The organism is Rhodoligotrophos appendicifer (assembly GCF_007474605.1).
Taxonomy (GTDB): Bacteria; Pseudomonadota; Alphaproteobacteria; order Rhizobiales; family Im1; genus Rhodoligotrophos; species Rhodoligotrophos appendicifer.
Window position 1 is genome coordinate 171434 of record NZ_VHKL01000005.1, and the last position, 222976, is coordinate 394409.

At 62.7% G+C, this 222976-nt stretch carries 227 protein-coding genes, 3 tRNA genes, 2 other RNA genes, 1 pseudogene and 1 riboswitch (2 of these 234 cut by a window edge); of the genes and pseudogenes, 140 read left to right on the forward strand and 93 right to left on the reverse strand.

Features of this window, described 5'->3' with window-relative positions; all coding sequences use genetic code 11:
• The 3 genes from FKM97_RS12585 to FKM97_RS12595 all read right to left on the reverse strand — a co-directional run.
• On the reverse strand, positions 1-300 hold the 5' portion of the coding sequence (locus tag FKM97_RS12585) for a YdcF family protein (protein ID WP_170240891.1). The gene continues 483 nt to the left of window position 1, outside the view; 300 of the gene's 783 nt are visible here — the first part of the coding sequence; its start codon is at positions 298-300; its stop codon lies beyond the left edge, outside the window.
• 14 nt (positions 301-314) lie between these two features.
• Complete coding sequence (locus tag FKM97_RS12590) at positions 315-1457, reverse strand: DUF2332 domain-containing protein (protein ID WP_144292765.1); 1143 nt, start codon at positions 1455-1457, stop codon at positions 315-317.
• 103 nt (positions 1458-1560) lie between these two features.
• Positions 1561-3252 carry a Na/Pi cotransporter family protein gene (locus tag FKM97_RS12595; protein WP_144292766.1) on the reverse strand — a complete coding sequence of 564 codons (1692 nt, stop codon included), beginning with the start codon at positions 3250-3252 and terminating at the stop codon, positions 1561-1563.
• A gap of 133 nt (positions 3253-3385) precedes the next feature.
• Between FKM97_RS12595 and FKM97_RS12600 the strand changes: the two genes are divergently transcribed.
• Positions 3386-4219: an MBL fold metallo-hydrolase gene (locus FKM97_RS12600; RefSeq protein WP_144292767.1), complete on the forward strand. Its 834-nt coding sequence runs from the start codon at positions 3386-3388 to the stop codon at positions 4217-4219.
• A 257-nt stretch (positions 4220-4476) separates the two neighbouring features.
• Positions 4477-5001 carry a DUF2141 domain-containing protein gene (locus FKM97_RS12605; RefSeq protein WP_144292768.1) on the forward strand — a complete coding sequence of 175 codons (525 nt, stop codon included), beginning with the start codon at positions 4477-4479 and terminating at the stop codon, positions 4999-5001.
• 67 nt (positions 5002-5068) lie between these two features.
• On the opposite strand, the gene FKM97_RS12610 is transcribed toward FKM97_RS12605, so the two are convergent.
• The gene (locus FKM97_RS12610) at positions 5069-5356 is read right to left on the reverse strand and encodes a hypothetical protein (RefSeq protein ID WP_144292769.1); all 288 of its coding nucleotides are present in this window, start codon (positions 5354-5356) and stop codon (positions 5069-5071) included.
• Positions 5357-5528: 172 nt separating this feature from the next.
• Between FKM97_RS12610 and ettA the strand changes: the two genes are divergently transcribed.
• On the forward strand, positions 5529-7184 hold the full coding sequence (gene ettA, locus FKM97_RS12615) for an energy-dependent translational throttle protein EttA (protein WP_144292770.1): 1656 nt from the start codon (positions 5529-5531) through the stop codon (positions 7182-7184).
• 5 nt (positions 7185-7189) lie between these two features.
• Positions 7190-7705, forward strand: coding sequence for a YchJ family protein (locus FKM97_RS12620; protein WP_144292771.1), 516 nt, complete (start codon positions 7190-7192; stop codon positions 7703-7705).
• Positions 7706-7765: 60 nt separating this feature from the next.
• Here the strand turns inward: FKM97_RS12620 and FKM97_RS12625 are convergent, their stop codons facing one another.
• From FKM97_RS12625 to FKM97_RS12635, 3 genes are all read right to left on the reverse strand, one after another.
• Positions 7766-8389, reverse strand: coding sequence for a Tgt2/MlaC family protein (locus tag FKM97_RS12625; RefSeq protein WP_170240892.1), 624 nt, complete (start codon positions 8387-8389; stop codon positions 7766-7768).
• A 189-nt stretch (positions 8390-8578) separates the two neighbouring features.
• Positions 8579-9181, reverse strand: a complete 603-nt coding sequence (locus tag FKM97_RS12630; RefSeq protein WP_144292773.1) for an MlaC/ttg2D family ABC transporter substrate-binding protein — start codon at positions 9179-9181, stop codon at positions 8579-8581.
• 51 nt (positions 9182-9232) lie between these two features.
• Positions 9233-10210 (reverse strand): MlaA family lipoprotein, encoded by a 978-nt coding sequence (locus FKM97_RS12635; RefSeq protein ID WP_144292774.1) that lies wholly within the window; start codon positions 10208-10210, stop codon positions 9233-9235.
• A gap of 224 nt (positions 10211-10434) precedes the next feature.
• Here FKM97_RS12635 and FKM97_RS12640 point away from each other — a divergent pair, with 224 nt between their 5' ends.
• The 4 genes from FKM97_RS12640 to FKM97_RS12655 all read left to right on the forward strand — a co-directional run bounded on the left by FKM97_RS12640 (position 10435) and on the right by FKM97_RS12655 (position 13642).
• Positions 10435-11445 (forward strand): ArsR/SmtB family transcription factor, encoded by a 1011-nt coding sequence (locus tag FKM97_RS12640; protein ID WP_144292775.1) that lies wholly within the window; start codon positions 10435-10437, stop codon positions 11443-11445.
• 12 nt (positions 11446-11457) lie between these two features.
• Positions 11458-12378 carry a methylenetetrahydrofolate reductase [NAD(P)H] gene (gene metF / locus FKM97_RS12645; protein ID WP_342783554.1) on the forward strand — a complete coding sequence of 307 codons (921 nt, stop codon included), beginning with the start codon at positions 11458-11460 and terminating at the stop codon, positions 12376-12378.
• 167 nt (positions 12379-12545) lie between these two features.
• Positions 12546-13298, forward strand: a complete 753-nt coding sequence (locus FKM97_RS12650; protein WP_144292776.1) for an AzlC family ABC transporter permease — start codon at positions 12546-12548, stop codon at positions 13296-13298.
• The gene (locus FKM97_RS12655; RefSeq protein ID WP_144292777.1) at positions 13295-13642 is read left to right on the forward strand and encodes an AzlD domain-containing protein; all 348 of its coding nucleotides are present in this window, start codon (positions 13295-13297) and stop codon (positions 13640-13642) included. The genes FKM97_RS12650 and FKM97_RS12655 overlap by 4 nt, the downstream gene beginning before the upstream one ends.
• A 9-nt stretch (positions 13643-13651) precedes the next feature.
• Here the strand turns inward: FKM97_RS12655 and FKM97_RS12660 are convergent, their stop codons facing one another.
• Genes FKM97_RS12660 through FKM97_RS12680 form a run of 5 tightly spaced genes read right to left on the reverse strand, consistent with a single transcriptional unit; the run spans position 13652 to position 17617 of the window.
• On the reverse strand, positions 13652-14083 hold the full coding sequence (locus FKM97_RS12660; RefSeq protein ID WP_144292778.1) for an HIT family protein: 432 nt from the start codon (positions 14081-14083) through the stop codon (positions 13652-13654).
• Between the two features lie 47 nt (positions 14084-14130).
• Entirely contained in the window at positions 14131-15300 is a 1170-nt protein-coding gene (locus FKM97_RS12665) for a GNAT family N-acetyltransferase (RefSeq protein WP_144292779.1), read from the reverse strand.
• Positions 15293-16126, reverse strand: a complete 834-nt coding sequence (locus FKM97_RS12670; protein WP_144292780.1) for a glycerophosphodiester phosphodiesterase family protein — start codon at positions 16124-16126, stop codon at positions 15293-15295. The genes FKM97_RS12665 and FKM97_RS12670 overlap by 8 nt, the downstream gene beginning before the upstream one ends.
• A 6-nt stretch (positions 16127-16132) precedes the next feature.
• Positions 16133-16597: a RidA family protein gene (locus tag FKM97_RS12675; protein WP_205014965.1), complete on the reverse strand. Its 465-nt coding sequence runs from the start codon at positions 16595-16597 to the stop codon at positions 16133-16135.
• Positions 16598-16639: 42 nt separating this feature from the next.
• Positions 16640-17617: a 2-hydroxyacid dehydrogenase gene (locus tag FKM97_RS12680; protein WP_144292782.1), complete on the reverse strand. Its 978-nt coding sequence runs from the start codon at positions 17615-17617 to the stop codon at positions 16640-16642.
• Between the two features lie 111 nt (positions 17618-17728).
• Between FKM97_RS12680 and FKM97_RS12685 the strand changes: the two genes are divergently transcribed.
• The 5 genes from FKM97_RS12685 (at position 17729) to FKM97_RS12705 (ending at position 22057) form a co-directional block, all read left to right on the forward strand.
• Positions 17729-18571 (forward strand): EipB family protein, encoded by an 843-nt coding sequence (locus FKM97_RS12685; RefSeq protein WP_144292783.1) that lies wholly within the window; start codon positions 17729-17731, stop codon positions 18569-18571.
• A 120-nt stretch (positions 18572-18691) separates the two neighbouring features.
• On the forward strand, positions 18692-19567 hold the full coding sequence (locus FKM97_RS12690; RefSeq protein WP_144292784.1) for an EipB family protein: 876 nt from the start codon (positions 18692-18694) through the stop codon (positions 19565-19567).
• 104 nt (positions 19568-19671) lie between these two features.
• Positions 19672-20616, forward strand: coding sequence for a quinoprotein relay system zinc metallohydrolase 2 (locus FKM97_RS12695; RefSeq protein WP_144292785.1), 945 nt, complete (start codon positions 19672-19674; stop codon positions 20614-20616).
• A 29-nt stretch (positions 20617-20645) separates the two neighbouring features.
• Positions 20646-21455, forward strand: coding sequence for a quinoprotein dehydrogenase-associated SoxYZ-like carrier (locus FKM97_RS12700; RefSeq protein ID WP_144292786.1), 810 nt, complete (start codon positions 20646-20648; stop codon positions 21453-21455).
• Positions 21456-21466: 11 nt separating this feature from the next.
• Positions 21467-22057 carry a rhodanese-like domain-containing protein gene (locus FKM97_RS12705; RefSeq protein ID WP_144292787.1) on the forward strand — a complete coding sequence of 197 codons (591 nt, stop codon included), beginning with the start codon at positions 21467-21469 and terminating at the stop codon, positions 22055-22057.
• Positions 22058-22082: 25 nt separating this feature from the next.
• On the opposite strand, the pseudogene FKM97_RS12710 reads toward FKM97_RS12705, so the two are convergent.
• The 5 genes and pseudogenes from FKM97_RS12710 to FKM97_RS12730 form a co-directional block, all read right to left on the reverse strand.
• Positions 22083-22783 (reverse strand): annotated as a pseudogene (locus FKM97_RS12710) (EAL domain-containing protein).
• 149 nt (positions 22784-22932) lie between these two features.
• Entirely contained in the window at positions 22933-24246 is a 1314-nt protein-coding gene (locus tag FKM97_RS12715) for a DNA polymerase IV (RefSeq protein ID WP_144292788.1), read from the reverse strand.
• A gap of 75 nt (positions 24247-24321) precedes the next feature.
• The gene (locus FKM97_RS12720; RefSeq protein ID WP_246105062.1) at positions 24322-25236 is read right to left on the reverse strand and encodes an ROK family protein; all 915 of its coding nucleotides are present in this window, start codon (positions 25234-25236) and stop codon (positions 24322-24324) included.
• Complete coding sequence (locus tag FKM97_RS12725) at positions 25233-25901, reverse strand: hypothetical protein (RefSeq protein WP_144292789.1); 669 nt, start codon at positions 25899-25901, stop codon at positions 25233-25235. Before FKM97_RS12725 ends, FKM97_RS12720 begins: the two co-directional genes overlap by 4 nt.
• 9 nt (positions 25902-25910) lie before the next feature.
• On the reverse strand, positions 25911-26219 hold the full coding sequence (locus FKM97_RS12730) for a DUF3572 domain-containing protein (RefSeq protein ID WP_246105063.1): 309 nt from the start codon (positions 26217-26219) through the stop codon (positions 25911-25913).
• 177 nt (positions 26220-26396) lie between these two features.
• Between FKM97_RS12730 and FKM97_RS12735 the strand changes: the two genes are divergently transcribed.
• Both FKM97_RS12735 and FKM97_RS12740 read left to right on the forward strand, forming a co-directional pair.
• Positions 26397-26771 (forward strand): response regulator, encoded by a 375-nt coding sequence (locus tag FKM97_RS12735; protein WP_144292790.1) that lies wholly within the window; start codon positions 26397-26399, stop codon positions 26769-26771.
• Entirely contained in the window at positions 26768-28153 is a 1386-nt protein-coding gene (locus FKM97_RS12740) for a PleD family two-component system response regulator (protein WP_144292791.1), read from the forward strand. The genes FKM97_RS12735 and FKM97_RS12740 overlap by 4 nt, the downstream gene beginning before the upstream one ends.
• Positions 28154-28423: 270 nt before the next feature.
• Here FKM97_RS12740 and FKM97_RS12745 read toward each other — a convergent pair whose 3' ends face one another.
• Positions 28424-30223, reverse strand: coding sequence for a PHA/PHB synthase family protein (locus FKM97_RS12745; RefSeq protein WP_144292792.1), 1800 nt, complete (start codon positions 30221-30223; stop codon positions 28424-28426).
• A gap of 168 nt (positions 30224-30391) precedes the next feature.
• Here FKM97_RS12745 and FKM97_RS12750 point away from each other — a divergent pair, with 168 nt between their 5' ends.
• From FKM97_RS12750 to recJ, 3 genes are read left to right on the forward strand one after another with little or no spacing between them, the layout of a single operon-like run.
• Positions 30392-31720, forward strand: a complete 1329-nt coding sequence (locus FKM97_RS12750) for a homoserine dehydrogenase (protein WP_144292793.1) — start codon at positions 30392-30394, stop codon at positions 31718-31720.
• Between the two features lie 47 nt (positions 31721-31767).
• Positions 31768-32751 carry a class II fructose-bisphosphatase gene (gene glpX / locus FKM97_RS12755; protein ID WP_144292794.1) on the forward strand — a complete coding sequence of 328 codons (984 nt, stop codon included), beginning with the start codon at positions 31768-31770 and terminating at the stop codon, positions 32749-32751.
• 50 nt (positions 32752-32801) lie between these two features.
• The gene (gene recJ / locus FKM97_RS12760) at positions 32802-34592 is read left to right on the forward strand and encodes a single-stranded-DNA-specific exonuclease RecJ (protein WP_144292795.1); all 1791 of its coding nucleotides are present in this window, start codon (positions 32802-32804) and stop codon (positions 34590-34592) included.
• Between the two features lie 54 nt (positions 34593-34646).
• Here recJ and FKM97_RS12765 read toward each other — a convergent pair whose 3' ends face one another.
• The 6 genes from FKM97_RS12765 to FKM97_RS26300 all read right to left on the reverse strand — a co-directional run bounded on the left by FKM97_RS12765 (position 34647) and on the right by FKM97_RS26300 (position 38056).
• On the reverse strand, positions 34647-34802 hold the full coding sequence (locus FKM97_RS12765; RefSeq protein WP_144293049.1) for a DUF3309 family protein: 156 nt from the start codon (positions 34800-34802) through the stop codon (positions 34647-34649).
• A 113-nt stretch (positions 34803-34915) separates the two neighbouring features.
• Positions 34916-35254 (reverse strand): hypothetical protein, encoded by a 339-nt coding sequence (locus FKM97_RS12770; protein ID WP_144292796.1) that lies wholly within the window; start codon positions 35252-35254, stop codon positions 34916-34918.
• 376 nt (positions 35255-35630) lie between these two features.
• Positions 35631-36470 carry an LOG family protein gene (locus tag FKM97_RS12775; protein WP_428977910.1) on the reverse strand — a complete coding sequence of 280 codons (840 nt, stop codon included), beginning with the start codon at positions 36468-36470 and terminating at the stop codon, positions 35631-35633.
• Positions 36467-37201 (reverse strand): class I SAM-dependent methyltransferase, encoded by a 735-nt coding sequence (locus FKM97_RS12780; protein ID WP_144292797.1) that lies wholly within the window; start codon positions 37199-37201, stop codon positions 36467-36469. The genes FKM97_RS12775 and FKM97_RS12780 overlap by 4 nt, the downstream gene beginning before the upstream one ends.
• Positions 37202-37211: 10 nt before the next feature.
• The gene (bluB, locus tag FKM97_RS12785; protein WP_144292798.1) at positions 37212-37919 is read right to left on the reverse strand and encodes a 5,6-dimethylbenzimidazole synthase; all 708 of its coding nucleotides are present in this window, start codon (positions 37917-37919) and stop codon (positions 37212-37214) included.
• The gene (locus tag FKM97_RS26300) at positions 37916-38056 is read right to left on the reverse strand and encodes a hypothetical protein (RefSeq protein WP_170240894.1); all 141 of its coding nucleotides are present in this window, start codon (positions 38054-38056) and stop codon (positions 37916-37918) included. The genes bluB and FKM97_RS26300 overlap by 4 nt, the downstream gene beginning before the upstream one ends.
• 28 nt (positions 38057-38084) lie before the next feature.
• Here FKM97_RS26300 and FKM97_RS12790 point away from each other — a divergent pair, with 28 nt between their 5' ends.
• Together FKM97_RS12790 and FKM97_RS12795 are read left to right on the forward strand one after the other, a co-directional pair.
• Complete coding sequence (locus FKM97_RS12790) at positions 38085-39419, forward strand: amidase family protein (protein WP_170240895.1); 1335 nt, start codon at positions 38085-38087, stop codon at positions 39417-39419.
• Between the two features lie 92 nt (positions 39420-39511).
• Positions 39512-40288, forward strand: coding sequence for an NAD(P)H-dependent oxidoreductase (locus FKM97_RS12795; RefSeq protein WP_144292800.1), 777 nt, complete (start codon positions 39512-39514; stop codon positions 40286-40288).
• A 48-nt stretch (positions 40289-40336) separates the two neighbouring features.
• On the opposite strand, the gene FKM97_RS12800 is transcribed toward FKM97_RS12795, so the two are convergent.
• From FKM97_RS12800 to FKM97_RS12805, 3 genes are all read right to left on the reverse strand, one after another.
• A tRNA-Glu gene (locus FKM97_RS12800) sits at positions 40337-40411 on the reverse strand.
• Between the two features lie 145 nt (positions 40412-40556).
• Positions 40557-40685, reverse strand: a complete 129-nt coding sequence (locus FKM97_RS26935) for a hypothetical protein (protein WP_281290101.1) — start codon at positions 40683-40685, stop codon at positions 40557-40559.
• 94 nt (positions 40686-40779) lie between these two features.
• The gene (locus tag FKM97_RS12805) at positions 40780-41199 is read right to left on the reverse strand and encodes a VOC family protein (protein WP_144292801.1); all 420 of its coding nucleotides are present in this window, start codon (positions 41197-41199) and stop codon (positions 40780-40782) included.
• 70 nt (positions 41200-41269) lie between these two features.
• On the opposite strand from FKM97_RS12805, the gene FKM97_RS12810 reads away from it, so the two are divergent.
• From FKM97_RS12810 to FKM97_RS12820, 3 genes are all read left to right on the forward strand, one after another.
• Positions 41270-42028 (forward strand): SIR2 family NAD-dependent protein deacylase, encoded by a 759-nt coding sequence (locus tag FKM97_RS12810; protein ID WP_144292802.1) that lies wholly within the window; start codon positions 41270-41272, stop codon positions 42026-42028.
• A 502-nt stretch (positions 42029-42530) separates the two neighbouring features.
• Complete coding sequence (locus FKM97_RS12815) at positions 42531-43028, forward strand: cold-shock protein (RefSeq protein ID WP_342783555.1); 498 nt, start codon at positions 42531-42533, stop codon at positions 43026-43028.
• A gap of 19 nt (positions 43029-43047) precedes the next feature.
• The gene (locus FKM97_RS12820) at positions 43048-43539 is read left to right on the forward strand and encodes a DUF192 domain-containing protein (protein ID WP_246105065.1); all 492 of its coding nucleotides are present in this window, start codon (positions 43048-43050) and stop codon (positions 43537-43539) included.
• Positions 43540-43544: 5 nt separating this feature from the next.
• Here FKM97_RS12820 and FKM97_RS12825 read toward each other — a convergent pair whose 3' ends face one another.
• The 12 genes from FKM97_RS12825 to FKM97_RS12875 form a co-directional block, all read right to left on the reverse strand.
• Positions 43545-45929, reverse strand: coding sequence for an AI-2E family transporter (locus FKM97_RS12825; RefSeq protein WP_144292804.1), 2385 nt, complete (start codon positions 45927-45929; stop codon positions 43545-43547).
• 249 nt (positions 45930-46178) lie between these two features.
• Positions 46179-47135, reverse strand: a complete 957-nt coding sequence (locus tag FKM97_RS12830; RefSeq protein WP_170240896.1) for a tyrosine-type recombinase/integrase — start codon at positions 47133-47135, stop codon at positions 46179-46181.
• The gene (locus tag FKM97_RS26305; protein WP_170240897.1) at positions 47132-47509 is read right to left on the reverse strand and encodes a helix-turn-helix domain-containing protein; all 378 of its coding nucleotides are present in this window, start codon (positions 47507-47509) and stop codon (positions 47132-47134) included. The genes FKM97_RS12830 and FKM97_RS26305 overlap by 4 nt, the downstream gene beginning before the upstream one ends.
• Positions 47509-47694 (reverse strand): hypothetical protein, encoded by a 186-nt coding sequence (locus tag FKM97_RS26310; RefSeq protein ID WP_170240898.1) that lies wholly within the window; start codon positions 47692-47694, stop codon positions 47509-47511. The genes FKM97_RS26305 and FKM97_RS26310 overlap by 1 nt, the downstream gene beginning before the upstream one ends.
• Positions 47694-48170, reverse strand: a complete 477-nt coding sequence (gene ssb / locus FKM97_RS12840) for a single-stranded DNA-binding protein (RefSeq protein ID WP_144292807.1) — start codon at positions 48168-48170, stop codon at positions 47694-47696. Before ssb ends, FKM97_RS26310 begins: the two co-directional genes overlap by 1 nt.
• Positions 48170-48376, reverse strand: coding sequence for a hypothetical protein (locus FKM97_RS12845; RefSeq protein WP_144292808.1), 207 nt, complete (start codon positions 48374-48376; stop codon positions 48170-48172). Before FKM97_RS12845 ends, ssb begins: the two co-directional genes overlap by 1 nt.
• A 3-nt stretch (positions 48377-48379) precedes the next feature.
• Entirely contained in the window at positions 48380-48970 is a 591-nt protein-coding gene (locus FKM97_RS12850; protein ID WP_144292809.1) for a hypothetical protein, read from the reverse strand.
• Entirely contained in the window at positions 48967-49482 is a 516-nt protein-coding gene (locus tag FKM97_RS12855) for a hypothetical protein (RefSeq protein ID WP_144292810.1), read from the reverse strand. The genes FKM97_RS12850 and FKM97_RS12855 overlap by 4 nt, the downstream gene beginning before the upstream one ends.
• Before the next feature lie 84 nt (positions 49483-49566).
• A complete protein-coding gene (locus FKM97_RS12860; protein ID WP_144292811.1) occupies positions 49567-49920 on the reverse strand; it encodes a tudor domain-containing protein in 354 nt (117 codons plus the stop codon).
• Entirely contained in the window at positions 49910-50098 is a 189-nt protein-coding gene (locus FKM97_RS12865) for a hypothetical protein (RefSeq protein WP_144292812.1), read from the reverse strand. Before FKM97_RS12865 ends, FKM97_RS12860 begins: the two co-directional genes overlap by 11 nt.
• Entirely contained in the window at positions 50095-50442 is a 348-nt protein-coding gene (locus FKM97_RS12870) for a hypothetical protein (RefSeq protein WP_144292813.1), read from the reverse strand. Before FKM97_RS12870 ends, FKM97_RS12865 begins: the two co-directional genes overlap by 4 nt.
• A 226-nt stretch (positions 50443-50668) precedes the next feature.
• On the reverse strand, positions 50669-50947 hold the full coding sequence (locus tag FKM97_RS12875; protein ID WP_144292814.1) for a hypothetical protein: 279 nt from the start codon (positions 50945-50947) through the stop codon (positions 50669-50671).
• Between the two features lie 133 nt (positions 50948-51080).
• On the opposite strand from FKM97_RS12875, the gene FKM97_RS12880 reads away from it, so the two are divergent.
• A complete protein-coding gene (locus FKM97_RS12880) occupies positions 51081-51809 on the forward strand; it encodes a hypothetical protein (RefSeq protein WP_144292815.1) in 729 nt (242 codons plus the stop codon).
• Here the strand turns inward: FKM97_RS12880 and FKM97_RS12885 are convergent.
• Entirely contained in the window at positions 51806-52444 is a 639-nt protein-coding gene (locus FKM97_RS12885) for a S24 family peptidase (RefSeq protein ID WP_205014967.1), read from the reverse strand. The genes FKM97_RS12880 and FKM97_RS12885 overlap by 4 nt on opposite strands.
• A gap of 69 nt (positions 52445-52513) precedes the next feature.
• Between FKM97_RS12885 and FKM97_RS12890 the strand changes: the two genes are divergently transcribed.
• The 40 genes from FKM97_RS12890 to FKM97_RS26320 all read left to right on the forward strand — a co-directional run bounded on the left by FKM97_RS12890 (position 52514) and on the right by FKM97_RS26320 (position 84885).
• Entirely contained in the window at positions 52514-52810 is a 297-nt protein-coding gene (locus FKM97_RS12890; RefSeq protein WP_144292817.1) for a hypothetical protein, read from the forward strand.
• On the forward strand, positions 52807-53076 hold the full coding sequence (locus FKM97_RS12895; RefSeq protein WP_144292818.1) for a hypothetical protein: 270 nt from the start codon (positions 52807-52809) through the stop codon (positions 53074-53076). Before FKM97_RS12890 ends, FKM97_RS12895 begins: the two co-directional genes overlap by 4 nt.
• Positions 53073-53552, forward strand: coding sequence for a phage regulatory CII family protein (locus tag FKM97_RS12900; RefSeq protein WP_144292819.1), 480 nt, complete (start codon positions 53073-53075; stop codon positions 53550-53552). The genes FKM97_RS12895 and FKM97_RS12900 overlap by 4 nt, the downstream gene beginning before the upstream one ends.
• Complete coding sequence (locus tag FKM97_RS12905) at positions 53552-53941, forward strand: dATP/dGTP diphosphohydrolase domain-containing protein (RefSeq protein WP_144292820.1); 390 nt, start codon at positions 53552-53554, stop codon at positions 53939-53941. The genes FKM97_RS12900 and FKM97_RS12905 overlap by 1 nt, the downstream gene beginning before the upstream one ends.
• Entirely contained in the window at positions 53925-54152 is a 228-nt protein-coding gene (locus FKM97_RS12910) for a hypothetical protein (RefSeq protein WP_144292821.1), read from the forward strand. The genes FKM97_RS12905 and FKM97_RS12910 overlap by 17 nt, the downstream gene beginning before the upstream one ends.
• Complete coding sequence (locus FKM97_RS12915) at positions 54149-54790, forward strand: GcrA family cell cycle regulator (protein WP_144292822.1); 642 nt, start codon at positions 54149-54151, stop codon at positions 54788-54790. The genes FKM97_RS12910 and FKM97_RS12915 overlap by 4 nt, the downstream gene beginning before the upstream one ends.
• On the forward strand, positions 54787-55440 hold the full coding sequence (locus FKM97_RS12920; RefSeq protein ID WP_144292823.1) for a hypothetical protein: 654 nt from the start codon (positions 54787-54789) through the stop codon (positions 55438-55440). The genes FKM97_RS12915 and FKM97_RS12920 overlap by 4 nt, the downstream gene beginning before the upstream one ends.
• Positions 55440-56036, forward strand: a complete 597-nt coding sequence (locus tag FKM97_RS12925; protein ID WP_246105066.1) for a class I SAM-dependent methyltransferase — start codon at positions 55440-55442, stop codon at positions 56034-56036. The genes FKM97_RS12920 and FKM97_RS12925 overlap by 1 nt, the downstream gene beginning before the upstream one ends.
• 315 nt (positions 56037-56351) lie before the next feature.
• A complete protein-coding gene (locus tag FKM97_RS12930) occupies positions 56352-59063 on the forward strand; it encodes a phage/plasmid primase, P4 family (protein ID WP_144292824.1) in 2712 nt (903 codons plus the stop codon).
• A gap of 293 nt (positions 59064-59356) precedes the next feature.
• Entirely contained in the window at positions 59357-59956 is a 600-nt protein-coding gene (locus tag FKM97_RS12935) for a hypothetical protein (RefSeq protein ID WP_144292825.1), read from the forward strand.
• Between the two features lie 116 nt (positions 59957-60072).
• Positions 60073-60864, forward strand: a complete 792-nt coding sequence (locus tag FKM97_RS12940; protein ID WP_144292826.1) for an AAA family ATPase — start codon at positions 60073-60075, stop codon at positions 60862-60864.
• 113 nt (positions 60865-60977) lie between these two features.
• Positions 60978-61529 carry a phage terminase small subunit P27 family gene (locus tag FKM97_RS12945; protein WP_144292827.1) on the forward strand — a complete coding sequence of 184 codons (552 nt, stop codon included), beginning with the start codon at positions 60978-60980 and terminating at the stop codon, positions 61527-61529.
• A gap of 4 nt (positions 61530-61533) precedes the next feature.
• Positions 61534-63264, forward strand: coding sequence for a terminase large subunit (locus FKM97_RS12950; RefSeq protein WP_144292828.1), 1731 nt, complete (start codon positions 61534-61536; stop codon positions 63262-63264).
• 14 nt (positions 63265-63278) lie between these two features.
• The gene (locus FKM97_RS12955) at positions 63279-64562 is read left to right on the forward strand and encodes a phage portal protein (protein WP_205014969.1); all 1284 of its coding nucleotides are present in this window, start codon (positions 63279-63281) and stop codon (positions 64560-64562) included.
• A complete protein-coding gene (locus tag FKM97_RS12960; RefSeq protein WP_144292829.1) occupies positions 64549-65412 on the forward strand; it encodes a head maturation protease, ClpP-related in 864 nt (287 codons plus the stop codon). Before FKM97_RS12955 ends, FKM97_RS12960 begins: the two co-directional genes overlap by 14 nt.
• A gap of 9 nt (positions 65413-65421) precedes the next feature.
• Positions 65422-66753, forward strand: coding sequence for a phage major capsid protein (locus FKM97_RS12965; RefSeq protein ID WP_144292830.1), 1332 nt, complete (start codon positions 65422-65424; stop codon positions 66751-66753).
• Positions 66754-66842: 89 nt separating this feature from the next.
• Entirely contained in the window at positions 66843-67229 is a 387-nt protein-coding gene (locus FKM97_RS12970) for a hypothetical protein (protein ID WP_144292831.1), read from the forward strand.
• A 59-nt stretch (positions 67230-67288) separates the two neighbouring features.
• On the forward strand, positions 67289-67879 hold the full coding sequence (locus FKM97_RS12975) for a head-tail connector protein (RefSeq protein ID WP_144292832.1): 591 nt from the start codon (positions 67289-67291) through the stop codon (positions 67877-67879).
• A 30-nt stretch (positions 67880-67909) separates the two neighbouring features.
• Positions 67910-68320: a hypothetical protein gene (locus tag FKM97_RS12980; RefSeq protein WP_144292833.1), complete on the forward strand. Its 411-nt coding sequence runs from the start codon at positions 67910-67912 to the stop codon at positions 68318-68320.
• Positions 68320-68664, forward strand: coding sequence for a phage head closure protein (locus tag FKM97_RS12985; protein ID WP_144292834.1), 345 nt, complete (start codon positions 68320-68322; stop codon positions 68662-68664). The genes FKM97_RS12980 and FKM97_RS12985 overlap by 1 nt, the downstream gene beginning before the upstream one ends.
• A complete protein-coding gene (locus tag FKM97_RS26315) occupies positions 68664-68837 on the forward strand; it encodes a hypothetical protein (protein ID WP_170240899.1) in 174 nt (57 codons plus the stop codon). The genes FKM97_RS12985 and FKM97_RS26315 overlap by 1 nt, the downstream gene beginning before the upstream one ends.
• Positions 68830-69360, forward strand: coding sequence for an HK97-gp10 family putative phage morphogenesis protein (locus FKM97_RS12990; protein WP_144292835.1), 531 nt, complete (start codon positions 68830-68832; stop codon positions 69358-69360). Before FKM97_RS26315 ends, FKM97_RS12990 begins: the two co-directional genes overlap by 8 nt.
• A gap of 19 nt (positions 69361-69379) precedes the next feature.
• Positions 69380-69790 carry a DUF3168 domain-containing protein gene (locus FKM97_RS12995; protein ID WP_144292836.1) on the forward strand — a complete coding sequence of 137 codons (411 nt, stop codon included), beginning with the start codon at positions 69380-69382 and terminating at the stop codon, positions 69788-69790.
• A 17-nt stretch (positions 69791-69807) separates the two neighbouring features.
• Complete coding sequence (locus FKM97_RS13000) at positions 69808-70239, forward strand: phage tail tube protein (RefSeq protein ID WP_144292837.1); 432 nt, start codon at positions 69808-69810, stop codon at positions 70237-70239.
• On the forward strand, positions 70239-70613 hold the full coding sequence (locus FKM97_RS13005; RefSeq protein ID WP_144292838.1) for a GTA-gp10 family protein: 375 nt from the start codon (positions 70239-70241) through the stop codon (positions 70611-70613). Before FKM97_RS13000 ends, FKM97_RS13005 begins: the two co-directional genes overlap by 1 nt.
• Before the next feature lie 373 nt (positions 70614-70986).
• Entirely contained in the window at positions 70987-72753 is a 1767-nt protein-coding gene (locus FKM97_RS13015; RefSeq protein WP_205014970.1) for a phage tail tape measure protein, read from the forward strand.
• Entirely contained in the window at positions 72753-73580 is an 828-nt protein-coding gene (locus tag FKM97_RS13020; RefSeq protein ID WP_144292840.1) for a hypothetical protein, read from the forward strand. The genes FKM97_RS13015 and FKM97_RS13020 overlap by 1 nt, the downstream gene beginning before the upstream one ends.
• Positions 73577-75889, forward strand: coding sequence for a hypothetical protein (locus FKM97_RS13025; protein ID WP_144292841.1), 2313 nt, complete (start codon positions 73577-73579; stop codon positions 75887-75889). The genes FKM97_RS13020 and FKM97_RS13025 overlap by 4 nt, the downstream gene beginning before the upstream one ends.
• Positions 75890-75898: 9 nt before the next feature.
• Entirely contained in the window at positions 75899-76303 is a 405-nt protein-coding gene (locus FKM97_RS13030; RefSeq protein ID WP_144292842.1) for a carboxypeptidase-like regulatory domain-containing protein, read from the forward strand.
• Between the two features lie 4 nt (positions 76304-76307).
• Positions 76308-77111: a hypothetical protein gene (locus FKM97_RS13035; RefSeq protein WP_144292843.1), complete on the forward strand. Its 804-nt coding sequence runs from the start codon at positions 76308-76310 to the stop codon at positions 77109-77111.
• A gap of 12 nt (positions 77112-77123) precedes the next feature.
• Positions 77124-77429: a hypothetical protein gene (locus tag FKM97_RS13040; RefSeq protein ID WP_144292844.1), complete on the forward strand. Its 306-nt coding sequence runs from the start codon at positions 77124-77126 to the stop codon at positions 77427-77429.
• 46 nt (positions 77430-77475) lie between these two features.
• Positions 77476-77799 (forward strand): hypothetical protein, encoded by a 324-nt coding sequence (locus FKM97_RS13045; RefSeq protein WP_144292845.1) that lies wholly within the window; start codon positions 77476-77478, stop codon positions 77797-77799.
• Between the two features lie 4 nt (positions 77800-77803).
• Complete coding sequence (locus FKM97_RS13050) at positions 77804-80740, forward strand: SGNH/GDSL hydrolase family protein (protein ID WP_144292846.1); 2937 nt, start codon at positions 77804-77806, stop codon at positions 80738-80740.
• A complete protein-coding gene (locus FKM97_RS13055) occupies positions 80740-81498 on the forward strand; it encodes a hypothetical protein (protein ID WP_144292847.1) in 759 nt (252 codons plus the stop codon). The genes FKM97_RS13050 and FKM97_RS13055 overlap by 1 nt, the downstream gene beginning before the upstream one ends.
• A 170-nt stretch (positions 81499-81668) precedes the next feature.
• Positions 81669-82553, forward strand: coding sequence for a hypothetical protein (locus FKM97_RS13060; protein ID WP_144292848.1), 885 nt, complete (start codon positions 81669-81671; stop codon positions 82551-82553).
• Between the two features lie 198 nt (positions 82554-82751).
• Complete coding sequence (locus tag FKM97_RS13065) at positions 82752-83141, forward strand: hypothetical protein (RefSeq protein ID WP_144292849.1); 390 nt, start codon at positions 82752-82754, stop codon at positions 83139-83141.
• A gap of 20 nt (positions 83142-83161) precedes the next feature.
• Positions 83162-83350: a hypothetical protein gene (locus FKM97_RS13070; protein WP_144292850.1), complete on the forward strand. Its 189-nt coding sequence runs from the start codon at positions 83162-83164 to the stop codon at positions 83348-83350.
• Between the two features lie 8 nt (positions 83351-83358).
• A complete protein-coding gene (locus FKM97_RS13075) occupies positions 83359-84306 on the forward strand; it encodes a C40 family peptidase (protein WP_144292851.1) in 948 nt (315 codons plus the stop codon).
• Positions 84303-84686, forward strand: coding sequence for a hypothetical protein (locus FKM97_RS13080; RefSeq protein ID WP_144292852.1), 384 nt, complete (start codon positions 84303-84305; stop codon positions 84684-84686). Before FKM97_RS13075 ends, FKM97_RS13080 begins: the two co-directional genes overlap by 4 nt.
• Before the next feature lie 40 nt (positions 84687-84726).
• The gene (locus FKM97_RS26320; RefSeq protein WP_170240900.1) at positions 84727-84885 is read left to right on the forward strand and encodes a hypothetical protein; all 159 of its coding nucleotides are present in this window, start codon (positions 84727-84729) and stop codon (positions 84883-84885) included.
• On the opposite strand, the gene FKM97_RS13085 is transcribed toward FKM97_RS26320, so the two are convergent.
• Positions 84864-85757, reverse strand: a complete 894-nt coding sequence (locus tag FKM97_RS13085; RefSeq protein ID WP_205014972.1) for an AbiJ-NTD4 domain-containing protein — start codon at positions 85755-85757, stop codon at positions 84864-84866. The two genes, FKM97_RS26320 and FKM97_RS13085, sit on opposite strands and share 22 nt — an antisense overlap.
• 78 nt (positions 85758-85835) lie before the next feature.
• Between FKM97_RS13085 and ligD the strand changes: the two genes are divergently transcribed.
• Positions 85836-86759 carry a non-homologous end-joining DNA ligase gene (gene ligD, locus FKM97_RS13090; RefSeq protein ID WP_144292854.1) on the forward strand — a complete coding sequence of 308 codons (924 nt, stop codon included), beginning with the start codon at positions 85836-85838 and terminating at the stop codon, positions 86757-86759.
• A 3-nt stretch (positions 86760-86762) separates the two neighbouring features.
• Here ligD and FKM97_RS13095 read toward each other — a convergent pair whose 3' ends face one another.
• Both FKM97_RS13095 and FKM97_RS13100 read right to left on the reverse strand, forming a co-directional pair.
• Positions 86763-87029: a hypothetical protein gene (locus tag FKM97_RS13095; RefSeq protein ID WP_205014974.1), complete on the reverse strand. Its 267-nt coding sequence runs from the start codon at positions 87027-87029 to the stop codon at positions 86763-86765.
• A gap of 224 nt (positions 87030-87253) precedes the next feature.
• Positions 87254-87499 carry a hypothetical protein gene (locus FKM97_RS13100; RefSeq protein ID WP_144292856.1) on the reverse strand — a complete coding sequence of 82 codons (246 nt, stop codon included), beginning with the start codon at positions 87497-87499 and terminating at the stop codon, positions 87254-87256.
• 277 nt (positions 87500-87776) lie between these two features.
• Between FKM97_RS13100 and FKM97_RS13105 the strand changes: the two genes are divergently transcribed.
• From FKM97_RS13105 to FKM97_RS13115, 3 genes are all read left to right on the forward strand, one after another.
• Positions 87777-87853, forward strand: a tRNA-Pro gene (locus FKM97_RS13105).
• Positions 87854-87874: 21 nt separating this feature from the next.
• A complete protein-coding gene (locus tag FKM97_RS13110; RefSeq protein WP_144292857.1) occupies positions 87875-88180 on the forward strand; it encodes an ETC complex I subunit in 306 nt (101 codons plus the stop codon).
• A 19-nt stretch (positions 88181-88199) separates the two neighbouring features.
• Positions 88200-88275, forward strand: a tRNA-Arg gene (locus FKM97_RS13115).
• A 183-nt stretch (positions 88276-88458) separates the two neighbouring features.
• On the opposite strand, the gene FKM97_RS13120 is transcribed toward FKM97_RS13115, so the two are convergent.
• From FKM97_RS13120 to metC, 3 genes are all read right to left on the reverse strand, one after another.
• Complete coding sequence (locus FKM97_RS13120) at positions 88459-88938, reverse strand: hypothetical protein (protein WP_144292858.1); 480 nt, start codon at positions 88936-88938, stop codon at positions 88459-88461.
• Positions 88939-89033: 95 nt separating this feature from the next.
• Entirely contained in the window at positions 89034-89540 is a 507-nt protein-coding gene (locus FKM97_RS13125; protein ID WP_246105082.1) for a CreA family protein, read from the reverse strand.
• A gap of 90 nt (positions 89541-89630) precedes the next feature.
• The gene (gene metC / locus FKM97_RS13130) at positions 89631-90806 is read right to left on the reverse strand and encodes a cystathionine beta-lyase (protein WP_144292860.1); all 1176 of its coding nucleotides are present in this window, start codon (positions 90804-90806) and stop codon (positions 89631-89633) included.
• 294 nt (positions 90807-91100) lie between these two features.
• Here metC and FKM97_RS13135 point away from each other — a divergent pair, with 294 nt between their 5' ends.
• From FKM97_RS13135 to FKM97_RS13150, 4 genes are all read left to right on the forward strand, one after another.
• Positions 91101-92120, forward strand: a complete 1020-nt coding sequence (locus FKM97_RS13135; RefSeq protein WP_144292861.1) for an amino acid ABC transporter substrate-binding protein — start codon at positions 91101-91103, stop codon at positions 92118-92120.
• 199 nt (positions 92121-92319) lie between these two features.
• Positions 92320-93510 (forward strand): amino acid ABC transporter permease, encoded by a 1191-nt coding sequence (locus FKM97_RS13140; RefSeq protein WP_144292862.1) that lies wholly within the window; start codon positions 92320-92322, stop codon positions 93508-93510.
• A gap of 3 nt (positions 93511-93513) precedes the next feature.
• On the forward strand, positions 93514-94845 hold the full coding sequence (locus FKM97_RS13145) for an amino acid ABC transporter permease (RefSeq protein ID WP_205014976.1): 1332 nt from the start codon (positions 93514-93516) through the stop codon (positions 94843-94845).
• Between the two features lie 9 nt (positions 94846-94854).
• On the forward strand, positions 94855-95649 hold the full coding sequence (locus FKM97_RS13150) for an amino acid ABC transporter ATP-binding protein (RefSeq protein ID WP_144292863.1): 795 nt from the start codon (positions 94855-94857) through the stop codon (positions 95647-95649).
• 75 nt (positions 95650-95724) lie between these two features.
• Here FKM97_RS13150 and FKM97_RS13155 read toward each other — a convergent pair whose 3' ends face one another.
• Complete coding sequence (locus tag FKM97_RS13155; RefSeq protein WP_170240901.1) at positions 95725-96918, reverse strand: GNAT family N-acetyltransferase; 1194 nt, start codon at positions 96916-96918, stop codon at positions 95725-95727.
• 118 nt (positions 96919-97036) lie between these two features.
• Between FKM97_RS13155 and FKM97_RS13160 the strand changes: the two genes are divergently transcribed.
• Positions 97037-98092, forward strand: coding sequence for a polysaccharide deacetylase family protein (locus FKM97_RS13160; RefSeq protein WP_144292865.1), 1056 nt, complete (start codon positions 97037-97039; stop codon positions 98090-98092).
• On the opposite strand, the gene FKM97_RS26325 is transcribed toward FKM97_RS13160, so the two are convergent.
• Entirely contained in the window at positions 98089-98307 is a 219-nt protein-coding gene (locus FKM97_RS26325) for a DUF2842 domain-containing protein (protein ID WP_170240902.1), read from the reverse strand. The genes FKM97_RS13160 and FKM97_RS26325 overlap by 4 nt on opposite strands.
• An 85-nt stretch (positions 98308-98392) precedes the next feature.
• Between FKM97_RS26325 and FKM97_RS13170 the strand changes: the two genes are divergently transcribed.
• Positions 98393-99487 (forward strand): COX15/CtaA family protein, encoded by a 1095-nt coding sequence (locus FKM97_RS13170; RefSeq protein ID WP_144292867.1) that lies wholly within the window; start codon positions 98393-98395, stop codon positions 99485-99487.
• On the opposite strand, the gene FKM97_RS13175 is transcribed toward FKM97_RS13170, so the two are convergent.
• The 5 genes from FKM97_RS13175 to FKM97_RS13195 form a co-directional block, all read right to left on the reverse strand.
• Positions 99469-100752, reverse strand: coding sequence for an O-acetylhomoserine aminocarboxypropyltransferase (locus FKM97_RS13175; protein WP_144292868.1), 1284 nt, complete (start codon positions 100750-100752; stop codon positions 99469-99471). The genes FKM97_RS13170 and FKM97_RS13175 overlap by 19 nt on opposite strands.
• A 166-nt stretch (positions 100753-100918) precedes the next feature.
• Positions 100919-102361 carry a methylenetetrahydrofolate--tRNA-(uracil(54)-C(5))-methyltransferase (FADH(2)-oxidizing) TrmFO gene (trmFO, locus tag FKM97_RS13180; RefSeq protein ID WP_144292869.1) on the reverse strand — a complete coding sequence of 481 codons (1443 nt, stop codon included), beginning with the start codon at positions 102359-102361 and terminating at the stop codon, positions 100919-100921.
• 66 nt (positions 102362-102427) lie between these two features.
• Positions 102428-102991, reverse strand: coding sequence for a cytochrome b (locus FKM97_RS13185; protein WP_144292870.1), 564 nt, complete (start codon positions 102989-102991; stop codon positions 102428-102430).
• On the reverse strand, positions 102988-104037 hold the full coding sequence (locus tag FKM97_RS13190) for a catalase family peroxidase (protein WP_144292871.1): 1050 nt from the start codon (positions 104035-104037) through the stop codon (positions 102988-102990). Before FKM97_RS13190 ends, FKM97_RS13185 begins: the two co-directional genes overlap by 4 nt.
• Before the next feature lie 190 nt (positions 104038-104227).
• Complete coding sequence (locus FKM97_RS13195; RefSeq protein WP_144292872.1) at positions 104228-106687, reverse strand: GcvT family protein; 2460 nt, start codon at positions 106685-106687, stop codon at positions 104228-104230.
• Positions 106688-106878: 191 nt separating this feature from the next.
• Here FKM97_RS13195 and FKM97_RS13200 point away from each other — a divergent pair, with 191 nt between their 5' ends.
• The 5 genes from FKM97_RS13200 (at position 106879) to FKM97_RS13220 (ending at position 111399) form a co-directional block, all read left to right on the forward strand.
• Positions 106879-107280, forward strand: coding sequence for a rhodanese-like domain-containing protein (locus tag FKM97_RS13200; protein ID WP_144292873.1), 402 nt, complete (start codon positions 106879-106881; stop codon positions 107278-107280).
• Positions 107281-107287: 7 nt separating this feature from the next.
• Entirely contained in the window at positions 107288-108493 is a 1206-nt protein-coding gene (gene metZ, locus FKM97_RS13205) for an O-succinylhomoserine sulfhydrylase (RefSeq protein WP_144292874.1), read from the forward strand.
• A gap of 70 nt (positions 108494-108563) precedes the next feature.
• Positions 108564-109097, forward strand: a complete 534-nt coding sequence (locus FKM97_RS13210; protein WP_144292875.1) for a hypothetical protein — start codon at positions 108564-108566, stop codon at positions 109095-109097.
• Positions 109098-109185: 88 nt separating this feature from the next.
• The gene (locus FKM97_RS13215) at positions 109186-109980 is read left to right on the forward strand and encodes a hypothetical protein (RefSeq protein WP_144292876.1); all 795 of its coding nucleotides are present in this window, start codon (positions 109186-109188) and stop codon (positions 109978-109980) included.
• 72 nt (positions 109981-110052) lie between these two features.
• The gene (locus FKM97_RS13220; RefSeq protein ID WP_144292877.1) at positions 110053-111399 is read left to right on the forward strand and encodes an SPOR domain-containing protein; all 1347 of its coding nucleotides are present in this window, start codon (positions 110053-110055) and stop codon (positions 111397-111399) included.
• Here the strand turns inward: FKM97_RS13220 and recG are convergent, their stop codons facing one another.
• Complete coding sequence (gene recG, locus FKM97_RS13225) at positions 111400-113517, reverse strand: ATP-dependent DNA helicase RecG (RefSeq protein WP_144292878.1); 2118 nt, start codon at positions 113515-113517, stop codon at positions 111400-111402.
• 205 nt (positions 113518-113722) lie between these two features.
• On the opposite strand from recG, the gene FKM97_RS26330 reads away from it, so the two are divergent.
• From FKM97_RS26330 to FKM97_RS13245, 4 genes are all read left to right on the forward strand, one after another.
• Positions 113723-114010: an FAD assembly factor SdhE gene (locus FKM97_RS26330; RefSeq protein WP_170240903.1), complete on the forward strand. Its 288-nt coding sequence runs from the start codon at positions 113723-113725 to the stop codon at positions 114008-114010.
• Between the two features lie 10 nt (positions 114011-114020).
• On the forward strand, positions 114021-117542 hold the full coding sequence (gene mfd, locus FKM97_RS13235) for a transcription-repair coupling factor (RefSeq protein ID WP_144292880.1): 3522 nt from the start codon (positions 114021-114023) through the stop codon (positions 117540-117542).
• 96 nt (positions 117543-117638) lie between these two features.
• Complete coding sequence (locus FKM97_RS13240) at positions 117639-118361, forward strand: VWA domain-containing protein (protein ID WP_144292881.1); 723 nt, start codon at positions 117639-117641, stop codon at positions 118359-118361.
• 10 nt (positions 118362-118371) lie between these two features.
• Complete coding sequence (locus tag FKM97_RS13245; protein ID WP_144292882.1) at positions 118372-119082, forward strand: DnaJ domain-containing protein; 711 nt, start codon at positions 118372-118374, stop codon at positions 119080-119082.
• Between the two features lie 3 nt (positions 119083-119085).
• Here the strand turns inward: FKM97_RS13245 and FKM97_RS13250 are convergent, their stop codons facing one another.
• A complete protein-coding gene (locus FKM97_RS13250; protein ID WP_144292883.1) occupies positions 119086-120438 on the reverse strand; it encodes a serine hydrolase in 1353 nt (450 codons plus the stop codon).
• A gap of 362 nt (positions 120439-120800) precedes the next feature.
• On the opposite strand from FKM97_RS13250, the gene FKM97_RS13255 reads away from it, so the two are divergent.
• From FKM97_RS13255 to ftsA, 22 genes are all read left to right on the forward strand, one after another.
• Positions 120801-121151: a phasin family protein gene (locus FKM97_RS13255; protein ID WP_144292884.1), complete on the forward strand. Its 351-nt coding sequence runs from the start codon at positions 120801-120803 to the stop codon at positions 121149-121151.
• A gap of 236 nt (positions 121152-121387) precedes the next feature.
• Positions 121388-121714, forward strand: a complete 327-nt coding sequence (gene clpS, locus FKM97_RS13260; RefSeq protein ID WP_144293055.1) for an ATP-dependent Clp protease adapter ClpS — start codon at positions 121388-121390, stop codon at positions 121712-121714.
• An 8-nt stretch (positions 121715-121722) separates the two neighbouring features.
• Positions 121723-124125 (forward strand): ATP-dependent Clp protease ATP-binding subunit ClpA, encoded by a 2403-nt coding sequence (clpA, locus tag FKM97_RS13265; RefSeq protein ID WP_144292885.1) that lies wholly within the window; start codon positions 121723-121725, stop codon positions 124123-124125.
• 127 nt (positions 124126-124252) lie between these two features.
• Complete coding sequence (locus FKM97_RS13270; protein ID WP_144292886.1) at positions 124253-124606, forward strand: hypothetical protein; 354 nt, start codon at positions 124253-124255, stop codon at positions 124604-124606.
• A gap of 26 nt (positions 124607-124632) precedes the next feature.
• Positions 124633-125358: an N-acetylmuramoyl-L-alanine amidase gene (locus tag FKM97_RS13275; protein ID WP_246105067.1), complete on the forward strand. Its 726-nt coding sequence runs from the start codon at positions 124633-124635 to the stop codon at positions 125356-125358.
• Positions 125359-125393: 35 nt separating this feature from the next.
• An RNA gene (gene rnpB, locus FKM97_RS13280) (RNase P RNA component class A) lies at positions 125394-125791 on the forward strand.
• A gap of 122 nt (positions 125792-125913) precedes the next feature.
• On the forward strand, positions 125914-126177 hold the full coding sequence (locus FKM97_RS13285) for a hypothetical protein (protein WP_144292887.1): 264 nt from the start codon (positions 125914-125916) through the stop codon (positions 126175-126177).
• 92 nt (positions 126178-126269) lie between these two features.
• Positions 126270-126761, forward strand: coding sequence for a hypothetical protein (locus FKM97_RS13290; RefSeq protein WP_144292888.1), 492 nt, complete (start codon positions 126270-126272; stop codon positions 126759-126761).
• 223 nt (positions 126762-126984) lie between these two features.
• Positions 126985-128007, forward strand: coding sequence for a 16S rRNA (cytosine(1402)-N(4))-methyltransferase RsmH (gene rsmH, locus FKM97_RS13295; protein ID WP_144292889.1), 1023 nt, complete (start codon positions 126985-126987; stop codon positions 128005-128007).
• Entirely contained in the window at positions 128001-128351 is a 351-nt protein-coding gene (ftsL, locus tag FKM97_RS13300) for a cell division protein FtsL (RefSeq protein ID WP_144292890.1), read from the forward strand. Before rsmH ends, ftsL begins: the two co-directional genes overlap by 7 nt.
• Positions 128351-130084, forward strand: a complete 1734-nt coding sequence (locus FKM97_RS13305; protein WP_144292891.1) for a peptidoglycan D,D-transpeptidase FtsI family protein — start codon at positions 128351-128353, stop codon at positions 130082-130084. The genes ftsL and FKM97_RS13305 overlap by 1 nt, the downstream gene beginning before the upstream one ends.
• Positions 130085-130104: 20 nt before the next feature.
• Positions 130105-131562, forward strand: a complete 1458-nt coding sequence (locus FKM97_RS13310; protein ID WP_144292892.1) for a UDP-N-acetylmuramoyl-L-alanyl-D-glutamate--2,6-diaminopimelate ligase — start codon at positions 130105-130107, stop codon at positions 131560-131562.
• Positions 131555-132979, forward strand: a complete 1425-nt coding sequence (locus FKM97_RS13315) for a UDP-N-acetylmuramoylalanyl-D-glutamyl-2,6-diaminopimelate--D-alanyl-D-alanine ligase (RefSeq protein WP_144292893.1) — start codon at positions 131555-131557, stop codon at positions 132977-132979. Before FKM97_RS13310 ends, FKM97_RS13315 begins: the two co-directional genes overlap by 8 nt.
• 57 nt (positions 132980-133036) lie before the next feature.
• Complete coding sequence (gene mraY, locus FKM97_RS13320) at positions 133037-134125, forward strand: phospho-N-acetylmuramoyl-pentapeptide-transferase (RefSeq protein WP_144292894.1); 1089 nt, start codon at positions 133037-133039, stop codon at positions 134123-134125.
• A 4-nt stretch (positions 134126-134129) separates the two neighbouring features.
• The gene (gene murD / locus FKM97_RS13325; protein ID WP_144292895.1) at positions 134130-135539 is read left to right on the forward strand and encodes a UDP-N-acetylmuramoyl-L-alanine--D-glutamate ligase; all 1410 of its coding nucleotides are present in this window, start codon (positions 134130-134132) and stop codon (positions 135537-135539) included.
• A complete protein-coding gene (ftsW, locus tag FKM97_RS13330) occupies positions 135536-136702 on the forward strand; it encodes a putative lipid II flippase FtsW (RefSeq protein ID WP_144292896.1) in 1167 nt (388 codons plus the stop codon). Before murD ends, ftsW begins: the two co-directional genes overlap by 4 nt.
• Entirely contained in the window at positions 136699-137892 is a 1194-nt protein-coding gene (murG, locus tag FKM97_RS13335) for an undecaprenyldiphospho-muramoylpentapeptide beta-N-acetylglucosaminyltransferase (protein ID WP_246105068.1), read from the forward strand. The genes ftsW and murG overlap by 4 nt, the downstream gene beginning before the upstream one ends.
• On the forward strand, positions 137889-139292 hold the full coding sequence (gene murC / locus FKM97_RS13340) for a UDP-N-acetylmuramate--L-alanine ligase (RefSeq protein WP_144292897.1): 1404 nt from the start codon (positions 137889-137891) through the stop codon (positions 139290-139292). The genes murG and murC overlap by 4 nt, the downstream gene beginning before the upstream one ends.
• Positions 139289-140221, forward strand: a complete 933-nt coding sequence (gene murB, locus FKM97_RS13345) for a UDP-N-acetylmuramate dehydrogenase (RefSeq protein ID WP_144292898.1) — start codon at positions 139289-139291, stop codon at positions 140219-140221. The genes murC and murB overlap by 4 nt, the downstream gene beginning before the upstream one ends.
• On the forward strand, positions 140221-141156 hold the full coding sequence (locus FKM97_RS13350) for a D-alanine--D-alanine ligase (protein WP_144292899.1): 936 nt from the start codon (positions 140221-140223) through the stop codon (positions 141154-141156). The genes murB and FKM97_RS13350 overlap by 1 nt, the downstream gene beginning before the upstream one ends.
• Complete coding sequence (locus FKM97_RS13355; protein ID WP_144292900.1) at positions 141144-142319, forward strand: cell division protein FtsQ/DivIB; 1176 nt, start codon at positions 141144-141146, stop codon at positions 142317-142319. The genes FKM97_RS13350 and FKM97_RS13355 overlap by 13 nt, the downstream gene beginning before the upstream one ends.
• A 40-nt stretch (positions 142320-142359) precedes the next feature.
• Positions 142360-143673 (forward strand): cell division protein FtsA, encoded by a 1314-nt coding sequence (gene ftsA / locus FKM97_RS13360; protein WP_144292901.1) that lies wholly within the window; start codon positions 142360-142362, stop codon positions 143671-143673.
• Between the two features lies 1 nt (position 143674).
• On the opposite strand, the gene FKM97_RS13365 is transcribed toward ftsA, so the two are convergent.
• From FKM97_RS13365 to FKM97_RS13390, 7 genes are all read right to left on the reverse strand, one after another.
• Positions 143675-145000, reverse strand: a complete 1326-nt coding sequence (locus FKM97_RS13365; RefSeq protein ID WP_144292902.1) for a DUF3422 family protein — start codon at positions 144998-145000, stop codon at positions 143675-143677.
• Between the two features lie 130 nt (positions 145001-145130).
• The gene (locus FKM97_RS13370) at positions 145131-146375 is read right to left on the reverse strand and encodes an FAD-dependent oxidoreductase (RefSeq protein WP_144292903.1); all 1245 of its coding nucleotides are present in this window, start codon (positions 146373-146375) and stop codon (positions 145131-145133) included.
• A gap of 104 nt (positions 146376-146479) precedes the next feature.
• Positions 146480-147565: an ABC transporter ATP-binding protein gene (locus FKM97_RS13375; RefSeq protein ID WP_144292904.1), complete on the reverse strand. Its 1086-nt coding sequence runs from the start codon at positions 147563-147565 to the stop codon at positions 146480-146482.
• Between the two features lie 5 nt (positions 147566-147570).
• Entirely contained in the window at positions 147571-148371 is an 801-nt protein-coding gene (locus FKM97_RS13380) for an ABC transporter permease (protein ID WP_144292905.1), read from the reverse strand.
• Positions 148368-149306 carry an ABC transporter permease gene (locus tag FKM97_RS13385; protein WP_144292906.1) on the reverse strand — a complete coding sequence of 313 codons (939 nt, stop codon included), beginning with the start codon at positions 149304-149306 and terminating at the stop codon, positions 148368-148370. Before FKM97_RS13385 ends, FKM97_RS13380 begins: the two co-directional genes overlap by 4 nt.
• On the reverse strand, positions 149296-149421 hold the full coding sequence (locus tag FKM97_RS26940) for a hypothetical protein (RefSeq protein ID WP_281290103.1): 126 nt from the start codon (positions 149419-149421) through the stop codon (positions 149296-149298). Before FKM97_RS26940 ends, FKM97_RS13385 begins: the two co-directional genes overlap by 11 nt.
• Before the next feature lie 56 nt (positions 149422-149477).
• Positions 149478-150593 carry an ABC transporter substrate-binding protein gene (locus tag FKM97_RS13390; protein WP_205014980.1) on the reverse strand — a complete coding sequence of 372 codons (1116 nt, stop codon included), beginning with the start codon at positions 150591-150593 and terminating at the stop codon, positions 149478-149480.
• Between the two features lie 379 nt (positions 150594-150972).
• Between FKM97_RS13390 and ftsZ the strand changes: the two genes are divergently transcribed.
• The 6 genes from ftsZ (at position 150973) to FKM97_RS13420 (ending at position 159570) form a co-directional block, all read left to right on the forward strand.
• Complete coding sequence (gene ftsZ, locus FKM97_RS13395) at positions 150973-152661, forward strand: cell division protein FtsZ (RefSeq protein WP_144292907.1); 1689 nt, start codon at positions 150973-150975, stop codon at positions 152659-152661.
• A 181-nt stretch (positions 152662-152842) separates the two neighbouring features.
• Complete coding sequence (locus FKM97_RS13400; RefSeq protein ID WP_246105069.1) at positions 152843-153796, forward strand: outer membrane protein assembly factor BamD; 954 nt, start codon at positions 152843-152845, stop codon at positions 153794-153796.
• Between the two features lie 86 nt (positions 153797-153882).
• Complete coding sequence (gene recN, locus FKM97_RS13405; protein ID WP_144293060.1) at positions 153883-155559, forward strand: DNA repair protein RecN; 1677 nt, start codon at positions 153883-153885, stop codon at positions 155557-155559.
• Positions 155556-157688 (forward strand): NAD-dependent DNA ligase LigA, encoded by a 2133-nt coding sequence (ligA, locus tag FKM97_RS13410; RefSeq protein WP_144292908.1) that lies wholly within the window; start codon positions 155556-155558, stop codon positions 157686-157688. The genes recN and ligA overlap by 4 nt, the downstream gene beginning before the upstream one ends.
• Positions 157689-157829: 141 nt before the next feature.
• Positions 157830-158657, forward strand: a complete 828-nt coding sequence (locus tag FKM97_RS13415) for a transporter substrate-binding domain-containing protein (RefSeq protein ID WP_246105070.1) — start codon at positions 157830-157832, stop codon at positions 158655-158657.
• 52 nt (positions 158658-158709) lie between these two features.
• A complete protein-coding gene (locus FKM97_RS13420; RefSeq protein ID WP_144292909.1) occupies positions 158710-159570 on the forward strand; it encodes a 50S ribosomal protein L11 methyltransferase in 861 nt (286 codons plus the stop codon).
• Here the strand turns inward: FKM97_RS13420 and FKM97_RS13425 are convergent.
• On the reverse strand, positions 159567-159791 hold the full coding sequence (locus FKM97_RS13425) for a YjiS-like domain-containing protein (RefSeq protein ID WP_144292910.1): 225 nt from the start codon (positions 159789-159791) through the stop codon (positions 159567-159569). The two genes, FKM97_RS13420 and FKM97_RS13425, sit on opposite strands and share 4 nt — an antisense overlap.
• 658 nt (positions 159792-160449) lie before the next feature.
• Here FKM97_RS13425 and FKM97_RS13430 point away from each other — a divergent pair.
• Complete coding sequence (locus tag FKM97_RS13430; protein WP_144292911.1) at positions 160450-162270, forward strand: aminopeptidase P family protein; 1821 nt, start codon at positions 160450-160452, stop codon at positions 162268-162270.
• Here the strand turns inward: FKM97_RS13430 and FKM97_RS13435 are convergent.
• The 3 genes from FKM97_RS13435 to FKM97_RS13445 all read right to left on the reverse strand — a co-directional run bounded on the left by FKM97_RS13435 (position 162257) and on the right by FKM97_RS13445 (position 165695).
• Entirely contained in the window at positions 162257-162559 is a 303-nt protein-coding gene (locus FKM97_RS13435; RefSeq protein WP_144292912.1) for an AzlD family protein, read from the reverse strand. The genes FKM97_RS13430 and FKM97_RS13435 overlap by 14 nt on opposite strands.
• On the reverse strand, positions 162556-163269 hold the full coding sequence (locus FKM97_RS13440) for an AzlC family ABC transporter permease (protein WP_144292913.1): 714 nt from the start codon (positions 163267-163269) through the stop codon (positions 162556-162558). The genes FKM97_RS13435 and FKM97_RS13440 overlap by 4 nt, the downstream gene beginning before the upstream one ends.
• An 80-nt stretch (positions 163270-163349) precedes the next feature.
• Positions 163350-165695 (reverse strand): ATP-dependent helicase, encoded by a 2346-nt coding sequence (locus FKM97_RS13445; protein ID WP_144293062.1) that lies wholly within the window; start codon positions 165693-165695, stop codon positions 163350-163352.
• A 128-nt stretch (positions 165696-165823) separates the two neighbouring features.
• On the opposite strand from FKM97_RS13445, the gene clcA reads away from it, so the two are divergent.
• Positions 165824-167161: a H(+)/Cl(-) exchange transporter ClcA gene (gene clcA, locus FKM97_RS13450; RefSeq protein ID WP_246105071.1), complete on the forward strand. Its 1338-nt coding sequence runs from the start codon at positions 165824-165826 to the stop codon at positions 167159-167161.
• A 2-nt stretch (positions 167162-167163) separates the two neighbouring features.
• Here clcA and FKM97_RS13455 read toward each other — a convergent pair whose 3' ends face one another.
• From FKM97_RS13455 to FKM97_RS13465, 3 genes are read right to left on the reverse strand one after another with little or no spacing between them, the layout of a single operon-like run.
• Complete coding sequence (locus FKM97_RS13455; RefSeq protein WP_144292914.1) at positions 167164-167979, reverse strand: aminotransferase class IV; 816 nt, start codon at positions 167977-167979, stop codon at positions 167164-167166.
• Complete coding sequence (gene pabB / locus FKM97_RS13460; RefSeq protein WP_144292915.1) at positions 167963-169429, reverse strand: aminodeoxychorismate synthase component I; 1467 nt, start codon at positions 169427-169429, stop codon at positions 167963-167965. The genes FKM97_RS13455 and pabB overlap by 17 nt, the downstream gene beginning before the upstream one ends.
• Before the next feature lie 34 nt (positions 169430-169463).
• On the reverse strand, positions 169464-169916 hold the full coding sequence (locus FKM97_RS13465) for a thioesterase family protein (RefSeq protein WP_246105072.1): 453 nt from the start codon (positions 169914-169916) through the stop codon (positions 169464-169466).
• Between FKM97_RS13465 and FKM97_RS26945 the strand changes: the two genes are divergently transcribed.
• The 3 genes from FKM97_RS26945 (at position 169915) to FKM97_RS13475 (ending at position 175862) form a co-directional block, all read left to right on the forward strand.
• Positions 169915-170043, forward strand: a complete 129-nt coding sequence (locus FKM97_RS26945) for a hypothetical protein (protein ID WP_281290104.1) — start codon at positions 169915-169917, stop codon at positions 170041-170043. The two genes, FKM97_RS13465 and FKM97_RS26945, sit on opposite strands and share 2 nt — an antisense overlap.
• Positions 170044-170082: 39 nt before the next feature.
• Positions 170083-171483 carry an FAD-binding oxidoreductase gene (locus FKM97_RS13470; protein ID WP_144292917.1) on the forward strand — a complete coding sequence of 467 codons (1401 nt, stop codon included), beginning with the start codon at positions 170083-170085 and terminating at the stop codon, positions 171481-171483.
• 197 nt (positions 171484-171680) lie between these two features.
• Entirely contained in the window at positions 171681-175862 is a 4182-nt protein-coding gene (locus tag FKM97_RS13475) for an AsmA family protein (RefSeq protein ID WP_144292918.1), read from the forward strand.
• On the opposite strand, the gene FKM97_RS13480 is transcribed toward FKM97_RS13475, so the two are convergent.
• From FKM97_RS13480 to FKM97_RS13505, 6 genes are all read right to left on the reverse strand, one after another.
• On the reverse strand, positions 175817-176068 hold the full coding sequence (locus FKM97_RS13480) for a ribbon-helix-helix domain-containing protein (protein WP_144292919.1): 252 nt from the start codon (positions 176066-176068) through the stop codon (positions 175817-175819). The genes FKM97_RS13475 and FKM97_RS13480 overlap by 46 nt on opposite strands.
• Before the next feature lie 33 nt (positions 176069-176101).
• A complete protein-coding gene (gene fumC, locus FKM97_RS13485) occupies positions 176102-177493 on the reverse strand; it encodes a class II fumarate hydratase (protein WP_144292920.1) in 1392 nt (463 codons plus the stop codon).
• 101 nt (positions 177494-177594) lie between these two features.
• On the reverse strand, positions 177595-178485 hold the full coding sequence (mepA, locus tag FKM97_RS13490; RefSeq protein WP_144292921.1) for a penicillin-insensitive murein endopeptidase: 891 nt from the start codon (positions 178483-178485) through the stop codon (positions 177595-177597).
• 13 nt (positions 178486-178498) lie between these two features.
• Positions 178499-179068: an SspB family protein gene (locus tag FKM97_RS13495; protein WP_144292922.1), complete on the reverse strand. Its 570-nt coding sequence runs from the start codon at positions 179066-179068 to the stop codon at positions 178499-178501.
• 156 nt (positions 179069-179224) lie between these two features.
• Positions 179225-179585, reverse strand: a transfer-messenger RNA (tmRNA) gene (gene ssrA / locus FKM97_RS13500).
• 32 nt (positions 179586-179617) lie between these two features.
• On the reverse strand, positions 179618-180118 hold the full coding sequence (locus FKM97_RS13505; RefSeq protein WP_144292923.1) for a DUF4232 domain-containing protein: 501 nt from the start codon (positions 180116-180118) through the stop codon (positions 179618-179620).
• A gap of 131 nt (positions 180119-180249) precedes the next feature.
• Here FKM97_RS13505 and FKM97_RS13510 point away from each other — a divergent pair, with 131 nt between their 5' ends.
• A complete protein-coding gene (locus tag FKM97_RS13510) occupies positions 180250-181044 on the forward strand; it encodes a thymidylate synthase (protein ID WP_144292924.1) in 795 nt (264 codons plus the stop codon).
• A gap of 19 nt (positions 181045-181063) precedes the next feature.
• Here FKM97_RS13510 and FKM97_RS13515 read toward each other — a convergent pair whose 3' ends face one another.
• Entirely contained in the window at positions 181064-181486 is a 423-nt protein-coding gene (locus FKM97_RS13515; RefSeq protein WP_144292925.1) for an OsmC family protein, read from the reverse strand.
• A gap of 55 nt (positions 181487-181541) precedes the next feature.
• A complete protein-coding gene (gene serB, locus FKM97_RS13520) occupies positions 181542-182444 on the reverse strand; it encodes a phosphoserine phosphatase SerB (protein WP_144292926.1) in 903 nt (300 codons plus the stop codon).
• 26 nt (positions 182445-182470) lie between these two features.
• On the opposite strand from serB, the gene FKM97_RS13525 reads away from it, so the two are divergent.
• Entirely contained in the window at positions 182471-183787 is a 1317-nt protein-coding gene (locus FKM97_RS13525) for a tRNA (adenosine(37)-N6)-dimethylallyltransferase (RefSeq protein WP_144292927.1), read from the forward strand.
• Positions 183788-183869: 82 nt separating this feature from the next.
• Here the strand turns inward: FKM97_RS13525 and FKM97_RS13530 are convergent, their stop codons facing one another.
• Entirely contained in the window at positions 183870-184178 is a 309-nt protein-coding gene (locus FKM97_RS13530) for a HigA family addiction module antitoxin (RefSeq protein ID WP_144292928.1), read from the reverse strand.
• Between the two features lie 451 nt (positions 184179-184629).
• Between FKM97_RS13530 and FKM97_RS13535 the strand changes: the two genes are divergently transcribed.
• The 4 genes from FKM97_RS13535 (at position 184630) to FKM97_RS13550 (ending at position 189122) form a co-directional block, all read left to right on the forward strand.
• Positions 184630-186396, forward strand: coding sequence for an acetolactate synthase 3 large subunit (locus tag FKM97_RS13535; protein ID WP_144292929.1), 1767 nt, complete (start codon positions 184630-184632; stop codon positions 186394-186396).
• A 20-nt stretch (positions 186397-186416) separates the two neighbouring features.
• Complete coding sequence (gene ilvN / locus FKM97_RS13540; RefSeq protein ID WP_246105073.1) at positions 186417-186938, forward strand: acetolactate synthase small subunit; 522 nt, start codon at positions 186417-186419, stop codon at positions 186936-186938.
• Between the two features lie 121 nt (positions 186939-187059).
• Positions 187060-188079 carry a ketol-acid reductoisomerase gene (gene ilvC, locus FKM97_RS13545; RefSeq protein ID WP_144292931.1) on the forward strand — a complete coding sequence of 340 codons (1020 nt, stop codon included), beginning with the start codon at positions 187060-187062 and terminating at the stop codon, positions 188077-188079.
• Positions 188080-188147: 68 nt separating this feature from the next.
• Positions 188148-189122: a quinone oxidoreductase family protein gene (locus FKM97_RS13550; protein WP_144292932.1), complete on the forward strand. Its 975-nt coding sequence runs from the start codon at positions 188148-188150 to the stop codon at positions 189120-189122.
• A gap of 12 nt (positions 189123-189134) precedes the next feature.
• On the opposite strand, the gene FKM97_RS13555 is transcribed toward FKM97_RS13550, so the two are convergent.
• From FKM97_RS13555 to FKM97_RS13570, 4 genes are all read right to left on the reverse strand, one after another.
• Positions 189135-189959 carry a S1 family peptidase gene (locus FKM97_RS13555; protein ID WP_144292933.1) on the reverse strand — a complete coding sequence of 275 codons (825 nt, stop codon included), beginning with the start codon at positions 189957-189959 and terminating at the stop codon, positions 189135-189137.
• On the reverse strand, positions 189956-191806 hold the full coding sequence (locus FKM97_RS13560; protein ID WP_144292934.1) for a tetratricopeptide repeat-containing sulfotransferase family protein: 1851 nt from the start codon (positions 191804-191806) through the stop codon (positions 189956-189958). Before FKM97_RS13560 ends, FKM97_RS13555 begins: the two co-directional genes overlap by 4 nt.
• Before the next feature lie 208 nt (positions 191807-192014).
• Complete coding sequence (locus tag FKM97_RS13565; protein ID WP_144292935.1) at positions 192015-193445, reverse strand: DcaP family trimeric outer membrane transporter; 1431 nt, start codon at positions 193443-193445, stop codon at positions 192015-192017.
• Positions 193446-193836: 391 nt separating this feature from the next.
• On the reverse strand, positions 193837-194640 hold the full coding sequence (locus tag FKM97_RS13570) for a response regulator (RefSeq protein WP_144292936.1): 804 nt from the start codon (positions 194638-194640) through the stop codon (positions 193837-193839).
• A 60-nt stretch (positions 194641-194700) separates the two neighbouring features.
• On the opposite strand from FKM97_RS13570, the gene FKM97_RS13575 reads away from it, so the two are divergent.
• From FKM97_RS13575 to FKM97_RS13585, 3 genes are read left to right on the forward strand one after another with little or no spacing between them, the layout of a single operon-like run.
• Entirely contained in the window at positions 194701-194880 is a 180-nt protein-coding gene (locus FKM97_RS13575; protein ID WP_144292937.1) for a hypothetical protein, read from the forward strand.
• The gene (locus FKM97_RS13580; protein ID WP_144292938.1) at positions 194870-195091 is read left to right on the forward strand and encodes a NepR family anti-sigma factor; all 222 of its coding nucleotides are present in this window, start codon (positions 194870-194872) and stop codon (positions 195089-195091) included. The genes FKM97_RS13575 and FKM97_RS13580 overlap by 11 nt, the downstream gene beginning before the upstream one ends.
• Positions 195088-195651: a sigma-70 family RNA polymerase sigma factor gene (locus FKM97_RS13585; protein WP_205014982.1), complete on the forward strand. Its 564-nt coding sequence runs from the start codon at positions 195088-195090 to the stop codon at positions 195649-195651. The genes FKM97_RS13580 and FKM97_RS13585 overlap by 4 nt, the downstream gene beginning before the upstream one ends.
• A 10-nt stretch (positions 195652-195661) precedes the next feature.
• Here FKM97_RS13585 and FKM97_RS13590 read toward each other — a convergent pair whose 3' ends face one another.
• On the reverse strand, positions 195662-197155 hold the full coding sequence (locus tag FKM97_RS13590; RefSeq protein ID WP_170240905.1) for an HWE histidine kinase domain-containing protein: 1494 nt from the start codon (positions 197153-197155) through the stop codon (positions 195662-195664).
• 183 nt (positions 197156-197338) lie between these two features.
• Between FKM97_RS13590 and FKM97_RS13595 the strand changes: the two genes are divergently transcribed.
• Positions 197339-197728 carry a polyketide cyclase gene (locus FKM97_RS13595; protein WP_144292940.1) on the forward strand — a complete coding sequence of 130 codons (390 nt, stop codon included), beginning with the start codon at positions 197339-197341 and terminating at the stop codon, positions 197726-197728.
• Between the two features lie 6 nt (positions 197729-197734).
• On the opposite strand, the gene FKM97_RS13600 is transcribed toward FKM97_RS13595, so the two are convergent.
• From FKM97_RS13600 to FKM97_RS13630, 7 genes are all read right to left on the reverse strand, one after another.
• Positions 197735-198703: a HesA/MoeB/ThiF family protein gene (locus FKM97_RS13600; RefSeq protein WP_144292941.1), complete on the reverse strand. Its 969-nt coding sequence runs from the start codon at positions 198701-198703 to the stop codon at positions 197735-197737.
• A complete protein-coding gene (locus tag FKM97_RS13605) occupies positions 198700-199302 on the reverse strand; it encodes a thiamine phosphate synthase (RefSeq protein WP_144292942.1) in 603 nt (200 codons plus the stop codon). The genes FKM97_RS13600 and FKM97_RS13605 overlap by 4 nt, the downstream gene beginning before the upstream one ends.
• Before the next feature lie 2 nt (positions 199303-199304).
• Positions 199305-200075 carry a thiazole synthase gene (locus FKM97_RS13610; protein WP_144292943.1) on the reverse strand — a complete coding sequence of 257 codons (771 nt, stop codon included), beginning with the start codon at positions 200073-200075 and terminating at the stop codon, positions 199305-199307.
• A gap of 4 nt (positions 200076-200079) precedes the next feature.
• Positions 200080-200277, reverse strand: coding sequence for a sulfur carrier protein ThiS (gene thiS / locus FKM97_RS13615; protein WP_144292944.1), 198 nt, complete (start codon positions 200275-200277; stop codon positions 200080-200082).
• A complete protein-coding gene (thiO, locus tag FKM97_RS13620; RefSeq protein WP_144292945.1) occupies positions 200246-201259 on the reverse strand; it encodes a glycine oxidase ThiO in 1014 nt (337 codons plus the stop codon). The genes thiS and thiO overlap by 32 nt, the downstream gene beginning before the upstream one ends.
• Positions 201260-201308: 49 nt before the next feature.
• Positions 201309-201429: riboswitch (TPP riboswitch) on the reverse strand.
• Between the two features lie 77 nt (positions 201430-201506).
• Positions 201507-202811, reverse strand: a complete 1305-nt coding sequence (gene rimO / locus FKM97_RS13625) for a 30S ribosomal protein S12 methylthiotransferase RimO (RefSeq protein WP_205015011.1) — start codon at positions 202809-202811, stop codon at positions 201507-201509.
• An 88-nt stretch (positions 202812-202899) separates the two neighbouring features.
• The gene (locus tag FKM97_RS13630; RefSeq protein ID WP_144292947.1) at positions 202900-204159 is read right to left on the reverse strand and encodes an adenylate/guanylate cyclase domain-containing protein; all 1260 of its coding nucleotides are present in this window, start codon (positions 204157-204159) and stop codon (positions 202900-202902) included.
• Between the two features lie 97 nt (positions 204160-204256).
• On the opposite strand from FKM97_RS13630, the gene FKM97_RS13635 reads away from it, so the two are divergent.
• From FKM97_RS13635 to FKM97_RS13665, 7 genes are all read left to right on the forward strand, one after another.
• Complete coding sequence (locus FKM97_RS13635) at positions 204257-206269, forward strand: acetyl-CoA carboxylase biotin carboxylase subunit (RefSeq protein ID WP_144292948.1); 2013 nt, start codon at positions 204257-204259, stop codon at positions 206267-206269.
• A 101-nt stretch (positions 206270-206370) separates the two neighbouring features.
• Positions 206371-206853: an RrF2 family transcriptional regulator gene (locus FKM97_RS13640; protein WP_144292949.1), complete on the forward strand. Its 483-nt coding sequence runs from the start codon at positions 206371-206373 to the stop codon at positions 206851-206853.
• A 207-nt stretch (positions 206854-207060) separates the two neighbouring features.
• Positions 207061-208089 (forward strand): sulfate ABC transporter substrate-binding protein, encoded by a 1029-nt coding sequence (locus FKM97_RS13645; protein ID WP_144292950.1) that lies wholly within the window; start codon positions 207061-207063, stop codon positions 208087-208089.
• A 3-nt stretch (positions 208090-208092) separates the two neighbouring features.
• On the forward strand, positions 208093-208950 hold the full coding sequence (gene cysT / locus FKM97_RS13650; RefSeq protein ID WP_246105074.1) for a sulfate ABC transporter permease subunit CysT: 858 nt from the start codon (positions 208093-208095) through the stop codon (positions 208948-208950).
• Positions 208943-209812 carry a sulfate ABC transporter permease subunit CysW gene (gene cysW, locus FKM97_RS13655; protein ID WP_144292951.1) on the forward strand — a complete coding sequence of 290 codons (870 nt, stop codon included), beginning with the start codon at positions 208943-208945 and terminating at the stop codon, positions 209810-209812. Before cysT ends, cysW begins: the two co-directional genes overlap by 8 nt.
• Positions 209813-209911: 99 nt before the next feature.
• The gene (locus tag FKM97_RS13660) at positions 209912-210949 is read left to right on the forward strand and encodes a sulfate/molybdate ABC transporter ATP-binding protein (RefSeq protein WP_246105086.1); all 1038 of its coding nucleotides are present in this window, start codon (positions 209912-209914) and stop codon (positions 210947-210949) included.
• Positions 210950-211247: 298 nt separating this feature from the next.
• Positions 211248-211589, forward strand: coding sequence for a DUF805 domain-containing protein (locus tag FKM97_RS13665; RefSeq protein WP_144292952.1), 342 nt, complete (start codon positions 211248-211250; stop codon positions 211587-211589).
• A 23-nt stretch (positions 211590-211612) separates the two neighbouring features.
• Here the strand turns inward: FKM97_RS13665 and FKM97_RS13670 are convergent, their stop codons facing one another.
• The 3 genes from FKM97_RS13670 to gcvA all read right to left on the reverse strand — a co-directional run bounded on the left by FKM97_RS13670 (position 211613) and on the right by gcvA (position 216360).
• Positions 211613-212179, reverse strand: coding sequence for a type 1 glutamine amidotransferase domain-containing protein (locus tag FKM97_RS13670; protein ID WP_144292953.1), 567 nt, complete (start codon positions 212177-212179; stop codon positions 211613-211615).
• Positions 212180-212285: 106 nt separating this feature from the next.
• Positions 212286-215195, reverse strand: coding sequence for an excinuclease ABC subunit UvrA (gene uvrA / locus FKM97_RS13675; protein ID WP_144292954.1), 2910 nt, complete (start codon positions 215193-215195; stop codon positions 212286-212288).
• Between the two features lie 211 nt (positions 215196-215406).
• Entirely contained in the window at positions 215407-216360 is a 954-nt protein-coding gene (gcvA, locus tag FKM97_RS13680; RefSeq protein ID WP_144292955.1) for a transcriptional regulator GcvA, read from the reverse strand.
• Between the two features lie 421 nt (positions 216361-216781).
• On the opposite strand from gcvA, the gene FKM97_RS13685 reads away from it, so the two are divergent.
• The 7 genes from FKM97_RS13685 to FKM97_RS13715 all read left to right on the forward strand — a co-directional run.
• Positions 216782-217282 carry a single-stranded DNA-binding protein gene (locus FKM97_RS13685; RefSeq protein WP_144292956.1) on the forward strand — a complete coding sequence of 167 codons (501 nt, stop codon included), beginning with the start codon at positions 216782-216784 and terminating at the stop codon, positions 217280-217282.
• A 163-nt stretch (positions 217283-217445) separates the two neighbouring features.
• Positions 217446-217826: a hypothetical protein gene (locus FKM97_RS13690; protein ID WP_144292957.1), complete on the forward strand. Its 381-nt coding sequence runs from the start codon at positions 217446-217448 to the stop codon at positions 217824-217826.
• A gap of 113 nt (positions 217827-217939) precedes the next feature.
• A complete protein-coding gene (locus FKM97_RS13695) occupies positions 217940-219112 on the forward strand; it encodes an isovaleryl-CoA dehydrogenase (protein ID WP_144292958.1) in 1173 nt (390 codons plus the stop codon).
• Positions 219113-219185: 73 nt separating this feature from the next.
• Positions 219186-220367, forward strand: a complete 1182-nt coding sequence (locus FKM97_RS13700) for a GGDEF domain-containing protein (protein WP_170240906.1) — start codon at positions 219186-219188, stop codon at positions 220365-220367.
• A gap of 97 nt (positions 220368-220464) precedes the next feature.
• A complete protein-coding gene (locus FKM97_RS13705; protein WP_144292960.1) occupies positions 220465-221664 on the forward strand; it encodes an MFS transporter in 1200 nt (399 codons plus the stop codon).
• 41 nt (positions 221665-221705) lie between these two features.
• On the forward strand, positions 221706-222371 hold the full coding sequence (locus FKM97_RS13710; RefSeq protein WP_144292961.1) for a glutathione S-transferase family protein: 666 nt from the start codon (positions 221706-221708) through the stop codon (positions 222369-222371).
• A 169-nt stretch (positions 222372-222540) separates the two neighbouring features.
• Positions 222541-222976 carry the 5' portion of a 30S ribosomal protein S2 gene (locus tag FKM97_RS13715; protein WP_144292962.1) on the forward strand. The gene runs 584 nt beyond the window's last position, so 436 of the gene's 1020 nt are visible here — the first part of the coding sequence; its start codon is at positions 222541-222543; its stop codon lies off the right edge, out of view.

Genomic DNA, 222976 nt, shown 5'->3' on the forward strand with positions numbered 1-222976 from the left:
CGTGCCGCGGGCGGCGGAGACGTCGTTGCGGGTGACGCCTCCCAGGACGACGATGCCGTCCACCCTCTCCGGCAGTCGCGGGACGGGAAAGCGATTCTCCAGCGGCGCGAGCAGCCAGAGGCCGATGGGCAGCAGAAAGACCAGCACCATGCCGACAGCGCCGAGGCCTGTCACAACGACCCCGGCCGTCCGGACCCGGGGCACGAACTGCAGCAGCAATCCCAAGACGATGAGCAGGACCAGGAAGTTGCCGGGATCGGCGAGGATCCAGAACAGTTTTGAAACAGAGAAGAAATCCACTGGGAGCCCGCGTCTTACGGGGCGCCTTGCCCCAACCATTCGACCCAGCGGCCGTGATAATCGGCCCGGGCAAGCTTGGTTGTCGTCGCTCCCGGCCAATAGGTCAATGCCAGAAGACCACCATCTCCCGTATCCGACTCGAAGCGCAGCCAGGCCAGGGGATTGTCTGCCGTCGCTTTGGCCCCGGCAGCGGCCATCGCCGCGCTGATCCGCTCCCGTGTGGCCTGCGGCAGGTACTGCCACACGATGGTATGATAGACGACATGCACGCTGCCGGCGGTGTTCCGATCGAGGCGTGCCTCGATCCAGTCCGCTGCATCGGCGCGGTCGAGCTGCAATTCGGCATCGGCGGCGATGTCGAGTGCCGCGTTGAGGCGCTCGAGGCGCAGGCCCTGGTCCGGCCAGACATAGGAGAGCAGCCGGCGACGATCGGCAGGGTTGCGCGCATCCAGGGGATTGCGATCACACCCCGCCCGCTCCAGGACGGCGACGTCGAGGCCGAGATCGGGAACCTCGCCGCGCCACTCCGGGGCGATTTCGAGGGCCCGGCTCGGAGCCCCCCAGCTCTTGCCGCCAATGCGGTAGCGGAGCTGGTCCCAGCAGAGGTTGAGTCCGCAGCTGGCCCCGATCTCGGACAGCCGCAGGGGCAGCCTGGCCCGGCGTGCGATCTCGAGGAAGCCGCCCAACAGAATGCCCGACCGGGCGATCTCGTTGGTTTGCGGCGGGCTCTGCAGAATGTCCAATAGTGCCGTCGCATGTCGGTCGAGGACTTCGGTGACGGCCGTCCACAGCCGGTCTGCATCAGGCATCGGAGCGGGTGGATAGAGCGCAGCAAGCGCGTGAGCCTCTCGCGACAGGACCAGGGCGTGCAGGGCCCCGGCGAAGCGCAGCGCCAGCGCATCGCGTCCGGCACCGCCCTTCCAGCTCAGCAGGGCACGCCCCACCAGCGTCTCGTCCGTGAGCCGGTCCGCTGCAACGGACAGGAGCCGCGCCGTGAAGGGCGAGCCGAGCACCTCGCAGGCATGGGCTTGATCCCGGAAGCTCTGGCGGATGCGGCGGCCGGGCAGCAGCCCGTCATAGACTTTGAGCGTGCCGTCCTTCACGGCCGCGGTGGCGCGGGTGCGGATCGACTTCAGGCCATAAGCGGAATGTAGCATGGCGACGTGCCCCAATTCGGATCTCCGCTGCCCTCTGATGCAACCTGCGTGCCTGCCTCTCGCGCGGGCTGCGCGTCAGTCCTCCTCGGCGACGGTGGCGGCCTCAGTCGCCCTCGGCGACGGTAGCGGCGCTGACCGGCTGCAAAGCGTCATCCGTGAGGCGGCTCGGCCGCAACAGCCCGTGCTGTTCCAGAACTGGATAGGCCGCGGCTGCAATATGAGATTCGATCCGCTTGAGGTCGCGAATGAGATCGAGATGTAGACCGCTGCTCTCGATGCTCTCCTTGACCCCCTCCCGCACCCGCTGGAAATGGCTGTCATTGGCGATGCGCTCCAGGTCGCGGAAATGCTCTTTCTCGGCAAACAGCGCCTTGGCCGCATCGAGATCGGCGGTGAGGAAGACCGCGATCGAAAGCTGGAGGTCCTTGAGCACGCGGGCATACATGTCGTCGATTTCCGTGAGCCCCTGTGGTGACAGCACCATCCCCCTTTTGATTTTCTTCGAGGTGAGCTCCATCAGGTTCTTGTCGACGATATCCCCGATATGTTCGAGATTGATGGAGAAGCTCAGGATCTCCGCCAGCCTTTGATGCTCCGCATCCCCCAGCATCTCGCGGCTCACATCCGTCAGATACTGCTGTATGGCGTTGTGCAGTTCGTCGAGCGTGTCGTCCATCTTGCAGATTTCGGAGACTTTTCGGCGCTCGTTCGAATGCAGCAGATGTTGCGAGCCGGCCAACATCACCTGGACAACATCGGCCATATGCATGGCTTCCCTGGCGGCATTGGCGAGCGCGACCGATGGCGTATTGAGCGCAGTCCGGTCGAGATGGCGCGGCGCTGAGGGGTCGATGGGCTTTTGCCGTGGCGGGAAGATCGTCTCGAGCAATTTGGCATAGGCGGGCAGGGGCAGGATGAAGAGCAGCGCCAGGACGACGTTGAAAATGGTGTGGAAATTGGCAACCAGCCGTGCCGGGTTGGGATCCAGTCCGATCATGAGCTCGGAGATCGGGTGGATCAGCGGAATGACGATGAAGCAGCCGATCAGGCGGTTGATGAGGTTTCCGACCGGCAGCCTGAGCTTGACCGTGTCGAGGCCCGCGCCTTCGAGCACCGGGTTGATGGCGCTGCCGACATTGGCGCCGAGCACCATGGCGATGGAGGCTTCCGCGGTGATGACGCCGGCGCCGGCAAGCGACATGATCACGAGAACGGTGGCGACGCTTGAATGCGCTGCCCAGGTGAAGGCGGCCGCGATGAACAGGTTAAGCACCGCGTCATTGGTCACGGCCTTCAGCAATTCGCGCACTGCGGGCGTGGTGGCGGCGGGCTCGATGGTCTGCAGCATGAGATGCAGGGCGAGCAGAATGAGGCCGAGGCCGATCCCGACCCGCCCCAGATCCTTCACGCGCGATTGCCCGTGCTGAAAGCAGACGAAGCCGATGAAGATGAGCACCGGATAGACGAGGGAGATGTCGAAGGAGAGAACCTGCACGATCAGCGTGGTGCCGACATTCGCCCCGAGCATGATCGCCAGGGCTGGCACCAGGGCGACCATCCCGTCCGCCGCAAACGAGGTCGCCATCAGTCCGGTCGCGGTGCTGCTCTGGAGGATGGTGGTGACGCCGAGGCCGGCTGCGAACGCAGCGATACGGTTGTGCAATGCCCGCCCGAGCACCAATCGGAGTTCTCCGCCAAACGCCCGCAGCACGCCGCTATGCACCATGTGGATCCCCCACAGGAGCAGTGTGATCTCGCCGACCAGATGGATGATGGTGGTGGTCAGAAGTGACATTGCGTTGCGGGTTCTCGTTTGTTGGGTTCTTGTAGGGTGTAGACGCTGGCGAAGACTGTTGCCAAACTGACATAGTACAGCGTGACGCTGCAGGCCATCGCCAACATGCGTCCAATCTGTGGTTGAGGACGCCGTGGCCGCTTTTCTGTGCACAGCCTGCGGAATGCAATTCGAGCCGACCCCGGCGCCACCGCCCTCCTGTCCCATCTGCGAGGAGGAGCGTCAGTTCGTTCCCGAGACCGGCCAGGGCTGGATTACGATGGCCGAGCTCCGCCGACGCCACATCAACGCGTTCCGGCAATATGAACCCGGCCTGCTCGGGATCGGGACGGTGCCCCATTTCGCCATCGGTCAGCGGGCGCTGCTGCTGGTGACCGATGTGGGGAACATCCTTTGGGACTGCATCTCTCTCGTCGATGATGCAACCATCAGCGTCATCAGGGCCATGGGCGGACTGGCGGCCATTGCCGTGTCCCATCCCCATTATTACAGCTCCATCATCGAGTGGAGCCGCGCCTTTGGGGATGTGCCCATCTTCTTGCATGAGGCCGACCGGCGGTGGGTCATGCGCCCTGATCCCGCCATTGAATTCTGGGCCGGCGAACATCTGCTGCTGGCGGATGGCATCACGTTGATCCGCTGCGGAGGTCATTTCGCCGGCGGGACGGTGCTGCATTGGGAAGAGGCGGCGGCGGGCAGGGGGGCCTTGCTCTCGGGCGATGTCATTCAAGTCGTCGCCGACAATCGTCATGTCAGCTTCATGCGCAGCTTTCCGAACTACATTCCCTTGTCCGAAGCGGCCGTGCGACGCATCGAAGCGGCCGTGAACCCCTTTCCCTTTGACAAGATCTACGGCGCGTTCTGGGATCGGCTGATCGAAACCGATGGCAAGTCGGCTTTGCAGCGATCGGCGGAACGATATGTCCTGTCCATCACGGGTCACGGTGCCGCCGATGACGAACAGTGAGGCGAGCCCCGCGCCGATCGCCCTAGTGACGCCACGGTTCTGATTCTCTATCCGCTTGGCGAAACTGTGGAACAGCTGTCACCATCGCGAGTTAAGCAGATTTATGAATGCAAAGCCGAAACTGCACAGATTTCGCTTGCGCAGTCATCGAATGTTCATGTGATTTGTGTCGGGATTTCCAGATGACGCCTGCGGCTGCGTCAGGACCTGCCGGCAAGTGACTGCCCGGTAAGTGATAACGATCAGGGACGACAAGAATGACGAGATCTTCAGAACAGCATTTTTCTTCCTGCCGCACCATTTTGCGCGGCTGTCTGGCTGCCGTGCTGTTGGGAGCGACCCTGTCGGGTCCGGTGACGGCGCAGACGGCTGCCCCGCCCGCCGCCACAACGACACCTGCCCCCGTCCAGGCACCGAATACCACCATCATCGACCTGACCGTCGACGGGCTGCAGTCGGACGATGGAATGCTGCTGTGGACATTGTTCCAGGGGGAGGAGAATTTCGAATCCTTCGATCCCGAGAAGTCGATCGCCAAGGGCAAATGTCAGATCGTGAACAAGGTTTGCACGGTTCAGATCCCCGCCGTGCCCTTTGGAGAATACGCGCTGATCGTCGCCCATGACGTCGATGGGAACGGCGAAATCGACCGCAATCCGCTGTCGGACGAGCTCAAGGGCATTTCCAACTACACCAGCAAGCTGTGGTGGAAGCCGAATTGGGATGATGCGAAATTTACCGCCAGCCAGCCCCAGATGCCGATGACGATCACCGTCTATTGAAACGAAAAGGGCGCGCCATGAGCGCGCCCGAAGATCCTATGGGCCCGCTCCCGAGGCGGGCCGTATTCTACCGGTAATAGCCGCGACGCCAATAGGGTGCGGGTCCATAGACGGGCCGGTAACCGCCCCAGTACCGTGGCGGCCGCGGCGCGACATAAACCGGCGGTGGCGCGTAGTAGACCGGTGGCGGTGGCGCATAATAGACCGGCGGCGGCGGATAGTAGACGGGTGGCGGCGCGAAATAGGGGGCGCCGATGACCACATCCACGCGGGCTTGCGCAGGCGACGAGGCGGTCACCGCCCCGAGGGCTGCGAGGCCCAATAGTCCGGCTGAAGCGAAAGCTTTACTCAACATGGCACCTTGCTCCTCGATGATCCGGGCTACGGCTTCAACGCCCGGATCGTCTAAAAATATCAACAAAAGATGAACTGGGGATGTACGGAATCTGATCCTGGCGCGGCCGGCCGTTGCTCGCGGCGCCGGGTTTCGATATGACTGCCGCCATATCCCGAAAATCGGAAGCACCATGGCTGCCCAGTACATCTATCATATGCACGAATTGTCGAAGGCCTATCCCGGCGGCAAGAAGGTCCTCGATAACGTAAATCTCTCCTTCTACCCGGGGGCGAAGATCGGCGTCTTGGGCCCGAACGGGTCCGGGAAATCCACCCTGCTGAAGATCATGGGGGGCTTGGATAAGGAGTTCTCGGGCGAAGCCTGGGCGGCCGAGGGCGTCAAGGTCGGATATCTGCCCCAGGAACCTCAGCTCGACACGAGCAAGAGCGTCCGTGAAAACGTGATGGAAGGCGTCGCTGAGAAGCAGGCGATTCTCGATCGTTATAACGAGCTCATGATGAACTACTCCGACGAGACGGCCGACGAGGGGGCCAAGCTTCAGGATGTCATCGACAGCCAGAATCTCTGGGATCTCGAATCGCAGGTCGAGCAGGCCATGGATGCCTTGCGCTGTCCCTCCGACGACGCTGACATCCAAAAGCTCTCAGGCGGCGAGAAGCGTCGGGTCGCTCTGACCAAGCTTCTGCTGTCCAAGCCGGACCTCCTGCTGCTCGACGAACCGACCAACCATCTTGATGCCGAATCCGTCGCCTGGCTGGAGCATTTCCTGAAGGCTTACGGCGGGACCGTGGTCCTCGTGACCCATGACCGCTATTTCCTCGACAATGTGACCGGCTGGATCCTGGAGCTCGATCGCGGCCGTGGCATTCCCTATGAGGGCAACTACTCCGCCTGGCTGGAACAGAAGCAGAAGCGCCTGATCCAGGAGGGCCGGGAGGAGGAGGCACGCCAGCGCAATCTGAAGGAAGAGCTGGAATGGGTGCGTCAGAGCCCGCGCGCCCGTCAGGCCAAGTCCAAGGCGCGCCTGAATGCCTATGAGGAGTTGCTGAACCAGGATGTAGGCGACAAGGTCAATCAGCAGCAGATCACCATCCCACCGGGACCGCGCTTGGGCAATGTCGTCATCGAAGCCGAGGGTCTGAACAAGGCCTATGGCGACAAGCTCCTGATCGAGGGTCTGGATTTCCGTCTGCCGCCGGGCGGCATCGTCGGCGTCGTCGGCCCCAATGGTGCGGGCAAGACCACTTTGTTCCGGATGATCACCGGCCAGGACAAGCCCGATGGCGGCGCTCTGCGCGTCGGCGAGACCGTCGTTCTCGGTTATGTCGATCAGTCCCGGGATTCACTGGCGCCCAATAAGAATGTCTGGGAGGAGATCTCTGACGGCAATGACATTATCGTGCTGGGCAAGCGGGAAGTGCCGTCGCGCGCTTATGTGAGCTGGTTCAACTTCCGCGGCGGCGATCAGCAGAAGAAGGTCGGTCAGCTGTCCGGCGGCGAGCGTAACCGCGTCCACATCGCCAAGATGCTCAAATCAGGCGCCAACGTCATCCTCCTCGACGAACCGACCAATGATCTGGACGTTGACACGCTGCGGGCGCTCGAGGATGCGTTGCTGGATTTTGGCGGCTGCGCGGTTGTGATCAGCCACGATCGCTGGTTCCTCGACCGGACCGCGACCCATATCCTCGCCTTCGAGGGCGACAGCCATGTGGAATGGTTCGAGGGTAATTTCGAGGCCTATGAGGAAGACAAGAAGCGCCGCCTTGGCGACGAGGCGGTGCAGCCTCACCGGGTCAAGTACAAGCGCTTCGAGCGGAATTGAGGACCATGATGATCACTGCTGGCGATCCCTGCCCCTGCAGCTCCGGTGAAAGCTTCGCCGCCTGCTGTGGTCCCTATATCGCGAAGGAGCGGGCAGCGCCGACGGCGGAGGCTTTGATGCGCTCCCGCTATTCCGCCTTCGCAGCCGACGCGATCGACTATCTCGAGGACACTCTGCTGCCCAGCACGCGCGGCGATTTCGACCGCCAGTCGGTGGTCGATTGGGCCCGCAACAGTGAATGGACCGGCTTGGAGATCGTCGCCACGAAGGACGGCGGGGAGACTGACCGTGAGGGTCAGGTCGAGTTCATCGCCCACTTCACCATGGACGGCGAGAAGCGGACCCACCACGAGACCTCCCGCTTTTCCAAGAAGGAGGGCCGTTGGTATTACGTTGACGGCCGCGTCGGCAAGCGTCAGGAGACGGTGGTCCGCTCGACGCCGAAGCTCGGCCGAAACGATCCCTGCAGCTGCGGGAGCGGCAAGAAGTACAAGAAATGTTGTGGTGCCGCGGCCGCGTGACGAGATTGGGCACCGCCGGCCTGGACGCTGGCCGTGCCCTGGACGCTGCGATCGACCGCGTTAGCGGTTGACCTTGATCTCTGTGTTCCGCCGGCTGCCCGCGGGTTCGAGATAGATGAAGGCCGCATCGATGCTCTGGCCTCCATTCTGGATGGCCGAGGTGACCGATGACCGGAGCAGCTGGCCAAGCCAGACATTGGTGACGTTCACATCGAGAACCTTGCAGTCATTGCCGGCAGCGGAGACTTTCCAGATCACCTTCTGCGAAGGGCGGCCGCCCAGGAATTTGAGGGACGTCTCCACATTGACGGCATTGCCCTGCGCCTTCGTGGAAGTCACCACCACGCTGCTGGCACGAAACTTCCGATAATTATCGGCGAGGGTCTTGGCGATGAACTGCTTCACCAGGGCCGTATAGTCGCCAATGCGATCCGGTGGCAGGAGCTTGCGATACTGGCCCAGCGACAAGAGCGCGATGGTTTGATTGTCCGCATGCCGGTCGATGACCCCGTAGAATGCCTGGGGCGTACCCTTCTGGGCCGCATTGATCATGTCGGCGCCGATGCCGTCCACGCACGCGCCGACGTCCTGAGCCTGCGACGCTGACCCGGCAGCAGAGGCTGCCAGTGCGGAGATAATGACCAGCGCTCGACACGAGCGACGGCCGAACCAACGGAATCCCACCGCCGAAAATCCTTTGGGACGCATCAACCCACCTTCTGTTTCGAGCCGCGACACTTCCAACAGCACGCCGACGCTCACGATGATCTGGCCCCGTCTCCCAGGCGGCGACCTTTATCGGATTCCGACAGGAAAAAAAAGAGCGACCGCAAAGGGTCGCTCTACATTTGCCTCAATTTTTCGAGGGAATGTCTATTTCTGCAGGAAGGCCATCAGCGAACCGACGTCGCCATTGTTCTGGCTGATCACCGAGACGAAGCTCTGCTGGGTGAGGCCGGCAAGCCAAACCCCTTGCACGTTGATGTCGAAAATCTTGTAGCCGCCGCCAGCCTTCACCAGCCGCCAGATGACGGGCATCGCCGGCCGGCCGTCGGAGAACTGCACTTCGCTTGAGACGATGACGCTATCCGAGCGAGCCTGTGATCCGTTGATCTTCAGAGAAGAGCCGCTGATCTTGCTGGCGTTCGAGACGAACACATTCGTGATGTAGGTCTCGAAGAGCTTGTAATATTCCTTCTTCTGCGCGGCTGGCAGCTTGGCGCGATAGCGGCCTAGGCTGTAATTCGCGATGGTCTGGATATCGGCGCTCTTGCGGAGAATGGCGCCGAATTGTCCAGCCGACTGGGCACGCGCGGCCGCCAGCACGTTCTGTCCGATGGACTGAACGAATTTTTCGGCGCCGGTGTCGGCCAGAGCGATAACGGGATTGTGCAGGAGGACGGTCGCGGAGAGCAATCCTGTCCCCAACACGCTCAAGAAGGCCCTACGGGAAACAGACCCCGAGCAGGTTTTCATATGGCATCCTTTCAGGCATGCAGAGTTGCGAGAGGTTAACTGGTAAATGCGTCATTCCGAAACGTCCGGAATATCCGAGAGTTCCTCGACGTCGATCCGCCCATTTCGAATCTCGGCCTCACGGTACTGGAAGTAAAGATCTCGGACTGCCGCGTAATAATCTGGCGAGGTCTGGCGCAGACTGTCGATTTGGTCAAGAGCCGATTCGCGTGACACCATGGTTTGCGCCATCGTCGGCGACATGCTTTCGACGACAGCCGCATCCATGAGCAGCCACGTGGTCGGTGTCGTCACGGCGTCGGCGACCCGTCCGACCGCGTGTCGCAATGTGGAGGGGCCGAACAGAGGCAGGACGATATAGGGGCCGGATTTGATGCCATAGACCGCCATGGTCTGGTCGAAATCTTCCGAATGCTGGGCAAATCCGTTCTGGGCCGCCACATCGAGAAATCCACCGACGCCGACGGTCGAGTTCATCGCAAAGCGAACCAGCGTGGTCTGCGCCCGGTCGCCTTCGCCCTGCAGCAGGTCGTTGATCAGCGTCACCGGAGAGGCGGCATTGGCAAGGATGTTTGCCACCCCCTGTCGTAAGACGGAGGGCACCAGAAAGCGGTACGCTGTGGCTGCGGGCTTGAGGATGGCCACATCCAGCGTATCGTTGACGGTGAACATCACTCGATTGAAGCGCTCCAGCGGATCGGCCCGATCGCTGGGGTCGACCCTCAGATCGTCACCGGCTCCGTCCGTAGGCTCCAGATCTTCGATCGAACCGAGAGTGCCGGCCGGCGAGGCCAGCACGTTTGCGCTCGGTGGCACTTCGGGCTGGGTAAAGGCCTGCACGGCGGCGATCAGCTCGGCATCGTAATAGGGCGCCGAGACGATCGCCTCCTGCGCGACCAGCTTCTGTCCGAGGCCGGCCGTGACCGCGATACAGACGGCACCCGCCAGCAGCGCGCGCGACCCCCGCCGGAGCATCCCGTCATGCTGGTCACTCTTCACTCTGCCGCGCAGGCCCATGCAGGCGATCATCGAGCTATCCCGTTCACTAGAGTAAGATGCGCTGGGAGCACATTCCCAAATTTATGAAATTACGCACTTCTCTATCGCGCAAACCCTAAAACAAACTTTGCGGCGTCAATCTGGCGGAAGCGGCGGAGATCGTCCCGCATTGCAGATTTAGCCATCATTCTCGCTCAATTCTTCGTTGGCATAGATATAAAGATATGTTTATGTAGGCACATGAGGAGTGGCTAATGGTGGATGAGAATCGATCCGAGCAATTGCTGACGGCGCTGCGGGCCATTGCTGAGCCGAGCCGGCTGCGCTTGCTCTTCATCATTTCCCACGGCGAGTTCAACGTGACGGAGCTCACCCAGATCCTGGGTCAGAGCCAGCCGCGCATCAGTAGGCATCTGAAGCTTCTTGTCGATGCCCAAGTGATCGAGCGTCATCGTGAGGGCAGCTGGGTCCTGTTCCGCATGGCTGAGCGCGAGACCGGGGGGGCCTTGGCGCGCCTGATCGCAGACCTCCTCTCTGCGGATGATCCCTTCCACGCCCGTGATCTGGCGCGCATCGAGACGATTCGCGCTGAGCGGGCCAATGCGGCGATGAACTTCTTCCGCTCCAATGCAGGCAATTGGGATCGCATCAGATCCCTGCATATCGCCGAGGATCAGGTCGAGGAGGCCGTCAAGCGGGTCGTGGGCTCCGACCCCGTCGACACGCTGCTCGACGTGGGAACTGGCACCGGACGCATTCTGGAGCTTCTGGGTCCGCGCGTGCGACAGGGCATCGGGCTCGACATGAGCCGCGAGATGCTGGCGGTCGCCCGGGCCAGGCTCGACGCCGCAGCCCTGCGCCACTGCCAGATCCGGCAGGGTGACATCTATCACTTGCCCTATGCCAGCCAGAGCATTGATCTTGTCACCATCCATCAGGTCCTGCACTTCTTGGATGAGCCCGAGCGGGCCATTGCGGAGGCGACACGGGTGCTGCGCCCGGGCGGACGCCTGCTGGTTGTCGATTTTGCCCCTCACGAGTTTGAATTCCTGCGTGAGAACCAGGCGCATCGTCGTCTGGGCATCTCCGCTCCGCAATTTTCCGCCTGGGCTGAGCGCGCCGGTCTGGCCAGCGAACTTGTGGAAACGCTGCCGCCGCCGGCCGGTGTGGAGGAAGGCCTGACGGTCTCTTTGTGGCTGGCGCAGAAGGGCGACACCGAAACCAGACGTGTCCCGGAACTATCCCATATTCTTCAGGTTGAGTGACGCGAGGGGCCAATGACGATGCATCCGACCACACCGATCAGACCTCTCGAGGAGTTTGACTCCAACCGCATCGAGGTGTCGTTCGAACTGTTTCCTGCCAAGACGCCCGGCGCGGGCAAGACTTTGGAGGAGACGGTGAGGCGGCTCGCCAGCCTGGAGCCGCGATTCTTTTCTGTCACCTATGGCGCCGGCGGCTCGACCCAGACGGAGACGTCCTCGACACTGGACATGATCCGCAACGAGGTGGCGGTGCCCGCTGCCGGCCACCTCACCTGCGTCGGAGCCTCTCGCGCCGACACCGCGGCCATGGTGGAGCGGTATCGATCCATGGGCATCAAGCACATCGTGGCACTTCGTGGCGATCCCTCAGGGGGTCTCGATAACGCCTATTGCCCTCATCCTGAGGGTTACGCCAATGCCGCGGCCCTGGTCGCCGGCATTCGCAGTCTGGGCGACTTCGAGATCTCGGTGGCGGCCTATCCAGAAAAGCATCCGGAATCCTCCAGCGTCGAGGCCGATCTCGCCATGCTGGGCGCCAAGGTGGAAAATGGGGCGACTCGGGCCATCACCCAGTTCTTCTTCGATAACGCCGCCTATTACCGCTATGTCGACCGGGTGCGGGCGCGCGGCATCGATGTGCCCATCGTTCCCGGCATCGTGCCCATCACCAATTTCGAGCGCGTCTGCGCCTTCGCCCGGAAATGCGGCGCCACGATCCCTCGCACTCTCGTCGATCGGTTCGCGGGTCTTGAGGGTGATCCCGAGACCATGAAGCTCGTGGCCGCCGCGGTGGCTGCCGAGCAGGTCGCAGCGCTTCGCGACCAAGGGGTGCGGCATTTTCATTTCTACACCCTCAACCGGGCTGATCTCGCTTACGCCATCTGCCGCCTTCTCGGTGTCGGACCAAAGAGCGTCGTGCGCCAGGCGGCCTGACGCGGCCTGAAAACAAGGCCTTACGAGAGTGTCCTGAGGAATTGAATCCGGCTCTGCGGGCGCCTGAAGGGATCGAGGCGAGCCGGTTAAGAGAATGAATCAAGTTTGCCTTGCTGCTCCCATGGCTATATCTCGAAGCGCGGGTCAGAGGCAGGGCAATCATTCTGGTGAGCGGTAAGAAAAGTGAATCATCTGAATCCCTTGGCGGCTATGATTGGAGTGCAATCTTAGCGGGCGCGCGGAGCGCCTTCGGTGTGCCGTGGCTGGTGATGGCGGCCTCTTTTCTGGGCTTTGGTGCGTTGGTGAAAAGCCTCGGCGTCACCCTCGAGACGGCGCTCTTCTCCATCGCCTTCATCTGGGCTCTGCCGGGTCAGGTCGTCTTCGTCACCATGCTCGCCCAGGGTGCCGGATTCTTCGCCATTGCTCTGGCCGTCACCCTCACGGCCATAAGGCTTCTGCCCATGGTGCTCCTGGTCCTCGCCAAGTCGCGCCAGCAAGGTGAGCCGCGGTGGCCGGAATTTTTACTGGCCCATCTCACCGCGGTGACCCTGTGGGTCATTGCCAACCAGCACATGGACACGATGCCGCGAGAGCAGCGGCTGCCCTGGTCGATCGGCATGGGCCTGACCCTGGCCACCTCCATGATCGCAGTGACGACCCTGGGCTATGTCCTGTCGGATGCCCTGCCGCCTCTGGTGGCGGCAGCCATGGTCTTCCTGACGCCGAGCTTCTTCTTCATCTCGCTGCTGGCCAGCGCCTATTATCGCTTCGATTACGCCGCGATCCTGCTGGGCTCTGCACTGACGCCGGTCGGCATGTATTACGTCCCGCAATTCGACCTGCTATTCGCCGGCTTGCTGGGCGGGACCCTGGCCTTTCTCGCGCTCCATCCCAGACTGCGAAGGCGCAGCCGCTCATGACCATGAGTGATTGGCCGATCTGGCTGATCGTGCTGCTCGTCGGCGGCCTCTCGACCTATGTCTGGCGCTTCTTGGGGGCCGTCTTGGTCAGCCAGGTCAACCCGCAAGGCGAGTTTCTCCTGTGGGTCAGGGCCGTCGCGACCGCTTTGGTCGCAGCTCTGGTCTGGAAGCTGATGCTCACGCCCTCCGGAGTTCTGGCGGAAACTGCCCTGTCCAATCGGGTAATCGCTCTGGCGGCGGGCGTCGCGATGTTCTTTCTCGCAAAGCGGAACCTGCCGCTCTCGATCGCGGTCTCCCTCGGGACCCTCATGGCGGCCGAAGCGCTTCATCTTCGCCTGCTGTGAGGGGAGCCCTCAGCTCTCCAACGCGGCGCGCAGGATATCGGCATGTCGGGCGAGGATCTCATTGGCGGCCATCTGAGAGGTCGGCGGGCGCAGGGAAACCCCCTCATGGCGGGGGAGGATATGGACATGGGTGTGAAAGACGACTTGTCCGCCGGCGGCCTCGTTGAACTGCTGGATCGTGATCCCCTGGGCGTTGAAGGCCTTCATCGCGGCGCGGGCGACAATCTGCACCGTCGCCATCACGGCGGCCAGATCCGAAGGGTCAATCTCCAGCAGGTTGCGCGAGGGGTTCTTTGGGATGACCAGAGCATGGCCATCGGCCCGGGGCATGATGTCCATGAAGGCGAAGGTGAGGTCATCCTCATAGAGCTTATGGCAGGGGAGTTCGCCGCGCAGGATCTTGGCGAAGACATTGTCGGGATCATAAGCAGGCATAGGCACTCCTCTGGCGATGCTAGAGCTGTAACAGCCAAAAGACGCTTTCCGCGTCAAGTCTCGTGGCGGAATGGCGAATGGTCGCTGAGCTCGCTGTTGGCCTCATCCACATAGGCCCGTTCCTGCCGAAGGTAGTGCTCGACGGCGCGCGCCAGTCCCCGGTCATGGATGAAATGGGCGGAATGGGTGATGTGCGGCAGATAACCCCGGGCAAGCTTGTGCTCGCCCTGGGCCCCGGCCTCCACGCGGCTCAAGCGATGGGCGATGGCGAAGTCGATCGCCTGATAATAGCAGGTCTCGAAATGCAGGAACGGCCAGTGCTCCGTCGCCCCCCAATAGCGGCCATAGAGGGTGTCGGATCCGATGAAGTTCAGGGCCCCGGCGATATAGGCGCCATTTCGCTTGCATAAGATGAGCAGGATACGGTCTGCCATGGCCGCCGACACGAGGCTGAAGAATCTGCGGTTGAGATAGGGTTGTCCCCATTTCCGCGCCCCGGTGTCCATGTAGAATTCGAAAAACGCGTCCCAGTGATGTTCCTTGAGGTCGCCTCCTGTGACCCACTCGACGCTGATCCCGCCACTCAGCGCCTCCTCCCGCTCGCGCCGCAAGGTCTTTCGCTTGCGCGACTGCAGGCTCGCAAGGAAATCGTCGAAACTGTCGTAGCCGTCATTCTGCCAGTGGAACTGCTGATCCTTCCGGCCGAGAAATCCGAGCCCCTCCAGGACCGTTCGATCCTCCTCCGTCAGGAAGGTGAAATGCACCGACGAGGCTTTCATCCGGCGCATCAGTTCGACCGAGCCTGAGGCCAGGAGGGCCTGCCGCTGCAGCCTGTCGGGACTGTCCGGCACCAGCAGGCGCGGGCCCGTGACGGGGGTGAAGGGAACGCTCACCTGAAGTTTCGGATAATACTGGCCGCCGGCCCGCTCATAAGCGTCCGCCCAGCCTTGATCGAAGACATATTCGCCCTGGCTGTGGCTCTTGAGATAGCAGGGCATGCATCCGTCGACGCTGCCGCAGGGGCCGGCGAGCACGAGATGCTGTGGCAGCCATCCGGCGCGGGGCCCGACCGAGCCCGACTCCTCGAGCGCCTTCAGGAAGGCATGCGATACGAAAGGATTGTAACTGCGGCCGACCGGATTGGCGCAAGCATCCCAATCCGCCGCAGCGATGCTGGCGATTGTGCTTTCGACAGTGATAATCGCTTCTGGCCGATCATCCATGATGGTCTTCACGCCCGCTCACATCCGCCAACATTTGCGGTCGGTCGGGCTTGCGCAAGGGCACGGATGGCCGCAGGCCTTCGAAGATGATCTGGTCGGCGAATTGCGAGGCCCGTTCCCGGTCGGCCTCGGTGCGCACGGTCCAGGCGAGGACCGGCCGTCCAAGGCTGCGATAGACGCGCGTCAGGGCGGAGGGGAGCCCGCGCACATGGTGGGCAAGGAAGTCCGGCTGCAGCCGGCTCAGAATGGAGAGACTGCGAACGTCGCGCCGACGCGCGATGGAAAGATGCTCGCCATCCGTCACATCTCCATTGGCCGCGCAGGTAAAGCCGATCACCGCCCAAGGCGCATAATGCCTCAAGGCCTCGACGCTGTCGGGATCGAAGGACATGAGCGCCGCCGGCCCGTCATAGCCGGCCAGGACCTCTGCGACCCGGCCCTCGAGCGGGCCGCAGCCGTCCCACTGGCTCTTGATTTCGATGAGGAGGGGGACGCGTCCATCGACCTGCCGGAGCAGTTCATCGAATGTCTGAATCCGATCGGCTGAGTCTTTGATCGGGAATCGTTTTAGCGCATCGACGCTGTGAGATCGAACCGGTCCCGAACCATCGGTCAGCCGGCCCAGTTCCGGGTCGTGAAAGACGATTGCATCGCCATCGGCCGTCAGCTGTAGATCGACTTCGACGGCATATCCGGCCGCGATGGCGGCGTCGACCGCCGAAGGCGTGTTCTCGATCACGCCTTCTGCTTTGTTGTGCAGCCCGCGATGGGCGACCGGCCGCTCGACCAGCCAGTGCAGCGACCTTTGTCCGGGCGCCCACCGCATGCGGCCTCAGGCGATCTCGAAGACGGCGTCGATTTCGCAGGCGACGTTCAGCGGCAGCGAGCCGGCCCCCAGCGCGAAGCGGGCGTGCTTGCCCTTGTCGCCGAGCACTTCGACGATCAGGTCCGAGGCACCGTTGATCACTTTGGGATGATCGGTAAATTCGGGAACTGCGTTGACGAAGCCGCCCAGCTTCACGCAGCGCTGCACCCGCTCGAGGTCTCCACCCACCGCCGCCTTGAGCTGCGCCAGGATGTTGATCGCGCACAGCCGCGCCGCCTGGGCGCCTTCCTCGACGGAAAAGTCTTTGCCGACCTTGCCGATATACTCGAATTTTCCGTCTTTCAAGGTGACTTGCCCGGAGATGAACACGAGTTTCCCGGTCACGACATATCCGACGTAATTGGCCACTGGAGCCGCGGGCTCTGGCAGGGTGATGCCCAGCGCGGTCAGCTTGTCTTGAATTTTACCCATGATGTTGTCCTTCTTGATGTGAGAGGGGTTGTGGAACCGTGATCAGCCATTGAGCGAGTCTTTAGGGCGCTTTCCGGCAAAGAATTCATCCAGATTGTCGAGGGCTCGCATGCCCATCGCGATGCGTGTGTCGAGAGTGGCACTGCCCAGATGGGGCAGCAAGAACGCGGTCTCGAGGGACCGATACCGCGGATCGATATCGGGCTCTCCCTTGAAGACGTCGAGCCCGGCCGCCGCGAGTTTGCCGCTCTGGAGGGCGTTGATCAAGGCGTCATCGTCGATGATGTCGCCGCGGGCACTGTTGACGATGATCGCCCCGTCCGGAAGCAACGCGATCCGGTCTGCGTCGATGGAACTGCGGGTCTCCGGGGTCGAGGCGCAATTGATGGACAGAAAATCGCACTGCGGCAGCATCTCATCTAAGGTTGCATGGTAGCGAGCGCCCTGCTCGAGAGGCTGCGGGAGGGCGTGGCGGCTGTGATAGTGGATCGTCATGTCGAAGGCCCGCGCTCTCCGTGCCACGGCTTGACCGATCCGCCCCATGCCATAGATGCCGAGCCTCTTGCCGGTCACCTGCACCCCGAGCGGGCCTGTTGGCGTCCAAGGTCCCCAGCGGTTTTCCCGCACGGTCCTGTCTCCCCAGGACGCCCCTCTGGCGGCGCCGAGAATCAGCAGCAGGGCGATATCGGCGGTGGCATCGGTCAGGACGTCGGGCGTATTGGTGACCCTGATGCCGCGCTCTGTCGCCGCAGCCACGTCGATGTGATCGAAGCCGACGGAGAAGGTTGCGATGATCTTGACGCTGGCCGGCAGGCGTCGGATCACCTCGCCGGTGAGCTTGTCGGTGGGTGTGACGAGGAGCCCCCCGCAATTCTCAGCGTGCTCGATGAGCTCATCGGCTCTATAGAGGGTGTCGGTCGCATTGAGCCGCGCATCATAACTCTGCTCGATCCGCGTTTCGACATCTTGAGGCAATTTGCGCGACACGAGCAGGCGAGGACGAGAGATTGAAGCAGACATTGAAGTGTTGCCTCATTTCTGGGACAGCATGGTGACGAAGGCCGAGGCAGAGGATCGCTTGTGCGACAACCTGCTTTCGAACTCTTTGGACGTGTGGCGTAGGGATTGTCAATGATACGGTCAGCCTTGGTTTGCATTGCTATGGGCGTTTTCGCCGGCGTCCCCGCAGCGACGGCCGGCCCTTTGCCGATGCTTGCTGCCCATCGCGCCGTCTACGATCTGACGCTTGCGCGCGCCGAGACCAAAGCAGGTCTGACGGATGTGCGCGGTAAGCTTGTTCTCGAGGTTGCGGGCTCCCCCTGTGACGGGTGGACGGCGAATATGCGTGTCGTCAACCGTTTGGCACCGCGCACGGGCACGGCCAGTACCCTCGACACGCGCTCCACGTCCTGGGAGTCCGGGGAGGGCGACATGATGGAGTTCGCCACCCAGCGATTCATCAACGGGACCCAGGAGATGGAGCTGCGCGGTCGGGCGGAGCGCAATGCTGAAGGGGGCAAGGTCACCATTGAGGAGCCAGAGCCGGGCAGCTTCACCCTGCCTAAAGGAGTGATTTTCCCGGTTCAGCATACCCGTCGAATTCTCAATGCCGCCATGCAGGGCAGCAAGCGTGATGCAAGCGCGATCTTTGACGGCAACGAAGATCAGGAAGTCCTGACGGCTGTGACCTTCATCGGCAAACGCAACAAGCCGAACTCCGTCGTCCTCCCCATATCTCTCAAGGGCGGTCAGGATCTTAACAAGATGGCATCCTGGCCCGTCAGCATCGGCTATTTCGAGAACAAGCCCAAAGAAGATCCCGATGGCGAACAGATGCCTGAGCATCAGGTGAGCTTCACGATGTTCGAGAACTCCGTGGCCGCCAATCTCACTTTGGATTATGGCGATTTCGCCTTGAAAGGGTCCCTGGTCGAGCTCGATTACCTCCAGCAGGCGAAATGCGGCATGCAATGAGCCGAGATCGGGTTCGGCTGCACAGGAACCGTCACAGGATTTCCGTCTAAACCCCCGATTGCCCTGCCATCCTTCTCACCGTCGACACGCCCGAGGGCGTTGAACAGCGGGGAGAGTGCGATGGTCCTTCGCGGCACATTAAGCGTAACGAGTATGGTGCTGGCCCTGTATGGGCCGGTCTCCAAACCTGCGGAGGCCAGAGACCGGCTGCCGGGCGATGCGTTGACCGCCTATCGCGCCGACTACACGGTCAATCTGCGCAGCCGGATCTTCGAAGAGGCGGTCAAGGCCACCCCCGGCCGCATGACCATCCGCATGTACCGCCACCTCTGTCACAGCTGGGTGACGTCCTTCGAGCTTTCGCTTCGGGTCAGGCGGTCGGATGGTGCCGAGCATCCGCTCAATCTTTTCGTCGAGCGCCAGGAGAGCATGAATGGCCGCACACTGCGCTACAACACCCGCGGCGTGATGGATGGCCAGCAGGAGCGGGTGAAGGTGGGAAAGGCCACCCGCGGGCCCGGGGACGGCGGCTGGGTCCATGAGGCGCTGCCCCAGATGGAGCGGCAGGACCTGCCAGCCGATACCGTCTTTCCACTGATGTTCCTCAAGGAGATCCTCGCCGCCGATCGGCTCAGGCGGCCCATGGTCATGCGCGAGGTGTTCAACACCCGTGTCGGCCCGGTGACGCAACTGGCCGTGACCAGGATCGGCAACCCCCTCCCGGGCTTTTTGCGCTTTCTCCCCTCGGCGGATGCAATGGCGCCGGATCTTCGGGAAAGAACGGCCTGGCCGATCACGACGAGCTACTACGATGCCAAGGTGACGGCCCTGGTGGGCGCAAGTCCCAGCAGCACCGAGGAAGTGGTCATCTTGGAGGGCGGCATCGTCATCGGCGCCAATCTCGCGATCCAGGAATATCAGGTGTCGGCGGTGCTGGACCATCTCGACTTGCTGCCGCAGGCCGATTGTGACAAGAATCTCTCTGATGGCGGTTAGCCGAGAGGGCAGGGCCAGAGTCCCCTCTCCAGAAGATGCTCGGCCGAGCCGGCACAAGAGCAGCAGCCTCGCTCAAAGAAAGCGCGGCGCATGAGGAAGCCCAGATGGATCTCTCAGCGAGCATCCATGCGAGCCGTCGCCAGCTTCTGGCCGGCGGCCTGTGCTTTTGTTGCCTGCCTATGCTCGGCGCGGCAGCGGCGCGGAGTGGCTTGCATGAGGTTGCGCCGTCGGTCTTCATAAGACGGGGCCTGGATGTCGATGCCGCCGCGGGCAATCGGGATGCTCTCGCCAATATCGGTTTCATAATCGGCAGGGATGCGGTGCTGGTAACCGACTCCGGCGGCAGCCTTGCCGATGGAGAATGGTTGCGGAGTGAAATTCGGAGACTGACCGACAAGCCGATCCGCTACGTCGTCATGTCCCATGTTCATCCCGATCACAGCTTCGGAGCCGGCGCCTTCGTTGCTGACGCTCCGGAATTCATCGGTCATGTGATGCTCAAACCGGCGCTTCAGGCGCGCGGTGAGTTCTACCGCGAGAAACTCTCCGACCTGCTCGGGCCAGGCAGTGTAGGCCCCGTTGTGATGCCCACCCGCGAGATCGGAGCCGAAGGGGGCGAGATCGACCTCGGCGACCGCAGGCTCACCCTCCATGCCCATTCCGTGGCGCACACGGATAGTGACCTCTCGATCCTGGATCCATCCGCCGGAGTGCTCTTACCCGCCGACCTTCTTTTCGTGACGCGGGTCCCGGCCCTGGACGGCAGCCTCTTGGGCTGGCTGCAGGAGCTCGACAGGCTCGAGGCGCTCGAGGCTCGAACCATCATACCGGGCCACGGGCCGGTGAGCGTCGGCACGTCAGCCTTTGCAGATCTTCGCCGTTATCTGGTGGCGCTGCGCGATGGCACCCGTGCAGCAATCAGGCAGGGCGTCCCGATCGAGGCGGCCGCAGAGACCGTTGCGCTCTCCGAAGCGGAGCACTGGGTGCTGTTCGGCGACTATAATCGTCGCAACGTCATTCAGGCGTTCAAGGAACTTGAGTGGGAATGATGCCGGGCAATAGGGTCGCTTGAGGTGACATGATGCAGATGAGGATCTTGGCTCTTGCAATCACTTTGACTGTCGTCGTGCCGGCCCATGGCCATGCCGCCGAGGGCGACGAGCCGGATCGGCAGCAGCGTTGGACGGAGCTGAGCGAGCTCCTCTTCGACGAGCGGCCGATGCAATCGACTCAAACGGTGATTTCCATCGATGCGCCCAAGCGCGCCGAAGATGCCGCCCTGGTGCCGGTGACCATCCGCACCGAGCCCGGTGCGGAGATCGTGGGAACAGCCATCATCATCGACGACAACCCCTCGCCGGTTGCCGCCCGCATCAAATTCGGTCCGGCAGGCGATCCGCGCCAGATGAAGCTCCGGGTTCGGATCGACGGCTACACGAATGTCCACGCCGTGGCCGAGACCCGGGAGGGTAAGCTTCTGCAGAATGCCCGCTTCGTGAAGGCCTCCGGAGGCTGCTCGGCGCCCTCCGGCACCAGCGAGGAGGCGGCGGCCCGGAACATGGGCGAGATGCGCATGAAATTCGGTTCGAATGAGGAGATGGGCGGGGCCCCCGAAGCGACTTTGATGGTCCGGCACCCGAATTTCAACGGCATGCAGATGAACCAAGTCACGCGCACCTACACGCCGGCACGCTACATCAACGCCATCGACGTCTCCCGGGGAGACCAGAACGTCTTCGCGATGGAGGCGGACATATCGCTGTCCACCAATCCCGTGATCACCTTCCTGTACAAGCCCGAGGGCAACCTGCCATTCCGCGTGACCGTGAGGGACACGGACGGCAATGTCTGGGCTCAGGATTTCACCTCGCCTCAGGCGACGAACTGAACGGCGCCCCGATGCACACTCTCCAGGCGGCCCTTCGCGCTCTGGCCGCTGTCTCGGTTTTGCTCTTGATTGCAGCGGCGCCGCCAGAGCCCGAGGGGCTCTGGACGGGACCCATGGTCAGCGACACGCCTGCGACGCTCCAAGGGGCCAAGGTGGTGGACGCCGAGGGCGTGAAGACGCTGATGGACGAGCGCCCCGTGCTCGTCGACTCGGGTCCTGCCGACCGCAAGCCCGACAACCTGCCCGCCACCACCCTGTGGAGGCCGACCCATCGTTCCATTCCCGGTGCTCTGTGGTTTCCCGGCGCCGGGCGCGGCGATCTCGACCCGGCCAAAGCCGCTGCCATGCTGGAGCGGATCGCCGAAGTGAGCGGCGGCGACAAGGCCAGACCCGTCGTGACATTCTGCAAGCCGCGATGCTGGGGCAGTTGGAACGTCGGCAAGCGGCTCGTCGCGGCCGGCTACACCTCCGTCTATTGGTTCCCTGGGGGCCTTGCCGCCTGGCAGGAGAAATTCGACACCGCTGTCGTCGCTCCCCAGCCCGGTTGGGCGGCGGATCCCCTGGCGCCGAAGCCGCAACCGACGGCCAAGATTGCACCCTGAGACCCGAGGCGGCATCCTGTTGCGCCTAGGTGAACCCGTGAACAGCGCTGACCGCTGGCAAACCTTCGACCGCGGGGCGTCCGAAATAGAATCCTTGGAAAATCTGGATGCCCATGGCGCGAAGCGCCTGCACCTCCTCGTATGTCTCAACACCTTCGGCGATCACTGTGATCTCCAAGGCCTGGCTGATGGCCATGATGCCGCCGATGATCGCTTGCCGGCTGGCTGAGCTGTTCACATCGCGGATCAGCTCCATGTCGATCTTGATGATATCGGGTTGAAACTGGGCGAGAAGATTGAGACTGGCATAGCCGGCGCCGAAATCATCGAGGGCGGTCCGAAACCCCATCCGCTTGTATTCCGTAACGATATGGCCGACATGGGCCACGTCGAGCGGCTCGTTCTCGGTGAATTCGAAGACGATGCGCTTAGGGTCGAAGCCGACTTTTGCAGCGGCGGTCAATGTCGACCGGATGCAGGCGGCGGGTTCATAGACGGCGTTGGGCATGAAGTTGATCGACAGCCGAACCTGAGATCCGGCGGCACCGGAGGCCGCGGCCAGTTCGATCGCTCGGACGCGCGACACTCCTGGTCGAACCTGTAACGGTTCTCCGCTGTGACCTGATCGAGGATTTCCGCGGCCGTTTCTCCAGCAGTCCCGCGCACCAACGCTTCATATCCCCAGATGCTTCGGTTGCCGAGATCGACGATGGGTTGAAAGGCCATGGTGAAGGGCTTGGCGAAAGCGGTGCCCTCGCGACTGTGGCAGCCATTGCAATTCCTGTTGGTCACTTGGCGGCTCCGGCTGCGTGACGGGCTAGCTTGCGGATCATCCGTCACAAGAGGCTAAGAAAGTAACAATTTGGCTCGTGACCTTAGGCCTTCGCCTGCGGCCGCTTGGGGCTTGGCTGGAAGGCGAGACCCTTTCCCACCGCCAGGCTGCCGAATTTGTCCCGCACGCGATCCATGGCCCTTTCGGCATCCGCCAGCCGCACCGCCGCCGGATCGAGGGGACGTTGTGGATCGCAGGCCTCCGCTGCGCACAGGTCGCTGATCCCGACACCCAGCAGCCGGAACGCCGTCCCTTGTGCCTCACGCTGAAGCATCGGCCGGGCAAGCTGAAAGATCCGGATGGCGAGCTGGCTGGGCTCCTCGAGCCTGGCATTCCGGGTGCGGATCTTGAAATCAGCCGATTTGAGCTTCAGCACGACGGTTGCACCGCCGAGCCCAGCGGCCTTGGCGCGGCGCGAGACCTTCTCGCACATCCGCCACAGGATCTGCTCCAACAGGCTGAAGTCGCTTATGTCCTCGTTGAAGGTGGTCTCGCCACTGATGCTCTTGGTGTCCCGCTCCGTGGTGACGCTGCGATCATCCAAGCCGCGTGACAGGTGATACAGCCGCGACCCCATGGTCCCATAACGCCGCATCAGATCGCCGAGATCCATGCTCTGCAGCCGCTCGATCCGTGTGATCCCGTCTTTCGCGAGCTTTGCCTGCATGGCGCGGCCGACCCCCCAGATCAGGCCGACGGGCCGGGGCGCCAGGAAGCTCAAGGTCTCGGTGCGGCCGATGAGCGAAAAACCCCGTGGCTTGTCGAGATCGGAGGCAACCTTGGCCAGGAACTTGTTGTGTGACAGGCCGATGGAGACGGTGATCCCGATCTCCTTCTCGACCTTGCGAGCCAGCCGGGCGAGGGCGGCGGCAGGACTGTAACCATGCAATCGAGCGGTCCCGGTCAGGTCGAGAAACGCTTCATCGATCGAGATCGGCTGCACAAGCGGTGTGAGCTCCTCCATGAGTGCACGGACTTTCCGTCCGACATCGAGATATTTCTCCATGTTCGGCCGGATCACCACGGCCTCTGGGCACAGCTTCAGCGCCTTGAACATCGGCATGGCCGATCCCACCCCGGAGATGCGCGCGATGTAGCAGGCGGTGGCAACCACGCCGCGGCGCCCGCCGCCGATGATCACCGGCTTGTCGATCAGCGAGGGATCGTCCCGCTTTTCGATGGCCGCATAGAAGGCGTCGCAATCCAGATGGGCGATGGAGAGCTGATGCAGTTCGGGGTGCGAGACGGTGCGGGGACTGCCGCATTGACGGCAACGCCGTTGCGTTCCCTCCAGCATGTGAAAGCAGTCGCGGCAGAGCCCTTGTGATGGGAGTGAAGAGGGCGATGCCTCGACCATGGGACGGCGCCTGATCTCGCCAGTTGGAGAACAACAGTAGAACGAGATCCGGCCTCGTGCAATGCCCGAATGGCCTCAGCCCTGCATGGTCCACAGCTTTGCTGCGCCCCGACCGCCACTGTCTGGTCCATAGTGGGCGGCAACGATCGGCAGGTCGCAATAGTCCGAGAAGAGGTACTGTCCCACACGTGCGGCAGCCGGTGCGTAGAGATCGGGAATCTCCGAGACGCCGCCCCCCAGCACGACGATGTCGGGGTCGAGCACATCGCCGACGGCCGCAAGGCCCCGCGCGAGACGATCGACGTAGCGGTCCATGGTCTCCTTGGCGCCTGCATCGCCGTGCCCGGCCCGCTCGCTGATCTGCCGTGCATCGAGGGTCTGCCCGGTGCGTCTTTCATGATCGGCCGCGAGGGCGGGACCGGAGATCCAGGTTTCCATGCATCCGCGCCGACCGCACCAGCATTCGGGGCCTGGATACTCGTCCGGTTGCGGCCAGGGCAGAGGGATGTGACCCCACTCGCCGCCGACGCCGTGGCGCCCGTCGTGAATGTGTCCGTCGATGACGATGCCGGCGCCGCATCCCGTACCGAGAATGACCCCGAAGACACAAGCATAGCCCTTTCCCGCGCCGTCCACGGCCTCCGAGAGGGCGAAGCAGTTCGCGTCATTGGCAACCTTCACCTCGCGACCCAGGATGGCCTCGACATCTCTCTTGAAGGCTCGCCCATTGAGCCATGTCGAGTTTCCGTTTCGCGCCAAACCGGTCCGTGGCGACAGCGATCCGGGCATGCCGATGCCCACCGTGCCGACGCTTTCGAGCTCGGTTTCGAGGTCCGAGACGACAGCACCTATGGCAGCGATTGTTCCCTGGTAATCGAAGCGCGGTGTGGGACGGCGCCGGACGGCGAGCGTCTCCCCGGCATCGGATAAGGCGTAGCCTGCGATCTTGGTGCCGCCGAGATCGATTCCGATGCGCAGCGCGGAGGTCACTGATCCAGGCCTTTGACCTCGATCAGGCGGGCGATGTGGTCGGCCGTCTCCTGCCAATTGTCCGAGCGCAGTGAAATGCGGTCGATGGGCGCGCAATGGCGGCCGAAGCGCTCGTCCTGCATGAAATGCACGACATGAACCTCCGGCAGCGTGTCCCGGACGGATGTGATATTGCTGGGCGCATCGTCGATGAAGATCACGGGAGCCGCCGACGCCGCAGTGATCTGCCGCATGGCCGGCCCCTTGGGACCGTCATTGACGACGATGGGGTAGGGCATCCCGAGGCCCAGCAGGTTTCGCTGCCGTGCGTCCAGATAGGTGTTCGGCAGGTTGGTCAGCATCACCACATCGGCGACATCGCTGAGCTCCCTCAAGGCATGGGCAGCGCCTTCGATTTCCTCGAATTCAGCCGTCCGGGCCGTGAAGAAGTCGACGAAATGCTGGGCGAGCTCCTGCGTCGCGATCGGTGCGCCCGTATCAATTCTCTTCACATTGCCGTTCAGCGCGAAGCTGACCGGGTCGAGCCAGCAGCCATGCTCCTCGAGCCATGTCTCGAAGGCACGCAGAAAATGCACGACGACCTCGTCGACGTCGCACACGATCAGTGGCTTGTGATGCGCGAGGGTGAGTCGCGCGATTTGGTCTCTGGTCTCTTGGGGAATCATAATGCGGTCTCAGTCGTAAATGGGAGCGCCGGGGAGCTTCGCTCGTGCACGCACCAGCAGCTCGGGCGTCAGGCGTTCCAGTTTGCAGAACGCCAGAATAAGGGTGTCATCGGACAGAATATGGTCAAGGATCGCGCCGAGAAAAGCGGGTTGGTTTGCCGCGGGCCGGAGATCTGCGGGACTGAGGCCCGAAAGGGAGAGAAAAGGTTCGATTCTGTCGGGCTCTTCGGCAAGGAAGACCAGGCCGCGCAGAGCGAGCGCTTCGGCCTCTTCGGGACCGATGCTGCGCTTCTGCCTGTCGCTCCCGAAATTCGCCAACGAAGTGCTCCCAAGGCCGGTAAATACGCTTAAACAGTTTATAACCCGACCGGCGTATTTTCACGCAGCGACGAGAAGGCAACCGCGTTCACGGCGCTACGGGCGCGGGAACCATAAGAATGGGACCGATGCTCGTCAACGCCATCCAAGTGATGTGAGTGAAGTGTGGAGCGGGGAATGGCGAAGACGGTTCTGATCGTCGAGGATAACGAGTTGAACATGAAGCTGTTCAACGATCTTCTGGAGGCCCATGGCTATCGAACGCTTCAGACCCGCGACGGGTTGTCGGCGCTGGACATCGCCCGCGAGCATCGGCCGGATCTGATCCTCATGGACATCCAGCTGCCTGAAGTCTCGGGTCTCGAGGTCACGAAATGGCTCAAGGAGGACGAATCACTTCGCCACATTCCGGTGATTGCGGTGACAGCTTTTGCTATGAAGGGGGATGAGGAACGGATTCGTGAGGGCGGCTGCGAGGCCTATATTTCGAAGCCCATTTCCGTGAACAGCTTCCTGGCCACCATCGACAGCTTTTTGCGAGCTGCGGGATGACTGCCCGCGTGCTCGTGGTCGATGACGTCCGCGCCAATGTGAAGCTTCTTGAAGCCAAGCTGACGGCGGAATATTTCGATCCGATCATCGCCATGAATGGCCTGCAAGCCTTGGATCTGGTGGACCGGCTGCTGCCGGACATCGTCCTCCTCGACGTGATGATGCCGGGCATGGACGGGATCGAGGTCTGCCGCCGCCTGAAATCGAGTCCGCGGACCCAGCACATTCCCGTGATCATGATCACGGCCCTCGACCAGCCGGAGGATCGAGTGCGGGGGCTCGAGGCGGGCGCCGACGATTTTCTGACCAAGCCTGTGGATGACACGGCGCTGTTCTCCCGCGTGAAGAACCTCGTTCGACTGAAGATGCTGGTCGACGAATTGCGGGCCCGCGCGGCGACCGGTGAGCGCATGGGCTTCATCGACAACACTTTGGGCGCGATCCTCGAGAAGCCCGGCGAGGTCATGCTGGTCGACGATACTGGCCATCTGGCCGAACGAATTGCCGGCGGTCTGAGCGGAAGACATCATCTGTTGGTCGTCGACAACGTGAGCAAAGCCTTGTCTCACGCCACCGAAGGTCATTTCGATTTGATCATGGTCGGCCTGGACCAGCGGTCCTTCGATGGTTTGCGTCTCTGCTCCCAACTGCGCTCCCTCAACCAGACCCGCCACATTCCGATCCTTGTGATCGCCGAGCCGGAGGACAATGAGCGCCTGTTGCGGGCGTTGGACATGGGCGTGAATGATTACCTCCTACGCCCGGTCGATCCCAATGAGCTCATGGCTCGGATGAACACGCAGATCCGCCGCTGGCGCTATGCGGAGAGCCTTCGCGACAGCGTGCAGCGCTCGATCGAAATGGCGATCACGGATGAGCTGACGGGGATTTTCAATCGCCGCTACATGGAGACCCATCTGGCGACCCTGATCGAGTCGGCCATGCATAGGGCGAGGCCGACGACCGTCCTCGCCATCGACATCGATTTCTTCAAGTCGGTCAACGATACGTTTGGACATGATGCCGGCGATCAGGTTCTACGTGAATGTGCCGCCAGGCTGCGCAACGTCATCCGCAGCGTGGATCTTCCCTGCCGGGTGGGGGGCGAGGAATTCATCGTCATTCTCCCCGATACCGACCAGCTTGTGGGTGCGCGGATTGCCGAGCGCATTCGTTCGGCCATCGGCTCGGCGCCCTTCATTGTCGGCAGTGAACAGACCCCCGTCACGATCACCGTGTCCATAGGCGTCGCCGGTCTTGGATCCGTTGACGACACCGCAGAGCTTCTGCTGAAGCGGGCCGACCAATCCCTGTACCAAGCCAAGCGCGCGGGTCGTGACCGCGTCGTCTCCGACATGCCGGACGTCCGTCGCCCAGGTTAAGCTTACCCGTTGACGAGCCTTTTGAATTTTCGGCTGGCGGAAGGGCTGGACGATTGAATTCAGGCTCATCCACATCCACTCTGTGTGGCATGCGCGCAGCCTCGGCTACATTCGGGATGCTGTTGCCGCTGCATCTCTGTGAGATGGTACGGGCGCGTTGCCAGGTCCGCCGCAAAAGTCCTGGTGACGTGTCGTACCGGCCGGCTTGATACGGTTCTGGAGTGGCCTCCTCGTTCTCCGTGTCGAGCCGGCCACTTTATGGGGTGTGCCTCAGCTTCTCACGCGAACATACAATCCCGGGGCGTCCTCGATGGGCTTCAGCTTGCCATCTCCGGGCGTTCGCGCCGGCACCCTGTCTCCCGATTGGGCTTCAATCCATTTGAACCAGTCCGGCCACCAGGATCCCTCGTGCTCCGACGCGCTCTGCAGCCAGGCCTCAGGGGTGTCACCTCCGTTCACGCTGGTCCAATAGGAGTATTTATGGGCCTCGGGCGGGTTCACCACTCCGGCGATGTGCCCGGATCCTGCCACCACGAGGCGCGTATCGCCGCCCATCTTCTGACCCACCCGGAAGCCCGATGGCAAAGGGGCGATGTGGTCTTCCCGGGTGACCAGGTTATAGATCGGCTGCTTAGCTTTGGAGAGATTGATCTGGACGCCGTCAATGACCATCTCGCCCTTGGCGAGGCGATTGTTCAGATAGCACTCCCGCAGGTAATAGCTGTGCAAGGCCGCAGGCATGCGGGTGGCATCGGCATTCCAATAGAGCAGATCGAAGGGTAGGGGATTGCGGCCCAGCAGGTAGTTGTTCACCACATACGACCAGATGAGATCGTTCGACCGCAGCATGTTGAAGGTGTTGGCCATCTTGCCGCCGTCGAGATAGCCGCGTTCGGCCATGCGCCGTTCGAGGCTGGCGATCTGTTCCTCGTCGATGAACACAAGCAGGTCGCCGGCCTTCTCGAAGTCGACCTGCGTCGCGAAGAAGGTCGTCGATTTGATCCGGTCGTCGCCTTTGGCTGCCATATAACCCAGGGTCGTCGCCATCAGGGTGCCGCCGACGCAATAGCCGATCGTGTTGATCTCCCGTTGGCCGGTTGCGGCTTCCACCGCATCGAGAGCGGCCAGCACGCCGTCCTTCATATAATCCCCGAAGGTCTTCATGCCCAGCCGCTCATCCGGATTGACCCAGGAGATCACGAACACGGTGAGCCCCTGAGCCACGGCCCAGCGGATGAAGGACTTCTGTGCATTGAGGTCGAGAATGTAAAACTTGTTGATCCAGGGCGGCACGATCAGCAGAGGCCGGGAGAAGACGGTTTCGGTACTCGGCTCATACTGGATGAGCTGCATCACCTCGTTCTGGAACACGACCTTGCCCGGCGTGGTCGCGATGTTGCGGCCGATCTCGAAGGCTTCCATGTCGGTCTGCTTGATGCGCAGTTCGCCGCCGCCCGCCGCCATGTCTTCCGCGAGATGCTGCATGCCTTCGACCAGATTTTGTCCATTCGAAGCCAGCGTCGCGCGGAGGACCTCCGGATTAGTGAGGGCGAAATTGGAGGGCGACATGGCGTTGGCGAGCTGTTCCACATAGAAGCTCGCCTGCTGCCGGGTGCGATCATCCAGCTGTGTTGCGTCCTGGACCACGTCATTGGCCCAGCGGGTGGCGATCAGGTAGCTCTGCTTCAGGAAATCGAAGATCTGGTTGTCTTCCCAGTCTCTATCCGTGAAGCGTTTGTCGCCCCGGCCCGGCTGAACGGTGGCCTTAGCCGGCTCGCCGAGGAAGCGGCGCCAGGAATTCTGCCAGAGGTCGGAATATTGCTGCCAGAGCTTGAACTGTGCATCGACCAGCTTCTGTGGGTCCGACATGTAGCTTTGGGCGACGTCCTGGAACGCTTTCGCCATAGTGGCCGCATCTGATGTCGGCATGTCCTGTCCCCCCCGTTCAGCGGCGGGCCGGGCAGCCATGATCTTGGCAGCCTGATCCATCACGCGCGCCATGTTGCGCATGAATGTCGCCGGATCGGTGAGACCGGCCTCGCTTCGGGTGGTGGCGGGCTTTTCGGTCATTGAGCGCTTCCTCGTTTCTTTCTTATACGAGCATTTGGGGTTCCGGATCGATCAGTCAAAGCGCGAGAGTGCAATATTCCTGCCTTTCTTGAAATGCGCAGCCATTCGCTTCATAAGAGCGTCGCCCGGGTGGCTTACTGAATCACGAATTGAAGGATAGGCATCGACATGGAGCCATTGAGGTTGGGCATTGCCGGACTGGGCACGGTGGGGGGCGGTCTGCTCGAGCTCATCAAAGCCAGCGGTGATACGATCGCCCAACGCGCCGGGCGGCAAGTGGTGATAACCGGCGTGAGCGCCAGGGATCGGGCGAAAATACGTGCGGTAAGCCTCAAAAATGTGACGTGGTTCGATGACCCGGTGGCGCTGGCGAAGAGCCCTGACATTGACGTCCTGGTCGAGCTTATCGGCGGGGACGGCGATCCCGCCAAATCGGCGCTGGAAGCAGCCCTTGCCAATGGCAAACATGTGGTCACCGCCAACAAGGCGCTCATCGCCCGGCATGGCAACGCATTGGCTCGGATTGCCGAGAAAAGTGGCGTCGCGCTTAATTTTGAGGCGGCCGTCGCAGGGGGTATCCCCATCGTCAAGACCTTGCGCGAGGCCTTGGCGGGAAACAGCATCACACGCCTTTACGGGATCATGAACGGCACCTCCAACTTCATTCTCACCAAGATGGAGCAGGAGCGGCGCAGCTTCGCGGATGTTCTCGGCGAGGCCCAGCAGCTAGGCTATGCCGAGGCGGATCCGACCTTTGACATCGGTGGCTTCGACACGGCGCATAAGCTCGCGATTCTGACGGCCCTGGCCTTTGGAACGGAGCTGGATGTGGAGTCCATCTATATCGAAGGCATCGATCAGATCACGCTCCAGGACATCAACATCGCGGGCGAACTCGGCTTTCGCATCAAGCTGCTCGGTGTGAGCGTTCAGACGGAGGCGGGGATCGAGCAGCGTGTGCATCCCACTTTGGTGCCCAAGGACAGTCCGATCGCGGATGTCCACGGGGTCTTCAATGCGGTCGCCGTCAGCGGAGACTTCGTCGGCGAGCTCATGCTTGAGGGTCGTGGTGCCGGCGCTCACCCCACGGCCTCCAGCGTCATGTCGGACATCATCGACATCGCCCGCGGTCACATCCAGAAACCCTTCGGAGTGCCGGTCTCTGCCTTGCAGCCCTATCGCACGGCCGAAATGCCGGCCCACGAGGGCGGCTATTACGTGACCATGACCCTGCAGGATCGGCCGGGCGCCGTGGCCGCGGTTGCCCAGCGGATGGCCGAGCAGAATATCTCCATTGACAGCATCATTCAGCGCCCCGCCTTGGGCGCCAGTGTCGATGCTCGCGGCAAGCCGCCGACCGATGTTGCCACCAGGCCCGTGATCTTGATTACCCACGACACGCATGAACGGAACGTTCGTGAAGCGCTTTCACGGATCGAAAGCGATAGGCACACCGTTGATCGGCCACGTATGATACGCATCGAAAAACTCAAATAACCTCTCTCGCTTGGCGACTTGCCATCCGTTCCCATGGAGACGAAGCCTTGAACAACAACATTTCGACCTTGGCGCGCACACTCACCTTGGAGGTTGCTCGGGTAACCGAAGTGGCGGCCATGGCGGCTGCGCGGCTGCGGGGCCGGGGGGACGAGAAGGAGGCCGACCGCGTGGCGGTCGATGCCATGCGTTCCGCTCTCAATCAGATGGATATCGACGGCACGGTGGTGATCGGCGAGGGTGAGCGGGACGAGGCGCCCATGCTCTATATCGGCGAGAAGGTCGGCACCGGCAACGGACCGCGCGTCGACATCGCGCTGGACCCTCTGGAGGGGACGACGCTTTGCGCCAAGGCGATGCCGAACTCGCTGGCCGTCATCGCCATAGCGGAAGGCGGCAGCATGCTGCACGCCCCCGACAGCTATATGGACAAGATTGCCATCGGTGGCGGCTATGCACCTGGCCTCGTTGATCTCGATCTGTCGCCGCGGGAGAATGTGAAGCGCCTCGCGGAGGCCAAGGGCGTGCCGATGTCCTCGATCACCGCCTGTGTCCTCGACCGGCCTCGCCATGCCGACATCATCGCCAGCCTGAGAAATGCCGGCGTCTCCGTTCACCTGATCACCGATGGTGACGTGGCGGGCATCATTCACACCGCTGATCCCGAGGAGACCGGCATCGACATCTATATGGGCACCGGTGGAGCGCCCGAGGGGGTCTTGGCGGCGGCGGCGTTGCGCTGCATCGGCGGCCAGATGCAGGGCCGGCTGGTGATCAAGAATGACGAGCAGCGCGAGCGGATGATCCGCATGGGCATTGCCGATCCGACCCGGAAATTCGAGCTCGAGGACCTGGCATCCGGCGACGTGATGTTTGCGGCTACCGGTGTGACCGACGGCTCCATGCTGTCGGGCGTCCGCTTCAACCGCGACAACATCGTGACCCATTCGGTCGTCATGAGATCGAAGACGGGAACGGTGCGGTGGATAACCGGTCATCATTCCACCTCGAAACTGCCTCCCATCGCTTAAGATCCCCAGGACGGGCCGGGTGATTCGCGCCCGCCGAACTGCTGGTGGATATGAATTCGACATCGCCTCATTTTCTGGGAGTGAACGCCTCCGTCTCGGGCAAGAGCTGGCGGACGCGCCTTGAAAACACCCGCTTGGCGACCGCCATCGGCCAGCGTCATGATCTGCCTGAGATCCTCTCCCGGGTCCTCGCCGGGCGGGGTGTGATGGTCGATGAGGTCGAAGCCTTTCTCACGCCGACGTTGCGCTCGCTCATGCCTCAGCCGGAGGCGCTCCGCGATATGGAGGCCGGTGCCGACAGGCTCGCGCATGCGATCCGCCGCGGCGAGGCCATCGCCATCATCGGTGATTACGACGTCGACGGAATGACCTCGACGGCCTTGCTCGTCCGCTTTTTGCGCAGCCTGGCCATCGATCCCTTGGTTCATATTCCCGATCGCCTGGAGGAGGGCTACGGGCCGAGCATCACCGCTGTCGAGAACCTGCGCCGGCAGGGAGCGCAGGTTCTGGTGACGGTCGATTGCGGCACCATGGCTCACGTCGTGTTGGCCCATGCCACCGGTTTGGGGCTTGATGTCATCGTCGTCGATCATCATCAGGCCATCGCTGAACTTCCCTCCGCCCGCGCCGTCATCAACCCGAACCGTCTCGATGATCTATCGGGATTGGGCTATCTCGCCGCTGTCGGCGTGACCCTGATCCTTGTGGCGGCCGTGATCCGGGTGCTCCGCCGTGCGGATTTTTTCAGCGCGGCGAACCCGGCACCGGATCTGTTCAGCTGGCTGGACCTTGTGGCTTTGGGGACCATCTGTGACGTCGTTCCTCTGGTTGGGTTGAACCGCGCCTATGTCAATCAGGGCCTGAAGGTCATGGGCAAGCGGTGCAGCCCTGGCCTTGCCGCCTTGGCCGACACCGCGCGCTTGCGGCGGCGCCCTGATCCCCATGCCTTGGGCTATGTGCTGGGCCCGCGCTTGAATGCTGCCGGCAGGCTCGGTCTGGCGTTGGAAGGGTTAGGCTTGCTGACCACAGATGATTCCGGCGAGGCCTCGATCCGAGCCCAAACCTTGGAGGTGCTCAACAAACAGCGCCAGGATATCGAGCTGAAGGCCTTCGAGGTGGCAGCGGCCGATGCGGAACGTCAGCTGGAGAATGACCCCCACCTTCGCGCCATCGTTGTCGCCGGGAGGGATTGGCACCCCGGTGTCCTCGGCCTCATCTCCGCCCGCATCAAGGAGCGTTATGGCCGCCCCGCGATCGCCATGTCCACGCGCGCGGGCGAGCCATTTGCGACGGCCTCGGGTCGCTCGGTCCCCGGTATCGATCTTGGTGCGCTGATCCGGGAGGCCCAGGAGGCGGGCATCGTGGTCAAGGGGGGAGGGCATGCCATGGCGGCTGGTCTCACTCTCGAGTCCAGGAGGATCGAGGAGTTCGCTGCCTTCATGAGTGACGCGCTCGCCCGCAACAACGAGCCGGCGGCAGCTCCGGAATTGGTCATTGACGGGGCTTTGTCTTCCGCCGCGGCAAAACCCGATCTCATCGAGCTGCTGGAGAGAGCAGGACCGTTCGGTGCGGGCAATCCGGCGCCTGTTTTCGCCTTTCCCGCCCATTTTTTCAGCTATGCCGATCTCGCCGGCAAGGATCACGTCCGTTGCACGCTCAAGGCCAGCGATGGGTTCTCGTTGAAGGCAGTGGCGTTTCGGTCTCTCGGCAGCCCCTTGGGGGAGATGATCCTGTCGCTGCGGGATAGACCTGCCCATGTGGCGGGGCGGCTGGTGATCGATGACTGGAATGGCGCCCGCGGGGCGCAATTGCTCATTGAAGATGCAGCGATTGTCGAGTGACAACGAAGAAAGGCGGGATCTCTCCCGCCTTCGCTTACGCCATTTGGCTTGTCGCTATATTCGACCCATCAGAACCAGGATCAGGACGACGACCAAAATCACACCCAGGATGCCGCCCGGTCCATAGCCCCAGTTTCTGCTGTGGGGCCAGGAAGGAAAGGCACCAATAAGCAAGAGAATAAGAATAATAATGAGAATTGTGCCTAGCACAGTGTGTCCCTCCATCTCGGCCCCGGCGAGGGGGGCAGTTGACATGCTGCATCATGTCGCCCCAGAGAAACGGGAACCGGCGGCAAAGGTTCCGTGCTGCGAATGCTTTGCGTCTAAAAGCTCACACGCAAATTGACCCCAGCCCCTTGCCCGTAATCCTTCTGAGGAATCCAGTTGTAGCGGGGATCGGCAAGATCCGGCGGCGGCGCCTTGGCGCCCACGGATCCTAGGAAAACGGCGCCGGCCTGGTTCGTTTGCTTGTCCCTGAACGTGGACACCGTATAACCGGCGGCACTGGATCCTGGCTTTGTCGGGATGTCATAGACTTTGCGAGCGAGGAAGCTGTCATAGGCGGGGTCGATGCCCTCCGCCCGCGCCATCCCGGCTGACGCGGCGAGAAAAAGAACCGCCACCAGCATCCAGGACGGAAGCACCGTCAGCTCTCTTGGCATAAATACTCCGCCCACGAACAAAGACCGTGGCTGTCCTCTAGCCGAACAAAGCTTCGCTGTCGATGATTATGGCGGTTGCATGGCAGGACTTGCATCCCGCCACGGGACGTCTAGAGTTGCGGAACGCCGGCGAGGACATGGATGGATCCGCACCGTCCCCGCCGGGTCCGCGACATCGCCACGATCCGGTGGGATCGGGCGATGTCCCTATATACGCGCTGCCGCGTATTAGTTGCATTGCACCATAGTTTAGGGTGCGACGCAATGAAGGTCATCGAGCTTTTGGCGCAACGCCGATTATCTATGCAGTTTTCGCGCCACATCCCTGGATTCTGACCAGTCTCGGCGCTCTCACCGCCAGTTTACTCGCGGTTAATCATAATCGAGAGTCTTCCGCCTCAGCTTCGTGATGGCCATGAGCGGCGCCCAAACCGCACTTCTGCAGGGTTTGCCACGTCTCCTCTGCCGTTTCTGCGAAGTGGAACAGGGCGAGATCCGCCGTGCTGATCATGCCCTCCTCCAGAAGGCCTTCAAAATTGACCATGCGCCGCCAATAGGCCTCATCGAACAAGATGATGGGCAGGGGCGGTGCCTTGTCCGTCTGCCTCAGGGTCAGGATCTCGAACAGCTCGTCGAACGTCCCAAAACCGCCGGGAAAGACGACCAGCGCATTTGCCCGCATGGCGAGGTGCATTTTGCGCATGGCGAAATAGTGAAAGCGGAAAGTGAGGTCCGGCGTCGAATAGGCGTTTGGCTCCTGCTCGTGCGGAAGGGTGATGTTGAAGCCGATGGAGGGGGCGCCAGCCTCCGAGGCGCCCCGATTGGCGGCTTCCATGAGTCCGGGCCCGCCACCGGTGGCGATGACGTTGTCCCGCCCCCCGTCGAGGACGGCGAGGGCGCCTCCCTTGAGCGAGGCGAGACGGCCGAAGCGGCGGGCCTCCTGATACCACTGCGCCTGCCGGCCGGGTCCGTTCTCCCTGACCCTGGCGCTGCCGAAGACCACGATGGTGGAGTTGACGCCCCATTCCCGCAACGCCTGCTCCGCCTTGGCATATTCAAGGAGGAACCGGACCCCCCGCATGGAGTCCCCGAGCAGGAAGTCCTGGTCGAGAGCAGGCAGTCGGTAGGCGGCGGAGGAAAGCTGTTCGGCATTGGACGGGCGTGCGGAAAGGGAATTCGGCATGATGGTCATGAAGTCCGTTGATTGAGGGGTCAGCGCAGGCGACCCAAGGGAATGATCTCTTCAGATGTGGGCGTGAAGGCAGTCCCGGACCAGTCCCCCAGCCATGCCTCCGCCACCAGTCCTGCAGTCTCCAAAAGCCGGCCCAGCTCGCCGTGAGAGACGAAGCAGATCTGGGACGTGGATTGGAAGTGCCGACCGGCCCCTTCGTAATGGGTCTCATAGGTGACGATGCCGGTGAGCGCGTCATGAGCGACGTCGTTCCAGGCGAGCATATTTCCCAGACTGGGATGCGCTACCGCCCGTCGGGAAGCGGAGGGCGTCCAATCGCGCCACGCCTCGGCCACCGGGTTGCGCATGTCGAAGATGAAGCGGCCTTGCGGGGCAAGATGGGCTGCGATCGTTCTCAAGGCGGCGAGTTGGTCGTCCCATGTCAGGAAGACCTGGAAGGCGTGGCCCGTCAGCACCACGAGGTCGAACGTCGCGCCGAGTCTGACCGTGCGCGCATCGCCGCAGCGCCAGGTGACCTGCTCGCCTCCGGGCCGGACTCTCGCGACCGCCAGCATGGCTTCGGCGGGATCGACGCCGACGACCCGTCTCCCCTGGCCGAGTAGGGCTGCGAGCTGTCCTGTTCCGCAGCCGAGATCGAGCACCGAATTTGCTCCAGCGGCAAGGCGATGACAAAATTCGTGATCCGGTCCCCACCCATTCTCGAGGTCGTAGAACTGGACGAGGGCCGGGTCCTCGTAAAGCGGGTCCGTGGTCATCTCCATGCGTTCAGCGCAACTGCTCGAGCAGCGGTTCCGACCCCGAGCGTTCCTGCCACCGGTCGAACCAGACGAGTTCATCGAGCTTCATGCGCGGCAGCCATCCCCGTGTTTCCAGTTCCGGCTTGTCGAGGAAATGAGAGACATATCCGATGCACAGATAGGCGATCGGCTGGACGCGGTCCGGGATCCCCAGGATCTCCCGCAGATCGTCATAGCGCAGGATGCTGACCCACCCCACGCCGACATTCTCGGCTCTGGCGGCGAGCCACAGGTTTTGCACCGCGCAGACGGCGCTGTAGAGATCCATTTCCGCCTGATGGGTGCGGCCCAGAACGGCGCGGCCGCTGCGCTCACGGTCGCAGGTCACGCAGAGCCCTATGGGCGCCTCGGTGATGCCCTCGAGTTTCAGGCTTTTATACAGGGACTGGCGATCCCCCTCGAACTGTCCCGCCGCTTCCTCATGCGCCACCTGAAACGCGTCGCGGATGCGCTGCTTCGTCCCCTGGTCCTTCAGGATGATGAAGTCCCAAGGCTGCATGAAGCCCACGGACGGCGCCCGGTGGGCGGCCTTGAGAATGCGGCCGAGCACCTCGTCGGGGACCTCGTCGCCGAGAAACTGCCCACGCACGTCGCGCCGGTCGAAGATACATCGATAGACGGCATCGCGTTCCTCGGCCGTGAATTCAGCGTCACCTTGGCGGGACCCCCCTGTCATTTCGCTACCTTCGATGCTTCATCACCCAAGAGGCGATCATAGCGAAAGACCGAGGTGTCCAAGCGCACAAAAGCATGATCTCGAGGTTTCGGAGATTTCGCACGACGCTTGAACATCGTCTTGCCTGCGGCCATCATGCCGCTCCTGCCATCAGAAGGCCTCCCAATGCATTCCAACGCCTCCCCCCATAGCGATGGCCGCCTCCCGGCGCGCGGTCGGATCGAACAGCAGATCGCGCGCATGGACGCCAACGCGGCCGACAGCGCGCTTGCCCTTCTAAGACGCCGCGACGCGGAGGCGCTGGCGGAGGCTTCTGCCTGGGACGCATTGGCCGCCGCGACACCGAACCTGCCGGATCTGTTCGGTCTCGGCCTGACGGTGAAGGCCTGCTTCGACGTGACGGGGTGGACCACGACGGCCGGATCGAAGGTTCTGGCTGACACCGCGCCCGCCTCGGCGGATGCACCCCTTGTCGGTGCCTTGCGGCGTGCGGGTGCCATCGTCACCAGCCAGGCCAACATGACCGAATTTGCCTTCGGAGCCTTGGGTCTCAACCCTCATTACGGGACGCCCAGGACGCCGCTCGATCCTCAACGGGAGCGGATCGCCGGGGGGTCGACCTCGGGAGGAGCGGTGGCGGTTGCCTTGGGCTTTGCGGATCTGGCCCTCGGCAGCGATACCAGCGGCTCGATCCGCATCCCCGCCGCCTTTTGCGGCCTCGCCGGTTTCAAGCCGAGCCGGGGCCGTTATCCCGAGGGCGGCTTGATCCCCTTGTCTCCGAGCTTCGACGTGCCCGGCTTCATGGCGCGCGATATCGAGACCTGCGCCCTGGCAGATCGTGTCGTGACCGGAGACGTCAATTCAAGCCGCCATCGGCCGGACCTCCGGGGCTGCCGCTTCATCGTGCCCTCCGCCTTCGCTTATGACGGCACGGAGGCGGTCGTCGCCTCCGCCTTCCGCCGGGCCTTGCGTGTTCTTGAGCAGCAGGGTGCTATCATAGTGGAGAAGGAATGGCCGGAGCTCGCGACCTACGGTCAAATCGCAGCCGAGGGCGGCATGATCGTATCCGAAGCCTTCGTCTGGCATGAGGCGATCATCGAAGCCGGCGCCGACCGTTACGATCCGCGGGTGGGACCGAGGATCATGCTCGGCAAGGAGGTCAAAGCCGCGAGCTATATCCGCGCCAAGGAAAAGCTTGCAGAGCTGGCTCACGCCTATCATTGCGACATGGCGGATTGTGACGCGGTGCTCACCCCGGCCATCCCCTTTCTGCCACCGAAGATCGCCGACCTGACTGAGGATGCGACCTATTTCGCCCTTAATCGCGCCTGTTTTCGTTTCACTGAACTTGCCAATCGCATCGATGCCCCGAGCGTCAGCCTGCCGATCGATCCGACCGAGCCGATCGGCCTGTTGCTGACTGGCAGGCGAGGGGGTGATCTCGATCTTCTGGATCTTTCCAGGCTGATTCAGACCGCCTTCAGGTCGCCGTCGCCATGAGCCTGCGAGGCGGGAGCCGGATGGCCTCGCCGAGACTGTTCAACGCCTGTCACCTCTGTAAGCATAAGAGCCCCTAATCGATCGGAAGTCCCATGCACGCTCATTTCGTTCTCGCCCATCCGGAGCCGCAATCCTTCAACGGACATCTCGTGCGATCGGGCACGGCGGCGCTCGAACAGGCCGGCTGGAGCGTCTCCGTCTCCGACCTCTACGCCATGGGGTTCGATCCCTGCGAGCGCGGGGAGCATTTCATCGATCGGGCAGCGCCCGACCGCTTCGATGCTCAGACCGAGCAGCGGCATGCCACGGATACCGGGACCTTGCCGGCGTTCGTGCGCGACGAACTGGCGCTGATGGATCGCGCCGATCTCGTGGTTTTGCAGTATCCCCTCTGGTGGCACATGCCGCCGGCCATTTTGAAAGGCTGGTTCGACCGGGTCTTCGCCTATGGCGAAGCCTATACGAGTGCCATGCGGTTCGAGCAGGGCCGCTTTGTCGGCAAGCGTGCGATGCTCTCGGTGACGGTGGCGACGAGTGCGAACACCTATGCCCATGACGGCCGCAGCGGCGACATCAATCTCATGCTCTGGCCGGTGAACTTCTCGCTTGCCTATGCGGGTTTCGAGGTGGCGACGCCCTTCATCGGCTACGGCGTGGAATCGGGGCTGCGCTATTCCGATGCCGGCGAGATCGAGCGCCGTCTGGCGGCGATCGTCGAGGACTTCCGCCGCATCCTGCCCCGTGCCCTGGAGCGCCCCACCATACCCTTCAACCGCAAGGATCAATGGGGCCAAGACGGGCGTATCATTCCTGGGGCGCCGGTCTATTCGCCGTTCATTCGCCGCAAGGAGCACCTGGAGCTCGAATAGCGCTGATGCAGATCGAGAGAGCTGGAGCTCAATGGAGGGGGAAGGTCGTGGCGGGCCCTACGGGAGTCGAACCCGTCTTTTCAGAATGAAAATCTGACGTCCTAACCGATAGACGAAGGGCCCGGTCGACGGTGGCCTTATTAGAGACCTTTGCTGCACAGTGCAAGCCTCTAACACGCAGCCGATCACACGGGGACCCCGCCCTCGTCAGACGAGGGAAGTCAGCTGAGAAAGGGCGGAATCAGGCTCTGCTTCCGCCCCGGAAAGGTCACAGGCCGAAGCTGCTCCGGGCGATGTCGACAGCCATGGGCGCAGCGGCATGCGCCGACCCGATCGCCACCAGAGCTGCGGTGACGAGAAGAGCCGTCGTCACGGAAACGGTACGGGTTACAGTCATAGAAGCTACTCCTAGAACCCCAATAAATTCCCCGCTCGAATACCAACCCTATTCGCAAAGAACGGCAAGAATCGGGCATGCCCCGTCGGGAGGGCTACCAATGGCCCGTATTCGGCATGGAGGCCCAGGGTTCCTGCTTGGGCAGAGCTGAACCCTTCTGCAGCAATTCGATGGAAATATTGTCGGGCGATCTCACAAAGGCCATCCGCCCGTCCCGCGGCGGCCGGTTGATGGTGACGCCGTGCTTCTGCAGCGTTTCGCAGGTGGCATAGATATCGTCGACCTCATACGCGAGATGACCGAAATTCCGCCCCTCGCCATAAGGTTCAGGATCCCAGTTATAGGTGAGTTCCACCTCGCCCCCCGAATCGCCTGGCGCGCTGAGGAAAATGAGGGTGTAGCGTCCCTGCGGAACTTCGCTGCGGCGTTTCTCGATCAGGCCGAGCTTGTTGCAGAAGAAGTCCAGCGACTGGTCCACATCGCTGATCCGCACCATGGTGTGCAGAAATTTCATGAGTCCTACCTCGCATCCGGCATTATCTGTGTGATGCGTAAGGTGTTCTTCCCGATACGGGTTTGCAAGCATGTCTCGTTCCGATGATCTCCTGGATTTGGTTCTCGCCTCCCAGCGGCTGGTGGCCTTCACCGGCGCCGGCATTTCGACGGAGAGCGGAATCCCGGATTTTCGCTCTCCCGGAGGCTTTTGGTCTCGCAACAAGCCGATCGAGTTTGGCGACTTTGTCCGCTCCGGAGAGATGCGCCGCGAAGCCTGGCGGCGAAAGTTCGAGCTCGATGACTTGGCCCGTGATGCGCAACCGAATGCGGGGCATCTCGTCCTGGCCCATCTCTCCGCCATCGGCCGATTGACCGCGATCATCACCCAGAATATCGACGATTTGCATCACCGCTCGGGTGTTCCCGCCGAGGCGATCGTGGAACTCCACGGAAATGGGAGCTATGCCCGATGCCTGGACTGCGGCGGGCGCCAGGAGCTCCACTGGATCCGGAGAGTGTTCGAGACGGAGGGAACCGCCCCTGACTGTCCTGCATGTGGCGGCCTCCTGAAATCGGCTACGATTTCCTTTGGGCAACAAATGCCTCCGGAACCCATGCGAGAGGCCGAGGCGGCGGCCCGCAACTGTGATCTGTTTCTGGCGATCGGCTCTTCCCTGGTGGTGCAGCCAGCCAACCAGTTTCTTTTGGTGGCCAAGCGCAGCGGCGCTCGGCTGGTCATCGTCAACCGCGATCCGACACCTTTCGATGATGTGGCCGACCTTGTGATCCATGACGAGATCGGGGCGACGCTTGCTCCGCTCCGCTCTCTTGATCCGGCGCAGAAATGAATCAAATTTTTGTGGCCTGTCCGATTGGATTGTGCCCAGCTGTCGTTCGATCGACATTATCGGGACGCAGATTTCGCTGGACAGACTCCGATGTGAGGCTCCCGAAGCAGCGACGGTGCAGGCATTTCCCTCTCTATGGCCATCGATCATCCTCGAGCCCGAGGCATCCCGTTGCATAAAAAACGTCCCTTCCGCTTTTTTCGGACCGGGGCTCACGCGCTCTGTACAAAGTCGCTCTAGTTGTTCCAAACTGGTAATGCAAAGCCAGGGTAGTAATGGTCCGTTTGTGCATCCTCTGATTGCAATGCCATCTTTTCTTTTTGGCGCTCGACAGCGGCCGGAGAAGGATTGAAATTGGTTTTGCGGGGGCAGGGGACATCAAGCGGCATTGGCCGCGGTGGAGTCGAGCTTTGGATCAGCGGAGGCTGAGGGCTAAGGGGGGCCTTGCCACGTGGAAAGAGTGCAGCAAACGATCGAGCTTAGCGATGAACCCGTAGAGGTCGTGCGGGTTGCCGGATTCGTTAAGTGGTTTGATATGGTGAGGGGCTATGGCTTTATCATTCCTGATAATGGCATGCCTGATGTTCTGCTTCATCTCAGCTGTTTGAAGCGGGATGGGTATGGGGCTGTCTTGGAGGGAACCCGCGTCATTTGCGAGGCGGTCCGCCGCCAGAAAGGCTTCCAGGCCTCCCGGGTGCTTGCGGTGGACACGACGACCGCCATCCAGCCGGCACCGCGAATGCCGCGGACTCATGTGACGGTTACGCCGACGAGCGAATGGATCCCGGCCACCGTCAAATGGTTTAATCGGATTCGGGGCTTTGGATTCTTAACCTTGGGGGATGGATCCCCTGATATCTTCATCCATATGGAGACTCTGCGGAAGCATGAGATCCTCGAACTGCAGCCGGATCAGAATGTTCTGGTTCGCTTTGGAACGGGTCCGAAAGGTTTGATGGCCGCCGAGGTAAAGTTGCCGGATGGGCCAGGGGACGAATGAGACGGATGGGATATCGAGGATGACTCGCTCACGATGGTTCCGCCGCGCATCGGTGCCGGTCGTCCTGGTGTTGATGGCCGCTTTCCTGTGGGTGCAGCAGGCTCACGCACAGGAGGCTGCCAACGCGGACGGCACGGAGCCGGTCACCCTGGCGACGGATTCCGGCTATGTGGTGATCGCCGCTGAAGTGGCGCGCACGAGCGCCCAGAAGCAGCAGGGGCTGATGAACCGGGACAGTTTGCCGGAGGGCCGCGGAATGCTGTTCATCTGGGACAGTCCCGCCCCGGTGACCATGTGGATGCGCAACACACGGATACCCTTGGACATGATCTTCATCACGGAGCACGGACTGGTGCATCGAATCGTCGAGAACACGGTGCCGTTCTCGGAGGAGTTCATCTCCTCCCATGGCGACGTGCTGGCGGTTCTGGAAGTGCGGGCCGGTGTCTCCCATCGGGTCGGCTTGCGCCCTGGGCACAAGGTGCATCACTCGACCTTCGAGAAGAAATAACACGCCTATTCAGCAGCCATGTCGCCGCCCTCGGCGGCATGCTTGCGATGATATTCGGCCTCTACCTGGGACATCAACTCATCGGCGATGAGCTGCAGAAGCTTCCGGTCCCGCGCGGAGAAGCGTCGGGGCTTGGTGTCGATCACGCATAGCGAGCCCAACGGATATCCTGAGGCCGAGCGCAGGGGAGCCCCGGCATAGAACCGGATGCCCTTCTCCAGGAGGAAGGGATTTTGGGCGCATCGTGCATCTTTCGCCACGTCCGGAATGACCACGACCTCATTGGCGGCGACCACATGCCCGCAGATTGAGAGGGCTCGGACCGCTTTGCGCGAGGCTTCGAGATCCTCAGGCAATCCCACGGCGCCAGGCCACAACTGATCCTCCTCGTCGATGACCGATACGAGAGCGATGGGCGTGTCGAAGGCATCGGCCACACGCCGTGCCAGGGCATCGAAATGGGCCCCCCGCGCCCGGGTCAGGCCAAGCTGCCGCAGGGCGTCGAGCCGCTCCTGCTCATTCTCTGGAATAGGCGGCGCCTCCAATGTCTCGACCTCGACCTGTGGCGCGGCGGCTGCAATCTGTTGGGCGGCTTCGTTGAGGGTTGTCGCGAGGGCGTCTGCGCCCAGTTTGCGAGCGGCTTCCTCGCCCACAGCGGCTTCGGAATCGGCGTTCCAGAAGCAGACCACGATCTTGAGCTGCGGCGCCCGCCGCTTCAGCCGGCGGCAGACGTAGCGCGCGAATACCTGAGGCCGCGAGGTCAGATAGGACAGGCACACCACGTCGACCCCGGTGAGCTCGAGCTGATTGATGGCATCCTGGCTGACCGCCATCGGCGCAAGGACCTTGGACGCGATCCCGCGATCCGCCAGAACTTGGGAGACGATTTCTGACGCCGCTCGATCGAGCTCGGTGCGGCCGCCGATGCAGAGAATATTCGCGGGCCGTGCCGGCGTGCTCTGCGCGTCCGCAGCCTCCGGCTCGTCCTCGGGTTCGACCTCCTCGCCGGCCTCCTGTTCCGCGATCTCCTGCATGATCATGACCACTCCATCGGCGATGCGCCGGCGGTGGACGAGATCACCGGCATTGCGTTGCCGATCGTCTTCGGCGATGCGCAGGGCGGGCAGGGCGACCTGGTCATAGAAGCTCAGGGCGGAGTTCTCCTCCACATAACGCTCCGCGATCTCGAGCGCCTCCTCGCTATTGCCGGCGAGAAGCCGTTGATACATGCGCTCTTCCGGGGCAAGCACGGGATCGCTGCCGAGCAGCACGCTGAGAAAATCGAGATGCGGAACATAGCGTCCGATCACGATGAGGCAGACGGTCAACGGCGTCGCCAGGACGAGGCCGATCGGCCCCCACAGCGTCGTCCAGAAGATCGCCGCCATGATGATGGCCAGCGAAGACAGCCCCGTGCTCGCTCCGTAGAGCCACGGCTCCATCACATTGTTGCTGATCAGTTCGATGACGACGAACAGCGCTGCGGCCCAGATCAGCATGGACCAGCCGGGATCGACCGCAAACGCCATGGCCATGGGCAGGAGCGCGGCGAGGAAGGGTCCCAGATAGGGGATGAACCGCAGGATCGCCGCCAGCAATCCCCACAGGATCGCATTCGGGATTCCGATGAGATAGAGCCCGACGCCGATGGGGATGCCATAGGTGAGGTTGATGATGACCTGCATGAGCAGATAGCGACTGACCCGGTTCGCGGCTTCGTTGAGCGCTTCGGTGCTCTTCTGCAGGTCACCCCGGCCGACCAGCTTGATGAAGCGGTCTCGCAGGTCGTCCCGCTCCAGCAGGACGAAGATGACGAAGACGATGACGATCCCCGCCATGGCCAGTGGCTTGATCAGCGGCAGACCGATGGCTTGCAGCAGCTCCAGCGGCTTGGGATCACCGCTCTCGATGATCACCGGAATGGCTTGCGGACCCTCGTCTCGGCTCGCTGTGCTTCCTGGCGTCTCTGCTGGCTTGGACAGATCCTCCGTGACCGCATGGAAGGTATCTTTCAAGCGGTCGAGGATCCCGTGTCCGTCGCCCGAGAGCTTGAGATCCTGCAGCTTCTGCCGCATCGTGGTCTGGTATGTGGGCAGGTTTTCCGCCAGCTGGACCAACTGGCTCCCGACGGTCAGGGAGATGCCTCCGATGACCATGAAGGCCATGCTGACGGCCATCATCACCGCGATAACCCGAGGCACGCGCAGGCGCCGGAGCCAGTTGACGATGGGGGTCAGGGCGAAGGCCAGCAGGATGGCCAGCGTGAAGGGGATGAAGATGTCGCTTCCGAAATAGAGGGCGACGATGACGACGAGGATACCGGCCGCCGTCAGCACCGATGAACCTGGAGCCGATGGACGCTCGATCGGCGCAGCAGTAGGATCCGACATTCATCATTCCTGAGGACACCCGCCTGCCAAATGGCACAGCTGCGGGATTAAGTTCATAAACGTTCATACGACGAATAAGATCCGCGCGCTGCCTTTGTGAGGGAACTGTCGCGCGTCACCGGTTTGCGCTTGCACACAGCCCTCTTATCTGGCACCAACCGATGGGTTTTACAGGTCACGGGGCATAGCGCAGTCTGGTAGCGCACCTGGTTTGGGACCAGCGCCGCTGAAGAAGACAAGCCCCTGAAGTTAAACACTCTTTTTCCTCCTGATGGGTGAATTCCGGGACTCTTTCCGGGACTTCGCGACTGCCTCCATGGCGGTCCGCACATCGTCGAGTTGAGCGTGCGCATATTTGGCCGTCGTGGACACATCGCTATGGCGCAACAGAGACTGCACGGTCTTGATGTTCCCCCCTCCATGACGAAGCATCCGGGTCGCTGCCGTGTGCCGGTTGTCGTGCCACCGAAAGGTGGCTAGAGACGGTTGCTCTTTCACGGCCTTGTCGCGAGCCCGTCGCCATGCGGTCTTAAGGCCGTTCTTGGTGATCGGCAGACGCTCATCTCGCTTTCGGCCATCACGGAAGCGCTGCACCGAATAGGTGAAGACCCGTGTCGGATGATGGCCACGTAACAGGGACAGGATCGCCCTGGCATCCGAGTCCATGGGAATCACCGCTTCCTTGCCGCCCTTGCCGGTGATCGAAAGCGTTCCGCCTGACCAGTCGACCTGAGCCCATGTCAGCGTCACAGCCTCCATCATGCGCAAGCCGGTGATGAGAGAGAAGCGCCAGATTGGCCTGTAGTCCTCGCGCAATGCCGCCTCGATGATATCCTCTTCATCGTCAGACAGCTCCCGGACGCGCTCCTTCGGCTCCCTCAATGTGTGGTCCTGCCAGTCCGGCTCGAACGGTATTGAGACCTTCCAGGTGCGAATGGCCTTCCGAAAGATTTGGCGAAGCGGCTCCACAATGGTCCGGTTGACCGTGGCATTGCTCAGGGGCCGCGCCTTGTCGCCTTCGCCGCGCATCTCTCCGCGGCGCCTGGCGACCAGGTTGGCCACGTCGTCATCGGTGATGTCTCTGAGCAGCTTCTTCGGCCCGATTCCCGCGACGACCCGTGTGATGTCCCGGAAGGTATCGTTACTGTTTTTGTGGAACTGCCCGAACTGAAGCCAATACTTATCGGCCGCGACGTCGAGCGTCATTGGGGCGTCCTTGACGCGGGTCGATTCCCGCGCTTCTGCCTTCGCGAGCTCGCGACGCTCTTTGAGCTTTCCTTCAGCTTTCTTTCGGTCTCCAGTGCCGCACGGGCCATGAAACCGATGACCTTTGAATTGGAAGTCGTAATAGAACTTGCCCGTTCTTTTGTCTTTGTAGACGCCCATATATCGACTCCCCTGCGCGCCTCTATGAAGTCCTGGAGATCCTGCTCGGTGAACCGCCTCCTCGGCCGGCGCTGTCCGTGGCCGATGATGACAGATTTAATGTCACCCCGGTGCACGTGCTCGCGCAACAGGTCTTCCGAGATGGCCAGGCGCCCGGCCGCTTCCTTCGGCGTCATCAGCATCGGCGCGGTCATCAAGCCCTCTCCTTTGGCGGCATCACGCACATGGCAGGCAGTCGGCCGTCGATTGTCTTGGCGTGGCTCGACCATGTGCGGATGAGACGGGCCTGTTCGGCGAAGTCGCCGATCACCGCCAGGAGCAGGCCGATGGTGATGCAGAGCGCGACGATGAAGCATTCGGCTGGTGACCAGTGGCGCATCAGAACGGCGCCTCATCGTCAAGATCTTCATGGATAGAGCTTTGCCGCGCCGCGGTGCTGCGGCCGGCGGCGCGATCGGGATCCAGGCCGCGCTGCTCGGCATCGTACCGGCCGCCATCGTCGCGCTTGCCGCCGAGCATGGTCAGGGTGGCGTTGAAGCCCTGCAGGACCACCTCCGTCGTCCAGCGGTCGTTGCCGCTCTGGTCCTGCCATTTGCGGGTCGTCAGCTGGCCCTCGACATAGACCAGGCCGCCTTTCTTCAGATACTGCTCTGCGACTTTCACCAGGCCCTCGGTGAAGACGACGATGTTGTGCCACTCGGTGCGATCCTTGCGCTCGCCGGTAGTCTTGTCGCGCCAGCTCTCGGACGTGGCGAGGCTGAAGGAGGCGACGCCTCGGCCTTCGCGGGTGTGGCGGATCTCCGGATCCTTGCCGAGATGGCCGATGAGCTGAACCTTGTTGAGCGAGCCTGCCATCAGATTGTCTCCTTTGGAACTTCCCCTACGTCGATCATCACTGGTGGATGAACCGTGCCGAGCACGCGCAGGTGAATGGGTGCTCCTGAGACGAGCCGTTGCAGCGCCTGCACGGCCTCGACCACGTCAGTGAGCTTTTCCGTCAGCTCCTCGACCAAACGCCCGGCGTCGATCTCGCCGAGCACGTCACAAAAAGACCGGCTCATATGTCAGCTCCTCTCAGGGATGCCGGCGGCGAAGCAGAGCCGGCGATAGGTGCTCAGGAAAAGGCTTTCGGCATTGACCCAGGGGACGGGCTTCACGACGGCCCTGAACGGGCGGGGGAATCTGCCCGGGGGCGGCTCGATATCGGCCATGCAGTCGCGCCATTCGGTGGCAGCGGCTGAACCATCGGCGAGCCTGATGGCCAGTTGCGCCTCTTCGGTCTGCTCCGGCAGGTCGAGCGCCTGATAAATGGCGGCGTCGAGCGTTTCGGTCAGGACGTGCCAGACATCGGTTCCGACGACGCGGTGCAACAGTTGAATAGCCGGGGCGGTCAGGTCGCCGAGATAGGCCTCATGCGCGTCATGCATCAAGCCCTGAAGCCCAGCGAGCGGGCCCAGCTGGCGCTCGACCTCTTCTGCGACCAGGACCGAATGCTGGGCCACCGACAGCGGCACCTGCGTGGCGCCGCAATAGCGGTTGATCTTGGCCAGGTGTCTGGCGATATCGCGCAGTCGGATCTGGCTTGGCTGGGGATGGGCGAGATCGACGAAGATCCCCGACTCGGTCGGCATGACGATGGCGGTGGGGTCGATCATTCGCCGCCCTCTGGGGCTGGCTGCGGGACCGCCAATGCCCCATCACAGATGGCCCGAATCTCAACGCGCGGCTTTTCTGACAGCTTCCTGCCCCTGTTGTGGGCATGGGCTATGGCGCGAATGCTGAGAAGCGCTTGCTCAAGATCATTGATCCGCACCAGAGCGGCATCACGTTGAGGAAATGCGCCGCCATAGCCCTTGGTCGCGATCTCCACGAATTTCGGCGGATGCATATGAGGAGACAGAACGGCAGACGTCTCTTCGCATAAAAACCGAAGGTGATTCTCCTCGTTACGATGCCAATGGTCAGGCAAGCTATCGAGCAGCTCCAGGCTGGCTGTGATGAACTCCTTCAAGCGGCGTTCCGCGCGACAAACGTCCACGTAGAAAGCCTCATTCATCTGCCTTTGGGTCGTCGGCGTGCTGCATTGAGGTCTGGCGGCATGCTCATGCAGGCCCGGCACGGGTTGCCGGCGGTCGCGGCATTTGTCGCAGGTGCATTCGTCAGACATCGGAGTCTTCCTTGAGGATGAGCGCGCCATCGGCGAGGAAGGGCCCGATGGGCTGGCCCGGGGAGAAATCGCTGACGGTCTCCGTCACGCCGCGTCTCCGCCGGGGCGGCCGTGGCTCCTCACCTCGCCGCGCAGGCGGAGGGCAGAGAGGGGGTGGCAGATATGGGCGGCGCCATAGCCGCCCAGGGGGCAGACGCGGACATTGCCGCCATAGATCTCGCGATCGATGCCGGTGATGATGGCGGGCACGTAGCGGCCGCTGCCATTGAGATCCGGCACCAGGCATTCATCGCCGACGCGCCAGAGATGGTCCGACTGCCCGTCCAGGCGTGAAGCCGGCTCCACGGGGCTAAGACCGCGGCGGGCGCGGGCCTCGGCCAGGCTGAGGATGCGCGCGCCCACAGGCGCGGTGCATAGGCTGCCGCTGTTAGTGATCATTGAGCGCCTCCACGGGTCGGTCGATGCAGGCCCACAGCTCGATCGGGCCGAGCTGCAGGCTGATGATGCGCGTGCATGCGCCCTGGTCGAACAGGATGCCGAGGCCGAAGGTCTGCCAGTCGATGTCGGCGGCCACGGTGACGCTGCGGGTGTGAAACTTGGCGAGGGGGCGGATCATAATGCGTCCCTCAGCAGCCCGGGCAGGCAGGGCTCGATCTGTTTCGCGCGGGTGAAGGCCTCGTCCATGTGAGGCTTGGCCGCAGCGACCGACATGCCGATCTGCTCCAGGTCGCGCTCGGTGACGGCGCCGCGGCGGATGATGGCATCGGCGATGGCGTGGGCGAGCAGGTCGACGGCGACGTGTTTCGACATGGTGACCCGGCCGATGCGCACGGCGGCGCGCTGGCTGGGCCGGGGATGGGCGCGGTCATAGGCCTCGGCCCTGCGCCAATCATCTGATGTGGTGAGGCCGTCGAAGTTCTTGAGAGACTCGACGGCGGATAGGCCGGGGATGATGTTCATTGCGCGTCTTGCTCCTTCAACCTATTCTTGCAAAAACGTGTCGGGCGGGGCGGTGAGCAGAGACGGCTTGACCAAATACAGCGAGTGGTATGTGGCGCTGCTGGCCATCGGGGGGCTCATCGCTGTGCCGGCGGTCGCAACAAGCAATGACAACGCCTTCTTGATCGGTGTTGGATTTGTTCTGCTTGGTGCTGGCGAGTTCATCAATCATCCGTTCCAAACAATCTTACATTTTGATCGCTTTGATCGGGTGCAGGCTCAGCAAACAGGTCGCCCGCGCAGGCCGAAACCTTCGGGTATCGCTCTTGTTGCTGTCGGGATTGCGCTCGCCATCATTGGCATCGTGCGCATCGTCATCTGGCAATAGTTCGAAATACACGCCTTCCGGCAGGACGATTTCTTCGCCTGGCTTGGCCTCGCGGATCAGACGCGCGGCCTGTTCAAGGCGGCGTCGCCCGGAGGTGAAGATCCCGGCGAAAGCGGACAGGCTTGAGATGATGAACATGGAGGCCTCCGCAGTGACTGCGGTGAACTTAGTGGGATGTTTCCCACCTTGTCAATGCCAAAGTGGGATTAAACCCACGTGTCTAATTTTTAGCCCTGTCCTAATGTGGAATCTGAAGGCTTGGGAGGGCGAAATGGGCAGACGGCTAGGGATAGCGCTCGTAGTCTGCATCGGCACGATTGCGGTGCTGGTCAATGTCGGGAAGAAGCCGGAAGACGGCAGCGCACCAAAAACGGCTCAACCGTCAACTGCGACAACAGATGGCGTGAACGCCGCTACCGTCATCTCAAGCAAAGCCGCGACTGCTACAGATACTGCTCCAATTGACGGTAAAACTGAATATATGAAGCGACTGGAGAGGGAACTGGCGTCGTTCGAAAAGCCATTAAACATCAAAGAATTTTTGAAAGATCGCGATAGTCTGCTCATAGGAACAAGTCTATTTTTGATCTATGCGAATATTTACGAAGATGGGGCGCAGTACGACCTTTCTTCGGCAGAAAGTGCCAAGAGGCAGCTTTTTCGGCAGAAGGCGATCAAGCGTCAGAGAGAAGCTTTCCCCAAGTTGAGGGACGCGGTTGGACCAATCTTCAGGCAGAAATTTTGGGAGTTGGACATTGAGGTCAGGACCGTCGGGGATGGGTATAGGACGGTTGCATTCACGGGTTGGCAGTTTGCCGCCAACAAAGCAAAATTAGCAGTCTATGAGCCTCTGAGAGAGTTTCTTCAGATATTGCGCTTCAAACGAATAACATTCAAATGGATGAAGGCGGCAAATGAATATAGCTATTGGGAGATCGAAAGTCCGAACGATGGCGACTTCGGCAAGTTAGACAAGGGTGTATTCGTGGCCTTGGACTAGCCTCGTCTATGAATCCACGAAATCGGTGCAGCCCATGCGAGTTCCACATCTTCGATGTCATCATATGCGTGGTTGTATGATCTTAATCTGAACATGTTTGGTTGGCTCCCGGCCAGCAAGATCTTCACGAAAGCGGCTCCGTCAGCGGTCATAATTGCACAGTCTCGGTTCAATGCGCGCCTTATGTCAGTGCCCATGACGCGTGAGCAAATCAGGTCGTCTCCATCACGATAAACGGGAGCCATGGAAGTTCCCCGCACGCGTATCGCGATCGCATCCGCATCACTCATGTCGAAAGAAATGAAGTCGAGGCCGCCGCCTTTTGCGTGATCGTCGAAGGGGTGCCAGCTCTCACCACCTGAAACATAGCCGACAACAGGCACCGCTATTCCAGGTCGATAATCGGGATCCAGTATTTCAGCCAGTGAGATGTTCAGGGTCTGGCAAAGTCTGCCTAACGTGTCGATCCTCGGTGTGGCCGCGACCCGGGCGGGTTGGGGGTCGAGCAGATCCCTGACGTAAGTTTCGTTTTGGCCCGCGTCTCTGGATAGACGCTTCCACGGACGGCCGTCTCTCTTCACAGCCGCAAGCAGTCGATTTCGCCATTCTTCGCTCATGCGTGGGATATTGCCCATTGTTCGCCTAACTGCACGTGGGAACTATCCCCTTGACATGTGGGATTTATCCCACTTACCTTGACCGCCATGACCAGCACCGATCAGCTACTTCGCGAAATTGAAGTGTTCGCAGACGAGCGCCAGCTGTCCGCCTCCACGGTGGCAAGGCTCGCGGCGAATGATGGAAAGCTCATCGCCCGTCTGCGGGCAGGCGGGACGGTTACCCTCGCCACAGCTGAGAAGCTGAGGGAGTTCATGCGGTCAGCCCGCGCCGGGGGACGAGAGGCTGGTGCTGGAAGGGCAACCCCTGCACTGCACAACGACGCCACCAAATCAGACGAGCAACAGGCTGTCACCGGGAACGGTGCGGAGGTTTTCCCATGACCGAAGGCGGGTCCTTAGTCGTCAAGACGGATGTCTCCATGGTCGAGGCCTTCCTTGCGGCCGTCATGGCGCTGCCGCAGATCGCGCTGCTCGATCTGGCCACGCAGGGCTTCATGAGCCGCGATTGGCTCACCGTTAAAACGTACTTCCTGAGCGATGGCAGCGTTCTGATCAGCTGCCGGCCCATTCCCTTCTGGCGCGAATATATCGAGCGGAGATGGGGTCCTCTCGATCTCTCAACCGAGTATGAGTGGGTGGAGAAATGACCCTCACCCGTCCCCGCGAGGTGGGCTCGCCCTACGAGGCGCTGGCCCGGATGGTCGACCAATGCGGCGGCTTGAAGCCCGTCGCCGCCTTCATGGGTAATTCCACCTCCACGGTTCAGCGCTGGACGGTTCCCGAGGAGGATAGCGACGTTTCCTTCAGGCTGGTGTCCCAGATCGTCGATCGGTTCCAGGCGAGCGCGCCGGCCGAGCATCTGGCGCTGCTTGCGGGCGGGGTGTTCGTTCCGCTCGTGGGCACCGAGGTCTCGCCGCATTGGGGCGCGTTGACGGCCGAGTCGGCTTCGGCCTTCGCGGAGGCCATGGGCGAGGTTGCCCGGGCTCTGGCGCCGACGAGCGACGGGGCAGGGGTCGTCACCCGGCGCGAGGCGCGGCATCTCGTGAAGACCATCGATCACGCCATTCGGGACATGGCCGCGCTGCGCGGCTTGGCGCTCGCGGTCGCAGAGGGGGAGCCGTGATGGGACAGCCGAATCGTGAACTCACCGATGCCGAGATGGAGCGCAAAGGTTTTGGGCCGTGCGTGCCGTGGTTCGAACCGCAGCGTGAGCCCGCCGAGGGGTGCCTGCCTGTCAAGGCCCGGTTCGACCTGTTGCCAGCCGATGCGCTGGAGCAGGTGGCGCTCGCCGGCACCTTCGGGATCGACGTCCATGGCGACCGCCATTGGGAGAAGGGCGGGTTTTGGGGCTCGCATTTCGGCGCGCTGATGCGGCACGCCTGGGCGTTCTGGCGGGGTGAGGATCGCGATCCGCAGAGCGGGTTGCCGCATATGGCGCATGTCGCCTGGCGGGCCTTGGCGCTGACTTCCTATCTGCTGCGGTCACGCGGCACCGATGACAGGGGGATCTGACATGCTGCAGAAGACGCCGAGACGGCTGCTAAACGCGACCGCGCCAGAGGGCGGGACGCTCTCCTATTTCGACAGTGCGGAGGCATCGCCCCGGGAGCACGGGGCCCTACTGGTGCTGGTGATCGCCTCCGGGCGGCGCAGCGTGCGCGTGCCCCTGGGGCGGCACCAGGTGATCGCCACCATCAAGGCCATGGCGGAGGCGCTGTCATGAGGGCGGCGTCACCGATCGATGCCGCTGAGCTGGAGAGGCTTCTCGCCCTCGGCGAACGTGTTCGCGACATTGCACGGCGGTTCAGGACCGATGAGCGCAGGATCACTGAACGAATGGCCGATCTGGGCCTGATGCGTCCTGAGGAGCGGCGGCGGGCCGAGGGCCACGCTTTGGATGCAAGGGTTGCGGAGCTGGCGCGGGAAGGCCTGACGGGGGCGAAGATTGCCGAGATCATGGGCCTGACCCGCAACCAGGTGATCGGCCGCGCCTTTCGCATGGGTGTCACCTTAGGTTTTGGCAGGAAGCGCGTTCTGCACGTCAAGCTGCCTCCCAAAGCAGAGAAGGCGTCGAGGCCAAAGGTCGAGCGGAAGGCGGCGCCGCGCGCGGTTCCAAAGCCATCGCCGGCGGTCCTGGTGGTGCCGAAGGTTGATCTGGCGCCGGTGGTGCCGGGCCCGGCGGGCGGGGTGCCGTTCCTGGAGCTGGCACCGCGCGGATGCAAGTTCGCCGTAGGCCAGGACGCTCAGGGCTCGCATCTGTTCTGCGGCGGGAGCCGCGCCGAGGGGCTGCCCTATTGCCGGCATCATGCGCAGATCGCCTATCGGCCGGTTGAGCCGAAAATCCGCAAGAGGGCGGCATGATGGAGTGGACCCGGGAGCGCGTCGATGCGGTGTTGATCATGGCTCGGAAGGGGTTCAAGGCCGACGACATCGCGAAGTATCATTTCACCAAGGTGGGGACGATCGAGGCGATTTGCCTGGCTGCGAACGTCGAGGTTCAGCGGGTCGATTATCTCTGGGGCAAACGCTTGTCCAAGACCCGCAAAGGGGCGGCCGAGGCGGATGCCCACAAGATGCCGGCGGCGAAGAAGAATACCCAGGGGCAGTCTGGTACGGCGCGCGAGGCCCCCAGCACCAAGAGGGATGGTTCGACCATAGGGGCACAGCCCGCCGCCCGAACACTATTGAGCGAGGAGCACCGCGAGCGGGCGATGCCGGCGGAAGCGCCGGCTGCAGCCCCGAAGCCTCTCTGCAGGAATGCAAAGCCTCCCCAGGTTCCTGCAGGAACAGCGGCAAATTTCATCGCCTTCGGACGTGGTGTCGTAGTGGATCCTTCGGGGTTCGATGAGGGGCTCAGGCGCCTTGGCGCGGCACTTATGCGCGAGGCGGGCGTCGGATATGGCGGGATCGCATCGGCGCTGAGTGTGGACCTGGACATGGTGCAGGTTCTGCTCACATCCGAGGCGCGGCCGATGAAGATCCCCGAGCCGACGACGCGGGGGGCTTGGTGATGCAGAACACGTCATCCGCCGTCATGCAGCAGAGGCGCGAGCCGGACGATTCCCTAGACGACTTTCCGACGCCGCCATGGGCAACGCGGGCGCTCATTGAGCATGTGATCTGGCCAAATCTCGGGGTCTTTGCTCCGTCAGATCACATGCGGGAGAATCTGACCTGCTGGGAGCCGGCCTGCAATCGCGGGCACATGGCAAAGCCCTTGGCGGAATATTTTCGCAGCGTCCATGCCAGTGATGTTCACGATTACAGCCTTGAATGGCCTGGGCAGCATCGAGTCAAAGATTTCCTTTTCCCATACTCTGAGCCCCGGCACATCGAGGTGATGGGCGTCGACTGGATCATCACCAACCCGCCCTTCCGTCTGGCAGAGCAGTTCATCGCGCGGGCATGGCAGATCAAGGGCGTCGAGGGCGTGGCGATGATCGTCCGCACCTCCTTCCTCGAGGGTGTCGGCCGCTATGAAAGCCTCTTCAAACGCAACCCTCCGTCGATCGTTGCGCAGTTCTCAGAGCGCGTTCCCATGGTCAAGGGGCGGCTGACGGCGACCGGATCAACGGCAACGTCCTATTGCTGGCGCTGGTTTGGATGATGGGCGAGAAGGGGACACGGCTGGTCTGGATCCCGCCCTGCCGAAAGCGGCTGGAGCGTGCGGATGACTATCCGGATCCCTGTTGAGCTCGGACCTAAGCGATCCGCCATTCTGGTGCGATGTCCCGGGATGTGGCGCCTATGCCAGCCGGGGCGAGGGATGGTCGGGCAGGCGCTCGATCCGGGGGAGGTGGTGGTGCTGGCCGCATTATCAGGAGCTTCAGGCGCGGCGTGCTGCGGCGCCGGAGGAGCCGAGGCGGGTCGATCAACGGGCTGCTCCGGTGCGGGGAAGAGACCAGAGAAGATTTGAGGGGCTATGACGCGAGACGGTCAAGACACAGGCGCCGGCCAATTGCTCGCTGCCGCGCTGGACTATGCGCGGCGGGGCTGGCCGGTGTTCCCCTGCTCCCCCTCCCAGACCAAGGGAGAGAGCAAGCAGCCGCTGACGCCAAAATCATCTCCCGGTAAGAAGGATGGCGGGCTTTATCTGGCCACCACGGATGAGGCCCAGGTCCGCGCCTGGTGGGAGCGGTTTCCGAAGGCGCTGATCGGTATGCCCACGGGGGTGCGCGCCGGGGTGTTCGTGGTGGATCTCGACCCGCGCAAGTTTTCAGCTGATGACATGCTCGAGTCTCTCGCGGGGTTCTGCGGCGGGGTCCTGCCGCCATGCCCCGTGGTGCGCACGCAATCGGGCGGGCTGCATCTATGGTTTGCCTATCCCGACATGCCTGAAAGCGAGCGCTTGGGGAATCGGGCGGGCCTGTTCGCCAAGATCGACGATATCGACGTGACGATCGCCGAGCATGTCGATATCCGCGGGGAGGGCGGCTATGTGATCGTGCCGCCTTCCATCATGGTCGATGGTGCCGCTTATTCCTGGGAGCAGGCGCCGGAAGGTGATCCGGTGTGCAAGGCGCCGGCGCGGCTGCTCGATGTGATCTTGCGGCGTGGCGAGTTCGCCCGTGGACAGGCGCCCGCAGCCCAGGCTATGGGGTTCGAGGCCGACGACGCTGTTCGGAAATACGCGCTGTCCGCCTTGGACGCCGAGGCGCGCGCTCTGGCGGCCGCCGCTGCCGGGAGCCGTAATCAGCATGCGGCCGAATCGAGCTTCAAGATCGGCCAGCTGGTTGGGGCGGGGGCGCTGAGCCGCTCGATGGCGATCGCCGCCTTGACAGATGCCGCCTTGTCTTGGGGTATCCCCTCCAATGACAAGGCTCTGGGGCCCACGGGAACGATCGCGCGCTCGATCGACGCCGGCGCAGCGCAGCCCCGCGATCTTTCCGACATCCGGCGCAAGGCTGAGGAGCGGGCCCGGCGATACGGCGCTCATGACCGACGTCCTGAGGCGCCCTTTCCTGAGCATCCGCACGGCCCCGCAGCCCCAGATGATGACGGCGGCGGCGATGAACCGCCCGAAGATGGGGTCGCCATTCTCGGCGATGGTACTGATTGGGAAGCGATCAAGGCCTGTGCGCAGCTTGAGCAGAACGACACGGACAATGGGCAGCGTCTGCTGATCCATTTTGGCGATCAGATCATCCATGTGCGAGATCTCGGCTGGGCGGCATGGTCGGATAGTCATTTCGAGCTGAAGGGCGGATCCGAGGCCGTGGAGCGCCTGGCGCAGAAAGCCGCTAAGCTGATCGCGCTCGAGGGTGGTTTCCTGCAGGTGTCGGATCGGGACCGGAAGTTGATTTCCGACCTCGATCAGCTCCTGAAGCTGCCCAAGGATGGCCTGAGCAAGGATCAAGAGGCCGCCATGGCCGCCGGCACCGAAGCGCGTGACCGGCTGGCAAAGCGGAAATCAGATAGGCGGAAGTTCTCCATTTCTTGCGGGAATTCAAGCCGCCTCTCAGGCATGATCGGCCGCGCCCTGGCGCATTGCACGGTGGCCCAGGACCAGCTTGATGCGGATCCCCAAGCCATCAATCTGATCAATGGCGTGATCGACGTGCGGCGCATCGCCGATCTGGAATGCCCGGATCCGGATGTGACCCGATTCACAGCCGAGATCGTCTTCACCCCCACGCATGACCCGAAGCGGTTGATGTCGAAGCGGATGGAGGTGCGGTATGATCCGGCGGCGAAGTGCCCGCAGTGGCTCGCCGCGCTCGAGCGCTTCCAGCCGAACCCGGAGATGCGACGCTATCTGCAGAAGCTCCACGGTTATTGCCTGATGGGTCTGACCGGCGAGCAGTCGCTGTGGTTCAATTATGGCGGCGGATCGAACTGGAAATCGACCTTCATCCGGGTGATCGCCACCCTGATGGGCTCGTATGCCACGGCCATCCCCTTCGCCTCGCTGGTGAACGAGCAGACGCGGGGTGGCAATCAGGCGTCCCCCGATATCGCCCTGCTGCCGCGCATGCGCATGGCCCATGCCTCCGAGCCGCCGAAAGACCAGCGATGGGATGAGGCCGTGATGAAGCGCCTCACCGGCGGGGAGATGATGCAGGCGCGCGGTCTGTATCAGGCCTTCTTTGAGTTCCGACCGACGCACAAGCTGGTGGTGGCTGGTAACGACAAGCCGCCCGTTTCCGGTGTCGATCACGGCACCTGGCGCCGCATGAAGTTGCTCCCCTGGACGGTGACGATCTCGGAAGACGAAAAGCGCGACATGGACGACGTCGTCGCCGAGTATTTGGCCGAGGGATCCGGCATCCTGAACTGGCTGCTCGAAGGGATCCGCTTCTATTTCGAGGAAGGGTTGAAGCCGCCTGAGCTGGTGCGGGAAGCGACCCGCGAATATCGGGACGAGAATGATCCCGTGGGCCCTTTCATGGCGGCGTGCGTGCGACACCTGCCCGGCGGGAGTGTCACGGCTCGGGAGATGTATGAGGCCTTCTGCCAATACACCGAGGCCAATGGCGGCAAGCCCATCTCGGAGCACCGATTTGGACGCCTGTTGCCACAGAAGGGCCTGAAGAAGACAGACGAGCGCATCCGCCGATATCTCGATGTCGAGCTTCATGACGTGCCGCGGCCGTCCCGCAGCCCTGGTGATGATTGGCACAACCGAGATGGGTGACCTGAACACGCGAGGTTCGCGAGCTTCCGCGAGGTTGCTGCGAGCATGCTCGCTGAGAAATATAGACGGTCTGCCAGTGGGTTAGGGGATCTCTGCGAGCTTTGCGAGCTTTTTCGTCGCTCGCGTATACAAGCTTCGGGGCTCAGGGGTCCTAATCTTTCTTATGTATATGTCTCTCTTTATCCTCGCTAAGCTCGCAACTAAAGGATAAGTGAATGATAAATAAAGTAAAATGTGCTCCGAGCTTTGAATTTAGAAGCTCGTTAGATGCTCGCGAAGCTCGCAGACCTATATTGAGGCCGGATCTTCGGCGTGAAACCGATGCTTGGTCTCTGTTGGTGTGGGCCTATAAGGCCGAATGCGTGCGGGCTGGCGTGGGTGGTGATGATGGGGCGATGCTCGGGTATTCGACATCGTCGGTCTGGTCTGCCGCCAAGCTGAATTCACAAGGGGATCACCGCTCGGCCACGATCAATGGATGGCTTCCGGTGCATGAGGATGCGCTTTCGGTGCATGCGTGGGTAAAGGGCCTGCCGAGGGCGGAGTTCTGGCTGATCGTGAACGCGGCCGAGCAAGGCGAGATGCCGAGCCGGGTGGTGGATCTGCCGCCGCTGCAATGCCGGCCGATCATGCGGCAGACCAGTGCGGGGCTGAAGCCGAAGATGCTGCGGCATCCGAGGACCCATCAGGGCTATGCGTGCCTTGTTGAGTTCGTGGGGTATTCGGTCGAGCAGATCGCCGAGGAGCAGGGCAGGGTCGATGCTCGGTTCGAGAGCTTCTGCGATGTACTGCTTTCGCTCTATCAGCATTTCGGAGAAGGGGAAGCGCTGACCAAATGGCGGGTCTCCCAACCTTGGAAGGGCTATCGAGAGCAGCTAGAAAACGCTGCTTGACAATTCTCGCAAAAAACTTGACATTACCCCCAAGAATGCAGGGAACTGCGCCACAGACTAACCCCTCCGGGCAACCGCGAGGGGTTTTGTTTTTATGGGGTTGAGATGTAACGCGCGTGCCTGTTGCACCCAAGACGTTCCGCTCACCATCCCAGCCAAGCCGACAGCATAAGCGCCGCCGTTATGACCGGGTACGTGACCAGGAACCCTCGCGTGCCTGGTACAAGACGGCGCGTTGGCAGAAGCTGAGATGGTCGATCCTGGTGCGGGATCTGTTCACCTGCCAGAAGTCTGGATGTGGACGGGTCGAGACCGAGACATCGCAGCTGGTCTGCGATCACGTCGAGCCGCACCGAGGTGATGAGGCCCTGTTCTGGAATGGGCCTTTCCAAACATTGTGCAAGGCCTGTCACGACCGGGACAAGCAGCGCGAGGAAAGGCTGGGCGATAGGTTCCAGCCTTACTCCATCCCGAGTGGGGTGAAGCCCTCGCGCATCCCCGTGCATCTGGTTTGCGGTGCACCTGGTTCAGGCAAGAGCACCTATGTCAGGCAGCATGCCCAGGCGGCAGACTATGTGATCGACTTCGACGACATTCGCGAGCGCCTGGGGCTTGGCCGATATGGGGGGCAGGACCTGGGCTTTGCCTATGCCGAGCGGGATAGGATGATCCGGTCGCTCGAGCATCGACATCATGGTGAGTGTTGGTTGATCGTGATGGCACCGACCGATGCCGAGCGTCGTGCATGGATGCGCGCTTTGGGTCGGGTCACGGTGCACACGATCGACACGGACGAGGATGAATGCCTGCGGCGGATCATGGCTGACCCGATGAGGCAGGGGTACCTCCCCCCCCTGGTGGCCGCTGTTGCGAAATATTTCGAAGAAAATCGCAAGCAATTTCGCTGATGAGGCCGGGGGGTGGTCCAAAAGTCTGGAGATCTTTCGCTTCTAGACCGGCGGGGTAACGAAAAACATTTGGGCGCAAGTTTCGGAAACTTTTTTTCTAAGGACCGGCTGTTATGAGGAGAGGCCCCAAGCCCGAGCCCGCCAGTGTGAAACTGGCGAAGGGCAATTCCGGGCGCCGTCCGATCGGTGCGGAAGCCGAAGTCAAGGATGATGCCGCAGCAAAGGCAGCCGTCTCGCCGCCAGCATGGCTGAAGAAAGACGGCCTGGTGGTCTGGAACAGGATCGCACCACGAATCATGAAGCTCAAGCTTTTGAGCGTCGCGGATTCGGAAACCTTCGCTCGCTACTGCCGCAACTTCGCCCGCTGGCTGAGGATGCAGGAAACGCTGGACAGGGAAGGGGAGACTTACGAGAGCGAAAGCGCCCACGGCAAGCTCAAGCGGGCTCACCCGGCGTTCCTGATCGGCGATCGCCTCGAGCGCCAGCTCCTGGCTGCCGAGGCGAATTTCGGCCTTAACCCGGCCGAGCGCCAAAGGATCTTTGCAGCTCGCGCGGGCGCTGGTGCACCGGGCGATCTGTTCGATCCGCGCAGACCGGACGATCGAGATCCTCCACCCGGTGGAGACAAGCCTATGGCCAAGCCGGCAATCGGCCTGCTGAACTAAGGTCATGGCTGTGAAGTCGAAGGGTCAAGCGCGCTTGCGATCACCGCAGCGGCCCAGGGCGCTTGGTCCAAGGCCAGTATGGGACCAGGATCGGCAGGTCTGGTGCGAGGGTGATTATTGGTATGACGAGAAGACGGCGTCCAAGGCGGTCGCCTTCTTCCCCGAGCACCTCCGTCTGACGGAGGGTGAGTGGGCGGGCCGACCCTTCACCTTGGAGGCGTGGCAGGAACACGACATCATTCGCCCGCTGTTCGGCTGGAAGCGGCCGGACGGCACGCGGCGATTTCGACGCTGCTATGTCTGGATCGCGCGCAAGAATGGAAAGACGGAGCTGGCCGCCGGCGTGGCTCTGCTCGTCCTTCTGGGAGATGGAGAAGAGGCCGGCCAGGTCTATTCGATCGCTACCGATCAGAATCAGGCGCGGCTCGTTTTCGACAAGGCGACCGCTATGGTCAACAAGTCGGAGACGCTGTCGCAACACCTGGTTTGCCTCAAGCCGTCGATCTATTGCCCGTCGTTGAACGCCTCGTTCAAGCCGCTGTCGGGAAGACCTGGCGGCAAGCATGGCTTGTCAGCGTCGGGGCTCATCGGAGACGAGCTGCATGAATGGGCTTCGGGAGAACTCTACGGCTTCGTGCATGACAGCGAGGGATCGCGGCGGCAGCCCCTGGAATTCCTGATCTCGACTGCGGGCAAGAAGGGCGGCTACGGCGAGGAGGTCTGGGAGGACTGCCAGAAGATCCTCGACGGCACGCTTGATGACCCGGAGACGCTGGTGGTGGTCTATGCGGCCGATCCGGAGGACGACTGGACGAAGCCCGAGACCTGGATGAAGGCGAACCCCAATCTCGGGGTGTCGAAAAAGCTGGAATTCCTACAAAACGAATGTCGCCAGGCGCAGCAATTGCCGCGACTAGAGAACGATTTCAAACGCTACCACCTGAACATGTGGACCGAGCAGGCGGTGCGCTGGCTGCCGATCGACGGCATCGACGATGAGGGGAACAGATTCGGCTGGGACCACTGCGCCGGTCCGGTCGAATGGCAGGATCTGAACGAAAAACTGATCGGAAAACGGTGCTTCGGGGGGCTGGATCTGTCGGCAGTGAGCGATCTCTCGGCTCTGGTCTGGTACTTTCCAGAGCAGGATGGGCTCGACATCCCTGCGGTTTTGGCCCGGTTCTATAAGCCCGAAGCTCTGGTCAGGTCTCACGCCAAGCGGGACAAGCTCCCCTATGAGAAGTGGGTGGAGCAGGGGGCCTTGGTGGCGACGCCAGGAAACGTCGTCGATTACGCTTTCATCCAGCAGCAAATCTATTCGGATGCTGAGCGCTATCGCATCGCTCATGTGGGGAATGCCAAGCGCGAGGCGGATCAGGGTGGGCTCGCCATCGACCGTTGGAACGCGACCGAAACGGCTGTGAAGCTGGAGCAGGAAGGCCTGCCGGTGGTGCTGTTCGGGCAGGGCTTCGCATCTTTGGGTGCACCATCATCAGCGCTCGAGCGCCTGGTGCTCTGCAACGGTTTTCATCATGGGGGGCATCCGGTCCTTCGGCGCCATGCACAGGTAGTGGCCGTTGAAACGAATGCTGCCGGCGGGATCAAGCCAGCGAAGAACAAGTCGACTGAGCGGATCGACGGCATCGTGGCGCTGGTGATGGCCCTGGGGATCGGCGCCAAGGATGAGGGTGAGAAACGATCGGCCTATGCCGAGCGTGGAATCTTGGTTCTCTGAAACAAGGATCGCAGATGGGTTATCTGACAAATCTGCGGAACGCTTTACTCGGGAGGGCCCAGGCGAGTTCGACGTTCGACCTGACAAGCATGACCCCGGCGCAGGTCGGTGAGTTCCTGCGGATCGGCGGTTCCATGGAGACCGCCTCAGGGGTGAGCGTAAACGACACGACGGCTATGCGGGTAGCCGCGGCGTGGCGGTGCGTGAACATCATCGCCGGCACGGTGGGTTCCCTGCCGCTCGATCTGGTGATGCGGGTCAGCGAGAATGTCAGGAAGCCGGCTGTCGGGCATCCGCTTAGGACGCTGTTGACCGTCAAGCCTAACCCTTGGCAGACGCCGAGCGAGTTTCGGCGGATGCTTCAGGCGCATCTGATGCTCAGGGGAAATGCCTATGCCCGCAAAGTGAGGGTCGGCAGGGACACTGTCGCGCTGATCCCGGTCGTTCCAGACCGTGTCCAGCCGTGTCAGCTCGACAATCTGTCGATGGAATATCGGGTGACGCTGCGTAATGGCTCGCAGGTTCGCCTGCCGCAAACGGAAATGCTGCATCTTCGAGGCATGTCTCTCGATGGTGTGACCGGGCTTTCGACGCTGTCCTACATGAAGGAAAGTTTGGGGCTCGCGCTGCAGGGGGAAAATTCCAGCGCCAACCTGATGAAGAATGGCCAGTTCGTTTCGGGTGTCTTCAAGCATCCAGAGCAGCTGAGCAAAGACGTCTTTGATCGGTTGAAGGCTTCGATCGAGGAATATCGCAACGGCGGGGCGCGCGCCGGCGGAGCAATGATCCTCGAGGACAAGATGGATTATGCGCCGGTGAGCATGTCGGCGGTCGATCTGCAATTCCTGCAGATGCGCGACTTCCAGCGCTATGACATCGCCATGTTCTTCGGCGTGCCACCTCACATGATCGGCGCCACGGACAAGGCGACGAGCTGGGGCTCCGGCATCGAGCAACAGGGCATCGGCTTCGTCACGTACACGCTGAACGACTGGCTCGTCACATGGCAGGAGAGCCTGAAGCGAGACACCATTCCAGAGGCCGAGTGGGAAAAGCTCGACGTCCGGTTCTATCCGCAGGCGCTGCTCAAAGGCGACAGTAAGGCGCAATGGGATGCCTTCGTGAAGGGGCGTCAGTGGGGCGTCTACAGCGCCAACGACGTGAGGGCTCTGCTGGACATGAATCCCCGCGACGACGAGGCGGGCAACGAGTATGCGGTGCCGCCCAATCAGACACAGGCTACGGCAGGTGATCCCGCCGAGCCGCCAGTAGGGGATCCGATCAATGAGCCTGCGTAAGCTGCCTGAGGTGAAGGCCTTCTCGCCGCCTGAAGGATACACTTGGGATATGCCGCCGGCGGCTCTCGACGAATGGTCGGGCCGCCCTCAGGCCGCCGAGGCTGACGATCCTAATACCGTCTCGATCTTCGGGGCCATCGGTGAGGATTTCTGGTCCGGAGACGGGTTCACCGCAAAGCGCATGGCGGGTGCCCTGCGGTCGATCGGCAAGAATGCCGTGACGGTGAACATCAACTCGCCCGGCGGCGATATGTTCGAAGGCCTCGCGATCTATAACCTTCTGCGCGAGCACAAGGCGCAGGTCACCGTCAAGGTGATGGGCATCGCCGCGTCTGCGGCGTCCATCATCGCCATGGCGGGGGACACCGTGCAGATGGGCGTCGGATCCATCATGATGATCCACAATGCGTGGGGCCTGGTGATCGGCAACCGCAATGACTTCGCCGATGCGGCGGATGTCTTCAAGACATTCGACGAGTCCATGGCCGCGATCTATGCCGACAGGACCGGCATGACGATCAAAGAGATCCTCGCCATGCTCGATGGGCCTTCGCGGGCCTCGGATGGCAGCTATCTCACGGCGGCCGAGGCCATCGAGAAGGGCTTCGCCGATGGAACATTCGAGGGTGATAGTGCCGCAATTGAAGCGCGCGTCGTCATTCCCGCAGACGTCATGGCCAAGCGCCGCATGGAGGCGGCCCTGGCTAAGGATGGGGTGGGGCGCAAGGAGCGCTTCGACCTCATCAACTCTCTTCTGGGTCAGCGCGATGCAGCCCAGCCCGCCCGGCGTGATGCAGGCGCGCTCCCCACGGCCGACATCTTGTCGGCCATCGCTGTTCTCCGTTCATAGGAAAACTCAATGAACATTCAGACCCTGCGGAACAGTGTGTCCGCTCGCGGGATCATGTCCGTTCGCGCCGACATGTCCGATCCAAAGAAAGTGCTGGCCGAGCTGCAGACGGCGTGGACCGAGTTCCAGGCCAAGAACGACGCCCGACTGAAGGCTGTCGAGACCCGGCAGGAAGACGTCGTTCAGAATGAAGAAGTGGACCGCATCAATGCGACGATCACTCAACTGCAGGCCAACCTGACCGAGCTGGCCACGCGCGCTGCCGGCGCTGGTCTCGCGGGCGGGGCGGGTGGTAACGCCGATGATGAAAGGTTTGCCCAAGCTTTTGCGATGGAGCGGGGCCTTGAGGCAGTCAGCGTCGAAGACTTCCGGTCCTATCGCAACGCTCTCAACGTCTATATGCGTCGCGGACAAGGAACGCCGCGGGACGTGATGGCGGCGATGTCCGTGGGGTCCGATCCGGACGGCGGCTATACCGTCACCCCCGATACTTCCGGGCGAATCATCAAGAGGCTGTATGAGACCTCCCCCATGCGGCAGGTGGCATCGGTCGACACGATCGGCACCGATCGCCTCGAGGGGTTCAACGATCTCGGCGAAGCGGGCGCGGGCTGGGTGGGTGAAACCGAGGCGCGGCCGGCGACGACCACGCCGCAGCTCGGCAAGTGGGAGATCCCGGTTCACGAAGTCTATGCCTTCCCAATGGTGACTCAGAAGCTGCTCGATGACTCCATGTGGGACATCGAGAGCTGGCTGACGAACAAGGTGTCCGACAAGTTCGCTCGCATGGAAAATGCAGCGTTCCTGAATGGCAATGGTGTTGGCAAACCGCGCGGTCTGTTGACGTTCACCACGGCTGCGACTGCCGACTCAGCTCGTGCATGGGGCGTGTTTCAGCATGTGCTGACTGGCACGGATGGAGGTTTTGGGACCACCACCAATGGCTCAGACAAGCTGATCGATCTGGTCTATGGGCTGAAGGCCGGATATCGCCAGAACGCGAACTTCATGATGTCCCGTGCCAGCGTGGCGGGCGTCCGGAAGCTGAAGGATGGCCAAGGCAACTATCTCTGGGCGCCCAGCCTGGAGGTGCTCCGCGCCGGAAACCTCATCGGCTTCCCGATCGTCGAGGCGGAGGACATGCCGGTGATCGCTGCCGACGCGCTGTCGATCGCCTTCGGTGACTTCCGCGAGGCCTATCAGATTGTCGATCGCATCGGCGTGCGGGTGTTGCGCGATCCCTTCACCAACAAGCCCTATGTCGGCTTCTATACGACCAAGCGGGTTGGTGGTGCGCCGATCAACTTCGAGGCCGTGAAGTTCCTGAAGTTCGGCGATTGATCTGACGGCAGGGCGGCTAAGGCCGCCCTGTTCACGCTCTGACGTCTTCGCTGCCGACGCAGCACACTCTCATTCATAGGATTGAACCCATGCGAGATCTCGCCTCCAACCTGGCGCCGATCGCGGCTGTCGTTCCCGCCGTGCTCACCGCCAACAACACCTCCGCGGCCATCGACCTGCAGGGCTTCGATGCCGCTGCTGTCATCATCAACACGGGAGCCATCGTCAGCTCCGGGAACTTCACTCCGAAGCTCCAGGAATCAGACACGACGACAAACGAGGACTTCACCGACGTGGCGGCTGGCAGTCTCATCGGGACCTTCCCCACCGCCCTGGCCGCGTCGAGCGTCTACAAGGTCGGATATGTCGGCACTAAGCGCTACATCCGAACCGTCCTCACGCTGAACAGCGGCACCTCGATCGCGGCAGGTGCCGTGGTGCTCAGGGGGCGGGCAGCTCAGCTTCCCCAGAGCTGAGCCGGATAACGGATAAAGGGTCGGGCTCAGGAGCCTGACCCACATCCTCGAGGGTTCCCATGCATCGTCCTGTGCTCGTCACCGCGCCGACCGTCCTGCCGGTCACCCTGGCAGAGGTGCGTAGCCAGCTTCGTCTCGACGAGTATGACGAGGATCCGTTGCTCTCGATCCTGCTGGATGCGGCGATCGAGCGGCTGGATGGATGGAACGGAATTCTCGGACGGGCCCTGTCGCAGCAGATCTGGCGGCAGGATTTCGACAGTTTCTCGGAGTGCCTGCGGCTTCCTCTGGGTCCGGTCATCAGCGTCGGCAGTGTCGTCTATCGCAATGCCGAGGGTCAGCTGAGCACCGTAGGGACTAGCTCTTACGCTCTGCTGAACGATGAGGCCGGCGCTCGCGTCTTCATGAAATCGGGCTTCACCGCGCCGACTTCACTGGCCGAGACCGTGCCGATCTCGATCACCTATACCGCGGGCTATCCCGTCGTGAACGATTTCAGCACGGTCCCCGCTCCGCTCAAGATGGCGATCCTGCAGCTGGTGGGGCACTGGTACCAGAACCGCGAGGCCTCAGTGGTGGGGACGAGTGCCATGGAACTGCCGCTCTCGGTGTCATCGCTCATCGCGCCCTATCGCTACATCGGCATCTGACAACACGCCTTCATAGGATCGGAGATCATCATGGCTGATTTGACCATCACGGCCGCCAACGTCGTGCCCGGCGCCGGTTCCGTTATCGAGGCGGGCACGGCGGGGGAAACTTTGGCTGCAGGCAAGGCTGTCTATAAGGCTGCTGCGACCCGGAAATGGATGCTGGCCGACTCGAATTCCGCAACGGCCGAGGCCCGCAGGGCGACCGGCATCGCCTTGAACGGTGCGGCTCTGAATCAGCCCGTTTCGGTGCTCAAAGGCGGAGATATCACCATTGGTGCGACCCTCACCGCTGGGACGGACTACTACCTTTCAGACACACCGGGCGGGATCTGTCCGCGGGCTGATGTCGGGTCGGGTGAATACGTCTGCCTGTTGGGCCTAGCGAAGACCACCGCAGTGCTGACGGTCGACATCCAGTTCCCGAACGTCGCTCTCTGATGGCATTCGGGTCGCTGCTTGCTGCCGGCGAGCTTGACCGCAGGATCACGATCCAGCGGTCGGCTCCGGTGAGCAACCGGTTCAACGAAAAAGTCGATGTCTGGTCTGACCTGGCGACCGTGTGGGCGAAGAAAGAGGACCTCAGCGACCGCGAACGCATCGCTGCGCAAGAGGTCTCGGCGGAGGCCATGGCTCGCTTTCGCATCCGCTGGTCAGCTCGGGTGGCGGATGTGAACGCAAAGGATCGCATCGTCTACAGGGGCAAGGTCTACGGCATCACTGCCGTAAAAGAAATCGGCCGCCGGGTCGGCTTGGAACTCTCGGCGACGGCGGGGGCTGACTGATGGCGATCTCGGCAGTGACGATCCGTGTTCGTTGGTGGGTTCGTCCATTTGTGTGGGTGGCCCTGATTGCGATGCTGGTGGCGGCGCCGTTTATCTCCAGAGCATCTGCCGAGCGGATCGCGGTTCGCATCGGTGATCTTGTCGACCGTCGAGGTTTGACCGTCGATGGCTAAGGCGAGGCCTATCCGCGTGGAGGGGCTGCGCGAGCTGGACAAGGCCTTGGCGGAGATGAGCAAGGCGACTGCCCGCAACGTGTTGAAGCGCGCGCTGATCAAGGCTGCCGAGCCGATAGCGGACAAGGCCAGGCAGCTGGTGCCGAAAGACACGCATGCGCTCGAGCGCAGCATCATCGCCTCATCGAAGCTGGCGAACCCTGTGGGCAAGGCCGAGTACGCCGCCGCCATGAAGGCAGGCAAGGGAAAGTCAGCTGCCGCCGGCGCCATGCGTGAGGCGAGGCGCGAGGCAGGGGGCGAGTTCTTCGCGGAGATTTCGGTTGGTCCGGGGCAATTGCCTCATGCCCACCTGGTGGAGTTTGGTTCGTCGAAGATGGCTGCTCAACCCTATCTGCGGCCTGCCTGGGATGCTCACAAAGTGGATGCGCTGGACGCCATCAGCGGGGAACTGAAGTCGGAGATCGACAGGGCCGCAAAGCGTGCTGCGCAGAAGGCCGCCAAGCTCAAGACCAAAACGGCATAGCCGCAGCATCGGGGGGCGTATGGAAGAGGTTCTCGTCAACCACCTGCTGACCTCGTCCGCCCTGGCCGCACTGGTGTCCGACCGAGTCTTTCCGGTGGTCCGACCGCAGGCTTGGCTGCGGCCGGCCATTGTGATCACGAAGATCTCGGGCCTGCCGGATTACACGAATGACGGGCCTTCCGGCCTGGCCTCGTCGCGGTACCAGGTCGACTGCTGGGCGGACACCTATGCTGCCGCGACTGATGTGTCCCGGGCCGTCAAGGCGGCGCTTTCGGGCATGGACGTGCAGGGTGGAGACGGGGGAACGCCGGAGCGCATGTGGCGCCTGCGCGGGGGCTTCGTCGAGGGCGAGCGTGAGAGTGCCGAGTCAGACACGGGGGGCAGCCTGCTGTTCCGCGTCAGCCTCGATTTGATCATCTGGAGCAGCTGAAAGAAGGATGCCTTCCCATGGCAGAAACTGAAGTCACCATTGGCTATGGCTCTACGTTTGCCATCGGGGATGGTGGGTCGCCCGAGGTCTTTACGGCTCTGGCCGAGGTCTACGACATCACCCCTCCAAGCGATACGCTGGACGTGATCGACGCCACGCACATGACGTCTCCCAATGCGACGCGGGAGTTCATCCTGGGGCTCAGCGATCCCGGGGAATGTTCATTCGAAATGAACTTCATCCCTGGCTCGGATGCGGATGCCGCCATCCAGGCGGTCAAGGTGGCGCGGCAGCGAGTCAATTGTCGAATCACGTTCCCGAATAATGTGACCTGGACGTTCTCCGGGATCCTGACCGGCTATGAGCCTGCGGTTCCCACTGAGGATAAAATGACGGCGACTGTCACGTTCAAAGTGACGGGCAGCTATGTGGCGGGAGTGGCTTCATAATGGCTAATCCTGTCAGGGGTGAGGTGGGGTTCGACGTCGAAGGAAGGGAATATACGCTCAGGTTTTCAACGAACGCTCTCTGCGAGCTTGAGGCCGAGACAGGGCTCAATGCGAACAAGATCGTCGGCCAGATGCAAGACCCTGACGGTGTCAGTTTGCGCTTGCTCAGGGCCATCATCTGGGCGGGGCTGATCGATCACCATCAAGGGATAAAGGTGGCCGATGCAGGGGTGATCGTCGATCGTATCGGAATCGCAAAGGCTGGTGAATTGATCGGAAAGGCTTTTACCGCGGCCTTTCCTGCGGCGGCGGAGGAAGCGGCATCTTCGCGCCCTCCGAAGGGGGCGCGGGCTGGAACTGGCAAGGCATCCTGATCACGTTCGTCGATGTCGGTCTTGATCCAGAGACCTTTTGGCACCTTACCCCCCGAGAAGTCACAGACAGGATCGAAGGCGCGTCGCGCCGCCTTCGTCGGGAGCACAACAGCCTGATGTCGCTTGCGTGGCACACGGTGGCCCTGAACAGGGCCAAGAGGCTCCCAAAACTGAAGACATTGCTTGTTGTTGAGCCTGCCCCCGTGAAGCGCCGCAGATCCGTTGATGAGCAGATCGCAATTGCTCTCGCCTGGACTAAGGCTTTGCAGCGGAAGGGCTGATCTAGCAGCTGTGCCCCCGGCAGCGCTGCATTCATTGAGGGATCATTATGGCAGGTTCGGCAGTCATTGGGGCACTGAGGGTCAACCTCTCAGTGGACACCGCCGCTTTTGAACAAGGCTTGCGGTCTGCGAACACCAGCCTGGGCAAACTTGGCGCGGCCATGAAGGTGGGTGCTGCCGCAATCGCGGCGGGCATGGTTACTGCCTTGGGATCTTTGTCTGTCGCTATGAAGGGTTCCATTGATGAGATGGACGAGATGTCCAAGACATCTCAGAAGATGGGCGTTCCCGTCGAGCAGCTTGGTAAGTTGAAGTATGCAGCGGACCTTTCCGGCGTGAGCATGGAGGGACTGACGACGGCGTTCACGAAGCTGTCGAAGAACATGGCCGATGTCGCGTCTGGCGGCGGGAAGCAGGCGGCGGCAGCCTTCGATGCTCTCGATATCTCAGTCAAGAACTCGGACGGATCGCTTCGGGCCACCAATGACGTCATGCAGGATGTGGCGGCCAAGTTCGCGGGCATGGATGATGGAGCGACTAAGACGTCGCTCGCGATGCAGATTTTCGGCAAATCGGGCGCTGACCTGATTCCTCTTCTGAACTCTGGCGCATCGGGTTTGAAGGAGATGGGGGATGAGGCCGCGAAGCTTGGCCTCGTGTTCTCAACCGAAACAGCCAAAGCTGCTGAGGGGTTCAATGACAACCTAACCCGTCTCGGAAAGGTTCAGACTGGTCTGACCACTCAATTCACAGCCGCGATGTTGCCATCGCTTAAAAGCATGACCGACTCGCTGGTCTTGGTGGCGAACAAGACGGATCTGGCGTCAAACGCCGGCATCGCGGTGGGTGGGGTGCTGAAGGTTGTTGCTACGGGAGCTCTGGTTGTGGCGACCGCCATGGGGTCAGCGGCCGATTATACTTCTGGTTTTGCGAATGCAGCTTACCTTCTCTTCTCTGGTGAATTCAAAAAGGCTTTTGACAGTTGGGTTGGTGGCTTTACCAGCATCGGCGATCGCCTCAAGAACACCGGTGAAATTCTAAAGACGATATGGAGTGAATCGACAGCCGTCATTGCAGATAAGATCGTCACGCTTCCTGAAAAAATCGTGCCGCCACTTGAGATCGTGAAAGGGGCGGTGGGTGGCGTGAATGCTGAGATTCAATCGACTGCGCTTTCGACCCAAACCCTCAGTGTCGCGCTTACGGAGGCGGGCGTCATCCTTGAGGAAAACATGACGCCTGCTGAGGCCTATCGCGCCAAGATGGATGAGTTGGATCAGCAGTTTGCGACCTTCAAAATCAGCCAAGAGAACTACTCAAGGGCCTCGCAGAAGACAGCTCAGCAGTATGCGGTGACGTGGAATCAAGCAGCCGGGTCGATCGCTGGCAGCCTTGCTCAGATCACCGGCAGTTTTGGAAAAAACAACGAGGCCATGGCAGTGGCAGGAAAGGCCTTCGGCATCGTCCAGGCCATTATTTCGACCTATACTGGTATGGCAAAAGCGCTTGAATTGCCGTTCCCGGCCAATCTCGCGGCAGCCGCCACGGTCGCTGCACAAGGCTTCGCCTTCGTGGCGAGCATTAAATCTACTGCCATCCCCTCCTTCGCCCATGGTGGATCGTTCAAGGTGGGCGGTGCCGGAGGCATCGACAACAATCGCGTGATGATGGACCTCACCCGCGGCGAGCGCGTCGACATCACCCCGGCCGGCCAGGATCGCGGGGGCGAAGGCAAGGAGATCGTCATCCAGATGGCGCCACAGCGTCGGGCTTACGATCATGAAGAGGTCATCATGATGATCTCAGGGATCAACGACGCCCTCTCCGACGGTCATGTGCTAAAGATCAGGGGCGCGTGATGATCATTCTTTCGGATGCCCTGGTCCTCTCATCGTCGGGGGATGCCGTCGATGCGGACAATCCCGTCATCGGATGGGAAAGCGTCGTGACCATCGGCAATGTTGTCGCCAATACTGAAGATTCAAATTATCCGGCAACCAACCTGGCCAATTCCTCGACCGCCTCCAAGTGGGTGGCCGAGGATACGACAGAGCAATATCTGACGGTTTCCCTCAGCCCGTCTCGGTCGCTCGATTACCTGGCGGTTGCCCGGCATAATTTCGGCAGCGGTGCCATTCCCGTCTCTGTCGAGGGCCGGTTGTCGACCGAGGATTCCTGGGAAGAGTTGGTCGAGGACGTGCTCCTGCCGGACGATGGCCCAGTGATCTTCCGATTTGAGCCGCAGCCCCTGCTGCAGGTTCGCTTGCGGATGCAGGCAGGCGATCTGCCGCCGCAGGCCGCCGTTCTCTACCTGGGGTCGCTCCTGGTCATGGAGCGCAGTTTCGACATCGAAAGTCCCTTCACGCCGCTGCCATTCGGCATGGCCAGGGACATCGTGACGGGTCGCAGCGAGAGCGGAAACTTCCTCGGGCGCATCGTCACGGGCGGACGTAGCGAAAGCTTCGTCTCGTTCTCGCATCTGACGCCGGCATGGTATCGGGCGAGCTTCCATCCGTTCATGCAGGTTTCGAAAAGCACGCCGTTCTTCTTCGCCTGGGCGCCGCAGAGTTATCCGCGCGAGGTGGGCTATGCGTGGATCAGCCCTGAGGGCAACCCGCAGCCGCTGCTCGACCCGGTCACGCGGCGCTTCGGGATCACTCTTCCCATGGAAGGCATCCTCACGTGACCGAGGTGCTGACCTATGTCGAAGTCGATGTCGATTATTGCTCCCTGAGCTATGGCGTCGCCCCTTGTACGGCAGAGGTCGGCGTCACGGGCGACGCGAAATGCTTCAACACCCTGGCCACCTGCCAGGACCGGGCGAATTTCGCCAACTCTCCGGTGACGCTGAGGTTCGCCCAGGATGCCGACTTCCTGCCGCGCGAGATCGACGCGATCCCGTCGCTCATCAGTGTCAACTTCTCGCCGGCGGCGATCTCGCTGGGGGAGAATTTGGGCACGCGCGCCTCGATCTCGATCGACTTCGGCGATCATCCATGGCCGGACACGGGGCAGGGCTTCGACAAGTATGTTTCCGAGCGGGGCTATGACCCGTTTCGGCAGGGGACATTCTGGGGAAAGTTCCGTGCGCGGCAGCCCTTCCTGCAGGGGCGGCCGATCCGACTGATCCGGGGTGCTGTCGGACAGAGCCTGGCAGAGATGGAGACGCGTCACTTCATCATCGAGAGCTTCACCGGGCCCGATCAGGAGGGGAAATACCGGATCGTCGCGAAAGACGTGCTGAAGCTGGCCGATGCCGATCGCGCCCAGGCGCCCCTTCTGAGCAACGGCTTCCTGCTGACGTCGATCGACGCCGACGATATGGCGATCACCCTGACGCCCTCGGGTGTGGGCAATGCTGAATATCCGGCATCCGGCTATGCGGCGATCGGGGGCAGCGAGATCGTCACCTATACCCGCACCGGGGATGCGGTGACCATCACGGCGCGCGCGCAGCTGAACACGCTGGCCCAGGAGCATGATGGCGGCGATCGCTTCCAGGTGGTCCTGCGCTATGTGGCGGAGGATCCAGCCGAGATCATCAGCGACCTGCTGCAGACCTATGCGTCGGTGCCGAGCGGCTACATCCCGCTTGCCGACTGGCAGACGGAGACCGCCACCTATCTGCAGCGGGTCTATTCGGCCGATATCGCTGAGCCCACGGGGGTGGACAAGCTCGTCTCCGAGCTGGTGGAGCAGGCGGCTTTGGCGCTCTGGTGGGATGACATCAATGCCAAGATCAAGTTTCAGGTGCTGCGGGCGATTCCGACGTCAGCCACCCGCTTTGATGAGGAAAATGTGCTGGCCGGTAGCTTCGGTTTCGCCGAGCAACCTGCCAAACGGCTTTCGCAGATCTGGACCTATTTTGGGCAGATCAACCCGCTGCTGCGACAGACGGATCCGAACAATTATCGTTCCGTCGCCGCAACGATCGACGCAGAGGCAGAGGCGGATTATGGCTCACCGGCCATCCGGAAAATCTACTCACGATGGATCCCGCAATTCGGGCGGTCCATCGCCCTGCGGCAGAACGATATTCAGCTCGGCCGCTTCCGTGATCCGCCGCGCAAGTTCAATTTTTCAGTCATGCGCTTCGGTCCTCAGGGCATCATTCTCGGCGGCGGCTATCGGGTCTCGTCGTGGAATATGCAGGACGCTTCCGGCGTCCAGATCGACGCGCCGATCCAGATCACGCGACTGAGCCCGGGGCCGGCTTCCTTCGACGTCGATGCGGAGGAAGTGCTGTTCACCCATTTCGACCCTGACGATCTGAACAACCGCTTCATCATCGTCGATGGCAACACGCTGAATTTCAACCTGCGCACGGTGCATGACACGCTGTATCCGGAGATCACGGCGGGGCAGAACCTGACCTGCATCGTCGAGACCGGTGTCATCGTCGGCGGGTCGGGCGCTGGGAACAAGGCGTTCGACGTCGGGTCCTGGCCCGCCGATATCAACCTCTTCCTGATCGTCCGAGGGCGCATCCAAGGATGCGGCGGGCGCGGTGCTGACACGGAGGACGGGGAGAACCCGGCAGCGGCCGGTTCGCCTGGCGGGATTGCTCTCTACACCCGCTATGACATCGAACTGGACGTGGACGAGGGGGAAATCTTCGGCGGTGCCGGTGGCGGCGGTGGCGGAGGCATGACCTTTGACGAACCGGGATCGCGCGCTGGCGGTGCCGGCAGCGGTGGCGCCGGTTATCTTCCCGGCGCAGGAGGGTCGGTCACCTCCTCTGCAGGCGGCTCGGTGCCGGGTGTCGCGGGAACGACGGAGGCCGGCGGCGTGAGCTCCACACCAAGTGGCGCCCGCGGCAAAGGTGGCAATGGGGGTGGGCCTGGTCTCGCGGGCCAGGCCGGGGCGAATGGCGGCAGCCTCGGGTTGCCCACCACGGGCGGCGCCGGTGGTGCTGCGGGCGCGGCGATCGACGGGATCAGTTACGTCACCGTTTCAGAGGGGCCCGGCGACATCCGCGGATCCCAGATCAACTAGGACACAAACATGGCCCTTGGAGCCTTTCAGCGAACCGTTGTCGACGACGCGGGGAACGTGGTCCCGTCTGCCTCAATCGAGGTGCGCGACCAGGTGTCGGACAGCATCGTGTCGATCTATTCGGATCGTGACGGGGAGGTTTCCCTCGGCAACCCGTTCACGGCCGACACGGAGGGGTTCTTCCGGTTCCACGTTGCTGGGGGAGCCTACAAGATCTCGGCGACATCCGGCGCCTTCACGCGGGTCTGGGAATGGGTCGCCATCGGCCTGCTGCAGGAGCAGGATGAGATCGAGCTGCCGGGGACCGTGGTGCAGAGCGAGGATGTCTCGCAGATCGTCACGCTCACGCAATCGGCTTATGACGCGCTCGATCCTCCGGACGAGGGCACGCTTTATCTGATTATCGAGGCCTGATCGCATGGGCTTCGCGGTCGAGGATGTCCCGATCATCACGGCCTATAAAGGCGTGCGAAAGGTGGCGGCGGGATATTACGGCGAGGACCTGGTGTTCTGGCCGGGGCGGGCCTTCAAGATCTCTCCGGCGGTCTCGGGCAAGGCCCTCTGGGATCTCGACGAGGATGGTCCCCTGACGCTCAGCACGGTGGGCAGCTGGGAGATCATCCCCGGGCCAGAGTTCGCCGGGGTCGTCGACATGAACGGGCCTGGTGGCTCCTCCGGTGGCCTGGGAGCGTCTGCGGCGACCAATGGCGGCGCCGGCAGCGCCACCACCTTCGGAACGCTCTCAGGGGGCCCCGGAGCGCCCTCCAATGGGGCGATTACCAACACGGCCACCTCCGGTGGAGCGGGCGGCACGGCGAGCGGTGGTGATACGAACACGGCGGGGTCGGCGGGCACGGCCGGCACGACGAACGGATTCAGCAACGGCACCGGCGGATCCGGAGGCGCCTCGCCCAATGGTGGCGCGACCCGAACCGGGCCCACGGCCTCCGGCGGCGGCGGAGGAGGGGACAATCAAGCGGGCATCGCCGGCAATACACCGGGGGGCGGTGCAGCGGGCGGGGCACGGTGGAGCAACGTCTCGTCCGGCACCCGGCGCTATATCGGCGGCGGAGGGGGCGGCGCGCGCTGCATCAAGACCTATTCGGCTGGAGATCTGCCGATGTCGCCCATCACGATCGTGGTGAGCGACAGCGGTGCCGCGGGAACGGGAGACTATGCCGCCGGCGCCAAGGGTGCCGCCGGCCGGGTCGTCATCACTTAGGAGGGTCAGGGCATGGCATCGGTATGGATCACGGAATTTCAGGGGGGCGGGTTCGAGCCCGGCGGGCGGTTCCTGTCGACGGTCGACCGCACCCGGCCGGTGACGACGCAGAAGAAGACGATCGCCGGGGCGACGAAGAGCGATGCCTTCGCGGCGACCACCATTTTCGTCACGCTGACCTGCGACGTCGCCTTCCATGCGCGGTTCGGCGACACCGATGTGGCGGCGACGACGGATGACGAGCCCTATGCTGCCGGCGAGAAATGCGAGGGTGTGGTGACGCCGGGCGCCTTCGTTTCCGTGATCGCGGCCGTGTGATCAAGGTCGACGAAGCATCGGGCTCCCCTCCGATCTGAGGTAAACCATGCAGACTTATGATTGGGAAATCTTCAGGGGTGACAGCCTGCCGAGCCTAGAGTTCGGGCCGAGCTTTGTGGACGAAGAGGGCAATGAGCTGGCCTTTGCCGATTACGATTGGGCGCTGTCCATCAAGCCACCGCGGGGCGCGAAGATCACGCTCACCGTAGGGGATGGACTTACGATTGATGAAGAGGCCGATACGCTCACCGCTCGGATGACGGCAGAACAAACAGATGCTTTGCCCCTCGGCGGGCTCACAAAGTGGCAACTCCATTCGTCCGATATCACGCCCTATATCGGTTCGATTGTAGTGCTGGAACGGGTGTAGCCTGATGGGTTTGCCAGTAAAAGCAGTCCGGCGGGTGAGCCTGGGGGTTGAGTTCCCATCCTCGGTTCCGCGCCAAGGATGGGTGCCAGAAGCAGGCGACGTTAAGGCATCGATTGATGCTGACTTTACCCGTGATCGCTACTGGGACGGGGATGCAGCATCATACTCGTTCGAAAGGTTCATGGCGAGTAATCGACTTCGGGGCTCTTACGCGCGCGCAGGACAGCGCATCGTTCAACGCCGTCAAGGCTGGGTCGTTGTTCCCGCGAATGACGATGCGAAGCCATATGATGCTTTGGGGCAGCCAAAGGGCTTTCGCGCCGATGCTTCGCGAACCAACAAATGCACGTGCGCAAAGTACAATCTTATTGATCTGACCAATCTCACGAAGGGCGGGGATGCCGCGGCGACTCTTTCTGTCGCCAGCAACCCATCCATGATTTCATCTGCCAAATTCGCAAAGGTGGCGACGAACGGCAAAGTCTACCGCCTGGACAATTCTAGCGGGGCTTTACCGGCCACTGCCAGCAGCGGCGTGTCCGGCAACACCAATAAGCATTCCGTTCGCGCCTTGGTTGGAGGCGGTTCCGGGACGATCGGATTGTCGAATGCGGCTGGACAGCAGGAATTTGAGGCTGGCGAACCTCGGTTGATTAAACAAGAGAATGTCACCCCTGATAGTTCAAGCGTGGGGTGGCAGATCCAGGCTAATGCTGGCGAGGTCATCGACTTCTTGTTCTGCGAGATGGTTGAGGTCGTCGCTCTGCCTGATGACATCATTGTAGCAAGTTATGCGGCAATGACGGACACCACCGCGCTTGACGTGCTTCAGCTTGGTCCCGTGGCGTTTGGAGGCTTAAACCCGGCCAATTTCAAGCTCGTTTTAGCCGAGAATGCCGATGATCTCACTGATCTTGTTGGCAGCACGACAACAATTGACGCGCAGGATTTTGCATCAGGAACAGGCGGTTTTGTTGCGGCAGGCAGCGCGGTAGCGGTGGATGTCTCAGGCGAGCTGCAGATCACTGGCGCTAGCAACTCTACTGTAGCTTCCAAATCCTACACGATCACGCCGGGTGAGTTCTTCCGCGTCTCTGTGGCAGGGCGCCGAGGAACCGCTGGAAGCGCGGGAGCGCGTATTGGGAATGCTTTCAACGCGACGACCTATGGCGAGTTTAGCTATTCCTCCTTCACCAAAGCGTTACGGTCTGTCATCTTCAAGGCGTCCAGTGCGAACTTGGTCCTGACGCTCGGATATGGCGCCACTGGGCTGACGACCTTCCACGATGATGTTCTTGTCGAGCAGCTCACCGTGGCTGCCGACCGATCCGTGGCTGCACAGCATCCGGTGGTAATTGGAACGCTCGAGCGTGTGCTGGTCGCGCCCGGCTCAAGCTTGGCCGGCTATACCGGGTTCTCAGAAAGCAATTATCTTGAGGTGCCCTACAATGCGGCATTCAATTTCGGCACCAGTGATATTCACGAGGCGTGTTGGATCATTGGGGAGACCACTGGAGCCTGCGTCTTTACCGACCGCGGCACGCCCGGCGGTCAGCGGCGATATCAGATCTCCCAAAATGAGAGCGGGTTTCTTCAGGCTATAATTGCCGACACTGGGGCTGTTCAGTTTGTATCCACGTTCCAGATAAATGACGGGCATCCGCATTTTATTGAATTGGTGCGGAAGGGAACGACCGCGGTCGAAATTCGATGTGATGGAGAAAGCCAAACCTTTGCCGGCACATCGAAGAGCGTCACGGATACTGGAACGGCTACTCTGCGCATTGGTCTGTCGGCAGAGGGCACCAATCCGGCCGTCGGCTTTATCATAGCAGTTGTTCTCGTGCAGTCTTACGCACCAACTGCCGAAGAGTCAGCTCGAATGTATGAGCAGATGCTTCCCTACTTCACCGAGGGAAAATACGCTGATCCCTTCAACATCGGGCAAGGCTTCCCCTTTATTGGTTATGACCCAACGCTGCCTTTAATCATCGTGACAGAAGCTGCTCAGGATTATCTTGGCACGAACGGTATCCGGGCAGAGCTTACCGACGGCACTTCAATTAGCCGTGCACAGAACTATGTGGGTTCATCAAACGTCCCTGGGCTGTATCTGCAGATTGCGGGAGTCAGCACGGGCAGCACGGGCGAGGGCAACTCGGTTGGAGCGGGCCAGTATGTGAAGGTTGCCACACGCTTTAAGTCTGGTGCAAATCGCGTCCGCTCGGAGATTTCGTCCGGTAGTGAAGTGGCTACGACGTATATTCGCCCTCCGCTCAAAGATCTGTTGCTCGGTGCCTCTCGCAGTAGCAGCGCGAATGCGCTCAAGGGCTATCTTAAGCGGGTCACTGTCTATCAGGCCGATCTGAACAATTCAGAGCTTGATGCTCTTGTTGGGGATTTCCCCCTTTGGACCGATGGTGACAGCTACAATGCGAATGCCGTGGGGCTGGCGAACACTCTGCGTAGCCTCACTGGCTTACTCCTGATCAATACGGCCATCAGCGGCTCAACCTTGCAGCAGACTGCAGACAGAGTGGAGGCCGACGTAGGCTACCATGCATCAACTTTGATAGTCTGGGATGGCTCAGCCAACGGCTATAACACTGTTAGTGAATATGTCGACCAATATGACCGCATCATAGCCGCGCTGGGTCACGATCGGTATCTGATCCTGCCCCCAGTTACACCCAGTGGTGGCGATCCCTTCATCAGCAATCAAATATGGGCGCTGATGCAGGAACGGCTCGATGAGACTCGTTTGCTCGATCCCATGCCGGCCTTGCTTTCGCTCGCCATATCTCCAGGGGACGACGCAGATGTAGCGGCGGGATGCGTGCCGGCGAGCCTTATGCTCGATACGGTGCATCTGACCCAAGCCGCCCTCACCGCAGTAGGCAACGCTGTTGTGGACGATCTCCAAAGTAGAGGATGGATCTGATGCGACTGGGGCTCGGGCTATCACTATCGATGTCAGCAATTGTGGCGGCGCCTTCAATCGTTCCGCCAGTTACCGATGGCCTCGAAGGCTTTTTCCTTTTCGGAGTAGATGCCGCTGAGTCTGCCAAGAACTGGGCACCCGGAAAGGCGGATGCTTCAGTGGTGGGCTCGCCAACCTATGGCGACGACTATGCTGTTCTCACCGGCAACGGCGTGGCCTACTTGCAAACTCAAGTGGATCACACTGAGGATATGACGTTTATCGCGGTGGCTCGGCCGCTATCGGATGCTGCAGCGAGTCTGATCTCGAACTATCAATCACCAGCGACACTCCATGCAGGAAACACAAACGGTTCAGTTTTGTCTTTCAGCACGGGCGTTGGCGCTGATGGCAAGGTGGTGGCAAATTTCGGGAGCGCTTATAACAACGCCGGGACAAGCACCCAGGTAACCGCAGCGCAGGCCAATCCAGGCGGCGATATTAATGCGGACTATGCGATCTCTGGCCGTGTTGAAAACGCCACGCGAGGGAGAACTGTCAATAACCTGACTATGGGGACGGTGAACAGCAACACACCAGGGTCAGTGACAGTAGCAGATATCGGCGGAAAGCTCAGAATTGGAACATCCTACAATAGCCAATTAGGCGCCCAAGTTCGGATCTATGCGTCCATCCTGTTTAGCCGTCGACTTTCGGACGAAGAGCTCACAACCCATTACGATTGGCTTAAAGCCTACTTCTCCGGTTTATCACTCTGAGTCGAAGTTGATAACGTTTTCATTTTGAAAAACATATCCATCTGAAAATACTTTACTTTTCTTCATAAACTCGCGCTACATACAAGTGCATACAGTAGGAGTTATGTAACACATGTTGACTTATTTTGTGATGTATTTCTATCGTGCCCATTGCGAGCGGGGAGGCTCCGATGGTCAGACAAATTGTTATAGTGACGTTAGCTACAATTGCGGTAGCCGCACTTATGATGGAATGTTTCGTACGTATTAGCGGGGTCGCGGATGTTCCGCTCTACGAAGCAGATGATCGAATCGGTTACATACCCAAGCCAGACCAAAGTGAAACTCTATTCCTAAAAAGCCACTGGGATTTTAACGACAAGAGTATGGGTATTTCGCGTCCGTTTGCTGGAGACCCGGAGAGAGATATTCTGTTGGTTGGCGACAGTATCGTTATGGGGACAAACAAATACTATCAAGAGGATAGGTTGGGTCCCCAGCTCGAGAATATTGTGAAGGTACCGGTATGGCCGATAGGGGCTTCAAGTTGGTCTGTTCAGAATGAAATCGAGTATTTAAAGAGGTTTCCAGATGTTGCGGGGTCCGTAGCTCGGATAGTGTTTATATTTAACGTTTTTGATTTCCAAGATGACCCTTCGTCTTGGAGAAATCCGATATCCCATCCGCTCGAGAGGCAATGGTCTCTTGTTTGGTTCTTGGCCGAGAAGTATCTACTGAAGCCAGCTTTTGATCAGGATGAGGTTCTGCGAGTTCAGCGGCGTGACTGGCTTGATGATTTGAGCTTGATTGCGCAAGCCTTAGATAAGCCTATTGATCTGTTTCTTTATCCGACGAGGGAGGAAATCAGCATTGGTAAGCCGTGCTTTACTCTCCCAGACAGACTTTCAAAGGTGCCAAACATCACAATTCACTGTATTGGGAAAGATCCTCGTTGGTCAGTTGCCGACTATGAAGACGACATTCATCCTTTGGCCAACTCTACCCCCAAGCTCGCCCAGATTATTGCAGATAATATTCCTCTTGGGATCTTCGTCGAACAACAGGTCGGCCAATAGATGCCCGTCCGGGCTAGCTACTGATAATCGAAGTGTTTTCCTGGATGCATCGGCGGAGCTGCGAGAGATGGGGGCACCTGATCGAGCCCCGCCGACCGATGCTGAGGTGACGGATCAGCACCGCAGATAGCCTACGCTCCTTCTGACTGAATCCACAACAGATGCCGCTTTTGCGGCCTTTTTTATAATGGAGGGGCCGTGACGGGGGCAATCACATGGGAATTTCTCACGGCGATCGTCGGCGTGCTCGGGGTGCTGGCGGCGGTCTGGCGGTATCTCGAGGGGAGGATCATTCGCACCGAAGTCAATGCAAAGCGTGAGGTCGAGAATGCCAAGCGCGAGGTGGAGGCTGCGAAGCAGGCCGTAGAGTATATCCGCAAGGATATGGATAACCGCTTCGGCCTGATGAATACGACGATTTCGACCATCCAGGTCATGAACGCCGAGAAATATGCCTCCCGCGAAGTGCTGCGTGAGACCGAGGACCGCATCGTCTCGGCCGTGGAGCGGCTGCAGACCTCGGTCGATCGGATGGGTGTGCGGATGGACACCATGCGCGACCGGCTGCCGCCGAAGACCGTCGCCTGAGCCTTTAACCGGAGAAACACATGATCAAGCGCATTGGCGCTGCGGCCGTCCTGGCCGTGGCGGTGGGATCCTTTTGCCTTCCTCTGCTGGTGGTTTCTGTGCCTGCAGCCCAGCCTCGGATCATCCAGGGCCCGCCTTATCCGCTTCCGCCGGGCTGGCAGGCGCCCGCCCGGCAGGTGATCCACTACGCCCGCTGCTTCAACGCCTGAGGTGATCCATGGCTGAACCGAAATGGCTGCAGGTCGCGCGACGCTATGAGGGCGAGCGTGAGATTGCCGGCAAAAAGCACAACCCGAAGATCGTGGAGTTCTTCCGCCGCGTTACGGGCCAGGCGCAGACCGACGAGACGGCTTGGTGCGCAGCCTTCGTCGGCTATTGCCTTGCGGAGGCCGGGCTGCCGAACACCGGTAAGCTGACGGCGCGATCCTATCTCCAGTATGGCGAGCCGCTGGAGGAGCCGAAACTGGGGGCCATCACCGTGTTCAAGCGGGGCTCCTCGAGCTGGCAGGGGCATGTCGCGTTCTTTCTGCGGGACCTTGGCAGCAAGGTGGAGGTCTTTGGCGGCAACCAAGGGAATCGGGTGTGCGTCGCCGCCTATGCGAAGAGGGACCTGCTGGGATATCGCTGGCCCATCGCCGTGAAGCGCGAGGCGGGCGAGCCGCCGCATGACCTGCTGAGCGTGCAGCGGCGGCTGAAGGATCTCGGCTATCACGAGGTCGGCAAGCTCGACGGACTCATGGGCAATCGGACCCGCACGGCGCTCTATGCCTTCAAGGACAATGAGGGCTTGCCCATCAACGCGGATCTGGATGACGCCACGATCCGCGCGCTGTTCGTGACGGCGAAGGCCAGGCCCATCGATCCGGAGCGGGCGACGGGCGCGCCTATCGATTCGAAGATCGTGAAGAACAGCAACCGCAGCATCACGACGGGTGCCGTCGCGGTGGGCACTGGCATCGTGTCGGGCGCCAAGCCGCTGCTCGACCAGGCCCAGGACACGACGGGCGTGGTGGGGCAGGCGGTGTCCGTGCTGCGGGACCTCTCCGACATCGTCGGGCCCTGGCTGCCTTACATCATGGTCGCCGTGGGGGCAGGGGTGATGATCTTCGCCGGCCGCGCGCTGCTCACGCGGCTGAAGGATCATCGGGAGGGCCGCACGCCATGATCCTGGCTTTCATCCTCTCGCCGCTCGGCCGCGTGCTGGGCCTGGTGCTGGCGCTGCTGGCGGCGATCGGCGGCATCTATTGGGCGGGCTACTCCAGCGCTTCGAGCAAATGCAATGCGGCAGCACTCGAGGAGGAGATCCGCACGCTGCGGGAAGACATCCGGATTGCTCGCAATGCGGAAGCGCGGGCGGCCGAGGAGAGTGCTTCGCTTCGCGATATCAATCAGACCCGGGAGAAGACCCTTGATGCTTATGAACAGGAGCTTGCCGAAGAACGTGCAGCGGAGCCCGAGGTCGTCGTGGTGCCGGGCAAGCCTGCTACTCGCAGCTGCAGCTTCATCCTTAGTCCTCGTGACGCAGAGCGGGTGCTCGGCCAATAGAGCGGTGGTCGGGAGGGAGCTGCCGACGAAACCGGAGTTCATGGCGCCAATCGCGCTGTCTCCCGTGAAGGCGGGGCAGGATGCGCGCCTGGTGGCGGCGCGGAAACAGGCGGAGGCCAAGGCGGCGAATGAGAGGCTGGTGGCGAGCGGCCGCTGGTATGAGGGGGTGAGGGGGGATTATTCTAGGCCGGTGGATTGATTGCTTTCCGCCGACTCGGGTTGAAGCTCGATGCCGGAATTTTGAGCCTTCGCGATGAGAAACGAAACGAAGCTGGCACAAGCCCCCAACATAAACAGTGCGTCAGCCTCGTCTTCTGCGGCCTGTGAGGAGGAGAACAGTTCATGCCTAATCCCCTCGCTGGTGTTGGTGTAAGCATATAGGCTTGTTATCGCAGACTTCAGTTGGTTATTTGGAAGAACTCCTTTCCGTTGGAGCATATTCAGAGCAGGTCCAAGTGTGTTGTTTGACTTGGGATCCAATCTGCGAGCGGTGGCCGCCACAGCGTGGATGCTTTCTCTAATACTATCTGCGAATTTACCTTCAGTCAGGAGCTGGGCCGAGTTTCGAAAGTGCTTTCTTACGCCTGAAAATCCGTTTTCTTTTGCTGCGTTCAGGGCTCTTTCCAGAGTGTCCGCTTCCTCCTCTACTCCTATGGGCGCGATGAGATCGCCATCAAAAACCCGGTAAGCGCACTTAGTCTCACTCAAAGCATTTTTAATATAGGTGTTTAGGTCCGAATCGACCCTCACGGACAACACAAATTCACAAAATCCCAGAGTTTTGCCGTAGGATTGTTCCATTACTATATTTTTCACAAATTCGATAACGTGTGAAGCTTTACTGCTGTATTCGTCGGCTGCACGGTGGCAACGTCTTATCCAATAGGTGAAAACAGCTTGATTAAATCTACCGCTAACCCTCCTCCGGTCGATGTCGGTTTCTTTTTTTATGCATTCGTGAAAAATCGCCCACAGTAACGCTCTCGTTTCTTTGCTGACGTGTCCTCGTTGCATTTGTGCGGGTTTAATGAGGCCCTCGCGCTCCTCAAATGTCGGGCGATTCTCACGCAAGGTGTTCTCCATTAAGTCTGCCCTCATATTCAGAGCGCAGAATGATCGGGCTTTTTTCTCCACCTGGTCAACAGCGACATGCCCAAGCGTACATCTTCTCCACCGCCGGCTCGTGTTGAGCCCTCCCTGCCTACCCTCGTCCAACAGCCGCCCAAGGGCCCGCAATGGGTCCACGAGATCAAGTGGGATGGCTATCGGCTTGCCGTTCATATCAACGGCAAGGACATACGCGCGATCACGCGCAACGGCTTCGACTGGACCGACCGTTTTCCCACCATCATCGAGGCCGCCGGCAAGCTGCGGGTGAAGAGCGCCATCCTCGATGGTGAGGCCTGTGTGCTCAACGAGCAGGGCATCTCCGACTTTGGTCTGATGCAGGCGGCGATCGCCCGCGGCCGGAAACCATCGGACAAGGTAGTGCTCTACGTCTTCGACCTGCTGTTTCTGGATGGACAGGATCTGCGCAGCCAAACCCTGGCCTCGCGTCGCTTGTACCTAGTCGAGCTGCTGGAGCGCACGGCACATCCCGGTCTCGTGCTTTCGGAGGAAATCCCAGGCTCGGGCGAGGCAGTGTTCCGTCATGCGTGCCAGCTCGGCCTCGAGGGCATCATCTCCAAGCGGAAGGATCTTCCGTACGTTTCCGGACGAACAGCGGCCTGGCTAAAGACCAAGTGCGTGTTGCGCGACGACTTCGTGGTCATCGGCTATGAGCCCGGCATTGCTGGTTCTGTGAACAAGCTGCGCGTGGCAAGACGCGATGAGGATGGTGTCCTGCATTATGCGGGCGGCGTCGGAAGCGGGCTGTCAGAACGGCTATCGAAGGGCCTGAAGGCGCGCTTGGAAAAGATCGCGATCGCCAAGCCGGTGATCAAAGGCCTCCGTCAGAAGGGCATCATCTGGACTGAACCGAAGGTGGTGGTTGAGGTGGAGTATCGAGGTCTGACAACCGCAGACCAGAAGCTGAGACATCCAGCGTTCAAAGGGGTCCGGGAGGATAAGTGACCTTCAATCCAGCAGGTTAGTGAAGTGCAGGGCGCAGCGCTTTGACCAGTCGAAATTCTCGACATTGGGGCAATCCGATTCCCGCGCAATCCGGCTCAGCACCTCGGGACAAAAGGTCTCCGGACCATATCTCTCGATGAGGGTTGCTAGCCGATATTTACCGGTCCGGTCGCACCTGGCGCAGCGCACATGCGCCATGGGCTTGGGATACTCGCTGATATAGGCGGCGGGCTTTGATATTGCGGCAGCAGGATCGTCCACGGGCTTCATATCCCATGCCTATACCTCGTTCAGCCACGACAATGAAGTGTCCGGCGCCTTGGGCGTGCCCTCGGTCACGTCTCTAATGTCTTCCCATGGGTCGTGAACGTCAGGGTCGGGAATCCATAGGGCTTGCCGAGCCGTTCCGGCTTCCGCTGTAATGGTTACTAAGTGGCAACCTGACAGCACCAGGCACTTGGCTACTAGTTGCTCTTCAGATGTGTCTGAGGCCATCAGTCCACCGCCCATCGCTCGACCAGCTGTTCGACAGAGCGAAAGCTTTCAACGCCTCCGCCTTCGATAGCCACGGTGGTGGGTTGTGCCGACGAAATGCGACCGAACCGCATATGATTGTTCTGTATCGCCCAGGGTTGGCTTTTGACGCGCAACAGCGGCATCGGCCAGCGATCGGGGTCTTTGATCATTTTGGCGTGCTGCGCCATCCGCAGCTGCTTACTTGCTTCGGACCAGGTGATCATTCTTCATTCTCCTAAACGAACCTACGTTCGCTCATAGCTGTCATACCGCTGATTCCCTTTTTAAATCTGTGATCTCGCGAGGTTCAAGCTCGAACGCCAGTGGCCGGTCGCTCATGACGCGGACTTTGAGAACGCCAAGGGAACATCTTCTGTGATTCTTTCCGCGATTCTCGGAACCGAAAGTCACAGAAAGAAGCGGAATGTTCCTGTTTTAGAGAAATGAGTGCTTGCACTGCCCATCTCAAAAACGTAAGGAAACCCCTAGTTTTTGAGGTCGCGGGGCATAGCGCAGTCTGGTAGCGCACCTGGTTTGGGACCAGGGGGTCGCAGGTTCGAATCCTGCTGCCCCGACCACTTATCCGAGCAGGTGGAGACATGGTGGCGCGTATCTTCAAGCCGGCCAAGACGGCGATGCAGTCGGGACGGGCGAACACCAAGGGCTGGCGGCTCGAGTTCGAATCGGAGGAGCCGCGCACGGTGGATCCGCTGATGGGCTGGACCAGCTCCGGAGATATGAAGCAGCAGCTGCGGCTGCATTTCGACACCAAGGAAGAGGCGATCGCCTATGCCGAGCGGCATGCGATCACCTTTCGCGTGTTCGACGACAATGAGGCACCCGTGCGCCCGAAGGCCTATTCCGATAACTTCAAATGGGGCCGTGTCGGCAACTGGACCCATTGAGCCGGAGGGACGGCACCAAGGCCCCGTAGCTCAGTGGATAGAGCAACAGCCTTCTAAGCTGAAGGTCGGAGGTTCGAATCCTCCCGGGGTCGCCATCACTGCTTCCGTATCCCATGGCGGGCTTTCCTCCATCCACAAGACGCTCAAAAACCGCGCTGGATCGACTTCCGGCGGCCGGCATGGGCGGGAAGCTCTCTCTCGACGCGAATGCCCGTGAGGACGCTGGATCAGCACGAGACCGCCGATGCTCCGCGCCGAAGGCGGTGAGAGGGCTGCGATCAGTCGACCAGCTGCACCACATGCTCGTAATGGCCGGCGTCCTTGCGTGTGGTGGTGACCTGCCCCCGAGCTCCCAGGAAGCGGCCGGTCCCGCCGATGACTGCGCGCACCTGCGGCGCATCGGCAGTCATCTCAGCTTGGCCCTTTGCATAGAGAGACTTTCCGCCGATCACCAGCGAGTCGATCCCGCCGAAGTCCAGCACGATGGTCGCGATGCGGTCTTGGAAGGGGTCGCCTTCCGTATCGGGCATGTCCACCGTGGTGAGCATCCCGCTCATGATCCCCTTGGCCCCGTCCTGAGACGTGAACGGGGCTTCGAAGGCGAGGATGTCCCCGTGGGAAGGTCCGGACGGGCCGACATCGATATGGGTCAGTGCGGGCTTGTCCTGCACGATGCTGAAGGTCTGATCGGCCTTTGCCGGCGGAGCGGCCGCGAGGCAAAGGCAGGCGGCGCCGGCCAGTGCAAACAATGTTCTCATGAATTTCTCTCGGTATAGCAGGTCAGACTCGCCCGAACGCATCCAGGGAGCGTTGAACCTTCGGGGGTGCCGCCCGACCATACCTGCAATGCCGTCTAGGGGTTCATGAAATCGCCGCATTTCGGGATCTCTCCCTGACTGCCCCAGGGCACGATCGGCACTGTCGACGTCGAGTTCTGGGGGCTGCCTTCGATCAGCTTGTCCGTGTACGCCAGGTAGACCAGCGTATTGCGCTTGGCGTCGCACCCGCGGACGATCTGCATCTTCTTGAAGAAGAGCGAGCGGCGCTGCGAATACATATCCGCCCCTTGAGCGAATTTCTCCTTGAAGCGGATCGGCCCCACCTGACGGCAGGCGATTGACACATCCGAGAGTTCTTCAGATAGCCCCGCCCATCCGATCCAACCGCCTTTTTCCGGAAGGGTGAAATAGCAGGCGACCCCCTCCACCAGCGGATCGTCGATGGCATAGGTGGCCAGCTTGTGATCGGGAGAGAGAAATTTCCAGACGGTGGAGCGCTTGAAGATCAGCTCCGGATCATCGGCAGCGGCGCTGGCTGGAGCCTTCGCGACCGCACCGAGAGCCAAGACGGCCAGGATGATGAGAGCCTTTTTCACGCGCTATGTTCCTCGCAATGCAAACGAGCGCTCGACATAGGGTGCCGCGCCCCTGTTTCAAAGAGCCTGGCTTGCTCACGCCCTCGCCATCCGGGCGAATCCATCCGTGAGGTCGGCCACCAGATCGTCCACGGCTTCGAGGCCAATATGGAAGCGCAGGGCAGGGCCCGCATCCCAACGTGTGGCGCTGCGGTAGGATCGGGGGTCGAAGGGCACGACCAGGCTTTCATAGCCCCCCCAGCTGTAGCCCATCCCGAACAGCGACAAACCGTCCAGCATGGCGGCGACGGCGGCATCGCTCACGGGCTTCAGAATGACCGAGAACAAGCCGGAGGCGCCCGTGAAGTCCCGCTTCCACAGCGCGTGCCCCGGATCTTCGGGCAGGGCGGGGTAGAGCACGCGCTCGACTTCGGGGCGCGCCTGCAGCCAACGGGCGACCGCCAGCCCGCTTTTCATGTGCCGCTCGAGCCGGACGTCGAGCGTGCGCAGTCCCCGCAGGCCGAGATAGACGTCGTCGGGTCCAACCGCGATACCGAAGGCATGATGAGTATCGTCGAGTGCCTTGAAGTGGCTCTTCCTGCTGGTGATCGTGCCCAGCATCACGTCCGAATGGCCTCCGAAATACTTCGTGGCGGCCGTGACCACGATATCGGCGCCATGCTTGAAGCCGTTGAAGAACCGTCCCGTGGCCCAGGTATTGTCGAGCATGACCAGGACGTTCTGCGCCTGCGCCGCGGCAGCGATGGCCGGAAGGTCCTGCACTTCGAGGGACTGCGATCCGGGTTGCTCCGTATAGACGATGCGGGTTTCGGGGCGGATGAGGCCAGCAATGTCCCCGCCGATGAGCGGATCGTAATAGCTTGTCTGCACGCCCATGCGGGCCAGGACGGTATCGCAGAAATGGCGCGCCGGACGATAAACCGGGTCCGGCATCAGGATATGGTCTCCTGCCGAGACGAAGGTCAGCAATGCCGTCGTGATGGCGGACAGACCCGATGGGCAGATCAGCGTCGCCTCGCCACCCTCGATGGCCGTGACCCCTTCTTCGAACGCCCGATGGGTGGGCGAGCCGCCCCGGCCATACAGATAAGGCTGCGTGCGTGCGTGCAACGCCTCGACGCTGGGATAGAGCACGGTGGAGCAGTGATAGACGCCGGGATTGACGAAACCGTGCTCGGTATACCCCATGCCCGCTTTCGTGAGTTGCGTTTCCAGCGCATAGGTCTCCAGCGGTCTCAATTTGTCTCGCATCTGCGGTGATCCGTTTCCTGACGGGGGTGTGAGCCTCTGCTCAAAGGGGAGCCCTGCGAGCGGCTTCAGTCAACCAAACTTGTGCGGCATGCCGCAAGGCCGCTGCGATCCTCTTGACCTCATAAGCAAATTCGGCTCCGATGCAGTGCAAGGATGCAGGGCATTCTTGCAGGACCAGAAAAAACCAGGGTCTTAAGGTGGTGCCATATGTCGGCGGACGGGTAAGACCGATCCGGTGACCGCGCGAGGGGCGTTGTTGGTATGCCGGCCCATACCGGTGAAAAGGACTAATCAATGAAAACAAAGCTGCTTTCGCTGGTGCTCGGCGCCACCCTTGGGGTGGCTGCGGCAACGGCTGCGTCGGCAACGACCCTTGAGGATGTGAAGGCCAAGGGATTCATTCAATGCGGCGTCAACCCCGGTCTGCCGGGGTTCGGTGCGCCGGACGACAAGGGCAACTGGACGGGCATGGATGTGGACTTCTGCCGTGCCGTGGCCTCTGCCGTCTTCGGCGATGCAACGAAGGTTAAGTTCACTCCTCTTTCCGCCAAGGAGCGGTTCACCGCCCTTCAATCGGGCGAAATCGACCTTCTGGCCCGCAATTCCACCTGGACGATGCAGCGCGACACCGGCCTGGGCCTGACATTCACCGGCGTGAATTACTATGACGGCCAGGGCTTCATGGTGCGCAAGTCTCTCGGCGTCGACAGTGCCTTGAAGCTCAATGGCGCCTCCGTCTGCACCCAGACCGGCACGACCACCGAGCTCAATTTGGCGGATTATTTCCGCGCCAACAACATGACCTATCAGGTCGTGGCCTTCGAGAACAACGAGGAGGTCAACCAGGCCTATGATTCCGGTCGCTGCGATGTCTTGACCACCGATCAGTCCGGTCTGTACTCGACGCGGCTCAAGCTTGCCAATGCCGATGACCACATCGTTCTCCCCGAGATCATTTCGAAAGAGCCCCTGGGACCGGTCGTCCGCCAGAACGATCCGCAGTGGTTCAACATCGTGAAATGGGTTCTGTTCGCTCAGATCAATGCCGAGGAACTCGGCGTCACGGCGCAGAACGTCATGGACATGAAGAATTCCACCAATCCGGAGATCCGCCGGCTTTTAGGCCTCGAGGGTGATTTCGGGACCGGCATTGGGCTCACCAATGATTGGGCGGTGAACCTCATCAAGAACGTCGGCAACTATGCCGAGGTGTTTAATCGCAATATCGGTCCGGACACGCCGCTTGGCATAGCCCGCGGTCTGAACGCGCTCTGGAACAAGGGCGGGATTCAATACGCACCGCCCGTCCGGTGACGCTTTCGAACCGTGCTGGCCGAGGGGGTCGGCACGGTTCGCTGTCTGAGCTGTCGCTCCGACCGGTCCGCAATCGAGAGCCCGATCAACGGGACAAGTGGCATCGGGCGGCAGGGCGGACGAAGCCGCTCGCGGTTGCGGGCACCTGGCCCTTGCGGGCGACCGGACTAGCCGATCCGGTACGGGGTGAGAGAATGCGATGAGTGCGGTCACCGACGAGGTGCGCGCCCGGGATTCGAGGACATCCTTCTGGAATGATCCCAAGATCCGGGGAATTCTGTCCCAGGCACTGCTGATCCTGGTGGTTGGCTGGTTTGCCTGGGAGATCATCGACAACACGGTCACCAATCTCCAGGAGCGGCGCATAGCCTCCGGCTACCGCTTCTTGGAGAACACGGCCGGCTTCGGCATCGTCCAGACCCTTATTCCCTATTCGGAAGTGTCGAGTTACGGCCGCGCCTTCGTCGTCGGCCTGCTGAATACCCTCCTGGTGGCCGGTCTTTCGATCGTCGCCGCGACGCTCCTTGGCTTCGTGATCGGAATTATGCGGCTGTCGAAGAATTGGCTGATCTCGAAGATCGCCGCCGCCTATGTTGAGGTGATCCGCAACGTGCCGCTGCTGCTGCAGCTCTTCGTCTGGTATCGGGCGGTCCTGAAATCCATGCCTTCCCCGCGCGAAAGCCATTCCTTCGCCGATCTCTTCTTCGTCAACAATCGCGGCCTTTACGCGCCCTTTCCATTGTTCGGCAGCCGCATGATCTGGGTGTTGGCGGCTCTCGGCCTCGCTGTCGTTCTGACGGCCATATTCAACATCTACGCCAAACGCCGCCAGGAGCAGACCGGGCAGCGCCTGCCGCGCTTGTGGGTGTCGGTGGCCCTGATCTTGGGCCTTCCGGCCCTGTCCCTCATCATCAACGGGGTCCCCGTCAACTTCACCTATCCGGAATTGCAGGGCTTCAACTTCGTCGGCGGCATCAACATGATCCCCGAATTTGTTGCCTTGTTCCTGGGCCTCTCCATCTACACCGCCTCGTTCATCGCCGAAGTCGTGCGTGCTGGCATCCAGGCGGTGAGCAAGGGCCAGACCGAGGCTGGAAACGCCCTTGGACTTCGGGGCGGGTCCATCCTCCGCCTGATCGTCGTGCCCCAGGCCATGCGTGTGATCGTGCCGCCTCTGGCCAATCAATATCTGAATCTGACGAAGAACTCCTCCCTGGCTGTCGCCATCGGCTATCCCGATGTCGTCGCCACCGGCGGTACGGTTCTCAATCAGACGGGACAGGCGGTGGAGGTGATCTCGCTCTGGATGGCGGTCTATCTGACCTTGAGCCTGCTGACTTCCGGCTTCATGAATTGGTTCAATGCGCGGATTGCGCTGGTGGAGCGTTAGGCCATGACCGGCGAACCCAACGCGCCTCGCGTGCCGGCTTTTGTGCGGACGGAAAGCCTGCCGCAGCGACCTGCGCCCGTCTCCGAGCGTGGCGTCATCGGCTGGATGCACGCCCACCTGTTCTCGAGCTGGCTCAATGCCGCGCTGACGGTGGTCGGCCTCTACGTGATCGTCTCGGTCGCATGGTCGGTGATCGACTGGGCGATACTGCGCGGCATCTGGGACGGAGCCGACCGTGAGGCCTGCCTCTCGACCGATCGCGCAACGCCGGCCGGAGCCTGTTGGGCCTTCGTTCGCGCGAAATTTCCCCAATGGGTCTACGGGCTCTATCCCCTGGACCAGCGATGGCGGGTCAACATCGTTTATATCGTGGGCGCCCTGGCGCTCATTCCCATGATGATCCCCTCCGCTCCCTACAAGCGCGCCAACGCGCTGTTCCTGTTGATCGTCTATCCCATTCTGACCCTGATCCTGCTGACCGGTGGCCATTTCGCCATCGAGGCCTCCGACTGGCTGCTCCTTGTCATTCTTCTCGCGATCGCTCTGGTCTTAATTGTCCTCTTGGGCCGCGGTGCCGGCATGGTCGACGTGCCCTCCGCCTTGCGCCTCTGGGTCAAGGTCGCCCTCGGTCTCGTCCTGCTCTATGCTCTGCTCGGATTCGACTTTGGGATGGTTGCCGTCGAGACATCGTTGTGGGGCGGCCTGCTGGTGACGTTGGTTGTGGCCATCACCGGGATCGTGGCCTCCTTGCCTATCGGCATTATTCTGGCCCTCGGCCGACGCTCGAGGCTTCCGGTGGTACGGATGCTCTCGATCATGTTCATCGAGCTGTGGCGCGGCGTGCCCTTGATCACCGTCCTGTTCATGGCCAGCGTCGTGCTGCCCTTGTTCATGCCGGCGGGCACCTCCGTCGACAAGCTGTTGCGCGCCCTGATCGGCGTTGCCCTGTTTTCCGCGGCCTATATGGCGGAGGTCATCCGGGGCGGGCTGCAGGCGATCCCCAAGGGTCAATACGAAGCAGCGGCGGCGGTGGGACTGCCCTATTGGCGCATGATGCAGTTTATCATCCTGCCCCAGGCGTTGCGGATCGTCATCCCCGGGATCGTCAACAGCTTCATTGCCTTGTTCAAGGACACGACACTGGTCAGCATCATCGGCATCTTCGATCTGTTGGGCATCCTTCATGCCGGTCTCGCCGATGCGCGCTGGTCGACGCCTCAGACCGCAGCCACTGGCTATTTCGCCGTAGCCTTGATCTATTGGATTTTCTGTTTTTCCATGAGCCGGTATTCCATCTTCATGGAGCACCGCCTCGGAGCCGGGATGAGAAGGTGAGGAGCTGACATGGCCGAAGCTGCCGTTTCTTCTGCAAACGATCGAGGACTCTCCGCTGCGGAAGGCGAGCCCGAAGTCGCGGTGCAGATCGTGGAGATGAACAAATGGTTCGGCGATTTTCACGTGCTGCGCGACATCAATCTCACGGTCTACAAGGGCGAGCGCATCGTGATCTGCGGCCCGTCGGGCTCCGGCAAATCCACTTTGATCCGCTGCATCAATCGCCTGGAGGCGCATCAATCGGGAACGATCATCGTCGATGGCATCGAGCTGAGCGATGATCTCAAGAAGATCGACGAGATCCGCCGCGAGGTCGGCATGGTCTTCCAGCACTTCAACCTGTTTCCCCATCTCACCATCCTGCAGAACCTGACGCTCGCGCCGATCTGGGTCCGCAAGATGCCGAAGAAGGAGGCCGAGGAACTGGCCATGAACTACCTGACCCGGGTGAAGATCCCGGAGCAGGCGAAGAAATATCCGGGCCAACTCTCCGGCGGCCAACAGCAGCGCGTCGCCATCGCCCGCGCTTTGTGCATGAACCCACGCATAATGCTCTTCGACGAGCCGACCTCGGCCCTCGATCCCGAAATGATCAAGGAGGTGCTCGACGTCATGGTCGATCTGGCACAGTCGGGGATGACCATGCTCTGCGTGACCCACGAGATGGGCTTCGCCCGCCAGGTCGCCAATCGGGTGATCTTCATGGATGAGGGCCAGATCGTCGAGCAGAACGAGCCGACCGAGTTCTTCACCAAGCCGAAGAGCGAACGGACGAAAATGTTCCTCAGCCAGATCCTGCACTAGCGTTTGACAGGAATTGCGGCTGGATGTCGGTCCAGTCCGGAGGCGCCCGGGCGATATGATCCCGGCTTTGACCGATCACCCTCCTGAGGCAAGCCCCCGGCGCAGGCGCTTGGCGAGAGCCCAGAGCTTCGGGTTCGTCTTGATGCGGCGCTTGACCCAAATGCCGAGCCGAACCGCGCCCGTATAGATCAGGCCGCGAAAGGTGATCCCCCTGACCATCTCATGCAGGGCGACGCGTCGATCGATCCAGGGATCCTTGTAGTTGCCCTGACCGGCGCCGAAATCGAAATGCGCAAGGCCGGCCGTGGTGCACGCCTCGATCGCCCGCCGCAGCACGGCATCGCCTGGCGAGAAGGACCGCCAGCGGCTGCCGGCCATGGACAGCACCAGCGCGTGAAACGTGCCGTCATGGATGCCCCCGCAGGCGATCCCCAGGCTTTCGTCGTCCACACTGAGGCGGTAGAGCGCCAGCCTTGGTCCCTCGGCCCCGCTCCGCGCCGCCAGCGCGCGCAGGAAGGCTCTCTCTGGCGCCTGGTCCCCGCAGGAGATGCCCATTTCCTTCATGCGCTGCTGATGCTGTGCGAACAAGGTCTCGATCGCAGCGGCCTCCTCGGCTCCCCGTTGCGGCAGTCCGAAGCGGACGGTGCCGGTCCGGGCCAGTCGTGCATCCCGCTTGCGCGCCGCCCGTCGCGAGCCGCTCGACCGATGCGCGGCATGGAGGGTCTCGTAATCCCCGGTCAGCGCGGTCACATAGCCGTCATTGGCGCTGCGGCTCGTGAACAGGAGGCGCAACGGGTGCGGAGTGCCGAGCCATTCTGCCGGCAGCGCCGTCAGATGCACCGCATCATGCGGCCCGACGGCCTTCACGATGGCAGGCCACCAGGGCTGCAAGTCGCAGCCCGCTTGTTTGAGAAAACCTCGGTCGTAGAGACCGAAGCCGTAATTTAGGGTGGGCGCCGTGGCCCAGGTCAGGATCCGGCAGTGAGACCGCGTCACGATGGCGAGCGGCAGCAGGAAGGCGATCTCGCCGGAAGGGCGCCGTCCCATGATGATTCTGGCTTCGATCCCTGCGGTGCGCCCGATCGTCTCCAGGAAGGCCGAGCACCATTCCCAGGTGTCGTAGAACGTCCCCAGACCGCGCGCCTGCAGGTCCCGCCACGCCTCGCCCAGCGCGTCGAAATCGGCATGGCAGGAGAGCTGGAGAGGCGGATGGATGCTCCGGGTTCCCTGGACGGGGGCCGGCTTGGCGGCGACCTTCAGGCGTGGCATTGGTCTTGCTTCGAAGTGAAGGCCTGGCAATGCCACGGTGGACCTCTCGGCTGAGCCTATGTGCCTGAAATCCCAAGCGGGACCGTTCTGGCACAGGCAGAACTGGACATGATCGCCGATGCAAGACCCGCGCCTCATTCAACTGGCTCTGAAGTTCCTGGACGCGAGCGGCGCGGCGAGAATCCTGGCGCCTGCCTTTCGGGGGCGGGGTGCAATTTTAATGCTGCACCACGTCCGTCCGGGTGGCGGCACGGACACGGGCTTTGCCCCCAATCGCGGCCTTGAGATCACACCCGAATTCTTAGCGGCCGTCATCGACCATGTCCGGGCGCGCGGCTACGAGATCGTCTCCCTCGCGCATGCCGTGGAGCGGCTCAGAACCGGCGATTCCGGCAGGCCCTTCGTGGTCTTGACCCTCGACGACGGATATCAAGATAATATCGACCACGCCGTTCCGGTTTTCCGAGTCGCGAACGCGCCTTACACGATTTTCTTCGCACCGGCGATTACCGATGGAACCTGCGAATTATGGTGGCGCATCCTTGAGCTGGCCATCCACGACAACGACGCGGTGCACGCCGAAATCGAGGGGGAACGTCTCCGCCTCGCCGCACAAACGGCCGAACAGAAGATGAGCGCCTTCATGGCCTTGTACTGGCCGGTTCGGCGGATGGAGGAACATGAGCAGCGCCGCTGGATCCGGCGTTTCGCGAGTGCCTACGGGATCAACGTCGACCTCTATTGCCGCTCGGTGGCGATGGACTGGGATGCGGTCCGCACCCTCGCTGAAGATCCCCTCTGTACGATTGGCGCCCACACGATCAACCATTATGCTGTGGCAAGGCTGCCGGCGGAGGAGGCCCTCGCCGAGATGAGGCGCTCCGCCGATCGGCTGGCAGCAGAGACTGGAGTGCGGCCCCAATTCTTCGCCTATCCCTATGGCGATGAGGGCTCGGCCGGGCCGCGGGACTTCGACCTGGCAGTCGAGGCCGGGTTCACGGCAGCGGTCACGACCGCCAAGGGTGTGATCAAGGCGAACCATGCCGGCCAGCTGACTGGCCTGCCGCGGCTCTCCCTCAATGGCGACTACCAGCGCCTGGACTATCTCGACGTGCTGCTCGGCGGCCTGCCTTTCGCCGCCCGCGACCTTGCCCGCACGCTTCTTCGGCGCTAGGAGGCATCCGGCTTCTGCATCCACGAGACGATCGCCATGGCGGGGATCACCCACAGGAGCCCGCCGATCAGATAGAACAGGGTCTGCGCCCAGACCGAAGCCCCCGGCATATGCGTGGCGCCATAGACCATGGCGGCCAGGCAATAGACGATGATGAACACGACCAGGACCACCGTGCCGATGAGCTTGCGAATGCGGCGGGGAAGGCTGAACATGACGTGTCTCTGCTCCGACGCGACCCACTGCCGCGTGCTCTTGGCTGATCTTGCCCTCGATGAGGCGGCGACGTAATCGAGTGCTATGTCCGAAACCGTTCTGAGCGCGTCAAGTCCCGAGATCGCCGCGGCCAGCGAGAAGCAGCGTCGCGCGAGGCCGGCCATCCGCGCCTGGCTGGTGGTCGTGGCGCTGCTGATCATCGCCATGGTGACCGTCGGGGGGGCGACCCGCCTCACTGAATCCGGTCTGTCCATTACCGAATGGAAGCCCTTGCTCGGCGCCATTCCGCCGCTCACCCATGGCGACTGGACGGCAGCCTTCGACAAATACCGGCAAATCCCGCAATACCAGATCCTCAACAAGGGCATGAGCCTGGAGGAGTTCCAATTCATCTATTGGTGGGAATGGGCCCATCGCTTTCTCGGCCGCTTCATCGGCATCGTCTTTCTCGTGCCCTTCCTGTTTTTCTGGGCCACGGGCCGGCTGGAGAGGACGCTGGTTCCGAAGCTGGCGCTGATGTTCCTGCTCGGCGGGCTGCAGGGTGCGCTGGGCTGGTACATGGTCGCCAGCGGCCTGTCGGAGCGCACCAGCGTCAGCCAATATCGCCTGGCCGCGCATTTGGGCCTTGCCGTGCTGATTTTCGGCGTCATCTGGTGGACGGTGCTGCAACTCGGACGCGTCAAGCTCCGGCCCCGCATGCCGTCCACGGGCAGCCTTGGTGCGGGTCTTGTTGCCGGCCTGATTTTTCTACAGGTTCTTCTGGGTGGCCTCGTAGCCGGCCTGGATGCCGGCATGGGCTACAATACCTGGCCGCTCATGGACGGCGCGCTCATTCCCGTGGGCCTCTGGCACCTGTCGCCATGGTGGCTGAACATGTTCGAGAATGCGATGACCGTGCAGTTCGATCATCGGATTCTCGCTTACGTGATCACTCTGGCAGCTTTAGCTCAGGCATGGCGTCTGCGCGCATCGGGGAGCGGGGTTGCGAATGCGGCCATCGCCGTGGTGGTTCTGGTGCTTTTGCAGGCGACCGGCGGCATCCTGACCCTTGTGCATCAGGTGCCGCTCTGGCTGGGCCTGATCCATCAGGCCGGGGCGGTAATCTTGTTCGCCGCCAGCCTGTGGATGCTTCATCGCACGCTCTACGAGGCGGATGCGCCTCAGGCCGTCAGGGCCTGATCGAGATCGGCGATCAGATCCTGGACGTCCTCGATGCCCACCGACAGGCGCACCACGTCGGGCCCCGCGCCGGCTGAGGTTTTCTGTTCATCCGTCAGCTGCCGATGCGTGGTCGATGCCGGATGGATGATCAGCGAGCGCGTATCGCCGATATTGGCGAGATGGCTGAACAGCTCGACCTTGCTGACGAGTTTGATTCCCGCATCATATCCGCCCTTGAGGCCGAAGGTGAGCACCGCGCCCGCGCCCTTGGGCGAATATTTCTGCTGCAGGGCATGGTCCTGGTCGCCCGGCAGGCCGGCATAGGACACCCAGCCGACGGCCGGATGGCTCTTCAGGAATGTCGCGACCTCCAAGGCATTGTCGCAGTGCCGCTGCATTCTGAGGCTCAACGTCTCCATGCCGGTGAGGATCAGGAACGAGTTGAGCGGCGCGATGGCGGGGCCGAGATCGCGCAGTCCCAGCACCCGCGCTGCGATGGCGAAGGCGATATTGCCGAAGGTCTCATGCAGCTTGAGGCCGTTATAGCTCGGCGAGGGCTCCGACAGGGTGGGGTACTTGCCGTCCTTGGACCAGTCGAACGTGCCCGCATCGATGAGCGCGCCGCCGACTGAATTGCCGTGGCCGCCGAGGAACTTGGTCAGCGAATGAACGACGATGTCGGCGCCGAACTCGATGGGCTTGATCAGGTATGGTGTCGCCAGGGTGTTGTCGACGATGAACGGCACGCCCAGCCGCTTGGCGATTTTGGCGATGGCCTCGAGATCGGTGACACGGCCGCCTGGATTGGCGATCGACTCGGCGAAGATGGCCTTCGTCTTCGGTCCGGCGGCCGCTTCGATAGAGGCTGGATTGTTGGAATCCGCCCATTTCACGTGCCAGCCGAACTTCTTGAAGGAATGGTTGAACTGGTTGATCGAGCCGCCATAGAGCTGGCGGGTCGCGATGAACTCATCACCCGGCTGCAGCAGGGTATGGAAGATCAGAAGCTGCGCGGCATGACCTGAGGCGACTGCAAGCGCGGCCGTGCCGCCTTCCAGCGCGGCGACCTTCGCCTCCAGCACGGACTGGGTCGGGTTGTTGATGCGGGTATAGATATTCCCGAAAGCCTCGAGGCCGAACAGCGCGGCGGCGTGATCGACATCCTCGAAGACATAGGACGTGGTCTGGTAGATCGGCGTGATCCGGGCACCCGTTGCCGGATCGGGCTGGGCACCGGCGTGGATCGCCAGGGTATCGAATCCTACTGTACCGTCGAGGGCCATGGTTTTCCTCCAGTAAGTCGACCGCTTCGGCGGCCGGTGAAAAGACGCGAGTTCTTAGCCTGGGCTGATAGAAAAAACAATCGTCCGATATACAGAACGACCGGTGCGGGGGGTAACCGATCCTGCTTGGCCGCTCCACTTCCCATTCGACGAACGGGAGCGGGCGTCAGGAGAGCGCCACCGCCTGAAGCGCGGCATGGTGAGATTGTTCTTGGGCCTCGCCCTGCAGCCACCGGTCGAAATCCGCCAAGGCGCGCCGGCTCATGGCGTGTTTGCGCGCCACGGATTTCTCCTTGCCCCTAAGCCGTTTTCCTTCGAGGCGCGGCACCTCCACATCCGGGAACAAGCCGAAATTGACGTTCATCGGCTGGAATGAGCGCGGCCCCGGGCCATCCTCAATGGCGAGGTGCCCGCCGGTGATGTGGGCCAGCAGCGCGCCATGGGCCGTCGTCGCAGGCGGCCCCGCCAAAATCTGTCCCAGGCGCTCGGCCGCGGCGAACCGTCCCGCCAGAAGGCCGGTGGCGGCACTTTCCACATAGCCCTCGACCCCGGTGATCTGTCCCGCAAAGCGCAGATGCGGCGCGAGCTTCAGGCGGAACTGGTCGTCCAACAATTTGGGGCTGTTGAGGAACGTGTTGCGGTGCAGTCCTCCCAACCGTGCGAATTCCGCTCTTTCCAGTCCGGGGATGGTGCGGAAGACCCGACTCTGTTCGCCATGCTTCAGCTTGGTCTGGAAGCCCACCATGTTGTAGAGGCTGCCCAGAGCATTGTCCTGGCGCAGTTGCACGACCGCATAGGCCTTCTCGTCCGGCTTATGCGCATTCGTCAGTCCGACCGGCTTCATGGGTCCATGGCGCAATGTCTCGACGCCGCGCGCCGCCATGACCTCGATGGGCAGGCAGCCGTCGAAATAGGGGGTGGAGGCCTCCCATTCCTTGAACTCGGTCTTATCGCCCTGGATGAGCGACTCGACGAAGGCGAAATACTGCTCTCGGTCCAGGGGACAGTTGATGTAGTCGGCCCCGGTGCCGCCGGGGCCCGGCTTGTCGTAGCGCGATTGGAACCAGGCCACGTCGAAATCGATGCTGTCCTTGTGCACGATCGGAGCGATCGCGTCGAAAAAGGCCAGGGCCGTCTCGCCGGTCAGATCGAGGATGGCCTGCGCCAGGGCCGGCGAGGTGAGGGGCCCCGTGGCAATGATGCTGCTGCCCCAATCCTCCGGCGGCAGGTCTGGAACTTCGCCGCGCGCGATGCTGATCAGGCCGTGGCTGGTGAGCGCCTCCGTGACGGCGGCCGCAAACCCGTCCCTGTCCACGGCAAGCGCGCCGCCCGCCGGCACCTGGTGTCGGTCGGCGCAGGCCATGATCACAGATCCTCCAGCCCGCATCTCCGCGTGCAGCACGCCGACGGCGTTGCTCGCCGCATCGTCCGAGCGGAAGGAATTCGAACAGACCAGTTCGGCCAGGCTGTCGGTCTTGTGCGCCTCCGTGGAGTGCTCGGGGCGCATCTCGTGGAGGATGACGGGGATGCCGGCCTGGGCGATCTGCCAGGCCGCCTCGGATCCGGCAAGGCCGCCGCCGATGACGTGGAGAGGGGAGGGTGTGCTCATGCACCGCAAACTAGTCGCGGGCGAGGATGATGGCAAATGGCGTTGCGTCCCGCACCCGAGCCGACGTCATTCCGCCGGTGCGACCCGCTTGCGGGAATGGTTGGGCGCCATGCTTTCGAAGACCCCGTCGCGCCGCACCAATCCGTGGAACAGGGCTGCTGCGAGATGCATCAGGATCAGGCCGAAAAAGGCGAAGGCCAGATAGTAATGCGCACTCCACAGCAGCGTGTAGAGCCGGTCGCTCTGCGGGAGGATCGCGGGAAGCTGGATGTTGCCATAGAGCACGATGGGATAGGCGCCGGCCGAGAGCATTCCCCAGCCCAGCAGCGGCATGGCGATCATGAGCCCGTAAAAGGCGTAGTGCGAGCCTTTCGCGGCGAGCTTCATCGGCATCGGCATGTCCGCCGGCAGCGGTGGCGCGCCATGGCGAAGTCTGACCCCCAGCCGCAGGATCGCGAGCACCAGGATGCAGATCCCCAGCGTCTTATGCGTCGCCAGCAAGGGGAGATATTTGGGCATGACGGTCGAGACCATGCCCACGCCGATGAACAGCATCGCCAGGATGCAGGCGGCCATGAGCCAGTGCAAGGAGCGCTGAAGAACGGTGAACTGCGTGCGGTTGCTGGTCATTGTGAGGGGCTCGTCGCAGTGGACAAATGAGAGGGATAGTCCTTCGCTTCCGAGGTGCGCAGGTCGTAGGACCGGGCATAGGCCGCCGACCGCGCCGCGGGGAAGGGATCGTCCGAGACATGGATGCCGTCGGGCAGTATGGTCGGGTCGAAATTGATGTCGCGGCAGGGACCGTCGCGCTCGGCTTCGATCTGCTGCACCACCAGCGTGCCCACATTGACTGTCCGTCGACCCGCCGGCCAGGCCTGGCTCGGGTCGCTTGTCGGGTCCCCGGGCTCGGCGATGGTCACCACCAGGCTCCAGCGCTGGGGCGCCTGGGCGACCCGCTGCGTGATCTCCTGCTCGAGATGGTCGGGTCCGAGCCTTGTCAGCTCTTCATCCGAGATCGGCACGACCTGCGCCTGCGGCTCAAGCGACCATCGCACCACATGCTCGGTGCCCGCTTTGTCGACGAAGACGAAGGCATTGAGGCTGTTGAAGGGATCTTCGGCATAGCTGGACGTCCAGGGCGCAGTCTTTGCCCACGCCCCGAACACGGCGAACTCCGGATGGGCGGTTGCGAAACTCTTCATCGCATCCGGATCCTTGCTGTGCGAGGCCTCCAGCAGGCCGTAAAAGGCCTGGGGCGTCGCCACCGGGAAGAATGGCGGATTGATCATGGCCGAGCGCCACACGCCGCCGTCCGGGGTGGAAAGCTGCAGGCCCATGCCCCGCACCCGGACTGTGGCATCGGCTGCGTGAGGATCCACCGTGCCCAGGTTGAACCGTCCCAGGGCCGGATACTGCCCGGCGGCGAAGACCCGCGCCCTGGAGAGTTCGCTGCCATTGCCGTTGGACTCGAACACCCCGGTAAAGCAGATGCCCTTCGCGTGATTGCGCCGGTGGCCGAGGGCTGCACCCTCGGGGGGTGCGAAGGCGGCCACGAGCTTAGTCGGCGTCAGGCGCTCGGGCGAGAGCCATCCAGCGGTATAGGCGAAGAGCCCGCCGACTGCGGCAACGACAGCACCGATCAGCGCCAATGAACCGAGCCCGGAACGCGATGACATTTGAAGCTCCCGTTGAATCGGCGGACGTCCCATTGGGGCCGACGGACAGCGACAACAGTAGCGCTCTATTCTTTCAGACTCTATCTGACCTGCGAACCTTTTTTCTGAAACGACTGGCGAGAACATCCGGTGGCTCCGCGCCACTTTTTACCCCGTCGCTCGTTCCCGTTGGCCGGAAGCGGGCCCCGGCTCAGGCCTTCACCCGCTCCGATTTCGGGTCGTAGAACGGCTGCAGCTGCACGACGGCCGGGTAGCGCTTCCAGGCGATCTCCACCTCGAAGCTGCCCTCTTTCAGGAACTCCGCCGTCACGCCATCCTCGTGGCGGACATAGCCGAGCGCCAGCGACTTGCCCAGGCGGTGGCCCCACATGCCGCTGGTGGTCGATCCGATGATGCGTCCGTCCCTGAGGATGGGCTCCTCGTGATACATCATGGGCGCCGCCGGGCCGTCATCCTGCAAGGCGACCGCCACCATGCGCTTCGGCTGCCGATTGGCCTCCCGCTGCCTCTTGAGCACCATGTCCCCGATGAACCCTCCGGGCTTGTCATAGGCAACCGCAAAGCCGAGCCCTGCTTCGATGGGGGTGTCCTCGTCGCCGATATCGTGGCCCCAATGCCGGTAGCCTTTTTCCATCCGCGCCGAATTCATGAGGTGATAGCCGCCATGGGCGAGACCGAAATCCTCGCCGGCCGCGGTAATCGTCTCGAAGACATGGGCCGCGAACTCGCCCGGAATATAGAGCTCCCATCCGAGTTCGCCGACATAGGTGATGCGCGAGGCGCGCACCCTGGCATAGCCGATCTCGATCTCCTTCGACGTCCCGAAGGGAAAGGCCGCATTCGACAGGTCTTCGCCGGTGAGCGACTGCAGGAGCGCGCGGGCTTGGGGGCCCATGACCCCCAGCATCGGCAGCCCCGCCGTGATGTCCGTCACCATGCAGTGGGCATCGTCGGGAATATGCCGTTTGAGCCATGTCAGGTCGCGGATCTGGTTGGCGCCGCCGGTCACCACCATGAACTCGCTCTCCGCCAATCGGGTGATCGTCAGATCCGCCTCGATGCCGCCGCGCTCGTTGAGCCATTGGGTATAGACGAGCCGGCCGGGAGCCACATCGATCTTGTTGGCGGAAATGCGGTCCAGGATGCGGCAGGCATCTCGGCCCTGCACCAGGAATTTTGCAAAGCTCGACTGATCGAACAGGGCCACTTTGTCCCGCAGCGCGCGGGCCTCGGCGCCGGTGTTGTCGAACCAGTTCTGTCGCCCATAGGAATACTCATAGTCGGGCCTGGTGCCGGGGGCGGCAAACCAGTTGGGCCGCTCCCAGCCGCTCATCTCGCCCATGCAGGCGCCCGCGGCCACAAGCCGGTCGTGGAAGGGCGAACGCCGCACGCCGCGTGCGCTCTCCACCTGCCGGAACGGCCAGTGCATGGCATAGAGCAGCCCCAGCGTCTCGGTCGTCCGGTCCCGCAGATAGCTGCGGTTCGATTGGAACGGATGCATCCTCCGGATGTCCACATCCGCCAGATCGATGGGCGGATGGCCGTCTTTGATCCACTGGCTCAGCACCTTGCCGACGCCGCCGGAGGACTGGATCCCGATCGAATTGAAGCCGGTGGCGACGAACAGATCCTTCACATTCGGCGTCTCCCCGAGCAGATAGCGATCATCGGGAGTGAAGCTCTCGGGGCCGTTGAAGAACAGCGAGATGCCCGCCGTCTCGAGCATCGGCATGCGCGACACCGCAAATTCCAGCACCGGCTCGAAATGGTCCATGTCCATGGGGAGCGTCTCGAAGGCGTGATCCTCGGCGATCCCCTCCATTCCCCAGGGCTTCGCATTCGGCTCGAAGGCCCCCAGCAGCAGCTTGCCGGCATCCTCCTTGTAATAGGCATATTCGTCCGGCACGCGGGTCACCGGCATATTGCGTGGCAGCTCCGCGATCGCCTCGGTGACGATGTAGAAATGCTCCGCCGCATGCAGCGGCAGATGGACCCCGAGCGGCCTTGCGAGCTCGCGCGACCACATGCCCGCGGTGATCACTACCTTGTCGCTGCGGATCTCGCCTTCCGCCGTCACCACGCCCACGGCCCGTCTGTTCTCGGTCAGCACGCGCTCGACCTTGACGCCCTCCAGGACCTTGGCGCCTTTCTGCCGGGCGCCGGCGGCAAAGGCCTGGGTGGCGTCGATCGGATTGATCTGGCCGTCATTGGGGAGAAAGACCCCGCCGACCACGCCATCCCCGTTGAGATGCGGCAGCCGCTCTTTGATGTCGCCCGCCGACAGGGCCTCGACCTCGAGTCCGAAGCTGCGGCCCATGGAAGCGCCGCGCAGGAATTCCTCGAGCCGCCCTTCGTTCAGCGCAACGGCGATGGAGCCGTTTTGCTTGAAGCCGGTGGCCATGCCGGTCTCGGCCTCCAGCCCACGAAACAGCTCCGTTGTATATTTTGCGAGCTCCGTGAGATTGCGCGTTGCACGCAGCTGTCCCACCAGGCCTGCCGCATGCCATGTCGTGCCGCAGGTGAGCGTCTTGCGCTCCAGCAGCACCACATTGGTGATGCCGATGCGGGTGAGGTGATAGGCGATCGAGCAGCCGACGATTCCGCCGCCGATGATGACGACATCGGCACGTTCTGGGATCCGGCTGGACATGGGGATGCTCTCCGCGAAAAAGGGAAATGTAGTGCGGCGGACCTTAGCCGAGCCGGCCGGTTCCTTGAAAGACTGGAAGCGACGCAAAAATGCCTCTATGGCACTGCCGCCGGCAAAGTGTTGGCGTAGCCATCAGCATCGGCTATACAATTTCGTTCGTTAAATCGAACAATTCCGAAGGGATCACGGCCATGTACAAAGGCGATGTGACGCCTGAACAAGCCTTTGCCGCGCTTGAGGCGAAGGGGAACGCGGTTCTGGTGGACGTGCGCACCGAACCGGAATGGGGCTACGTCGGCATGCCGGCTGTCGATAATCTTTTGCGCATTTCCTGGCAGGCCTATCCCACCATGCAGGTGAATGGCGGCTTCGTGGACCAGGTAAAGGCCGCCGGAGTGTCGGCAGATGCCGAGATCTATCTGCTCTGCCGTTCGGGCGTCCGCTCCGCGGCGGCGGCGTCCGCATTGGCCGCCTCCGGCTTCGCCAACGCCTATAACGTCGCTGGCGGTTTCGAGGGAGACCGGGACATGGACGGTCATCGGGGCAAGGTGAACGGCTGGAAACACGCCGGCCTCCCATGGGTTCAGGGGTGATCGACGCGTGACCAAGGACAGTTCTGACCGCGGCCGGGCAGATCCCGCCGCCTGGGGTGAGGCGACACGGCTGGTGCGGGGCGGCTTGAGCCGTTCACCGCACGGGGAGACGTCGGAGGCTCTCTACCTCAATTCGGGCTTCGTCTATCCGGACGCAGAGACCGCTGCCGCGAGGTTTGCCGGCGAGGCGGAAGGCTATGTCTACGCCCGCTACGGCAATCCCACCGTCACCATGTTCGAGGAGCGCTTGCGTCTTCTGGAAGGCGCGGAGGCCTGTTACGGTACCGCCAGCGGCATGTCGGCCGTCTTCGGCGCCCTGGCCTGCCAGCTGCGCGCCGGCGATCACATCGTTGCCTCCCGGGCTTTGTTCGGGTCCTGCTATCAGATCATCACAGCGATTCTGCCGCGTTTCGGGATCACCTACACCCTCGTCGACAGCGGCGATCTCGACCAGTGGCGCAAGGCCTTCACCCGCCAGACGAAATGCGCCTTTTTGGAGAGCCCTTCCAATCCCGGCTTAGAGATCATCGACCTTGAAGCGGTCTCCCACATCGCCCATGAGCATGGCGCCATGGTGGTGGTGGACAATGTCTTTGCCACCCCCGTCCTGCAGAAGCCGATGACCCTGGGCGCCGACATCGTCGTCTATTCCGGCACCAAGCATATCGACGGCCAGGGCCGCTGTCTGGGTGGGGCGATCCTGTCGACGGCCAAGTTCAAGGAAGAGCAGCTGAAGCCCTTCCTCCGCCATACCGGTCCCTCGCTCAGCCCCTTCAATGCCTGGGTGATGCTGAAGGGACTGGAGACCCTGAAGCTGCGCGTTCTTGCTCAATGCGCCGCCGCCGAGCGGATCGCCTTGGCGTTGCAGGACATGGCTGCTGTCGAGCGGGTCTTGTATCCCACCTTGCCAAGCCATCCCCAGAGGGATCTGGCGATGCGACAGATGAAGGCCGGTGGCACTCTCGTCACCTTCTTCGTCAAGGGTGGCCGCGCCCGCGCGTTCGACGCCCTTCGGCAGCTGCGCATCATCGACATCTCCAACAATCTCGGCGATGCCAAGTCGCTCATCACCCATCCGGCGAGCACCACTCACAGGAATATCGGCGAAGAGGCGAGGGCGACCATGGGGATTACCGAAGGCATGCTGCGCCTGTCGGTCGGGCTTGAGGAGGTTGAGGATCTGCTCAGCGATCTTTCGAATGCGCTAAGCTGACTTCACTGCAAGGTTGACGTTTTCAGAATTGCAAGTATAAGTTGCAGAACTGATAACGTGAGTTACTGAAGTGTTGAACGCGATCCATTCTCAGCCGCTCGCAGCGGCGACCTCCGCCGAAGCTCCAGCTCAGCCAAATCTGCATCTTGTTACATTCAAAACGATGGACGCGGCGGGCGTCGCGCAGCTCCATGCCTGGCGGGATCTGAACCCCGCCGCAAGGGTCACGCTCTATCAAGACACTGTGGACGATCATCAGGCCGTGGGGCAGCACTACCGCCCCTCACTCTTCAACCCAGCTGTGCGCTTCGCGAATACAGCTGAGATCTTCTCCGCCCAGCGTCCCCAACGCCCATTTCTCGACGATGCCTATGTCGAGGCAGTCCAAGACCGCAGGATCGGCGACGCTATGACGTTGGCCAAAGGCGTCATCAAGGGAACGATGGGGGGCCAGGTTTTCGATCTGTTTGACGATCCCTTCCATGTGTGGCCGACCTCTCCAAAGGTCCGCTCGGACTCACTGGTTGCAATGGCTGAAGAAGATCTGGATGATTTCACCACGCCCAACCGGAGCGATTTTTTCGACCATCATGGCATCCTCTGAGGATGAATGGACTGCGAAGCCTGTCTCTGCGGTCATGCCGACTCATAAAAAATGGTGTGAGTCCCTGCCGACTTTCCTGTGATGCCTCATGCTTAAATCCGGTCTAGGCCTTCTGGGCTGGCGTCAGCCCAAGACAATCAATCTCGCCTTTTTCGATGATGCGCGGAGCGGATATCCGATCGCGCAAATGGTGGAGAAGCTTGCGGTGGAGAGGCTCGCGCAACTGGAGAGGCCGGACATCCCCAATCACTTCTTCTTCAGTGAGCGGGATTCCACCGCGATGCAGTCGCTCTTCGGACAGAGCGGCCTCAGCCGGCTTGCCGAGAATGACCTCTTCAACGAGATCAGCGAAAGCTCCCGCCGCAATTTGCTCGACGCTTTTCCAGGGGTCAGGGCCTCTGAGATCCCCCTGGAGCGGGTCGTGGCGGAGATGACGCCATTGCCGAGCCTCAAAGACAAGGCGTCGGCATGGTTGAAGCTGAATCCCGAGGCCTCTCTCACGGTATGGCGGGATGGCCCGGCGTCAGCCATCCCCAAGAGCCTTGTCGAGCACTATCTGCCGCCGGGGACACGGGTCAAGAACGTCGCGGATCTGTTCATCGCTGCGGGAAAGAATTCGCCGGCAGGAGTCAGTCCCAACGAACTCCCCTATTCGGAAGCGCTCCGCCGCGGCCATTATCCGGAAGCCGAACGCTATTTTTCAGCCGAGATCAGCGACAAGACCAGTGGCCATGTGGTCTCCTTCTGGCAGGATCCTCAGGCTCTGCCCTGGCCTCCGCCGCGGCCGGAACCTCCGCTGCCGCTCGCATCGATGGTGTCGGAGGGGCTGGCAGGGGATGTGTCTCACCTGCCATCGGGCTACGATACTCTCTTCGCTCATTGAAAGGATTTAGACAGCGAAACGGAAGCTGCGGGACTCAATCTTTCATTAACCGTGCCATGCGATATTATCCACATGAGCACGGTAGCGTTTTTGCGGCAGAGCACAGTGGTGGCGGGACTGGTCCTGGCCTTGGCGGGACCGGCCGTTGCAGCTGGTAGCACTTCATCCAACACGGTTGAGCAACTTTCCGAGGCAGCCAGCGCTGCGCTGCAGAAGGGCGATCTCAAGCGGGCCATCGAGCAATTTAGCGCGGTAATCGGCACGCCGGGCATCGCCAGGGAGGCCAAGGCCAAGGCTGAGCTTAATCGTGGGCTCGCCTATCAGCGCCAGGGTCTGCACGCCAAGGCCGCCGAGGACTATGGCGATGCCTTGGCTCTGGATGCCCTGGATGCCCGCACCCGGGCGATCGCCCTTTACAATCGCGGACTGGCCTATCGCAAGCTCAACCAGCCCGGATTGGCGATCGAGGACTTCACGAACGCGCTGTTCCTCAACGCGACCTTTGCGGAAGCCTATATGAGCCGCGGCCTCGTCATGCGCGAGAGCAACAAGCCCTATTACGCGCTGTCGGACTTCCATAAGGCCATCGAGAACGATTTCAGCCGTCCGCAGCTCGCTTATTTCGCACGCGCCTTGGTGTTCGAGGAACTGGGTCGCACCGACGATGCCAAGAACGAGCTGAATCGCGCGCTCATGGCCAAGCCGGACTTTGCCGAGGCCCGACAGAAGCTTGCGAGCCTGGGCGGCCCAGCCTTTGGGGATGCCTCTGCCGAAGTTCGTCCGGCCTCGATCTCCTCATCCGGCGCCGAGACTCTGGGCCAGCAGGTGGCGAGCGTTGACAGCGCCATGATCACTGGTTCGGTCGGTGCGGCGGGCCAAGCGGGGACGGGTTCAAACCTGCCCACGGCCGTGACGCCACCCGCTCATCTGCTTGACGATGATGCACCGCGTCCCGCCAAGGTCGCCTCGATCGCGCCTTTGGCCTCGATCAAGTCGCGCAAGCCTGCAGCCGCGCAAGCCACCGCCACATTGCTGGCGACCAGCGAGGCGACGCCGGCCCAACCGGAGCCCAAGCGGGTGAAGGTCGCGACCGCCGAAACCGCGGCACCGGTCAGCGATGCCTCGCCATCGCCCATCGCCTCGGCGCCGCTTGCCTCTGCTGAGCCGAAGGGATGGTTGATCCAATTGTCCTCGGCCCAGAACGAAGCGGGCGCCTGGGGTGTCTGGAAGAAGCTTTCCGCCAAGCACGAGACTGTTTTGAAGGATCAGCAGGCCGTTGTGATGCGCGCCGATCTGGGGGCCAAGGGCATATTCTATCGGCTGCGGCTGGCGGGGTTCGATAGTCAGAAGGAGGCCGCCAAGACCTGCGGCTCCCTGAAATCGCGCGGTCTCTCCTGTTTCGTCACCAAGTCCGACTGATCAGCCCGCGCGAAGGAGCCGGACCGCCTCGTCGCGTTCGAACAGATAAAGCAGGGTGCGCAGTGCCTGTCCGCGCTCGCCCATGAGGTCGGGGTCCCGCGACAGGACCAGCATGGCGTCGTCCCGGGCGACCGCCAGCAGCTCCCCATGGGTCTCGATGTTAGCGATCCGGAAGCTCTGCAATCCTGACTGACGCGTTCCCAGCACCTCGCCCGCGCCACGAAGCCGAAGATCCTCTTCGGCGATGAGAAAGCCGTCCTCTGTCTCGCGCATGATCTTGAGTCGAGCCGTGGCCGTCTCGCTGAGCGGCCCCTGATAGAGCAGCAGGCACGTCGAGGGCCGGTCTCCTCGCCCCACACGGCCCCGCAGCTGATGCAGTTGGGCAAGCCCGAAGCGCTCGGCATTCTCGATGATCATGATGGTCGCCTCCGGCACGTCGACGCCGACCTCGATCACCGTCGTGGCGACCAGCAGCGAGATCTCCCCCGCCTGGAACCGTGCCATCACGGCATCTTTGTCTGGGCCTTTCATCCGCCCATGGACCACCCCCACGCGGCCCGGAAAGCGTGCGTCGAGGGCTTTGAAGCGCGCCTCTGCCGCAGCGCGCTCGTCCTCGCCTTCGCTCTCCTCGACCAGAGGACAGACCCAATAGGCGCGCTGTCCCTGTGCTAAGGCGCGGTCCAGCCCGCCGACCACCTCCTCGATCCGCTCGATCGCGGTCACCCGGGTGTCGATCTTCTGCCGGCCCGGCGGCTTTTCCGTGATCCGCGACACGTCCATGTCCCCGTAAAGCGTGAGCGACAGGGTGCGCGGAATGGGCGTGGCGGTCATCACCAGCATGTCCGCCTTGCCTCCCGCCTTGGCCTGCAGGGCCAGCCGCTGGTGCACGCCAAATCGGTGCTGCTCGTCGATTACCACGAGCCCCAGCGCCCGGAACGTCACATCCTCTTGGAACAAGGCGTGGGTGCCAATGAGAATATCGATCTCGCCGGCCTCCAGCCGCTCCAGCGTCTTGCGCCGGGCGACCCCCGTATCGCGTCCGGTCAACACGGCGAGGTGCAGGCCTGCTGCGTCTGCCAGTGGCTGCAGCGTTCTCAGATGCTGCCGGGCGAGGATTTCCGTCGGCGCCATGAGCGCTCCTTGAAATCCGGCTTCCACGGTGGCAGCCAAGGCCATGAGCGCAACCGCCGTCTTGCCGGAGCCCACATCCCCCTGCAGCAACCGCAGCATCCGCTGGTCCGCGCTCATGTCGGCGAGGATCTCCGACAATGCGAAAATCTGAGCACCGGTCAGCTGGTAGGGGAGTGCGGCGGCGATCCTGTCGCGCAGATGCCCGTCTCCGGCCGTCCGCCGCCCGCTGGCGCGTTTGAGCTGCCGGCGCACCAGGCTCAAGGCGAGCTGGTTGGCCAGCAATTCGTCATAGGCGAGCCGGGCGCGGGCGATTGCATTTGGCTCGAGGTCGGCGGCCTCCTGCGGGTGATGCACGCGCTGCACCGACTGGGAAAAGCTCAGCCATTTCTGCCGGTGGAGCCATGCCCGGTCCTGCCATTCCGGCAGCTCAGGCACATGGGTCAGAGCGGCTTCGATCGCCTTTCGCAAGGTTTTGGGCGCGAGGCTCGCGGTCATGGGATAGACGGGCTCGAGCAGGGGCAGCTGGTCGAGGTCTTCCGGCGCCACGATATGGTCGGGATGGGCGATCTGCGGCACGCCCCCGAACCATTCGATGCGCCCGCTGACGAAACGTCGCGACCCCTCCGGCAGCAGCTTGCGCAGATAATCGCCATGGGCATGGAAGAAGACGAGGGTGATCAGCGACGTGTCGTCGAAACACTCGATTCGGTAGGGGGCTCTGCTGTTGCGGCTGCTGGGAAGGTGGCGGCTGACCGTGACCTCGACGGTGACCACGCCGGTCTCCGGCAGCTCGGCGATTTTTGGCCGCAGTCTCCGGTCGATGAGGACCACGGGCAGGTGCCAGAGAAGATCGACAACCCGCACCGGTGCTTTGTCCGGCCGCGGCCCCGAAGACAGGAGCTTCGCGAGCAACCGTTCCACCTTGGCGCCGATCCCTGGCAGGGAGACGGCGGAGGCGAAGAGCGGGTTGAGATCCGACGGACGCATGTTTTAGCTCGCGATCATGCGATGGGCTGCACCGCGGGCCTCGACAGGAGCGGGTTCAGCCTCCATATCGGCAGGCATCGTGGCAGTCTCGGCTGCAGCAGGCAGCACGGTGTCTCTCCGGTCAAACTTGCATCATCAGGGGGCGAGCGCCTATGAAGCCTCGACGGCACAACCCATACAGAATTCACGGGCGGCGGGCGAGGTCATGACGGAACATTCGGACGATGAAATGCGCCGACGCAGGCTCGCCTGGCGGTGCGCCCATCGCGGAATGAAGGAGATGGACCTCATCTTCGGCGGTTTCGTTGCCGCCAATATGGATCGATTCTCCGATGCCGAGCTGAGTGAGATCGAGCGCCTGTCCGATCTTTCCGACGGCGAGATGCTGGAATGGTTCATGGGCCGTGCCGACGTGCCCGCAGACTACGACACCCCGCTGGTGCGGGAGATCATGGCCCAGTGCTTCGCGCCGGCGGATTATTCAGGCAGTTGAATCCTCTCTCATGAACACCCGAACCGACCAGCTCCAGGGCCTCTTCGAGACGTCAGGCCGCACCATTCTCGCCGGCACGCCCGAGGGGCTCGATGCGCTTGTCCTGGGCGATCTCGCCCGCCGGGCGGCGACCGAAAAGCGCGGTCCCGTCCTGCATCTGGCCCGTGATGATCAGCGGATGAGTGAGCTCGCCGACCAGCTCTCCTTTTTCGCTCCCGACATCGAGGTCCTGAAGTTTCCAGCTTGGGACTGCCTCCCCTATGACCGGGTCTCGCCCAGTGCCGGCGCCATCGCCGAGCGGATTTCGACCCTTGTCGCCCTGACCAAGGGCTTCGGCGCCCGGTCCGTGATCGTGCTGAGCACGGCAAATGCGGCCCTCCAGCGCGTGCCCCAGCCTTCGACGCTGGCGGGTGCCTCCTTTCGGGCGGCCCCTGGCAATGTGGTCGATATCGCCAAGCTCCAGGCCTTCCTGACCCAGAACGGCTTCAGCCGCACCGGCACGGTCATGGAACCCGGCGAATACGCGATCCGCGGCGGCATCATCGACATCTTCCCGCCCGGCACCGATCTCCCGCTGCGGCTCGATCTGTTCGGCGACACGTTGGAATCGATCCGGTCTTTCGACGCCAAGACCCAGCGCTCGGTCGGCCAGTTGAAGCAGATCGTCCTGGAGCCCGCCTCGGAAGTGCTGCTGATGGAGACCACCATCGCCCGCTTCCGCACCCGCTATACGAAGACTTTTGGCGGCCAGACCGCTCATGACCAGCTCTACGAGGCGATCAGCGCCGGCCAGCGCTACCAGGGCATGGAGCACTGGCTTCCTCTCTTCTACGACCGCCTCGCGACGATCTTCGACTACGCCAAATGGTCCGCCGTCAGCCTCGACCACCAGGTGGATGAATCTGTCGCAGCGCGTCGGGAATTGATCCAGGACTTTTACGAGGCGCGCAAGCAGGCCCTGGAACAGGCGACCTTTGGGGCGGCCCCCTATAAGCCGTTGGAGCCGAACGCCCTCTATCTGACTGAGACCGAGTGGCTCGACGCTCTGGGCGCGCAGCCGGCCCTGAGCGTCTCTCCCTTCGAAAGGCCCGAGGGGCAGGCGGCACGCGTGGTCTCGCTCGGCGGGCGCCAGGGCCGCAGCTTCGCCGCCGAGCGGGCCCAGCAGGAGCGCAATGTCTTCGAGGCGCTCCACGTCCATGTCGGCGAGCTGAGGCGTGCCGGCAAGCGCGTGATCATCTCCGCCTGGAGCGAGGGATCCCGTGAGCGCTTGACCGCCATCCTGCGCGAGCATCACATCTCCCCCGTGGTCACCACCGACACCTGGCCGGAGGTCGAGGCGCGCGAACGCTCCATCGTCAACGTCGTGATCCTGGCACTGGAGACCGGCTTCGAGACGCCGGAATTCGCCATCATCGGCGAACAGGATATTTTGGGCGACCGCCTGATCCGTCGCGCGCGCAAGAAGCGCAAGGCGAGCGACTTCCTGTCCGAGCTGTCGAGCCTTTCCCCCGGCGATCTCGTCGTCCATGTCGATCACGGCATCGGCCGCTTCGAGGGCCTCAAGACCATTGAGGTCCAGGGCGCACCACATGATTGTCTGTTCCTCACTTATGCCGGCGGCGACCGGCTGTTTCTGCCGGTGGAAAACATCGAGCTTGTCTCCCGCTACGGCTCCGAGGAGGCCGGCGTCCAGCTCGATAAGCTTGGCGGCCATGGCTGGCAGGCGCGCAAGGCAAAGCTCAAGCAGCGGGTCAAGGAGATCGCCGATCAGCTGATCAAAACGGCCGCCGCACGACTTCTGAAGCATGGCGAGGTCATCGTCGCGCCTGAGGGCATTTACGACGAGTTCTGCGCCCGCTTCCCCTATGACGAGACCGACGAGCAGCTGGATGCGATTACGGCCACCCTGGAGGACCTTCAGAGCGGCCGGCCAATGGATCGTCTCATCTGCGGCGATGTCGGTTTCGGCAAGACCGAGGTGGCGCTGCGGGCCGCCTTCGTTACGGCCATGACCGGACGGCAGGTCGCCGTCGTCGTCCCCACGACCCTGCTGGCGCGCCAGCACTACGCGACCTTCTCGGAGCGGTTCCGGGGCTTTCCGGTGCGCGTCGAGCAGGCCTCCCGCCTCGTTGCCCGCAAGGATCTCAACGAGACCAAGAAAGCGCTGGAGGAGGGTCAGGTCGACGTGATCATCGGCACCCATGCCATCCTCAGCAAGACCATCAAGTTCCGTGATTTGGGCCTGCTGGTCGTTGACGAGGAGCAGCATTTCGGCGTCAAGCACAAGGAGCGGCTGAAGGAGCTGCGCGCCAATGTTCATGTCCTGACCCTCACCGCGACGCCGATTCCGCGCACCTTGCAGCTGGCCATGACCGGGGTGCGCGACCTGTCGCTGATCACCACGCCACCCCTCGACCGGCTGGCCGTGCGCACCTTCATCTCCCCCTTTGATCCGGTCACCATCCGCGAGGCGCTGCTGCGCGAGCATTATCGCGGCGGCCAGAGCTTCTTCGTCTGCCCGCGCGTCTCCGATCTCGCCGAGATGGGTGAGTTCCTCCGCGAGCATGTGCCCGAGGTGAAGTTCGCCATGGCCCATGGCCAGATGGCCCCGACGGAGCTGGAGGACGTCATGTCGGCCTTCTACGATCGGAAGTTCGACATTCTCCTGTCGACGACCATCGTTGAGAGTGGTCTCGACATCCCGACCGCGAACACCTTGATCGTGCACCGCTCCGACATGTTCGGCCTTGCTCAGCTCTACCAGATCCGCGGCCGCATTGGACGCTCCAAGCAGCGCGCCTATGCGCTGCTCACGGTGCCGGCCGGCAAACCGCTGACCCCCATGGCCGAGCGGCGCCTGAAGGTCCTGCAATCCCTCGACACGCTGGGCGCCGGCTTCACCCTCGCAAGCCACGACCTCGACATCCGCGGCGCCGGCAACCTCCTGGGCGAGGAGCAGTCCGGCCATATCAAGGAGGTCGGCTTCGAACTCTACCAGCAGATGCTGGAGGAGGCGGTCGTCTCCCTCAGGTCCGGAGACTTGGAGGTCGAGACCGAGGATCGCTGGTCGCCGCAGATCAACATCGGCACCGCCGTTCTCATTCCGGAGAACTACGTCGCCGATCTCGACTTGCGCATGGGTCTCTACCGCCGCCTCGCCGACATCGAGGTCGAGCAGGAAGTCCAGGGTTTCGGTGCCGAGATGCGCGACCGCTTCGGCCCTCTGCCCATCGAGGTCGAGCACCTCCTGCAGGTGGTATCGATCAAATTGCTGTGTCGTGCGGCCAATGTGGCTGCCGTCGATGCGGGTCCGAAAGGCGTCGTCGTGACCTTCCGCAACGCCAGCTTCGCCAATCCCATTGGCCTGGTCGCCTATATCAACGAGCAGGGTCAGCATGCGAAATTGCGGCCCGATCAGAAGCTCGTCTTCAAGCGCGACATGGATCAGCCGGAGGAGCGTCTGAAAGGCGTGCGTACGATCCTCAAGCGGCTCGTCCGGATCGTGGAGGAAGCAAAGCCTGTGGCGGCCTAGCGCCTCTTGCCGAAAGCCGCAGTCCCGCTCATTGTCGCTTCGCCGGCAGGTCCCATCTAAGAGAGGGCCGACAATGGGAGGTGGGTGAGCTGTTTCATGGGTAAGGTGCAAACGCCGGCAACGAGGTCGAAGGCTCCAACGGCGCCCTCGACGGATCGCGATGTGGGAGCTTTCTTGGCCGATGTGAAGGCTCGGCCATTGCGCACGGGCGAGGGCAGGGGGCGTCTGGTCTTTGCCATGGACGCGACCATGAGCCGGCAACCCACATGGGACAAAGCCCTGGAGATCCAGGCAAGGATGTTCGACGAGACCGCCAAGATCGGCGGCCTCGATGTGCAGCTGGTCTATTTTCGCGGTCTGGACGAGTGCATGGCCAGCCGCTGGGTCTCCGATCCCGCCAGCCTCGGCCGCCTCATGACGCGCATCCGCTGCCAGGGTGGCCACACGCAGATCCGCAAGGTTCTCAGCCATTTGAAGATGGAGGCCCAGGCCGGAAAGGTGCATGCCGCCGTCTATGTCGGTGATTGTCTTGAAGAGGACATCGACGCCCTCTGCGTCCAGGCGGGAGAGCTCGCTTTGTTGGGTCTTCCTCTTTTCATGTTTCAGGAGGGGGGAGAGCCGAATGCCGAGCGCGGCTACCGGGAGATTGCGCGCCTGACGCGGGGTGCCTATTGCCGCTTCGACGTCAATGCCGCCGATCAGCTCCGCGACCTGCTCTCCGCTGTCGCGGTCTATGCGGCGGGCGGCAGGACGGCCTTGGCGAATTACGGGCGTGGAGGGCGCGGCAACGCCACGCGTCTGCTCGAGCAGCTGCGGTAGGCGTCGCGACATGCAAGTGCTCTTCATTATCGGCCTGGTCCTGCTCTGCGGCTATTTCCTGTCGCGGAACTACGTCAAGGCAGATCCGAAGCGCCTGGCCAAGCTGGTTCGAGGCGGCGCCGGCGCAGTCATCGCCCTTTTTGGTACGATCCTCTCTCTGCGCGGCGGCATTGCTTTTGGCGCACCCTTGATCGCCTTCGGCCTGGGGATGCTCGGGCGCGAGATGAATCTCGTATCCAAGGGTCCCGGTGGCTTCTCGCGGGCCGGGACGCGGGCCCCTGGCCAGCGTTCGACTGTCCGCACCAGCCGTCTCGCCATGGAACTCGACCATGATACCGGGGCCATGGACGGCAAAGTGCTGGGTGGACGCTTCGCCGACCGCCAATTGTCGGCCTTGACCTTGTCTGATCTTCAGCAGCTCTTGACCGAGTGCGCCGCGATCCCGGATCAGAGTCGTGTGCTTTTGGAGGCCTATCTCGACCGCATGCGCGATGGCTGGCGCGAGGCCACGGGCCGTGGCCCCGCCTCTCCGCCGTCGAGTTCGGCCATGTCGCGCGAGGAGGCCTTCCGCATCCTGGAGCTGGAGACCGGTGCCTCCGAGAGGGACGTGAAGAATGCGCATCGGCGCCTGATGAAGAAGTTCCACCCCGATGCCGGCGGCTCCGTGGCCTTTGCCGCCATGATCAATCAGGCCAAGGATGTGCTTCTCGGAAAGCGCTGAGCCTCAGCCCTGGGGCGACAGAGCCAAGCAGTCGATGGACTTCCGCGACAGAGCTTTGCAGGTGGCTTTTGCGCTCTCCTGGGAGAAGCCGGAAAACCGAGCCCGATAGACTTTCTTTTCGCCGTCTGAGGCCTGGGTGAAACCGGATTTTCCGGCAATGGCTTTGACGCCGGTTGCTTTCACTTTGTCGATCTGCTTCTCGGCGCTGCTCTCGGAGGGGAAGGCGCCGACTTGAATGTGCCAGCTGCCATCGGCCGCCCGCGTCGGAGCTTGGGTCTCGGGCGCAGCGATGCTCTGAGTGGTCGTGGGCGAGGCGCTGGCGCTCTCAGCGAGAGCGGCGATCGTCAGCGGCGCAGTCGCATCGCTGGTGACGGCGGGGGTAGATGTCGCGGCGACCTGGACGGGCCGCTCATCATCCCGGGAGTCGATGATCGGCGCCGCAGCGATTGAAGCCTTGATCGCAGGCGGGATCGCGCCGGCATAGGCGGCGATCGTGTAGCTCCGCCGCGCCGCGACTTTCGGGAAGAGCGAATCAAGCATCGCCTTCATCTGCTTGTCGCGCGCAGGACCCGTGCTTCCCCCCATCACGACGCCGACGAGATGCTTGCCGTCGCGTTTGACCGACGCGATGAGATTGAAGCCGGAGGCATTGATGAAGCCGGTCTTGATGCCGTTCGTGCCGCGATATTTCCCGATCAGCTTGTTATGCGAGCGGAAAGTCTTGCCGGCCACCGTGGCGCTCGAGATCGAGAAATATTTATAATAGTCCGGGAAGTCCCGCTGGATGCGCAGGCCGAGCGTGGCGAGGTCTCTCGCGGTGGTCATCTGCGCCGAATTCGGCAGGCCTGACGCATTCTTGAACGTCGTGCGGCTCATCCCGAGGCTGCGCGCTGTATTTGTCATCCGGATTGCGAAAGTGGTTTCGCTGCCGCTGATGGTTTCGCCGACGGCCACGGCCACGTCATTGGCGGATTTGGTCACGAGGACGCGGATGGCCTCATCCGCGGTGATGGACCGTCCCGGGGCGATGCCGAGCTTCGATGGCGACATGGAGGCGGCATGCTTTGTCATGACGATCGGTGTCTTCAGTGTCATCCGACCGGCACGCAGCTCCTGGAACAGAATGTAGATCGTCATCACTTTCGTGATCGAGGCGGGATACCGCAGGTCGTCCGGATTGCGGGAGTAGATCACTTCGCCGGTGGCCGCATCAACGGCGATGGCCGCATATTTTTCCGCTGCTGTCGCAGGCTCTACCGACACCAGTCCGGCGAACGCTGCAAGCAGCGCGACGACGAAAATCGGAACTGACAGTCCCCTGCAGCGCAGAGACGCGCACGAAAAAACAAACTTCATTCTCACCAGACCCGCCCAAAAGCGCCTACAAAGTGAACAACACGGCCGTGTTAGTCAACTCGGACTGCGGAAAAAACGTTTCGTAAACTGCTACTGATTCGCCATACGCTTGTCTATCAAGGCCGCAGAACTGACGCCGGAATGCCATCTTTGGGTCCGCAACCTTCGGCCGCAGCCGCCGTGATCATCTCGATGTCGGATTACCAAATCGTGAATGGGGCCCTCGGCGTTCTTTTTGTGCACCGCACAAAAAATCTCTTGACCCTTTTTGTGCGCTGCATATATTAAACCCCAAGGCCGAGAGTAATGGAGCCACCGCACCTGGCTTCTTCGGCACCACTGAAAAGGGATGGAGTGTTATAATGAACATGATCAATGGCGTTGACGAGATCCAGGCGTTTGGCAAGGAAAACCTCGAGGCATCCATTGCCAGCGCGACGGCAATGACGAAGGGCATGCAGACGATTGCGGCCGAATGTGCCGATTTCTCTGTGAAGGCCTTCGAGCATGGGGCCCAGGCGATCGACAAGGTGATGTCGGCGAAGACCCCTGAGAAGATGTTTGAAGCTCAGCAGAACTTCGCTCGCGAGGCTTTCGAGTCTTACGTCGGCCAGGTGAACAAGCTCGGCGAAATGTACATGTCTGCCGCGCGCGATTGCTATAGCGCCTTCGAAGGCAAGGCGAGCCTCTTCGGCGGTAAGATCGGTCGCTGATCATCGCTTTCTAGCCTGACCCGCGGCGCGCGCCGCGGAGATCTGACAGCCCGGTACGGACGACGTGCCGGGCTTTTTATGTGTCGGTGAGCCCGATCCCGACTTTCCCTCCTCGCAATCCGCCGACGAACTCATATATAATTTCAGCGAACGGTGATCGCCCGGCATCGGAGACCCTTCCGGCGGCGGGGCGCCGTCCGATCGCTCTCATGCAAGTCTTGGTGGCTACGACCTTTATGGCGAATGGAAACAACGGCAATCGAGAAGACGGCCAAAGTGGCGTGGTCACGCGGACGCGAACGCGGACCAAGAAGCCCAGCATGTACAAGGTGCTGCTTCTGAACGATGATTACACGCCGATGGAGTTTGTTGTTCACGTACTTGAACGGTTTTTCAGTAAGGGGCGCGAAGACGCCACGCGGATCATGCTTCACGTTCATCAGAAGGGCGTCGGCATCTGCGGGGTCTACACCTATGAAGTGGCGGAGACGAAAGTGACACAGGTCATGGAGTTTGCACGTCAGCATCAGCACCCCTTACAGTGTACGATGGAAAAGGAGTGATCGGCCCCGTGCCTAGTTTTTCACGCAGCCTCGAACAGGCCCTTCATCGGGCCCTGGCGCTTGCCAACGAACGGCATCACGAATACGCGACCCTCGAGCATCTCTTGCTCGCGCTGGTCGACGACAAGGACTCGGCTGCGGTCATGCGGGCCTGCAATGTCGATCTTGATCTGCTTCGTCGCAATCTGGAGAGTTACATCGATACCGAGCTTGCCAACCTCGTGGTTGATCACGGTGTTGAGTCCAAGCCCACGGCGGGTTTCCAGCGCGTCATCCAGCGCGCCGTCATTCACGTTCAGTCCTCCGGTCGCGAAGAGGTGACCGGCGCGAACGTTTTGGTGGCGATTTTTGCGGAACGCGAGAGCCACGCGGCGTTCTTCCTGCAGGAGCAGGATATGACCCGCTACGACGCGGTCAATTATATTTCGCATGGGATCGGCAAGCGGCCGGGCCTGTCGGAGCCTCGGGCGGTCCGGGGTGCCGAGCAGGAGCAGGCGGACGAAGGTGAGGCCAACGTGAAGGGCGGCAATGACGCGCTTGAAGCCTACTGCGTCAATCTCAACCGCAAGGCGGAGGAGGGGCGTATCGATCCGCTGATCGGCCGGGACGAGGAGGTCCGCCGGACCATCCAGGTCCTCTGTCGGCGTCAGAAGAACAATCCGCTCTTCGTCGGTGATCCCGGCGTGGGCAAGACGGCCATCGCCGAGGGGCTCGCGCGCAAGATCGTCAACAATGACGTGCCCGAGGTCCTCAAGTCCTGCACGATCTTCCAGCTCGACATGGGCACGCTTCTCGCCGGCACCCGCTATCGCGGCGACTTCGAGGAGCGCATCAAGGCGGTGATCAAGGAGATCGAGCGCTATCCAGGCGCCATCATGTTCATCGACGAGATCCACACCGTGATCGGTGCGGGGGCCACGTCCGGTGGGGCGATGGATGCCTCCAACCTGTTGAAACCGGCATTGGCCGGCGGCGCGTTGCGCTGCATGGGGTCGACCACCTACAAGGAATACCGTCAGCATTTCGAGAAGGATCGGGCGCTCGTCCGGCGCTTCCAGAAGATCGATGTGAGCGAGCCTACCGTCGAGGATGCAGTGAAGATCCTCAAAGGCCTCAAGCCTTATTTCGAGGAGTTCCACGGGGTCCGTTACACGGCGGAGGCGGTGCGCACTGCAGTCGAGCTGTCAGCGCGCTACATCAATGACAGGAAGCTGCCCGACAAGGCCATCGACGTGATCGACGAGACCGGCGCCTCGCAGATGCTTCTCCCCGAGAGCAAGCGCAAGCGCACCATCGGCGTCAAGGAGGTCGAGGAGACCATCGCCAAGATGGCGCGCATCCCGCCGAAAACCGTCTCCAAGGATGACGCGGTGCTGTTGAAAGACCTCGCCGAGGACTTGAAGCGGGTCGTCTTCGGCCAGGATGCGGCGATCCAGGCACTGGCCTCCGCCATCAAGCTGTCCCGCGCCGGTCTGCGCGAGCCGGAGAAGCCCATCGGCTGCTATCTGTTCTCAGGCCCGACCGGTGTCGGCAAGACCGAGGTCGCCAAGCAGCTCGCGAGTTTGATGGGTGTCAACCTGCTGCGCTTCGACATGTCGGAATATATGGAGCGCCACTCGGTCTCGCGGCTGATCGGTGCCCCTCCCGGCTATGTCGGCTTCGATCAGGGCGGTTTGCTGACCGATGGCATCGACCAGCATCCGCACACGGTGCTCCTCCTCGACGAGATCGAGAAGGCTCACCCTGACCTGTTCAACATCCTCTTGCAGGTCATGGATCACGGCAAGCTCACCGATCACAATGGCAAGTCGGTCGACTTCCGCAATGTGATCCTGATCATGACCACGAACGCCGGCGCCCAGGACCTGGCCAGGGCACCGATCGGCTTCACCCGCGACAAGCGGGAAGGCGAGGATTCCGAGGCCATCAACCGCATGTTCTCGCCCGAGTTCCGTAATCGTCTCGACGCGGTTATTGCCTTCGGCAATCTCCCCGCTGAGGTGGTTCGCCAAGTGGTCGAGAAATTCGTGCTCCAGCTCGAGGCTCAGCTTGCCGACCGTCAGGTCAATATCGAGCTGTCGTCGGAAGCCGCCGATTGGCTCGCCAAGGAAGGCTATGACGAGCTCTACGGCGCGCGGCCTCTGGCCCGCGTCATTCAGCAGCACATCAAGCAGCCCTTGGCGGACGAGGTGCTGTTCGGCAAGCTCACCGGCGGAGGCACCGTTCGCGTGACCTTGCAGGACGATGCCGGCAAGAAGGCGCTCGGCTTCGAATATCTCTCCCGCGAGCAGGAGATCGCCGTGCCGCCGGAGCCCAAATCGGGCAAGGGCAAGGGGACGTCGAAGCGCAAACCCAAACCGGGTTCGAGTGGGGGCGGCAGCAAGCCGCTTGTGCCGGAATTGACGGATTGAGACGAGAGGGGGCCGCGGGCCCCCTCTTTCATGGAGGGTGTCGCGAGCCGACGCGACGGTGGCGCGCTTTACTTTTTGCCTGAGCTGTTTCATTCCTGCCTCAGAACTTTTGCCAGGGACACATGTGATGGCGACAACGACGAATCGTTCGGATCTCAATTCTCAGGCCAGTGCGGCCGCCGCCCATTTGGGTGGCCCCGCCATCCGCTGGATTTCCACGATCGGTGTCGCAACGCTGGTCTTTGCCGAGGTGGAGGCCACGGCCGCCGCGCTCTGCTGGTCGCTCCAGGGTATCTTGGGCCTGCCGGACACCATCGCCCTCGGCATGTTTTCTATTCTCTTTCTTGCCGGGGTCTGGGCCACGCTGTGGTTCGCGATGCGCAATTGGCATGTCGAGAAGCGCCTGGAGCGGGGCTTGGAGATCGACGATCCGCAATGGTCGGTCATGGCCTACATGAAGCGGCGTTCTGATCCCGCGTGACGGTGTCCGCCAGGCGGATCCGCGAGGTGCCATCACCGAATTTCGGTGAGCGCAAGGCTGACACGCGCGTCGAGATTCTGCTGCTTCACTATACCGGCATGAAGGATGCTCTGACGGCCTGCCGCTGGATGTGTGATGAGCGTTCCGAGGTCTCCTCGCATTACCTGGTCGACGAGCACGGCGTCGTCACCCGCCTGGTGCCAGAGGAAAAACGCGCATGGCATGCGGGCGTTTCCTATTGGGCAGGGGCCAGCGACATCAACTCTCGGTCCATCGGAATCGAGATCCACAATCCCGGTCATGAACGCGGCTACCCTGATTTTCCAGACATTCAGATGCGGGCCGTCATTGACCTCTGCTCTGCCATTGTCGCCCGCCATCCTATTCCACCCGAAGGCGTTCTCGCCCATTCCGATGTTGCCCCGGAGCGGAAGATTGACCCAGGCGAGAAATTCCCCTGGGAACGGCTGCATCGGGCCGGTATCGGCCATTGGGTGCCGCCGGCGCCGATCACGGAGGGAGCGATCCTCCAGGCAGATGATGCGGGCGAGGAGGTGGCCGACCTGCAGCAGGCTCTGAGCGAGTACGGCTATGGCATTGAAGTGACAGGCCAGTATGATCTGCGCACCACTCTCATCGTCACGGCCTTCCAGCGGCACTTTCGCCCGGAGCGTGTCGATGGTCTTGCGGACGCCTCGACGATCGACACCGTGCACAGGCTGCTCGCCGCTCGCCGCACGCACGGCCCTTGACGGCGGGGGATGCCGCCCTATACCTGCTGCCGACGCCAGTTGGCCGGATGGCCGCCCTTGCCCAATGGCGAAAGTCGGGTAGGGGAGGAAAGTCCGGGCTCCAGAGAGACGCGGTGCCGGGTAACGCCCGGCGGGGGTGACCCCAGGGACAGTGCCACAGAAAGCAAACCGCCTCGGGCAACCGAGGTAAGGGTGAAAGGGTGCGGTAAGAGCGCACCGCGCGGCCGGCAACGGCAGCGGCATGGTAAACCCCACCGGGAGCAAGACCGAATAGGGGCGGCGCGGACGGATCTCGCGATCCGGCCAGGTCGTGTCTTCAGACCGTCGCCCGGGTAGGTCGCGCGAGGTGTGCGGCGACGCACATCCCAGATGAATGGTCATCCAGCAAGCTTCGCCTTGTGGACAGAACCCGGCTTACAGGCCGACTGGCGTTTTATCTGATCACGGCTGGTCCGCCGACACGCTGCTGATGTACACTAGCGCTTCGCTACCACCCGGCGGCCTCAGGCGCTCTCCTGAGACATTGGGGTGTCAATCTGATTCGAGGCAGGAGCCATGATCATCAAGAAATTAGCCGTCGTCGCGGCATTGGGTGCAGCCATCGCAGCGGGTGTCGCCGCTCCGCCTGCAGCGCAGGCCCATTGGCATAATGGAGCCGCTTTCGTCGGGGGCATGGTGGCAGGCGCCGTCGTCGCCGGAGCAGCCGTCGCGGCCACGACGCCGCGGGTCTATGTTGCACCCCGCGCCTATTACGGCCCCGCCTGCGGTTACTATCCTTACCCGCCTTGCGGCCCCGTCTATTACCCGCCGCGCTATTGAGGGTTCGTCATCGGCCGATGACCGGCTGTGATTCTGATTCATGTTCCTGGCGCAAGCGTCTGGAACTCAAGAGGGAATATGGACAAATGAGAGTGAAGACGATCTTGGCGGCGGGCCTCGTCACGGGACTCTGCACGGGCGCGGCCTTGGCGCAGACGGCAACGCCCCCCACGCCTCCAATGCCACCGGCCCAGCAGGGCATGCCCGGCATGCCCGGCATGTCGCCTGAGACCCTGGAGGCGTTGAAGCCTCTGAATTGCACCGTCACCAAGGTCATGTCCTGCAAGGTCGAAAGTGGCTGCAAGGACGCCCAGTCCTTTGGCGACGTGCCCCTGCCGGCAAAGGTGCTGGTGGATCCAGAGCACCGTCTCATCGCGGGCGTGAATACTGACGGCCTGCCGCATGTCTCGGACATCCAGCTCTACAGCCAGACCGAGTATTACATGACGGTTCAAGGGATCGACGGGCAGGTCGGCTGGATGATCCACGCCTCCCGCAAAGACCCTTCCATGACCTTTACCGTGGCCTCCCACCACGCCGTGCTGACGGGGTTCGGCGACTGCAAGACCATCGAGAACAAGTAGACCACAAGCCGGCGAGCGGAGACTGCTCTTCGCTCGCACCGCCCTATCCTGATCCGCTGCGGCAAGGATGCCACACCGATCCTGTTTGCCCGAAGTCGCTCGCTGCCCCCCACCATCGCAACCGATTGTTAAGCCTGTTCTGCGCACAGTGCTAACCATCGATTAATGGGCCCTCCCATGGCCTTTCGCGGTGGCGTATCTGACGTGGTGTCGAGTAGCTTGAATGCCTGCCTTTCATAAGGAGCAGATGCCGAGCGGCCATGTGCCGGTCCTCCTCGCCGAGGTGATGGCAGCGCTTGCGCCGAAAGCTTCGGAAATCTTCATCGACGGGACCTTCGGCGCTGGCGGCTACAGTCGCGCTTTGCTGGAAGTGGAGGGCACCACGGTCATTGCCATAGACCGCGATCCCACGGCCATCGCGGCTGGTCAGCCTCTGCTGGAGAAATATCCGGGACGGTTGTCTCTCCTTCCCGGGCGCTTTGCAGAAATGGCGGAGCTGGTCTCCGCTCTGGGAGTGTCCTCGGTCGATGGCGTCACTCTCGATGTCGGCGTGTCCTCCATGCAGCTCGACCAAGCCGAGCGGGGGTTTTCCTTCATGCAGGATGGCCCCCTCGACATGCGCATGGGCGGCGAGGGCATGAGCGCCGCGGATGTGGTGGCCGAGTTCTCCGAGACGGCACTGGCGAATGTGATCTTTACCTACGGTGAAGAACGCAAGTCTCGGCCTATAGCGCGGGCCATCGTCAAGGCGCGTTCGATCGAGCCGATCGCCCGCACGGTCCAGTTGGCCGAAATCGTGGAGCGCGCCTTGGGGGGACGCCGGCCTCAGGATCGGATCCATCCGGCGACCCGCACCTTCCAGGCTTTGAGAATCTTCGTCAATGACGAGCTCGGTGAGCTTGCCCGCGGCTTGGGGGCAGCTGAACGACTTTTGCGTCCGGGCGGACGTCTCGCCGTGGTCTCCTTCCACTCCCTTGAGGATCGGATCGTGAAGCGTTTTTTCGCCGACCGCACGGGCCGCTCTCCGCGCACCTCCCGTCATGCGCCCGAGGAGGATCATGTCGCGCCGAGCTTCGAGGCGATTGGCAGAGGTGTGATCTCCGCCTCAGAGGCCGAAGCGCGCGATAATCCTCGCGCCCGCTCCGCAAAGCTTCGGGCCGGATGCCGCACATCTGCCGATGCCATTCCGCTCGATGCCGAGCGGCTGGGCATGAAGGCCATCGATCGCGAGGCCCTGTCATGCTGAGAATTCTGAACGGCATCCTGGTGGTTGCCCTCATGGGACTGGCCTTCTGGCTCTACCGCCTCGAATACGATGCCCGTGTGGCCGAGAACCAGATCTCGACCCTGAAGCGACAGATCACCGGCGAGTATGAGGCGATCAGGCTCCTGCGCGGCGAATGGGCGCATCTCACGCGACCGCAACGGATTCAGGAACTCGCCGCCAAGCACCTGACCATGGCGCCGCTGCAGCCGCCGCAGATCATCGCGGCTCAGGATCTAGCGACGGCGATCCCCGAATATGATCGGTTCCGTAAGCCCGATGTTGATGGCGATCCGATCGCCAACCTGCTCGATGGATTGGAATAATGATGCGTGTGAGTGAGGAAGGCGGCGGTTACGCGCCCATTCAACAGATCGCCAGTCGAAAGATGTCGCAGGCAACCTTCGGCATGCAGCTGAAGGGGCACAAGCGTGCGCGCCTGATCATCCTCTTTTTTCTCATTGCGTTTTCCGCCGTGGGAGTTCGTTTGGGACAGTTGACGATCGGGACGCCCCGGCCGGTCGACCTGGCGCAGGAAGCCGATGACAAGATCCCGCGGCCCGAGATCGTTGACCGTAATGGCGAACTCGTTGCGACCGATATTCAGGTTGCCTCCCTCTTTGCCGATCCGCGCAAGATCATCGACATCGACGAGGCCGTCGAGCAGCTCACGGCGAACCTCCCGCGCCTGAAGGCCGATGAGGTGCGGCGCAAATTGTCGGATCGCAACCGCGCCTTCACCTGGCTCGCGCGTCAGATCAGTCCCGACGAACAGGCGATCATCCACAATCTCGGCATTCCCGGGATCGGCTTTCGCTGGGAGCGTCAGCGCATCTATCCCAAGGGCCGCCTGGCCGGCCATCTCGTCGGCTTCGTCGACATCGACAGCCGGGGCATTGCCGGCATGGAGCGCTATCTCGACGATCAGGGGCAGTTGCTCGTTGCCTCTTTGGCTGATCCGCTCGAGGCAAAAGCGGGCCCTGTCACCCTGGCCCTGGACGTTCGTGTCCAGCATGCCATGACCGAGGAGCTGCAGAAGGCCAAGGAAAAATTTAGCGCCGTCGCGGCCGCCGGCGTGGTCATGGACGTGAACACGGGCGAGATCCTCGCCATGTCTTCGATCCCGGACTTCAACCCCAATGATCCCGTTGAGGCCTTGCAGAAGGATCGCATCAACCGCCTGACCACAGCCGTCTATGAGATGGGCTCCACCTTCAAGACCGTCACCTTCGCCATGTGCCTGGATGCCGGCGTCAGCATGCAGTCCCGCTGGGACGCCCGCGGCGCCCTGGTGATCGGCCGCAGCCGCATCGGCGACTTTCGCGCCGAGAACCGGGTGCTGAGCCTGCCCGAAGTGTTCACCTATTCCTCGAATATCGGCACCGCCCGCATGGCCCTCGACCAGGGCATCGAGAAACATCAGGCATTCCTGAGAAAGCTGGGCTTCTTCGGCCGGATGCGCACCGAAATCCCCGAATCCGCAGCACCGTTGGTGCCGGCGCGGTGGGGCAAGATCTCCACGGCCACCATCGCCTTCGGTCACGGCATGTCCGTGGCGCCCCTGCAGCTTCTGTCCGCCGTGGCAGCCTTCATGAATGGCGGCAAGCTCATACCGCCGACATTCCTCAAGCGCGATCCGGAGCTGATGGCCGGGCTGGGCGAGCAGGTGATCAAGCCTGAGACCTCCGACAAGATGCGCTATCTGCTGCGCTTGAACGGCCAGATCGGCAGTGCGAAGAAGGCGGATGTGAAGGGTTATCGGGTCGGCGGCAAGACCGGTTCGGCGGAAAAGGTCGTGAACGGCCAGTACAGCAAGGGCAAGAACGTCACGAACTTCATCGCCGGCTTTCCCATGGAAAAGCCGCAATATCTGGTATTTGTCCTGTTGGATGAGCCGAATGCCTTGAAAGAGACATATGGCTTCAGAACATCGGGATGGAATGCGGTGCCGACGGGAGGCAAGATCATCGAGCGAATCGCGCCTCTGCTGGGAGTGTTACCGAAGTTCGACGATGGCACGACGAAGGGCGTCGCCATCGCCGCCAGTCTGCTGCAGTGAACGAGCCAGGATCGACTTTCATGCGCCTTGATGCCGTCATCGGCCCCGACGCACGCCTCACGGGGGCCCAGGCAGCCGTTGAGATTGCCGGGCTGACTGCCGACAGCAGGGCGGTGAAGCCGGGCTATTTGTTTGCCGCGTTGAAGGGGGTCAAGAGCGACGGCAGCGCCTTCGTGGCCAGCGCCCTTTCGCAAGGAGCGGTTGCCATCCTCACCGACGAGGCGACGTCGATCACCGTCGATCCGCGCATTCCCGTCCTGCGCAATCCCATCCCCCGGGCCGCCCTGGCGCGGGCCGCGGCCCGCTTCTACCACGCCCAGCCGGGCACTGTGGTCGCGGTGACCGGTACCAATGGCAAGACCTCCGTGGCGGCCTTTATCCGCCAGCTCTGGGCCCATGCCGGCCTCTCGGCCGCCAGTGTCGGCACCGTGGGCATCGTCTCCCCCAAGGGCGAGCGCAAGCTTCATCACACGACCCCCGACCCGGTCGAGCTCCAGGCGGTGATGGCGGAACTCGCCGCCGAAGCCGTGACCCACGCGGCCATCGAAGCCTCGAGCCATGGACTGGCCCAATACCGCCTCGACGGCCTGGCCATTGCAGCCGGCGCCTTCACGAATATCAGCCGCGACCACCTCGATTACCACAAGGACTTCGAGGAGTATTTCCAGGCCAAGGCCCGGCTCTTCGCAGAAGTGCTACCCCCCTCCGCCCCGGCCGTCATCAACGCCGATTGTGCCGAAGCCCATCGGGTCATCGCAATTGCGAAGGCCCGCGGTCTGAAGCTGATCACTGTCGGCCATGAAGGAAGCACTGTTCGCCTCGTCGGACAGGAGCGGCTTGCCCACGGCCAGCGCCTCCAGCTTGCGATCGGGCCTGAGCAATTCGATGTGGACCTGCCCCTGGTCGGAGATTTCCAAGCCTCCAATGCCTTGGTCGCCCTGGGCCTGGCCATGGCGTGCGGCATGGATCCGGCGAAGGGGGTTCAAGCCCTCAGCCTGCTGCGCGGAGCCAGCGGCCGGCTGGAGCTCGTGGCGACCTGGAACGAAGCCCCGATTTTCGTCGATTTCGCCCATACCCCGGATGCCTTGGAAAACGCCATCACCGCCTTGCGTCCTTACGCCAAGGGCCGGCTCATCGTCGTCTTTGGCGCCGGCGGCGACAGGGATCCGGGAAAGCGTCCGCAAATGGGCACGGCAGTGGCCAGATTTGCCGATGTGGCCGTGGTGACCGATGACAATCCCCGCTCCGAGGATCCGGCCGCGATAAGGGCGCAGGTCCTTGCCGGCTGCCCGGACGGGATCGACGGCGGCGATCGTCCGAGCGCCATACGGGCCGCCATCGCCATGCTCGCACCCGGCGACATCTTGATGGTGGCCGGCAAGGGACATGAGACCGGCCAGGAGATTGGCGGCCGGATCATCCCGTTCAGCGATCAATCCGAGATCCGCGCGGCCGTGAGGGAAGCTGCCGATGACTGAGCCCTTATGGACCCTGGAGGAGTTGCTCAGCGCCGCCGGCGGTCGCCTCGAAGGCGAGGCGCCTGAGAGCTTTGGCGGCGTCTCCATCGACAGCCGAACTTTGCAGCCTGGTGACATCTTCGTGGCGATCCGGGGTGATGTCCATGATGGCCATGAGTTCGTGGCGCGGGCGTTGCGGGCGGGTGCCGGGATCGCCCTCGTGTCGCGCGCCAATGCGGCGATGCGTTCCGCCGGTGCTCTGCTGGTGGTGGATGACCCTTTGCGTGCCCTGGAACGCATGGGAGTAGCCGCCCGGGCGCGCAGCGCGGCAATGATCATCGCGGTCACTGGCAGTGTCGGCAAGACCGGGACGAAGGAGGCCTTGCGCCTCTGTCTCGGCGCCTCCGGCGAGACCCACGCCTCTGCGGCCTCTTACAACAATCATTGGGGCGTGCCCCTGTCGCTGGCGCGCCTGCCCGTCTCTGCGCGGTTTGCAGTCTTCGAGATCGGCATGAACCATCCCGGCGAGATCACACCGCTGGTGGCCTCTGTGAGACCGCATATCGCCATCGTGACCACCGTGGCGCCGGTTCATCTTGGGTTTTTCGACAGTATCGAAGCGATTGCCGATGCCAAGGCCGAGATCTTCACCGGCCTCGAGCCCGCCGGGATCGCGGTCCTCAACCGCGATAACGCCCATTTCGAGCGCCTGAAATTGGCCGCCGAGCGGGCTGGTGCCGCCCGCATCGTCACCTTCGGGGAGCATCGCGAGGCGGAGGCCCGCCTTGAGCATGTGGCGGTGAAGGAGACCTGCTCCGCCGTATCGGCGACCATCCTCGGTGATCCCGTCACTTATAAGATCGGAGCGCCCGGCCGGCATATCGCCATGAACAGTCTGGCGGTCCTGGCGACGGTCAAGCTCGCGGGTGCCGATCTGGCGCTCGGAGCGCTCCAGCTGCGCGAATTGCAGCCGCCCAAGGGTCGCGGCGCGCGGTTCCGTCTGCGGGCCGAGAGCGGTGAGCTGACCGTGATCGACGAGAGCTACAATGCCAATCCGGTGTCGATGCGCGCCGCCCTGGCGCTTCTCGGCCATGCTTCTCTCGGCCCGAACGGGCGCCGCATTGCAGTCATCGGTGACATGCTGGAGCTGGGCGAGCGCTCTGCCCATTATCACGGCGAACTTGCCGGGCCCATCGATGCAGCGGGCGTCGATTCCGTCTATGCTTGCGGCGCGCAGATGCAGGTGTTGTGGGACGCGCTTCGCGATGATCAGCGCGGCGCCTATGCAACATCCTCCGAAGAACTGGCCGAGCAGCTTGTCGATGGGGTGCGGGCAGGCGACGTGGTCATGGTAAAGGGCTCCCTTGGCAGCCGCATGGCGGTCTTGATCGAAGCCTTGCGTCGGAATTTTATCGAAGTCGAGGCGAACGCCGCTTAGGCCGGGCATCGAGAGCGGACCGCGGCGGGGCGCCGGCTGGTCGACGGGGAATGGTGAATGCTTTATTATCTGCTGGCGGAACTCGGGGGACAGTTCCCTGGTCTGAATGTGTTCCGTTACATCACCTTCCGCACCGGCGGGGCGATCATGACGGCACTTGCCTTCGTGTTCCTGTTCGGGCCGAGCCTGATCTCGCTTCTGCGGGTGAAGCAGGGCAAGGGCCAGCCGATCCGGCTGGACGGACCGCAGCGGCACATTCTGGAAAAGCAGGGCACGCCCACCATGGGCGGCCTGATGATCCTCTCCGGCATTCTCGTGGCGACCCTCCTCTGGGGCGATCTGACCAACGCCTATGTCTGGATCGTGCTGCTGGTGACGCTCGGCTATGGCGCGATTGGACTTTACGACGACTATCTGAAAGTCACCAAGACCTCCGCCAAGGGCTTTTCCGGCAAGCTGCGGTTTGGTCTTGAATGCCTGATCGCCGCCGCTGCCTCCTATGCCATCATCAAGGTCGGCGAGCAGCCGATGTCGAGTTCGTTGACCTTTCCGTTCTTCAAGGACGTCGTGCTGCATCTCGGCTGGTTTTTCATTTTCATCAGCGTCTTCGTGATTGCCGGATGTGGGAATGCCGTCAATCTCACGGATGGCCTCGACGGTTTGGCCATTGTTCCGGTCATGGTGGCGGCAGCGAGCTTCGGCTTGATTGCCTATCTCGTCGGCAATGCGGTCTTTGCCGACTATCTGCAGATCCACTTCGTCCGCGGCACGGGTGAGCTTGCCGTCCTCTGCGGGGCGATCCTCGGTGCCGGCCTGGGTTTCCTATGGTTCAACGCCCCGCCGGCCATGATCTTCATGGGCGACACCGGTTCACTCTCCTTGGGGGGTGCATTGGGCACCATCGCGGTGGCGGCCAAGCATGAGGTCGTGCTCGCCATCATCGGCGGTCTGTTCGTCCTCGAGACGGTCTCGGTCGTCGTCCAGGTCCTTTCGTTCAAGCTGACGGGAAAGCGCGTCTTTGCCATGGCTCCGTTGCATCATCATTTCGAGCAGAAAGGTTGGAAGGAGCCGACCGTCGTCATCCGGTTCTGGATCATCTCCGTCCTGCTGGCCTTGATCGGGCTTGCCACCCTCAAGCTGCGGTGAAGGAATGATCCCCGCCACCACATTCGCGGGACAATCCGTCGCCGTCTTCGGCCTGGGCGGCAGCGGCCGCTCCGTCGTTCACGCTTTGACGGCAGGTGGCGCCCACGTCGCGGCCTGGGACGACGGTGCAGCCTCCCGGGAGAGGGCGCTGGCCGAGGGTCTGCCCTTGGCGGATCTTGCATCGGCGGATTTTGCGAAATTCTCCGCCCTCGTGCTGAGCCCGGGCGTGCCCCTGACCCATCCCGAGCCGCATTGGACCGTCGTGAAGGCGAAGGCTGCCGGGATCGAGATCATCGGTGACATCGAGATCTTCTTCCGCGAGTTGCGAGCCTCGGGCGCGCTGGCGCCGGTTATCGCCATCACGGGCACGAACGGCAAGTCCACGACGACGGCGCTCTGCGGTCATCTGCTGCGCGCCGCCGGCCGCGATGCGAATGTCGGCGGCAATATCGGCACCGCCGTCCTCGACCTCGCTCCTCCCGCGCCGGGCCGCCACTATGTCCTGGAACTCTCCTCCTATCAGATCGACCTCACGCCGGGCCTCCATGCCGACGCGGCGATCCTGCTCAATGTGACGCCGGATCATCTCGACCGCCACGGCGACATGACTGGCTATGCTGCGGTCAAGGAGAAGATCTTTGCCAATCAGACCGAGGCCGACACCGCGGTGATTTGCATTGATGATGACTATACCCGGGCGATTGCAGCGCGGGCCGGTGCCCATGCCAAGCTGGCGCCGGTGACCATCGGCCGGGAGATCGACGACGGCATCTGCGTGATCGACGGTCAGTTGCAGGAGCGCGCCGGCGGCGCGACTCTGGCCGCGGTGAGCCTCGTCGGCATCCGATCGCTGCGTGGTGCGCATAATTGGGAGAACGCCGCGGCCGCCTATGGCGCCATGCGTGCTCTGGGGCTGACGGCGGAAGAGATCGCCGACGGGTTCAAGTCCTTCCCAGGCCTGAAGCACCGCATGCAGGAGATTGCCCAGATCGGGGCGGTGCGCTTCGTCAATGACAGCAAGGGCACCAATGCCGACGCCGCGGCTCGCGCCCTCGGCGCCTTCGACACGATCTATTGGATCGCTGGTGGCCGTGCCAAGTCGGGGGGCATCGATAGCCTTAAGGAATTCTTTCCACGAATCATGCGGGCCTATCTCATCGGCGAGGCGGCGGAGGCTTTCGCTGCGACACTGGGGACCGAAGTGGACAGCATCATCTGTAGAACGCTCGATCAAGCGGTGCGGATGGCCGCAGCGGATGCGCGCGCTGAAGGCCGTCCTGACGCTGTGGTCCTGTTGTCGCCGGCCTGTGCATCGTTCGACCAGTATCCGAATTTCGAGGTGCGCGGGGATCATTTCCACGACCTCGTGCAAGCGTTGGATGGCGTAACCATGGTCAAGGGGGAAGCGGCATGAGCCTCATCAGTCGGGCCGATCGCGGCTTGGTGGCGAATTGGTGGTTCACGGTCGACCGTCTTCTCCTGACGGCGCTGCTGATGCTCATGGTCATCGGCGCCATGCTGTCCATGGCCGCAAGCCCTCCCGTCGCCCAGCGCCTTGACGTGGACGCCTTCTACTTCTTCCGCCGCCATGTCATCTTTCTGGTGCCGGCGATCATTCTTCTGATCGGCGCCTCCTTCATGACGCCGCAATGGGCCCGCCGCGTGGCGCTCGTCATGTTCATCGGCGGTCTCGCCATGATGGCGCTGACGCTGGTGATTGGACCGGAGGTGAAAGGTGCCCGTCGTTGGCTGGAAATCGGTCCCTTCTCCATACAGCCCTCCGAATTCGTCAAGCCGGCCTTCGTCATTCTGTCCGCCTGGTTCTTGTCCGAGAGCGCGCGCAAACGTTCAGCCCTGGGCTATCTTCTGGCGACCGGAATGCTCGCCACCGTCGCCGGCCTCCTTGTCCTCCAGCCGGACTATGGCCAGACGATCCTGATCACCGCGGTCTGGGGTGTCATGCTGTTTCTGACGGGCCTGTCCTGGTTTTGGATCGCCGGCATCGGTGTCTTGGCCGGAGCCGGCGGCGTTTTCGCCTATATGACCGGGGACCATTTCGCCTCGCGCATCGATCGCTTCATGAACCGGGACGCGGGCGACACTTTCCAGGTCGATCGCGCGGTGGACGCCTTCGCCCATGGCGGTCTGTACGGGGTTGGCCCCGGCAGCGGCACCGTGAAGGGCATCATTCCCGACGCCCACAGCGATTTTGTGTTCTCCGTCGCCGGCGAAGAATTCGGCTTCATCGTCTGCCTGGGCATTCTCCTGCTCTTTGCCTTCATCGTCGTTCGCGGCCTGAAGCACAGCCTGCATGCCCAGGATCCGTTCTGCACCTTGGCGACGGCTGGACTGGTCTCGATCTTCGGCTTTCAGTCCTTCATCAATATGGGCGTCAACGTCTCGCTGCTCCCGGCCAAGGGCATGACCCTGCCGCTCGTCTCCTATGGCGGGTCCTCGCTCCTGGCCATGGGCCTCGGCATGGGCTTGATGGTCGCTCTCGCGCGCCGGACACCCATGGGCCACATGCCCAACCAGGGCTCCGTTCCCGTCGGGATGACGGCTCTGGGCCGAACATGACCATGGCCCCGGCCGCGGGCCGCCCCACTGTGGTCCTGGCCGCCGGCGGCACCGGTGGCCATCTCTTCCCGGCGCAGGCCCTGGCCGAGGTGCTGAACCAGCGCGGCTATGATGTGCATTTGATGACCGACCAGCGCGGTCTCGATCACATCTCGAACTTCCCGGCGATCATGGTTCATGTCATCCCCTCGGCGACGATCGTGACCGCCAGACCGCTGTCGGTTCCCGGCCAGCTCTGGAAACTGGGACGCGGCTTTCTGAAGGCGCGCCGGACGCTGCGCGCGGTCCGCCCGGCCGCGGTGGTCGGGTTCGGCGGCTATCCCTCCCTGCCGCCTCTCGTTGCTGCCCTGCAGCTTCGACTGCCCGTCGTCCTGCATGAGCAGAATGCCGTCATGGGCAAGGCCAATCGAGTTGTTGCGCCCTATGCCCGGGTCGTCGCAACCGCCTTTCCCGAAGTGACCTTGGTTCCGGCCAAGGCCGTCTCGAAGCTCGTTCTGGCGGGCAATCCGGTGCGCAGCGCCGTCCATACCGCAATCGCGGTGGATTACGAGCCCCCCAGTGCCGATCGGCCCTTCCGCGTCGTCGTCTTCGGAGGCAGTCAGGGCGCCCGGATCTTCTCCGATGTCGTGCCGCAAGCCTTCGCCGAGCTTCCCACATCAACCCGTCGCACCTTGGAAATCGTCCAGCAGGCGCGCGAGGAGGATGTGGATCGCGTCGAGCGAATCTATGCAGCGGCCGGGATCGTCGCCGAGGTCAGGCCCTTTTACCGCGATCTGGCCGACCGCATGGCGAAAGCCCAATTGGTGATCGCCCGGGCAGGGGCCTCGACGGTCTCTGAACTGGGTGTCATCGGCCGCCCGGCGATCCTGGTGCCTCTCGCCCAGTCTCTGGAAGGCGATCAGATGCACAATGCGAGGCAGTTCATCGCCGCTGGCGGAGGCTGGCTGGTGGAACAGTCGGGCTTCACGGTCGAACGGATGTCGAGCCTGTTCCTGACCCTTCGGTATGATGATGAGGGTCTGGTGCGTGCTGCGGCGGGCGCCAAGAGCTTCGGCCGCCCGGGGGCGGCCAGGCAGCTTGCGGATCTGGTGGAAAGCGTGGCACGAGGACCGGCGGGTCGGACGGCCGCTTCCTCAACTGAAGTGGCGAACCCGGCCATCACACTGTCGGTGCCGAAGGAGCATTCATGAAGATACCCCGCGACGTCGGGCCGATCCATTTCGTTGGGATCGGCGGCATAGGCATGAGCGGCATCGCCGAGGTGATGGCGACGCTCGGCTATACGGTCCGCGGGTCCGACCTCACCCAGAACGCCAATGTCGATCGCCTGCGCGGCTTGGGGATCCCGGTCTTCATCGGCCATGACGCCGCCAATCTGGGCGACGCCCAGGTGGTGGTGATCTCCTCCGCCGTGAAGTCCGACAACCCGGAGATGATGGCGGCCCGCGAGCGGTTTCTGCCCGTCGTCCGCCGTGCGGAAATGCTGGCCGAGCTCATGCGCTTCAAGACCTGCGTGGCGATCGGCGGCACCCACGGAAAGACGACGACCACCTCCCTTGTGGCGGCTCTCTTCGATGCCGGCAAGATGGACCCCACCGTCATCAATGGTGGCATCATCAATGCCTATGGCACCAATGCGCGCCTCGGCAAGGGCGACTGGATGGTCGTCGAGTCGGACGAATCCGACGGCACCTTCGTGAAGCTTCCGGCGGATATGGTGATCGTCACCAACATCGACCCGGAACATCTCGATTATTACGGCAGCTTCGATGCGCTGAAAGCGGCTTTCCTCGCCTTCGTGCAGAACATCCCCTTTTACGGCTTCGCGGTCATGTGCATCGACCACCCCGTGGTTCAGGCGTTGATCGGCCAGGTGACCGACCGCCGCGTCATCACCTATGGCCGCAGCCCGCAGGCGGATGTGCGCCTCATCGACAATGAGTATGTGGACGGGCAGAACCGCTTCACCGTGCGCTTCCTGGATCGCCGCACGGGCGACCGTCACACCATCGAGCGGCTGGCTCTGCCCATGCCGGGGGAACACAACGCGCTGAACGCCACCGCCGCCATCGCCGTCGCCCGCGAGCTCGGCGTCAGCGACGACGACATCCGCGCCGGCCTGTCGAGCTTCACCGGCGTCAAACGGCGCTTCACGCGCACCGGCGAGTGGAAGGGCGTCACCATCTTCGATGACTACGGCCATCATCCCGTGGAGATCGCGGCCGTTCTGAAGGCTGCGCGGCGCGTGACCGACAAGCGGGTCATCGCCGTGATGCAGCCTCATCGCTACAGCCGCCTGCAGAATCTGTTCGACAGCTTCTGCACCTGCTTCAACGATGCGAACACCATCATCCTCGCGCCGGTCTACTCCGCCGGCGAGGCGCCCATTGAGGGGGCCAATCACGACGCCTTGCTGGAGGGGGTGCGCGCCCGGGGTCACCGCAGCGCCATGAAGATCGACGGTCCCGCCGAACTTGCCCCGCTCGTCCACGAGCTTGCCAAGCCCGGTGATATCGTTGTCTGCCTGGGCGCCGGCACCATCACCCAATGGGCCTATGCGCTGCCCGAAGAGCTCGAAAGGCTCGGATGATCGTGCCTTTGATCGACGGAAAAGCCCTGCTGAAGCGTCTGCCGCCCGTCCGCGGCAGGGTGACGCCCGATGCGCCCTTGGCGGAGCTGACATGGTTCCGGGTGGGGGGACCGGCCGAGATCCTGTTCACGCCCGCCGATGAGGATGATCTTGCGTCCTTTTTGGCGGCGACCCCGCTCGACATCCCCGTTACGCCCATCGGGGTCGGCTCGAACCTTCTCGTCCGCGACGGCGGAGTGCCCGGCGTCGTCATTCGTCTCGGCCGGGGTTTCGCCGACATCGAACAGGAAGGCGATCACCGCCTGCGCGCGGGTGCCGCAGTGCCGGATGTCAAAGTGTCTCGGGTCGCCCTCGATTATGGTATCGCGGGATTAACCTTTTTTAGGGGTATCCCAGGCACCATAGGCGGAGCGCTTCGCATGAACGGCGGAGCCTATGGGCGCGAGACCAAGGATGTGCTTGTCGAGGCCTGTGCAGTGGACCGGAGCGGACGCGTGGTGAGGCTCACTCTCGACGATATGAAGATGACCTACCGCCATTGCGGGGCGCCGGAGGATCTTGTCTTTACCCAGGCGTTGTTCCAAGGCGAAGCGGGAGATGCGGCTCAGATCGCAGCCGACATGGCAGCGGTGACCGAAGCACGTGAGCGCACCCAGCCCATCAAGAGCCGCACGGGGGGCTCCACCTTCAAGAACCCGCCGGGCCTCAAGGCTTGGCAGCTCATGGATCAGGCGGGCATGCGCGGCTTTGCCATCGGCGGTGCCCGTGTGTCCGAGCTGCATTGCAATTTCCTGATCAATGAGGGCGGCGCCACCGCGGCTGAGATCGAGGCGTTGGGTGAAGAGGGCCGCCGGCGTGTGCGCGAGGCCGCCGGCATCGAGCTCGACTGGGAGATCAAGCGTATCGGCATCCCCGCGGAGCCGGGTTGATGAGCGCGCGCAAAGATATTCATGTCGCGGTGCTCAAGGGCGGCTGGTCGGCCGAGCGCGAGGTGAGCCTCGATTCCGGCGCGGCTTGCGGCGCAGCACTTGAGCGGGCCGGCTACCGGGTGACGTCCATCGACGTCACCCGCGACATCGTGACTCAGCTCGCGGCAGTGAAGCCCGACGTCGCCTTCAACGCCCTGCATGGCAAATGGGGTGAGGACGGCTGCGTTCAGGGTGTGCTGGAGACATTGCAGATCCCCTACACCCATTCGGGTGTGCTGGCCTCCTCGCTCGCCATGCACAAGGAGCGTGCCAAGGTTCTGTTCGCGGCCGCGGGCCTGCCCTTGGCGGAGAGCATCGTGGTGCCGGTCGAAGAGGCCGCCCGCGATCACGTGATGGCCCCGCCCTATGTGATCAAGCCCGAGGCAGAAGGCTCCAGCGTTGGCGTTCATGTCGTCCTCGCTGGTGCCAACCGGCCGCCTCGTGAGATCCTCGAGGACGGTGCCCTTCGATCGCGCCGCGTCATGGTGGAGCGCTATGTGGCGGGTCGTGAACTCACCTGCGCGGTCCTCGGCGAACGGGCTTTGGGCGTCATCGACATCGTTTCGAAGGCCGGTGTCTTCTACGATTACACCGCAAAATACGCCCCCGGCGGCTCGCATCACATTCTTCCGGCGGAGCTGCCGGCAAAGGTCTATGCCCGCGTCCAGGAGATCACTCTTTCCGCTTACCGCGCGCTCGGCTGCCGCGGCGTGGCTCGCGCCGATTTCCGCTACGATGATACCGAGGGCGGCAAGGGTGAGCTCATCATCCTTGAGATGAACACCCAGCCCGGAATGACCGCGACCTCCCTGGTTCCCGAATTGGCGGCATATGACGGCATGAGCTTTGAAGAGCTTGTGTCCTGGATGGTGGAAGACGCCACATGCGACAGGTAAGCGCCTCCGACTGGATCAAGCGCAGCGTCGAAAATCCCGGCCGTGACGACCTGCGCTTGGCGTCGTCGGCACCGACGCCCCACATGCTTCCCGAAAAGCCGCGCGCCAAGCCCGTGCCGGATGCGCCACTTCCGGAGGCGATCCGACCGGATCTGCAGCGCGCTGCGCCTGCAGCAGCCAGGCCTCGGCCGAAGCTCGAGCCTGAGATGGAGGCAGGCCCGGCGCCCATCGAATTCAAGGCCGACCAGCCGCAGCCGCGAAAGCTGCAGCCCCAGTTCCAGCCTTTGCCGCTGCAGCTTCCCTCCCGCGAGGAAGTCGCCAAGGTCACCCGCGCCCGCAATCGTCACGATCGCAGGCCCCGGCCGCGGGGCACGTTCCTGGCTGACACCGTCGCGGTGGTTTTCCTTGCCGCAGCTTTGCTGTTCGCCCTGATCCAGGGGGGCAGCTTCGAAGAACGCGGCGGTTCGCTTCGTGCACTTGTCAACGAGGCCTCGGCCCTGGTGGGGTTCTCCGCTGAGAATATCGCGATCTCAGGCCTTCAGCACCAGTCCCGCGAGGCGGTGCTGTCTGCCATCGGTGTCGAGGAGGGCGGGTCCCTGATCGGCTTCGACGCCATCGCGGCGCGTGACAAGCTGAAGTCGCTGGACTGGGTGTCCCACGCGTCCGTCCTGCGGCTCTTCCCCAACCGCCTCCAGATCGAGCTCGACGAGCGGGTTCCCTTCGCCCTCTGGCAATCCGACGGTGTCTTCAAGGTGATCGACAAGGACGGGGTCGCGATGCCCAGCCTGTCCGTCAAGGCCTACAAGACATTGCCTATTGTCGTGGGGGAGGGTGCAAATCTCGCGGCCGTGGATCTTGTTAACCATCTGGAAGCCCAACCCGAGATAATGTCCATGACGCGTGCAGCAGTCCGCGTCGCCGATCGACGGTGGGTCCTCTACTTGAGCAATACGATCAAGGTGGATCTGCCGGAGGAAAAGGTGCCGCAGGCTCTCGCGCTTCTTGTGACCTTGACCGACCGCTACGGCATCATGACTCGCGACATTACCAATATCGACATGAGGCTTTCCGATCGCGTCGTCGTGCGACTGTCCGACGAAGCGGCTGGAAAGCTGCAGGCGGAAAAGTCGAAGAAGCCGATCAAGGTGAGCAGGAACAACTGAGCTTTTTGTGATCACAGAGTAGGGCGGGGGCGTCGGCCTCATGAACGTGGTTCCGTTGCACGCGCGTACAAATCAAACTCGCACTAAGCCCGCAAACGCGTCACCGATCATCGCGGCGATCGATATTGGCTCGACGAAGATCTGTTGCCTCATTGCTGAGGTTCAGACCACGCGCAACAAGACGTTTGGTGGCGACAAGACGCGACAGCTGAAGATCCTGGGCGTCGGCCATCAGGCGACGGCGGGCATTCGCTGCGGCACCATCACCGACATCGACAAGGCCGAGATTGCGATCCGGCTGGTGGTTGATGCCGCCGAGCGGATGTCGGGCGTCAGTGTCGATCAGGTCTATGTGAACGTGTCCGGCGGCCGCCCGCGATGCGAGAGCTTCACGGGGGAAACCCGCATCGGCGGCAGGGAAGTGGCCGCCCATGATGTGGAGCGCGCGATCCAGGTTGCGGGTGAGCGGATCGTCGCCCCCGGCCGCGTGGTTCTCCACACCACTCCCGTTCAATATGCTCTCGACGACGCCCGCGGCATTCGCGACCCTCGCGGCATGTTCGGCGAGCGCCTGTCCGTCGATCTGAACGTCGTCACCGTCGAGCCTGGTCCCTTGCGCAACCTGTCGCTGGCGATCGAGCGGTGCCATCTCAACATCGCCGGTCTGGTCATCGCCCCTTATGCCGCCGGCCGCTCGGTCCTGGTCGAGGATGAGATGGCGCTGGGTGTCACCTGCATCGACATGGGCGGCGGTACGACGTCGGTTGCCGTGTTCTTCGAGGGCAATCTTGTCTTCGCCGATGTCATTCCGATCGGCGGCCATCACATTACCAACGACATAGCCCGCGGCCTCTCCACGCCGATCGCGCACGCCGAGCGCATGAAGACCCTTTACGGTTCCGCCATCCCGAGCGTGTGCGACGAGCGCGAGCTCCTGTCGGTGCCGCTGGTCGGCGAGCGTGGCACCGACACGGTCTACAAGATTCCGCGCTCCATGCTGACCGGGATCGTGCGCCCCCGGCTCGAGGAGACGTTCGAGCTGATCAAGCAGCGGCTGAATGCTTCGGGTTTCGCCAAGCTCGCCGGTCGCCGCATGGTGCTCACCGGCGGTGCCTCCCAGATGACCGGCGCGCGCGATCTGGCGAGCCAGATCCTCGACCGTCATATCCGGCTTGGCTTCCCGCAGCCGATGACCGGCATGCCGGAAGCCATCCGCACGCCGAATTTCGCCGCGGTCTCTGGCTTGCTCTCTTATGCCCTTCGTCCCGACGAGAGCACGATCGTCCTGCCGGAGGCCCATCACAGCAGCGGCTACATGCGCCGCGTCGGACGGTGGCTGCGCGAGAGTTTCTAGCCTAGAGGTCGCCTCCCGCGTCCTCGCTCCCGGCAAGCGCCCTGTGATGCGACCAGCGCACGGCCCAGATCACGAGGCCAGCGATGAGCGGGATCGCAATCCCCAGCGCGATCTCTGCCGGGAGAGGGAACCCTGACTTTTCCAAAGCCTTGGCGAGATAGGACAGCAGCCCGATCATGTAATAGGTGATGGGGATGACGGAGAGGATCTCCACCGTTCTCTGCAGCCTGAGCTGCAGTCGGGCGCGCCGGTTCATGGAGGCGAGCAGCATCTGGTTTTGCTTCTCGCGCGCGATGTCGACCCGTGTTGAGAGCAGGGCTGAAGCCTGCGCCACCCGTTCCGACAGGTCATGCAGACGCTGCGCGGTGCTGGCGCAGGTCGCCATGGCCGGGGTGAAGCGCCGCACCATGAACTCCTCGATGGTTTGAACGCTGGGGATCTTTTGCTCCCGAAGCTCGGAGATCCGTCGGATGACCAGGTCGTGATAGGCCTTGCAGGCACCGAACCTGAACTGGCTGCGCGCCAGCGAGCTTTCCACCTCGGCGGCCAGATGGGTCAAGTGCTGCAGGAGGGATTCATCGCCGCTGCTCTGCCTTGCGATGTCGTCGGTGAGCTTGGCCAGCGCGCTTTCGACGCGGGTTAGGAGTTTCGACTGCTCACGGGCGAGCGGCAAGGCCAGCATGGCCATCATGCGATAGGTCTCGATCTCGAAGAGACGCTGCATCATGCGCCCCGCCTGGCGCGGGGTGAACGTCCGGTTGAGCACGAGAAAGCGTGAAAACCCATCTTCCTGCACTTTGAAGTCGGAGAAGGCGAAGCCCGCCCCATGGCCGATCCGCGCCCCGACCAGGACATGACCTCCGAATTCTGCTGCGAGCGCCTCAGGGTCCGGCTCCTCCGGGTCGGCAGCGAGGAGCCTCGCCTGTGCGGCGAAGATTGTGGTGCCGGGCATGTCCGTCGCGAAACGGCTCGGCACGAGGGGGCTCGGATCCCACGAAGGCGCCTCCGATCCCGCTCCGCCGAGGAAGAAACTGTAGCTGGAGAATTCCCCGTGACGTTCCCACTTGAGCCGCAGCCCGTTGAGATCTGCGGTGAAGTGGGTTGCCTCCGGCGTCGGCCCCGAAACCCCATGGGCCGCGCTGAGGGCGATGAGATGGGCGAGTTCGGCCTCGCGCTGCTCCGGGGCGACGATGAGAGCGATATGAGCGGCCCGACTGGGCGTCTCGACTGCTTCTGGGGGTCGGGAATGGACCTCCTCGGCCAGCATGCGACGGTCTGGATGGTCGGCAGGCAGCAAGATTTCGCGACCGCTCGCTAAGGCTTCCATCTTTGCACCCGCTCCCGTGTTCGGCTTGAACGATGCGCCGCCTGCAGCATGTCACAGACCAAGGCGAAATGCGCCTCCCATCAAGGCACGGTCACGCCTGAGCCGCGCGCTCGCGAGCAGCGAAATGACCTCATCCCGCTGGAGCAGAGGGCTCGGCGAAAGCGTCCGGCGTGCGGATATGCTCCGGCCTCAGCCCCATGCCCACCAGCCGGGCAGGGAAGCGGCTGAGATAGGGCAGGTCGTCGATCATGCGCACCGCCAAGGGCGGCTCGACCGTCTCCCTGCTGTCGAGCACCGCCGACAGGATGGCATCCTGCATGAAGACCTGCACCCGCTGGGTCATCTTGGTCGGAAAGCTGCGCCGGGCCTGCACGCGGCTGAGATGCTCCGTCTGCAGGCGGCCCTCCCGCAGCGGCAGCGCGATTTCGTTGGCCGCGGCGACGGCATCCTGGATGGCGAGATTGATGCCGACCCCGCCGATCGGTGACATGGCATGGGCTGCATCACCGATGCAGAGGAGACCGGGCTCCCACCATTGCTTCAGCCGGTCCACCTGCACGGTGAGGAGCTTGATCTGCTCCCAGCTTTCGAGCGTTTGGACCTCGGAGCGGCTCTCCGGCAGAATAGTTGCGATCGTCTGCCGAAAGGCTTCGAGCCCCGCAGCCTGGACGGCATCGAAGCCTCCCTTGTGGATGACGAAGGCGCATTGCCAGTAATCGCCGCGATTGATCTGGACCAGCAGATAACCCTGTCCGAAACGGCCCATGCTTTCCGGCTTCCCCGTGGGATGCCGCCGCATCCGGAACCAGAGCACGTCGATGGGAGATCCCAGATCCTCGATCATCAGGCCCGCCTGCTCTCGCAAGGTGGATCGGCGCCCATCGGCAGCGACCACGAGATCGGCGGAGATCTCCACCGGGCCGTTCGGGGTTGCAGCGGTGACCCCGCAAATCTCCCCATCCTCATGGATCAGCCCTTCGGCCTCCGTCTCCATCATGACGCGGAACGTGGGATATCTCCGGCCCGTGTCGTGGAGAAAATTGAGGAAGTCCCATTGCGGCATGAAGGCGATGAACTTGCAATGGGTCGGCAGATGGCGGAAATCCGCGACTTGGATCTCCCGCTCGCCGAATACGGCGCTGAGCGTCTCGACCTTCTGATGCGGCAGCGTCAGGAAGCGGTCGATCTCGCCCAGTTCGGCCATCAGCTCCAAGGTCGAGGGATGGATCGTATCGCCTCTGAAATCGCGGAGAAAATCCTTGTGCTTTTCCAGCACGATGACCTCGACGCCGGCGCGCGCCAGCAGGAAGCCCAGCATCATGCCGGCCGGACCGCCCCCGGCGATACAGCATTGGGTGCGCAAAGACGTCACCATGTCTCAAGATCCCCCGACGTTCCCGCCTGTAGAATAGGCGTCGGCGCGACGGAGTAAAGCCTTCCTGAGTTGAGGCTGCGGCGGGCCTGCGTGGTGGGCTTGGCTTAGGAATCCGGCAACAGCAGCAGAGCCTCTTTCGGCATGTGAAGCTGCACCCGGGTGCCGGCGTCGAGAGGAACCTCTCCCTGCTCTTGGGCGGCGATGAGGATGGGGCGCTCCACCCCGTCGATCTGGGCCATGAGATGGCTTCTGTCGCCCAGGAAGGCGGAGCTCAGCAGGGTCGCCGGCACGCTGAGCCGGTCACCGACGCTGCTGTCTGCGCCTGCGATGCTGATCCGCTCGGGCCGGATCGCCAGGACCGTCTTTCCCGACGGCAGCCAAGTGCTCGGCATCGACAGACGTCCCAGCCCTGCCGCCTCGACGTCGATCGCTCCGGCGCTCTGAGTCACCTTGGCCGTCGGAAAGAAGTTCATCATGCCGATGAAATTGGCGACCGGCCGCGACGTCGGTCGATCATAGAGCGCACGCGGCGAGTCCACCTGGGCGACCTTCCCGTCGAACATGACGGCGATGCGGTCCGACAGCGCGAGGGCCTCCTCCTGGTCGTGGGTGACGAACAGAAAGGTGATGCCCACCGATCGCTGCAGGGCCCGCAGCTCCATCTGCATCTCCTCGCGCAGCTTTTTGTCCAGTGCTCCCAGGGGCTCGTCCAGCAGGAGCACCTTGGGCCGCTTGATCAGGGCGCGCGCCAGGGCGACGCGCTGTCGCTGTCCGCCGGAGAGCTGGTTCGGCTTGCGCTCGTCATAGCCGGTCAATTGGACAAGGCTGAGCGCCTCGGCGACACGGCGGTCGAATTCACTCTTGCTCAGATGCTCGCGGCGCAGCCCATAGCCTACATTCTGTTTGACGTTCAAATGCGGGAACACGGCATAGCTCTGGAACACCATGTTCGTCGGCCGCGCGTTCGGCGGGACAACGGCCATGCGCTGGGCGTCGATCCAGATTTCGCCCTCGCTCGGCACTTCGAACCCGCCGAGCATGCGCAGGAGCGTGGTCTTGCCGCATCCCGACGGACCCAGCAGCGAGAAGAACTCGCCCTCCGCAATGTCGAGATTGACAGTATCGACCGCGCGAACCGGGCCGAACCGCTTGGTGACGTGATCGATTCTGATGAAGTCGGAACGGCCCATATCTGTCACACCTCGGAGGACGTATCGCGCCTGCGGAGCCACTCGGCGACGCAGACCAGAAGGATCGAAGCGGCGATGATGCAAACGCCCAGCGCCAGCACCCCCGGCAGGTTACGGGGAAAGCGCAGCTGGCTGTAGATGAAAACGGGCAGGGTCTGGTCCGATCCCGTGAGGAAGTAGGAGATCACGAAGTCGTCGAAGGAGATGAGGAACGACAACAGCAGGCTCGCCAATATGCCGGGCCAGACCAGGGGCAGCGTGACGCGCCAGAAGGTGGCGAAGGCAGTCTCGCCCAGGTCGAGGGAGGCTTCCTCCATGGATGTGTCGAAACCGGCAAATCGCGACATCATGACGGCCAGCGCATAGGGCGTGCAGATGACGATGTGCCCGAGCGTGATGGTGAACAGCGACAGGGAGAGCCCGCTGGACAGGAACAGGGTGAGCAGCGAGGTCCCGAGGATCACCTCGGGGATCACCAAGGGCAGCATCACGAAGGACAGGATCGGCTGCCGGCCGGGAAATCGGTAGCGCGTGATCGCCTTGGCCGCCAGCGTGGCCACCAGGGTGGCTGTCACGGCAGTGATGGCGCCGACCTTCAGGCTGTTGGTGAGGGCCTGGAGCATCTGCGCATTGCCCAGCATCTGCTCATACCACTTGGTGGTGAAGCCGCGAAACGGGAAGGTGATATAGAGGCTGTCATTGACCGAGAACAGCACCAGGAACAGGATCGGCGCATAGAGCACGCCGATCGCCAGGATCGTATAGAGGAGCAGGGGTCTGTTGCTGGTGGCTGCGAGATCGGTCATGCCACCCGCTCCGAAAGCCTGCGCCCGAGCGTCATGTAACCGACCGAGACGAGGGTGACGATCACCATGGATGTGAGCGACAGGGCCGAGCCCAGTGGCCAGTTGCTGACCTTGCCGAAATTGGCGGCGATGGCGTTGCCGATCATCATTCCGTCCGGGCCGCCCACCATGACCGGCGTCACGTAATCGCCGACGGTCGGAATGAAGATCATCAGGCTGGCGGCGACGACGCCGGGCAGCGACAGGGGCAGCACCACCCTCAGGAACCGGGCCACGGCGCCGTCGCCGAGGTCTGATGCGGCTTCCACATAGGATCGGTCGATCTTGTCGAGCGACACATAGATCGGCAGGATCGCGAAGGGCAGCCAGGCATGTGTGAGCGTGATGACGATGGCGACGGGATTGTAGAGCAAAATCTCGATGGGCTGGTCGATGAGCCCGAGCGACATGAGCCCGGAATTGATCACGCCATTATAGCCGAGGATGACTTTCCAGGCGAACACCCGCAGCAGATAGCTCGTCCAGAACGGGACCGTCAGCAGGATGATCCAGATCATCTTCCGCCTGCCTCCGTAGAAGGCGACGAAATAGGCGATCGGATAGGCGATGATGACACAGAGCAGGGTGGTGAGCCCCGAAATCCACAGCGACCGGATGAACAGCATCCGGTAGCCGCTATGGGTGAGCGCAGTCACATACTGCGCAATCGTCCAGTCGGGTCGGATCTCCATGTAATCCTGCACCCAGAGGCTGGTGAGGATTGTATTGACCAGAGCGATCGACAGGAAGATCCCCACCGCCAGCACGATGGGCAGGACCAGTGCATAGCCTCTCAGGGTTTCGCTTCGGTAGAAGATGCCGCCGAAACCGGACCTGCGGCGGGGCGCCGCCGTCGCGGCGTCCCATGGTGTCGATGAAGGAGCCTCAGAGGTCATGCGTCACAATGCGACCGAGGGGAATGCGCAGGTCATGGCCGGCCGATGCCCCGCGGACGGGCGTGCCCGCCATTTCCGCTCGCCGCTGCTCTGCTGCGACGGGACTTCGCGCCATGGGGACCTGCACAAAGGCAGCCCGCTCCGTCTTTGACCGGTGACAGGAGCGGCAGATCAAAACCCGGCCTTCACTTGCTCCCAGTCCTGGAAGATCCGCTTCCACGTCTCCGGTGTCTGTGGCGGCGACAAGTGACCTGCCGACAGGGTCTGCTCCGGGGTTCCGACGATGCCGATCTGTGCCAGCCTTTCCTTGGTGAACCCCTCGAAGGCCTTCGGATTGGAGTGGCCATAGCCGAAATAATCGATGCAGGCCTTGCCTGTTGATGCCGCCAGCATGCTGTCGATGAAGGCATAGGCCTTGTCGAGATGCGGCGCGTCCTTGTGAAGCACGAGCCCGCAGACCCAGGTGAGGGGCCCTTCCTTGGGCTGGGCGAACTTCACTGGCTGCCCCTGCTTGATGAGATTGTTCGCCGCATCCGCCCATGTCATGGCGGCGACCAACTCGCCCGAAGCCAGGGCCTGCTCCTGCACCGTATTGTCCGACGAGTACATCCGGATCAGCGGCCGCTGCTTGACCAGCAGCGCCTTGACCTTGTCCATGGCCGCGGCGTCGATCTTGTCCAGCGGAATGCCGGCATAGATGGCGGCGCAGAACCAGGTATCCTCCGCGCTGTCGATCACGGCAATGCGGCCCTTATTCTTCTCGTCCCAGAGAATGCCCCAGCTCTCTTCGCCATTGGGAAGTTCGACGAGGTCCGTCCGGTAGGTGATGGAGGTCGACCCCCACTCCCACGGCGCCATCCACACCTTGCCCTCGAGATTGATCAGCGGCAGGTCACGCAGGGTCTGGAACAGGGCGGGCCAGTTCTTCAGTCGTCCAGTGTCGATCGGCTGCAGCACCCCGGCATCCTTCCAACGCACCAGCTCTGTAGCGCACGGATGGATCACGTCGGCGGTGAAGCCGGCCCGCAGTTTCTGTAGCCCCTCTTCGGCATCGCCATAGGTTGCGAACTGGGGCAGGGCGCCAAACTCGTCTTCATAGACTTTGAAGATGCCGCTGCCCGGATCCTCGTATCCGCCCCAGGTGAAATAGATCGCCTCGTCGGCCGCTTTCGCCCCGTTGGACAGGTAAGGCGTGACCGAGACCCCGATGCCGAAGGCCCCCAGCATCTTAAGAAAGTCGCGTCGCCGCTGCGGCTGACGCAGGAAGCTTGGATATCTCTGGTTCACAGGCAACCCTCCCCTGATCAAGTCTGGCTAGGACTTGGTTGAACGTTCAATCAAACGCCGGGCGCGGAACTTTGTCAAAACCCTTGTCGCCCAGGGGCTTACCTTACGGCCATGTTTTTGGCCTGACAACGTGGATTCTGCGAGTGGTCCACTGTCTGAGCGGGTCCGGCCGACCGCCCCCGAGCCGGGTCACGCGCCCGAGGCAGGCCCGGATCTTCCTGTCGCGGGGCAGGCGCTTTGCCGGTTTGGTTAACCGACAGGGTTAAGGACCCACTGACAAATTGCACCAAATTATGCGTCCGGTAAGTCAGCGTTAACGATTTATTATCGAGTTGGTAACAAATGTAGTCGGGAGGCTCAAAGAAAGCGGACGCCATCCATGACCATTAGCTTGACAGTTCCCAATCTCGCCGAATTGAAGCCGCGCATCACCGTCTGTGGCGTAGGGGGCGCCGGCGGGAACGCCGTCAACAATATGATTCAATCCAAGTTGGAAGGCGTGGAATTCGTCGTCGCCAACACGGATGCCCAGGCCCTCTCCCAGAGCGTGGCACAGCGCCGGGTTCAGATGGGCACGGCCCTGACGCAGGGGCTCGGCGCCGGGTCCCAGCCGCAGATCGGTGGGGCGGCGGCTGAAGAGGCCTTGCCCGAAATCCTCGATCATCTGGCAGGAGCGCATATGTGCTTCATCACCGCCGGCATGGGCGGCGGAACCGGAACCGGGGCGGCCCCTGTAATTGCACGCGCGGCGAAGGAGCAGGGCATCCTCACCGTTGGTGTGGTCACCAAGCCGTTCCAGTTTGAAGGCCAGCGGCGCATGCTCACCGCCGAGCGCGGCATTGAGGCGCTGTCGAAGCATGTCGATACGCTGATCGTCATTCCGAACCAGAACCTCTTCCGGATCGCCAACGAGAAGACGACCTTCGCCGCGGCTTTCGCCATGGCTGATCAGGTCCTCTATTCCGGCGTGGCCTCGATCACCGAATTGATGACCAAGGAAGGCCTCATCAACCTGGATTTCGCCGACGTCCGTGCAGTGATGAGCGAAATGGGCAAGGCCATGATGGGCACCGGCGAGGCGGCCGGCGAGAAGCGCGCCATCGAAGCTGCCGAGGCGGCGATCGCCAACCCGCTGCTGGACGATGTCAGCATGCGGGGTGCCCGCGGTCTCCTGATCTCCATAACCGGCGGTCATGATCTGACCCTCTACGAGGTTGATGAAGCCGCGACCCGCATTCGCGAGGAGGTCGATCCCGAGGCGAATATCATCCTGGGTGCGACCTTCGACGAGTCCCTCGAAGGCATCATGCGCGTCTCGGTCGTCGCGACCGGCATCACGGATCCGTCGGCGACCGCCAGCGAGCCGCACTACGACGACGATTACGGCCACCACGCTCCGGAACGCACGACATATGGCTATATGCCTGCGCCGGCCACGGTCGTGCGTGAACCGGCCCCCGTCGTGGCTCCCGCACCCGTGGCTCAGCAGCAGATGCCGTTCCGCAGCGAGCCGATGCACCAGGAGCCGCAAGGCCGCGAGGACGATGAAGCAGCATACGCCGCCCTGCAGCGTGATGCGGCGATCCGCTCCATGCATGAAGCTCAAGCCGAGCAATCGGCTGAGGAAGAGGAGTATCTGGCCGAGGAGGAGCAGGTTTACGCCCCGGCTCCTCAGGCGCCCGCTGCGCCTCAGCATGCATTTCGTGCAGCCCTGCCGCAAAATCCGGCGCCGCGCCTGCCCTCGATCGATGAATTTCCGCCCATCGCTCAGCGCCACTACGCCCAGCGCAACGCTAATATCGAAGATTTGACGGCCCATGCCCAGAAGAAGCGCAAGAGCCTCTTCGAGCGGCTTGCAAGCGTCGGTCTCGGCCGTCGCGACGAAGACGAATCACAGCCGGTGAAATCCGAGCCGGCCATGTCGGCGCGTCGCGAACCGGCCCGTCAGCCGGCGCCGAGTGAGCGCATGGGCGGGGTTCAGCCATCAGCGGCAGAAGGCCAGGCGCACACCGATCTGGACGATGACCAACTGGAAATTCCGGCCTTTCTCCGCCGTCAGGCGAACTGAGTAACGCAGGCAGCGGGAATACGTGAAAGCCCGGTGGACAAACTTCCGCCGGGTTTCCCGTCTCTAAGCGTTGATGGCTTATTCGATCCAGGCGTTGCCGGGGGTTACCGCGATCGGATATAGCTGGCGCGAGATGGGAGGCGTGCTGAGGCACGGTGGGAACACTCCCGACGGAGTTTCAATGACGCAAGATCTGAAGGACGGGACTGCGCAGAATGCGCGCGCGGGGATAGGCGGGCGAAGTCTGCGCGCAGTGATGTTGGGCATTTCAGGGGCGCTGATCCTGTCCGGGTGCAGCACGGTCTCCGGACTGTGGGGAGACGATTCAGGTTCGGCCACGCCGATGCCGGCATCCGGCAATGCTCTGGCGCCGGATGGCGCCGATCAGGTCGTGGACGATGCCGAGCCGGTCGCCGATCTCTACAATAAGGGCCTCGACTTTATGAAGAGTGGCTCTTACGCAAAGGCCACCAAGCAATTCGAGGAAGTCGAGCGCCAGCATCCCTATTCCAGCTGGGCCACCCGCGCGACCCTCATGAGCGCCTATGCCGATTATCAGCGCAACGCCTATGCCGATGCCATCTTGGCGGCTCAGCGCTTCATCACGCTGCATCCCGGCCACAAGGACGCAGCCTATGCCTATTACCTGATCGCGCTCTGCTATTACGAGCAGATTGCCGATGTGAAGCGCGATCAGTCGGCGACCGAAAAGGCCCTGGCGGCCATGGACGAGATCAGCCGCCGCTTCCCGAACACGGCCTATGCCAAGGATGCCCAGGCCAAGGCTCTCCTCGCCCGCGACCACTTGGCGGGCAAGGAGATGGAGGTCGGGCGCTATTACCTGACGCAGCACGCCTATGTGGCGGCGATCAATCGCTTCGAGAAGGTGATCAAGGCCTACCAGACGACGTCCCACACGCCGGAGGCGCTCTATCGTCTGGTCGAGGCCTATCTTGCCCTCGGCATTTCCAGCGAGGCGCAGACCGCCGCAGCCGTTCTCAGCCACAACTTCCCGGGCAGCCCCTGGTATCAGGATGCCTACGCCCTGTTGCGGCAGGATGGGCTCGAGCCGCAGGAGAACAAGGCCTCCTGGATCAGCCAGGCCATCAGTTCCGTCAATCCCTGGGGCGGCTGAGCGCGGTTCGGCAAAAGCGCGACACATCTCATTTTGGTATGTGTGGGTGCTCGCTCCCGGACCAATGGATGGGCTATATAGGCCCCATGCTGACGGCTCTCTCCATTCGTGACATTGTTCTGATCGACCGGTTGGACATCATCCTTGCCGAAGGGTTGACTGTGTTCACGGGCGAGACGGGCGCCGGCAAGTCGATCCTGTTGGACAGTTTGGGCCTCGCCTTGGGCGGCCGCGGCGATGCGGCCTTGGTGCGCAAGGGCGCCGACAAGGCGGTGGTCACGGCGCAGTTCGACCTCGACCCCTCCCACGCGGCCTTTGCGCTTCTGGAGGAAAACGGCATCGATGCCGATGGCGAATTGGTCATCCGCCGCATCCAGACCCTGGACGGGCGCAGCCGTGCGACCATTAACGATCAGCCCGCCTCCATCAACCTCCTGCGCCAGCTGGGCGGCCTCATCGCCGAGATTCACGGCCAGCATGACGATCGCGCGCTCGTTGAAGCGGCCAATCATCGCAAATTGCTGGACGCCTATGGTGGGCTTGAGGCGAGCGCAGGCGAAGTGCGCTTGGCCTGGCAGGCCTGGCGCAGCGCTCATGAGGCTCTGGAGGAGCACCGCCGCAAGCTCGCCAAGGCGCAGGCGGAGCGGGACTATCTGGAGCATGCCGCCGAAGAGTTGCGGCGGCTGGGGCCAGAGCCGGACGAGGAGGACGATCTCGCCGACCGCCGTGCCCTGATGATGAATGCCGAGCACTTTGCGGGGGCGCTGGAGGAGGCCGAGCAGGCCTTGTCCGGCGACGGCACCTTGATTGCTGCCCTGAACGCCGCCCTGCGCCGACTTGAAAGGCGGCAGGCCGAGGCGGGCGGCAGGCTTGATGCGGTTGTGGCGGCCCTCGACCGGGTGGTGGTCGAGATCGGCGAAGCCGACATGGCGGTGGCCGAGGCCAAGCGCAGCTTCGACTATGATCCCAACGAGCTTGAGCGGATCGAGGAACGTCTCTTTGCGCTGCGTGCGGCGGGTCGCAAGCATCGCGTACCCGTCACCCAGCTGGGCTCGCTCCTTGCGACAATCGAACAGAATCTCTCGGATCTCCAGGCCGGCGAGGGCCATCTGGGCGCGTTGAGCCAGTCCGCGAGCCAGGCTGAAGCGCGCTTTTTCGATCTCGCCCGCGCGCTGAGCGATGCGCGACGAGCCGTCGCCGCCGATCTCGATGCCGAAGTCATGGCGGAGCTTTCACCCCTGAAGCTGGAGCGGGCCCGATTTCTCACCGATGTGGCCTGTCGGCCGGATGCACCCGGACTGCATGGCCTGGATCGGGTGGAGTTCAAGGTGGCAGCCAATCCGGGCTCCGATCCGGCGCCCTTGATGAAGGTGGCCTCCGGCGGCGAGCTGGCCCGCTTCATGCTGGCCTTGAAGGTGGTGCTGGCGGCGCGGGCGAGTGCGCCGACCCTGATCTTCGACGAGATCGACACAGGTGTGGGCGGTGCGGTGGCTGACGCGATCGGTCAGCGTTTGGCGCGCATGGCCTCGCGGCTGCAGGTGCTGGCGGTAACCCATTCTCCCCAGGTCGCAGCCTTTGCCGATGCCCATATGCTGGTCGCTAAGAGCGATGAGGGCGAGGCAGCCGGCCCGCGGGTGATCACGCGCATATCATCGCTTGATCCCGCCATGCGCCGGGAGGAGATCGCCCGCATGCTGTCCGGCGCCCGGGTGACGGATGAGGCCCGTGCCCAGGCGCAACAATTGCTGACGCGAGCGGAATGACAGGACGGGGAAGCGTGATGGAGATCCCGGTGGACGAGTTGACGGAGGCGCAGGCGCGTGCGGAGCTGGCCCGGCTCGCCGAAACGATTGCCCATCATGACGCTCTTTACTTCAGTCAGGATGCCCCGGAGATCTCGGACGCCGACTATGATGCGCTTCGCCTGCGCAATGCTGCCATCGAGGCGAAGTTTCCAGGCCTTGTAAGGCCCGATAGTCCGAGCCGGCGCGTGGGGGTGAAGCCCGTCGGTGCATTTGGCACGGTCAAACACGCCGTTCCCATGCTGTCTCTCTCCAACGCCTTTTCCGATGAGGACGTCACGGATTTCGTCGCTCGGGTGCGGCGCTTCTTGAGGCTGGGCGAGGAGACGTCCCTGGACTTTACCGCCGAGCCGAAGATCGATGGCCTTTCCATCTCTCTGCGGTATGAGCACGGCGCCCTGGTCATGGCCGCGACTCGGGGCGATGGCTATGAGGGTGAGAACGTCACCGCCAATGTCCGCACCATCGATGACGTCCCCGACCGTCTTCGCGGTGCCGGCGTGCCCGAGATCTTCGAGGTCCGCGGCGAGATCTACATGACCCATGACGACTTCCAGGCCCTCAACGTCGCTCAGGAGGTCGCGGGCGCGAAGATCTTCGCCAATCCGCGCAACGCCGCCGCAGGATCCCTACGTCAGCTCGATTCCACCATCACGGCGGCCCGGCCCCTGAAGTTCTTTGCCTATGCCTGGGGGGAGGTTTCCAAGGACGGGCTCCCCGCCGACACGCAATGGGGCGTCTATGAGGCGTTCCGGAAATGGGGGCTGCCCACCAATCCCCTGATGAAGCTCTGCGCCAGTGTGGACGAGATGATCGCCGTCTATCACAGCATCGGTGAGGGCAGGGCGGGTCTCGGCTACGACATTGACGGCGTCGTCTACAAGGTGAACGATCTCGCGCTGCAGGAGCGCTTGGGCTTCGTCTCCCGCTCGCCGCGATGGGCGACGGCCCACAAGTTTCCCGCCCAGCAGGCGATGACGCAGCTCAAGGACATCGAGATCCAGGTCGGCCGGACCGGCGCTCTGACCCCTGTCGCGAAGCTGCAACCCATCACTGTCGGCGGCGTGGTCGTCGCCAATGCCACCCTCCACAATGAGGACGAGATCGCCCGCAAGGACATTCGCATTGGCGACACCGTCATCGTCCAGCGGGCCGGCGATGTGATCCCGCAGATCGTCTCCGTGGTCGCAGACAAGCGCCCGCCTGAGGCAGTCCCCTATGTTTTCCCGGAGATCTGCCCCGTCTGCGGCAGCCATGCGGTGCGCGAGATCAATCCCAAGACCGGCAGGCCTGATGCCGCCAGGCGCTGCACCGGCGGCCTCATCTGCCCTGCCCAGGCGATCGAGCGGCTGAAGCATTTCGTCTCACGCAACGCCTTCGACATTGAAGGCCTCGGCGACAAGCAGATCACTGCCTTCTATCACGACGGGCTGATCACCCGGGCCCCCGACATCTTCACCTTGGCGAAGCGGGATGCCCGGTCGCTGAAGAAGCTCAAGGATCGCGAGGGTTGGGGAGCGACTTCGGCGCAAAAGCTCTTCGATGCGATCGATCTTCGCCGTCGGATCGCACTGGACCGCTTCATCTTCGCCCTTGGCATCCGTCACGTGGGGGAGACGACCGCCAGGGTGCTGGCCCGCTCCTATGGATCGGTCGAGCAGTTTCTCGCCGCCATGCGGGCGCTCGGTGCCGATGCGGCCGGCGAGGCCTTCGCGGATCTTGATGCGATCGAGGGCATCGGTCCGACCGTCGCCCAGGCGATCGCCGAATTCTTCGCCGAGGGTCATAACTGGGAGGTGATCGACGCGCTGCTGGAGGAGCTTTCGGTTCAGCCCCTGGAGCGGGTGGCGGCAACCTCTCCGGTGGCCGGCAAGACCATCGTCTTCACCGGTGGCCTCGAGCGCATGTCACGCGACGAGGCCAAGGCCATGGCCGAGCGTCTCGGAGCCAAATCCTCGGGTTCAGTTTCCGCCAAGACCGATCTCGTGGTCGCTGGCCCTGGCGCCGGCTCCAAGCTGAAAAAGGCCGCCGAGCTGGGCATCGAGGTCATCGATGAGAACGCCTGGTTCGACCTGATCGGCGAGAAGTGACGCGGCGCCTTCCTCGATGGGAAATGCGCTGACCCCGAGATTATTTCGGCAACCTTCCTGATCTGTCAAAAAGAATGCAACTTTTTCGGGTATCATTGAGAAATGCATCACCGGATAGTTTCAGGCTTTGGAGTGCCGACATTGATCAGTTTGCGCATGGTTTGGGCCGCAGTGGCGGCATCATTTTTGATGGTCCAGGCACCCGCTTATGGAGGAAGCACCTTGGACCGGGTCACCGCCAGCAAGGTGCTGAGGATTTCGACGGACCCTTCCTATCCTCCGCAATCCTTTATGGACGCCGACAATCAGATGGTCGGCTTCGACATCGACGTGGCCCGCGCCATCGCCACGGAGCTCGATGCCACCTTGGAGATCGTCACTCCGGCTTGGGAGATCGTGGTCAGTGGACGCTGGAACGGTCGCTGGGATCTGTCCGTCGGCTCGATGACCCCCACCCAGGAGCGCAGTCAGGCGCTGAGCTTCCCCGCGGTCTATTATTACGTACCGGCGGCCTTCGCCGTACATGAGCGGTCGCGGGTGAAGGCTCCCGCTGAATTGACGGGGCGGACCTTCGGTGTCTGCGGCGAATGCACCTACGAGGCCTATCTTCGCGGGACGCTGACGCTTCCCGAGGCAACGGCTCCACTCTCTCCAGGAATACAGCCCGGCGAGATTCGCACCTATGAGACGGACCTGAATGCCCTGGATGACTTGAAGCTGGGGGACGGTGTGCGAATCAATGCCGTTCTGTCGTCGCTTCCCACCATCAACAACGCAATCGAGAAGGGCTATCCGTTGCGGGTGGTGGGTCCGCCGGTCTTCTACGAGCCCCTAGCCGTCGCGGCCGAGCCGGGTGACGCCGAATTCGACGCCCGCGTAGCGGCGATTATCGCCAAGCTGAAGGCAGACGGCGTCCTCTCCGCCCTCTCCCAGAAATGGTATGGCATGGATCTGACCCGGAAGGAGTGACGCCAGCGATAGTCCTTGAGGCTGGCGGCCCGGCACGTCATAAGCGGCTGTCATGCATGTATTTACAATCTACGATCTCGCTCTGGATCAGGCAGATCATCTGGGCGACGAAATCACCTGGAGCGAGCTGGCGCCCGTCTCCGTCACTCTCGTCGAGAACGATGAGCGCGAGGGCGACTGGCGCGTAGAGGCCCACTTTGCCGAGCGTCCCTCGGATCAGGACTTGGCAACGGTGGCGGGAGACCGGCGCTGGGATCTTGTGCCCCTGGTGCAGCGCGACTGGGTGCGCGAATCTCTCAAGGGGTTGAAGCCGGTGCGGGCAGGCAGATTTTACCTGCATGGCGCCCATGATCGCGACAGCGTGCCCCTGACGAGCTTTGCAATCGAGATCGAAGCCGGACTGGCCTTCGGGACCGGCCATCACGGCACCACGCGTGGATGCCTGATCGCCCTCACCGACATCTTGAAGCGCGGTGTCCCGTGGCCGGTCTTGGACGTCGGCTGCGGCACCGGGGTCCTCGCCATCGCTTACGCTCTTGCCGCGCGGCGCTCGGTCATTGCCAGCGACATCGATCCGGTGGCGGTTGACCAGACCCGGACCAATGCCCGCAAAAACAAAACGGGCCCGCAAGTGCGGGCCCGTTTAGCATCCGGGATTGATCATCCACTCATCCGTCAGTCTGCACCTTACCAGCTGATCATGGCCAATATTCTGGCACGACCGCTGGAGGTCCTGGCCCCAGCCTTGAGCACCCTTCTAGACCCCCGAGGGTCCATCATCCTCTCCGGCTTGACCACCGGCCAGGAGCGTCGCGTATCTGCCGCCTATCGTCTGCAGGGCTTGGTGCCCGTGCGCAGGATCAGGCTGGACGGTTGGTCGACGCTGGTGCTCCAGTCCCAAACGACAGCTTAGCGCTGGTTGTTGGGGCCCCAGACCATGCGGCGGATCTCGCCACGGTTCAGGCCGATATCGAGCAGCAGGCGGTCGTCCAGCTGATCGAGCTCACGCTCGGCGCGGGACAGTTCCACATAGCGCTTCACCCGGCTTGAAACCCGGCTCAGAAATCCAGGAACGGCGCGATCGGCGCTGCCGGAACGGACCGTCTGGCCCTTATCGAAAGTTGCGACACTCATTTTTCGTCTCCATCATGCAATCGAGTGTCCCCCTCCGCAAACCCAAGGGTCTGCAGACAAAAAGGCTTTGAAAGCCAGTGTCTTGGAGAGAGTTGCGGTCATCACCGCGTCTCGTCTGCCGCCTATATAGGCCCGGCGACCCTCGCTTCGCCAGATCGAGGTTTGCATCGCAGCAATGCGTATAGCGCATGTCTTGTTAAGAGGCTGTTAAGGTTCCGAACCCTCTTTCGGATACGCTCGAAACCGAGGTCGGAAAACGACGCTTCACTGCCTGCAAAAGACGCAGATGCGTTCGTTGTCTCGAAACAAGCCTGCCTAACTTCCGCCATCAAAACGAATGCTGAAGCCGTTTTTTTTAACGAGTCCAAGGAGAGATCGCGGAGTGTTCGCCCTGCAAACTATTTAACCACTTTCCTGCCGATGGTCGCAAAGGCATCAGTTCTGCCGATACTCGGCAGGGATGTGGATCGTCATTGTGCTGCCTTGGGTACCCCGTTATGAGCGGGTGACAATCACATATTTGGAGGCAGCATTGCGATTTGCACATGGCAATTGCATGACAGTGCTTGGCGCCCCCTAATCGCAGATATCCGGCGGCGATCCGATTGCATCCGCCGCTCAGCCTCGCTAAGCGAAGGGGATCACGCCGGAGGGATCCATGTACCAGAGCTTTGTCGATGTCAGCGATCACAGCAAAAGTGGCGAAAGAATTGCTGCACTGCGAAGAGAATTGGCAATTCATGGGCTTCACGGCTTCATCGTGCCGCGATCGGATGAGCATCAGGGAGAATATGTCGCCGACTATGCGGAGCGCTTGCGGTGGCTGACGGGCTTCTCAGGGTCGGCGGGCATGGCAATCATCCTGGTCGATCAGGCCGTGATCTTCGTGGATGGGCGCTACACGATCCAGGTGCGCGAGCAGGTCGATCTGAGTGTCGTCGAACCGAAGCACCTGATCGACGAGCCCCCGTCCGAATGGCTCCGCAGGACCCTGCGACCGGGACAGCGCCTGGGTTACGATCCCTGGCTCCTGACGGTCGAGCAGGCGGAACGATTTGCGAAGGCGTGTATCGACGCCGGCGCCGAGCTTGTGCCATGCGACAATCTCGTCGATGCGATTTGGCAGGATCAGCCGTCGCGTCCCGCAGCGCCGGTGGTCACCCATCCGACCCAGCTCGCGGGCCGATCGGTGGCCGACAAGCGCCAAGAGCTGCTTGAGACCCTGCAGGCCAAGCAGGCCGGAGCCGTCATCCTCACCCAGCCCGATTCCATTGCTTGGATGTTGAACATACGCGGCAGTGATGTGGCCCACACGCCTGTGGCTCTTGCCTTCGCCATCCTGCCGGCGGAGGGCCTTCCGCAATTATTCCTCGATTCTGCCAAGATCGATGCGGCCACCGCCTCTGAATTAGGTGCGGATGTGGAGCTTCATTCGGCGGCCGATTTCGAGCCCGCGCTCCGGCGGCTCGGGGGCGACAAGGTGCGCGTCATGATCGATCCCGCTTGGACGGCGGTGAAGATCCGTGACCTGCTTCGTGAGAGCGGCGCCGAGATCGTTGCCGATCGTGATCCCTGCATCTTGCCCAAGGCGCGCAAGAACCCGGTGGAGCTGGAGGGAGCCCGTGCCGCCCACCGCCGAGACGGTGCGGCCATGGCGAATTTTCTTCATTGGTTTGATCAGACCGCGCCTCAAGCCGGCCTCGACGAAATTGCCGCCGCCGAAGCGCTGGAGGGGTTCCGGGCCGCGACCGGCGAGTTGAGGGAGATCAGCTTCGAATCGATTTCCGCTGCCGGCCCCCACGCTGCCATCCCCCATTACCGGGTCGGCATCAGCTCCAATCGTCCGATCCGGCCGGGCGAGATCTACCTCATCGATTCCGGTGCTCAATATCTCGACGGCACTACCGACATCACCCGCACCCTCATTGTCGGCGAGCCGACGGCGGAGATGCGCGATCGCTTCACGCGCGTCCTGAAGGGCATGATCGCGATCTCGGTCGCCCGCTTTCCCGAACGCACCACCGGCGCCCAGCTCGACAGTTTCGCGCGCGCCGCGCTCTGGCAGGCGGGACTCGATTTCGACCACGGCACCGGCCATGGAGTCGGCAGCTATTTATCGGTCCATGAAGGTCCGGCGCGGATCTCCAAGGCCGGCACGGTGGGCCTCGAGACGGGGATGATCCTCTCCAACGAGCCCGGCTATTACAAACAGGGAGACTATGGCATCCGCATCGAAAACCTGGTGATCGTCTCCCCCGCCGAACCGGTCCCCGGAGGCGACCGGCCGATGCATAGGTTCGAGACGTTGACGCTTGCCCCCATCGATCGGCGTCTCATCGATCCATCTTTGCTGAGCGAGGCCGAGCTTGCCTGGCTCAATGCCTATCACGCCCGGGTCGACGCGGAGATCGGTCCCCGCCTCGACAATGAGCAGCGGCGATGGCTGGCCGCCGCCACGGCTCCCATCACCCGAGAATAGCCCGCATCAGGAGAATCGCCGCGGCACCCACCACCAGCGTGCCGAGCAGCGGCAGCCGGAAGGCGGCCAGCGCCGTGATCGCCCCGGCAATGGTTTCCGCCGGACCGGTCAGGAACAGCACCGGCGTGATGACGGCCGTGAGGACGGCCACGGGCAGGGCCTCGAGGCCCGCCTGCACCCGCGGTGTCAGGGTCACGAACCGCAGCACCAGCATGCCGGCGACACGGGTCGCATAAGTCGCCAGCGCCATCACCAGAATGGCGAACAGGGTGGTGGAATCGACGCTCATGCCTCCTGCTCCCTGTGCGACCGGAAGGTTAGGGCTCCGGCTGCGGTGCCGGCGAGACCGCCGATGACGATATACCAGGGGCCGTCGATCAGCTCATGGGCGACTGCGGCAAACAATCCGCTGATGGCGATGACGATGCCCGTCTTCGGTCCCTTCCAGAACCCGATGACGAGGCCGAGGAACAGTGCTGTGAAAATGAAATCGAGCCCATACCGCTCCGGCGGTCCGAGCCGCGCACCGAGGATTGTCCCCGCCACTGTGCCCGCCGTCCAGGTCACGATGAGCGAGACGGCGATGCCCATATAGTAGGCGGGGTACAGCGGGCGCTCGGACGCGCGCTTCTCCGACAGGGCCCAGACCTCGTCCGTCAGGAAGAACAGATTGAACCAGCGTTCCGCCCGCCCGAAATGCTTGAACTGCAACACCAGGGACACGCCCATGATGGCGTGACGAAGATTGACCGTGAGGGCGGTCAGCCCCAGCAGCGCCCATGGTGCCGGGTCCGTCCAGATGCCGATGGCCACGAACTGTGCAGCACCGGCAAACACCAGGGCGCTCATCAGCCCGGCTTCCAGCGTGCTCAGGCCTTTACCCGCCGCCAAGGCTCCGAAGAGGAGGCCGATGGGCACGGCGGCCGCGGCGATGGGCAATGCGCTGATCACCCCCTGGAAAAATTCGCGGATGGTGGACGGCGGCGGAGTCTCTGGCATGGAAGCACCGGTGATGGCGACACAAGGATCCTTGTGGTGCCTCGCTTACCCCAACCACCCCAAACCCCGCCAGCGGGATTTCAGGCGCGCTCCACGAAGCTCGACAGGACCCGTTTCTCGCCCCCCTCGTCGAAGTCGATGGTGAGCTTGTTGCCGTCCACGCCGGCCACCGTGCCCTCACCGAACTTTGCATGGAGCACGCGCTCGCCGCGCGCAAAGGAGGGCGCATCGCCGCCGTCGCGCGCGATCAGTTCGCCCTCGATGAAATGCGGCACGCTTCGGACGGACTCGCCCTTGTCATAGGCCTGCCGGGCGCGCTTCCACCCGGGTGTCCCATAGTCGGTCTGATAAGGATTCATCGTGTCGAAGCGGCTCTCGCCGAAGGCCCAGCCGCGTCCATAGGAACTGTAATTGGACGAAGACTGCTCGACCTCCACATCCTCCTCCGGCAGCTCGTCGACGAATCGCGACGGCATGGCGCTCTGCCACAGCGCGTGGATCCGCCGGTTCTGGGCAAAGGAGATGTGGCAGGATTTGCGCGCCCGCGTGATGCCCACATAGGCCAGCCGGCGTTCCTCCTCGAGCCCCGCGCGTCCGCTCTCGTCCAGAGATCGCTGATGCGGGAACAGACCTTCCTCCCAGCCCGGCAGGAACACGCTGTCGAATTCGAGCCCCTTGGCCGAATGCAGCGTCATGATGCTGACCTTGTCGTCGCCAGCTTGGTTCTCCACGTCCATCACCAGGGAGATATGCTCGAGGAACCCGCCCATGCTTTCGAAGTCATTCATGGAGCGGACGAGTTCCTTTAGATTCTCAAGTCGCCCTGGCGCTTCCGGAGTGCGATCGTTCTGCCACATCTCGGTATAGCCCGACTCGTCCAGCACCATTTCCGCCAGATCCGTATGGGGCACGCCCTCGAGCAGCGAGCGCCAGCGCCGGAAGCTGGCCGTGAGCTGTCGGAGGGCATTTCGGGCTTTCGCCGGCAGCTCGTCGGTGACGGCGATCGCCTCGGCGGCCCGGAACAGGGAGATCCCCTCGGCCCGGGCCAGCGCATGCACCTTCTTCACGCTTGCATCCCCGATGCCGCGCTTGGGTACATTGATGATGCGCTCGAAGGCGAGGTCGTTATCGGGTTGCGCGGTGATCTTGAGATAGGCGAGCGCGTCCCGGATTTCCTGGCGCTCGTAGAATCGCGGACCGCCGATCACGCGATAGGGAAGGCCCAAGGTGATGAAGCGGTCTTCGAATTCGCGCATCTGGAACGAGGCCCTGACCAGGATGGCGATCTCGTTATAGAGCTGTCCCCGGCCATGCGCGGTTTCGATGGTCTCGCCGATGGTGCGTGCTTCCTCCTCCGCATCCCAGTGGCCGCGGACGACGACCTTGTCTCCCGTCGCCAGATCGGTATGCAGCGTCTTGCCCAACCGTCCCTCATTATGGGCGATCAGCCCTGAGGCCGCGGCCAGGATATGCGGGGTCGAGCGATAATTCCGCTCCAGCCGAATGACCTTCGCACCGGGGAAATCCTTCTCGAACCTCAGAATGTTGTCGACCTCCGCACCACGCCAGCCATAGATCGATTGGTCGTCGTCGCCGACGCAGCAGATATTGTGATGGCCCTGGGCCAGCAGCCGCAGCCACAGATATTGCGCGACATTGGTGTCCTGGTACTCGTCCACCAGCATGTATTTGAACTTGCGCTGATAGATCTGCAGAACCTCCGGATTGTCCTGGAACAGCCGCAGCGGCTGCAACAGCAGATCGCCGAAGTCGCAGGCGTTCAACAGCTTCATCCGGGCCTGATAGGCCTCGTAAAGCTCTGCGCCGCGGCCATTTGCATAGGCATGCGCCTCTCCCGCCGGGACCTGGGAGGGAATGACCCCCCGGTTCTTCCAGCTGTCGATGAGGCTGGCAAGATGCCGCGCCGGCCATCTCTTTTCATCGATATCGGCAAGCGCGATCACCTGCTTGAGCAGCCGGATCTGGTCATCCGTGTCGAGGATGGAGAAATCCGAGCGCAAGCCGGCGAGTTCCGCGTGCCGCCGCAGGATCTTGACCCCGATCGAATGGAAGGTCCCGAGCCATTGCATGCCCTCGACCACGCCGCCGATCAGCATGCCGATGCGCTCCTTCATCTCGCGCGCGGCCTTGTTGGTGAAAGTGACGGCGAGGATCTGGCCGGGAAACGCACGCCCCGTGGCGAGCACATGCGCGAGCCGAGTGGTCAGCACCCGCGTCTTGCCGGTGCCCGCTCCCGCCAGCACGAGAAGCGGGCCGTCGATGGTCTCCACCGCCAATCGCTGCTCCCCATTGAGCGAGCGGAGATAGGGTGCATCCACCGGCGCCATGGCGCGTGCGGCGATCCCCCCTGGCGTCGGACCCGGCGCGTCGTCTTCGAAGTCGGAAAGGTCCAGGGATCGTGCCATCATCTGTGTCCGGAGCAAGGGGCTAAGCCCCTATATAGCACTCCCTCCCTCTGATTCGACCTGTCAGGCGTCTTGAACATGCGCTAAGACCCCGAAAGTTGCTTCGCACACGGATTAGAGGGTCATCGGTGCTGCGCCAGAATACGGACGATCGCATTGGGCAGGCGCGCTATATGGGCGTTGCGGCGCTGGTCGGCATGGGCACCGGCCTCTTGGGGACGATCTTCCATCTTGTCATCGATTACTTGATCCACTGGCCGCAATGGCTGGCCGCTGTCGTGCAGGGACCGTCTCTGGTCCTGGCGGCCGCGCTCATCACCATGGTGCTCACGGTCTGCTCGGTCTTCGTCGTTCGGCGGTTTGCACCGGAGGCGGGCGGCAGCGGTGTGCCGGAGATCGAAGGCGCCATGGAGGGCCTTCGCTTCGTTCACTGGCGCAGGGTCCTGCCCGTCAAGTTTTTCGCCGGCATCGCTGCCATTTCCTCCGGACTGGTACTGGGTCGGGAGGGACCGACGATCCATATCGGCGCCTCCGTTGCGGCGGGTCTGTCGGAGGCCTTCAAGAGCAACGACCTCGAACGCCGCGGGCTCTTGGCGGCAGGGGCTGCCGGCGGCCTCGCCTGTGCCTTCAACGCGCCTCTCGCCGCCGTCCTCTTCGTCATCGAGGAGACCCATCGTCAGTTCCCTTACACTTTCCGCACCTATATGGGCGTGATCGTGGCAGCCTGCGTCGCCGCCATCGTGACCGAGATGATGGCCGGCGTGGGACCGGATCTGGAAATCGCTGTCGCCCAGGTCCCCTTATGGATTTTCCCGGGCTTTCTGCTGCTCGGGGGCCTGATGGGCGTTCTCGGCGTGGCGCTGAATGCCGGGCTCATGCGCATGGTTGAGTTCGGGGCCGAGTGCCAGGCCAACATGCCCTATGTCTATCCGGCCATCGTCGGCTTCCTGATCGGCGCCGTCTTCATCCTCCTTCCTCAGGCGGCCAGCGGCGGCGAGGCGGTGATCATGGCGCTGTCGACGCAGCACACTGGCATCTTCGCCCTACTGCTCTTGGCCACCATCCGCTATCTCACCACGGTCACCAGCTATTCGACGGGAGTGCCCGGCGGGATCTTTGCGCCGATCCTGACCCTTGCCGTCTGCTGCGGACTGGCCTTCGGTACGACATTGGACGCTCTGTTTCCCGGGATCGGGGTCGTCCCCACGGCCTTCGGCATCGCCGCCATGGGCGGTTTGTTTACCGCTTCCGTCCGTGCGCCCATCGTGGGCGTGGCGCTCACCTTGGAGCTGACGGGATCCTACACTCTGCTCCTGCCGGTCCTCATCACCTGCGGGACCGCCAATCTCATTGCCCAATGGCTCGGCGGACGGCCGATCTATGAGCAGCTTCTCGACCGCACGCTCCAGCAGGCCGGCATCGATCCCAACGCAGCCGCCTCCCGCGAGCCGGTCGGCCTGGGCTGAGCTCAGTCCCCTGGGAACGCGAGCTGAGCCTTGATCGCAGCGGCAGCCGCTCCGCTGCGGCCCGCGCCCAGCGGCTGTCCATTGAGGGAGATCACCGACCTCAGCCCCAGGCTGTTCGTGAGGATCACCTCGTCCGCCTGCGCCAGCATGTCCGGTGTCAGCGACCGCTCCTCGGCCTTGGTCCGCTCGATGATCTCCGCCCGCGTCACGCCGGGCAGGGCACCGTCCGCCAGGGGAGGGGTGACCAGCACCTTGTCGATCACGGCGAACAGGTTCGCAGCCGTTCCGGCCACCACATGGCCGCGACTGTTCAGCAGCAGCGCATCGTCGGCGCCATGCTCGCGCGCATTCATCAGCGCCAGGATGTTGTCGAGATAGCCGAGCGCCTTCACGTTCGACAGCGGCGAAAACTCGTTCCGGCGGGTCTTCTCCGAGATGATCACCGAGATCTCCGTCGCCCGCGGTGCGAAGGGCGCTGCAGTGATAACGACGCTCGGCACCGGCGCATCTGGCGGCAGCAGCCCCCGCGGCCCCTGGCCCCGCGTCACCGTCAGGCGCAGCGACCCTTCGGTGAGATCGTTCACGGCGATCACCGACAGGAGCCGCGTGACGAATTCGAAATCCGGCATCTTGACCGGCAGCCTCAACACGGCAAGCCCCTGCCGCAACCGCCGCAGATGGGCATCCAGCCGCAGGATTTCGCGGCCGCGGACGCCCAAGGTCTCGAAGACGCCGTCGCCGAGGGTAAACCCCCGGTCGAGGACGCTCAATCCGGCTGCGGCCTGATCGACGAGCCGGCCATCAATCGAGATCTGCATGGGGTGTTCCAGATGTCAGTTGTACGGCCTCGATCATGGCCCGTGCCTTCACCAGGCACTCCTCATACTCGTCCAGCGGATCGCTGTCGGCAACGATGCCGCCACCTGCCTGGATGAGGATCCGGCCCGCGGCGACCACCGGCGATCGGATCAGGATGCTGGAATCCATGGCGCCGGAAAATCCAAGCCAGAAGGCTGAGCCGCAATAGGCGCCGCGGGGCCCGGCCTCGAGTTCGGCGATGATCTCCATGGCCCGGATCTTTGGCGCCCCGGTGATCGAGCCGCCCGGGAAAGCCGCGCGCAGCAGGTCGATGGCATCGAATCCTGGACGCAGCCGGGCCTGCACCACCGACACGAGGTGGTGGACGCTCGCGAAGCTCTCGAGTCCGAACAGCGTCGGCACCCTAACGCTGCCGATTTCGGCGACCCGCGACAGATCGTTTCGCATGAGGTCGACGATCATCAGGTTTTCGGCCTTGTCCTTTTCGCTGGCCAGCAAGTCGCGAGCCAGCATCGCATCCTCTGCCGGGGTGCGCCCGCGCGGTCGGGTTCCCTTGATGGGGCGCGTTTCGATCGCTCCGCCGGCATCGACGCTGACGAACCGCTCCGGCGACACCGACAGCAGCGCGCTGTCCGCGTCGATGTTCAGGAACACCGAGAAGGGCGCCCGGCTGCGGGCTCTGAGCCGCCGATACAGGTCGAAGCGGCTGAGGCCGGAGGGCAGGGTGGCGGTGAACTTCTGCGTGAAGTTCGTCTGGTAAATGTCTCCCGCGGAGATGTAATCTTTGATTGTTTCGATGCGCTCGACATAGGCGCGCCGTGAGAGCTCGGCGATCACCGGCGCGCGAGTCCGATCGTCCATTGGGGGCATCGGAGATCGAGCCTCTAGCCGCTCGATCAGCCACTCGCACCGGGCTTGGGCGCGGTAGAGCCGCGCCCGTTCATGGGTCTCCGGCAGCCCTGAGGAGAGGATCCAGGCCGATTGCCTTACGCAATCAAAGGCGATGACCAGGTCGTAGAGGCCGACCACCATGTCCCGCGTGACCCTGTCGCTGCCAGCGGGCGACGGCAGGTCTTCGAGATAGCGGTTGAGCTCGTAACCCAGCAGACCGGCAGCGCCTCCCTGAAAGGGCGGCAGGCCGGGAATGGCCCGCATTCGGGCTGAGCGGCAACACGTGCTGAGAATGTCCCAGGGTGATCCGGCCACACGGTGTCCGTCGACGACTACACCCCCTCGGTCCGCCATGATCGTGGAATAGGGGGAGATGGCGATATAGGCATGGCGCGAGCGAGGGGCTCCGGGCTCCGGGCAGTCGAACAGCATGGCCTGGGCGTCCTGTGCGAAGGTCGCAAACAGCTCCAGGGGCTCTGCATAGGGAATGGCATGCACCAGGGGCACCCGTCCGGGGGGCGGGGAGACATCGATGCCCGTTCGAGCGGTAAGTGCCATCCGCCTGTTCCGCCTGTTCGAGGTGCGGCCCGCTTTATCCCTTGCGCGGAATGCCGATCACATGGCCGACCTGGGGCGGCACGGGAAGATGGGCATGGGCCTCATGCATCGCCTTGATCTTTGCCAGCACGTCCTCCGGGAATGGTGTGCTCTTCTTGGTCTGCACATCCACATGCATGCAGATCTGTTCCGAGGTCGCCGCGAGAAAACCCTCCTCTGCATGATACATCTGTTGGAAGAAATGGCAGCGCTTGGCGTCGAAATCCAGGAGCTGCAAGGTGATCTTCACCGGAGCATTGTTCCCGAGTTCGCGGAGATACGTCACGTGCACCTCCAGCGAATAATGCGAGAGCTGCCGCTCTTTGACATAATCTTTGCCGAGCCCGAACAGATCGAAGGCGTCATCCGATGCCAGATCGAACAAAACATTGTAATAGGCCATGTTGAGATGGCCATTGTAGTCGATCCACTGCGGTTGGACTCTCATGACGCTTGATTCGAAGGGTGCGGCATTGCTCATGGGGCTGATCTCGGTTCCGATAGGCCTTGCAGGACGCGTTGGGGCTGTGGTGCTGATCAAGCCATATCAGACCCGGGTGCTGACGCAAGACTGAGCACCTGTTGCAGACGGCGAAAGATCTGGAGACATAGGAATGGCCGAGCCAGCCCGTTTATCGGACGCATCCTCCACGCAGCGGGTCGTCGAACGCCTGCGCGCGATGCTGGGCGAACGGCTGTCGACTGCGCCGGCGGTGCGCGAACAGCATGGCCATGACCAGACCTGGAACGAGCTCGGCCTGCCCGATGCGGTGGCTTTTGTCCAGTCCACAGAGGAGGTCGCCGAGATTGTCCGGCTCTGCGGTGAGGCGTCGCTGCCGGTGATCCCCTTCGGCACCGGGACCTCTCTCGAGGGCCATGTCAGCGCCCCCTTCGGGGGGATCTCCATTGATCTGAGCCGCATGGACCAGATCCTCGAGGTCCACACCGAGGATCTCGACTGCCGGGTTCAGGCGGGGGTCACGCGCAAGGCTCTGAACGCCTATCTTCATGACACCGGGCTGTTCTTTCCGATCGATCCGGGTGCGGATGCGAGCCTCGGCGGCATGGCGGCGACGCGGGCCTCAGGCACCAATGCGGTGCGCTACGGGACCATGCGCGAGAATGTGTTGGGATTGACGGCTGTCATGGCCGACGGCCGGATCATCCGCACTGCGCGCCGCGCGCGAAAATCCTCAGCTGGCTACGACCTGACCCGTTTGCTTGTCGGCTCTGAAGGCACCCTTGGCGTCATCACCGAGGTGTCGCTCAAGCTCTATGGGATCCCGGAGTCCATCGCTGCCGGCGTCTGTGCCTTCGACAGCATGGAAGGGGCCTGCAATGCCGTGATCCAGACGATCCAGCTCGGCATTCCGGTGGCCCGTATCGAACTCCTGGACGAGGCTCAGGTGCGGGTCTGCAATGCCTATTCGAATCTTGGACTTGCCGAACGGCCGACTTTGTTCCTGGAATTCCACGGAACGACGGCCGGCACCGCCGAGCAGAGCGAGATGTTTGCAGCCATCGCCGCCGAGCATGGGGGTGGCGCCTTCGCCTGGGCGACCCATCAGGAAGATCGCAATCGGCTTTGGCAGGCCCGCCATGACGTGTTCTGGGCGGGCAGGGCCTATGTCCCGGGAAAATCTGCTCTGGCGACGGATGTCTGCGTGCCGATCTCCCGCCTCGCAGACTGCGTCATCCAGACACAGCAGGACCTCGCCGAGCACGGGCTTTTCGGACCCATTGTCGGTCATGTCGGCGATGGCAATTTTCACGTGCTCGTCTTCTGCGACATGGGCGATCCCGAGGAGATCAAGACCGTCAAGGCTTTCTGCGATCGTCTGGTGAAGCGCGCCCTGGCCATGGACGGGACCTGCACTGGGGAGCATGGCGTCGGACGGGGCAAGATGCGGTATCTGGAGGCCGAGCATGGTGCAGCCCTCGAGGTCATGCGGACCCTGAAGCGCGCCTTGGACCCGCAGAATATCATGAACCCGGGCAAGATCGTCACCATATGATCGACGATCCTGGTACAATCGCCGATTGCGTGGGCTGATCCGGCGGGACCTCGACGCCGGTTGTGCATGTTTTTAGGATTTCTTGAGGCAGGCTCGATAGCAAAGATGTGACCCCGCTGCCGGCATGTGTTCTCTCGGTCGCGACTTAAATCGGAACCATAGAGCTGAAGCTTGGGATCACGACGGATTGATGGACGATGAAGTCTCCACTCCTATGGGCTGGAATTCTTGCGATTATTGTTTTGACCACGGCGTTGATCGCGCCGTTCTTCATCGATTGGAATCTGTATCGCAACCAGATCGAGGCCTATGGAAGTGAGATCACCGGCCGCCAGGTGAAGATCGGCGGCAAGATCTCCTTGAGCCTGCTGCCCAGCCCGGTCATCACCATTGCCGATATATCCGTCCTCTCCGGCGGCGAGGGCGGCACGGCGGATCTGCTGACGATCGAGCGCCTGGAGGCCAATCTGTCCATTCCGGCCTTTTTGCGCGGCCAGATCATCGTCAGCAATGCGCTCCTGGATGAACCCTCCATGACGCTGGAGCGGACTGAGGCGGGGAGTTTCATCCTGCCGATATCGGAGCGGGGCAGGGCGAGCGTCCAGATGCCGGCCGATGACATCGCTCTGGACAAGGTGGAGATCCGCCAGGGCTCGATCATTCTCCAGGACCGTCTTCGCGACGAGGTCCTGCAGCTTGATGATCTGAACCTTGAGCTCTCCGCCGCCTCGCTCGTCGGGCCTTATCGCATCAATGGCACCGCCGCCTATGCTGATCGCCTCTGGCGCGTGAACATCGGCACCTCGCGTCCTCGGCCGAGCGGGCCGACGGCGATCACCTTGCGGGCGGCGCCCGAGCAAGGGGCAGGTCTGATCTACACTTTCAGCGGCGAGTTCAACCCGTCCACCCCGGAATATCTGCTCTCCGGCACGGCATCGATTGACCGCCTCCCGCCCGCCGAGGCGACGACCAAGGGGGACAAGGGGCCTGATCCCGTTGCCATGTCTGCGCGTGCGGAGATCTCCGGCAATTTTGAACGTCTCGACCTGTCCAAGATCGAGATCGCCTTTGGCGATCGAAACGATGTGGCCCGGCTCATCAAGGGCAGTGCCGAACTGATCTTGGGCCGTCGTCCATCCCTGTCCGCCACCCTCGACACGAGCCGCCTGACTTTGGCAAATCTGTTGAACGAGCCGGAGTTGAGCCTGGATCGGAGCTCGATCCTCGATGGTCTGACCGCGCTTGTGGACGAGCTTCCCGCCGGCCTGTCCGCAAGCCTCGGCTTCAAGGCGACCTTCCTCGAATTGCCGAACTCGACCGTCGAGAATTTTCTCATTGTCGCCGATGCCAATGCTGAGGGAGTCGAGATCCGCCGCCTGTCGGGTGTGGCACCCGGCCGCTCCAGGATCTCCCTTGATGGTCGCTTCGACAGGCCGGCGGAAGTGTTCAGCGGCACGCTGGAGATGGAAACGTTGGACGCGGCCGCTGCGGCGCAGTGGCTGAAGCTCGACGCCGGATTCATCCCCGACAAGGGCCCCCCGGCGGAACTCTCCCTGAAGGGCGCTGTCGAGCTGGGCCGAACCAACGTGGCGCTGAACGATCTCTCCTTCCGTCTGGACGACACGCGCGGGACGGCGACCCTTTCGATGGGCGAGGGCGAGGGCGAGCGCCGGCGGTGGCAGATCCGGCTGACGACCGACGATCTCGATCTCGACCGCTATCTCGGCAAGGATCCCGCGGCCGGCAGCGGGTCCCTTCTCGATCTGTTAGCGCGCATGGGCGAGATCAGGCGCGACGGGCTGGCCAGGACGGATGCGAGCCTGGTGCTTCAGATCGACCGCCTGCGCCATCGCGGCATAGAGGCGACCGACATCGCCGTTGATGCCCGGCTCGAGGCCGATGACCTGGACATCAAGGCCTTGGAAATCGGCGGCGTCAGCGGTGCCCGCATTGAGGCCTCGGGCCTCATCGACAATTTGACATCCCATCCGCAGGGGGCCCTGACGGCGAAGATCGATGCCAAGGATCCCGTTCCCTTCCTCACCCTGATCGGCCTTGTGGGTGATGCCTCCGAGGGGCTGGTGGGCAAGTCGCTGAGAAAGCTTGGGCCGACGGTCGTCGACGCCAAGATCGAGGCGACGACCGAGAGCGAGGCGTCGATCACTGCCTTGACCCTCGACTTGACGGGCAGCGCCGGCTCCACTGCCATCTCGGCCAAGGGCCGCTTCGACGGGCGCATGGAGGCCTTGGATGAAGGCAGCTTCACTTTTGAGGCTGCCATCGACAATTCCCAGGCCTCTATCCTCCTGGGTCAGCTGCCTTGGGATCTTCAGGGGACGGATAAGGCCACAGGCCCCGCATCCGCCGCCTTGCGCGCCTCCGGGACCTTCGCTGAGGCCATGACGGCCGATCTGACCCTGGAGATGATGAGCAGCCGTGGCGACGTCACGGCGACCTTCACCCCCTCGGAGTCCTCCTCTTCGACCATGTCGGGGACGGTCAATCTCCGCTCGGACTCGGCCCATCCGCTGCTGGCCGTCTTTGGCCTGGAGACGGAGGAGCCCGCCTTTCCGCAAACGCTGACCTTCACCTCCGCGTTCCGGAAGGAGGCCGAGCGCCTGTCTCTCTCGGACCTTGAGGCGACCTACGGCGAAGCCACCGGAAGCGGCACTCTCGCTGTGGACCTGGCGCCGACCCCCGCCATTGCCGGGGAGCTTCGCGTGTCCTGGCTGTCTTTGCCCTGGCTCATGAAGACGGCGCTTCTGTCTGAGGGAGGGACCTCCAGCGAGGACGACCTCGGCAATCTTCGCGAGACGGATTGGTCGGGCGCCCCCTTTGCCGTGCAGCGCCTTTCTGAGATCTCGACCGATCTGACCGTCGTGGCCGATCGGGCCCAGCTCGTGGGCGACACCAGTCTGGAGGACCTTCATCTCCCCTTGCGCTCTTCGGCGGGAAAATTGGAGATCGCCGATGCGAAAGCGACCCTCTCCGCCGCTCCCATCGCCTTTTCGCTGAGGGCTGAGCAGATGCAAGGCGAGCTCTCTCTTGGAGGCCAGGTCTCGCTGGGCCAGCTCCCCCTGGCCTCGCTCCTGATGACGCCAGGCGATACGCCCGCTATGACCGGGATCTTGGACCTGGAAACGACGTTCGCCGGCCGCGGCAGAAGTCCCGCCGGAATAATGGCCCTGCTGTCGGGGAGCGGCACCTACACCCTGCGCGCAGCCACCGTCCCCGGCTTCGATCCTGCCGCCTTTGTTGAGACATTCCCCACGCTTTCGACCATTGAGGAGCTGGATCAGGCGATCACCACCACTCTGCAGTCTGGGGTCATGCCCTTTGCCGGTGGCCAGTCGTCGCTGACGATCGCCGACGGTGTGGTCCGCTTTGCGCCTCTGGCCGTCGACACTGACGCTGCCAAAGGGAGGGTGCGGAGCTTCTTTGATCTGTCGTCCGGTGCTTTGGACACAGCCTTCGAACTCGAGCTCTCCGCCATCGATACGGGGCCTAAGATAGAGCTCACTCTGAGCGGGCCGCTCGCCTCGCTCTCGCGCACCTATGAAATCGGCGCGCTGCGCTCCGACCTCACGGTGCGTGTGCTGCGCGACAACATCGAGAAGCTCGAGGCGCTGCAGCGCGAGCAGGAGCGCCTCGCTCGGGAGGAAGAGGAGCAGCGTAAGCGCGCCGAAGCCCGGCGTAAGGAGGAGGCGGCGCGCAAGGCGGCGGCGGAAGAGGCCGCCCGTCGCGCCGAGGCCGAGCGCCAGGCTGAGGCGGCGCGTCAGGCGGAGGCAGCGCGCAAGGCGGAGGCGGAGCGAAAAGCTGAAGCGGCGCGCCAGGCGGAGGCTGCGAAGAAGGCGGAGGCCGCCCGCAAGGCGGAAGCTGAACGCGAGGCCGCTGCGGCCGCCCGCCGGCTGGAGGATGCGCGTCAGGCTGAGATCTCTAGGCGAGCCGCGCAGGAGCAGGCGCGGCGGGAGGCCGATGAGCTCGCTCGGCGGGCGGCCGAGGCTGCCCGCGAGCAGCAGCGTCAGGAGGCCGAAGAAAAAGCCCGCTCCGATGCGGCCCAGAGGCGGAAGACGACCCCGCAGTCTCCGGCCCCGCGCACCCCGCCCTCGGTCGAAGTGGCCCCGCTACCGCCGCCAGTCGATACGTGGATGGAGCAGCCGATTCCTCCCGACGAGACTGAATCCGGTCGGCGGACACCGCAGATGCGCCTCCCGCCCCTCCCGCCGGCGCGATCGAATTCGCAGCTGCGCAAGCCGGCGCCGTCGGCTCCCGCCACGACCCAGTCGGTCAACCCGCCGGCGCGGCTGGAACGCTTGGACGAGACGGGGGAGCCTCAGGGCTTCTTGGATCCCAACCGGTTCCTATACTCGCCGAGATAGTTGAGCACGAAGACGCGAACGGCGCTCGACAGGCCGCGCTTGCCGCGTCGTGCATCGATGTCCGTGATCAGCATGTTGAGGGTCGTGGACCGCTCGTCCACGATCTGGCGCAGGACGTCCCAGAATTCCGGCTCCAGCGAGAGGCTCGTCGGGTGCCCGGCGACCACCACGGATCGCTTCGAAGGTCGCTCCTCGGAAACGGTCACGGCGCGCTCAACATGGCTGCCGAGACCTCAGTCTCACGATGGGCCGATCATGTCCTGGGGCCGGACCGTGGCATCGAATTCCTCCGAGGTCACATAGCCGAGCGCCAGGGCCTCTTCCCGCAAGGTAGTGCCCTTCTTGTGGGCGTTCTTGGCGATTTCCGTCGCTTTGTCGTAACCGATCTTTGGCGCCAGCGCCGTGACCAGCATCAGGGATCGCTCCATCAAGTCCTCGATGTGCCGGCGATTGGGCTCGATCCCCACGACGCAATTGTCGGTGAAGCTGACACAGCCTTCGGCGATGATGCGGATCGATTGCAGGACATTGTAAGCGATGACCGGCTTGAACACGTTGAGCTCGAAATTGCCCTGCGAGCCCGCGATGGTGACGGTGACGTGATTGCCCATCACTTGGCAGCACAGCATGGTCATGGCTTCGCACTGCGTCGGATTGACCTTGCCGGGCATGATGGACGAGCCGGGTTCGTTCTCCGGCAGATGCAACTCGCCGAGGCCGGAGCGGGGCCCCGATCCCAACAGCCTGATATCCTGCGAGATCTTGAACAGGCTCGTGGCCAGGACGTTCAGCTGGCCGGAGACCTCCACCATCGAATCGTGGCTCGCCAGCGCCTCGAACTTGTTCGGTGCCGTGATGAAGGGCAGCCCGGTGATGTCCGCGACATGGCGGGCAAAGGCCTCGGCGAACCCCTTTTTGGAGTTGAGCCCGGTGCCGACGGCGGTGCCGCCCTGCGCCAGCGGGTAGACTCGCGGCAGCGTCGAGGTGATCCGCTCGATGCCGAGCGCCAATTGCATGGCATAGCCGGAGAATTCCTGGCCCAGGGTCATCGGCGTCGCATCCTGCAGATGCGTCCGGCCGATCTTGATGATGTCGGACCACGCCTTGGCCTTGGCATCGAGGGCCTGTTGCAGGTGCTCGAGCGCCGGGATCAGCGAGTGGACGATTTCCTCGGCGACCGCGATATGCATGGCGGTCGGAAACGTGTCGTTCGACGACTGCGACTGGTTGACGTGATCATTGGGATGGATGGGGCTCTTTGAGCCCAGACGGCCGCCCAGGATTTCGATGCCGCGGTTCGAGATCACCTCATTGGCGTTCATATTGGTCTGGGTGCCCGAGCCGGTCTGCCAGACCACCAGGGGGAAATGATCGTCGAGCGAGCCGTCCATCACCTCGTCGGCGGCCGTCACGATGGCCTTTCCGATGGTGGGGTCCAGCGTACCGAGCTCCATATTCGTCTTGGCGGCCGCTTGCTTGATGATGCCGAGCGCGCGGATCAGGGGCTCGGGCATGGTTTCGCCCCCGATCTTGAAATTGCCGAGCGAGCGCTGCGTCTGAGCACCCCAATAGCGGTCGGAGGCAACCTCGAGAGGCCCGAAGGAATCGGTTTCGATGCGTGTGGTGCTCATCTCAGCTCAATCTTTGAATGGCCATAGGAATGAAGACTGCGGGGCTGCCTTAACACGCGGGCTGCCGCTTGCAAATCACTCAGTGCCAATCGGCGGGGCGATCACGGAGCCGGCGCCTGCAGCACCGTGGCGCAGGCATTGGGCAGATCCGAGAGCGCCATCGGCCGTGGCGGCTTTGCGGGCGGCGTCGGGGCTTTCCCGGGCTTCGCATAGGGTTTGTCCGAGAGCCACCAGGCCAGGTTCTCTCCGCATCCATCTCCTGGTGGCGGCGGCGCCTGGTCCTTGCACCCGACCGAGCCGGCGGGACATTTCAGCCGGATGTGAAAATGATAATTATGCCCGTAGATCGGGCGCACCTTGTTGAGCCAGGCGCGATCAGTGCCCGCCCATTCGCACAGTGCCTTCTTGATCGCCGGATTGACGAAGATCCGTCCAACCTGTGGATAGGAGGCGGCCAGCTTGATCAGCTTGGCGTGATCGCTGCTCCAGATGTTGCGGTTGACCTCACTGCGCGTTGCCACCACCGAGGTGGCACTCAGTTCCTCCCGCTCGGTCGTGGAGAAAGGACGGTTGGGGGCGGGATCGAGCCAGATATCGGCATCGAGGCCGATCTGGTGACTGGCATGGCCGGTCAGCATCGGTCCGCCCCGGGGTTGCGACAGATCGCCGATCAGCAATCCGGGCCAGCCGTTCTTCTTGGCGTCGCGAGCGAAGACCTTGATGAATTGCACGAGGACAGGATTGCCCCAATGGCGGTTCCGGGAAGGCCGCATGCCCTGCCAGTCCGGGCCGTTGAGGGGCAGCTCGACGGCACCCGCAAGACAGCCTTTCGCATAGGAACCGATGGATCGCGAGGGCATCGCCGCGGGGGCTTTCGCACCTCCGAACAGGACTTTCGCTGGAGGCGGGTCGGCGCGGACCGGAACGGAAGACAAGACTATGGGAAACGCGAGACATGCCGCCAGAAGGCCGGCCAGCTTTGTCATCCCCATAGCAGCATCCCCATTATTTCTTGCGGAACGTGTCGAGCTTCACCACCTTGGCCTCCGCTCCCTCTTGTGACTCATCCTGCTCGTTGGCGGCACTTTTTGCCGTCTTCTTGGCCGGACCTTTCTTGTCCTGCGCACTCTCAGCCTTCGGCGCGGCGAGTCCCGCCGGCACGATCGGCTCAGGGGTGGATGCGGCATTCTCCTCCGCAAGTCCTGAATTTTCGTTAGCCTGTGCGACCTCGAACTGCAGTCCGAACTGAACCGAGGGGTCGAAGAAGCCCTTGACCGCGATCAGCGGAATGGAGAGACGCTCGGGGATGTTGTCGAAAGACAAATCCACCTCGAACCGGTCCTCATAGACCTCCAGGCTCCAGAACTGGTGCTGGAGAACGATGGTCATCTCGTCGGGATATTTCTTCCGCAGTCGCTCCGAGATCCGCACACCGGGATGGTTCGTGTCGAAGGCGATGTAGAAATGATGCTCTCCTGGCAGGCCGACGCGTGCCGCCCGCTTCAGCGCGGTCTTCACCACGCCCCTCAGGGCGTCCTGGGCCATGAGATCGTACCGCATCAGGTCTTCGGCCATCTTGCTCCTTGCCTACCTCTAAAGCGGGCCGCCTCCGGCCCGTCGCTTGTTCGGCTACAATACATCGTCAGCAGGAAACGGACAGCATTGCAATGCTGTTGTCGGCTGCAGGCTCGACGGGAAACAGGCTGCGACAGGGAAAAGCGCAAGGAAGGAAATGGGGGCTTCTGTTGCCAGGTGCCCACCGAACCCCGCCTTGACCTGCTACAGCCAAGGACTTCAATTTCGGTACCTAAACTGCGTTACGCAGCCTGGGCAACCGGAGCATAGTTGTCATTGGCAACTACAATTTTAGCCCGATAACGGCGGTACAATGCCGAGTGAAAGAGGGTCCTTTACGCTCTCGTCGATCCTATTTCACCCCCATCAGATGAGGCCCGCACGGGGTCCCATGTGGTGGAGGTGCCGGGTACCGCCCCCGGGTCCGAAAAGTTTATTTCGACTTCCGTTTATCACCATAGTCGGTCCGAGGACCGACAAGGAGAATATAGGCGCTTTCACCAGGGATGCAAAGGGTCGTCTCGAGGATAAGGCAAAACGGCGGCCCGCCTATTGGATGGTATCACCGCCCAGTCGCAGCGGGGTGACCGTGATCGCCTCGCCACAGGATGTGAAGCTTCCCGCGAAGGTCGAGGGGATATCGGTATGGGGCAGCGTCAGCCGGGCTTCCACGGCCGTCGTGCAGCCCTCTCCGGCGACGGCTGAGGAGACCATCTCGATGGAGAACGAAGCCACCGCTCCCGGCTCCAACTCCACCGGCCCGGGCTTGCCGTCCTCAGTGAAATAGCTGGACGTGGAATCGGCGACCTTGATGTTCGTGATCTCCTGCCCCTTGCTGTCCAGGAGCGTAACGCTCGGGAATCCCTCGAGGCTGCAGGTCTTGGCTCCGATATTGGTGACGGTATAGCCGTAGGAGGCCTTGCTCATGGCCGCCTCCTGGCCGCTCGCATCCACCTTCAGGCTAAGCCCCGAGCAGGGCTCGGCCTGCGCGCCGACAGCGGAGGTCGTGATCAGCAGCAATCCGAAACAGCAGGTGAGAAAAAACTTCATGAAGATCCTTGCGGGCCTGTGTATGTGAAGAAGGGGCGGCGGGAGCACTGGCGCCGCCTGTCTCGAATACACAATATAGATCCGGCACGAATCGTTGCCACGGTTGTGGACGGATCCCAGGAATTTTCCCGATGCAGCAATATCACGAGCTGGTCACCCGCATTCTCGCCGACGGCACCCGCAAGGCCGATCGCACCGGCACGGGAACTCTCTCCGTCTTCGGTCATATGTCCCGCTTCGACCTGCGGGCAGGTTTTCCTCTGGTGACGACGAAGCGCCTGCATCTGCGCTCGATCATCCACGAGCTGCTATGGTTCATCCGCGGGGAGACGAATGTGGCCTATCTCAAGGCCAATGGCGTAAGCATCTGGGATGAATGGGCGGATGCCGAGGGCGAGCTGGGCCCGGTCTATGGTCGCCAGTGGCGGTCCTGGGGCACGCCCGATGGATCCGCCATCGACCAGATCGCCGGTGTGGTCGAGGCTTTGCGGAACAATCCAGATTCACGCCGTCATATCGTCTGCGCCTGGAATGTGGCCGACCTGGACCGCATGGCGCTTCCGCCGTGTCATTGCCTGTTCCAGTTCTACGTCGCCGACGGTTCTCTGTCCTGTCTGCTCTACCAGCGCTCGGCAGATGTCTTCTTGGGAGTCCCCTTCAACATCGCCTCCTATGCGCTGCTCACCCACATGATGGCCCAGGTGGTCGGTCTGAAGGTCGGCGAGTTCGTCCACGTCCTGGGCGACGCCCACCTTTATCTGAACCATCTCGACCAGGCGCGCGAGCTCCTCACGAGGCGGCCTCTGCCGCTGCCGCGCTTGCTCATCAAGCGCGACGTGACGTCCATCGACGACTTCACCTTCGAGGATTTCGAGGTGGTGGGCTATGAATCCCATCCTCACATCGCCGCTCCGATCGCCGTGTGAGGATGGGAGGCGATCGCCTTTAGTTCAGCGTCCAGTCGAGGGTGATCTCGGCGTTCAGGACCTTGGAGACAGGGCAGCCCTTCTCGGCATTGCCGGCGAGCTCGGCGAACTTGGCCTCGTCGATGCCGGGGATCTTTGCCGTCAGGGTCAGCTTGGAGGCCGAGATCTTGAACCCGTCGCCTTCCTTCACCAGTTCGACGGCGGCTTCCGTGGTCAGTTCATCCGGCGTGAAGCCGGCGCCCTGCAGCTGAAAGGCCAGTGCCATGGTGAAGCAGCCCGCATGCGCCGCGGCGATCAGCTCTTCGGGATTGGTGCCGGCGCCGCTTTCGAAGCGGGACTTGAAGCCGTATTGAGTTTTGGATAGGACGCCCGAGCCCGTTGAGATGGTGCCCGCGCCCTCCTTGCCTGTTCCCGACCATACGGCGGTTGCTTTACGGATCATGTGTCGCCTCTCCATTATGTTGACCAGAAGTTGGTGGTGCTGGATCGATGAACGATCATCGAAAGTCGTGGACGGAATAACCTTGCAGAAACAGCAGCGACGTCAGGTCGCCGAAATCAATTCGTGCCGCCGCCGCGTCTCGCGTTTTGGGCTTTGCATGGAAGGCGACCCCGAGACCGGCCGCCTCCAGCATCGGTATATCATTGGCCCCGTCGCCAACGGCAAGGGCCTCGGCCGGACTGATGTCCAGTCTCTCGCACAGCTCGCGCAAGGCCGAGGCCTTCGCATCACGGCCGAGAATGGGCTCTGCGACGATGCCGCTGAGCATATCGCCATCGAGCAGCAGCTCATTGGCGCGGGCATGATCGAAGCCCAGATGGTCCGCCACATGGCTGGTAAAGGCGGTGAACCCGCCCGAGACCAGGGCGGTGAAGGCGCCGCTCTGGCGCATCGTCCGCAACAGAACGTCGCCGCCGGCGGTGAAGCTCAGGCGCTGCGAGATGACCGTGGCGATCGCCGACCGCGGCAGCCCTTTCAGCATGCCGACCCTGGTCCGCAGCGCGCCTTCGAAATCGAGTTCCCCGCGCATGGCGCGTTCGGTGATGGCGGCGATCTGGTCTCCGACTCCGGCCACCGCGGCCAGTTCGTCGATGCATTCCTGCCCGATCATGGTGGAATCCATGTCCGCGATCAGCAATGGCTTGCGCCGGCCTTCCGCCGGGAGCACGGCAACATCGATAGGCAGCTCGCCAAGGGCGGATCTCACCTGCTCCTCGAGGGCGCGCAGCTCCGCGGCTCCGGCCTCGATCGTCCATTCGCAGGCTCGTCCCGGCGCCAGCCAGCGTGGCTCGCCCCGGCCGCCGGCCACGGCCGCGGCCTTCGGCAGCAGGTCGTGATCCCTCAGGAGGGCTCCTTCGGCCTCGCGGCCCCCGGCAATCAGAATGACAACGGTCTCCATGCAGATCCAGCGGTGAAGAGGGCGTGATGCGGCACGCACCAGACATGCCGCGGCAGGCCGTTCTTATTGCAGGCCCGACCGCCAGCGGCAAGTCGGCACTCGCCCTAGATCTGGCGCAACGCTGCGGCGGTGCCGTCATCAATGCGGATGCGATGCAGGTCTATGATGCCCTGCGCATCCTCACATCGCGTCCCTCCGCGTCGGACGAAGCGCGGGTCCCCCATCTCCTCTACGGCCATGTCCCGGCAGGAGATCCCTATTCCGTCGCCCGTTGGCTCGACGACGTGACAGTGGCGCTTCGCCGGTGCGCCCAAAGCGGCCTCCTGCCTATCATCGTCGGCGGCACCGGCCTGTATTTTCGCGCTCTGGAACAGGGCCTGGCGGACATTCCCCCCGTGCCGGCGACGATCCGGACCCACTGGCGCTCACAGCTGCTGCAGCGGGGCAGTGCCGCCTTGCATGACGAATTGCAGCGTCGCGATCCCGAGGCCTCCGCGCATCTGCATCCCGCCGACAGTCAGCGGCTGGTGCGCGCCTTGGAGGTGTGGGACGCGACGGGTGAGAGCATTCTCGCCTGGCAGCGTCGTGGCCGCCCGGGACTGCTGCAGCAGCCAGACCCTGCGGCTCACCCGGAGGGGGGAGATGCTGAGAGCGATCCTGCCAGCGGGGAGCATGGCGACCGGGACAGCCAGGAGCGAGGTGACCCGGCTCGTAAGGAGCCCGACGTACGGGTCCGTGAGGAGCGAGGCGGCCAAGCCAGGGATACGCGAGGCGACCAAGCCACCCGGGAGGCGATCCCTGCGGCCTGGGGGGAGGGGACCGATCGGGTGATGCAGCGAGACGGGCATCCCCGAGGGCAGCAGCCCGAAGCCGCCGACATCAAGCAAGAGGACCGGGAGGAAGAGAGGCTGCAGTTGGACGAGACCGGAGAGCGATCAAGCATGAAGCAGGACCCGGCGCTCGGCCAGACCCTTATTCATGCGACCCGCATCGTGTTGCGGGGCGATCGAGCGCGCTTGCGGGCGCGGATCGACCGACGCCTCGAAGCGATGGTTGATGAGGGAGCTGTCGGCGAAACGCGCGCCGTGATGGAACGCTTTCCCGGGGCGGGGCTCTTGGTGCACAAGGCGATAGGCGTCGCCGAATTCGCCGCCTATGCGAGGGGCGAATTGAGTCTGGATCAGGCGCTGGTGAAAGCGCAGACGCGCTCTCACCAATACGCAAAGCGACAAGACACATGGTTCCGGAATCAGATGGCTCATTGGCCCGTGCTGGATCCCGATGATGCGGAGGAGCGCCGGCGGTGGCTGAGCGGCTTCGGTCAACACCTTGGCTCCTCATGACACAGGCGTGGAGGCCCGTGGCGCGAGCGACCCTCTATTGCGTCCGGCTTGGCGGCCGTCCAAGCCCGACGCGAAGCGTCTTTCAGGCCGCCGCCCCGGCATCCACATGCTGCTCGCGAGCCTTGATCTCCAAGGACCGGGCGGCATGCCACAGGTCGTAGTCCCGCTGCAGATTGAGCCAGAACTCCGGGCGATTGCGGCATAACCTTGAGAGTTTCAGCGCCATCTCGGGCGTGACCGAGTAGCGCTCTCCGAGAAGGCCGTAGAGCAGGGTCCGGGAGATTTGCAGGCGCCGAGCGACGGCACTCTTCGTCAGACCGATGCCGGGCAAGACTTTTTCCCGGAGAATCGCGCCGGGATGGGGAGGGGGACTATCTTTTTGCGACTTCATGAATCAACTCCTCGCATGATCACAGTGCTCGACAAAACAGGCACCTGCAAAGGTTGCACTGAAACGACTTACACCATTAAAGTGCATGCATGACGTGCTTCGGCACCGATCCGAATCGCGCCATGCAGGCGCTACGTTCACAATTTATATGAAGTAATATTTTATTCCTACAATCTGTGATTGAAAATCCACGGAAATGAATCATGTCCGTATTCATCAGGTGGGCAGGCGCGGATCCTTGCTTGACCAGCTTTGTTTGCCCGGATATGGTCCGCACCCGAAATTAGTGGCTGAAGGCCCCGGATCGATGACGAAGTTCCTTATTGTAGTATGCACGCGCGCGCCCGGTCGGCCACCCAGCTAGGCCGTACCGAAATGCGCGCGCGACAGGGGCCCTCAGCGGCCCCTTTTTCGTTTGGTCGACAAGAGCGTTGTTGAAGTGGAGCGAGACATGACCCAGGAGATGACGGGCGCGGAAATCGTCATCAAGGCGCTGACGGACCAGGGAGTCGAGCATATATTCGGCTATCCCGGCGGCGCGGTTCTGCCCATCTATGATGAATTGTTCCAGCAGGAGAAGCTGCAGCACATTCTTGTTCGCCACGAGCAGGGCGCGGCCCATGCGGCGGAGGGATATGCCCGCTCGACCGGAAAGGTTGGCTGCGTTCTGGTGACCTCCGGCCCCGGAGCCACCAACACGGTAACCGGTCTGACCGATGCGTTGATGGATTCGATTCCCATGGTCGTCCTCACCGGCCAGGTGGCGACCCATCTCATCGGTAATGATGCCTTTCAGGAATGCGACACCGTGGGCATCACGCGTCCCTGCACGAAGCACAATTGGCTGGTGCGCGACGTCAACGACCTCGCCCGTGTCATCCACGAGGCCTTTTACGTCGCCCGCTCGGGCCGTCCCGGCCCCGTCGTGGTGGACATCCCGAAGGACGTGCAATTCGCCAAGGGGCGCTATTCCAGCCCGTCCAACGTCGCTCACAAGACGTACCGGCCGCGCGTGAAGGGCGATTTGTCGAAGATCCGCGAAGCGGTGGACGCCATGGCCTCCGCCAAGCGCCCGATCCTGTATACGGGGGGAGGGGTGATCAATTCCGGCCCCACCGCCAGCCGGCTGTTGCGCGATCTGGCGAAGATGACCGGCTTTCCCGTCACCTCGACCCTGATGGGATTGGGCGCCTATCCCGCCTCCGGTCCGCAATGGCTCGGAATGCTGGGGATGCACGGCACCTATGAGGCCAACATGGCCATGCATGACTGCGACGTGATGGTTTGCATCGGCGCCCGCTTCGACGACCGCATCACCGGTCGCGTCGATGGGTTTTCCCCCGACAGCCTCAAGATCCACATCGACATCGACGCCTCCTCCATCAACAAGAACATTCCCGTCGACATTCCGATCATCGGCGACTGCGCCCATGTGCTTGAGGACATGATCCGGATCTGGAAGTCCAAGGCTGCCGAGACCGACCGCAACGCCCTCAAGGCGTGGTGGTCCGAGATCGATGGCTGGCGGCGCCGCGATTGCCTGAAATACCGGTCCAACGACCAGCTCATCATGCCCCAATACGCCATCGAGCGGCTCTATGCCCTCACGCGCGACAAGGACACCTACATCACCACCGAGGTTGGCCAGCATCAGATGTGGGCGGCCCAGTTCTACCGCTTTGAGGAGCCGAACCGCTGGATGACCAGTGGCGGCCTGGGCACCATGGGCTATGGCTTGCCGGCCGCCGTCGGCGTGCAGACCGCCCACCGGGACGCCTTGGTGATCGACATTGCCGGCGATGCCTCGGTGCTCATGAACATGCAGGAGATGTCGACGGCCATTCAGTACAATTTGCCGATCAAGATCTTCATTCTCAACAACCAATATATGGGCATGGTCCGTCAGTGGCAGGAACTGCTGCACGGCAACCGTCTGTCCCATAGCTATACGGAATCCCTGCCTGATTTCGTGAAGCTGGCGGAAGCCTATGGCTGTCATGGAATCCGAGCCACCAAGCCGGCCGAGCTCGATGACGCGATCCGGGAGATGATGGAGGTCGACAAGCCGGTGCTGTTCGACTGTCGTGTCGCCAGCCTCGCCAATTGCTTCCCCATGATCCCCTCCGGCAAGGCCCATAACGACATGCTGCTGGGTCAGGATGTCGGCGATGATCTCGGCGAGGTCGAGGTCTCCGACGAAGGCAAGATGATGGTCTGATGGGAAGCCGGGAGAAGAACATGCTGAAGATCGCAGACCAACTTGAGCGCCACACCATCTCGGTGCTGGTCGACAACGAGCCCGGCGTGCTCGCCCGCGTGATCGGGCTTTTCGCGGGCCGCGGCTACAATATCGACAGCCTCACTGTCTCCGAGACGGAACATGCAGCCCACGTGTCGCGGATTACCATCGTGACCACGGGCACCCCCATGGTCATCGAGCAGATCAAGGCGCAGCTCGAGCGTCTCGTGCCCATTCATTCGGTGGCCGATCTGACCGTGACCGGCAACGCCGTCGAGCGCGAGCTCGCATTGATCAAGGTCGCCGGCAAGGGGGAGAAGCGGGTCGAGGCTCTGCGCCTCGGCGATGCCTTCCGCGCCCAGATCGTGGATGCCACGACTGAATCTTTCATTTTCGAGCTGACCGGCCGCACCAGCAAGATCGATCAGTTCATCTCCCTCATGCAGCCTTTGGGTCTTGTGGAAGTGGCTCGCACGGGCGTCGCCGCGATCGCTCGCGGGCCCGAGGGAATGAAGATTTAGCCAAGCGGCGTCGATAAATGCGGATGGTGCTTGTCACCGCCTCAGCCGGCGCTATTGTCCGCGGCGAATTATTCAAGGGGCGCCGCTGCAGGCGGCGGTTTGAGATCAGGAAGGAAAGTCTATGCGTGTATACTACGATAGGGATGCCGACGTTAATCTGGTGAAGGGCAAGAAGGTGGCCGTCGTCGGCTATGGCAGCCAGGGCCATGCTCATACGCTTAATCTCCGCGACAGCGGCGTCAAGAATGTAGCCGTGGCCCTCCGCGAAGGCTCCGCTTCGGCGCAGAAGGCAAAGAATGCCGGCATCGAGGTGCTCAGCGTGGCCGATGCCGCGAAATGGGCCGATGTCATCATGATGCTGACCCCCGATGAGCTCCAGGGCGACATCTATCGCGATCATCTTCATGCCAACATGAAGGAAGGCGCAGCCCTGCTCTTCGCCCACGGCCTGAACATCCATTTCAACCTGATCGAGCCGCGCAAGGACATCGACGTCTTGATGGTGGCCCCTAAGGGTCCCGGCCACACGGTGCGCTCCGAATATGAGCGCGGCGCCGGCGTGCCGTGCCTGATCGCCATCCATCAGGATAGCTCCGGCAACGCCCATGATCTCGGCCTTTCCTATGCCTCCGCCATCGGTGGCGGCCGCGCCGGCATCATCGAGACGACCTTTAAGGAAGAATGCGAAACCGATCTGTTCGGCGAGCAGTCCGTGCTCTGCGGCGGCTTGGTCGAGCTGATCCGGGCAGGCTTCGAAACCCTGGTGGAAGCTGGCTACGCGCCCGAAATGGCATATTTCGAATGCCTCCACGAAGTGAAGCTCATCGTCGACCTCATCTATGAGGGCGGCATCGCCAATATGAACTACTCGATCTCCAACACCGCCGAATATGGTGAATATGTCACCGGCCCCCGCATCATCACTCCTGAGACCAAGGCGGAGATGAAGCGCGTGCTCAACGACATCCAATCCGGCCGGTTCACCCGCGACTGGATGCTCGAGAACAAGGTTGGCCAGACCTCCTTCAAGGCGACCCGCGCCAAAGTGGCCGCCCATCCGATCGAAGAGGTCGGCGAGCGGCTCCGCGCCATGATGCCTTGGATCAAGGACAAGGCGCTGGTCGACAAGTCCCGCAACTAGGCTGTTACGGGCCGGGCAGGACCCGGCCCTTTTTTCTGAGTGCAAGTCCCTGCTGCGAGGAGATGACCATGGTGAAGGCGATCAGGATACAGGCGACCGGGGGTCCGGAGGTTCTCACCTATGGCGACGTCGAGCTTGCCGGCCCCGGCAAGGGCGAGGTCCAGCTCCGCCACACGGCGGTGGGGTTGAATTTCATCGATGTCTATCATCGCACCGGCCTTTATCCGGTACCCTTGCCCTTCACACCCGGCTTGGAGGCTGCAGGCGTGGTGACGGCCCTCGGCGAAGGGGTGACGGCGCTGAAGGTGGGAGACCGGGTGGCCTATGGCACGGGTCCCCTTGGCGCCTATAGCGAAAGCCGCAATGCTCCGGCCAATCGACTGATCAAGCTGCCGGATGAGATCGCTGATGAGACGGCCGCGGCCATGATGCTGAAGGGGCTGACCGTCCGCTATCTTCTGCGCCAGACCTATAAGGTTCAGCCCGGCGATACCATCCTGTTTCACGCCGCAGCCGGCGGCGTCGGCCTGATCGCCTGCCAATGGGCCAATGCCCTGGGCGCGACCGTCATCGGCACGGTTGGATCGGAGGAGAAGGCCGAGCTGGCCCGGGCCCATGGCTGCCACCACACGATCAACTATGCCAAGGAAGATGTCGCCAAGCGGGTCCGCGAGCTGACCGATGGCGCCGGCGTGCCCGTGGTCTATGATTCCGTGGGCCAGTCGACCATGCTGGCCTCCCTCGACTCACTCGCGCCGAGGGGCCTGTTCGTGTCCTTCGGAAATGCCTCAGGACCGATCAAGAATTTCGATCTCGCCCTGTTGAACGCCCGCGGCTCCCTGTTTGCCACCCGTCCGTCCCTCGTGGGCTACACGTCCAAGGACGAGGAGTTGAAGGAGGGCGCTGAGGATCTTCTCGCCATGGTGACCAGCGGCAAGGTCAAGATCGAGATCAACCAGCGCTATCCCCTGGCCGACGTCGCCCAGGCCCACCGCAACCTTGAGGCTCGCAAGACCACGGGCGCCAGCATCCTTCTGCCCTGAGACCATGGCCACCTAGAGGGCGGGGCATTGCTCCGGCTTCTGTGTGGCCAGCTGCTTCCAGGCGGCTGAACAGGAGACACTGGAGCAGACCGTTTGTGCGACCATGGACGCGGGCAGCGCATGGGCGAGGTCAAGAGGCGCGCCGGTCGTCTTGTCCGACAGCGTGCTGACGACCATCCCGATCAATTCCCCCCGGTCGTTGAAGACGGGGCCGCCCGATTCCCCCCGCCGCGTCGAGAGCTTAAGCACCATGGCGTCGGGATAGCCGAATTTGGCGTAGGTCACCGGCCGCTCGAAATGCAGCGCCGCGAGTTCGCCGGTGCGCGCGATATCGCCCTCGGCCCTGGGTTTTCCCAGCGAGAAGACGGGCTCCCCGGGGCGCAGGCATCGGGCGGAGGCCGGTTGCACCGAGGCGTTGCCGGTCATGTCCTTGAGCTTGATGACGGCGACGTCGGGTGAATAGGACAGCGCCACCACATTTCCCTGGTAGATGCGCCCATCGGGTCCTCTGGCCTCGACCATCCAGCCTTTCTCGATCCCCACATGGCCTGCCGTGACGACGGTGCCTTGGTCATCGATGAGGAATCCGCTGCCGGAAGCCACGGCTTCGGACAGGGAATCGTCGCGCAGTTGCTTGCGTCCGGGTGAATTGTGGACCACGAGCGTGACATAGGTGGCACTCGTCTGGTCGACGAGATGCTGAATCGACCCGGCGATCTGCGCGGATGCCGGCGTCGGCGTCGCGGCGATGTTGATGACGCGCGGGTTGGTGACTTGCGATGTGACGCAACCGGTCAGAGCCATGGCAGAGAGAACCATTACGGCTAACCGCTTCATGCTTCATTTCCCCTTAAAAGCGCCGCAAGGGGCGCAAGCTCCCTCTCATATCGCTTCCACTTCCCGATCGAGCTCGCATTGATGGGCTGGCGAACTTGCCAGACGCTTGCTGTATCGATCGGCCGCTCGAGGCGCTCGGTCTGCAGGCAGTCTTCGTTCCACTCGAGCCCGATATAACGAACCAGATCCCGGGCGAAGGGAGCGGGGTCGCTGACCAGCGTCTCATACTGGACCTGATGAATGCTTACCGGCGAGGTCGACATCCAGTGTGCCATCATCCGCTCATGCAGGCGATAGGCGTGGGCGAAGGCGTTCAAATCCGTGGCAAATGTTAGCTCGAGCTCGAAATTCTGCTCAAAGCACGACAGCCCGTTATCCATCGGGTCGCGTTTACAATAGACGATCCGCGCCCGGGGAAACAGCCAGGCGATGAGGCCGATGAACATGTAGTTGCCGGGCGCCTTGTTGGTCGCGAAGCGCTTTTCCGGTGCCTCGCTCCGCATCGCGGTCAGCAATGTGGAGCCTGTCCGCTCCGCCCATTCGCTGTCCATCAGTCCGGCGAATTCCGGGTATCCGTTCATCCGTGCCGCGATTTTCGTGAGATCGTTTCGCTCGCCCCCGGCATGCACCTCCGGATAGGCCGCGAGGATCTGCTCCACCAGGGTCGTGCCGGACCGCGGCATGCCGAGAATGAAGATCGGCCCATCCTCATGCAGCCCCTCGCTCGCGCGAGTCTCGAAGAACGCGCTGTCGAACGTTGCAATCACCCGATCCGCCAACTGGTCGTGGTAATCGGCATTGTAGGGCTTCATGCTCGCCCTCAACGCATTGGCTTGGGAAAGTGCTGCGAAGGCGTCGCGGTATTCGCCCTGGCGGTCGAGCAGCGAATAAAGCGAAAAACCCGCCGTCGCGCGCTCCTTCGTGCCCTGGCTGCGGTCGTTCAGGATCCGCTTCACGGCCGGGATCGCGTCCGCCCCGAGGCGGCGCATCGTGGCCAGGCGTTGATAGCTGGTGGTGTGGTCGGGAGCGATGCTGAGAATGGTCCGGGCGACGGCCTCCGCTTCCGCGAAGGCGCCTTTCCGCTGCAGCATGGTCGCCTTCACATTCAGGGCTGTCACGCAGCGACCATCCTGGCTGAGGGCGTCTTCGGCCAGGGCGGCGGCCTCCTCGCGCCTGCGCAGTTGCAGCAGGACATCAGCCCAGATCCCGAGCATGGCGGGCGGCAGCGCTGCTTTGGAGATTTCGCTGAAGACCCGGTCGGCCTCCTCGGCCTGGTCATTATCCGCCAACAATGCGGCAAGGTTGGTCATCGCATTGGTGTGCCCGGGCTGGGCGGCCATGGCGCGACGGAAAGCCTGCTCCGCATCCTTTTGATGCCCGCTCTCTTCGAGCACGATGCCGAGATAGTTGAGGATATCGGGATCCTGCGGCGACAGCTCATGGGCCCGCACGAGAACGGGCAGGGCATCTCCGCGCCGACCCAACAGGTGCAGACATTCCCCGAGGCCGAACTGTGCATCAGCGTGAGGGGGCGAGACCGCGACAACTTTCCGGTAGTGCCGCTCCGCCACGGCCAGCAGGCCCGCCTGGCGTGCCAGTTCGGCGAGGTTGAAGTGAACGTCGACATCGTTCGGTGCGAGCTTCAGCGCCCTTTCCAGCAGCCGCTTTGCGGCGGCGGCATCCCCAGCCTGGGCTTCGAAGACTCCGGCTTCCGTCAGCAGGGAAGCGCTCCGCCCCTCCTGGGTCAGGGCCGCCTTATAGGCATTCCGGGCAGCGACGGTGTCGCCGCGTCGGGCCAGGGCGCGGGCCTGATCAATATGGGCTGTCGACGAATTCAAGGCGGTCATGGTGGCGGGCTAGGATCCTTCGGCTTCGACGCAACGCGAGCAGTGGATATAGCAAGATCCCCCGGAAGGCTCCAGCCTCCTATGGTGCAGGCGCAATATGCCGGGCGAGTGGTGCAAAAGAGCATTCTCGATCATCTGTCCCCCCAAAAAAAGAGCCGGCCCGAAAATCGGACCGGCTCCAGAACAGAGTGTGAGAACGAGGCTTGGATCAGAAGTAGAACCAGGCACCGAACTGAGCGCGGACCGCATCGTCCTTGTGAACGTCCACGCCGACCACGTCACCGGCGATGTCGATGTCCTGGCTCTGCCACTTGCGCTCGCCCCACATGACTTCCCAGCCCAGCTTAAGTTGCTCGACCGGCTGCCACATGACGTTGGCATGCGCCGTCATCAGGTAACGGTTGCCGTTCTCCACCAGCGACTTCTCGATGTCGTTGCTGTTGTTCTTCGTATAACCCCAGCCGAGATTGATCGATGTAGTGTCCGTGACATTGAAGATCAGGCCGGCGAAGACGCCCAGTGTCTCAACGAGATGGATATTGTCGCCATCGGTGAAGGCGCCGAACGGTGCGGCGAAGACGAAGCCGCCGATACCGTTGCCATACATGACGCCGGTGGTGACCGTCGCGATGTCTGCCAGATTGATGTTGGCGTTACCCTGCACGCCCCAGCCGAACTTCGTGTCCGATTCGCCGCCGAGGGCGCTGTCGGTGTGGTAGGGGAGCAGAACGCCCGAAGCGCCGAACTGGTGGCCACCGGGAGCGTCGAACTGCCAGCGGGCCGTGAAGTTCGGAATGCTGTCGGAAGCATTGCCGGCCGCGGAATAGACGGCACCGCTCTGCGACACCAGCATCGAGCTGCGATGGCCGTCGCCAGTGGGATCTTCCACCGCGACCGCGAAGGTATTGCCGCCCATCGTGTAGCTCAGGCGCACCTGAGCGGTACGGTTGAAACCGATCTGGCCCACGTCACCCGCGAAGTCCACGGTCGAGATGCCGGTGAACATGGACATGAAGTTTGTCCAGTATTGGCCGACGCCGAGCGTCCAGTTCGGGGTCATGTCCCACTCGCCCCAGGCATGACGGAGGCGGAAATCGGTGCCGCCGAAGGGGCCACCCGAGAAGAAGTCGCCTTCGATCAAGGTCCTGATCTGGCCCACGGCCGTATCCGACTTTGACTTGATCGCGAAGCGGGATTCTCTGGCGCCCAGGCGAACGTGATCCTGCTTGCCGTTTCCGTTCAGCGAGGTCGTCAAGCTGAATGCGTCACCCAGATCCTCGTCGAAGTCATAGATCACGTCACCCTTCACATAGCCGGAGACGGTGACTTCGTGGACGGGAGCCGGCAGATCCGCTGAGGGCGTGATCGCGACGGTGAAGCCACCGCTGTTCGGCATCCGGTCGCGCGGCCGTTCGGTGTTCCAGTCGGCCGTAGCCTCGCTGCCCCTCTGGAACGTGATCCAGCTTGCGCCTTCCGGCAGGGCTGGGTTGGCGGGCTGGGCTTCCAGATTATTGACCTGGGCCTGCAGTTGCTCCAACTGAGCCTTCAAAGCGGAGAGTTCGTCAGCGTGACCCGCAGCTCCCATGGCCGACAGAGCGACCCCCGTTAGCAAAACTCGGCTGAGCCAAGCTGTCTTCATACCCTCTCTCCCTAACCAAACATCGGGTGCCCCGTGAAGCACCCCCCCGCTAATTGGGAAAAGCTACTCATAGCCGGGGTCGAGGGGAAGAAATCTTGCGGGTTTCCTAGGCTTGAGCCCTAGAAACTCCCCGTCTGTGTTTTTGTAGCAACACTGTGAAGCACTGCTTTATCATGCTGTCACAAGGGAAAATAATATAACATTATCAGTGCATTACAAATTTTGTTAAAGTGTTTCACGCACCATTTGGCAGATTGGACGGGCGTGCAAAACTACGTGTGCTCCAATCGTAAAGCGGGCGCGAATTCCATGAATCGCAGACGAATCAACGACTTCCGATACTTTCGTCGAAGAGCGAGGCAGCACTCGGATGACTGCTACCTCGTGACTTTCAGGCGGCTTCGCCGCGTTTCCGGGCCCGGGTATCGAAGAAGAGCGCCTGGCTGATCATCGCTTTCACCATGTCCGCCTGGAACGGTTTGGTGATGAGGAACGTCGGCTCCGGGCGATCCCCGGTGAGCAGTCGCTCGGGATAGGCGGTGATGAAGATGACGGGGACCTCCAGGTCGCCGAGAATTTCGTTGACGGCCTCGAGCCCTGAACTGCCGTCAGCCAGCTGGATGTCGGCGAGGATCAGCCCGGGATTCTGCGTCCGCACGGCGTGCACCGCCTCTGAATGCGTGCGCGCGATGCCTGAGACCTTGTGGCCGAGACCCTCTACGAGCGCCTCGAGATCCATCGCGATGATGGGCTCGTCCTCGATGATGAGGATATCAGTCGCGACCTGTTCCGCGATTTCGCGCCCGGCTTGGTCGATCAGTTGGTCGAGCTCCTTGGCCGAAACATTGAGGATGACGCGGGCCTCCTCTGGCGAGAAGCCTTCGACCGCCGTGAGCAGGAAGGCCTGCCGCGGCCGCGGTGCCAGTCGTTCCAGCCGCCGTTCCGCCTGGCCCGTCACACTCGTCGGAGGGGCTTCTTCCCGCTGATTGACATCCAGGGATTCCCAGATGCGCAGGAAGATGCTGAAGAGCGAGACTTTCGCATCATCGATCTCGTCGAAGGACGGAGGGTCGGCGATGATGGCTTCCAGGGTTGCAGCGACATAGGCGTCCCCGCTGGCTTGATTGCCGCACAATGCACGGGCAAAGCGTCGGAGATAGGGAATGTTGGGTGCAACTCGTTCGGAAAGCGACATCTGTTTCCTCTTCGCGCGGAGCGTCGCGCCGCTCATATACGGATCGGTGGAATGCCTATCATGGCATTGCTGAAACGGATCGTTCTAGAAAAAGTTCCATCACATTGGAACCGGATGTCGAGGATTGCGTTTAGCCCTTCGGTTCCGGTCGATTTATTGATGGGCGATTCCGGCAGTCAGGGTTTACTCCATGCTTCAAGTGAGCAGGAAGCGGCAATGGGCGACGAATGTGAATATTGAAGATCGGGACGACGAAAAGGGTTTTGATGGGCATCAGGACAATTTCGCACCACGCAAGGGTGAAGCACAGGGCTTGGACAACAAGATCCAGGAGCGTCTCGGCCGCCAGCTGAAGGCGCTGTATGACGATGTTGTGAAGCAACCCGTGCCCGACAAGTTGCTGAGTCTCATGGCGCAGCTTGAACAGGCGAAAGGTCCGGACGGTAAATGAGCGTATCCGGCAGCCTGCGCAGTTCTCTGATCGCGCAGATACCCAATCTTCGTGCCTTCGCCTATTCCCTCTGCGGAAACAGCGATGAGGCGGACGACTTGGTCCAGGAGACGCTGATGCGATCCTGGGCGAATATCAAGAGCTTCCAGGAAGGCACCAATCTGCGCGCCTGGCTGTTCACCATCCTTCGCAACGCCTTCTATTCGGAGCGTCGTCGACGTCGCAACGAGGTCGACAATGGGGATGGCGAGGCCGAGGCGCGCCTGGTCGATATCCCGCGCCAGGACAGTCACATGGACTTCCAGGATTTTCGCTCCGCCCTTGCCGATCTGCCCGAGGAGCAGCGCGAGGCGCTGATTCTGGTGGGAGCCTCCGGCTTTTCCTACGAAGAGGCAGCGGAGATCTGCGGCTGCCGCACGGGTACTGTGAAAAGCCGTGTGAGCCGCGCCCGCCGCAGGCTTATCGAGCTTCTGGATGTCGAGGCCGCGACCGAATTCGGCAATAATCCTGCCGATGAAGCTGTGCTGGGTCTTACGGCGAAAACCGCGGCCCGGAAATAGCGCCAGGCCATCATCCGGTGAGGGGAACCTCGATGGTGATGACCAAGCCGGCGGGATCGAAGTCCGATCGCAGTGTGCCTCGCAATTGTCGCTCCACGATCATTCTCAGCAGCTTCGATCCGAAGCCGCGGCGTGTTGGCGGCTGGACTGCGGGCCCACAGCCTTCTGTCCAGACGATGATGAGCGTCGGCTGACCTTCGAAGCGGACATGCCAGCTCACGTTTAGCCGCCCGCGCGCCTCGGAGAGACAGCCATATTTCGAGGCATTCGTCGCCAGTTCATAGAACACCAGGGTCAGGGCGAAGGCCTCGTCCCCCGGAAGCTGCACTTCGCTGCCGATGAGCTCCACCTGGTCGGTGAAGGCCTCCAACGCGTCCTTGATCAAGGGCGCCAGGTAGGTCGGCTTCCAGCCGCTGTCCGAAATCAGCGAATGAGCCCGCGCCAAAGCGTGCACCCTTGCGGGATATTTTTCGCGCAGTTCCTCGATGTCGTCCGTGCCCATCGAGGTTTGGTTGAACAGGGCGATCAACTGCGCGAAGACGTTGCCCACCCGATGCCGCAGTTCGCGGATGAGCAGGGTCTGCCGGTTCTGCGCCGCCTGGCGTTCGAGCGTCATGGCGATGATATTGGCGACCGACTGGAGGAAGCTGCTTTCGCTGTCCGAGAAGCGGCGGGGGTTCGCGAAATAGGCGCCGATCATTCCGAAGGACAGCTGCGAATCCTCGCTTGCGATGATCGCGGTCAAGCCGCTTCCGACTGTCCGCCCGCCGAAGAGCGCCGTGTCGTCGAAACGGCCGTCGGTCGTGAGATCGGCGAACATCTCCCCCTGTCCTGAGCTGAGGACGTGTGCCGCATGGGTTCCTGTGGCGGGAAAGGGACGCCGGTCGGAACGAGCTCCGGTCCAGCCACCTCTGGCTCTGATCCGAAGCATCGAGCGATCTCCCGCGAATTCGAAGATCTTGCAGACCTCCACCTCCAGATTGGCGACGACCGTCTCGCAGGCGTTTGCGAGGAAGGCGTCGATGTCCGAGGAGTTGATGGCTGCCTGGCCCAGACGCGAGATCGCCTCCTGCTTGCTGACGGCGCGCTGCAGCTCCAACTCGGCTGCTTTCCTCTCCGTGATGTCTTGACAGACGCCGGTCATCCCAACGAGTTCGCGGTCCTCGAAGACCGGATCGCCGCGGGCGGCGAGCCAGCGGATCGCCCGTTCGGGTCCGACGAAGACACGGAACTCCACCTCGTAGCGACCGGCGCTGGACATCGCCGTCCGGATGGCGGCGAAGATTGTGTCCCGGTCGCCCGGATGCACATCGCTCCTCAAGTCGCCCATCAAGCCCCGCAGCGGGCCGGGCTCGGCACCCCGCATGCGGCGGAGATTGGGAGACCAATAGACGCGCCGCGCTTTGAAGTCCCACCACCATACGCCCACACCGCCGGCCTCGACGGCGGCGACATAGCGGTCGTCCGGGATCCAGGCTTCGGGCTGCAGTGGCGAGGTGCTCATCCCATGCGGCTTCCCATTCGGACGTGGATGATCGGCACTTTCCATTGCCCACCTTAGCGCCGAGTGTCGCGGCAGGCACCAAAATCATGCTAGCTTGGCTCTTCGGCGCCCAAGACGTCGCCGGCCTCCGATGATGAAGCCGCCGATCGTGCTCACAATTCCATCGAATGGGACGGGATCGACGTGGAACTGCGCATCTTGAGCATCACCATAGCGCGCGACTGGCAACAGCTTTACGAGCAGTTCTGGGCGCCCGAGGCGTTCCCTCTCTGGGCGAGTGGCCTGACTGGCTCCGAGTTGCGCCGGGATGGAGACGCCTGGATCGCGACCGGCCCCAACGGGCCTGTGCGTCTTCGCTTCACGGCTCACAATGCATTCGGCATCATGGACCATTACGTCGAGTTGGGCGATGGCGGCGAAATCTATGTGCCTTTGCGGATCATCCCGAACGGGGACGGCGCGGAGGTGATCTTCGTCCTCTATCGTCAGCCCGGCATGTCGGCGGAGCAATTCGCTGCCGATGCCGAATGGGTGGCCCGCGACCTGGAAGCCTTGAGGCGCCTGGCCGCCTGACGACGCTCACTCCGCCCCGGCGGCGAGCACCGTGACGTCGCCAAAGCCGCGGTCGCGCAGCAGGCGGGCGGCCTTGAAGGCCCGCACCCCGGTCCGGCAGCACAGGACCAGCCGCGCATCCCGGGGAAACTCGGCACCCGCGATATCCGCCGGCAGGATCCGGCGCGCACCCGCGACCGCGGGCACGGGCGCCTCGATCTCGTCGCGCAGTTCGATGATGAGGTCCGTCGGCCTGAGTTGCGAGCGCGAGACAAATCCCGGCGCCGTCGAGACGGGCTCCTCGGCGCCCAGGAACTGGAAGCCGCCGAAGCTCATGGTCTTGAGGTCGAGCGAGATCAGCCGGCCCAGCGGCGAGGGTGCATGGCCGAGCAGGATCTGAAGCGCCACATGCGCCTGCAGCGAGCCGATCGTCCCCACCGCGCTGCCCATGACGCCATTCTCGGCGCATGAGCCGATGCTGGACGGCATGTCCGGGAACACGGCTCGATAGGAGGGCGCGCCGCCACAGAACGCCCCCACATAGCCGCGCTGCTCCAGCACCGAGGCCGAGACCAGGGGTACGCCGGCCGCAAAACAGGCGTCACTGAGGATATAGGTGACGGCGAGACTGTCGGCGGCATCCGCCACCAGGGTGATGTCCGCGAGTAGGTCCGTCACGGTCTCCGGTGTCAGCGCCGTCACATGCGCTTTGACCGTGATCTCCGGATTATAGCCAAGGATCCGGTCGCGGGCAGCAAGGGCTTTGGGCGCACCGAGATCCGCCATCGAGAACAAGGGCTGCCGATGCAGATTGCTGATCTCGACGCGGTCGTGATCCACGATGACGAGCCGGCCGACGCCGGCACCGGCCAGGGCCGGCAGCACATGCGAGCCGAGGCCGCCGGCCCCGATCACCAGGACGTTCGCCGCTCCGAGGCGGGTTTGACCATCGGTTCCGATCTCGGGCAGCACGGTTTGGCGCATATAGCGGTTCATGCTGCCGCCCGCGTTGCCGCGACCCAGTCCCGTGTGCGGCCTTCCGGGTCGTCATGGCGGAGGATGTCCGTCACCACGGCGGCGCTGTCGGCTCCGGCCTTCAGAACCTGTTGCGCCCGCTCGGGCGTCAGGCCGCCAATGGCGACAAGCGGGATCGGCCCGATCCGTCGCTTCCAGATCGCGAGCTTGTCCAGCCCCTGTGGCGCCCAGGCCATCTGCTTGAGCACGGTGGGAAAGATGGGACCCAGCGCGATGTAATCGGGCGCTAGGCGTAAGGCCCGCTCGAGCTCGGCGTCGTCATGGGTACTGATCCCGACGCGCACGCCTGCGCGCTTCAGGGCGCCCAGATCGGCCGTATCGAGATCGCCCTGGCCGAGATGCACGAAATCGCAACCAGCATCGATCGCCTCGCGCCAGAAGTCATTTACGATCAGCTGCGCGCCGGCCGCCTGGCACAGCTCTTTCGCCGTCGCGATCTGGCGCAGGAGCGAAGCCTCATCCGCGTCCTTCACCCTGAGCTGGACGAGACGGACGCCCATGGGCAGGAGCCGCGGGAGCCATCCTGCATCGTCGATGATGAGATAGAAGGGATCCAGCACCGTCAGCTCCGGAACGCTGTGCCGAGCATGGGGGTCGAGGCGGCTGCCATCTCCCGCACCTCGATCGGATCGGCTTGGAAGCCGGCATGGCCCGCCTCGACGGCCAGCGCGAAGGCCGCGGCCATGGCGGCAGGATCGCCCGCCTTCGCCACGGCCGTATTGAGCAAGACGGCGTCGAAGCCGAGTTCCATCGCCTGCGCCGCGTGCGAGGGCAGTCCGAGCCCTGCATCGATCACGAGGGGGAGGTCGGGAAACCGGGCCCTCAGCGAGCGCAGCGCATAGACATTGTTGAGCCCGCGTCCCGAGCCGATCGGCGAGCCCCAGGGCATGAGCACTTCGCAGCCGGCGTCCAGGAGCCTGTCGGCGACGCTGAGGTCTTCCGTCGTATAGGGAAACACCTGAAAGCCCTCGTCAGTGAGCAGCTTTGCCGCCTCCACCAGGCCGAACACGTCCGGCTGCAGCGTGTCGTCGTCGCGGATCACCTCGAGCTTGATCCACGGCGTGCCGAACACCTCCCGGGCCATATGCGCCGTGGTCACGGCCTCCTTGGCCGAATGACAGCCGGCCGTATTCGGCAGGACGCGCACGCCCAGGCCGCGGATCAGTGTCCAGAAATCATGGCCCGCGCGTTGGTTCGAGGCCTCCCGGCGCAACGAGACCGTCACCACCTCGCAAGCCGAGCGCCGCACCGCCTCCGCCAGGATGGCGGGGGAGGGATACTGCGCCGTGCCGAGGAACAGGCGGGATTTGAGCTCCGTCCCATAGACCTTCATGGATTTAGCCCCCTTGCATCGGCGTCAGCACCTCGACGCGGTCGCCGGCGGCCAGTTCCAGGTCCGCGCGTTGCCCCATGGGCACGAAGGCTTCGTTGACGGCAGTGGCAACGACGACCTCTCCATAGCCCAGCTCGAGCAGCAGGCCGGCAAGATCGGTGCTCGTGACTTCACGCGCGTCGCCGTTGATCGTGATCTTCATCCATGACCTCTGGGAAGGAAGCGTTGTCGAGGATCACGGCCGCCGCCATCCGCGCCAGGGCAGGCGCCAGCAGGAAGCCGTGGCGATAGAGTCCGTTGACGAACACGGTCCGGTCGCGCACCCGGATCCGGGGCAGATTGTCCGGGAAGGCTGGCCGTGCATCGGTGCCGATCTCTAGGATTTCTGCCTCTGCGAAGGCCGGATGCAGGGCATAGGCGCTGTTCAACATCTCGACGAGCGAGCGCGCGGTGATCGTCTGCCGGTCGCTGCTTTCGATCATCGTGGCACCCAGCATGAACACCCCGTCACCCCGCGGCACCACATAGAAGGGAATGCGCGGATGCAGCAGCCGCACCGGGCGGGAAAGCTGCATCTCGGGGCAGCGGACCAGCAGCATCTCGCCCTTCACCCCGCGCAGATCGCCCAACACGTCACGGGCGGCGAGCCCGCGGCAATCGACCAGCCAGTCCGAGCCTGAACGTCGGCTGAGCCCGTCGGTGTCGAGATGGATCGGCACTCCGAGGGCGTGCAGCCGCGCCGCCAGCACCTGCACGGCACGGCGCGGGTCGAGATGGCTCTCGTCGCGGAAGAACAGGGCCCGCGAAAAGCGGCCTGCCAAGGCCGGCTCGATCTTGGCGATCTCGTCGGGACTGAGTGTCTCGAAGGCGCTGGTGCGGCGGCCGAAGCGGTCGAGTTCGGCGGCATCCCGCCGCTGCGCCACGACGAGGGTGCCGTGCGGGACGACGTCCGGCATGATCCGCGGCCAATAGTCCAGCGCCTCGCGCCCCAGCGACAGCACCAGCGGTTCGGCGCTTTCGCGTTCGCACCACGGCGCCAGCATGCCGCCCGCATAGCGCGAGCAAGAGGCGAGACCGAGGCTCGCGCCCCGCTCCACGACTTCGACGGCGGCGCCGCGCTCCGCGAGAGCGAGGGCGGTCGTCAGTCCGGCAACGCCTGCGCCGATCACAGTGATGGTCGTCATGGTCCACACTCCGCCCGATGGGACGATGTCGAACTGGAGGGGGATGAGACGCCGAGGCAAGATCCATCCCTTCGCCAGCTTGACCTGGATCAGGTTCGAAGGGTCGCCATGTCGCGCTCGAAAGCGCCAATGGCCTCTCAGCCCCTGACGGGACTCCCCTTGGATGGCCCGTGATACGCCGACCGAGCCCGTCCCGTCAAATGGTGTCCGGAGGCGCCTACTGCAAGCATGGTGGTGCAAGCTTGCTTCAGCTGCGCGGGAGAACTTCCCCGATCAGATCGTACTCTTCGCTGTCGATGACGCGGACGCGGTGGATGGATCCGACTTCGAGGTCCGGCTCGCCGGGCAGGAAGATATTCCCGTCGATCTCCGGTGCATCCCAGATGGTCCGGCCCACCGCTTCTTCCATCTCGTCATCGATCGAATCGATGATGACGTCAATCTCGCGTCCCACCTTGGCGCGCATGACGGCGCCGCTGATCTCGGCTTGGGCGGCCATGAAGCGGTGCCAGCGTTCTTCCTTCACCTCCTCGGCCACGATCCCGGGCAGCATGTTCGCCGTGGCGCCGTCGACGGGTTCGTATTTGAAGCAGCCGACCCGTTCGAGCCGGGCCTCCTTCATCCAGTCCAGCAGGAACTCGAAATCCTCCTCCGTCTCGCCGGGAAACCCGACGATGAAGGTCGAGCGGATCGCCAGGTCGGGGCAGATCTTGCGCCAGGCCTGCAGGCGCTCCAGCACCTTCACCTGGTTCGCCGGCCGGCGCATGTCCTTGAGGACCGTGGGGCTGGCATGTTGGAACGGAATGTCGAGATAGGGCAGGATCTTGCCGTCCGCCATCAGCGGGATCAGCCCGTCCACATGCGGATAGGGATAGACGTAATGCAGCCGGACCCAGGCGCCGAGTTCCCCCAGGGCGGTCGCCAGCGGCACGATCTTGGCCTCGAGTTCGCGTCCGCGGAACTTGCTCGTCGCATATTTGAGGTCGAGGCCGTAGGCGCTGGTGTCCTGCGAGATCACCAGCAGCTCCTTCACCCCGGCGCGCACCAGCTGCTCGGCCTCATACATGACATTCGCCGCCGGCCGGCTTTTCAGATCGCCGCGCAGGCTGGGGATGATGCAGAACGAGCAGCGGTTGTTGCAGCCCTCCGAGATCTTCAGATAGGCATAATGCCGCGGTGTCAGGCGCAGCCCCTCGGCCGGGACCAGATCGACATAGGGGTCATGGACCGGCGGCACGGCCTCGTGCACTGCATGGACCACCGCCTCATATTGGTGCGGCCCCGTGATCGCCAGCACTTGCGGATGCGCATCCCGGATCCGCTCGGCCTCGACCCCCATGCAGCCGGTGACGATCACCCGTCCGTTTTCGGCGATCGCCTCCCCGATGGCGGCGAGCGATTCTGCCTTCGCGCTGTCCAGGAAGCCGCAGGTATTGACGATCACCACGTCCGCCCCGCCGTAATCGGGCGAGATGGCATAGCCCCCGGCGCGCAGCTGCGACAGGATCCGCTCGCTGTCCACGAGGGCCTTTGGGCAGCCGAGGCTGACCATCCCCACGGTCGGGGTGGCACGGATGTCGGTCTTCAATGTCAAGATGGATCCTTCACCGGCGTCCGCGCTCTTTAGAGCATTTCCGCGTTCAAACAAGAGGCGATGGCGCGCTTCCCAGCCATTCCTGGCAGAACAGATGCTCTTCCGGCGCGAATACCCCGATCGCATTGGAGAAGCCGTGCAGCATATGCTCGCCCATGGGCCGCCAGCAGCCTTCCAGGCAATTCTTGAATTCCTCGCTCGCCAGAATGGGTTCGCCCAGCGCTTTGCACAGCTGCTCCAGCCGTGCCACTTCGTTGACGGCGGCACCGAACACCGAGAAGGTCAGCCGCTCCGGCACGCCCACATTGCCAAACATGACGTCGCCCATATGCAGGCCGATGACGCAGTCCAGTTCCGACAGGCCCTGCCGGACCCGCTCTTCGTTCTTGCGCATGAGGTCCATGCGCGCCCCGATCGCCGCCCGCAAGGCCGCATCGCAGCCCTGGGAGCCGTTGATCGGGAAAATCGCCAGCACGGCATCTCCGATGAAGCTGAGCACCTCGCCGCCCGCCTCGATCACCGCATTGGCGACGACGTCGAAATAGGCGTTCAGCGTATCGATATAGTCCTGCCGCGACAGCAGATCGGCGAGCCGGGTCGATCCGCGCATATCCGCATACCAGATCGCTGCATTGATGGTCTCGCCGTCGCCGCGCTTGATCTGGCCGGACAACACGCGCTCTCCGGCCTGCCCCCCGAGATAGGTTTTCACCACGATGGTGGTGAGCCGGGTCCGCACCGCCATCTTGCAGGCCACCGCCAGGCGCCGCTGGATGCGCTTCAACGCCAGCATCTCGGCGTCCGTGAAGATCCTGTCCGACGCCCAGGAGCCGAACATGCCGCGCATGTCCTCTTCGCCCACATCCTGGAAGGGGACCAGGAAGGCGTAATAATCGACAGCTCCCAGGGCGATCAGGTCCTTGAAGACCGTGAACTCGTTTTCGGTGCTCTTGTTCAGCTGGCGGCGGATGAAGGTGACTTGGTCCTTGAACATCTGCGCGAAGGGACTGCCCGAATAGCCTTCCGGCTTCGCACCGCCCGGCTGATGCAGATATTTGTCGACCGTGATCCCCGAGCCCCTGATCCAGGTATAGCCGACCGCCCGATAGAGCGGGTGGATGGTGGAGAACGCGAAGTAGCTGCGCAGCAGCGGCACGCCGGCATCCACCAATCTTTCGCAGCAGCCGGCCACGATCGTGCCGATCTCATGGTCCTTGAGTGCCTGCTCCATCAGCCACTCGGCGGTCTCCTCGATCAGCTCCATATCTAGGGAGCCAACGTCTCTTTCGATGTCGATAGTGCTCATTCGCGCCCTCGAGGCTTTCGATCAGTAGTTTACGCCTGTAAGCCGGCCCGCTAAAAGCCGGCACACCCTTACATCAGCTGGGAGTAGGCAAGACGTCATGTTCAGCAAGATTCTGATCGCCAATCGTGGCGAAATTGCCTGCCGGGTTATCCGCACAGCCAAGAAGATGGGTATTGCAACCGTCGCCGTCTACTCCGACGCTGATCAGCGGGCGCTGCATGTGCGTGAAGCAGATGAAGCGGTGCGTGTCGGACCCGCCGCAGCGAACCAATCTTATCTGGTCATCGACAACATAATCAACGCCTGCAAGGAGACGGGCGCCGAGGCGGTTCATCCCGGTTACGGCTTCCTCTCGGAGAACCCCGCCTTCGCCCGGGCCCTGCGCGATGCCGGCATCGCCTTTATCGGCCCGAACATCAAGGCCATCGAGGCCATGGGCGACAAGATCGAATCGAAGCGCTTCGCCGATGCGGCAGGCGTGAACACCGTCCCCGGCTATCTCGGCGAGATCCAGCTGGCCGAGGATGCGGTCGGCATCGCCGACGAGATCGGGTATCCCGTCATGATCAAGGCCTCCGCCGGCGGCGGCGGCAAGGGCATGCGCATCGCCCATTCCCGCGATGAGGTGAAGGAGGGCTTCGAGCTTGCCCGTGCGGAAGCCAAGGCGAGCTTTGGCGACGAACGCGTCTTCATCGAGAAGTTCATCGTCAATCCCCGCCACATCGAGATCCAGGTCCTCGGTGACAAGCATGGCCATGTCATCTATCTGGGCGAGCGCGAATGCTCGATCCAGCGGCGCAATCAGAAGGTCGTCGAGGAGGCTCCCAGCCCCTTCCTCGATGAGGCCACCCGCAAGGCCATGGGCGAGCAGGCGGTGGCCCTGTCCAAGGCTGTCGATTACGAAAGCGCCGGCACCGTCGAGTTCATCGTCGACCAGGACCGCAATTTCTATTTTTTGGAGATGAACACCCGCCTCCAGGTCGAGCATCCCGTGACGGAGCTGATCACCGGCGTGGATCTCGTCGAGCAGATGATTCGCGTCGCGGCCGGCGAGCCCTTGGCGCTCGCGCAGGAGGACGTTGTCCTCAACGGCTGGGCCATCGAGAGCCGCGTCTATGCGGAAGATCCTTATCGCAACTTCATGCCGTCCACCGGTCGCCTGGTGCGCTACCGGCCGCCCGTCGAGGGCACCAATGACGACGGCTTCGTCATCCGCAACGATACCGGCGTCTTCGAGGGCGGCGAGATCTCGATCTATTATGATCCCATGATCGCCAAGCTCTGCACCTGGGCGCCCACCCGCGACCAGGCGACCGAGCACATGTCCCAGGCCCTGGACGCCTTCTATATCGACGGCATCCAGCACAATATTCCCTTCGTCGCCGCCATCATGCGCCATCCGCGCTGGCAGTCCGGGTCTCTCACGACCGGCTTTATCGCCGAGGAATTCCCGGACGGCTTCCAGGGCGCCGTGCCCGACGCCAAGACGACATTGCGCATGGCCGCGGTCGCAACCTTCCTCGACCATGTGGAAAACGAGCGCAAGCGTGAGATCTCCGGGCAGCTGCGCGGTCTCCCGGTCGAATTTTCCCGCGAGCGGACGGTGCAGATCGGCGAGGAATGGCATTCCTTCTTCGTCGACGACGACGACGAGGGTGACACGATATTTCTGCGCTCCCGCAGCGGCGGCCTGGACATCGAATTGACAGGCGAATGGCAGCCCGGCCAAGCGGTTTGGCGGGGCGCCATTGACGGCCTTCCCATGACCGTGCAGGTGCGCCGGGTGATTAACGGCTACCGCTTGTTCCATGGCGGCATCGATGTCGTCACCCGCGTCTTCACCGCCCGCGAGGCGCAGCTGGCCAAGCTGATGCCGAAGAAGCTTCCCCCCGATACCTCGCGCATGCTGATCTGCCCGATGCCGGGCCTCGTCGTCTCCATTGCCGTCGAGGTCGGTGACGAGGTGAAGGTGGGCCAGGCTGTGTGCGTCGTTGAGGCCATGAAGATGCAGAACGTCCTGCGCGCCGAACGCGATGCCTCCGTCAAGGCGATCAATGCAAGCCCCGGCGCGACCCTCTCCGTCGGTGACGTCATCATGGAGTTCGAATGATCGGCGGGGAGGCCCCCCGAAGGGTCTCGCCCACGCCCTTGCCCGATAATCTCGACTAGTTTACTAGATTTAGGCGACTGGCCTGTGCTCGATCCCCACGCATGATCTCTCAGAAGACAAAATATGCTCTGCAGGCGATGATCGCCCTCGCGCGGTCCGAGCAGGGCAGTGTGGTCAATATTGCCGATCTCGCCGAGGCCCGGGGGATTCCGCAGCGGTTCCTCGAACAGATCCTCCTGGTGTTGAAGCACAATGCCCTGGTGGCGAGCCGTCGTGGCCCCCGGGGCGGCTACATCCTGATCAAACCGGCCTCGGAGATCACCATCGGCTCCATCGTGCGCATGATCGAGGGCCCGATCGCGCCGCTTCCATGCCTGTCCAAACGCGCCTACCGGCGCTGCGACGACTGTCGTGACGAGGCCTCCTGCGAGATTCGCCGAATCTTCTTCGAGGTGCACCAGGCCACCACGAATATTCTCGATCGCGTCACCCTGCAGGACGCGATTTCGGATGGCCCCCTCTGGCACGCCGCCATCGCCGAGGCAGAACCGGCGTCGGCCTTGCCCGCCACGCTCCCCGCCTGAGAGAACCGGCGGACCCTGCGGCGGGGAAGCGCGCGGGATCTGGCCAGTTGCGAGACGCGGGGCCCACCGGCCTTTCGCGCAAGGTCCCAGCCGAGAGCAAGAGACAAATCTGTGGATTAAATTCCTGACTTCGTGGGGCGTCGAATCCACGATTGACAAACTCTACCAAATCGATCGACATTGATGCCATCAATGAGGGACGGCATCATGGCACAGTCAGTTTCGAGACGGCTTTTGACCCGCGTCGCATTCCTGGCGCTTCCGCTTGTTCTGGCGGCAACCCTGGCCCAGGCCGCCAATATCACGCTCTTGAACGTCTCATATGATCCCACCCGTGAGCTCTATAAGGCCTATAATTCCGCTTTCGCGAAGCATTGGGCGGAGAAGACCGGCGACAAGGTCAGGGTGAGGGTTTCTCACGGTGGCTCCGGCAAGCAGGCCCGCACGGTCATCGACGGTCTTGATGCCGATGTCGTGACCCTCGCGCTGGCCGCCGACATCGATGCCATTGCGAAGGCGACCCAGAAGCTCCCGGCCGACTGGCAGTCAAAGTTTCCCCATAACAGCGCGCCTTACACCTCGACCATCGTATTTCTGGTGAGGAAGGGAAATCCCAAGAACATCAAGGATTGGGATGATCTGGTGAAGGACGGCGTCGCGGTGATCACCCCCAATCCGAAGACCTCAGGCGGTGCACGGTGGAATTATCTCGCAGCCTGGGGTTATGCGCGCGACAAGTATGGCAGTGACGAGAAGGCGCGCGCATTCGTGCAGTCGCTGTTCCGGCATGTTCCCGTGCTCGATACCGGCGCGCGCGGCTCCACCACGACCTTCGCTCAGCGCGGCATCGGCGATGTGCTGCTGGCTTGGGAAAACGAAGCCTTTCTCGCCATCAACGAGTTGGGCCCCGAGGCCTTCGAAATCATTGTCCCCTCAGTATCGATCCTTGCGGAGCCACCGGTTGCCGTCGTTCCGGGCAATACGGATGCGAAGGGCACGACCGCCGTCGCGACGGCCTATCTCGATTATCTCTATTCGGTGGAGGGGCAGAAGATCGCCGCCGAGAACTATTATCGGCCCGTCAAAACGGAAGGTATTGATCCTGCGCTTATGAAGCGGTTCCCCGAGGTTAAGCTCTTCACGATCGATGATAAGTTCGGCGGCTGGGCGAAGGCGCAGGAGGAGCATTTCAGCAATGGCGGGATCTTCGATCAGATTTTCAAGCCAGGGAATTGAGGGGTGACGCGGGGGGCGGCAGGGCAGGGCATCCGGTTTGTGAAGCCGAGTGTGCTGCCGGGCTTCGGCTTGGCCCTTGGCTTCACGCTCACCTATATGGGCCTGATCGTGCTGCTGCCCTTGGCGGCATTGGTGCTGAAAACCGCATCCCTCGGCTGGGGTGAGATCTGGGCCATCATCACCGAGGCGCGGGTCCTCGCGGCCCTGCGCCTGAGTTTCGGAACCGCCTTCATTGCCGCCGCCCTCAATGCCGTCTTCGGGCTGCTGGTGGCTTGGGTCTTGGTCCGCTACCGCTTTCCCGGGCGGAGGCTGTTTGATGCCGTTGTTGACCTGCCTTTCGCTCTTCCCACGGCGGTGGCTGGCATCGCCCTCACGGCCCTCTATGCGCCCAATGGCTGGATCGGCAAGCTGCTTGAGCCCTTGGGGCTGAAGGTGGCCTATACCCCCCTCGGCATCGTCATTGCGCTCACCTTTATCGGCTTGCCCTTCGTCGTGCGCACGGTCCAGCCGGTGCTCGAGGATCTCGATCGTGAGACGGAGGAGGCCTCCGCGACCCTCGGCGCCAGGCGCCATCAGACCCTGGCCAGGGTCGTCCTGCCGACGCTGCTGCCGGCCTTGCTGACCGGTTTTGCTCTCGCCTTCGCCCGCGCCGTGGGCGAATATGGCTCCGTGATCTTCATCGCCGGCAACATTCCCTACGTCTCGGAAATCGCGCCCCTGCTGATCGCCATCAAGCTTGAGGAATTCGATTATGCCGGCGCGACCGCCATCGCGACGGCGATGCTCGCGCTCTCCTTCACGATCCTGCTGGTCCTCAATCTGATCCAGGCCTATGGACGCAGGAGATACGGCCATGACTGATGCCGCAGTTCCGCGCAACCGGCCCTCCGTTACCCAGGAACCGGTCCTTGTCCGCATCCTGGCCATCACCGTGGCCCTGGCTTTCCTCAGCCTCTTCCTGCTGATGCCGCTGATCCTCGTTTTCGCCGAGGCCTTGCGCGAAGGCATGGGCGCCTATGTCGACGCCATCCTCGACCCCGATGCCCTCGCTGCCATTCGTCTCACGCTGTTGGTGGCGGCGATTGCAGTCCCCGCCAATTTGATCCTCGGCCTGGCCGCCTCCTGGGCGGTGGCTAAGTTCGAGTTCAAGGGCAAGAGCCTGCTCACGACCTTGATCGATCTCCCCTTCTCCGTGTCGCCCGTGATCTCCGGCCTGATCTATGTCCTGCTGTTCAGCGCTCATGGCTATTTCGGCCCCTGGCTCAAATCCCACGGTGTCGAAATCATCTTCGCGGTACCGGGGATCGTGCTGGCGACGATCTTCGTGACGTTTCCCTTCGTCGCCCGCGAACTCATCCCGCTGATGCAGGAGCAAGGCAAACAGGATGAGGAGGCGGCCCTCTCCCTGGGCGCCAGCGGATGGCAGACCTTCCTCTACATCACTCTGCCCAATGCCAAATGGGCGCTGCTCTACGGCGTCCTGCTCTGCAACGCCCGCGCCATGGGTGAGTTCGGCGCCGTCTCCGTCGTCTCGGGCCATATTCGCGGCGAGACGAACACGATGCCCTTGCAAGTCGAGATCCTCTACAATGAATATGCGTTCACCAGTGCTTTCGCCGTCGCCTCGTTGCTGGCTTTGCTGGCGCTGGTGACATTGGCCATCAAGACCTTTCTCGAATGGCGTTACGCCGGCGAGATGGCCGCCTCGACGCGGCTCGATTGAGGACCACGAAGGATGGATGCCCGCACGATGCCCTTGTCGCGACCGGAGACCGACGCCCCTGCCGCCATTGGGCTGGGCCAGGACCATTGGGGCGAGCCCATCGAGGTCAATGTCGAGGGCGTCAGCAAGGCCTTCGGCGACACCGCCGCCCTTCATGACGTCTCCCTCGCCATCAAGCCGGGCGAGTTGATCGCCCTTCTGGGGCCCTCGGGTTCGGGCAAGACGACGCTTCTGCGCATCCTGGGCGGGCTTGACGAGCCCAGTGCCGGCCGCGTCATGTTCGGCCCGGAGGATGCGCTGAAACTCTCCGTCCAGGAGCGCAATGTCGGCTTCGTCTTCCAGCAATACGCGCTTTTCCGCCACATGACCGTGCTCCAGAACGTGACCTTCGGATTGAAGGTCCGGCCCAGCGCCACCCGGCCGTCCAAGGCGGAGATCCGCCAGCGGGCCCTCGATCTGATCAAGCTCATCCAGCTCGAGGGTCTGGACGGTCGCTATCCCTCGCAGCTGTCCGGCGGCCAACGGCAGCGGGTGGCCCTCGCCAGGGCTCTGGCGATCCAGCCGCGGATCCTTCTGTTGGATGAGCCCTTCGGCGCCCTCGACGCGAAGGTGCGCAAGGAGCTGCGGCGCTGGCTGCGCGAGCTCCACCAGCACACCGGCCACACGACCGTCTTCGTCACCCATGATCAGGAGGAGGCCCTCGAGCTCGCGGACCGGGTCGTGGTCATGAACAGGGGCAGGATCGAGCAGGTGGGCACTCCCGACGAGATCTATGACCGTCCGGCGACGCCCTTCGTGGTGGGCTTCATTGGCGAGGCCAGCCGCTTCGACATCCATGTCGACCGCTCTCGCGCCTTTCTCTTCGAGCGCCCTGTCAGCCTCCCCTCAATCCCCGAGGCCGATGGCCGCTATGTCGTCTTCGTCCGCCCCCAGGACATCCTCCTGGGTCCCCGCGCGGCCGGCGACATCCCGGGGATCGTCCGCGCCCTGCGCCGCCATGGCGCCGTACGGCGGGTCGAGATCGGCGTTGCCGACGGGTCCTCCGTCATCGAGGCCGACTGCGCTGGCCGGGAGGACATCCGCACCGGCCAGCAGGTCGGGCTCACCTTCCGCAACGTCGCCATCTTCCCCGCCTGAAAGCGGACCGGCCCCGGCCAGCATATCGACGCCCGCGTCATTCCGGCTTCCAACCTGTCACCCTCGGTCCCCTTCTTCACCATCCTCGGGCGTCTTCTTCGTCATCCTCGGGCTTGCCCCGAGGATCCAGGGGCCGGGCGGAAGATGCTTTCCCCGAGGGTCCTGCCTCCCCTCGAACAAGCCTCAGCACCGGCCGCAAGACGCCGCTCGCTCCGCTCTCTTCGCCTTTACGCCTAGCCAAACGTGTCGCTCTGCGTTACGCACCGCACCGGGCGCACACGCAGCCGGAGGGGGGCACATGGCGGTCGACTGGAAGTTTTTGTTTCTCAGCTACGAGGGCCGCATCAACCGGGCGCTGTGGTGGCTCGGTCTGATTTGCACCGTCCTGCTCTCCGGCCTCGGCGTCATAGTCTTCGGCCATGACAGCGTGCTGGCCTGGCTCTGGAACCTGATCCTGCTCTATCCCTCGCTCTGCATCTATATCAAGCGCTGCCATGACCGCGACCAGTCCGGATGGTGGGTCCTGCTGCTGTTGGTGCCGGTGGTCGGCTTTCTCTGGGCGCTGATCAATCTTGGCATCATGCAGGGCACGCGAGGGCCGAACCGCTTCGGGCCCGACCCTCTTGGGCGTGTGATCTAAGCGAAGGCCGCGGCCGGACGAGGCTACTCGGCAGCCTGCCGCCGTTCATGCCGTCCTTCGAGGATCTCCTCCGCGATCTTGTTCGAGAACGCCTCGAGATCGCCTGGATTGCGGCTGGTGATGATCCCCTGGTCGGTCACCACCTCCTTGTCGGCCCAGTGGGCGCCGGCATTGATCATGTCGGTCTTGATCGATTTGTACGATGTGGCGTTGCGGCCTTTGACCAGCCCCGCTTCGATCAGCAGCCAGGGGCCATGGCAGATGGCGGCGATCACCTTCTTCTGCGTGTCGAACGCCTTGATGAGATCGATCACGGTGGCTTCGACCCGCAGCAGGTCGGGATTGATCTGGCCGCCGGGCAGGACGATCGCATCATAGTCATCCGCCTTGATGTCCTTGACGGAGGTGTCGACGGGGACTTCGCGGCCCCAGTCCTTCTTGTCCCAGCCGGTGATTTTTGCGCCGTCCAGCGAGGCGACATGGACGGTCGCGCCCTTCTCCTTGAGCAGGTCGCGCGGCACTTCAAGCTCAGATTGCTCGAAGCCGTTGGTGGCGACGATCAGCACCCGCTTGCCTGACAGATCATGCATGGGGAAGTCTCCTGTTGAGTTTTGAGTGTGCCGCCGCATCTGTCGACGCAGCCGGCCCTGATCACTCAACGGCAGAAGAAATCAGCGGTTCCCTGGTGCCTCCAGGTCATTCTGCCGCTTGGCTGTCCGCCATCGGTCGCCGTGCCAGCACGCCCTTGAGGAAAGAGCCGGTATGTGACCGTGGATTGCTGGCGATCTGCTCCGGCGTGCCCACGCCCACGATCTCGCCGCCGCCGTCGCCGCCTTCGGGGCCGAGATCCACGATCCAGTCGGCGGTCTTGATGACTTCGAGATTATGCTCGATCACCACCACGGTATTGCCCTGCTCGACAAGCTCGTGGAGCACCTCCAGCAGCTTGGCCACGTCGTGGAAATGCAGCCCCGTGGTCGGCTCGTCGAGAATATAGAGGGTCCGTCCCGTCGCCCGGCGCGACAATTCCTTGGCGAGCTTCACGCGCTGTGCTTCGCCCCCTGATAATGTCGTCGCCTGCTGGCCGACTTTGATGTAGCCGAGGCCGACGCGCTCCAGCGTCTCCATCTTGTCGCGTACCGCCGGCACCGCCTTGAAGAAGTCGCGCGCTTCCGAGACGGTCATCTCCAGCACATTGGCGATGGACTTGCCCTTGAACGTCACCTCCAGCGTCTCGCGATTATAGCGATGGCCATGGCAGACATCGCAAGTCACATAGACGTCCGGCAGGAAATGCATCTCGATCTTGATCAGCCCGTCGCCCTGGCAGGCCTCGCAGCGCCCGCCTTTGACGTTGAATGAGAACCGCCCCGGCTGATACCCCCGCGCTTTCGCTTCCGGCAATCCGGAGAACCATTCCCGGATCGGCGTGAAGGCGCCTGTATAGGTCGCCGGATTGGAGCGGGGCGTCCGCCCAATGGGGGACTGGTCGATGTCGATGATCTTGTCGAGATGTTCGAGCCCCTCGATCCGGTCGTGCTCGCTGGGTTGTTCGCGGCTGCCCATCAGCTTTCGCGCGGCGGCCTTGTAGAGGGTGTCGATGGTGAAGGTCGACTTGCCCGACCCCGAGACCCCGGTGACGCAGCTGAACAGGCCCAGCGGCAGGTCGGCGCTGACATCCTTGAGATTGTTGCCGCGCGCTCCGATCACCTTGAGCTGGCGTTTCTTGTCGAACTTGCGGCGCTTGCGGGGGATCGGAACCTGCAAGCGCCCGGTGAGATACTGGCCGGTCAGGCTGTTCGGCGACGCCATGATATCTTGCGGGCTGCCCTGGGCGATGATCTCGCCCCCATGGATGCCTGCGCCCGGCCCGATATCGACGACATAGTCGGCCAGCAGGATCGCATCCTCGTCATGCTCCACGACGATGACCGTATTGCCGAGGTCGCGCAATCGCTTCAGCGTTTCCAGCAGCATGGCATTGTCGCGCTGATGCAGGCCGATCGACGGCTCGTCCAGCACGTAGAGCACGCCCGTGAGGCCCGAGCCGATCTGGCTCGCCAGTCGGATCCGCTGGCTCTCGCCGCCCGAGAGGCTCCCTGAGTTCCGCGACAGCGTCAGGTAGTCGAGCCCGACATTGACCAGGAACCGAAGCCGCTCCCGGATCTCCTTCAGGATGCGGCCGGCGATTTCGCGCTGCTTTGAGGTCAGCGTCGTCTCGATCGTCTCGAACCAGTCCCGCGCCACCCGGATTGACTTCTGCGACACCTGCCCGATATGCAGGCCGCCGATCTTCACCGCCAGTGCCTGGGGCTTCAGCCGATAGCCGTTGCAGCTCTCGCACGGGTGGTCGGACTGGTAGCGCGACAGCTCCTCCCGAACCCAGGCCGAATCCGTATCCCGCCAGCGCCGTTCGATATTGGTGACCACGCCTTCGAAACTCTTGCGCGTCTTGTAGCTGCGCAGCCCGTCATCATAGACGAAAGTGATCTCCTCCTTGCCCGAGCCGTGCAGGATCACGCTCCGCACCGTCTCCGGCAGCTCGCTCCATGGCACTGTCATGCTGACGCCGAAATGCTTGGCGATCGCCTGCAGGGTCTGGACGTAATAGGGGGAGGTATTTCCGGTGCGCGCCCAGGGCAGAACCGCGCCCTCCTTGAGGCTTAAGGAGGGGTCAGGCACCACGAGGTCGCCTTCGAATTTCAGCTCCGTGCCCAGCCCGTCGCATCTGGGGCAGGCGCCATAGGGATTGTTGAACGAAAACAGCCGCGGCTCGATCTCGTCGATGGTGAAACCCGAGACTGGGCAGGCGAATCGCTCCGAGAAGATGACGCGCTTCGGATCGCCCCGCTCGTCCTTCTCATCCGCATATTCGGCCACCGCGATGCCATCTGCGAGGCTGAGCGCCGTCTGCAGGCTGTCCGCCAGGCGGCTGGCGATGTCCGGGCGCACGACGATGCGATCGACCACGACGTCGATATCGTGTTTGAACTTCTTGTCGAGGGCAGGGGCCTGTTCGATCTCATGGAACTCGCCATTGATCTTGACCCGCTGAAACCCGGCCTTCTGCAGGTCTGCCAGCTCCTTGCGATATTCACCCTTGCGGCCGCGGACGATGGGCGCCAGCAGATAGAGCCGCGCGCCCTCCGGCAATTCCAGGATCCGATCGACCATCTGCGATACGGTCTGGCTCTCGATCGGCAATCCGGTCGCCGGCGAATAGGCGATGCCCACCCGGGCGAACAAGAGCCGCATATAGTCGTAGATCTCCGTGACCGTTCCCACGGTCGAGCGGGGATTTCGCGACGTCGTCTTCTGCTCGATGGAAATGGCCGGCGAGAGCCCGTCGATCTGGTCGACATCGGGCTTCTGCATCATCTCCAGGAACTGGCGCGCATAGGCCGACAGCGATTCCACATAGCGTCGCTGGCCCTCGGCATAGATCGTGTCGAAGGCCAGCGAGGATTTGCCGGACCCGGACAGCCCCGTGAACACGATCAGTTCGTCGCGGGGGATCTCGATCGAGATGTTCTTGAGATTGTGCTCCCGCGCACCCTGGATCGAAATCACCTTGCGGGCATCATGGTGCCGGACATTACTGGTCATGGGTGAGCGAAGTCCCTAGTGCGGCGGCCTGCGACGCCTCGAGAGAGAATGGTCTTCACCGCTCCCGGCCCGTGACGGACTCAGGGTGCTGTGAACAATACAAGAACATAGATTCGCCGCCGAGCGCAATGGGCTGTGGTTGGGACCACGGCTTCTCAGCCACAGCGGAAGGTAATCACTCGGCTCTGCTTTGACAATGCGACGCTGGCGTTCAGGTCTCGCCGTCACCTGGCGGGTGGGGTGCGGTCCCCCTCTCGGCGGCGAGCAGGGCCTCGAACCGCTGCTGGCTGGCCTGCATTTCCTCTTTGATCCACACCCGGAACAGGCTCGCAGCCCGGCTCTCGCGTGTGCCGGTGGGACGGATCAGGTAATAGGCATCCTGGGGCAGATCGACAGTGAAGGGGCGGATCAGCCAGCCTTCAAGGAGACTGTCCACGGCCAGCACATTATCCGCCAGGGCGAAGCCTTGGCCGGATTCGGCGGCTTCCACCGCGAGGTGGTTTTGCAGCATAGGTCCGCGCGAGCCGTCCAGCCCCGTGGCGCCCGCCGCCGCCAGCCACTCCTCCCACCATTCCCGGGATTGTTCGTGGATGAGCGTAAAGGTCTTCAAGTCGTTCACGTCCCGCAAGGGCCGCTCGCGCAGCAGGTCGGGGCTGCAGACCGGAAAAACGACGAGCTTCACCAACAGCTCGCTGTCTACGTCCTCCCACTCTCCATCCCCGAAGCGAATGCCGAGTTCCGCCGGATCGGCCCGGAAATTGGCCAGCGTATCGGTCGGATCGAGATTGATGTCGATGTCGGGATGCCGTGCAGCAAACCGCCCGAGCCTCGGGACCAGCCATCGCGCCGCAAAGGCGGTCTGCACGGTTACCGACAACTCCCGGTGTCCCGCCTTTTCCGCGGTGATCTCGCTGACCGCATCCGCGAGTTGATCGAACAGCGGCGTGATCCGCTCGCTCAGCCTGAGCCCCTCGGGCGTCAGCGTGACGCCGCGGCCGGTGCGGCGGAACAGCGAAGTTCCCAGCCAGGTTTCCAACTCGCGGATATGCCGGCTGACCGCCGCATGGGTCACGAACAACTCGCCGGCCGCGCGTGTGAAGCTGGCATGGCGTGCGGCGGCCTCGAAGGCGCGGAGGGCACGAAGGGAGGGGAGGCGGCGGCTCATGACCTGTGACTTTATCTTACATCTAGCGTGACATAAACCCGTTTGTCTGTTGCGTCGCAAACCGCCATTTATGGATCATGAAATTCGCCCTACGGAGAACGGAAATGAATTGGATCCTAAGAGCTTACGCTGATTTCTACGAGGCGCTCCTCGCTCCCGTCAGCGGCGGCCGCCCGGCCGGCTCGGTGCGTCGCACCATGCCTTCGCAGCGAGATTTTTGAGGCGCGTGATTGACCACGAGGCAATGCCGGCGCTCTCACGACTTGGGAGTGCGCCAATGCCTTGTGGTTCTTTCTCGAGTATAGAACAAAAGAAGAACGATGGAGAGTGACATCACCTTGTGGGGAAAAGCGCAGGGATGGTGGCGCAATCTCGTTGGAGTCACTATTTTGACTCCGAGTGACGCGGCAGGAGAAGTGTGATGGCAGGCTCGGTGAACAAGGTTATCCTGATTGGCAATCTGGGAAAGGACCCGGAAATCCGCCATACCAAGGATGGTCGTCCCGTGGCCAGCTTCAGTCTTGCCACCACGGAGAACTGGCGGGACCGTCAGTCCGGCGAGCGCAAGGACCGGACGGAGTGGCACAACATTGTCATTTTCAGCGAAGGCCTCTGCAAGGTCGCGGAGCAATATTTGAAGAAGGGCGCGAAGGTTTATATCGAGGGCCAGCTTCAGACGCGCAAATGGCAGGATCAGACGGGCAATGACCGCTACACGACGGAGATCGTCCTGCAGGGGTTCAATTCGACGCTGACCATGCTCGACGGTCGCCAGGGCGCAGGCGGCGGGAGCAGCGACTTTGGCCCCGATTCGGGCGCCGGCGACTTTGGTCGCGGTGGCGCCGGCGAGCGGAGTTCGAGTTCGCGGCAGCGACCGCTCCAGAGTTTCTCCGAGGAACTCGACGATGAGGTTCCCTTTTAACGGGAGCCGTAATATACTTCCGGTTGAACCGATCCGGGGCGCGGTCTTTCCGCACTGAGGAATCATTGCCTTCTTTAGGGCATAGTTTCCCGATAGATGCCGCGGCCCTGTAACGATGCCGTTGATGTCGTCGTGCGATCCAAATCTTGGGAGCTGAGGGTAAATGCGGAAGACCGCGGCCTTTGTCATATCTCTGCTGGCCCTGTCCGGGGCGGCCATCCTGCCGGCAAACAGTACCGTCAACGCGGCTGAGCCGGTGAAGGCCTCCGCCCTCAAGGCATTGTTCCCCGGCAAGTTCGAAGGTGTCTGGAAGGGCAAGCAGCAGGTGCAGATTGGCGCCGATGCGAATGGCACCCTGAAGGGCTTTGCCGACGGCAAGTTCGACACCGGCAAGTGGGAGATCAAGGGCGATAAGCTCTGTGTCTCCTTTGCCGTGTGGACCAAGGGCGAGCGTCGCTGTGGCGAGGTCTATCGCAGTCAAGGCTGGTATCTCGGCTTGGTCAAGAAGTCCGGTGAGGCGAACTTGAAGTTCCGTCCCAAGTAGGACATCGCCCGGCAGTCCAGCTGAAGGACCTGGGATTTTCCGCATTCGCTCTTGCTGCCGTGGCGGCCTGGCGTTACGAGCAGGAATGTAGCGATCCGAATGCGGAGGCGCAGATGCTTGCCAATGATTTTCGATCCCTCGATTTCGGCCTCGGCGATACGGCGGACATGCTGCGCGACACGGTGCGGGGCTTCACCGCCGACGAGATCGCGCCGTTGGCCGCCGACATCGACCGATCGAACGAGTTTCCGCGTCACCTCTGGACGAAGCTGGGGGACCTGGGGCTCCACGGCATCACCGTGCCTGAGGAATATGGCGGCTCGGGTCTGGGCTATCTCGAACATTGCATCGCCATGGAAGAGATCTCCCGCGGCTCTGCCTCCGTCGGACTGTCCTATGGCGCCCACTCCAATCTCTGCATCAATCAGATCAGCCGCAACGGCTCCGAGGAGCAGAAGCGGCGCTATCTGCCGGATCTGATCTCCGGGCGCCATCTCGGCGGCTTGGCCATGTCCGAGCCCGGCGCAGGCTCCGACGTCGTGTCCATGAAGCTGCGCGCCGAAAAGCGCGGCGATCGCTATGTCCTCAACGGCACGAAGTTCTGGATCACCAACGGTCCCGGCGGCGACGTCATCGTAGTCTACGCCAAGACCGATCCCGAGGCCGGCCCGCGGGGCATCACCGCCTTCATCGTCGAGACCGGCTTCAAGGGATTTTCCGTCGCCCAGAAGCTCGACAAGCTCGGCATGCGTGGCTCGGACACGGGCGAGCTCGTGTTTCAGGACTGCGAAGTGCCGGAGGAGAATGTCCTGGGCTCCCTCGGGCGCGGTGTGAACGTGCTGATGTCGGGCCTCGATTATGAGCGCGCCGTGCTCGCCGCCGGGCCCCTGGGCATCATGCAGGCCTGCCTCGATGCGGTTCTGCCCTATGTTCACGAGCGCAAACAGTTCGGCCAGTCGATCGGCACCTTTCAGCTGATGCAGGGCAAGCTTGCCGACATGTACACCACGATGAGTGCCTGCCGTGCCTATGTCTATGCCGTGGCGCAGGCATGCGATCGCGGCCAGACGACCCGCAAGGATGCGGCCGGCGCCATCCTCTACGCTGCCGAGAAGGCGACCTGGATGGCCCTGGAGGCGATTCAGTGCCTGGGCGGCAATGGCTACATCAACGATTATCCCACCGGCCGGCTTCTCCGCGACGCCAAATTATATGAGATCGGCGCCGGAACCTCCGAGATTCGCCGCATGCTCATCGGCCGCGAGCTCTTCGACGAGACGATGTGAAGACGCCCTGTTTTAGACCATTGACTGTGTACGCTTCTCAGTCAGGGCATGATCCCCTATGGTGCGGGCGCCGATGGCGGAACGCCGTGCCCTGATGACCCTCGACATCTACACGATCCTCATTCTCCTGGTCGCTGTCTGCGCCTTGATTTGCTGTGTGCTGCTGGTCACCTGGTGGCGCCACCGGGAAACCCAGGCCTATCTGTGGTGGAGCGGCGCCTGTAGCTTGGGCGGCATCGGCCTGATCCTGATCCTGCTGCGGGGTCAGATCCACGACATTCTTTCGATCTCGCTCGCCAATGCCTTGGTCTTGCTGGGTGTGGGAATGGCGTGGGCAGGGACACGCTCCCTGTTCCGGCGGCCGGTGAAGCTCTGGCAACTGCTTGGGCCATCCGTGCCGTGGCTGATCGCGCTGTGCTTCGATCCGGTGATGGACGACCCTGCGATCCGCACGATTCTGCTTTCGGCGATCGCCGCTGTGTCCTGCTTTGCCATTGCGCTCGAGCTATGGCGGGGGCGCAGCGAGTATCTCCCCTCCGGCGGCCCCCTGATCGCGCTGACCGTCCTGAACGGCGCCTTTTATGCCGTGCGCGGCGTGGTGGCGGCCTCTCGCACTGTGCCGGACGACTTGGCCATTCAGGGTTTCTGGTTCGGGCTCAGCCTCGTCGAGGCGACATTGTTCATCATCGCCGCCGCCATGTTTGCGGTCACCCTCATCCGCGAGCGCAGCGAACGGCGCCTGATGGCGATCGCCGCGCGCGATCCTCTGACACAAGTGTTGAACCGGCGCGGGTTCTTCTCCTCTGCCGAGGCCTTGCTCGCTGTCCTCCGCGGCAGCGGCCGCACGGTGGCGCTCCTCCTGTTCGATCTCGACAGCTTCAAATCCGTCAATGACCGCTACGGCCATGCCGCCGGCGACGTCGTGCTGGAGAAATTCGGCCAGATCGCCAGCGAGATGCTGCCGGCCGAGGCGCTTCTCTGCCGTCTCGGCGGGGAGGAGTTCGCAGCCCTGCTGCCGGATATGCAGGCAGCCGCCGCCACCGATCTGGGCGAGCATCTGCGCGCCCGCATCGCGGCCCAGGCCTTCGTCTACCGCGGCAGCCAGGTGCGTGCGACCGTCAGCGTCGGAGTGGCCGTCCTCACCGGTGAGGCCATCGAGTTGCAGCGGCTGATGACCATTGCCGACCATGCCCTCTATGAGGCGAAGGCGGCCGGACGCAATCGGGTCAGGTTCAGCGCCGCGCCCGTCGCCTGAGACGCGAGGGCTGGTCTTTTTGCTGTCTCACCTCCCGCGGAGGCTGTAAGAGGTCGACCATGGCCTGGCCCCTCCGGCGTCTCTCATCGTCGTCGTCATGACACTCAATGTTCGCCACCCGATCTGGCTGCCGGCAGCACCGCAACCCGGCGCCATGGCCTTCGCCATCCTCTTCGTGATCGAATCTTTCGCCCGCGCTCTGGTCGCGAGTGTCGTCCCGATCCAGGCCTATGATGTCCTCCGCAACGAGCAGTCGGTCAGCTTTCTCTATACCGCCGTGGGTTTGCTGAGCATCACGGGCTCGCTGTTCATCCCGGCTCTGGTGCGGCGCTTCACCCGACGCTGGGTCTATACCCTCGGCGCGGTCTGCCTGATCCTCGCCTCGATCGCCTTCGTGACCCACACGCTTCTGGGCCAGGCCACGGGCATGCTGGTGCGCGTCTTCGGCGTCGCCTGTCTGAACATCACGCTCAATCTCTACATCATGGACTATATCCGCCGCCACGAATTCGTCCGTTCCGAGCCGCTGCGCCTGGCGACCTCCACCATTTCATGGACGGTCGCCCCCTTCCTCGGCGTCTGGCTGTATACGACCCAGGGGCTCTTGGCCGTGCACGGTCTGACGGCCCTCTGGGCCCTGCTGCTCATCGCCGTCTTCTGGTATTATCGCCTCTCCGAGAACAAGCTCATCGCGCCGGGCCGCATCGCGCCCACCGATCCCATCAACAACATCCGCCGCTTCGCCGAACAGCCGCGTCTCAGGCTCGCCTGGGTCATCGCCTTCGGTCGTTCGGCCTTCTGGTCCACCTTCTTCGTCTATGGTCCGATCCTGATGGTCTCGACCGGGCAGGGCAATTTGGCCGGCGGCGCGCTCGTCTCGGCCGGCAATGCCGTGCTGATCTTTGCCATTGTCTTTGGCCGACTGGGCTCCCGCCACGGCGTCCGCACGGTGATCACCGTCGCCTTCTTCGCCCTGTCCCTGCTGTGTATCTGCGCCGGCATGATCGGCGCATCGTCACCATGGCTCACCGCCGGATTTCTTCTGCTCGGCACCTTGGCCTGCGCGGCCCTCGACGCCCTGGGCGGCATTGCGTTCCTGCGGTCGGTGCACCCCCATGAGCGCGCGCAGATGACGGCCGTCTACCGGACCTACACCGATGCCTCCGACCTTCTGCCGGCCTTCATCTACGGCATCTTGCTCGGCTATTTCGGCCTCGGCTCGGTCTTTGCCGTCCTGGGAGTCTTCCTCCTCTTTTGCAGCTGGCTCACCTGGCGCTTTCTGCCAAGATCCATGTAGCGAGGTGGGCGATGCCCGAGACGGGTCAAGCGGAGGATCTGATGGACAGGATGCACATCTATCTCGGCAACAAGAACTATTCCTCCTGGTCCCTGCGCCCCTGGCTTCTCATGCGCCATGGCGGCCTCGACTTCGGCGAGACCGTCCTACCTCTGGATCTGGATACGCCTGAGGAGACCCGCGACCCCCGAATCAGCGAGATTTCCCCCTCCCATCGGGTGCCGGTGCTGCGGCATGGGGGCATCACCATCTGGGAATCCCTGGCCATCATGGAGTATCTCGCCGAAACCTTTGCCGAAAAGCAGTTCTGGCCCCATGATCGGGAGCGGCGCGCCCATGCCCGCGCCATATCGAATGAAATGCATGCAGGCTTCGGTGCTCTTCGCCATGAATGCCCGTGCAACCTGCGCCGTCCGGTCTCGCGCCTTGAGGTGAGCCCCGCCTGTCGGCGCGACGTCGCCCGCATCGCCTCCATTTGGAAGGAGTGCCGCGAGACCTACGGTTCTGACGGACCCTTCCTCTTCGGCGCATTCTCGATCGCCGACGCCATGTACGCACCCGTGGTGAACCGCTTCCACATCTACGAGCTCTCCTCGGATCCAGCGGTTCAGGCGTATATGGAGACGATTCTCTCCTTGCCTGCTTATGGCGAATGGAAGTCTGCGGCGGAGCAGGAGCCATGGGTCATTCGCGCGGAAGAAGTCTGAGCGCCCGCTTCGGCTTGCATTCCTCCTCTTCCGCGCGTATATGGCGCCCATAAACCTCACACGCGGACGCTGGGCTGTCGCACCTTACATAGCGGCGGTCCTTCCGGTGTCGGCACAGGCCGGCTCACACGTTCGCGGCGGATCAACCGGAAAAAGGGAGCGTGCTGGCATGTCATTGCCGGAATTCACTATGCGTCAGCTTTTGGAAGCGGGCGTTCACTTCGGCCACCAGACTCACCGCTGGAACCCCAAGATGGGTAGCTACATCTATGGGGACCGTAACGGTATTCACATCGTGGATCTGGCGCAGACGGTGCCGCTGTTGCACCAGGCGCTCGTCACGGTTCGTGACGTGGTCGCTGCCGGCGGCCGCGTCTTGTTCGTCGCCACGAAGCGTCAGGCCTCCGAGGCCATCGCTGAGAGCGCACGGCGGTCGGCCCAATATTACATCAACCACCGCTGGCTCGGCGGCACGCTGACGAATTGGAAGACGATTTCCCATTCGATCCGCCGTCTGCGTCAGTTGGAAGAGATGCTGGCTCAGGAACATCTGGGGTTGACCAAGAAGGAAACCCTGAACCTGACCCGTGAGCGCGATAAGCTTG

What these genes read in the sequence shown, in the direction of transcription:
- FKM97_RS12590 (WP_144292765.1), bottom strand. Translation starts at nt 1,457, where the DNA reads ATGCTACATTCCGCTTATGGCCTGAAGTCGATCCGCACCCGCGCCACC.
- FKM97_RS12595 (WP_144292766.1), bottom strand. Translation starts at nt 3,252, where the DNA reads ATGTCACTTCTGACCACCACCATCATCCATCTGGTCGGCGAGATCACA.
- FKM97_RS12605 (WP_144292768.1), top strand. Translation starts at nt 4,477, where the DNA reads ATGACGAGATCTTCAGAACAGCATTTTTCTTCCTGCCGCACCATTTTG.
- FKM97_RS12610 (WP_144292769.1), bottom strand. Translation starts at nt 5,356, where the DNA reads ATGTTGAGTAAAGCTTTCGCTTCAGCCGGACTATTGGGCCTCGCAGCC.
- ettA (WP_144292770.1), top strand. Translation starts at nt 5,529, where the DNA reads ATGGCTGCCCAGTACATCTATCATATGCACGAATTGTCGAAGGCCTAT.
- FKM97_RS12620 (WP_144292771.1), top strand. Translation starts at nt 7,190, where the DNA reads ATGATGATCACTGCTGGCGATCCCTGCCCCTGCAGCTCCGGTGAAAGC.
- FKM97_RS12630 (WP_144292773.1), bottom strand. Translation starts at nt 9,181, where the DNA reads ATGAAAACCTGCTCGGGGTCTGTTTCCCGTAGGGCCTTCTTGAGCGTG.
- FKM97_RS12635 (WP_144292774.1), bottom strand. Translation starts at nt 10,210, where the DNA reads ATGATCGCCTGCATGGGCCTGCGCGGCAGAGTGAAGAGTGACCAGCAT.
- FKM97_RS12640 (WP_144292775.1), top strand. Translation starts at nt 10,435, where the DNA reads ATGGTGGATGAGAATCGATCCGAGCAATTGCTGACGGCGCTGCGGGCC.
- metF (WP_342783554.1), top strand. Translation starts at nt 11,458, where the DNA reads ATGACGATGCATCCGACCACACCGATCAGACCTCTCGAGGAGTTTGAC.
- FKM97_RS12655 (WP_144292777.1), top strand. Translation starts at nt 13,295, where the DNA reads ATGACCATGAGTGATTGGCCGATCTGGCTGATCGTGCTGCTCGTCGGC.
- FKM97_RS12665 (WP_144292779.1), bottom strand. Translation starts at nt 15,300, where the DNA reads ATGGATGATCGGCCAGAAGCGATTATCACTGTCGAAAGCACAATCGCC.
- FKM97_RS12670 (WP_144292780.1), bottom strand. Translation starts at nt 16,126, where the DNA reads ATGCGGTGGGCGCCCGGACAAAGGTCGCTGCACTGGCTGGTCGAGCGG.
- FKM97_RS12675 (WP_205014965.1), bottom strand. Translation starts at nt 16,597, where the DNA reads ATGGGTAAAATTCAAGACAAGCTGACCGCGCTGGGCATCACCCTGCCA.
- FKM97_RS12680 (WP_144292782.1), bottom strand. Translation starts at nt 17,617, where the DNA reads ATGTCTGCTTCAATCTCTCGTCCTCGCCTGCTCGTGTCGCGCAAATTG.
- FKM97_RS12685 (WP_144292783.1), top strand. Translation starts at nt 17,729, where the DNA reads ATGATACGGTCAGCCTTGGTTTGCATTGCTATGGGCGTTTTCGCCGGC.
- FKM97_RS12690 (WP_144292784.1), top strand. Translation starts at nt 18,692, where the DNA reads ATGGTCCTTCGCGGCACATTAAGCGTAACGAGTATGGTGCTGGCCCTG.
- FKM97_RS12695 (WP_144292785.1), top strand. Translation starts at nt 19,672, where the DNA reads ATGGATCTCTCAGCGAGCATCCATGCGAGCCGTCGCCAGCTTCTGGCC.
- FKM97_RS12700 (WP_144292786.1), top strand. Translation starts at nt 20,646, where the DNA reads ATGATGCAGATGAGGATCTTGGCTCTTGCAATCACTTTGACTGTCGTC.
- FKM97_RS12705 (WP_144292787.1), top strand. Translation starts at nt 21,467, where the DNA reads ATGCACACTCTCCAGGCGGCCCTTCGCGCTCTGGCCGCTGTCTCGGTT.
- FKM97_RS12715 (WP_144292788.1), bottom strand. Translation starts at nt 24,246, where the DNA reads ATGGTCGAGGCATCGCCCTCTTCACTCCCATCACAAGGGCTCTGCCGC.
- FKM97_RS12725 (WP_144292789.1), bottom strand. Translation starts at nt 25,901, where the DNA reads ATGATTCCCCAAGAGACCAGAGACCAAATCGCGCGACTCACCCTCGCG.
- FKM97_RS12735 (WP_144292790.1), top strand. Translation starts at nt 26,397, where the DNA reads ATGGCGAAGACGGTTCTGATCGTCGAGGATAACGAGTTGAACATGAAG.
- FKM97_RS12740 (WP_144292791.1), top strand. Translation starts at nt 26,768, where the DNA reads ATGACTGCCCGCGTGCTCGTGGTCGATGACGTCCGCGCCAATGTGAAG.
- FKM97_RS12745 (WP_144292792.1), bottom strand. Translation starts at nt 30,223, where the DNA reads ATGACCGAAAAGCCCGCCACCACCCGAAGCGAGGCCGGTCTCACCGAT.
- FKM97_RS12750 (WP_144292793.1), top strand. Translation starts at nt 30,392, where the DNA reads ATGGAGCCATTGAGGTTGGGCATTGCCGGACTGGGCACGGTGGGGGGC.
- recJ (WP_144292795.1), top strand. Translation starts at nt 32,802, where the DNA reads ATGAATTCGACATCGCCTCATTTTCTGGGAGTGAACGCCTCCGTCTCG.
- FKM97_RS12770 (WP_144292796.1), bottom strand. Translation starts at nt 35,254, where the DNA reads ATGCCAAGAGAGCTGACGGTGCTTCCGTCCTGGATGCTGGTGGCGGTT.
- FKM97_RS12780 (WP_144292797.1), bottom strand. Translation starts at nt 37,201, where the DNA reads ATGACCACGGACCCGCTTTACGAGGACCCGGCCCTCGTCCAGTTCTAC.
- bluB (WP_144292798.1), bottom strand. Translation starts at nt 37,919, where the DNA reads ATGACAGGGGGGTCCCGCCAAGGTGACGCTGAATTCACGGCCGAGGAA.
- FKM97_RS26300 (WP_170240894.1), bottom strand. Translation starts at nt 38,056, where the DNA reads ATGATGGCCGCAGGCAAGACGATGTTCAAGCGTCGTGCGAAATCTCCG.
- FKM97_RS12790 (WP_170240895.1), top strand. Translation starts at nt 38,085, where the DNA reads ATGCATTCCAACGCCTCCCCCCATAGCGATGGCCGCCTCCCGGCGCGC.
- FKM97_RS12795 (WP_144292800.1), top strand. Translation starts at nt 39,512, where the DNA reads ATGCACGCTCATTTCGTTCTCGCCCATCCGGAGCCGCAATCCTTCAAC.
- FKM97_RS26935 (WP_281290101.1), bottom strand. Translation starts at nt 40,685, where the DNA reads ATGACTGTAACCCGTACCGTTTCCGTGACGACGGCTCTTCTCGTCACC.
- FKM97_RS12805 (WP_144292801.1), bottom strand. Translation starts at nt 41,199, where the DNA reads ATGAAATTTCTGCACACCATGGTGCGGATCAGCGATGTGGACCAGTCG.
- FKM97_RS12810 (WP_144292802.1), top strand. Translation starts at nt 41,270, where the DNA reads ATGTCTCGTTCCGATGATCTCCTGGATTTGGTTCTCGCCTCCCAGCGG.
- FKM97_RS12820 (WP_246105065.1), top strand. Translation starts at nt 43,048, where the DNA reads ATGACTCGCTCACGATGGTTCCGCCGCGCATCGGTGCCGGTCGTCCTG.
- FKM97_RS12825 (WP_144292804.1), bottom strand. Translation starts at nt 45,929, where the DNA reads ATGTCGGATCCTACTGCTGCGCCGATCGAGCGTCCATCGGCTCCAGGT.
- FKM97_RS12830 (WP_170240896.1), bottom strand. Translation starts at nt 47,135, where the DNA reads ATGACGCTCGACGTCGCGGCCGATAAGTATTGGCTTCAGTTCGGGCAG.
- FKM97_RS26305 (WP_170240897.1), bottom strand. Translation starts at nt 47,509, where the DNA reads ATGACCGCGCCGATGCTGATGACGCCGAAGGAAGCGGCCGGGCGCCTG.
- FKM97_RS26310 (WP_170240898.1), bottom strand. Translation starts at nt 47,694, where the DNA reads ATGCGCCACTGGTCACCAGCCGAATGCTTCATCGTCGCGCTCTGCATC.
- ssb (WP_144292807.1), bottom strand. Translation starts at nt 48,170, where the DNA reads ATGGCAGGCTCGCTCAACAAGGTTCAGCTCATCGGCCATCTCGGCAAG.
- FKM97_RS12845 (WP_144292808.1), bottom strand. Translation starts at nt 48,376, where the DNA reads ATGAGCCGGTCTTTTTGTGACGTGCTCGGCGAGATCGACGCCGGGCGT.
- FKM97_RS12850 (WP_144292809.1), bottom strand. Translation starts at nt 48,970, where the DNA reads ATGATCGACCCCACCGCCATCGTCATGCCGACCGAGTCGGGGATCTTC.
- FKM97_RS12855 (WP_144292810.1), bottom strand. Translation starts at nt 49,482, where the DNA reads ATGTCTGACGAATGCACCTGCGACAAATGCCGCGACCGCCGGCAACCC.
- FKM97_RS12860 (WP_144292811.1), bottom strand. Translation starts at nt 49,920, where the DNA reads ATGATCACTAACAGCGGCAGCCTATGCACCGCGCCTGTGGGCGCGCGC.
- FKM97_RS12865 (WP_144292812.1), bottom strand. Translation starts at nt 50,098, where the DNA reads ATGATCCGCCCCCTCGCCAAGTTTCACACCCGCAGCGTCACCGTGGCC.
- FKM97_RS12870 (WP_144292813.1), bottom strand. Translation starts at nt 50,442, where the DNA reads ATGAACATCATCCCCGGCCTATCCGCCGTCGAGTCTCTCAAGAACTTC.
- FKM97_RS12875 (WP_144292814.1), bottom strand. Translation starts at nt 50,947, where the DNA reads ATGTTCATCATCTCAAGCCTGTCCGCTTTCGCCGGGATCTTCACCTCC.
- FKM97_RS12880 (WP_144292815.1), top strand. Translation starts at nt 51,081, where the DNA reads ATGGGCAGACGGCTAGGGATAGCGCTCGTAGTCTGCATCGGCACGATT.
- FKM97_RS12885 (WP_205014967.1), bottom strand. Translation starts at nt 52,444, where the DNA reads ATGGGCAATATCCCACGCATGAGCGAAGAATGGCGAAATCGACTGCTT.
- FKM97_RS12890 (WP_144292817.1), top strand. Translation starts at nt 52,514, where the DNA reads ATGACCAGCACCGATCAGCTACTTCGCGAAATTGAAGTGTTCGCAGAC.
- FKM97_RS12895 (WP_144292818.1), top strand. Translation starts at nt 52,807, where the DNA reads ATGACCGAAGGCGGGTCCTTAGTCGTCAAGACGGATGTCTCCATGGTC.
- FKM97_RS12900 (WP_144292819.1), top strand. Translation starts at nt 53,073, where the DNA reads ATGACCCTCACCCGTCCCCGCGAGGTGGGCTCGCCCTACGAGGCGCTG.
- FKM97_RS12905 (WP_144292820.1), top strand. Translation starts at nt 53,552, where the DNA reads ATGGGACAGCCGAATCGTGAACTCACCGATGCCGAGATGGAGCGCAAA.
- FKM97_RS12910 (WP_144292821.1), top strand. Translation starts at nt 53,925, where the DNA reads ATGACAGGGGGATCTGACATGCTGCAGAAGACGCCGAGACGGCTGCTA.
- FKM97_RS12915 (WP_144292822.1), top strand. Translation starts at nt 54,149, where the DNA reads ATGAGGGCGGCGTCACCGATCGATGCCGCTGAGCTGGAGAGGCTTCTC.
- FKM97_RS12920 (WP_144292823.1), top strand. Translation starts at nt 54,787, where the DNA reads ATGATGGAGTGGACCCGGGAGCGCGTCGATGCGGTGTTGATCATGGCT.
- FKM97_RS12925 (WP_246105066.1), top strand. Translation starts at nt 55,440, where the DNA reads ATGCAGAACACGTCATCCGCCGTCATGCAGCAGAGGCGCGAGCCGGAC.
- FKM97_RS12930 (WP_144292824.1), top strand. Translation starts at nt 56,352, where the DNA reads ATGACGCGAGACGGTCAAGACACAGGCGCCGGCCAATTGCTCGCTGCC.
- FKM97_RS12945 (WP_144292827.1), top strand. Translation starts at nt 60,978, where the DNA reads ATGAGGAGAGGCCCCAAGCCCGAGCCCGCCAGTGTGAAACTGGCGAAG.
- FKM97_RS12950 (WP_144292828.1), top strand. Translation starts at nt 61,534, where the DNA reads ATGGCTGTGAAGTCGAAGGGTCAAGCGCGCTTGCGATCACCGCAGCGG.
- FKM97_RS12955 (WP_205014969.1), top strand. Translation starts at nt 63,279, where the DNA reads ATGGGTTATCTGACAAATCTGCGGAACGCTTTACTCGGGAGGGCCCAG.
- FKM97_RS12960 (WP_144292829.1), top strand. Translation starts at nt 64,549, where the DNA reads ATGAGCCTGCGTAAGCTGCCTGAGGTGAAGGCCTTCTCGCCGCCTGAA.
- FKM97_RS12965 (WP_144292830.1), top strand. Translation starts at nt 65,422, where the DNA reads ATGAACATTCAGACCCTGCGGAACAGTGTGTCCGCTCGCGGGATCATG.
- FKM97_RS12970 (WP_144292831.1), top strand. Translation starts at nt 66,843, where the DNA reads ATGCGAGATCTCGCCTCCAACCTGGCGCCGATCGCGGCTGTCGTTCCC.
- FKM97_RS12975 (WP_144292832.1), top strand. Translation starts at nt 67,289, where the DNA reads ATGCATCGTCCTGTGCTCGTCACCGCGCCGACCGTCCTGCCGGTCACC.
- FKM97_RS12980 (WP_144292833.1), top strand. Translation starts at nt 67,910, where the DNA reads ATGGCTGATTTGACCATCACGGCCGCCAACGTCGTGCCCGGCGCCGGT.
- FKM97_RS12985 (WP_144292834.1), top strand. Translation starts at nt 68,320, where the DNA reads ATGGCATTCGGGTCGCTGCTTGCTGCCGGCGAGCTTGACCGCAGGATC.
- FKM97_RS26315 (WP_170240899.1), top strand. Translation starts at nt 68,664, where the DNA reads ATGGCGATCTCGGCAGTGACGATCCGTGTTCGTTGGTGGGTTCGTCCA.
- FKM97_RS12990 (WP_144292835.1), top strand. Translation starts at nt 68,830, where the DNA reads ATGGCTAAGGCGAGGCCTATCCGCGTGGAGGGGCTGCGCGAGCTGGAC.
- FKM97_RS12995 (WP_144292836.1), top strand. Translation starts at nt 69,380, where the DNA reads ATGGAAGAGGTTCTCGTCAACCACCTGCTGACCTCGTCCGCCCTGGCC.
- FKM97_RS13000 (WP_144292837.1), top strand. Translation starts at nt 69,808, where the DNA reads ATGGCAGAAACTGAAGTCACCATTGGCTATGGCTCTACGTTTGCCATC.
- FKM97_RS13005 (WP_144292838.1), top strand. Translation starts at nt 70,239, where the DNA reads ATGGCTAATCCTGTCAGGGGTGAGGTGGGGTTCGACGTCGAAGGAAGG.
- FKM97_RS13020 (WP_144292840.1), top strand. Translation starts at nt 72,753, where the DNA reads ATGATCATTCTTTCGGATGCCCTGGTCCTCTCATCGTCGGGGGATGCC.
- FKM97_RS13030 (WP_144292842.1), top strand. Translation starts at nt 75,899, where the DNA reads ATGGCCCTTGGAGCCTTTCAGCGAACCGTTGTCGACGACGCGGGGAAC.
- FKM97_RS13035 (WP_144292843.1), top strand. Translation starts at nt 76,308, where the DNA reads ATGGGCTTCGCGGTCGAGGATGTCCCGATCATCACGGCCTATAAAGGC.
- FKM97_RS13040 (WP_144292844.1), top strand. Translation starts at nt 77,124, where the DNA reads ATGGCATCGGTATGGATCACGGAATTTCAGGGGGGCGGGTTCGAGCCC.
- FKM97_RS13045 (WP_144292845.1), top strand. Translation starts at nt 77,476, where the DNA reads ATGCAGACTTATGATTGGGAAATCTTCAGGGGTGACAGCCTGCCGAGC.
- FKM97_RS13050 (WP_144292846.1), top strand. Translation starts at nt 77,804, where the DNA reads ATGGGTTTGCCAGTAAAAGCAGTCCGGCGGGTGAGCCTGGGGGTTGAG.
- FKM97_RS13055 (WP_144292847.1), top strand. Translation starts at nt 80,740, where the DNA reads ATGCGACTGGGGCTCGGGCTATCACTATCGATGTCAGCAATTGTGGCG.
- FKM97_RS13060 (WP_144292848.1), top strand. Translation starts at nt 81,669, where the DNA reads ATGGTCAGACAAATTGTTATAGTGACGTTAGCTACAATTGCGGTAGCC.
- FKM97_RS13070 (WP_144292850.1), top strand. Translation starts at nt 83,162, where the DNA reads ATGATCAAGCGCATTGGCGCTGCGGCCGTCCTGGCCGTGGCGGTGGGA.
- FKM97_RS13075 (WP_144292851.1), top strand. Translation starts at nt 83,359, where the DNA reads ATGGCTGAACCGAAATGGCTGCAGGTCGCGCGACGCTATGAGGGCGAG.
- FKM97_RS13080 (WP_144292852.1), top strand. Translation starts at nt 84,303, where the DNA reads ATGATCCTGGCTTTCATCCTCTCGCCGCTCGGCCGCGTGCTGGGCCTG.
- FKM97_RS26320 (WP_170240900.1), top strand. Translation starts at nt 84,727, where the DNA reads ATGGCGCCAATCGCGCTGTCTCCCGTGAAGGCGGGGCAGGATGCGCGC.
- ligD (WP_144292854.1), top strand. Translation starts at nt 85,836, where the DNA reads ATGCCCAAGCGTACATCTTCTCCACCGCCGGCTCGTGTTGAGCCCTCC.
- FKM97_RS13095 (WP_205014974.1), bottom strand. Translation starts at nt 87,029, where the DNA reads ATGAAGCCCGTGGACGATCCTGCTGCCGCAATATCAAAGCCCGCCGCC.
- FKM97_RS13100 (WP_144292856.1), bottom strand. Translation starts at nt 87,499, where the DNA reads ATGATCACCTGGTCCGAAGCAAGTAAGCAGCTGCGGATGGCGCAGCAC.
- FKM97_RS13110 (WP_144292857.1), top strand. Translation starts at nt 87,875, where the DNA reads ATGGTGGCGCGTATCTTCAAGCCGGCCAAGACGGCGATGCAGTCGGGA.
- FKM97_RS13120 (WP_144292858.1), bottom strand. Translation starts at nt 88,938, where the DNA reads ATGAGAACATTGTTTGCACTGGCCGGCGCCGCCTGCCTTTGCCTCGCG.
- metC (WP_144292860.1), bottom strand. Translation starts at nt 90,806, where the DNA reads ATGCGAGACAAATTGAGACCGCTGGAGACCTATGCGCTGGAAACGCAA.
- FKM97_RS13135 (WP_144292861.1), top strand. Translation starts at nt 91,101, where the DNA reads ATGAAAACAAAGCTGCTTTCGCTGGTGCTCGGCGCCACCCTTGGGGTG.
- FKM97_RS13140 (WP_144292862.1), top strand. Translation starts at nt 92,320, where the DNA reads ATGAGTGCGGTCACCGACGAGGTGCGCGCCCGGGATTCGAGGACATCC.
- FKM97_RS13145 (WP_205014976.1), top strand. Translation starts at nt 93,514, where the DNA reads ATGACCGGCGAACCCAACGCGCCTCGCGTGCCGGCTTTTGTGCGGACG.
- FKM97_RS13150 (WP_144292863.1), top strand. Translation starts at nt 94,855, where the DNA reads ATGGCCGAAGCTGCCGTTTCTTCTGCAAACGATCGAGGACTCTCCGCT.
- FKM97_RS13155 (WP_170240901.1), bottom strand. Translation starts at nt 96,918, where the DNA reads ATGCCACGCCTGAAGGTCGCCGCCAAGCCGGCCCCCGTCCAGGGAACC.
- FKM97_RS13160 (WP_144292865.1), top strand. Translation starts at nt 97,037, where the DNA reads ATGCAAGACCCGCGCCTCATTCAACTGGCTCTGAAGTTCCTGGACGCG.
- FKM97_RS26325 (WP_170240902.1), bottom strand. Translation starts at nt 98,307, where the DNA reads ATGTTCAGCCTTCCCCGCCGCATTCGCAAGCTCATCGGCACGGTGGTC.
- FKM97_RS13170 (WP_144292867.1), top strand. Translation starts at nt 98,393, where the DNA reads ATGTCCGAAACCGTTCTGAGCGCGTCAAGTCCCGAGATCGCCGCGGCC.
- FKM97_RS13175 (WP_144292868.1), bottom strand. Translation starts at nt 100,752, where the DNA reads ATGGCCCTCGACGGTACAGTAGGATTCGATACCCTGGCGATCCACGCC.
- trmFO (WP_144292869.1), bottom strand. Translation starts at nt 102,361, where the DNA reads ATGAGCACACCCTCCCCTCTCCACGTCATCGGCGGCGGCCTTGCCGGA.
- FKM97_RS13185 (WP_144292870.1), bottom strand. Translation starts at nt 102,991, where the DNA reads ATGACCAGCAACCGCACGCAGTTCACCGTTCTTCAGCGCTCCTTGCAC.
- FKM97_RS13190 (WP_144292871.1), bottom strand. Translation starts at nt 104,037, where the DNA reads ATGTCATCGCGTTCCGGGCTCGGTTCATTGGCGCTGATCGGTGCTGTC.
- FKM97_RS13195 (WP_144292872.1), bottom strand. Translation starts at nt 106,687, where the DNA reads ATGTCCAGCCGGATCCCAGAACGTGCCGATGTCGTCATCATCGGCGGC.
- FKM97_RS13200 (WP_144292873.1), top strand. Translation starts at nt 106,879, where the DNA reads ATGTACAAAGGCGATGTGACGCCTGAACAAGCCTTTGCCGCGCTTGAG.
- FKM97_RS13215 (WP_144292876.1), top strand. Translation starts at nt 109,186, where the DNA reads ATGCTTAAATCCGGTCTAGGCCTTCTGGGCTGGCGTCAGCCCAAGACA.
- FKM97_RS13220 (WP_144292877.1), top strand. Translation starts at nt 110,053, where the DNA reads ATGAGCACGGTAGCGTTTTTGCGGCAGAGCACAGTGGTGGCGGGACTG.
- recG (WP_144292878.1), bottom strand. Translation starts at nt 113,517, where the DNA reads ATGCGTCCGTCGGATCTCAACCCGCTCTTCGCCTCCGCCGTCTCCCTG.
- FKM97_RS26330 (WP_170240903.1), top strand. Translation starts at nt 113,723, where the DNA reads ATGACGGAACATTCGGACGATGAAATGCGCCGACGCAGGCTCGCCTGG.
- mfd (WP_144292880.1), top strand. Translation starts at nt 114,021, where the DNA reads ATGAACACCCGAACCGACCAGCTCCAGGGCCTCTTCGAGACGTCAGGC.
- FKM97_RS13240 (WP_144292881.1), top strand. Translation starts at nt 117,639, where the DNA reads ATGGGTAAGGTGCAAACGCCGGCAACGAGGTCGAAGGCTCCAACGGCG.
- FKM97_RS13245 (WP_144292882.1), top strand. Translation starts at nt 118,372, where the DNA reads ATGCAAGTGCTCTTCATTATCGGCCTGGTCCTGCTCTGCGGCTATTTC.
- FKM97_RS13250 (WP_144292883.1), bottom strand. Translation starts at nt 120,438, where the DNA reads ATGAAGTTTGTTTTTTCGTGCGCGTCTCTGCGCTGCAGGGGACTGTCA.
- FKM97_RS13255 (WP_144292884.1), top strand. Translation starts at nt 120,801, where the DNA reads ATGAACATGATCAATGGCGTTGACGAGATCCAGGCGTTTGGCAAGGAA.
- clpS (WP_144293055.1), top strand. Translation starts at nt 121,388, where the DNA reads ATGGCGAATGGAAACAACGGCAATCGAGAAGACGGCCAAAGTGGCGTG.
- FKM97_RS13270 (WP_144292886.1), top strand. Translation starts at nt 124,253, where the DNA reads ATGGCGACAACGACGAATCGTTCGGATCTCAATTCTCAGGCCAGTGCG.
- FKM97_RS13285 (WP_144292887.1), top strand. Translation starts at nt 125,914, where the DNA reads ATGATCATCAAGAAATTAGCCGTCGTCGCGGCATTGGGTGCAGCCATC.
- rsmH (WP_144292889.1), top strand. Translation starts at nt 126,985, where the DNA reads ATGCCTGCCTTTCATAAGGAGCAGATGCCGAGCGGCCATGTGCCGGTC.
- ftsL (WP_144292890.1), top strand. Translation starts at nt 128,001, where the DNA reads ATGCTGAGAATTCTGAACGGCATCCTGGTGGTTGCCCTCATGGGACTG.
- FKM97_RS13305 (WP_144292891.1), top strand. Translation starts at nt 128,351, where the DNA reads ATGATGCGTGTGAGTGAGGAAGGCGGCGGTTACGCGCCCATTCAACAG.
- FKM97_RS13310 (WP_144292892.1), top strand. Translation starts at nt 130,105, where the DNA reads ATGCGCCTTGATGCCGTCATCGGCCCCGACGCACGCCTCACGGGGGCC.
- FKM97_RS13315 (WP_144292893.1), top strand. Translation starts at nt 131,555, where the DNA reads ATGACTGAGCCCTTATGGACCCTGGAGGAGTTGCTCAGCGCCGCCGGC.
- mraY (WP_144292894.1), top strand. Translation starts at nt 133,037, where the DNA reads ATGCTTTATTATCTGCTGGCGGAACTCGGGGGACAGTTCCCTGGTCTG.
- murD (WP_144292895.1), top strand. Translation starts at nt 134,130, where the DNA reads ATGATCCCCGCCACCACATTCGCGGGACAATCCGTCGCCGTCTTCGGC.
- ftsW (WP_144292896.1), top strand. Translation starts at nt 135,536, where the DNA reads ATGAGCCTCATCAGTCGGGCCGATCGCGGCTTGGTGGCGAATTGGTGG.
- murG (WP_246105068.1), top strand. Translation starts at nt 136,699, where the DNA reads ATGACCATGGCCCCGGCCGCGGGCCGCCCCACTGTGGTCCTGGCCGCC.
- murC (WP_144292897.1), top strand. Translation starts at nt 137,889, where the DNA reads ATGAAGATACCCCGCGACGTCGGGCCGATCCATTTCGTTGGGATCGGC.
- murB (WP_144292898.1), top strand. Translation starts at nt 139,289, where the DNA reads ATGATCGTGCCTTTGATCGACGGAAAAGCCCTGCTGAAGCGTCTGCCG.
- FKM97_RS13350 (WP_144292899.1), top strand. Translation starts at nt 140,221, where the DNA reads ATGAGCGCGCGCAAAGATATTCATGTCGCGGTGCTCAAGGGCGGCTGG.
- FKM97_RS13355 (WP_144292900.1), top strand. Translation starts at nt 141,144, where the DNA reads ATGCGACAGGTAAGCGCCTCCGACTGGATCAAGCGCAGCGTCGAAAAT.
- ftsA (WP_144292901.1), top strand. Translation starts at nt 142,360, where the DNA reads ATGAACGTGGTTCCGTTGCACGCGCGTACAAATCAAACTCGCACTAAG.
- FKM97_RS13365 (WP_144292902.1), bottom strand. Translation starts at nt 145,000, where the DNA reads ATGGAAGCCTTAGCGAGCGGTCGCGAAATCTTGCTGCCTGCCGACCAT.
- FKM97_RS13370 (WP_144292903.1), bottom strand. Translation starts at nt 146,375, where the DNA reads ATGGTGACGTCTTTGCGCACCCAATGCTGTATCGCCGGGGGCGGTCCG.
- FKM97_RS13375 (WP_144292904.1), bottom strand. Translation starts at nt 147,565, where the DNA reads ATGGGCCGTTCCGACTTCATCAGAATCGATCACGTCACCAAGCGGTTC.
- FKM97_RS13380 (WP_144292905.1), bottom strand. Translation starts at nt 148,371, where the DNA reads ATGACCGATCTCGCAGCCACCAGCAACAGACCCCTGCTCCTCTATACG.
- FKM97_RS13385 (WP_144292906.1), bottom strand. Translation starts at nt 149,306, where the DNA reads ATGACCTCTGAGGCTCCTTCATCGACACCATGGGACGCCGCGACGGCG.
- FKM97_RS26940 (WP_281290103.1), bottom strand. Translation starts at nt 149,421, where the DNA reads ATGGCGCGAAGTCCCGTCGCAGCAGAGCAGCGGCGAGCGGAAATGGCG.
- ftsZ (WP_144292907.1), top strand. Translation starts at nt 150,973, where the DNA reads ATGACCATTAGCTTGACAGTTCCCAATCTCGCCGAATTGAAGCCGCGC.
- FKM97_RS13400 (WP_246105069.1), top strand. Translation starts at nt 152,843, where the DNA reads ATGACGCAAGATCTGAAGGACGGGACTGCGCAGAATGCGCGCGCGGGG.
- recN (WP_144293060.1), top strand. Translation starts at nt 153,883, where the DNA reads ATGCTGACGGCTCTCTCCATTCGTGACATTGTTCTGATCGACCGGTTG.
- ligA (WP_144292908.1), top strand. Translation starts at nt 155,556, where the DNA reads ATGACAGGACGGGGAAGCGTGATGGAGATCCCGGTGGACGAGTTGACG.
- FKM97_RS13420 (WP_144292909.1), top strand. Translation starts at nt 158,710, where the DNA reads ATGCATGTATTTACAATCTACGATCTCGCTCTGGATCAGGCAGATCAT.
- FKM97_RS13425 (WP_144292910.1), bottom strand. Translation starts at nt 159,791, where the DNA reads ATGAGTGTCGCAACTTTCGATAAGGGCCAGACGGTCCGTTCCGGCAGC.
- FKM97_RS13430 (WP_144292911.1), top strand. Translation starts at nt 160,450, where the DNA reads ATGTACCAGAGCTTTGTCGATGTCAGCGATCACAGCAAAAGTGGCGAA.
- FKM97_RS13435 (WP_144292912.1), bottom strand. Translation starts at nt 162,559, where the DNA reads ATGAGCGTCGATTCCACCACCCTGTTCGCCATTCTGGTGATGGCGCTG.
- FKM97_RS13440 (WP_144292913.1), bottom strand. Translation starts at nt 163,269, where the DNA reads ATGCCAGAGACTCCGCCGCCGTCCACCATCCGCGAATTTTTCCAGGGG.
- FKM97_RS13445 (WP_144293062.1), bottom strand. Translation starts at nt 165,695, where the DNA reads ATGGCACGATCCCTGGACCTTTCCGACTTCGAAGACGACGCGCCGGGT.
- FKM97_RS13455 (WP_144292914.1), bottom strand. Translation starts at nt 167,979, where the DNA reads ATGCAGATCTCGATTGATGGCCGGCTCGTCGATCAGGCCGCAGCCGGA.
- pabB (WP_144292915.1), bottom strand. Translation starts at nt 169,429, where the DNA reads ATGGCACTTACCGCTCGAACGGGCATCGATGTCTCCCCGCCCCCCGGA.
- FKM97_RS26945 (WP_281290104.1), top strand. Translation starts at nt 169,915, where the DNA reads ATGACGCTTGATTCGAAGGGTGCGGCATTGCTCATGGGGCTGATCTCG.
- FKM97_RS13465 (WP_246105072.1), bottom strand. Translation starts at nt 169,916, where the DNA reads ATGAGAGTCCAACCGCAGTGGATCGACTACAATGGCCATCTCAACATG.
- FKM97_RS13470 (WP_144292917.1), top strand. Translation starts at nt 170,083, where the DNA reads ATGGCCGAGCCAGCCCGTTTATCGGACGCATCCTCCACGCAGCGGGTC.
- FKM97_RS13475 (WP_144292918.1), top strand. Translation starts at nt 171,681, where the DNA reads ATGAAGTCTCCACTCCTATGGGCTGGAATTCTTGCGATTATTGTTTTG.
- fumC (WP_144292920.1), bottom strand. Translation starts at nt 177,493, where the DNA reads ATGAGCACCACACGCATCGAAACCGATTCCTTCGGGCCTCTCGAGGTT.
- mepA (WP_144292921.1), bottom strand. Translation starts at nt 178,485, where the DNA reads ATGGGGATGACAAAGCTGGCCGGCCTTCTGGCGGCATGTCTCGCGTTT.
- FKM97_RS13495 (WP_144292922.1), bottom strand. Translation starts at nt 179,068, where the DNA reads ATGGCCGAAGACCTGATGCGGTACGATCTCATGGCCCAGGACGCCCTG.
- FKM97_RS13505 (WP_144292923.1), bottom strand. Translation starts at nt 180,118, where the DNA reads ATGAAGTTTTTTCTCACCTGCTGTTTCGGATTGCTGCTGATCACGACC.
- FKM97_RS13510 (WP_144292924.1), top strand. Translation starts at nt 180,250, where the DNA reads ATGCAGCAATATCACGAGCTGGTCACCCGCATTCTCGCCGACGGCACC.
- FKM97_RS13515 (WP_144292925.1), bottom strand. Translation starts at nt 181,486, where the DNA reads ATGATCCGTAAAGCAACCGCCGTATGGTCGGGAACAGGCAAGGAGGGC.
- serB (WP_144292926.1), bottom strand. Translation starts at nt 182,444, where the DNA reads ATGGAGACCGTTGTCATTCTGATTGCCGGGGGCCGCGAGGCCGAAGGA.
- FKM97_RS13525 (WP_144292927.1), top strand. Translation starts at nt 182,471, where the DNA reads ATGCGGCACGCACCAGACATGCCGCGGCAGGCCGTTCTTATTGCAGGC.
- FKM97_RS13530 (WP_144292928.1), bottom strand. Translation starts at nt 184,178, where the DNA reads ATGAAGTCGCAAAAAGATAGTCCCCCTCCCCATCCCGGCGCGATTCTC.
- FKM97_RS13535 (WP_144292929.1), top strand. Translation starts at nt 184,630, where the DNA reads ATGACCCAGGAGATGACGGGCGCGGAAATCGTCATCAAGGCGCTGACG.
- ilvN (WP_246105073.1), top strand. Translation starts at nt 186,417, where the DNA reads ATGCTGAAGATCGCAGACCAACTTGAGCGCCACACCATCTCGGTGCTG.
- ilvC (WP_144292931.1), top strand. Translation starts at nt 187,060, where the DNA reads ATGCGTGTATACTACGATAGGGATGCCGACGTTAATCTGGTGAAGGGC.
- FKM97_RS13550 (WP_144292932.1), top strand. Translation starts at nt 188,148, where the DNA reads ATGGTGAAGGCGATCAGGATACAGGCGACCGGGGGTCCGGAGGTTCTC.
- FKM97_RS13555 (WP_144292933.1), bottom strand. Translation starts at nt 189,959, where the DNA reads ATGAAGCGGTTAGCCGTAATGGTTCTCTCTGCCATGGCTCTGACCGGT.
- FKM97_RS13560 (WP_144292934.1), bottom strand. Translation starts at nt 191,806, where the DNA reads ATGACCGCCTTGAATTCGTCGACAGCCCATATTGATCAGGCCCGCGCC.
- FKM97_RS13565 (WP_144292935.1), bottom strand. Translation starts at nt 193,445, where the DNA reads ATGAAGACAGCTTGGCTCAGCCGAGTTTTGCTAACGGGGGTCGCTCTG.
- FKM97_RS13570 (WP_144292936.1), bottom strand. Translation starts at nt 194,640, where the DNA reads ATGTCGCTTTCCGAACGAGTTGCACCCAACATTCCCTATCTCCGACGC.
- FKM97_RS13575 (WP_144292937.1), top strand. Translation starts at nt 194,701, where the DNA reads ATGGCATTGCTGAAACGGATCGTTCTAGAAAAAGTTCCATCACATTGG.
- FKM97_RS13585 (WP_205014982.1), top strand. Translation starts at nt 195,088, where the DNA reads ATGAGCGTATCCGGCAGCCTGCGCAGTTCTCTGATCGCGCAGATACCC.
- FKM97_RS13590 (WP_170240905.1), bottom strand. Translation starts at nt 197,155, where the DNA reads ATGAGCACCTCGCCACTGCAGCCCGAAGCCTGGATCCCGGACGACCGC.
- FKM97_RS13600 (WP_144292941.1), bottom strand. Translation starts at nt 198,703, where the DNA reads ATGAACCGCTATATGCGCCAAACCGTGCTGCCCGAGATCGGAACCGAT.
- FKM97_RS13610 (WP_144292943.1), bottom strand. Translation starts at nt 200,075, where the DNA reads ATGAAGGTCTATGGGACGGAGCTCAAATCCCGCCTGTTCCTCGGCACG.
- thiS (WP_144292944.1), bottom strand. Translation starts at nt 200,277, where the DNA reads ATGAAGATCACGATCAACGGCGACGCGCGTGAAGTCACGAGCACCGAT.
- thiO (WP_144292945.1), bottom strand. Translation starts at nt 201,259, where the DNA reads ATGACGACCATCACTGTGATCGGCGCAGGCGTTGCCGGACTGACGACC.
- rimO (WP_205015011.1), bottom strand. Translation starts at nt 202,811, where the DNA reads ATGGTCAGCCTCGGCTGCCCAAAGGCCCTCGTGGACAGCGAGCGGATC.
- FKM97_RS13630 (WP_144292947.1), bottom strand. Translation starts at nt 204,159, where the DNA reads ATGAGCACTATCGACATCGAAAGAGACGTTGGCTCCCTAGATATGGAG.
- FKM97_RS13635 (WP_144292948.1), top strand. Translation starts at nt 204,257, where the DNA reads ATGTTCAGCAAGATTCTGATCGCCAATCGTGGCGAAATTGCCTGCCGG.
- FKM97_RS13640 (WP_144292949.1), top strand. Translation starts at nt 206,371, where the DNA reads ATGATCTCTCAGAAGACAAAATATGCTCTGCAGGCGATGATCGCCCTC.
- FKM97_RS13645 (WP_144292950.1), top strand. Translation starts at nt 207,061, where the DNA reads ATGGCACAGTCAGTTTCGAGACGGCTTTTGACCCGCGTCGCATTCCTG.
- cysW (WP_144292951.1), top strand. Translation starts at nt 208,943, where the DNA reads ATGACTGATGCCGCAGTTCCGCGCAACCGGCCCTCCGTTACCCAGGAA.
- FKM97_RS13665 (WP_144292952.1), top strand. Translation starts at nt 211,248, where the DNA reads ATGGCGGTCGACTGGAAGTTTTTGTTTCTCAGCTACGAGGGCCGCATC.
- FKM97_RS13670 (WP_144292953.1), bottom strand. Translation starts at nt 212,179, where the DNA reads ATGCATGATCTGTCAGGCAAGCGGGTGCTGATCGTCGCCACCAACGGC.
- uvrA (WP_144292954.1), bottom strand. Translation starts at nt 215,195, where the DNA reads ATGACCAGTAATGTCCGGCACCATGATGCCCGCAAGGTGATTTCGATC.
- gcvA (WP_144292955.1), bottom strand. Translation starts at nt 216,360, where the DNA reads ATGAGCCGCCGCCTCCCCTCCCTTCGTGCCCTCCGCGCCTTCGAGGCC.
- FKM97_RS13685 (WP_144292956.1), top strand. Translation starts at nt 216,782, where the DNA reads ATGGCAGGCTCGGTGAACAAGGTTATCCTGATTGGCAATCTGGGAAAG.
- FKM97_RS13690 (WP_144292957.1), top strand. Translation starts at nt 217,446, where the DNA reads ATGCGGAAGACCGCGGCCTTTGTCATATCTCTGCTGGCCCTGTCCGGG.
- FKM97_RS13695 (WP_144292958.1), top strand. Translation starts at nt 217,940, where the DNA reads ATGCTTGCCAATGATTTTCGATCCCTCGATTTCGGCCTCGGCGATACG.
- FKM97_RS13700 (WP_170240906.1), top strand. Translation starts at nt 219,186, where the DNA reads ATGGCGGAACGCCGTGCCCTGATGACCCTCGACATCTACACGATCCTC.
- FKM97_RS13705 (WP_144292960.1), top strand. Translation starts at nt 220,465, where the DNA reads ATGACACTCAATGTTCGCCACCCGATCTGGCTGCCGGCAGCACCGCAA.
- FKM97_RS13710 (WP_144292961.1), top strand. Translation starts at nt 221,706, where the DNA reads ATGGACAGGATGCACATCTATCTCGGCAACAAGAACTATTCCTCCTGG.